Here is a 221,030-nt window from a genome sequence, read left to right as displayed (position 1 = left end):
CACCCCCGGCCCCGGCCGCCCCCGCATCCCCCTGGACCTGCACACCGGCCCCCTCGGCGGCCCCCTCGCCGCCGGCCTGCACATCGGCGTGCCGTCCTCCACCTTCAGCCTCGTAGACCTCCGCGGCCGGGTCCTGGCCCGGCGGGCCTTCCCGCACGCGGGCCGCTCCCCCGGCCGGCTCCCCGCCGCCATCGCCGCCGGACTCGGCCGGTTCCTCCGGGACTCCCACCCCGCCGGCCGGCCCCTGCTCGGCCTCGGCGCCGCCCTCGGCGGCTGGGTCCGCCCCGCCGACGGCACCGTCGTCCGGCACGACGCCCTCGGCTGGCGCGAGCTCCCCCTCGCCGCCGAGCTCTCCGACCGCCTCGGCCTGCCCGTCTCCGTGGACAACCACGCCCGCGCCGTTGCCCACGCCGAGATCCTCTTCGGCCGCCCGGAGGCCCGCTCCAGCCTCCTCCACCTCTTCATCGGCAACGTCGTCGACGCCGCCTTCGGCATCGAGGGCACCGTGCACCAGGGCCCCGGCGCCGCCGCCGGGGACGTCGCGCACCTCCCCGTGCCCGGTTCGACGACGCCCTGCGCGTGCGGCCGTACGGGTTGTCTCCAGGCGAGCGCCTCCGACGGAGTCCTCGGCGCCGAGGCCGCGCGCCGCGGCATCCTCCCGGATCCCGCCGACAACGCGGTCAACCTCCTGGTCGACGCCGCCGCCACCGGCGACCCCCGCGCCGACCGGCTGCTGCGCGAACGCGCCCGTACCGTCGGCCGGGCCGCCGCCCTGCTCCTCGACGTGTTCAACCCGGCCGTCATGGTGGTCTCCGAGCTGTCCAGCGTCCTCCACGACGGCTACCTCGACGAGATCCGCGGCGCGGCCGGTGACCAGGGCCGGTACGGGCGGCGGATCGTCGCCCCGCACGCGGGTCCGGCCGTACTACCGGTAGCCTCCGCGACCGTCCTCCTCGCCCCGCTCTTTCGTGACCCCTCCCGACTCACATGAGAGGGGGAGATCACATCCGGTGGTTATAGGTCGTTCACAGGTACCCCCCTAACATTCGAGCCATGACGGTCCTGCCTGATGACGGGCTCTCCTTGGCCGCCGAATTCCCTGACGCGACGCATGAGCAGTGGCAGCGCCTGGTAGAGGGCGTGCTGCGCAAGTCGGGCAAGGAAGTTTCCGGCGAGGCAGCGGAAGACGCGTTGTCCACGAAGCTTGAAGACGGGCTCACCACCCGCCCGCTGTACACCGCGCCCGACACCGCGCCCGACACCGGTTCCTCTGGGTTCCCGGGGTTTGCGCCCTTCGTACGCGGCGGACGTGCCGAGGGCAGTGCCGCCTCGGGCTGGGACGTGCGCCAGCGCATCGCGGGCACCGACCCCGTACGGGTGAACGACGCGGCCCTGGCCGACCTGGAGAACGGCACCACCTCGCTGTGGTTGGCCGTCGGCGACGCCGGCCTCCCCGCGGAGGGCCTGGGCCGTGCGCTGGAGGGGGTCTACCTCGACCTCGCGCCCGTCTCCCTGGACCCCGGCGCGCAGTACGCGGAGGCCGCCCGGGCCCTGCTCGCGCTGTACGCCGAGCGCGCGGTGGCCCCCGAGGCCGCCCACGCCTCGCTGGGCGCCGACCCGCTGGGCCACGAGGCCCGGACGGGCGAGGCCCTGGACCTGGCGGAGGCCGCCGCGCTCGCCGCGGAGACGGCCGCCTGGCCCCACGTACGCGCCCTGACCGTCGACGCCCTGCCGTACCACGAGGCGGGCGGCAGCGCCGCCGAGGAGCTGGGGCTCTCCCTGGCCACCGGGGTGGCGTACCTGCGCGCCCTCACCGAGGCGGGTCTGAGCACCGAAGCGGCCTTCGGCGAGCTGGAGTTCCGCTACGCCGCCACCGCCGACCAGTTCCTCACCATCGCCAAGCTGCGCGCCGCCCGCCGGCTGTGGGCCCGGATCGCCGAGGCCTGCGGGACCCCGGGGGCCGGCGCCCAGCGCCAGCACGCGGTGACCTCGCCGGTGATGATGACCCGCCGCGACCCGTGGGTGAACATGCTGCGCACCACCGTCGCCTGCATGGCGGCGGGCGTGGGCGGCGCGGACGCGGTGACCGTGCTCCCGTTCGATCAGGAGCTCGGCCTGCCGGACGCGTTCGCGCGCCGCATCTCCCGCAACACCTCCACGATCCTGCTGGAGGAGTCCCACCTGGCCCGGGTGATCGACCCGGCGGGCGGCTCGTACTACGTCGAGCAGCTCACCGACGAACTCGCCCATGCCGCCTGGGAGTTCTTCCAGACCGTCGAGAAGGCGGGCGGCCAGGCCGCCGCCCTGCGCTCCGGCCTGGTCGCCGAACGCCTCGCCGCCACCTGGGCCGCGCGCTCGAAGAAGCTGGCCACCCGGCGCGAACCCGTCACCGGAGTCAGCGAGTTCCCGCACCTCTCCGAGAAGCCGGTCGTACGGGAACCCGCTCCGGCCCCGCTCACCGGCGGACTGCCGCGCGTGCGGCGCGACGAGGCGTACGAGGCCCTGCGCGCCCGCAGCGACGTACACCTGGCGGCGACGGGCGCCCGGCCCACCGTCTTCCTGGCGGCCCTGGGCCCGGCGGCCGCGCACACCGCCCGCGCCACCTTCGCCTCCAACCTGTTCCAGGCGGGCGGCATCACCCCGGTCCACGACCCGGTGTCGGTGACCCCGGAGACGGCCGCGGCGGCGTACGCCGCGAGCGGCGCCGACGGCATGGCCGTGCTCTGCTCCAGCGACGCGCTGTACGAGGAGCAGGCCGAGGCGGTGGCCGCGGCCCTGCGCGCGGCCGGCGCGACGACCGTGTTCCTCGCGGGCAAGCCCGGCACCGCCGCGACGGCCGTGGACGAGTACGTCTTCGCCGGCTGCGACGCCGTCGCCGTGCTGTCCTCCGTACTCGACCGGATGGGAGTCGCGTCTTGAGCACCGACCGCACCCCCCGCATCCCCGATTTCTCCGAACTCCCGCTGGACGGGGCGGCCCCGGCCGCCGGGTCCGAGGACCAGTGGCGCACCGCGCTGAAGGAGTCCACCGGCTCGGGAGCCGCCGAGCTGCTGTGGGAGACCCCGGAGGGCATCGGCGTACAGCCCCTGTACACGGGCCGCGACCTGGAAGGCCTGGACTTCCTCCGGACCTACCCGGGTGTGGCCCCGTACCTGCGCGGCCCGTACCCGACGATGTACGTCAACCAGCCCTGGACGATCCGGCAGTACGCGGGCTTCTCCACGGCCGAGGAGTCCAACGCCTTCTACCGCCGCAACCTGGCGTCCGGCCAGAAGGGCCTGTCGATCGCCTTCGACCTGCCCACCCACCGCGGCTACGACAGCGACCACCCGCGGGTGACGGGCGACGTCGGCATGGCGGGCGTGGCGATCGACTCGATCTACGACATGCGCCAGCTCTTCGACGGCATCCCGCTGGACAAGATGACGGTGTCGATGACGATGAACGGCGCCGTGCTGCCGGTCCTCGCGCTCTACATCGTGGCGGCGGAGGAGCAGGGCGTCTCCCCCGACAAGCTCGCCGGGACCATCCAGAACGACATCCTCAAAGAGTTCATGGTCCGCAACACCTACATCTATCCGCCGAAGCCCTCGATGCGGATCATCTCCGACATCTTCGCCTTCACCTCGCAGAAGATGCCCCGCTACAACTCCATCTCGATCTCCGGTTACCACATCCAGGAAGCCGGAGCCACGGCCGACCTGGAGCTGGCGTACACCCTCGCCGACGGCGTCGAGTACCTGCGGGCGGGCCAGGCGGTCGGCCTGGACGTGGACGCCTTCGCGCCGCGCCTGTCCTTCTTCTGGGCGATCGGCATGAACTTCTTCATGGAGGTGGCGAAGCTGCGTGCGGCCCGCCTCCTCTGGGCCCGCCTGGTCAAGCAGTTCGACCCGAAGAATGCCAAGTCCCTCTCGCTGCGCACCCATTCGCAGACCTCGGGCTGGTCCCTCACGGCGCAGGACGTCTTCAACAACGTCACCCGCACGTGCATCGAGGCGATGGCCGCGACCCAGGGCCACACCCAGTCCCTGCACACCAACGCCCTGGACGAGGCCCTCGCCCTCCCGACAGACTTCTCGGCGCGCATCGCCCGCAACACCCAGCTCCTCCTCCAGCAGGAGTCGGGCACCTGCCGCTCCATCGACCCGTGGGGCGGCAGCGCGTACGTCGAGAAGCTGACGTACGACCTGGCGCGCCGGGCCTGGCAGCACATCCAGGAGGTCGAGGCGGCCGGCGGCATGGCGCAGGCCATCGACGCGGGCATCCCGAAGCTCCGCGTGGAGGAGGCCGCGGCCCGCACGCAGGCCCGTATCGACTCGGGCCGCCAGCCGGTGATCGGCGTCAACAAGTACCGGGTGGCGACGGACGAGCAGATCGACGTCCTCAAGGTCGACAACTCCTCCGTCCGCTCCCAGCAGATCGCCAAGCTCCGGCGCCTGCGCGAGGAGCGCGACGAGGCGGTTACCCAGGACACCCTGCGGGCGCTGACGAACGCGGCCGAGCGCGGAGACGGCAACCTCCTCGCCCTGGCGGTCGACGCAGCACGCGCGAAGGCCACGGTGGGCGAGATCTCCGACGCCCTCGAAAAGGTCTACGGGCGGCACTCGAGCCAGATCCGTACGATCTCGGGTGTGTACCGAACCGAAGCAGGCGAGTCCCCGTCCCTGGAGCGCACGCGTGCGCTCGTCGACCGGTTCGAGGAGGCGGAGGGCCGCCGGCCGCGCATCCTGGTCTGCAAGATGGGCCAGGACGGGCACGACCGCGGCCAGAAGGTCATCGCCACCGCCTTCGCCGACCTGGGCTTCGACGTGGACGTCGGCCCGCTGTTCCAGACCCCGGAGGAAGTGGCCCGCCAGGCCGTGGAGGCCGACGTGCACGTGGTCGGCGTCTCCTCGCTGGCCGCGGGCCACCTGACCCTCGTGCCGGCGCTGCGCGAGGCCCTCGCCTCGGAGGGCCGCGAGGACATCATGATCGTGGTCGGTGGGGTCATCCCGCCGGCGGACGTCCCCACCCTCCTCGACATGGGTGCGACGGCGGTGTTCCCGCCCGGCACGGTCATCCCGGACGCGGCGCACGACCTGGTGACGCGGCTCGCCGCGGACCTGGGCCACGAGCCGCACGAGCTGTAGGCGCCGCCGTGCCGCCGCGGATCGACATCCCCGCCTACACGAAGGGCGTACTCGACGGGAAGCGCGCGTTCATCGCGCGCGCGATCACCCTCGTCGAGTCCACCCTGCCCGCGCACCGGGCCCTGGCCCAGAGCCTGTTGACGGAACTCCTTCCCCACGCGGGGCGGGCGCGCCGGATCGGCATCAGCGGCGTGCCGGGCGTAGGCAAATCAACCTTCATCGACGCCTTCGGCACGCTGCTGACGGGCCTGGGCCACCGGGTGGCGGTCCTGGCCGTCGACCCGTCCTCCACCCGTACGGGCGGCTCCATCCTGGGCGACAAGACCCGCATGGAACGCCTCTCCGTGGACCCCGCGGCCTTCGTCCGGCCGTCCCCCTCGGCGGGGACGCTGGGCGGGGTGGCGAAGGCCACTCGCGAGTCGATCATCGTGATGGAGGCCGCGGGCTACGACGTGGTCCTGGTCGAAACGGTGGGCGTGGGCCAGTCCGAAACCACAGTCGCCGGAATGGTCGACTCCTTCCTCCTCCTCTCCCTCGCCCGCACGGGCGACGGCCTCCAGGGCATCAAGAAGGGCGTCCTGGAACTGGCCGACGTCCTCGCCGTCAACAAGGCCGACGGCCCGCACGAGCGCGACGCGAAGGCGGCGGCACGCGAACTGTCCAGCGCGCTGCGCCTGATGCACCCGGCCGACGCCGCGTGGACCCCGCCGGTCCTGACGTGCAGCGCCCGGGAATCCACGGGCCTGGAGGAGGTCTGGAACCGCTTGGAACAGCACCGCGTGCTCCTGGAATCGGGCGGCCGCCTGGCGTCGAAGCGCGCGGCCCAGCAGGTGGAGTGGGCCTGGTCGATGGTCCGCGACGAACTCCTGGAACGCCTCCGCTCGAACCCGGCGGTACGGGACCTGGCCCCCACCCTGGAATCAGCGGTCCGGGCAGGCAACCTGACCCCCACCCTGGCAGCGGACCACCTCCTGGCGGCCTTCACGGACTCCTGACCGCTTCCAGCCCCGGCGGCGCCCATCCGCCTCGCGGGCGATCCAGCCCTGCCGGGTACTTCCAGCCCCGCCGGCGTTTGAGGCGCGGGGTCCGGGGCGGAGCCCCGGGAAACGGAGAAAGGGCGGGGCGGGGAGCAAGCCCCGCGCAGCGGCACCCCCGACCCCGCCCCGGAATGACGCACCCTAGGCCCGACCCGCCACCCTCAGGCGGGGACCAACACGGGCCCACCAGTGGCCAGCACCCGCCGCAGCACCCGTACCCGCTCCCCCGCATCCCCCTCGGAGAGCAACGCCGCCAGCACCGCAACCCGCGCCTGCGGCGCCCGCAGCGTCCCGGTCGGCACGGCCCCGGCCGCAACCAGGTCCACCGCACCCCCGTGGGTGTAGATCTCCGTCACCGGCCCCGCCGCGACCCGCGTGGTCAACGCCACCAGCACACCCTCCGCGACAGCCGCCTTCACCGCGTCGACAACCTCCGGCGTGGCGTTCCCCGCACCCGTCCCGACCAGCACGATCCCCCGCGCCCCCGCCGCCACCGCGGCGTTCAGCAGCACCGCGTCACCGCTCACGTGGTGCATCACGACATCCACCCGCGGCGGCCCTTCCGGCGCCTCCGGCATCGCGGGCAACGCCAACGGCTCCGGCCGGACCGGCGTCCGCAGCACGGTGACCTTCCCGAAACCGACCTTCCCCAACAGCTCCTTCGACGGGTCGGCAAACGCATCGAGCGCCACCGCCTGCGCCTTCACGGTCCCGCGCGCCGCGTGCACCCGCCCCGCGAACGTGATCAGGACGCCGAGCCCGCGCGTGGTCGACGCGGTCAGCAGGGCGTCGTAGAGATTGCCGGGCCCGTCCCCGTCCGCGGCCCCCATGGGCCGCTGCGAGCCGGTGAAGACGACAGAACGCTCATCGTGATGATGCAGGTCCACCAGGAACGCCGACTCCTCCAGCGTGTCCGTACCGTGCGTGACGACGACCCCGTCCACACCCGGATCGGCGAGCACCTCGTGCACGGTCCGCAGCAAGGTCAACTGGTGCGCGGTGGTCAACCGAGGGCTGTTCACACTGAACAGATCAACCACCTCGACGCTCACCCCCTCCGGCAGCGGCGCGGTCGCCATGACCTCGGCCCCGTCGGCATCGGCCGCGAAACCGGAACCCTGCCAGCGGCTGGCGATCGTCCCGCCCGTACTGATCACGACGATGCGTCCCATGACCACGACCCTTCCCTCACACAGCCCGCACAGATTTTCTACAAACGGCAATGGTAGGCCGATCTACGCGCAATGCGATTGCCACTTCACCCCACTCGGCAACAAAACATGCGTGATAATTGCGCCATGGACGCGATCGACAAAGAAATCTTGCGCGAGCTCCAGGCCGACGGCCGGCTCAGCAACCAGGAGCTCGCCCAACGCGTGGGCCTCACCCCCTCCCCCTGCATGCGCCGGGTCCGCCAGCTCGAAGAGGAAGGGATCATCCAGGGCTACCGCGCGGTGATCTCCCCCGAAGCCGTGGGCCGCGGCTTCGAGGTCCTGGTCTCCGTAGAGGTCCGCCGCGACCGCGAAGCCGTCGAAGCCTTCGAAGCCGCCCTCCAGGACATCCCCGACGTCATCGAGGCCTACCGCCTCTTCGGCAGCCCCGGCTGCCTCCTGCGCATCGCGGTCGCGGACCTCCGCGCGTACGAACGCCTCTGGATCGAAAAACTGACGGCCCTCTCGGGCGTCACGGAGGTCAACTCCCAGATCATCATGAAGCGCATCAAGGAACCAACGGGCCTCCCGGTCTGACCCCCGGGAAGTCAGCTGCTCCCCCTGCTTGACTCGGCACCTTTGCGCCAATGAACAGCACGTTCTCGGAAACCCGGCAGCTGGTGGCCGTTTCCCCTCGATAGCCTGATGGGCTCGTGCCCACCGCACGAGGTGATCAGGGGGACAGCGCATATGAGTACCAACCGCACGGGTCCGGCGGCCGACTGCCGCGTCTCGATCCTCGACGAGGACCCGCTGCGTGCCAGGCGCGAAGCCCGAGAGCTGCTCACCGCACTCGCCGTCGACGACCCGTTGGCCGCTCTCGACCTCCCGAATCGGCCGGGCGTCGGTCAGCCGCCGGCAGCCGAGACCGGGAGCACGGCCGACAAGGGCGGGCCGGTGGTCGACCTCGTCTCCCTGGTCTTCGGCGGGGGTTCCCTGGCCGCCGCAACCACGCAGCTGTGGCTGGCCCGTGTACCGCAGCGGACCGTCATCGTCACCCGCCCGGACGGGGCGGTCCTGCGGATCTCGGGCAAGGAGGCGCGTACTGATGACGAACGGATCGCGCGGTTCCTGGCCGGGTGCGATCCGACCGGTGAGGGCGGTGCGAACGGGACCGGGGCGGCATGAGCGACAACGACCGGTACGCCATCCTCATCGGGGTGTCCACGTACGACAGCGACCGCTACCACGATCTGCCACCCGTGCGGGCCGACCTGCACTACATGCAGGCGGTCCTGGAGGCCACCGAGATCGGGATGTACAACGACTGCGCCATGGTCGCCGAACCGACCAGGGCCGAGATGCTGCATGCTCTCGAGTCCTTCCTGGAGGAGCGGCAGCCGAGCGAAACGGCCCTGCTGTACTTCAGCGGACACGGCGAGTTCTGCGAGAGCGACAACCAGCTGTACTTCCTCACCCGGGACACCGACCCGGACGACCTGCCGGGCACGGCCGTCTCCGCGGAGTCGCTGGAGCGGGCGCTCCAGGCCTGCCGCGCCTCCTCGAAGATCGTGCTGCTGGACTGCTGCTCCAGTGGCTCCGTGGTCCAGGGGTGGACGGCCAAGGGGACGGCGGACACCACCGACCGGCCGGTGCCCAGCACCGTTCTGCGGCCGGCCGGGGTCTACTTCATCACCGCCTCCGACGCCCTCCAGGCGGCATCCGCGATGGCACCCGCCGGCTCCTCCCTCGGCACCTCCCGGTTCACCGGAGAGATCGTGGAGGGGCTGCGTACCGGTCGGATCAAGGAGAACGGCGGGTGGATCACCCCGGACGACCTCTTCGAGTACCTGACCTCCCAGATGGTGCGCAGCGGTGTACCCGAGGAACAGCGGCCGACGAAGTCGACGATCCGCGCGACGAACAGTCTGCCCTTCGCCCGCTCGGTGGCCCGGTCCATCCAGCTTCCGGCCCCGCCCCACGACGCCGCCGAGGCCCTGCGGCGCTCCCCCGCCCTGCTCAAAGCCCGTGAACTGGCGGAACGGGACGCCCGAGACGGCGTTGAATGGGAGCGCCTCCTGCGCTACTACGTCCACTGCTTGTCCGCGCAGGCGGCATCACGCACGCTGCCCGAGCGTGACAAGGGACGTGACTCCGCCTACTTCCTGCTGGGCCGGGGATCCGAAACGATCCAGTCCGGCCTCGGCTCGGTCCTGCCCGCCCCGGCACAGCTCCCCAAAACCGCGGGCGGCGGTTCGCCGGCCAACGCCGACACCCTGCAGGAGTACTGGTACGGGTATCCGGCCATCACGCTCCCCGAGCGCGGCACGGACGGCCGGCGGCGCACCACCGTACGCATCGCCCCTCTCCTGAGCCAGCAGATGGAGCTCGCCCCCGACGAGAACGGTCGGGACACGCTCCGCCCCAGCGGGGTCCCCTCGCTCCACACCGGCGTGGTCACCGAACTCCTCGGGGACGACGAAGCCGCCGAGCTGATCGCCCGCTGGCAGCCGACCTGGCAGGAGGGCAATGGCACCCAGATGGTGCGCGCCGTACGGGAGCTCCTGACGGAGCTGGGCCTGCCGGAGCTGGAGCCCCTCGATCTCGCCGCGCTGAGCGAACAGTCCGTGATGCAGTCGCTGCGACCCGGCGCCCACAACGCCGCCGTACTGCTGACGCCCACCGGCATCGAACGCATCGCGACCGAGGCGCTGGTGGACAACCTCTTGAAGATGTCCTCGCGGACCGGGGAGATCGCCGGTACAGCACTGGATGCGCTCCTGACAGGAGGAGCGACGGAGACCGAACCCGCCTCAGCCGCCGTACTGGTGGCCCCCGGACCGTGCAACGAGAGCCAGGAACTGGTGATCTCCTCGGCGATGACACGCCCGCTCACGGTGGCAACCGGACCTCCCGGCACCGGGAAGAGCGAGGTCGTGACGGCCGTCGTCACCACCGCCGTGGCCGCCGGCCAGTCCGTGCTCGTCGCCTCCACCAACAACGAGGCGGTGAACGTCGTCGCCGAGCGCTGCGACGCCATCTCCCCGGGACTGCTCATGCGCACCGGTAACGCGGCAGCACTGGAACGCGAGGCCGCGAAGCTCGAACGGCTTCTCGCCGAACCCGCCGAGACACCGCGGCGCGGCTCGGCGACCGTGGCCGGGGAGCTGCGCAACCTCCACGCCAGGGCCTTCGCATGGCGCGAGGAAGCAGCGAAGGCAGTGCGCGAGGAGACCCGTCTGCTGGAGCTGCTGAGAGACCGGTCCGAGCATGCGGCCGCACTGGGCCTTCCCGTAGAGCTGCTGGAGGAGGCATGGCCTGGCGCCGGACCCGCAGCTCTGCTCCGCTGGGAGGAACGGGCCCGGAGGGCGGCCGGGGCAGGCCGGCTTTCGTTCGGCCGCTGGCGCCGGGGCCGGGCGCTTGCGGCGCTCGTCGCCTCACGCCCGGCCGACCCCTCCGGCCCCGTGGGCCCCTGGCCCGCCTGGGCTGCCGAGCGGCCGGCTCCCTCCGAGCTGCTGCTCTCCCTGGCCGACGCCCTGGGCGTGGAGCGTGCCGTACGCGAGCTCGTACCGGATCAAGTCGCCCGGGACGAGGAGTCACTCAGGCGGGTACGGCTGGAGAGTGCGGCCGGGCTGTCGGAGGTATCGGGCGAGCTGTCGCGCGCCGTGGCCGCCGAGGCAATGGTGCGCGGACGCTCACTGATGAGCCAGCGGCTCCAGGCCCTCCGGCAGCGTTCCGGCTTCCAGAAGAGCCAGCGGAACCTGATGGCGCACATCAAGGGGTGGGCGATCAGTACCCATTCGGTGCGCCAGCTCGAACTGGCCCCCAAGCTCTTCGACCTCGTGGTGATCGACGAGGCGAGCCAGTGCTCGATCCCCGCGATCCTGCCGCTGCTGTTCCGCGCGAAGCGGGCGCTGATCATCGGCGACCCCATGCAGCTCGGTCACATCGCGGGCATCTCCCCTGAGCAGGAGCGGCAGGCCCGGGTACGGGCGGGGCTGAGTGCCGCGCTCCTGGAGGACCACCGGCTCGCCTATCACGTCTACTCCTCCTACCACGCGGCAGCGCAGCACGGAGAGGCGGCGCTGCTGCTGGACGAGCACTACCGCTGCCATCCGGCCATCGCGGACGTCGTCAACGGCTACTGCTATGCGGGCCAGTTGCAGGTCCTCACGGACGTACGCCGCCAGGTGCCGGGTGTCGACCCGGTGGGCGCGGCCGATCCCGCACCGGCGCTGGGCTGGGTGGACGTCCCGCACGGCGAGTCGGCCCGGGGCGGCAGCGGCCAGTCGTGGCGCAATGCCGCCGAGGCGGAGGCGGTACGCAGGACGGTGGACGAACTCCTCGCCCGGCTGCCCGAGCACGCCACCGTGGGAGTGGTGACGCCGTTCCGGGCGCAGAAGGAGGCGCTGGCACGCGTATGGGCGGATGACGACCGGGTGCGTGTGGGCACCGTGCACGCCTTCCAGGGCGGTCAGCGCGATGTCATGGTGCTGAGCCCCGTCGCGACATCCAACACCCCGCCCCGCACGGCGCACTGGGTGGCGAGCCAGGTCAATCTGTGGAACGTGGCGGTCACCCGGGCCAAGTCGCAGTTGATCAGTGTCGGCAGCCATGCCTTCTGGCAAGGCCAGACGGGACTGCCCGCATTGCTCGCGGAGCGGTCCTCCGTGCTGCGCGCTGATGCCTTCCACGACTCACCGGAAGCGGGCTTCCAGCCCGGCGGCCCGTCGTCGAGGGAGCACGAGGAGCTCGCCGACCTCCTCCAGCACCATCTCGGGACCCGGGGAATCACCGATCTGGAGCGGGCCGCGGTCATCGGCGGTCACACCGTGGACCTGCTGTTCACGGCGGACGGGGAGAACACCGCGGTGCTGATCGACACGGGCCCGCCGCACGCCCGGGACCCCGCACGCCACCTGCGGTTGACGCACGCCCGCGGCGATCTGCTGGTGGGCCTGCCATCCGGCGGGATGGGTGCGAAGCCGGGGCCGGTGGCCCGTACAGTCCGCGTACCGGCCTGGCGCATCCTGGCCGGAGACCGTGTACTCGACCCCCTCTTCGACCCGGCCCGCGGACAGTCCGAATCCGCCGAACCGATGGAATGAACACCGTGGACGACACACTGGGCACCTTGGGCTTCGGAGAGGACGACCTGCGCCGGCTGGCCGGGCCACGCTCGTTCGAGCGTGGCCTCGGGTACCTGTCCTCCGTGTCATCGCTGGAGTTCGGAGACGGGACGGTCACGGCGACCGTCGACGGCACCGACACCTACGAGGTCGAGCTGACGGAGCACGAGGACGGGCTCACCGGCTGGTGCGACTGCCCGCACGGGCAGGAGGGGAACTTCTGCAAGCACTGCGTCGCGGTGGGCCTGACCGTACTGAGCCAGGCCGAATCGGTACCCCGGCAGCGGGCCGCCGCCGTGTCCCGTGGCCGGCAGCTGGACACTTGGCTGGAATCACGGAGCCGGGACGAGCTCCTCGCCCTGGTACGGGAGCACCTGGCGGGCGACGGCGACCTGCGGCGCCGGCTGGAACTGCGCGCAGCAGCCGCCGGGGACGACCTCGACTCCGTGCGGCAACGCGTCCTGGCCCTGCTCGACACCCGCCCCTTCGCCCGCTACGGCTACGTCGAGTACGCGGACGCCCGCGCCTACGGGCTCCAGGCCGCGGAGGCGGTGTCCGCGCTGCGCGTCCTGACGGAGTCCGGCAGGGCGGCGGGCACCGTGGAGGTGGCCCGGGAGGCCATCGCCGCACTCGGCCGGACGTACGGGGAGATCGACGACTCGGACGGCGTGGTCGGCGAGGCGGCGGCGGGCCTGGCCGAGGCGCACCTCGATGCCTGCCTGGCCGCACTTCCGGATCCGGTGACAACCGCCGACTGGCTGGTGGACCACGTCCTGAGCGACCTGAACGACGCCACCGACATCACCCTGTCCGACTACGCGGACGTCCTCGGGCAGCCCGGCCTGGCGCGGGCGCACGAGCTGGCGGCCGCGGCCTGGCGGAGCAATCCGAAGGGCTGGGCGGAGAAGTACCTGATGGAGCAACTCCTCAAGCTGGAGGGCGGCGTGGACGCGCTCGTCGCCCTCCACGCTGCGCATCTCTCCCCGACGGGAGCCACCCATCTGGTGATCGCCCAGGAGCTGGAGCGCGCGAGCCGCCCGGCCGATGCCCTGGAGTGGGCCGAGCGCGGCCTGCGGGAGGCCGAACCCGGCCGTGGCCCCGACAGCCGTCTGGTGGACTTCGTCTGCGAGCGGTACGCGCGGGCCGGCCGCCTGCCCGAGGTGGTCGCGGTCCACCGGGGCGTACTGCTGAGCCTGCGCTCCCTGGCCGCGTACCAGGATCTGCGTACGGCGGCCCGAGCTGCCGGATGCTGGAGCGAGACGGAGCGGGCGCGGGCACTGGACCTGCTGCGCACCGCGGCCCGGCCCCGCAAGAGCCTCGGCCCCACGGGCTCCGCCCTCGTCGATGCACTGCTGGACGACGAGGACCACGACACCGCCTGGCAGGCGGCCAAGGACGGGTACGCCGATCAGCGGCAGTGGCTGACCCTCGCGGACCGCATCCGCGACCGGCGACCGGCCGATGCCCTCTCCGTGTACTTGCGCCTGCTCGAACCCCTGCGCTCCCGGACCGGCGACACCGCGTACGAGCAGGTGACCGAGCTCCTGCTCAGCGCCCGGGCCTGCCACCGCTCGCTGGGCACGGAGGGCACCTTCACCACCTACCTGACCGCCCTGCGCGCCGACCAGAAACGCAAACGGAAACTGATGGCGATGCTCGACCGGCACGGCCTGTAGTCCGGAGGCGCCCGCTCCGTTCAGGCCGGTGCCCGCTTCGGTCGGAGCTGCCCCGGATGTCACACCTCACCGTTAGGATCTCCTGAGAGCTTTGCCGTCCGATGACCGAGCCGGGCAGGGCAGCTCTCCAGCACAGAGTGACGAAGCGGGGGCAGCACATGCGGGATGGCCGGTGGACCACGGTCACCGAGTCCGAGTTCGATCACGAGCGCCGTGGTCTGGAGTCCATCCGCGAGAAGCTGCCGGATTCCGACCCGTGGCGGGCCTGGTCGAACTTCACCTTCACCGCCAACACCGGGCACGTCCGGGAGGTCGACCTGCTGGTCGTCGCCCCCGGCGGCGCCTGCATGATCGAGCTGAAGAACTGGCACGGCCTGGTGACCAGCGAAAACGGCACCTGGGTCCAGGCCACGCCCACCGGCCGTCGCATCCCGCACGGCAATCCGCTGCACCTGGTCAACAAGAAGGCCAAGGAGCTGGCGGGGCTGCTCGGCCAGAACGGCAAGCGCGTCTGGGTCGCCGAGGCCGTCTGCTTCACGGACGACGGGCTGCGCATCCGCCTCCCGGCCCACGACGAGAACGGCGTCTACAGCATCACCGAGCTGGTCGCCATGCTCGGTCAACCGCCGCGCGACGAACGCCGGCGGATCACCGCCATCGACTCCCGCGAGATCAAGACCACCCTGGACCGGGTGGGCATCCGCCGCAGCGACGCCGAGTACAAGGTCGGCCCGTACGAGCTGAAGCGGAAGTCCTTCGACTCCGGCCCCACCTGGGCCGACTACCTGGCCGAGCACAGCGAGCTGCCCGAGACCGCGCGCGTCCGCATCTACCTGCGCGAGCGCGGCTCGGACGCCACGATCCGGCAGTCCGTGGAGAGCGCCGCCCGACGCGAAGCGGCCGTACTGCGCCGCTTCCGCCACCCCGGCGTCGTCCAGCTCAAGCAGTACGACCCGTCCGGGCACTCGGCGGGCCCGGCGCTGATCTTCGACTACCACCCGCAGACCCTGCGCCTGGACGAGTACCTCCTCCAGCACGGGGAGAAGCTCGACATCCTCGGCCGCATGGCCCTCGTACGGCAGCTGGCCGAGACGATGCGCTCCGCCCACTCCAGCCTCATCCACCACCGGGCACTGGCCGCCCGGTCCGTGCACGTGATGCCGCGCCCCCGGGGGCGCCAGGGGCAGAGCATCGGCGAGGAGGCCGCCTGGCTCTCCCCGCACCTGCAGATCTCCGACTGGCAGATCGCCACGCAGCGCAGCGGTACCGGCAGCTCGGGTCAGGGCATGACCCGGTTCGCCCCGACCGCGCTGTCCGCGATGCACCTGGCGGAGGGTTCCGACCCGTACCTGGCTCCCGAGCTGACCGCCCTCAACGCCGACCCGGTGTACCTGGACGTGTACGGCCTCGGCGTCCTGACCTACCTCCTCGTGACGGGCAAGGCCCCGGCCGCGAGCCAGGCGGAACTGCTGACCCGCCTGGAGGCGGGCGAGGGGCTGCGCCCCAGCTCCCTCGTCGACGGCCTCTCGGAGGACATCGACGATCTGGTGCAGGCCGCCACCGCCTACCGGCCCGAGCAACGCCTGTCCACCATCGACGAGTTCCTGGAGATGCTGGAGTTCGTCGAGGACACCCTCACCACCCCGGCTGCTCCGCCGACTTCGGAAACCCCCGAGAAGGATCCTCTCGAAGCCGTCGCGGGCGACGTGCTGGATGGCCGCTGGGAGGTCCGCCGCCGCTTGGGCACGGGCTCGACCAGCCGCGCCTTCCTCGTACGCGACCGGGAGGCCGAGGCGCGCAAGACGCGTCCGCTGGCCGTCCTGAAGGTGGCGCTCTCCGACAACCGTGGCGAGATCCTCGCCCACGAGGCCGAGGTCATGGGCCGACTGCGTGCCGACTCCCGCATCATCCGGCTCGTGGAGCCGGAGCCGCTGCGGATCGCCGGCCGTACCGTCCTGGTCCTGGAGTACGTGGGCGACGAGCGCGACGAGCCCGGCGCCGAGAGCGGCGAGACCCCCACGGGCCGCACCCGGCGCCGAGAGGAGACGGTCGCCCGCCAGCTGCGCGAGAGCGGCCGGCTCCAGATCGACCAGCTGGAGGCGTACGGCGACTACCTGTTCGGCGCCGTCGACTTCCTGGAGGGCGAGAGCGTCTGGCACCGCGACATCAAGCCGGACAACATCGCCATCCGCATCCGCCCGAACCGCACCCGCGAGCTGGTCCTCATCGACTTCTCGCTGGCGGGCTATCCGGCGAAGGACTACGAGGCGGGTACAGAGGGCTACCTCGACCCGTTCATCGGAACGCTGACCCGGACCGCGTACGACTCGCACGCCGAGCGGTACGCGGTGGCGGTCACCCTGCACCAAATGGCTTCGGGCGAGCTGCCCAAGTGGGGCGACGGCTCGGTGCTGCCCCGGATGACGGACCAGAAGGAGCACCCGTACCCCACCATCGCGAAGGACGCCTTCGAACCGGGTGTGCGTGACGGCCTGGTCACCTTCTTCCAGAAGGCCCTGCACCGGGATGCCACCCGCCGCTACCCGGAACTGAAGCCGATGCGGGACGCCTGGAAGAAGATCTTCCTCGACGCCTCGCAGACGGTCCCGTCCAGCCACCGTTCCCGCCACCCGGAGCCGGCGGAGGCTGCCTCCGCGACGCCCCAGCCAGGTATCGCGGACGCCGAACCCCTCACGGCAGAGCAGCAGCGCGAGCAGCTCGCGGCGGAGGTCACCCGCGACACCCACCTGTCGGCTGCCGGCCTGACCCCGGCCGCCGAGGCCTTCCTGTACGGCCTGGGCGTCACCACGGTCGGCGAACTCCTCGACTACAGCCGCCGCAAGCTCCTCAACCAACCCGGCCTGGGCGCGAAGACCCGCAGTGAGGTCCAGCGCCGCCAGCGCGAGTGGGGCGACCGCCTGCGCGAGACCCCGATCTCACCGCTCACCCCGAGGGGCCGGGCGGAGGCCAAGGAGGAACTGGCGCAGCTGTCGGCCACGGAGTCCGCGCTGCTCGGCACCCTGGCGGCGGGCACGACCGCGGGAGGCCTCACCGACGCGGCCCTCCGCTCGGTCAGCCTGGACACCCTCGCCACGATCTTCGTCCCGGAGCTCAACAACAACCGCTCCAACCACAACAAGGTCGAGACGGTCCGCCTGGTCCTGCGCCTCCCGAACGCTGCGGGTGACCTCCCCGACATCGGAGTCTGGCCCAAGCAGAAGGACGTGGCGGACGCACTCGGCCTCTCAGCTGGCCGGATCCCGCAGCTCCTCAAGGAGGAGCGCAAGCGCTGGAAGAAGCACCCCGCGGTGAAGGCCCTGCGCGCCGAGATCATGGACCTCCTGACCGACCTGGGCCGGGTGGCCTCCGCGGCCGAGATCGCCGACGCCCTCGCGGTGCGGCGCGGCACCCAGCTGTCCGAGCGCGAGCAGCGTCGGGCACTGGCGCTGGCCGCCGTACGGGCAGTGGTGGAGGTGGAGCAACTGGAGCCAGAGGAAGCGGAGTTCCAGCACCAGCCGAACCGCAAGGCCACGGAGGAGGCCCTGGGTGCGGGCCTGTTGGCCCTGGACGTCCGAGAGGACGACGCCCCCGACACCCCGACGGCCCCCGGCCTCCTGGACTACGCCACCCGCCTGGGCAAGACGGCAGACCGCCTCTCCCGCCTGGAAACCCTGCCGACGGCGACGACGGTCCTGAGCGAGCTCGGCTCCCTCACCCCGCCCCCCGGCTCGGTGGAGTGGGACGAACGCCGCCTGGTGGAACTGGCGGCGGCCGCCTCCCTCAATGCAGCGTCGACCCCGCGCCTGGAGATCTACCCGCGCGACCTCTCCCTGGTCCGGGCCCTGCGCCTGACCCAGGCCGGCCTGGTTCGCCTGATCCCCGGCGTCCCGGAGGCCCGCCAGCCAGGCGTGACGGGCGAGGACGTCCACGAGCGCGTACGGGCCCGCTTCCCGGAGCTGGTCCTCCCGGACTCCCGGGGCGGAGTCACCCACGAACTCCCGACCGCCGGCCCCCTGACGAAGGCCCTCCGCGACGCGGGCTTCGACCTCACTCTCTCCACCCGCGAGGACACCAAGACCCTGCGCTACCTCCCGACGAGGATGGACAGCGCCTCCAGCTACCTGACGACGGGCGCGTGGCGCCAGGCCACCGATGTGGGTGCGGTGACCCGCTACGCGGACGACCCCGCGCTGGCGGGCGCGGTCCGCGCGAAGGAACGCCTGGCGGCGTCGGCCCGACGGGACGGCTACCGCGTCCTTACGGTGCACCAGCACCGCCCGGAGGAAGCTGTACGGGCACTGAGCGCGGCCCCCACCGACGCCCAGGTCGTCTCGGTGACGGCCCTCTTCCTGGAGGCGATGCACGCGCTGGCCCCGGAGGGGTCGAAGCCGACGTGGGAGACCCTACTCAAGGCGGACGTCGCGGAGGCGGGCTCGCGGGGAGCGGTGAAGTTCGCGGAGTACGCGCGGACGGCATGGGGAGCGGTGGAACCGCAGGTACGCAGCCTGCTGGACCGCACGGCGGGCTCCGGCCCGGTCCTCCTGACGGAGGCGGCGGTCTTCGCCCGCTACGACGCGATGGGCGTCCTGGACCGGTTGGCGGAGGCGGCCCGCCAGGGCGGCCGCGGCCTGTGGCTCCTGGTCCCGCAGCGCGAACCGGCGGCGGAGCCGAAGCTGGGCCAGGTCGCCGTGGCGTACCAGGCCGGCCTGGGTGAGTGGATCGAACTTCCGAACTCGTGGGTCGAAGACGCGAGTACGAGCAGGACAGCAGTGACGGACAACACCGAGGGAGACACCAAGTGATCGACCGCAAGGCCTTGTTGAACGACCTGAAGCAGCAGGTCAAAGCGGTCGAGACGGACCTCGGCAAGCAGGTGAAGGCTGTTGAGGAGGTAGGCACGCGCCTGCGCGCCGAGTACGATCAGGCCCGCAAGCTGGGCCGCACGGCGGCGACGTGGAACTCCTGGCTGGACGAGCGTGTCACCCAGGTCGCGGTGGCGTGGGTCCTGGGCACGGTCTTCGTCCGCTTCTGCGAGGACAACGAACTCATCCCGGAGCCGTACCTGACGGCCCCGGACCCGGATCGTCGTGACCTGGCTCTGGCCCGGTACGAGGAGTACGTGGCGAAGGACGCCGACCCGACGTTCCGCGGCTGGCTGGAGCGCGCATTCGCGGACCTGGGAGCCGGCCAGGCGGGCCGCCTGCTGTTCGACCGCAAGCACAACCCGCTGTTCCAGATCCCGCTGTCGCACGACGGGGCGCGCGAACTGATCGCGTTCTGGCGCGAGCGGGATGAAGCAGGCGTCCTGATCCACGACTTCACGGACAAGCTGAACGAAGACGGCACGGAGGGATGGGACACCCGCTTCCTGGGCGACTTGTACCAGGACCTCAGCGAGGCAGCCCGCAAGACCTACGCACTCCTCCAGACCCCGGAGTTCGTGGAGGAGTTCATCCTCGACCGGACCATGGACCCGGCGGTCCGCGAGTTCGGCTACGAGGGCCTGAAGATGATCGACCCGACGTGCGGGTCGGGTCACTTTGTGCTGGGCGCGTTCAGGCGTCTGCTGCGGCTGTGGGGCGAGGACCAGCCGGGCAAGGATGTACACGCGCGGGTACGGGCTGCACTGGATTCGGTGCACGGTGTCGATCTGAACCCGTTCGCGGTGGCCATCGCGCGATTCCGGCTGCTGGTGGCGGCTATGGCGGCGAGCGGGGTCCGGTCAATGACAGAGGCTGCGCAGTACGAGTGGCCACTTCACCTGGCGGTGGGCGACTCGCTCATCAAGCACCGGCATCGGCAGGGCAACCTGTTCGACGGTTCGGCAACCGAAGACATGGACGAGCTCGCCGAGTTCAAATACATCACGGAGGACGTGCACGAGCACCCGGAGATTCTGCGGCAGGGGCGATACCACGTAGTGGTCGGCAATCCGCCGTACATCCAGGTGAAGGACAAGAAGCTCAACGAGCTGTACCGGGACCTGTATGACGCTTGCGCGGGAACCTACGCCTTGTCGGTCCCCTTTGCGCAAAGATTCTTCGAGCTTGTCAAGCAGGGCGGGCCCGACGGCCGCGGGTACGGGAAAGTCGGCCAGATTACTGCAAGTTCTTTCATGAAGCGCGAGTTCGGAACCCGACTGATCGAAACGTACTTCGGTCATGAGGTGGAGCTGACGGAGGTTATCGACACCTCTGGTGCCTACATTCCAGGGCACGGAACCCCCACAGTCATCCTGATTGGTCAGCGGCAAGGCGGCAGTGGACGCTCGGGAACTATCCGTACTGTACGAAGTGTTCAAGGTGAGCCTGCAGCGCCAGAGAAGGGTGAGGACGGGCTTGTTTGGAACGCAATCGTGAAGCAGATCGACGACCCAGGGTCCGTCAGCCAGTGGGTCTCGGTGGACGACTTGGAGCGCGGGCGGCATTTTGGTAAGCAGCCGTGGATTCTGACCGACGGTGGCCTTGAGATGCTTGAGCTGCTCAGTAACGCCAGCAAGCAAAGGATGAAGGCAGCCATCGAGCCGCCGATCGGGCGAGCCGTTCGAGTCGGGGCAGACAGCGCCTACCTCCGACCCATGCGCACCTCCTATCGGACGTATGCGGATCGTCGTGGCCTGCGACCGTTCATGACCGGTGACGTGGTTAGAGACTGGTGCGCTAGGCCCTCAGAGGCCATCTGGTTCCCTTACACCCCCGGCTTCGACACGACCGGCCTCATCCGAGAGTTGTGGCCCATGCGGCGCTCGCTGGAAGAGCGTGGCACGTTCCAAGGGGACATGGCCGCAGCTGGTCTTCAGTGGTGGGACTACATGCAGTACACGGCCTCTGCATATCGGACTCCGCTCTCCATCATGTTTGCATTCGTGGCTACACAGAACCACTTCGTCCTCGATCGCGGAGGCAGTGTCTTCAACCGTCATGCGCCGGTAATCAAGCTGCGGGAGGGAGCCAGCGAAGAGGAGCACTTGCGGCTGCTCGGTCTGCTCAACAGTTCTACCGCTGGCTTCTGGCTCAGGATGGTGAGCTATCCCAAGGGCGGTAGTCCTGAGTCCGGCGGTGGCCAATCCGATCAGCCGTGGTCCTGGACTTTTGAGTTCACGGGGACCAAGTTGCAGGAATTCCCCCTGCCTGGCTCCTACCCCACGGCCCTGGCGACGGCCATCGACAGTCACACCCAGCGACTGACAGCCAGCCACCCCTCCACCCTCGCTAGCGAGGCCACTCCCACCCCTCTTGACCTCCGCAAGGCCCGCGACACCTGGCACTCCATCCGCGCCCGGATGATCGCACTTCAGGAGGAGCTGGACTGGCAGGTGTATTCGCTCTACAACCTGCACACCGAGGACCTGCGCGTCTCCGAGAAATCGGAGACAATCAGCATTCCCGAACTCGCCCTGGGCGAGCGCGCATTCGAGATTGTTCTTGCCCGTCGGATCGCCGTAGGCGAAGCCAGCGACGAGTGGTTCAAGCGACACGGCTCCACGCCCATCACTGAGATCCCCACCCACTGGCCCGCTCCGTACCGCGAGGTAGTCCAGAAGCGCATTGACGCCATCGAGTCGAGCCGGGCCATCGGGATGATCGAGCGGCCGGAGTACAAGCGGCGGTGGGCCACCGAGGGATGGGACGCGCTTCAGGAGAAGGCACTGCGGTCCTGGTTGCTCGACCGGATCGAGAACCGGGATCACTGGTTCGATGAGAACGGGCTGCCCGCGCTCGTCAGCCTCTCTCGGCTCACCGACAGCCTGTCGCGCGACGAGGACTTCGTCTCCGTCGCCAAGATCTACGCGCCCCGCAAGGAACTGCCTACCGTCGTCGCCGAGCTCATGACCGACGAGCATGTGCCATTCCTGCCCGCCCTGCGCTACAAGCCCACCGGGCTGAAGAAGCGTGAGGACTGGGAAGACGTCTGGGACCGCCAGCGCCAGGAGGACGCCGCCCCGGACGAGCCGGCCAAGCGGAAGATCCGGGACGGCATCCCCGTACCGCCGAAGTACACCTCGGCGGACTTCCTGCGGCCCTCCTACTGGAAGGCGCGCGGCAAGCTCGACGTGCCCAAGGAGCGGTTCATCTCGTACGCGCAGACCAACACCCCCACGCCCGACCTCTACGGCTGGGCCGGCTGGGACCACCGGGAGCAGGCGTACGCCCTCGACGCGTACATCGCCTCCCACGAGGCGCTGACCTCCGAGGAGCTGACCCCGTTCCTCGCCGGGCTGCTGGAACTCCAGCCCTGGCTTGAGCAGTGGCACGACGAGTTCGACGCGAACTTCGGCGCCTCACCGGCCGCGTTCTTCAGGGGTGACCGGCAGATGGTGCAGGGCGAGCACGGCCTGACCGACGCCGATCTGCGCGCCTGGCGTCCGGCCGCAGCTGCGCGAGGCCGCCGCACCACCAAGAAGTAGAGCCACCGGCAACTCAAACGGCCTCCGAGAACCAACGGTTCTCGGAGGCCGTTCGGTCGTAGTCGATCCTCAACGGGGCAGGTGGTCACCCTTGACTGCGGTGACGAAGGCCGACCAGCCATCCGCCGGGAACACGAGCACCGGACCGTGCGGGTGTTTGCTGTCCCGCACCGGGACGACGCTGCCGAAGTCGTCGGAGACCTCGACGCACTCGCCGCCGTCCGAGTTGCTACGCGAGCTCTTGCGCCAGGTCGCGCCGCTCAGGTCGATGGGTCGCACGGTACTTCCTCCAACATGCCCAGGATGAACTTCCGCGACTCGGCCGGGGAGAGTGCCAGGTCACGCACCGCATCGTAAGCGCGCTGCAGACGCTCAACCGGCCTGTTGTCCTCGATGAGTTCACCTCGGTAGGCGTTCTCCGTATACGCCACCGTACGCCCATCGGTCAGCCGCAGAAACATCATGGCAGTGCTATCCAGGCCACACGGGCCAGCACTGAACGGCAGCACGTGCATGGTCACGTTCGGGCGGTCAGACATCTCGATCACATGCTCCAGTTGCTCCTGCCACGCCCGCCCGTCCCGTAAAGCCGTCCTCAACACCGCCTCCGACAGAATCGTCCTGAACGGCGGCGCCCCGTCACCTTCCAACAGTTCCCGGCGCCCCATCCGCGCCTCCACCTGCTGCATCAGCTCATCTCCACTCAAGCCACCCGCAGCCAGCAACTCACGTGCGTATCCCTGTGTTTGGAGCAAGCCCGGCAGCACGCTCACCGCGAAATGCCACAGGCTCACCGCCTCAGCCTCAAGGGTCATGTACCGCCGGTACTGCTCCTTGAACTGCGTCTTGTCCCCAGACGCCAGCTCCCACAGCACCAGCAACATCCCCGACGTCCCGTAATGCTGATCCAGCGCCTGCACGACCTCCGGACCGCCCAGGGTCTCCCCCTTCTCCATCTTCCCGAACAGCGACCAGTCCCACCCCAGCCGCTCCCCCAGCTGCCGCAGGCTCGCCCCGCTCCCCGTCCGCAGCAGCCGCAGCTCCTCCGCGAACCGCTGTCGCGGCTCCTGGCTCCGGCCCGTCACGACCCGCCGTGGCGGCATCGCGGCTCCTCCCCTGAACTCCGTGGAAGGTGTGGAACTACCGCCACGGGCCGGGGAACAGAACCCCGCCCACGGTGTCGCCGGCCTCCTGCGGATCCATGCTCGTAGTGCCCGGACTACGCACCGTAAGCCAGCCGACGCCTCCCGGTCCGGGAATCCGCAGCACGGCCACCCCAAGGAGACCTCCATGACCACCCCGCGCCCCGCCACCCCCGCCCAGCGCAAGATCAAGGAGGCCCTGGACGCCCGCGACGCCCTCGCCGTCGCCCTCCGCCGGGCCGGGATCCAGCTGCCCGCCATGGACATCCGTACTCCCTGGGCCGAGGACTCCCGCTACGCCCTCGTCCACCTCGGGCTCTGCTCCGCGCCCGTGGCCCACGCCCTCGCGGCCGTGATCACGAAGGGGGCCTCCCGGTGACTGCGGCAGACGACGGCCGCCCCGGTCCCGCCATCGGCGACACCGTCCGCGACACCCGCCGCAACCGCCTCGGCATCGTCACCGACCGCCTCGGTCCGCACCTCCGGCTCCGCCCCCTCACCGGCGGCCGGGAGTGGGACGCGGACCCGGAAGACACCGAGCCCGTCAGCGCACCCGAAGCACTCCGTGCCCGCCTCGCGGAGGTGAACGCCCGCAGCCGCACGCCCCTCTGAGCCGCTGACCCGCCTCGCCTCACCACCGCGCCCCGCCACTGTGAGTACCGACTGTCATCCTGAGACGTGGGATTTTTCTCCCATCGGCTCGGCAACCAGCACCGATGCCGGACAATGTTTGAAGAACCTTGACCCGGTACCGGCACGGCACGGACAGCGGCGGCGCGAGCCGTCAGAAGGTGAGCGAGACGACAAATGGCCCAGCAGCCGCCCCTCCTCCGCGATGTGATCAACATCAAGGAGTCGATCTCCACGTCCGACTTCGTCCTTCAGCTGTCCGAGGCCACCACCCCCGAGGGTGCCGAGCTCGCGCTCAGGGACTACGTCGTCACGGAACGGCTGCTGGAGAACTTCGACGAGGCCCTCGGCCTCATCAAGGCCTCCCTCGACGGGCACACCTCCAAGGCCGCGTACCTCCACGGTTCCTTCGGTTCCGGTAAGTCGCACTTCATGGCCGTGCTGCACGCCCTCCTCAGCGGCAGCCCGGCCGCCCACACCCGCTCCGACTTCGACTCCGTGCTCACCAAGCACGAGTGGCTGACCGAGGACGGCAAGAAGTTCCTGCTCGTGCCGTACCACATGCTCGGCGCGAAGGCCCTGGAGCAGCGGGTCCTCGGCAAGTACGTGAGCCACGTCAAGAAGCTGCACCCCGAGGCGCCGACTCCCCGCGTCTACCGGACGGACTCCCTCTTCGCCGACATCCACGCCATGCGCGAGCGGATGGGCGACGAGCCCGTCATCAAGGGCCTCGCCACCGTTGGCGGCGCCGCGGACGAAGACGACGAGTGGGGCGAGTCCTTCGCCTGGACGTCCGCCCTCCTCGACACCGCGCTCGCCGCCGAGGAGATCCACGAGGCCGGGTATGCGCTCAACCTCGTCGCTCCCGCCACCCCGGTGGAGCTGCGCGCCCGGCTGGTCCAGGACGCCAGCACCAACCTCCTCCCCGGCTTCACGCAGAACGCCACCGAGAACGAGCACGGCTTCATCTCGCTCGACGCCGGCCTGTCGGTCATCGCCGAGCACGCGAAGTCCCTCGGCTACGACGGGCTCATCCTCTTCCTCGACGAGCTCATCCTGTGGCTGGCCACGCTCATCCACGACCAGAAGTTCGTGGCCCGCGAAGCCGGCAAGATCACCAACTTCGTCGAGGGCGCCGACGCTCGCCGCGCCATCCCGATCGTGTCGTTCATCGCCCGCCAGCGCGACCTGCGCGAGCTGGTCGGCGAAGAGCTGTCCGGGGCGGCCGAGTCCTCCATCCAGGACACCCTGAACCAGGCCTCCGGCAGGTTCGACAAGATCACCCTGGAGGACCGCAACCTCCCCCAGGTCGCGCATGCCCGTCTGCTTCAGCCCAAGGACGACGGCGGGAAGTCGGCCGCACTCATCACCGCGGAGTTCGAGAAGACCCGTAAGGTCCGCCAGGAGGTGTGGGACACCCTCCTCGGCTCCGACCGCGGGGCCGACGGCGTCGGGGCCGATGAGGAGAGCTTCCGGCTCACCTATCCCTTCTCCCCCGCCTTCATGGACACCCTCGTCCACGTCTCCTCCGCGCTCCAGCGCAACCGCACCGGCATGAAGCTCATGGGACAGCTCCTCGCCGATCACCGCCACGAGCTCCGGCTCGGTGACCTGATCCCGGTCGGGGACCTGTATCCGCTGATCACCGCAGGCGGCGACAAGCCGTTCACGGACAGCCTCAAAGTGGTCTTCGAGGCCGCCGACAAGCTGTACCGGACGAAGCTGCGCCCGTTCCTCCTCGCCACGTACAACGTGTCGGAGGAGGACATCGAGCAGTACACGCACCGGCCGGAGAGCATCACGGACGCCGAGCTCCGGGGCCGGGTGAAGACCTTCGTCGGCGACAACCGGATCATCGGCACCCTGCTGCTCTCCGCGCTCGCGCCGAGCGTTCCCGCCCTCGCGGACCTGACGATCCGCCGCCTCTCCGCGCTCAACTACGGTTCGGTCGTCGCCCCGATCCCCGGCCGCGAGTACGGCATCCTGAAGAACAAGGTCGCCGACTGGGCGGGCCGCTTCCCGGAGATCAAGGAGACCGGTACCGACACCAACCCGGGCGTCCGCCTGGAGCTCTCCGGTGTCGACGTGGACTCGGTCATCGCCAACGCGAACGTCAACAACAACCCCGGTAACCGCCTCGCCCTCGCCAAGCGACTGCTCGCCGAGGAACTCGACGTCACCCAGGGCCAGTTGGTCGACGAGCTGAACTTCGTCTGGCTCGGCACGAACCGCGCCGTCGAGGTGATCTTCGGGAACATGGCCGACGAGGACGAGCTGCCCGACCACGACCTGATGCCCCGCGAGGACGGCCGCTGGCGCATCGCCATCGACCTCCCCTTCGACGACGGCGAGTACGGCCCCGTCGAGGACGCCAACCGCATCCGGCGCCTGCGGGAGAAGCAGCAGGGCGAGCGGTCGCGGACCGTCGCCTGGCTGCCCACCCACCTCTCCAGCCAGCGGTACGCGGACTTCTGCCGGCTCGTGGTCATCGACAAGGCCCTCGCCGACGATCAGCGGTTCGACAGCCAGTACGCGGGCCATCTGAACGCCGACAACCGCGCCCGCGCCAAGGGCCTCCTGGAGACCCAGCGCGAGTCCCTGCTCAAGAACGTCAAGGCCGCCTTCAAGCAGGCCTACGGCCTGGCCGAGAAGAAGCCCGCGGACGTGGAACTGGGCTTCGGCGACCACCTGGAGTCGCTGCGCGAGGTCGACGGGCTCACCCTCTCCTTCGGGCAGTCGCTGCGCGACGGCATCCGGCACATCGCCGGCAAGCTGCTCGCGACGCAGTTCCCCGACCACCCGAACCTCGACCCCGACAACACCGGGACGGTCCTCAAGCCCGCCGACGCCAAGAGGGTCTTCACCCACGTCCGCGCCGCGGCCGAGGCCCGCGACGGCCGCGCCGAGGTGCCGGCCGGTGACCGGTCGCTGATGAAGAGGGTCGCCGGGCCGCTGCGCCTGGGGCAGCAGAAGGAGGCGTACTTCGAGCTGTCCCCGTACTGGGCCGATCACTTCCGTCAGCTCGCCCGGGAGAAGGGCGTCACGGGTGACCTCACCCTGATCACGCTCTCCGACTGGACCGACCAGCCCGCTCCCCGCGGGCTGCCCGACTTCCTCGTACGGCTCGTCGTGGCGGCCTTCGCCGAGATGGACGACCGGGTGTGGGTGCGCGAAGGAACGCCGCTCGACCCGGCGCCGGAGCTCGCCCAGATCAAGGACCGCGACGCCCTGCGCAGCCAGCCGCTGCCTTCCGAAGAGGACTGGGAGGCGGCCCGGCAGCGGTACGTCGCCATCTTCGGAGACTCTGCGCCCACCCTGCGTCGCGGGCGCATCGTCAACCAGTTCGCCCGGCAGATCAACAGCCAGGCAAAGGGCTTCGAGGAGGTGGCGGACTCCCTGGTGGCACGGCTGGACGAGCACGCGGGCTTCCTGCACCTCGACCAGACCGGCGAGACCGGCCGCCTCGCCGTCGCCCGTGGGGCGCAGGAGCTGCTCAAGGCTCTGACCGACACCACAGGGCAGGGAGCGGCAGGGGCGAAGAAGCGGGTGGAGACCCTCGCACGCTTCGACCTCGGCAAGGCAACGGCCGAGCAGTATGGGATCTCGGTCAAGCAGGCCAAGAAGGTTGCCGACGCTCTCGGCGTGACCTCCTGGAGCACCCTGGAGCTCGCCTCGGCCGAAGGTCCGGAGGGGCTGGCGCTCCTCGACTCGCTCCGCAATACGGCCGGCGGTCATCAGGCGCCGACGAACAAGCTGGAGGAAGCGCTCGTACGGACCCAGCGCGAAGTCCTGGCGCTGGTGAAGCGGAACCGGGCCGTGTCCGTTCCTCAGCCGGCTCCCGCGCCCGCGCCTCCCGGGCCCTCCGACATTTCGCTGGACACGGCCACCCGCGATCCCCGGGTTCCCCACGACCCGACGCTGCCGGTGTCACCCGCCCCGTCGCAGAAGCAGCGCACCAGCGGCGCACGCACCACGACGGCCTCGCGCGCGGTGGCCGAGCTCCAGGCGGAGCTGGCCGAGTTGGCCGTCGCCGAGCCCGGTGCGACCGTCGAGATCACCTGGCGGGTCGTCGGCCGATGAGCGTCGCCTCCCCGACGGTTGCCGCACGGCTGAACCTCTCGACCGTCACGCAGTACCTCTCCTCCCAGAGCTCCCTCGCCCGGTCGCTGAGCGGGGACGGCCGGCGCCGTGCCGTGCTGCTCCGCTCGGCCCCCCAGTGGGACGGCCCCGCCGAGCCCGCTTGGGGTGACGGGCTGAGCGCCCGTATCGCACCCGCGCCCTCGCCGCTCGCCGTGCACGAGCTGCTGCTCGGCCACCTCGGCGGCACGGTGCCCGGACCGGCCGTACTGGTCGTCCTGACCGACCGCGAGCAGAACGAGCTGGACCCCGCGATCCTGGCCCGGGCGCACAAGCGGCGCATCGACACCGTCGACAGCTGGGACGTGGTCCGCGACGCCTTCCGCGCGCAGCAGGTCGACCCCCGGCTCAAGGAGTCCAACTGGGCCGCGGAGGCCCTGCTCGACGCCACCCCGCCCAAGGGCGGCGGCTGGCCGCCCGTCGCCGGCGGCATGCTCTCGCGGCGCACCGCGCTGTCCGCCCTGTCCCTGCGCCGGCTGCGGCTGGGCCGGTACGACGACGAGACGGAGTCCGCGGGCCGGGCACCGGGCAGCGACACGCTGGACACGCACACCCTGTTCGGCTGGTCCCTGTCCGCCGGCGGGCCCGAACTCCTGTTGAGGCTGCGCCGCCCGGAGCGGGAGGGCCTGGCCGCCTTCCTCAGTGAGGAGGACCAGGCCGGTCTCGCCGGACGGGCACTCCTCGCACTGGTCGAGGCAGACCACGGTGTGGACGCCGTGGCCTTCGGCCTCGTCTGCGCGGCGCTTTGGGTGCACTGCACGCCCGACGCCACCGCCTACCGGGCCCGCGGGCGGGCGGAGCGGTGGTTCGGGGAGCAGCCCCTCGCCAAGGGGGAAGAGCTCGACCTGATCGTGTCCCGGTTCGGGCTGGCCGCCGAGGAGTACGTCGCCGCGCTGCTTGCCTCTGCCTCCCGTGGCACCGCCGGTGACGCGGAGGATGTCCGCGAAGCCCGGCGGCTCAGCGACACCGTCCTGGACCGGGCCTCCGTACTGGTCCGCCAGTTCGGTGCGGAGCACGCCGCCGAAACCAGCGCGTTGCTCGCAGCGGGTCTGGAAGCACGCTTCGCAGCGGTGGGTCGCGCACTCTCGGCCGGTCAGCCCCTTGCCGTCTCGGAAGCCGTTCGCGCCTTGGGCGAGCACAAGCGGGCCGACGGGCCGGAGGCCCGGGCGCGGGTGGAGCGAGCCCGGATGGGGCAGCGGCTCGCCCAGTGGCTGGCCGGTGACCCGGCCGTCAGCTCGGACACCGTGGCCGACGCCCTGCAACGCCATGCCGTTGAGACCGGGTGGGTGGACCGGGCACTGGAACACGTGGAAGCGGGCGGCGACCCGGACCCCGCACTGAAGTCGGCCTACGACCAGCTCGGCGAGCAGGTCCGCCGGAAACGGCACGAAATCGACGGCGGCTTCGCCCGTGCACTGGCCGGCTGGACCACCGCCGGAACCCAGCCCGGCTCGATGCTGACGGTGGAGACCTTCCTCGACCGGGTCGTGAAGCCCGTCGTGCGCGCCGGCGCCGACCGTCGCGTGCTCTTGCTCGTCCTGGACGGAATGAGCGCGGCAATCGCCAGCGAGCTGGGCGAGGAACTGCGTACCTCCTGGGCCGAATTCGATCCACTGGGCGAGGGCGTCCCGCGCCGTCGTGCGATGGCTGCGGCCCTACCGACGCTCACCGCGGTCTGCCGTACGTCCTTGTTCGCGGGAAAGCTGACGAAGGGAACGCAGGCGGAGGAGAAGAAGCTCTTCCCCGCACATGCCTTCTGGGGAGGGGCGCCGGCTGCCGTCTTCCACAAGGACGAGCTGCGGGCCGAGGGCTCGGGGGACACCTTCGGGCCGGCCCTCACCGAAGCCCTCGGCGACGGACGGACGCATGTCGCCGTGGTGCTGAACACCATCGACGACCGGCTCTCCAAGGAACAGAAGCTGGGCGACGGTGCGTGGCACCTCGACGAGATAGGGCGTCTGCGTGATCTGCTGCGGGTAGCCGCCGCCCAGGGCATGGCGGTGATCCTGACCAGCGACCACGGCCATGTCGTGGACCGTCGTGGAGTCAAGGTGGACGCATCCGCCCCGGATTCCGCCCGCCACCGCCCACCGGGCGGGCAGCTGGCAGATGCGGAGATCGTCCTGTCCGGACCCCGGGTGGTTTGGCCCGAGCCCGGTGGTTCGATCGTCGCCCTCTGGGACGCCGACTCGCGCTACACCGCGCTCAAGGCGGGCTATCACGGAGGCGCTTCCCTGCGTGAGTTCACCATCCCCGTGCTCGCCTTCCTTCCCTTCGGTGCGGTTCCGCCGGCGGACTGGCGAGAACTGGGTGACCAGCGCCCGGCGTGGTGGTTGCTGGACGGCCAGCAGCCCCTCCGCGCCGCCGTACCGGCCTCCGCATCGCCCGTACTGCCGGAGAAGCAGGCGCGCCAGCGGCCGACGAAGGCTCAGGCCGAGCTGGCCCAGACCCACGACTCCCTCTTCGACGTCGCTCTGGTGCCTGCCGGCGAGAACGAGCAGGCTCTCCTCTCCCCGGCCCTCGTGTCACCGGACGATGTCCTGGTCTCGGCCCTCTTCGCCGCGGAGGCATTCAACGATCAGGTGGGCCTGCTCGCCCGTAAACCACCAATGGACAAGGTGGAGAAGGCAGTTCGCGCTCTCCTCGACGCGGGTGGAACCCTTCCCGTCACTGCCGTGGCGCAGCGCGTCGACTATCCGGCTGCCCGGGCCGACGGTTTCGCCGCGGTTCTGCGTCAGTTGCTCAACTACGACGGAGTCCAGGTACTGGAAACACTGACGGACGGTCGCACTCTTCGGCTGAATATCGCTCTTCTTCGCCTGCAATTCGATCTACGCTGACGGCTCGTACGCAGCTGCACTGATGATCCGAGGAATGCATGAGCGCCAATGACCGCGTCCTGATCGACCAGATGGTCGAGGAATGGCGGAACTCCCGCACCGTCGTCATGTCCTTCGACGCGGCCTTCGAGCGCTTTGCCTGCGAGCACGCCCTGCACGGATTCGGGCTGTCCGAGGAGGAAGTGGAAGCCGGAGTCATGGGCGGCTCCGACGACGGCGGTCTCGACGGGGTCTACGTCTTCCTCGGGAACAGGCTCCTGCACGAGGACAGCGACATCCTGCACGACTCCTCCGCCGCCACGAACGTGGAATCGGGAACCCAGCTGACCTTGTGGCTGGTGCAGGCCAAGAAAACTGCCGCCTTCTCCGAGACCGCCCTGGACAAGGTGGCCTCGACCTGCTCAACGCTGCTCGATCTCTCGGCCGACGAGTCCGCCCTGAGCATCCTGTACTCGGACGACCTCATCGCGCGGTTCAAGCTCTTCAAGGACGCGTTGCAGAGGCTGCTCAAGCGGCACCCCAAGGTGCTGATCAAGTTCTCCTACGTGACGCGCGGTGAGGCGAGCGAGGTGCACGCCAAGGTCCAGGCCAAGGCGAAGCTCCTGGAATCCCAGTTCAGCAATGCCTTCGCCGTCTCCACCGGTGAGGTCGAGTTCCTGGGTCCGGCGGAACTGTGGAAGCGCGCGAGCACGCTTCCCTCGTACACGCTGGAGCTCCCCTACATGGAGAGCATCACGCACGGCACCAGCCACGTGGCACTGGTCGCCCTCGGGGACTACATCGACTTCCTCAGCGATCCCTCCGGGACGATCAAGTCGCATATTTTCGACTGGAACGTGCGTGACTACCAGGGGAACGTCGAGGTCAACCGTGAGATCACCGCATCGCTCCTGAATCCGGAGGCCCCGGAATTCTGGTGGCTGAACAATGGCATCACCATCGTCTGCTCGCAGGCGACGTCCATCGGGAAGCGGCTCAGCCTGTCGGACGTCCAGATCGTCAACGGTCTCCAGACGTCCTACACCCTGCACGAGACGCTGAGCGACCGGTACAGCACCGATCCGTCCGATGCCGTGTTCAGCCGGCTCGTGCAGGTGCGCATCCTCGTCACGGCGGACCAGGCCGCCCGCGACGCCGTGATCCGGGCCACCAACCGCCAGACGTCGGTACCGGTCGCCTCCCTGCGGGCCACGGACGACATTCAGCGTCAGATCGAGGCGTACTTCTTCGAGCACGAGTGGTTCTACGACCGCCGGAAGAACTTCTACCGCAATCAGGGGAAGGCCACCGATCGCATCATCAGCATTCCCCTGCTCGCACAGTCGGTCATGGCCATGGCCCTCGGCCGTCCCGATGACGCACGGGCCCGTCCGTCGAGCTTGCTGAAGTCCGACGCGGACTACCGGCGCGTCTTCTCGGAGAAGACCGAACTGCCGGTCTACCTGTGGCTGTCCAAGGCACAACGACAGGTGGACGAGTTCCTGCAGGCTCGGCCCGAACCGATCTCGCGCTCGCAGTACACCAATCTTCATTTCTACCTGGCCATGCTCGGAGCCACCGATCTGGTCGGCACCGTATTCAACCGGCCGGACCGTCTGAACAATGCGGCCCGCGAGGACGTGTTCCCGCTTCCCGCGAAGCTGGAATCACTCTGGAACGCTCTCCTGGAGCAGTTCGAGAGCTTCCAGCAGGAGCGCGGCTGGGGTCCGGACAAAACTGCGAAGAGCAGTGAGTTCGTCACGTACCTGACCAGCAATCTGGGGTACGGGAGCCTGCGTCAGAAGTGATCTCGGGCGGCGGGCGCAGGCCGGGCCGGATGGGAGACTGAGGGGGTGATCGAGCCTCGCCCCACCTCTGTCTCCGCTGCCCGCAGGCGAACCGCCATCGACGCCCTGCGGCGCGGTGCCGTACCCGAGAGCGGACTGGACCTCCTGGCCACGGGCCTCGACCGGTTCGAGTCCGCGCTCGACGCCGAGCTGGACGGGGTCGCTTCGGGGGGGTCGGTGTTCAAGGCCGTGCGGGGTGAGTACGGGTCCGGCAAGACCTTCTTCACCCGGTGGCTGGGTGAGCGGGCCAAGCGGAAGGGGTTCGCCGTTTCCGAGATCCAGATCTCGGAGACCGAGACGCCGCTGCACAGACTGGAGACGGTCTACCGGCGCCTCACCGAGCGGCTGGCCACGCCCAGCTTCCCGCCCAGCGCGCTCCGTCCGGTCGTCGACGCCTGGTTCTACGCCCTGGAGGAGGACGTCCTCGCGGCCGGCGCGAGCGAGGACGAACTCCCGGACGAGGTCGAGAAGCTCCTGACCGCGCGGCTGGCCGAAGTGTCCCGGCATGCCCCGTCCTTCGCGACGGCCCTGCGCGGCTACCGATCGGCTCTCGCCCAGGGCGACGAGGCAACGGCGGCGGCCGTCCTGGCCTGGCTTGGCGGACAGCCCCATGTGGCGGCCTCTGCCCGCCGCTCCGCGGGGGTCCGCGGCGACCTCGACCACTTCGGGGCGTTCGGTTTCCTTCAAGGGCTGCTGACCGTGCTGCGCGACTCCGGTCACAAGGGTCTGTTCGTCGTCCTCGACGAGGTCGAGACCCTTCAGCGGGTCCGCTCGGATGCGCGGGACAAGGCGTTGAACGCCCTTCGGCAACTCATCGACGAAGTGCACTCCGGCCGGTTCCCCGGTCTCTATCTCGTGATCACGGGCACTCCGGCCTTCTACGACGGCCAGCAGGGTGTCCAGCGTCTGGCTCCGCTCGCCCAGCGACTGGCCACCGATTTCACGACCGACCCCCGCTTCGACAATCCGCGTGCGGTCCAGCTGCGCCTGCCCGGCTTCACCCAGGACTCCCTGGTCGATCTCGGGGTGACCATCCGGGACCTGTACGTGCAGGGGGCCTCCTCCCCCGAGCGCGTCAAGGCCCTCGCCGACGATGCGTACGTCGGCGACCTCGCGCGTGCCGTCGGCGGAGCGCTCGGGGGGAAGGTGGGTGTGGCTCCACGGCTGTTCCTGAAGAAGCTGGTCGGTGACGTCCTAGACCGCGTGGACCAGTTCGAGGACTTTGATCCGCGCCGGCACTACCGGCTCACGGTGGCGAGCAGTGAGCTCACTGACGTGGAACGCAATCTCGCCGGTTCGGGGTCGGCCGACGCCATCGACCTGGAGCTGTGATGGACGGATCCGGGACGGGTGGCGGCGCAGACTCGCACGGCATGCCGGTCACCGCGCGCGACCCGGACCCCGTGGACCGGCTCGACCCGGTGATCCTCCACCACGTGGTGAACACCCTCGGGTGGCCCGACCTGCGGCCTCTGCAGCGGGCCGCGATCAACCCCCTCATGGACGGGGAAGATGCCGTGCTCCTGGCGCCCACGGCAGGGGGCAAGACCGAGGCCGCCTGTCTGCCGATCCTTTCGGCCATGTCCCGAGACGGCTGGTCCGGGACGTCCGTTCTCTACCTGTGTCCGCTGAAGGCGCTGCTCAACAACCTGGTCACACGCGTCGACTCGTACGCTCAATGGCTCGGCCGCCGCGCCGAACTGTGGCACGGGGACACGAAGGAGTCGCAGCGCAGGCGCATCCGCACCGACTCACCCGACATCCTGCTCACCACGCCCGAATCGCTGGAGGCGATGCTCATCGGGGTGAAGACCGACCACGCCCACTTGCTGGGCGGCATCCGGGCGGTCGTGGTGGACGAGGTGCACGCCTTCGCGGGTGACGACCGGGGCTGGCACCTGCTGGCGGTCCTGGAACGGCTGGAGGAGGTCACTGGTCACCCCATCCAGCGAATCGGCCTGTCTGCGACGGTCGGGAATCCTCAGCAGCTCCTCACGTGGCTGCAGGGATCGGGCGCGGGGAAGCGTCCGGGGCAGGTCATCGCACCGGATCTCCCCGTCGCGCCGACTCCTGAAGCGGCGCCTGACGCGGCCCCTCCCGCGAGCCCCCGGAGCGCACCCCCCGCGGGTGAGGTGGAGCTGGACTACGTGGGCTCGCTGGACAACGCGTCCAAGATCATCGCTGCCCTGCATCGTGGCGAGAAGCGCTTGGTGTTCTGCGAGTCCAGGCGGCAGGTGGAGGAGCTGGGGGCGGCCTTGCGGGCGCGCGAGGTGACGGTGTTCCTCTCTCACGCCTCCCTGTCCGCCGAGGAGAGGGCCCGGTCCGAGCAGGCCTTCGCAGAGGCGCGCGACTGCGTGATCGTCTCCACCTCCACTCTCGAGTTGGGCATCGATGTCGGCGACTTGGACCGCGTCATCCAGATCGACTCGCCCCGCACGGTGGCCTCCTTCCTCCAACGCATCGGCCGCACCGGCAGGCGCCCGGGAAGCACGCGAAACTGTCTCCTCCTCGCCACCGATAAAGACACCTTCTTGCAGGCCGCCGCGCTGCTACTCCTCTGGGGACGCGGCTGGGTCGAGCCGGTGACCCCTCCACCGCAGCCACATCACCTCGTGGCGCAGCAGATCCTGGCCGTCACGCTCCAGCGGCACCGGATCGGTGACCAGTTGTGGCACGAGATGTGGAACGGTCTCGCCCCCTTCGACCGCTCGGCGGCTCCGGTGCTGCGCCATCTGCTGGATGAGGGGTTCCTCGACGAGGACGGCGGAATGCTGTTCATCGGCCCCGAAGCGGAACGGCGTTTCGGGCGACGGCATTTCATCGAGCTGACCGCATCCTTCACCGCACCTCCGCAGTTCACGGTGCTGTCCGGGCGCACCGAGATCGGCCAGACCGACCCTTCCGTGCTGACCGAGGAGAGGCCCGGACCGCGTCGGCTGCTCCTCGGAGGGCGCAGCTGGCAGGTGACGTACATCGATTGGGGCCGCAAGCGGGTCTTCGTCGAGCCGGTCGACAGCGGCGGTATCGCCAAATGGACGAGCGGGTCTCTCGCCGGCCTTTCCTATGCCTTGACGCGGGCGATGCGCGAGGTGCTCCTTGGCTCAGCCCCCCTGGCGTCTCTCACTCGGCGGGCAGAGGTCTGCCTTGCCGAATGGCGCGAAGAGGACGCTCCGCAGTTGGTACATCCCGCCGGGTCTCTCGTCACGCGTCTGGGAAATGACGTCCGCTGGTGGACTTGGGCCGGCTACCGCGCGAATGCCACCCTTGCGGCAACACTCCCCTCGATCGCCGACCCCGTTCAGCGCCCGACGGACTGCTGCGTCCGGCTACGGGAGGATCTGACACCCGAGATGTGGCGTCTCGCTCTCGAAGGGACCGACGGCGGCACCGTATTGGTACTGCCGGACGTCGATCACCGGGCGGTGAACGGCCTGAAGTTCTCGGCCGCGCTGCCACAGCGGGTCGCAGTGGCTACAGTCGCGGCCCGGCTGGCCGACTTCGACGGTGCACGCAGAGCCTTGCGGGAACCCGTGCGCTTCAACACGGGATCAGCCACCTGAGATCTGCTCGCCGAAGCGTGCACACGGCGCCTGAGCCATCACCACCCTGCCCGCAGAGTCACAGGCTCCGGACCGCGAACGCCATGTGCTGGATGTTTCCGACAGTGAGCCACGTTCCGAACGTGCCGACCCCGCCCGAGCCGTGCGCACAGTTCCTCAGCCAGACTTCGCCACCGCTGGCTCCCGGGCCACGGAAATCCGGTAGTTCGAGGAACCGTCGAGCAGCTGCCCGATTGTGGGCCGCCCGGCCGTCTCCGCGGGCCATCGTTCTGGCGATGACGAACGATTGGTCCGTCGTGTACCGGAGACAGCCCCAAGGCGGCCCTCCCCCGGCCGCCCGTGGGACGCGGGCCAGGGCGGACGCGGGCTGGATTCCGTAATCGCCGTACCTGAGGATGGGCAGGTAGGCACGGCCGCTGGCCGCTATGTCCCGCCACATGCCCCAGTCCATGCGCGGTTCTTCGAACGCCTCCCGCTCAAGAGCGTCGGCGGTCACCTCGGGGAAACCGCTGCTCAGCAGAGCCACGGTCCGCCAGGGGGCCAGGGGGACGAGTGCGTCCAGGGCCCTCAGTGCTTCCTTGACCGCGTCAGGCCGGTCGGCTCGTACCGTGCCGAGGTCAAGGAGAAGGTCCACTTGGACCGCGAGATCGGCTCGCGCCAGCAGGTCGCGTACGTCGTCCGTCGTACCACTCCCCCACTCTCCAGGAACGGTCACTCGGATTCCGAGGCCGTAGCCCGACACCCGAGCGATGGCAAGCGCCGCAGCCTGCTGGCCCGCTGGGCGGCCCGGCCCGGTCACTGGGCGTAGCGGCCCCCGCGAGCTGGCCTCCCGTAACAGCTCTGCGAGTACGCCGACCTCCGAGTCGACGGCGAAAGGCGCGTCCAGCCAGGCCTGTTGGTAGCGCTGAGCTTGGACCACCAGGGCCAGGTCCTTACGGATGGCCGTTGCCAGATCGGTTCGCGACAATCCGGGGCGAGGCGGAAGGCTCCACACCGGCATCACGGCGTTCTGAGCATCCGGCCAAAGGCCCCGATAGGCCGCCGTGGCGTGCGGCCGGGTCGGCAGGACGGGAACGTACAGCGGTTCGGACATGACGGCTCCCCCTTGGCACTGTCCTCGCCCACCACTTCATGGGCAGGATCAGCAACCCGGACGCTTCGGGAAAGAGCGCCGTTTCAGCCAATTCCTCTGTCGGTGCTTCGGGCATGAGGTCGCCACCCGACTCGCCGCGGACATGATCCGCTTCCTGTTCTAGGATTGCGATGACCATCTCAGCGGCCCGCCGGGCTTCCGCTCCACTTCCATGGAACTGAAGGAAATGCCCCCACCCGCACGAGCTACTTCGTGCTGCCTGGGGGCATTTCCTTGCTATTCCGTGAGTCCGCGGCGTCGTTGGCCACCCGCACCCACGTCGAAGGACGGCTGGCAGACCTCCTGAGTGAGAACTTCCTGCACAAGCACCGCCACAGGCCCCACCCGTCGGAGGTGCGCTCCTGGGACCGAAGCATCCCGGCGCTCACCAACGCGCTGGTCGAAGCAGGGCTCGGCGAGGTGGAGATGCTGCTGGAGTACGGACTGCCGCTCACGAGCAAGCGCGCGGACGTAGTACTGGCCGGCGTGCATCCGGCTACCGGCGGACCGTCGTACGTGGTGGTCGAGCTCAAGCAGTGGAGCAACGCCTACCCGGAGGACGACGACCCCCTGCGGTGCCGCATCGACGCGTACCCGCAGCCCGTCCTGAACCCGATCGAGCAGGTGCGGGGCTACTGCGACTACCTGGTGTCGTTCAACGGGGCGTTGGACCAGGCACCGGATTCGATCGCCGGCGTGGCGTACCTGCACAACGCGACCGAATTCGGCGTGGCGGGGCTGCGGGGCGTCACGGAAGACCGTCGAGGCAGGATGTTCACCGGTGAGCAGCGCGGGGCCTTCCTCGACTACTTGCGCTCGGTGCTGGCGCCGAAGCCGGGCGCCGAAGCCGCCGACGCCCTGCTCCAGGGCAAAGTGAGGCCGTCCAAGCAGCTGATGGCCGTCGCTGCCGAAGAGGTGCGCAACCGGGAGCAGTTCGTCCTGCTGGCTGAGCAGCGGCTCGCCTACGAGACGGTGATGTCCGCGGTCCGCAAGGCACGGAGGTCCAACCACAAGCAGGTGATCGTGGTGGCCGGTGGTCCGGGCTCCGGCAAGAGCGTGATCGCCTTGTCCCTGCTGGGCGACCTCTATCGGCGCGGGGTGCCCGCCCTGCACGCCACCGGATCGGCCTCGTTCACCAAGACGATGCGGAAGGTCGCGGGAGCCCGCAAGCCCGAGGTACAGAAGCTCTTCAGCTACTTCAACAGCTTCATGGACGCCGAACCCAACGATCTCGACGTTCTCGTCTGCGACGAGGCCCACCGGCTGCGCAAGACCTCCGCCAATCGCTACACCAAGGCCGCCCTGCGCACCGGCCGCCCTCAGGTGGCGGAGCTGATCGACGCCGCCCGGGTGCCTGTGTTCTTCCTGGACCAGCACCAGGTGGTACGCCCCGGCGAGATGGGCACCGTGGAAGAGATCCGGGAGGCAGCCGCCGAGCAAGGTCTGGAGTGCACGGTGGTCGAACTGGACAGCCAGTTCCGCTGCGGCGGCAGCGACGCCTACCTCCGCTGGGTGGTGGACCTGCTGGGCCTCGAAGGAAGCACGCCCACCGTGTGGGAGCCGGACGGCAAGGTGCGCCTGCTGACGGCCGGCAGTCCGCAGGAACTGGAGGACTTGCTGTCGGAGCAGCGGACCCAGGGCTTCGAGGCCCGAATGTCGGCGGGGTACTGCTGGAAGTGGACGACGAAGATCACACCGGCCATGACGTCACTGCCTGCGGACGTCGTCATCGGCGGCTGGTCGAAGCCCTGGAACCTGTACGGAGACCGCTCCCTGCTCGGTGCACCTCCGGCACCGCTCTGGGCCACCGACCCCGCGGGGTTCGGGCAGGTCGGCTGTGTCTACACCGCGCAGGGCTTCGAGTACGACTGGTCAGGGGTGATCATGGGCCAGGACCTCGTCTGGCGCACGGACCGTTGGGTCGTCGACCGGACCGCGTCCAAGGACCCTTCCTTCACCAAGGCCACTCCTGACGAGGACGTCGACCGCCTCGTCCGCAACACCTACAAGGTGCTGCTGACACGGGGCATGATCGGAACGATCGTCTACTCCACCGACCCGGAAACCCGCGAGAAGCTCCGCACCTTGGTTCCAGCCGCGGAGGCCCGGAGCTGAACGTGCCGATCACCCTCGTGGTCCACTCCCGTCGTGGCCGAGCACGGATGGGTACCACAGCCCGCACATTGACCAGGCCAAGAGCATTCAGTTAGCCTTACCTAAGTTGGACCCGGCTGCTGTTGGTGCGCGGCCCGGAACCCGTTGTGGCGGTCTGACGGGCCCCTGCAACGGACGGACTACGCATGCTGTGTTCGAGGCTGACCAACGCGAACATCATCACCATGGATCCGGATCGTCCTGTCGCCCACACGCTGGGGATCTGGCGGGGGCGGATCGTGGGGCTCGACGAGGATGTCGCCTCGTTGCCGGCTCGGGAGGTCGTCGATCTGCAGGGTGCCACCCTGCTGCCCGGGTTCATCGACAGTCATGTGCACCTGGCCTGGACCGGGCTGAAGCAGAGCACCCCGAGCGTCGCCCCGTGCCAGCGGGTCGAGGACGTGCTGGCCGTGGTGGCGGAGGCGGTCTCCCGTTCTGCGGGTGGGGACGGGGCCTGGGTCGATGTCATGGGTTACGACCAGCGGGCTCTGGGGCGGCACCTGACGGCCGCCGAGCTGGATACGGTCAGCCGTGGGCGCAAGGTGTTCCTGATGCACGACTCGGGTCACGGGTGTGTCGTGAACAGCGCGGTGCTGGGGCTGCTTCCCGCCGGTGTTCCACACCAGGACGGGTTTCTGGCCGAGGGTGCCATGACCGCCGCGCGGCGGCTCCGGCTGCCGTACGGGCAGGACGAGATCGCCGACGCCGTCGAACGCGCGGCCCGGACCTGCCTCGCCGAAGGCGTGACCGCCGTCGCCGAGGCGGGCATCGGGGGCGGGCTGCTCGGGCACAGCCCGGTGGAGCTCGGTGCGTACCAGCTGCTGCGGGACCAGGGGAGGCTGCCCCTGCGGGTGCAGCTCATGCCCGCGGGCGATACGTTGCGGCCGCGCGAAGCGCACCGGGAGGACGGGATCCCCCGGGCTCTGGACCTGGGCATGCGCACCGGGTTCGGCGACGACTGGCTGTCGTTGGGGGCGCTCAAGATCTACACCGACGGCGGGATGATGGCGCGCACCGCCGCGCTCACCGCCCCGTACGCGGGCACGGACCACACCGGTCAGCTCCAGGACGACCCCGACCGTCTCACCCGGCTCATCGTGGACGGCCACCTCGCCGGCTGGCAGCTCGCCGTCCACGCCATCGGGGACCGCGCCGCCGACCTCGCGCTCGACGCGCTGGAGCAGGCGCAGCGGCTGCGGCCCCGCCCGGACGCGCGGCACCGGATCGAACACGCCGGGCTGATCCGCCCCGACCAGCTCCCGCGCTTCGCACGCCTGGGCGTCAGCGCGGTCGTCCAGCCGACCTTCCTCCACTCCTTCGGGGACGACTACGCGGACGTGATGGGAGAGGAGCGGGCGCCCTGGATGTACCGGGGGCGCGGGTTCCTGGACCACGGGGTGACGCTCGTGGGGAGTTCGGACCGGCCCGTCACCGATGGGGCCCCGCTGCGGGCGATCCAGTTCATGGTCGAGCGCGCCTCCGCCTCCGGGCGGGCGATCGGGCCCGGCGAGGCGGTCACCGTCGAGGAGGCGCTGCGCGCCTACACGGTCGCCGGTGCGTACGCCTGCCGGTGGGACGACAGCGCCGGCAGCCTCACCCCGGGGAAGCGCGCCGACCTGGTCGTCCTGGGTGACGACCCGCGGTACGTCGATCCCTCCCGGATCGGCGCGATCGAGGTCGTGGAGACCTTTGTCGACGGACAGCAGACGACGACGGATGCGGGAAAGCTGTGATCGGTGTGAGTGGCGTTAGTGATGTGAGTGGCGTTAGTGGTCAGACCAGTGTGCTGGAACGGTTCTCGCCGCTGTGGGAGTCGCCCGCCGTGCCGCCGCGCTGGGTGATCTGGCACGCGGGCGCGGGTGACTCCTTCGTGTTCGACCGGGAGTTCAACATGCCCGTGGACGTGGACGACACCTTCCTCGGCGAGGTCATGTGCCGGATGCGCGAGGCCGGGGCCCCCGAAGGCGACGACTACCCCGGTCGCCCGTGCGGATGACGGCCGTACCGGACCCGGCCCCCGGCCCGGACGCCCCGGCCACGCCCTGGCTCAGCTCGCCCGGACCGGAGCTGTGGGCGGTGCGGGTGAGCCTGTACGCGGATCGGGCGCGGGAGTTGGAGGGGATGCTCGACGGCGACGAGCGGGCCCGGCTCCAGGGCATCAGGCGCGCTTCCGACCGGGACCAGTACCGGGTCGCCCACGTCGTGCTGCGGCAGTTGCTGGGCGACCGGCTCGGCCAGGACCCGGCGCAGGTGCGCTTCTTCCGTGAGCCGTGCCCCGGCTGCGGGGCGCCGCACGGCCGCCCTGCCGTGCCCGGCGTACCGCTGCACTTCTCGCTGTCGCACGCGGGGGACGCCGTACTGGTGGCCTTCGCGGACAGTCCGGTCGGCGTGGACGTGGAGCAGCGGCCGGCCCCGGCGCTGGCCGCCCAACTGGTGTCCGAACTGGCGGGGGTTCTCCATCCTGACGAGCGCGCCGAGCTGTCGGCGCTGTCGGCCGGCGAGCGCCCCGCCGCGGTGGCCCGCTGCTGGTCCCGGAAGGAGGCCTACCTCAAGGGAGTCGGCATCGGCCTCGGCGGGAACCCGGCCCTGACGTACGTGGGCACCGGCGCCGCCCCCTCGGCTCCGCCGGGATGGGCCGTCGCCGATGTGCCGGCCTTCCCCGGCTACGTGGCGGCCCGCGCCGTCCGTACGAGCCGACTTGGCTCCGCCATCTAGGTAAGGCTACCCTTACTTCGACCGTTCCGCCGGGGAGCCTCCGGCGAGCCCAGCGCCTTGGAGTCCCCTTGGATTCCGACGCGGAGTCCCCTCGGAATCCGCTCTGGAGCCCGTCCGGGAGGCACCCGCCCCCGCACATGGCGGAACCGAGGAAGGAACACCTTGACCACGGCCACGCTGCCCCCTGCCGCCGCGCACGCCACCCTGCCGCCCCGCACCCCCGCCCCCGCCCCCCGGCGGCACGGGGTCCCCGAGTTCTCGGTGCGCCCGGCGCGCCGGGACGACGGCCCGGCGCTCGCCGCCCTCTCCCGGCCGTTCGTCCACGCGGGGGCGCTCCGCGAACGCCCGCTCTCCCTCTACCTCTCCCGGGCGTCCGACTTCCTCGTCGCGCAAGCACCCGACGGAACCCTCGAAGGCTGCCTCGGTCTGCGCGAACACCCCGCCGCCGGCGTGCTGTACAACTTCTGCGTCGCGGCCCACCGGCAGGGCTCGGGCATGGGCGCCCGGCTCCTGCACGCGGCGGTCGCCAGGGCCCGCAACCGCTCCCTGGCCACGCTCTTCACGGCGACGACCGGCAGCGGCCGCCTCTTCCTCCTCCACGGCTTCGTCCCCGCCTGCCCCAGCCTGGCGCCCGCCGACTGGGCCCGGTCCCTGGACCCCGCCCGAGGCGCACGCGTCCTGTCCCGCGCCCTCTAGCCGTCGAGACGCCCATACGGCGAAGGGGCGGGCCCCTGAAGGGCCCGCCCCTAGCCGTACGTACCGCCGGCCGCCCTACGAGGCGTCGAGGATCGCGGGCAGCGCCGCCACCAGGGCATCGGCCCGCTCCCGCGGCAGGGTCAGGGCGGGAGCCAGCCGTACGACGCCCGCGCCCGCCGCGTTCACGAGGAACCCGGCGTCCTGCGCGGCCCGCTGGACCCGTGCGGCGACCGGCTCGGCGAGGACGATGCCCAGGAGCAGGCCGGCGCCCCGGACTTCTCGGACCAAGGGGTGTTCCAGCGCCTCGATGCCGAGCCTCAGCCGCTCCCCCACCCGCGCGGCGTGGGCGAGCAGCCCTTCCTTCTCGATGGTCTCCAGGACGGCGAGCCCGGCCGCGCACGCCACCGGGTTGCCGCCGAAGGTGGAGCCGTGCTGACCGGGGGTCAGCAGCTCGGCGGCGGGGCCGAAGGCGACCGTGGCGCCGATCGGCAGTCCGCCGCCCAGCCCCTTGGCCAGGGTGATCACGTCCGGCTCCGCGCCCGGCTCCGCCTGGTGCGCGAACCAGTGGCCGGTACGGCCGATCCCGGTCTGCACCTCGTCCAGTACGAGCAGGGTGCCCGTGGCGCGGGTGATCTCGCGGGCCGCGCGCAGGTAGCCCGCGGGCGCGGGGACGACTCCGGCCTCGCCCTGCAGGGGTTCGAGTACGACGGCGGCCGTGTGCTCGGTGACGGCCGCGCGGAGCGCCGCCGTGTCCCCGTACGGAACGTGCGTGACCTCCCCGGGCAGGGGCAGGAAGGGGGTGCGCTTGGGCGGCTGGCCGGTGAGGGCCAGCGCCCCCATGGTGCGCCCGTGGAACCCGCCCTCCGTCGCGACCAGGTGCGGGCGTCCGGTCCGGCGGGCGATCTTGAAGGCGGCCTCGACCGCTTCCGCGCCCGAGTTGGCGAAGAACACCCGGCCCGGCCTGTCCAGCAGGGCCAGCAGCCGTTCCGCCAGCGCGACGGCCGGCTCCGAGACGAACAGGTTCGACACGTGGCCGAGCCGGGCGACCTGGTCCTGGACGGCCGAGACCAGGGCGGGGTGGGCATGCCCGAGGGCATTGACGGCGATCCCGCCGGTGAAGTCCGTGTACGCGCGGCCGTCCTCGTCCCAGACCGTGCTGCCCTCGCCCCTGACCAGGGCCAGCGCGGGGGTGCCGTAGGTGTCCATCATCACCGCGCGCCAGCGGTCGGCGAGCGGTGTCGTCGTGCTGTCGGCGGTCACGCGCCGTCCCCCTCGTCGCCGCCCGGCCCCTCGGGGCCGGTCTCCTCGTCCGGCACCACCGTGGTGCCGGGTCCGTCCTCGGTGAGGACTCCGCGCAGCAGCGCGTGCGGCACCCGGCCGTCGATGACCTGCGCCTTGGCGACGCCTGCCCGTACGGCGCGCAGGCAGCCCTCCATCTTGGGGAGCATGCCGCTCGCGAGCTCCGGCAGCAGGGCGTCCAGTTCACCGGCCGTCAGGCGGTCGATCACCTCGGTGCTGTGCGGCCAGTCCGCGTACAGCCCTTCGACGTCGGTCATCACCACCAGCCGGTCGGCCCCGAGGGCCACGGCCAGGGCCGAGGCCGCGAGGTCGGCGTTGACGTTGTAGACCTGGCCGTCCTCACCGCGCGCGACGGGCGAGACGACGGGGATGCGGCCCTGCTCCAGCAGCCCGGCGATCGTCGCGCCGTCCACGTCCACGATGTCGCCGACCAGGCCGATGTCCACCGGCAGGCCGTCGACCCAGGCCGGACGGCGTACGGCGGTCATCGTGTGGGCGTCCTCGCCCGACAGGCCCACGGCGAACGGCCCGTGGGCGTTGATGGCCCCGACCAGTTCGCGCTGGACCTTGCCGGTGAGCACCATGCGCACCACGTCCATCGTCTCCGGCGTGGTCACCCGCAGTCCGGCCTCGAAGCGCGTCTCCAGGCCGAGCCGGTCGAGCAGCGCGCTGATCTGCGGACCGCCGCCGTGGACGACGACGGGCCGCAGGCCCGCGTGCCAGAGCTCCACCACGTCCTGGGCGAACGTCCGGTGCGCGGACGGGTCCACCATCGCGTTGCCGCCGAACTTGACGACGATCGTCCGGCCTTGGAGCTGCTCCAGCCAGGGCAGGTCCCGGGGGGCCGGCACGGTGACCGGCACGGTGACCGGCACGGCGGCATCCCGCGTCTGCTTCGACATCGTCTCCGCCGTCATCTCGGCCCCGTTCAAGAGCTGTAGGCGCTGTTCTCGTGCACGTACTCGGCCGTCAGGTCGTTGGTCCAGATGACGGCGGAGGAGTCACCGGAGCGCAGGTCCACGGTGATGGTGATCCGGCGGTCCGCCAGGTCGACCTTGTCCCGGGGCTCTCCCTCGGCTCCGTCCCGGCACACCCAGACGCCGTTGATCGCCACGTCCAGCCGGTCCGCGTCGAAGACCGCCGAGGTCGTGCCGATCGCGGACAGCACCCGGCCCCAGTTCGGGTCCTCGCCGTGCAGCGCGCACTTGAGGAGGTTGTTGCGGGCCACCGACCGGCCCACCTCCACCGCGTCCGCCTCCGAGGCCGCGCCGACGACGGCCACCTCGATCTCCTTGGACGCGCCTTCGGCGTCCGCGACCAACTGGAGCGCCAGGTCCCGGCACACGGCGTGCACGGCCGCGGTGAGCTCCGCGGGTGCGGGCACGATGCCCGAGCTGCCCGAGGCGAGCAGCAGGACGGTGTCGTTGGTGGACATGCAGCCGTCCGAGTCCACCCGGTCGAACGTGGTGCGCACCGCTTCGCGCAGCGCCGCGTCGAGTACGTCGGCGCTCGCGTCGGCGTCCGTGGTCAGGACGACCAGCATGGTGGCGAGTCCCGGGGCGAGCATTCCCGCGCCCTTCGCCATGCCCCCCACCGTCCATCCGGGGCCGGTGGCCACCGCCGTCTTGTGGACGGAGTCCGTCGTCTTGATCGCGACGGCCGCCTCCTCGCCGCCTTCGGGCGACAGCCGGTCCGCGGCGGCGTCGATGCCGGCCGTCACCCGGTCCATCGGGAGCCGGATGCCGATCAGGCCGGTGGAGCAGACCGCGACCTCGGCCGGGGCGACCTCGACGGCCGCCGCGGTGCACTCCGCCATCGCCTGCGCGTCCTCGGCACCGCCGGGACCCGTACAGGCGTTCGCGCCACCGGAGTTGAGGACGACGGCGGAGATCCGCCCGTCGGCGAGCACGCGTCGGGACCAGCGTACGGGCGCGGCCTGCACGCGGTTCGAGGTGAAGACACCGGCGGCGGCGCGCGACGGCCCCCGGTTCACCACCAGGGCCAGGTCCGGGTCACCGGACTCCTTGATGCCGGCGCGCACGGCGCCCGCCAGGAATCCCAGGGCGGCGGTCACACTCACGGAGCCACTCCATTCGTGGGCAGGCCCAGCCGTTCCGGCAGGCCGAGGGCTATGTTCATGCTCTGCACCGCGCCACCGGCGGTGCCCTTCGTCAGGTTGTCGATGGCGCTCACGCAGATCAGCCTGCGGGCGTCCGGGTCCACGGCGAGCTGCACCTGCGCGGTGTTCGAGCCGAGGACCGCGGCGGTGGTGGGCCACTGGCCGGGCGGCAGCAGCCGTACGAACGGCTGGTCGGCGTACGCGGCTTCGAACGCGGCGCGCACCTCGGCCTCCGAGGGGATCGCCGAGGTGCCGGCGACCGGGCGCAGCCGGGCCGAGCAGGTGGCGAGGATGCCCCGGGGCATGGGTGCCAGGGTGGGCGTGAAGGAGACCCCCACGGGCTCGCCGGCCGCGCGGGACAGGTTCTGGGCGATCTCCGGGGTGTGCCGGTGGCCGCCGCCGACTCCGTACGGGCTCATGGAGCCCATCACTTCGGTGCCGAGGAGGTGCGTCTTGAGCGCGCGTCCGGCTCCGGAGGTTCCGCTGGCGGCGACGATGACGGCCTCGGGCTCGACCAGCTGCGCCGCGTAGGCGGGGAACAGGGCCAGGGTGACCGCCGTGGGGTAGCAGCCGGGAACGGCGATCCGCGTGGCGCCCTTCAACTCCGCATGGGCTCCCGGTAGTTCCGGCAGGCCGTAGGGCCAGGTGCCGGCGTGGGCGCTGCCGTAGAACCGCTCCCAGGCGGCCGCGTCCCGCAGCCGGAAGTCGGCGCCGCAGTCCACCACCAGCGTGCCCGGCTCCAACTCCTCCGCCAGCGCGGCCGATTGGCCGTGGGGCAGCGCGAGGAACACCACGTCGTGGCCGCGCAGGGAGGCGGCGGAGGTGTCCAGGAGGATCCGGTCGGCGAACTCCGGGAGCTGCGGCTGTACGGACCCCAGCGGACGCCCCGCGCTGCTGTGCGCGGTCAACGCACCGATCTCCACGCCGGGATGCGAGCTCAGCAGGCGGAGCAGCTCCCCGCCCGCGTAGCCGCTGGCACCGGCCACCGCGACCCGTACGGTCATGTTCTTCCGCTCTCTCTCGGTTCGTGTGCGCGCCTCGGGCGCGGGTCGGCGCCGTGGTGCGGGCGCCGGCGGGGTGCGGGCGTAGACGGGGTACGGGCCAAGACGTCGTGCGGGCGTCGGCGGGATCGGCTCAGGCGTCCTTGCGCACGTCTCGGGACCCGCCGCCGAGCAACAGTTCGCGGAGCAGGGTCTCGGTCGTACACACGACCGCGCTGCGGGCGGCCCAGCGCAGGGCCATCGCGTGCTCCTCGGCGGAGAAGTCGGCCACGGCGTCGGCGACCACGAAGGGCTGGATGTCGTTCATGAAGGCGTCCGCGGCCGTCAGCAGGACGCCGAGGTGGGCGTGGACCCCGCAGACGATCAACTGGTCGCGCCCCTCCGAACGCAGCAGCCTCCCCAAGTGGCTGCGGAGGAAGGCGTTGTGGCGCACGTTGGCCAGCACGCGCTCGCCCGGCCGCGGGGTGAGCGGCGGGATGATCGCGGCGGCATCGTTTCCGTCACCGATGCCCGGCCCCCAGATGTCCGCGGCCAGGCCGCGCTGGCCGGGCGGCTGGGCGGCCGGCTCGGCGGTGAAGACGACCGGTATGCCGAGTGCCGTGGCGAGGGCGCGAAGGGCCGCGATGTTCTCCACGAGTTCCACGACCGGGGACCGGTCCGTGGGGAGCTCCCCCACGAAGTGGTTCTGCATGTCGTGGACCAGCAGTGCGGCGCGGCCGGGGTCGATGGCCCAGGACGCGCAGGAGCGGGGCAGGGCGGCGCGATCGGGCATGGGGTAGGAGCCGATGGCCGGCAGGCCCATGACGATCCCCTCCCCCGCTGATGCCGTACGTGCGATCCGCACAGGATCCCTACGCAGTTAGCTTAGCCTAACCTAATTCACCTGGATCCAGCCTCGCGCGGTCCGCCGACAACCACCCGCACACCCACACCGGTTCCCGGTCGGGGCGTTCACCCCGTCCGGGTGATCCCGGTCAGGCCTCGACGGCCGCCGCGAGGGACCGGGGGCGCAGGTCGGTCCAGCTCGACTCGATGAACTCCAGGCACGCGTCGCGGGTGGTCTCGGCGAGGGCGACCGTCCACCCGCCGGGAGCGTCGGCGAAGGAAGGCCAGAGGGAGTGCTGACCCTCGTCGTTCACCAGGACCAGGAAACGGCCGTCGGCATCGTCGAACGGGTTGGTGCTCATACTGGGTTCCTCCAGGAGCCCGATGGGACCGGCAGGTGGCGTCGGTGTGCGGCGTGCGCGCCGTCCGACAGCGGGCGCCGTGCCCGTAGGGAAGGTCGATCGAGAATGAAGAGAGCCTCACACTTAGGTTAGGCTCGCCTAATTATAAAGCTTAACGTTTCCCCTTCCCCCTCACAAGGAGGCACCGATGCGTGCACTCGAACGGATCCTGGCCGAGGACGGCTCGGAGAGCCCCTTCGCCGCGTTCGACCTGCCCGGCACGCCCGGCACCGACGAGTTCTGGGCGGCCGCGGCTCCCGCGTCCGCGCCTTCCGGCGACGGCGGTTGGGTCACCCTGTTCCTCTGGCGCGGCACCCCCACGGTCATCGACTTCGAGAGCTGGTCCGATCCGGTACCGCTGCTCCGGTGGCGCGACACGGACTGCTGGTACGCCGAGGTACTCATGCCCGCCCGGCTCCGAGTGACCTACCGGTTCCTCGCGGATGACGGATCGTCGTACCCCGATCCGCTCAACCCGGTCCGGGCCGGCGGCGACCGGTCCATCGTCGCCACCCCGGACGTCCCGCCCCAGCCGTACTGGCCGGCCGTGGGCGCCGACGACGTACTGCCGCTGCCGCGCACCCGGATCCGCTGGGCCAGTGAACGGCTCGGCGGGAAGCGCACCGTACGGGTCCACCCGGTGGGCGGCGGCGGACCGGTGGTCCTGCTGCTCGACGGGGACGACTGGCTGTACCTGCACCCGGCCATGACCGCCTTCGACGCGGCCTTCGAGGCCGGCGACATGCCCCCGGCCACACTGGTGTTCCTGCCCACCAAGGACCGGCAGGCGGAGTTCGGCTGCCGGCCCGAGCTGTGGGAGGCGGTACGGGACGAACTGCTGCCCCTGGTCGCGGACAGCGGGGTACCCGCGGTCCTCGACCGGCTGGTGGTCGCCGGGCAGAGCCTCGGCGGTCTGAGCGCGATGTACGCGGCGACGGAGTTCCCGGAGCTGGTGTCCCGGGTCGCCTGCCAGTCGGGGTCGTTCTGGTGGACGCCGGAGGCCGCGGACCTGCCGGACCCCCTGGGCGGTCCGCGCGGCGGCGCCATCGCCGCGCGCCTGCGCGAGCGCCCCGCCCCGTCCGGGCTGCGGATCGCGTTCGACCTGGGCGAGCACGAGACGCGCATGCGCCCCCACTGCGAGCTGGTCGAGGCCCTGACGGAGCAGGCCGGTGCGACCGTACGGGTCTCCAGGTCGGCATCGGGCCACGACCGGGCGGGCTGGCGGCAGGCCCTGCTCAGGGATGTCGCCTGGGCGCTGGCCTGACGGGCCGACGGGCCTGACGGCCTGACGGCCTGACGACAAGGGGGCCCGGGTGCCCGGCGATTCGCCGAGCACCCGGGCCCCCTGTGTTCACCGGCTCACAAGAGCCGCCACATCACCACGTCACCGCGTCACCGCGTCACCGCCAGGCAGTACGCCGGGTCGGTGGCCATCAGGTGACGGTGCGTCCCTTCGGCCGTGACCACCCCGTCGTCCAGGACGAGGACCCGGTCGGCGGCGTCCAGCAGGGCCGGGCTGCTGGTGATGACCACGGTGGTACGGCCCCGGCGCAGCTCCGCGATCTTGCGTGCGACGAGCTGCTCGGTGACGGCGTCCACGGCCGTCGTCGGGTCGCGGAGCACGAGCACGTCGGAGTCCGCGGCCAGCGCCCGGGCCAGCGAGAGCCGCTGGCGCTGCCCGCCGGAGAGGTTCGAACCGCGGTCGCGGACCTCGTAGTCGAGTCCCTGCCGGTGCAGGGCGACGACATCGGTCAGCATGGAGGCCTCGACGGCCTCGGCCACCGTACTGCTGGTGCCCGACGGGTCGATGTTCGTGCGGAGGGTTCCGGCGAAGATCTCCCCGTCGTACGGGTTCACGAGCATGAGTTCGCGGACCGACTCGACCGACAGGTCCGCGAGGTCCTGCCCGCCGAGCCGCACCACTCCGCCGTACGAGGCCGGCGGCACGTTCACGGCCAGGATCGAGGCGAGCTCGGCCGCCGCCCGCGGCTGGTAGACCGTGATCGCCGTGAACTGCCCCGCCGGGACGTGGAACTTCAGGCCCTGGAGGGACTCGTACCGGACGCAGTCGATCTCCAGGTCCCCGCCGGGTGCCGGGCGGGCCGTGCCCGGAGCCGCCACCGGTGGGGCGGACAGCACCAGGGACATCCGCTCCGCCGAAGCGCGCGCCATCATCACGTACTTGGGCATGTCCGAGAACAGCCTGAGCGGCTCCATGATGAACTGCGCCAGGCCCACGGCCATGACGAGCTCACCGATGCTGATCTGCCCGTCGAAGGCCAGCCAGCCGGCGGTCAGGGTCACCGAGGCGGCGAGGGTCGCGTTCAGGCCCAGCGCGGTGCCCGTGTAGACGCCGTTCACCCGGGCGACGGTGATCGCCTGCTCCTTCGCCTCCGTGCTGACCTTCCGGTAGGACCGGAACGCCGCATGGTTGCCGCCGAAGCCGTGCAGCGGGCGCAGGCCGGTGATCAGGTCGGCGACCTTCGCACCCGCCCGCGCCACCCGGGCCTGCTGCTCCTGGGTGCTGCTGCCGATCCGCTTCGACATCACGCTGAGCGTCGACAGGATCAGTGCCGTTCCGATCATGACCAGCAGGCCGAGCCGCAGGTCCGCCAGGCTCAGCGCGACCGCCGCGACCACCACCGCGACCGAGGAGCTGATCAGCATCGGCACGACCTCGACGATGTCGGCGGTCTGGTCGGCGTCCTCGGTGGCGATGGTGAGCACCTCGCCGGACTTCAGGTCCACGTCCCGGGCCACCGGCTGGAGGCCGCAGGACGCGACCTGCACCCTCCAGTGGTGGGCCTCGGTCGTGTTGGCCTTCTGCAGGATGCGCATCCCGTACCGCCACGACAGCGACACGGTCGTGATGATCACGGCCAGCGCGGCGATCGAGAGGGCGAGCGCCCCCGGACTCCGGCCGCCGCCCATCGTGTGGTCGACGATCAGGCCGAGCGCGATCGGGAAGGCCGTCTCGCCCGCCTGGTACAGGCCCATGAGGACGGTGCCCCAGACCATGGCGCCGACGTTGCGCCGTATGGCGGTCCGGAGGATGTCGGATCCCGCGCGGCGGGATCTCTGGACGTCAGGAGTTGTCATCAAGGTGCCGGGCAATCGCTTCGGGGGTTCGCAGGGTGAGCAGGTCGCGGATGGTGATCGTGGGGCCGAATTCACGGCGCAGGAGTCCGACCAGGCGTACGGCCAGCATGGAGTGTCCGCCGAGGGACACGAAATCGCTCACGGCGCTCACCTCGTCGTCGTCCAGGTCCAGGGCTTCGGCGAAGAACTCGCAGACCAGGACCTCGGTCTCGGTCTCCGGGCCGCGCTCGCCCGAAGTGGTCAGCGCTCCCAGCGGCTTGGGCTCCGGCAGGGCCTTCGTGTCGGCCTTCCCGTTCACCGTGAGCGGGATGGCGTCGACCTGAGCGTAGTGCGTCGGGCGCATGTAGTCCGGCAGTCCGGTGCCCGCCTCGGCGGCGACCGCCGCCAGGTCGGCCCCGGCCTCCAGCACGAGGTACGCGGCCAGCCGGTAGGCGCCGTCGACCTGCGGGTCGGGCTGGGCGACCGCGGCGGTGAACCGTACCGCCGGGTGCGCGGCGAACGCGGCCTCCACCTCCCCCAGCTCCACGCGGTGGCCCCGGATCTTGACCTGCTGGTCGGTGCGGCCGAGGTACATCATGTTCCCGTCCGGCCGGCGGACCACCAGGTCGCCGGTGCGGTACATGCGCTCGCCGGGCGCCCCGAACGGGGAGGCGACGAACCGGTGCGCGGTCTGGGCCGGCTGGCCCAGGTACCCGCGGGCGATGCCGATGCCGGAGACGTAGAGCTCCCCGGGAACCCCGTCCGGCAGCGGCCGCAGCCACGGGTCCAGGACGAAGACCTCGGTGTTGTCGATGGCCACGCCCACCACCGGGTCCTGGCACTCGAAGGTGCCGACGCCCAGGGTGTTGATGGTGTATTCGGTGGGTCCGTACAGGTTGTAGCCGACGGTGCCCTCGGTCTCGGCGAGCCGCTGCCACAGGGTCGGGGTGACCGCCTCGCCGCCCAGGAGCACCAGCGCGGGGCGCCGGTCCGGGTTGTCGAGGAGGCCTTCGGCCGCCAGCTGCTGCGCGTAGGTCGGGGTCACGTTGATGACGTCGATCCCGTGCTCACGGCAGTAGTCGACCAGTCCGGGTGCGTCGCGGCGCAGTTCCTCGTCGCAGATGTGCACCTCGTGGCCGTCGGCGAGCCACAGGAGCTCCTCCCACGACATGTCGAAGGCGAAGGACACGGTGTGCGCGATCTTGAAGATCCGGTTGCCGTGCTCGGCCAGGACCGGTTCGAAGATGCGGCGCTGGTGGTTGATCAGCATGTTGGTGAGTCCGGCGTACTCGGTCACGACGCCCTTGGGCTTGCCCGTCGAACCGGAGGTGTAGATCGTGTACGCGGGGTGCCGCAGCCGGTTCGGGTCGTCCGGTGCGAACGTCACGAGCGGTTCGGCCTCCGGGAGGGGCCGGTCCAGTTCGATCAGGTCGCCGGTCAGGCGGGGAGAGACGGCGCTGACGGTGAGGATCACCTCGGGCCGGGCGTCCGCGACGATCGTGGCGATCCGCTCGTCCGGGTGGTCCAGCTCCAGCGGTACGTACGCGGCTCCGGTGCGCAGTACGGCGAACAGCGCGACGATCCAGTCCAGCGTGCGCGGGATCGCCAGGCCGACCGTCTTCTCCGGGCCGATGCCGCGCCCGGCGAGCACACCCGCCAGCAGGCGGCTGCGGTCGCGGAGTTCGGCGAAGGTCATGCTCCGGCCGTGTGCGACGAGCGCGACCCGCTCGGGTGCGCGGTCCGCAGCCCGGTCGAAGCGGTCGACCACCGTGTCGGTGCCGATGTCGGTGCGCTCGGCGGGTGCGGGCACCGGCCCGAGGCCGGGCAGCGCGCCCACCGGTCCGGTGGAGCGGGCCAGGTCCTGGAGCAGCCCGACGTAGTCGTCGAGGAGGCGCCGGGCGCTGTCGGAGTCGCCGTGGCGGTGCTCCAGCTTGACCGTGAGCCGGTCGCCGGGGGTGACGACCCAGGTGAACGGGTAGTGGGTGGAGTCGTCCGACTTCACCTCGGTGATGCCGTGGCGGGCGTTCATCTCGGCGAGCCCGTCCAGGTCCAGGAAGTTCTGGAGCACGAACAGGTTGTCGAAGAGGGTGTCGTGGCCGCTGGCCCGCTGGATCTCGCCGAGCCCCAGGTGCTCGTGCTCCATCGCGTCGACCCGGGCCGCCTGTACGGAGGCCAGGTACTCCCCGACCGTGTCCTCGGGCCGGGCCCGCGTCCACATGGGCACGGTGTTGAGCAGCACGCCGACGATGTCGGACAGGCCCTCGCCCTCGCGGCCGGAGACGGTGACGCCGAACACGGCGTCGGCGCGACCGGTGTGGGCGCCGAGGAGCAGGCCGAACGCGCCGGTGAGGACCGAGTTCAGGGTGACGCCGTGCGCCCTGGCCGTCTCCCGCAGCAGCTGCGACTGTTCGGCGGAGAGCGTGTGGAGGAGCGCGGGCGGCAGGTCGTCCGAGAGGGACGGCGCCGGTCCGGCGAGCAGCGTCGGGCCGGTGAGCCCGGTCAGCTGCTCGGCCCAGAACCGCTCCGAGACGGCGGGGTCCTTGGCGGCGAGCGCCCGGGCGTGGTCCTCGAAGGACGGTGCGGCCGGGACCGCAGACGGCTGCTCGCCGTCGAGCAGCGCCCGGTAGGCCTCGAACAGGTCCCGCAGCACGATCGCGCGGGACCAGCCGTCCCACAGCAGCAGGTGGTAGCTGAGGAGCAGGCCGTCGCGGCCGTCGGGCAGCCGGATCACGGTCAGCCGGATCAGCGGCGGCTCGCCCGGGTCGAAGCCGGTGTTGCGGTCCCGGACGCGCAGGGCTTCGACTTCCTCGTCGGTCGACAGCTCGACCGTGTGGACGCCGACCCGGCGGCCCGCCTTGAGGATCTGGACCGGGTTGCCGTCGTCGTCGGTGGTGAAGCCGGCGCCGACGACCGGGTGCCGGGACATGACGACGGCCATGGCCTCGGTCAGCGCCCCGGTGTCGAGGCGGTGGTCGAGGGCGAAGTAGCTCTGCGCGACGTAGTGCCCGGCCGTGCCGGCCAGCTGGGCCTGGAAGAACAGGCCGCGCTGGAGGGCGGTGACCGGCGCCGTGCGCTCGGCCGTCACGGAGGCTTCCGCGAGGGATTCCAGGGCGTGCAGCCAGTGCGCGGTGATCTCGTCGGGGATCTCCTCGGCGAGGGTGAAGGTCGCGTACAGGCTGCCGGTGGCCGCGTCCGTCCAGGCGTTGACCTCGACGGAGTACGGGCTGCCCTGGTCGCCGCCGGTGATGTGCAGCGCCTGGGACTCGCTGCCCCGGCCGAGGTAGTTGAAGAGCACCTGCGGGCGGGCGGTCAGCAGCGGGGCCGTCTGCGGGTTGAGGTAGCGGAGCCGGCCGTAGGCGAGGTGCCCGGACTCGTCCGGCTGCCGCTCGGCCAGCTCGCGGGCCGCCGCGACCGGGTCGGTGTGCGCGGTGAGCCGGACGGGCGCGATGGCGGTGAACCAGCCGACCGTACGGGTGTAGTCGTGGTGCTCCAGCACCGACACCCGGCCGTGCCGCTCCAGCTCGATCGCGAGATCGGTGGGCGCCGGCTGGATCCGCGTCAGGGCGGTGCGCAGGGCGCCGCACAGCAGCTCGGTGAGCGCGACGCCGAGCGCGGCGGGGGCGGTGCGCGTCACCCGGTCGCTGGCCTCGGGGCCGAGGACCACGGTGGTGTCGCGCAGCGCGCCGGACGCGGGCAGCAGCGGGGGCGCCTGGAGGGTGTCCACCCAGTGCCCGAGGTCGTCTGCGCCGGAGGCGGCGCGCAGGGTCAGCGCGTCGGCGTACTCCGCGTAGGAGGTGGTCGCCGGTGCGAGGGTCTCCCCGCGCAGGGCGGCGGCCAGGTCGTCCAGCAGGATCAGCCAGGACACCGAGTCGACCGCGATGTGGTGCACAGTGACCACCAGGGTGCCGGTCGCCGCGAGCCAGGTGAAGGCGGTGACCTCCCCGGTCTCGGGGTCGAGCCGTCCGGCGGCCTCGTTCGCGGCGGCCGTGGCGTCGGCGGTGTCCCCGCGGACGACGGTGGCCCCGCGGGCGGGCTCGGTGCGCAGGTTCCACACGCCGTGCTCGGCGTGCAGGCGCATCCGCAGGGCCGGGTGGGCGGCCAGTACGGCGTTGGCGGCGCGCTCGATGTCGGCGAACGCGGTGCCTTCGGCCACCTCCACGGTCCGCGCCTGGGCGAACCGGGCGAGGGAACCGCCCAGTTCGCGCTGGCGCAGGATGATCGGCGTGGGCGCCAGCGGGCCGTCCTCGCGGCGGGCGGCGGCCGGAGCGGGGCCTTGCGTCTGCGGCGCACGCGTGCCCAGCAGCTCTGCGAGCGCGCGCGGCGTCTTCAGGAGGAACACGTCGCGGGGTGCGATCGGCAGGCCGAGCGCCCGGGCCCGGTTGACGACGGTGATGGCGATGATGCTGTCGCCGCCGGCGCCGAAGAAGTCGGTGTCGGCGTCGGCTGCCGGGTGGGACAGGGTCTCGGCGAAGATGCCGACCAGCGAGGCCCGTATGGAGCCGCTGCCGGAGTCGCTGCCGGATGCGGCGGCGGATCCGGCGCCGCATCCGGCGGCCGACCCGGTGAAGGACCCGCCGGCCACCGGGGTGTCGTCCTGCGCGGCCCGCGCGATCAGGGCCTTGCGGTCCAGCTTGCCGTTGACGGTCAGCGGCAGGGCGTCCACCGGCAGGACCCGGCCCGGCACCATGTGCACGGGCAGCTTCTCGGCGAGCAGGGCGGAGAGGTCGCCGGGCACCCGGCCCACGACGTGCGCGACCAGGTGGTCGCCGCTGTCGGCCACGGTGACGGCCACGTCGACCACGCCGTCGACGTCCCGCAGCGCGGACTCGACCTCGCCGAGCTCGATGCGGAAGCCCTTGAGCTGCACCTGGTCGTCGGCGCGGCCGGTGAACTCCAGTTCCCCGTCGAGGGTGCGGACGGCGAGGTCGCCCGTGTGGTACATCCGGGAGCCGTCGCTCGCGAACGGGTTCGCCACGAACCGGCCCGCGGTCAGGCCCGGCCGGCCGAGGTAGCCGAGGGACACCTGGTCGCCGGCCACGTAGATCGCGCCCACCTGCCCCGGCGGCACCGGCCGGAGCCGGTCGTCGAGCAGGTAGGTGGTCAGGCCCGGGATGGGTCCGCCGATGGGGCTCACGTCGTCGCCGAAGGCGAAGTCCCCTTCGGTCAGCACCCGGTGGGTCACGTGGACCGTGGTCTCGGTGATCCCGTACATGTTGACGAGCTCGGGCGAGGAGGCGCCGTGCCGCTCGATCCAGCCGCGCAGCCGCCCGAGGTCCAGTGCCTCGCCGCCGAAGATGACGCGGCGCAGGGCGGGGAGCGGCTGGTCGGCGTGCCGGTCGGCCTCGACGAACTGGTAGAAGGCCGAGGGCGTCTGGTTGAGCACGGTCACCCCGCGCTCGCGGACCAGCCGGTGGAAGTCGACCGGGGAGCGGGTCAGCCCGTAGTCCGGGACGAGCAGCTCGCCGCCGTGCGCCAGGGCGCCCCACAGCTCCCAGACCGCGAAGTCGAAGGAGTAGGAGTGGAACTGGACCCAGACGTCGTCGGGGCCGAAGCCCATGTCGGGCTGGGTGTTGGCGAGCAGCGCGACCACGCTGGAGTGCGGGACGACGACGCCCTTGGGCCTGCCCGTCGACCCGGAGGTGTAGATCACGTACGCGGGGTCGTGCCAGGTGACCTCGTCGGCCGCGGCCACCGCGTCCGCGGCGGCCTCCCGCGGCAGCTCGTCGCCCTGTACGAGGACGCGGGCGGCGACTCCCGCCCGCTCCAGCAGGGCCGTGAAGCGTTCGCGCTGTCCGGGGTCGACGAGGACGGCCTGCGGCGCGGCGTCCGCGAGGACGTACTCCAGCCGCTCGTCCGGGTAGGCCATGTCGAGCGGTACGTAGGCGCCGCCCGCGCTGACGATCGCGACCAGGGCGACGACCTGCTCGATGGTGCGCGGGACGGCCACGGCCACGCGGCGGCCCGGCCGGACCCCGGCCGCGCGCAGGGCGGCGGCCAGTTCGTCCTTCGCGGCGGCGAGTTCGCCGTAGGTCAGCGACCGGGTGGTGCCGTCGAGCGCGCACTGGGTGACGGCGGTGGCCGCCGGGTCCCGGTCCGCCGCGGCGTCGAACAGCGCGCCGAGGGTGGTCGGGTTGATCCGTGCGGGGGTCCTGCCGTCCTCGGGCACCAGGTCGCCGACCGGGGCGTCCGGGCGGGCGAGCAGGCCGGTGAGGGTGTGCGCGAACCGGTCCAGGATGTCCCGGGCGCTGCTCTCGCGGATCAGTTCGCCGTCGTAGATCAGGTTGAAGCGCGGGCGTCCGTCGAGGGCCCGCTCCACGACCAGGGTCAGCGGGTAGTGCGGGGCCCCCTCGTTGACGAGGCCGGTGACGCAGAGCGTGTCGCCGGTGCGGCGCAGGGCGGCCACGTCGGTGGCCACGTCGAACACCACGAGGGTGTCGAAGAGGGAGCCGACGCCGGCGAGGCGGCCGATCCGGGCCAGCGAGACGTGCTGGTGCGGCAGGACCGCGCCCTGGTGCTCGCGCACCGAGGCGAGCAGCTCGCGCGCCGTGGTGCCGGCGGTCCACCGCGCACGCAGCGGGACGGTGTTGATGAACAGGCCGACCATGTCCTCGATGCCGGGGACGTCCGCGTCGCGGCCGGAGACCGTGGAACCGAAGACCACGTCGGCGGAGTGCAGGATCCCGCCCAGGGTCACCGCCCAGGCGCTGTGCACGGCCACGCTCAGCGGTACGCCGGCCGTCCGGGCGGCGGCGTCGATGTCGAGCTCCGGCTCGACGGAGGTGTCGGCGAACCGGTCGGACGGGGTGTGCTCCTTGGCCACCAGGGAGGGCCCGGGCAGTTCGGCGAGCTCGGCGCCCCAGACGCGGTCGCTCTCGTCGGCGTCGCGCTCCGCGAGCCAGCCGACGTAGTCGGGGAAGCCGCTCAGCGGGTAGGTGCTTCCCGGCGCGTGGTACTCGGCGAGCAGCGCGCGGAGCATCGGCGGCACCGACCAGCCGTCGGCGATGATGTGGTGGACGGTCTGGACCAGGACGTTGCGGCCCGATTCCGGGTCGCGGACCAGGGTGAACCGCATCAGCGGGCCGGTGGCCAGGTCGAATCCGGTGCGGCGGTCCCGCTCCGCGTGGTCGTGGAGCTCCTCGTCGGTGATGCCGGGCCGCTCCAGGGTGGTGAAGGGCGCCTCGGCGCCGCTTTCCAGGACGGAGACGACGCGGCCGTCGGCGAGGGCCGTGAACCGTGCGGCCAGGTTCGGGTACAGGGTGAGCAGCCGGGTGGCGGCGGTGGCGAGGCGGGCGGGGTCGAGCTCGCCCTCCAGGGTCAGCAGCTGCTGTTCGACGTAGCTGCCCGCGGAGTCGTCGTCGAAGACGGAGTGGAAGTACAGGCCTTCCTGGAGCGGGGTCAGCGGCAGGACGGCGCGCAGCTCGGGTCCGTCCAGGGCGTCGACGTCGGCCTGGGTCAGCCGCACCAGCGGGAAGTCGCTGGGCGAGTGGCCGCCCTCGTCGAGCGCGGCCAGGGCGGTGAGGGCCGCCTGGAAGTACCCGCCGATCGCCTCGACGTCCTCGTCGGTGAACATCCCGTCGGGCCAGGAGACGGTGGTGACGAGTTCGTACTCGCCGGTGGCGGAGGGTTCGGCGATCGCGTTGAACTCCAGGGCGCGCGGCAGGCGCATCCGCGGGTCGCGCTTCTCGCCGAGCTGCCCGGTGGTTCCGGAGAGCTGCCAGTCCCCGGAGGCGCCCGCGTCGAAGCGGCCCAGGTAGTTGAAGAGGACCTGGGGCGCCGGGGCCGTGAAGGCGGTGTCGGCCAGGTAGCGCAGGGCGCCGTAGGAGACGCCGTTGCTCGGTACGCGGGCGAGGTCCTCCTTGACCGCCTTGAGCGCGGCGGCGAGGTACCGGGGGTCGGTGAAGTCGCCGGTCGTGCCGGGGTCCACGGTCACCGGGAACAGCGTCGTGAACCAGCCGACGGTCCGGGACAGCTCCGGCTCGACGCCGGCGGCGCCCGCCACGTGGCGTCCCTCGCGGCCGTGGCCCTCCAGCTCGACGTGCGCGAAGGTCTGCTCCTGGCCGCGGCCGCGCCGCCAGCGGGCGAGGGTGACGGCGAGCGCGGTCAGCAGGACGTCGTTGACGCCCGCGTGGAACTTCGCGGGGATCTCGCCCAGCAGGGCGGCCGTGGCCTCGGAGCCGACGGTGAAGACCCGGGTCCGCTCCCGCTCGACCGTGTCGGCTTCGGACGGGGCCCGCCTGCCGAGCGGCGCGTCGGGGCCGGGCAGGGGGCGCTCGAAGTAGGCGCGGTCCGCGTCGAAGTCCGCGCTGCCCAGCAGCTGGGTCCAGCGGCGGAACGAGGTTCCCACCGCGGGCAGTTCCAGTTGCTCGCCCGCGGAGAGCTGGCGCCATGCCGTGGCCAGGTCGTCCATCAGGACCCGCCAGGACACGCCGTCGACCACCACGTGGTGGGCGACCAGGACCAGTTGGCGTGCCTCGCGGCGCCAGACGGCCCGCAGCATCACGCCGTTGTCGGGGGCGAGTCCTTCGGTGGCGAGGGCCACGCACGCGTCGAGCGGCCCGTCGCTCTGCTGCCAGTCGGCGGTGACTCCGCCGTCCTCCGGGATGTCGAAGCTCCAGCGGTCCCCGCGGACGAGCCGGGCGCGCAGCATGTCGTGCCGGGCGACGACGGAGTCGAGGACGGCGCCGAGGGCGTCGGCGGTGAGGTCCGCCGGGGTGTTCAGTACGACGGCCTGGACGAAGCCGTCGACGGCGTCCGTGGTCCGGCCGAGCCACTGGACGATGGGCGATCCCACGACGGGACCGGTCGCGACGTCGGCGTGGTCCACCCGGGCCACGTCCTCGCGGCCGGCCACCGCCGCCAGGGCGCCCAGGACGCTGTTGGCGAAGATCTGGCCCGCGGTGACGTAGAGGCCCGCTTCGCGGAGCGCGCTCAGCAGCGAGATGGCGAGGATGCTGTCTCCGCCGAGCTGGAAGAAGTCCTGGTCGACGCCGACTTCGTCGAGCCGCAGCACGGAGGCGACGGCCGCGCACACCGCGCGCTCGTCGTCGGTGGAGGGCCGGAGGAACGTCCCGGTCACGACCTCGGGTTCGGGCAGTGCGCGCCGGTCGAGCTTGCCGTTCGCGGTGAGCGGGAACTCGGTCATCACGACGATGTGGGCGGGCACCATGTACTCGACCATGTGCTCGGTGGCCCAGGCCTTGACCTCGTCCGCCCGCAGCTCCGCGGCTCCGGCGGCCGGGATCACGTAGCCGACCAGGTAGGTGCCGCCGGCGCTGTTCTTCTTCGCGATGACGCAGGTGTGCCGTACCGCGGGGTGCTCCGCGAGGCCGACCTCGACGTCTTCGAGTTCGAGCCGCATGCCACGGATCTTGATCTGGTTGTCGGCGCGGCCCAGGAAGTCCAGCGAGCCGTCGGGGGCGAACCGGGCGAGGTCACCGGTGCGGTAGAGGCGGGAGCCGTCGTTCGCGAAGGGGTTCGCCACGAACCGGGACGCGGTCAGTCCGGGGGCGTTCACGTAGCCGCGGCCGAGGAGGAAGCCGCCGACGTAGAGTTCGCCGCCGACGCCGACCGGGACCGGGCGCAGCTCGTCGTCGAGAACGTACAGCTGGGTGTTGGGGTTGGCCTTGCCGATCGAGGTCGACAGGCGTTCGGCCTCGCCCCGGTAGATGACGTGGGAGACGCCGATGGTCGTCTCGGCCGGGCCGTAGCCGTGGTACATGGGGATGTCGAGCCGGGTGCGGAACCGCTCGTACAGCTCGGGGGTGAGCACCTCGCCGCCGCACCACACGTGGCGCATGCTGTCGAGGCGGTCGGAGTCTCCGGCGATCTCCAGCAGGACGTCCAGCATGGAGGAGACGAGGTAGGTGAAGGTGACCCGGTGCTCGGCGATCACGCCGAGCAGGTGGTGCGGGTCGCGTTCGCCGCCGGGCCGCAGGACCACGAGGCGGCCGCCGCACACCAGCGGGAGGAAGATCTCGTTGATGGATATGTCGAAGGACAGCGGCGCCTTGAACAGCGAGGCGTCGTCGTGGCCGAAGCCCAGGATCTCGTCGACCTGCCACAGCAGGCGCTCGCTGATCGCCTCGTGCCGGATCATCGCGCCCTTGGGGCGGCCGGTGGAACCGGACGTGAAGATCACGTAGGCCAGGGAGTTGCCGTCCGCGGTGATGCCGGTGTCCCCGGCGGGCTGGTCGGCGTACCGCCAGTCGTCGAGGTCGACGGCGACGGCGGCCGGTTCCGCGGGGTCGTGCTCGCCGGAGTCGTTCAGCTGCACCACGACCCGCGCGTCGTCGATGACGACGGCGCGGCGCGCGGCGGGCCACTGCGGGTCGAGCGGGACGAACGCGCAGCCGGCCTGGAGCACGCCGAGCAGGCCGATGACCATGTCGGCGGAGCGGCCCAGCGAGATGCCCACGACCTGCTCGGAGCCGAGTCCGCGGCCGATCAGGTGGTGGGCCAGCTGCGCGGACAGCTCCGCCGCCTGGCGGTAGGTCAGCGAGCGGTGTTCGTCGATGATGGCGACCGCGTCCGGCCGGAGCCTGGCCTGCTCGCGGAACATCTCCACGATGGTGGGCCGGACCCGGTCCGCCGCGTTGTCGTTCCACTCGGCCAGGGTCTTCAGCCGCTGCGCGACGCTGGAGGGGCTGATGGTGCCGAGCGTCCGGTCGGGGAAGTCCGCCAGATCGTCCAGCGCGAGCTGGGCGTCGGACTGCGGGACGGTCGCGGGGACCGCGATGGCCCAGCCGTCCGGGGCGGCTTCGCCGGTCTCCCAACCGCTGGGCGCCGTACCGCCGTTGTCGACCCATCCGAGGACGTCCGTGAAGAGCGTGCCGGGGGTCGGGTCGATTCCGTCGGGGCTCTCGCCCGTCGCCCAGTACGACAGTCCGATGGCACAGGCCTCGGCGATGGTCCGGTCGGAGTATCCGCCGGTACGCCGGCGCACGTCTGCCAGGCGCGTAGGAGAGATCAGCACGAGACGAGCGCTCGGTTCCATCATTTGAAGACTCAACACCCTTCCAAGGTACGAAGGCTAGCCTAACCTAAATTAGGGTGACCTAACTAGCGTCTCTCCAGGCCCGCCAGAGTCGCGCGTAGCGGCCGCCCAGGGCCACCAACTCCTCGTGCGTGCCCTGCTCCACGACGCTTCCCGCATCCAGCACGGCGATCCGGTCGGCCGCCACCGCCTGGGTCAGCCGGTGGGCCACGAACAGCGTGGTCCGGCCGGAGCAGGCGGCCAGTACGGCCCGTTCCAGCTCGGCGGCGCCCTCGCTGCCCGCCTCCGCGGTCGACTCGTCGAGCACGACCACCGGCGCCCGGCCGAGCACCAGCCGGGCCAGGGCGACCTGGGCGACCTTGGTGCCGTCCAGCCGCGCACCGCCCTCGCCGACCGCGGTGTCCAGACCCTCGGGCAGGGCCTCGACCCACTCGGCGGCGCCTACGGTGCCCAGCGCGGCCAGCAGTTCGGCGTCGGTCGCCTCCGGCGCGGCCAGACGCAGGTCGTCGGCGAGCGGACCGGAGAACACGTGCGTCTCCTGGGTCAGGATGCTCACCAGCGCCCGCGCCCCGGCCTCGTCCAGCTCGGCGAGGTCGGTCGACCCGATCCGCACCGACCCGGCCTCCGGGGACCCGATGCCGGCGATGAGCGCGGCCAGGGTCGTCTTGCCGGCGCCCGTCGCGCCCACCAGGGCCAGTGAGCCGCCCGCCGGGATCGTCAGACTGACGTCGCGCAGGACCGGCTCCTCGGCTCCGGGGTAACGGAACGTCAGCCCCTTCACCGTCACCGCGTACGGCTTCTCGTCCGCCGGCACGGCCGTCGAATCGCCCACCAGCCGGTCCTCCGTGGACTCCGCCAGCACCCCGACGAGCCGGGTCAGGCTCGCGCCCGACTTCTGGGCCTCGTCGAAGGTGAACATGATCGCGCCCAGCGGGGTGAACAGGCGGTGGAACACCAGCGGGGCCGCCGCCACTTCGCCGAGGCTGGCGGAGCCGGTCTCCAGCAGGGCGTAGCCCACGATCAGGATCAGCGACAGACCGATGAACTCCGCGCGGTTCTCCCGGCCGACGAACCGGCCGAAGAAGTGGAACACCTCGATGCCGAGGTCCCGCACCCGCCGCGAATCGTTCGAGACCTTCTCGCGGAACGCCTCCTCCAGGCGGTGCGCCCGTACCGTCTCGATGCCGTTCAGGCCGCTGATCAGCGCCTGCGCGCGCTCGGCCTGGGCCACCGCGCGCTTGCGGTAGAGCGGGGCGGACCGGGGCAGGTACCAGCGCAGGGCCAGCCCGTAGGCCGGCAGCGCGCAGGCGCCGGCCAGGCCGAGCCGCCAGTCGAGGCCGAACATGCCGATCGTGGCGATGGCCACCAGGACCCCCGCGGAGAACACCGTGGGGATGGCCGAGCGGATGCCCTTGGACAGGACGGCGACGTCGTCGCCGACCCGGGAGAGCACGTCTCCGCGGCCCACCTGCTCGACCCGCGCACTGGGCATGCCCAGCACGGCCCGTACGGCGCCTTCGCGCAGGTGCGCGAGCAGGTCGGCGCCGAGCCGCCCGATCAGGTAGGCGGACAGGGCGGTGGCCGCCGCGCCGAGCAGCGCGGCGGCCACCATCCAGGCCCCGATCGTGACCAGGATCGAACGCGGTTCGCCCCCGGTCACTCCGTCGACCACCCGGCCGAGCAGCAGTACGGGGAGCATTTGGAGAGCCGCCCCGGCGACCGTGCTGAGTACGGCGGCGGACGTCAGCCAGGGCATCGTGCGGCAGTTCGCCGCGACCCATCGGGCTGCTTCACGTCCGGTCGTCGTACGCAGGGTTGCCGGGGCGACCCGAATTTCCGTGGTGCTCACACCTAGCCGACCGACTTGACGAGCTCGTCGATGGCGAAGGGCAGGGCGGGCAGGGTGGCCTGCGACATGGCCGCGCCGGCCGCGGGGCCCTCGCTGTCGAGCAGGTAGGACACCTTGTTGGCCTTGGTGACCTTCAGGTTGGCGAACAGGTCGAACTTGTTCAGCGCGTCCGTGTCGGCCTTGTCGTTGACGACGAAGACGCGGTCGACGTCGATGAGGTCCATGCGCTCCGGGGAGAGCGCGAAGGAGAACTTGCCGCCCGAGATCTTGTCGAGCTCGGTCTGGCCCTTGAAGCCCATGCCGGTCAGTAGCTGGCCGCGCACGTCGGTGGTGGTGAAGGGGTTGACCGCGTCCTTGTACCAGGACACCGCGACGGCCGTCTGGGTGGCGAACTCGGGGTGCGCCGTCTTGACCGCGGCGAGCTTGTCCTGGATGCCCTGGACCATCGCCTTGCCCTCGGTCTCCTTGCCGACCGCCTTGGCGATCTGGAGGGCGTTGTCCTGCCACGGAGCGCTGAAGGGCTCCTTCTCGGCCTTGGTGCGGCCGACCGTCGGAGCGATCTTCGACAGCTTGTCGTAGGCGGCCTGGTCGACCTCGGAGTAGACCGCGATGATCAGGTCGGGGCGCAGGGCCGCGATCTTCTCGAAGTTGGGGCCGGTGTCACCGTTGTTCATGATGACCTCGGGCTTGGTCTCGCCCCACTTGTCCTTCACCCAGGGCCACTGGGTGTTGATGTCGGGGCTCTGACCGGCCGGGTTCGGGTACTGGTCGACCATGCCGACCGGCTTGATGCCGAACGCGAGGACGTTCTGGTCGTCGGTGTAGCCGACGGTGACGACCCGCTCCGGGGCCTTCTTGACCTCGGTGGAGCCGAAGAAGTGCTCGACGGTGACGGGGAACGCACCGGTCGCGGCCGGGGCCTTGGCGGTGTCGTCCTTCTTGTCCTTGCCGCTGGTGGACGCCGAGTCGGAACCGCACCCAGCGAGGAGGCCTACACCGAGGGCCGCGGCGGACACGGTTGCCGCCAGCTGCCGCCAGGGCTTGTTACGTGTCGTTCGGTCGAGGAGCATGCGGAATCCCTTGCTTTCGTGCTGTCCACTACGGCCCCACTTAGGGCAGGCAAACCGTACCCCGGGGAAGTGAGGTAAGCCTAGCCTAAGTTACGAGGATCTCGTTTCAGCTGCCCGCACCCTGACTTCCCACACTCCGGACGTGAGTCCGCCCGATCGGCACCACGAGCGGCCGGTCGCCCACCGGATCGTCAATCACCATGGCACGCAGACCGAATGCCTCGTGCAGCAGCTCGGCGGTCAGCACCTCGCGCGGGTGACCCTGCGCCAGGACCGAACCGGCCTTCATCACGATCAGGTTGTCGCTGTAGCGCGCGGCCAGATTGAGGTCGTGCAGCACCATGACCACGGTGCATCCCGACTCGTGCAGGTCGTCCACCAGGTCGAGCACATCGATGGCGTGCGCCAGGTCCAGATAGGTGGTGGGCTCGTCGAGCAGCAGCAGGTCGGTGCCCTGAGCGAGGGTCATCGATATCCACACGCGTTGACGCTGGCCCCCGGAGAGCGCGTCCACGGGACGGTCCGCCAGGTCGGCCACCCCCGTCATGGCCAGCGCGCGTTCCACGACGGAGGCGTCGTCCGAGGACCACTGGCGCAGCCAGCTCTGGTGCGGATGCCGGCCCCTGGCGACCAGGTCGGCCACGGTCAGGCCTTCCGGCGCGACCGGAGCCTGGGGCAGCAGTCCGAGCTTCTTCGCCACGTCCCTGGTCCGCAGCCGCGCGATGTCCTCGCCGTCCAGGACCACGGATCCGCTGGTCGGCTTGAGCAGCCGCGACAGGGTCCGCAACAGGGTGGACTTGCCGCACCCGTTGGGGCCGATGATCGTGGTCACCACACCCGGCGGAATCGACACGTCGAGCGAGTCGATGACGGTCCGGTCGCCGTACCCGACCGTGACGCCCCGGGCCGCCAGCCGCGGGACGGCATCGGCATCGGCCCCGGACTCGATCTCGGTGATGGACTGAGCGACCACGACTCCCCCTCTATTTAGGCTTGCCTAACCTTTCTATCATCTAGCGGCGGTTCGCCCGCACGAGGAGGTAGATGAGGAAGGGGCCGCCGATCGCGGCGGTGACCACGCCGACCGGCAGGCTGATCGGCAGCGCGGTACGGGCGACCAGGTCCGAGCCGATCAGCAGCAGCGCCCCCACCACGGCGGACGCCACCAACGGCGGGGTCGGGGACTTCGTCAGACGGAGCGCCACCTGCGGCGCCACCATGGCGACGAACGGGACCGGTCCCGCGGCGCTCACCGCGAAGCCGGCCAGGAGCACCGCGCACAGCAGCAGGACGGCCCGTACCAGCGAGAACCGGACGCCGAGGCCGGCGGCCACGTCGTCGCCGAAGTGCAGCGGCTTGAACTGGAAGGCGACGCACGCCACGACCACCGCGAGGGCGAGCGTGCCCCAGAGGGCCACCCCCACCTCGTCCCACGACCGGTTGTCCAGGGAGCCGACCAGCCACGCCTGGGACCGCGCCACGTCCCTGATGTCGGCGGTGACCAGCAGCCAGGTCGTGATCGCCTCCATCGCGGCGCTCACGGCGAGGCCGATGAGGATGAGCCGGAAACCGTCGACCCCGCGCCGCCACGCCATGAAGTACACCAGCAGCCCCGTGCCGAGGCCTCCCGCGAGCGCCGCTCCGGACAGCCCCACGGAGCTGACGACCGCGGCCGCGGCCCCGCCGGACACCGTCACCAGGCACACCGCGACCGCGCTGGCGCCCGCGGTGATCCCGAGGATGTCCGGACTGGCCAGCGGATTGCGGGCGATGGACTGGGTGATCGCCCCGGACATCCCCAGCGCGATGCCGACGACGAGCCCGGCCAGGGCCCGCGGCATGCGCAGATCCATGATCACGAACTGGTCGACCTGCTCGCCCCCGCCAAAGAGGGTGGCCACCACCTGCGAAAGGCCGAGGGGGAAGTCCCCCACGGCGATGGACAGGCAGAACACCAGGAAGGCCGCCGCCGCCAGCAGGAGCGTGACCAGCACCATCCTGGGCCGCCAGACGAAGGACAGGCCCGCGAGCCGCACACCCGGCGCCACCGACGGCTTCTCGGCGGGCTTCACCACTGACACGTTCATGCGCTCTTGAACTTTCCCCGCCACACCAGGACCGCGAAGAACGGGGCGCCGAGGAGAGCGACGAGGATGCCCGCGTCCAGCTCTCCCGGCCGCACCACGACGCGTCCCACGATGTCGCAGACCAGAAGGACGACCGCGCCGAGCAGACCCGCGTACGGCACCAGCCAGCGGTAGTCGGGGCCGGCCAGGTACCGGGCCACGTGCGCCACCATGAGTCCGAGGAAGGCGATGGGGCCGCACGCCGCCGTGGCCGCGCCCGCCAGCAGCGTGATGGCGATGATGCCGGTGATCCGGATCAGCGTGATGTTCACGCCCAGTCCCCGCGCCACGTCGTCGCCCAGGTTCATCAGGTTGACGGAGGGCAGGGTGGCCAGCGCCAGCACCAGCCCGACCACGATGAAGCCGGTCACCGGCCAGATGACGTCGAAGCCGACGCCGGCCACCGACCCGGCGTTCCAGAACCGCAGGGCGTTCAGCGCCGCCTTGTCGGACAGTGCGACCGCCGTCGTCATCGCCATCAGGAACACCGTGACCCCCTGCCCGGCCAGAGCGAGCGTCAGCGGATTGCCGGCGCCCCGGCCGATGCTCGACAGCCCGAACACCACGACACCGGCGAGGCCGGCGCCCAGGAAGGCGAACCAGACGTACTCGAACGGATCGGTGAGCCCGAACAGGGCGATCGCCGACACCACGGCGAACGAGGCACCGGTGTTCACCCCGAGCAGGCCGGTGTCCGCGATGGGGTTGCGCGTGTATCCCTGGATCAGCGCCCCGGCGACGCCCAGGGCGATGCCCGCCACGATGGCGAGGACCGTACGGGGCACCCGTACGGTCTGCATGATGAGCCGGGCTTCGGAGAGCTTCTGGTCGGGGTCCGGGTCCGCGAAGAGCCCGTGCCACGCCTCGGCGGGGCTGAGCGCCCGCGCGCCGACGGCGAGGGACACCAGCGCCGCGACCACGAGGACCGCGAGGAGGGCGACCAGACCCGTGATCCGCCGTCGCCGGGCCTGCGCGACGACCCGGGAAGGCCCCGGGCGTCCGGCCGTGGCCATACCCACGTCGAGGCGGGTCACCCCTCGTGTCCGGTGCGGGCTGCGGGCCGCCAGGCGGGGCGGCGGGTACCAGTGGGCACGGACGTTCCTTCTTCGTGGGGCAACTGGTTGCACAGTACTGCCGTGCCTCCGGCGCGAACACACCGGAGGCACGGCAGTGGGCAGGGGACCTGCTAGACGGCCGGCTGGCGGGCGCCGGTGGCACCGTCGGCGACCGGACGGGCCTGGTCGGGCACGGCCTTGAGGTTCCGGTCGAGGATCGAGTCGAGTATCTCGCCGACCCGTACCGCGGTGTTGGACAGCAGGGAGGAGGTGATGCCGTGGGTGTGCTCGGTTCCGCCCTGGAGGTAGATGCCGCAGCTCAGTTCGAGGTCGGTCGTCACCCGGTAGTCGCGCTCGACGCGGATCCGGCCCTGGTCGTCGCGGTGGCAGCGGTCCGCGACCTCGCCGAGCAGGCCCAGGCCGTCGGCCTGCTGGTAGCCGGTGGCGCACACCACGACGTCGGCGTCGAGCACGCTCTCCTCGCCGGTGACGAGGGACTTGACGGTGGCGCGGACCCCGTCGGCCGTCTCCTCCACGCCCGTCAGGCGCGAGACGTTCAGGAAGCGGAGCCGCTCGGTGCCGAGCACCTTCTCCTGGTACGACTGCCGGTACAGGTCGTCGATGAGGTCGATGTCGACCACGGAGTAGTTGGTGTTGCCGTGGTAGCCCATCAGCCGCTGCTTCACGTCCTCCGGGGCGGTGAAGTACTCGTCCACCGCCTGGGGGTCGAAGATGCGGTTCGCGAAGCTGCTGTCGTCCGCCGGGCTGTAGCCGTAGCGGGAGAAGACCGCGCAGACCTCGGCCCGCGGGAAGCGGCGGTGCAGGTAGGCCACGTTCTCGGCGGCGCTCTGGCCGGCGCCGACCACGACGAAGCGGGTGGGCTCGCCGCCCTCCAGGCCGTCGATCTTCTTCAGCAGGTCGGTGTTGTGCCAGACGTGGTCGGTCCGCTCGACGCCCTCGGGCATGACCGGACGCAGACCGGTGGAGATGACGAGGTTGCGGGCCCGGTGGACGACGACCTCGTCGCCGGAGCGCGCCGTCACGTCGAGGTACTCGATGACGCCGTCGCGCAGCACCGGCTCGACGGAGACGACCTGGTGGCCGTACGAGACCATGTCGTCGACCTTGGCCGCGGCCCACTCGAGGTAGTCGTGGAACTCGACCCGGAGCGGGAACAGGTTCTTGTGGTTGACGAAGTCGATCAGCCGGCCCTTCTCCTGCAGGTAGCAGAGGAAGCTGTACTCGCTGGTCGGGTTCCGGAGCGTCACCAGGTCCTTCATGAAGGACACTTGCATCGTCGCGTCGTCGATGAGCATGCCGCGGTGCCACCCGAACCGGGGCTGCTGCTCGAAGAAGTGGGCGGTGACCGCCTCTTGCCTTCCGACGCGCACGTTGTGCTCGCTGAGCGCGATCGCCATGGCGACGTTCGACGGCCCGAAGCCGATACCGATCAGGTCGTGGATCAGTGGTGCGTCGCCAGGAAGAGCCTGTGACATGTCACTCCCATTGGTACGGGACAGCCGCCTGCCAGGCGTCTTGTCAGGGGTGGGGGAAAGGGGGAGTCCAGGCGCACCGGTGACCGGCAGCCGAGTGGAACTTAGGTAAAGCTAACCTGATCCAGGCGGGCTGTCGACCAGACAAACCGGACAACGCGCTCGCAGTCGGGTCAATCAAGCCCAGAATCGGGGCTGTTGCGTCGTTAGGTAAGCCTTGCTTTACTTACTCCTGGTCATTTTGCTCTTCTGAGGAGGAACCCCGATGCGGGTCGTCATGTTCGGCTATCAGACCTGGGGCCATCGCACCCTGAAGGCACTCCTGGACTCCGAGCACGACGTCGTGATGGTCGTGACCCACCCCAAGAGCGAGCACGCCTACGAGAAGATCTGGAGCGACTCGGTCGCCGACCTCGCCGAGGAGCACGGCGTTCCGGTCGTCATCCGCAACCGCCCCGACGACGAGGAGCTGTTCCAGCAGCTCAAGGAAGCCGACGCGGACATCCTCGTCGCGAACAACTGGCGCACCTGGATCCCCCCGCGCATCTACACGCTGCCGCGGTACGGCACCCTCAACGTGCACGACTCCCTGCTGCCCAAGTACGCGGGCTTCTCGCCCCTCATCTGGGCCCTCATCAACGGCGAGTCCGAAGTCGGCGTGACGGCGCACATGATGGACGAGGTGCTCGACGCCGGCGACATCGTCATGCAGCACTCGATCCCCGTCGGCCCGACGGACACGACCACGGACCTGTTCCACAAGACGGTCGACCTGATCGCCCCGGTCACCATCGGCGCCCTCGACCTGATCGCGTCCGGGCAGACCGAGTTCACGAAGCAGGACCGCACCCAGGCCACCTTCTTCCACAAGCGGGCCGAGGAGGACATCCGGATCGACTGGTCCTGGCCGGCCGAGGACCTGGAGCGCCTGGTCCGCGCCCAGTCCGCCCCGTACCCGTCCGCCTTCACCTTCCACAAGGGCAAGCGCCTGGAGGTGCTCGCCTCCGTCGTGTCCGAGGGACGCTACGGCGGCACCCCGGGCCGCATCTTCTACCGCGAGGGCGAAGGCGTGGTCATCGTGGCCGGCGCGGACGCCCGTACGGGCCGCAACCGCGGCCTCGCCATCACCCGCGTGCGCACCGAGGACGGCCGGGAGCTGCCCGCGTCCGAGTACTTCAAGTCCATGGGCGGCTACCTCACGTCCCGCCCCTGACCCGGCGGGCGGCCCCCGCCGCCACCTGATCACCGGCCCGCCCCGGACGGTCCCCGGGCGGGCCGGCCCGCACCGCCACACGGAGCCCCTTTTCCGTGTGGCGGTGACTCGTTCACCCCTCCCGCACGCACGCCCGGAGGGGCACCCTCTTCTAATTGAAAATGGTCGTCGTTTCCATGTAGGTTCGCGGAACACCCCAGACACCTCAGGAGACACTGATGGCCGTCCCCAAGCGGAAGATGTCCCGCAGCAACGCCCGCCACCGCCGCGCCCAGTGGAAGGCCACCACGCCGCAGCTCGTCCCGATCGCGGTCGACGGCTCCGTGTACCAGGTCCCCCAACGGCTGGCGAAGGCCTACGAGCGCGGCCTGCTCCGCCCCGAAGGCTGAGCCCGACGACCGGCACGCCGCCTGCCGCGCTGCCCGTCGCCGCCCCATCCCGCCTCCCCCTCGCCCGGGCGAAGCCGTGCCTGGTATTGAAAATGATTTCCATTTCTATATACTGTTGCCATGGCACGCAACGAAGTACGCCCGATCGTCAAGCTCCGCTCCACCGCCGGCACCGGCTACACGTACGTCACCCGCAAGAACCGGCGCAACGACCCGGACCGCATGGTGCTGCGCAAGTTCGACCCGGTGGTCCGTCGGCACGTCGACTTCCGCGAAGAGCGCTGACCCCCCTCCCCCAGAGAGCGACCCCATGAAGCCTGGAATCCACCCCGCCTACGGCGCCGTCGTCTTCCGCGACAAGGCCGCCGACTTCGCCTTCCTCACCCGCTCCACCGCCACCAGCGACAAGACGGTCGAGTGGGAGGACGGCAACACCTACCCGGTCATCGACGTCGAGATCTCCTCGCAGAGCCACCCCTTCTACACCGGCACCGCCCGGGTCCTGGACACCGCGGGACGCGTCGAGCGCTTCGAGCGCCGCTACGGGGCGCGCACGTGACCCTCCCCGTCGTGATCGTCGGCGGGATGCACGCCGACGCGCGCAAGGAGACCGTCGAGCACCTGCTGCGCGCCGTGCCGGGCAGCATCGCCCTGCACCACGACCTGTCCTCCGCGACCGGCGGTACGGTGCTCCGCACGCTGCGCGATTCCGGGGGCGCGCTCTCCGCCGACGAGACGCCGCTGGTCAACGACTGCGCCTGCTGCGCCCTGCGCGAGGACCTGGTCCCCGAGCTGGTGCGGCTGGCCGCCGGCGGGCTGACCCGGCTGGCCGTCGTGGAACTCTGGGACTCGGTCGAGCCCCGGGCGATGGCCGAGGTCGTCGCCGCCCACGCCGGGGACCTGCTCGAACTCACCAACGTGATCACCGCCGTCGATCCCGCCCTCGTCCTGCCCTGCCTCGGCAACGGGGACGACCTCGCCGAGGCGGGACTCGCCGCGTCCGCCACCGACCAGCGGACCGTCGGGGACACCTGGGCCCGCCAGCTCGAATACGCGCCGGTCCTCGCCATCGCCGACAGCGACGAGGCCGACGACGAGGACCGCGCCCTGCTCGCCCAGTTGCACCCGACGGCCCGCCGCGTGCCCACCGGCTCCAGCGAGCTCACCCGCCTGGCCTTCGCCGGCTTCGACGTGGAGACGGCCGCCGCGGCGCAGCACCCCGCCTGCGCGCTCCTCCCCCAGGAAGCCGACGAGGCCGGAGTCGCCACGCTCGTCTGGCAGCGCCGCCGGCCGTTTCACCCCGAGCGGCTCTACGAGGCCCTGGAGGACCTGAGCTGCGCCGCGGCCCGCAGCCGCGGCCGGTTCTGGCTGGCCGACCGCCCCGACACCCTCCTCGCCTGGGAGGCCGCGGGCGGCGCGTTGTGCGTGGAGAGCGCCGGCCCCTGGCTGGCCTCGCTCCCCGACGCCGCCTGGGACCTGGTCCCCGCCATGCGTCAGGCCGCGGCCTCCCTCGACTGGGACCCCGAGCACGGCGACTGCTGCCAGCACCTGGTCTTCACCTCGCCGGGCCTGGACCGCGAGGGGCTCGAACAGCTCCTGGACTCCTGCCTCCTGACCGAAGCCGAGTACACGGCCGGGCGCGAGGGCTGGAAGCGGCTCCCGGCCGCCTTCGCCCCGCTGCTCGACCCTGTCTCCTGACCGCCGACCGACCCCCACCCCGAGGAGCCCCCATGGCCCGCCGCCCCTCCCCCGGCAAGCCGCCGAAGTCCCGCCCCAACCCGCTGGACACGGCGGGCATCACGTACATCGACTACAAGGACACCGGTCTGCTGCGCACGTTCATCTCGGACCGGGGCAAGATACGCAGCCGCCGGATCACCCGGGTCACGGCGCAGCAGCAGCGCCGGCTCGCCCGGGCCGTCAAGAACGCCCGCGAGATGGCCCTGCTCCCGTACGCCGGCCGCTGAGACGGCCCGGCGCACGGCCTCGGCCGTGCGCCCCCGAGCCCCGAGCCCCCGAGCCCCGGCCCTCCACGGGCCGGGGCTCACCCATGCCCTGGGCCGGGCAGGGCCGCGGACCGCGCGGACAGCAGGTCCCGGGTGAGGGCGTGCTGCGGAGCCTCCATCAGCCGACGGGCCGGGCCCGCCTCGACGATGCGCCCCGCGTCGAGGACGGCGATCCGGTCCGCGAGGGCTCCGGCGGCGGCCGGGTCGTGGGTGATGAACACCAGGCCGAGCCCGCTGCGTTCCCGGAGCCGGGCGAGGGCGTCGAGGATGGTGGTCCGGGTGGCCGCGTCGAGGCCGGAGGTGATCTCGTCGCAGACGAGGACCTGAGGTCCGGCCAGCAGGGCCCGGGCCAGCGCCGCCCGCTGGAGTTCGCCGCCGGAGAGTTCCCCGGGCCGGCGCCCGGCGAGGCCCCCGCCGAGGCCGAACGCTCCGAGCCCGAACTCTCCGAGCATGGTCAGGGCCTCGTTCCGCGCGTCCCGGGGTGCGGCCCCGCGGAGCCGTACCGCGCTGCGGGCCACCTGGTCCAGGACCGGCCGGTGCTCGTCGAAGGCGGCCTTCGCGTCCTGGAACACGTACTGCACGGCGGCCAGTTCGGCCCGGCTGCGGGAACGCAGGCTGGGCGGCAGCGGCCTCCCGTCGAGCAGGACCGTGCCCTCGTACCGGCGGTGCAGCCCGGCCAGGCAGCGTCCGAGGGTGGTCTTGCCGCTCCCGGAACGGCCGACGAGCGCCAGGCACTCCCCGGCCGCGACCGACACTGCGATGCCGGTCAGCACCTCGGCGGCCCCCCGTGCGGTGCGGTGCCGGGCGGTGAGGTCCCGCGTCTCCAGCCGTACCGGACCACGCGGGCGGGGCGTGCGCGCGGGGCGCGGCCGCTCCGGTACGGGCTCGCCCAGGACCGACGACGCGGGTCCGCGGTCCACGACCCGCCCGTCCCGCATGACCACGACCTCGTCGGCCAGCCTCCGTACGACGTCCAGGTCGTGGCTGAGCAGGACGACGGCGATGCCCCGTGCGGCGATGGCGGCCAGCTCCGCCACGATGCCCTCCTTGGTGAGGACGTCCTGCCCGGTGGTGGGTTCGTCGGCGACGATGACCCGCGCGCCGAGCAGCAGCGCCTGGGCCAGGACGACCCGCTGCTGCTGGCCGCCGGAGAGCTGGTGCGGGAAGCGGCCCAGCACGGCCACGGGATCGGGGAGCTGGGCGAGGTGCAGGGCCGCTTCGGTACGGCGCCTGCGCTCGCGCCGGTCGCCTCCCTGCCGGGCGGCGATGTCGGCGAGGAGGGCTCCCACCCGGCGGGCGGGGTTGAGGACGGAGGCCGGGTGCTGGGGTACGTAACCGACCGGGCCCGCCGGTGTGTGGACCGTGCCGCCGACCAGGGCGCCGGCCGGGTACTCGCCGAGGAGGGCGAGGCCGGTGGTGGTCTTGCCGCTGCCGGACGGGCCGATGACGGCGGTGATCCTGCCGGCGTGGGCGGCGAGGCTCACGCCGTCCACGATCGCCCGACCGCCGATCTCCACGCGCAGGTCCCGCACGTGTGCGACGGGGGTCATGGTGTCGCTCCCTTCCGGGGGCCGGGCCGTTGGAGGACGGCGTCGAAGAGGAGGTTGGTGCCCATCGACAGGGCCGCGATGAGCAGGGCGGGCACGACCACGGCCCAGGGCTGGAGGAAGAGCCCGGTGCGGTTCCGGTCGACCATCACCGCCCAGTCGGCGGCGTCCGGCTGGACGCCCACCCCGAGGAAGGCCGCGGTCGCGACCAGGTAGAGGGCTCCAGTGAGCCGGATCCCGGCGTCGGCGGCGAGGGTGCGGCGCATGCAGCGGGCCACGTACCCGACGGCCGTGCGCCACCAGGACTCGCCCTGCATGCGCAGTGCTTCCACGGCCGGCCGGGAGGAGATCTCCACGGCCGCCGCGTGGACGACGCGCGCGGCGTCGGGTACGGCGGCCAGCCCGACCAGGACGGTCAGGCCGGCGGGTCCCGGGGTGAGGGTGGCCGCGACGAGCAGCACCAGCAGCAGCGAGGGGACCGCGATGACCACGTCCAGGGGCCGCATCAGCGCCTCCTCCAGCCAGCTGCGGCGGGTGAGGGCGGCGGCGAGGCCGAGGGGAACGGCGACGAGGTAGGCGAGGGCGGTGGCGGCGAGCGCGACGAGCACGACGGAGCGGCCGCCGAGGAGCACCTGGTGCCAGACGTCGCGGCCGCTGAAGTCGGTGCCGAGCCAGTGCCCTTCGGGGAAGGCGAAGGAGACCGAGCGGGGCCCGGCCGGCCCCGCCACGAGGGGTCCCAGCAGCGCGAGGAGGACCGGGAGGCCGATCAGCGCGAGGGCGAGCAGGGACCGTGGGGGTGTCTGCCTCACGCCGCCACCTCGGACCGGGGTGCGAACCGGCGGGCCGCCAGGTCGGCGGCGAGGTTGACCGCGACGGTGACGACGCCGAAGACGACGGCCATGCCCTGGACCACGGGGAGGTCGCGGGCGGCGACGGCTTCGACGAGGACGGTGCCGAGGCCCGGGATCACGAAGAGCGCCTCCACGACGATGACCCCGCTGAGCAGCCAGTCACAGGTACGGGCCAGTTGCTGGGTGGCGGGGGCGAGGGCGTTGGGCAGGGCGTGGGTCCAGGTGATCCGGGCGCCGGAGACTCCGTAGCGCCGGGCCTGGGCCACGTACGGCGAGGCCATCGCGTCGATCATCCCGGCGCGCACGAGGCGGCTGATGGTGCACACGGGCCGCGACAGCAGGACGACGACGGGCAGGATCAGGACGGCGGGCTCGGTGAACGGGTCGGCGCCCACGGCGGTGGGCGGCAGCCAGGCCAGCCACAGCCCGAAGAGCGTGGCGAGCAGGACGCCGAGGGCGAACTCCGGTACGGCGTGCACCGCCAGGGTCAGCCCGCTCACGGTCCGGTCGAGCGGCCCGCCCTCGCGCCGGGCGGCCAGGACGCCGAGCCCGACCGAGAGGGGGACGAGCAGGGCGAGGGTGGCGCCGGCGAGGAGCAGGGTGGGGCCCAGTCCGCCGGCCAGGTAGCCGGTGACGGGCCGTCCGCTGACCAGGGAGGTGCCGAGGTCCCCGTGGAGGAGGCCGCCGACCCAGTCGGCGAGGCGTTCGGCGGGCGGGCGGTCCAGGCCCATCGTCGCGCGGATCCGGGCGATGCGGTCGGGATCGGGCTGGTCCCCGGCGAGGGCGACGGCGGCGTCACCGGGCAGCGCCTCGGTGAGCGCGAAGACGAACAGGACGACGGCCGCCGTCTGCCCCAGACCGAGGAGCAGGCGGCGGCCGATCCATGGAAGGTGCGGCGTCACGCGAGCCAGATCTTGTCGAAGCGGGCCCAGTCGAGGGTGTTCGCGGGGGCCTGCTTCGACACCCCGTGCACCGCGGGCGCGGTGGCGATGATCCAGTCGGCGAATCCCCAGATCAGGAAGCCGCCCTCGTCGTGCAGCCGGCGCTGCATCCGCTCGTAGAGGGCGCCGCGCTGCGTGAGGTCCCGGGTGGACTGGGCCTGCTGGTACAGGTCGTCGAAGTCCTGTCGCTGCCACTTGGTGGCGTTGGTGGTGGAGCCGGTCAGCAGCCGCTGCGAGAGGTGGGACTCGATGGGCATGGCGCCGGAGCGGTAGGAGGCGAAGGTGCCGGTGTTCAGGATGTCCTTCCAGTACGTGTCCTTGTTGCCGACCTTGATCTCGACGGTGACTCCTGCCTTGGCCGCCTGCTCCTTGAAGATGCCGGCGGCCTCGACGAAGCCGGTGGCCGCGGGGGCGGTGTCGAGGGTGACCTTGAGGCCCTCGGCCCCGGCCTCCTTGAGCAGGGCGCGGGCCTTGTCGAGGTCCTGGGTGCGCTGGGGCAGGCCCGCGGGGTAGTACTGGTAGCCCTTGCCGAACAGGTCGTTGCCGATCTCGCCGGCGCCGGAGAGGGCCCCGTCGACGAGTTCCCTGCGGTCGGCGATGAGGAAGAAGGCCTGCCGGACCCGGGGATCGTCGAAGGGCGGGCGGTCGGTCTTCATGACGAAGCCCTGCATCGCGCTGCCCGGGAGGCGCACGACGTCGATCTTCCCCTTGCCCTCGTGGGTGCGGGCGGTGGCCGGGTTCAGTTCGTGGGCGTACTCGACCTGGCCGCCGAGCAGGGCGCTGACGCGTGCCGACTCCTCGCCGGCGACGACGAATTCGAGCTGGTCCAGGTGCGGGGCGCCGTCCCAGTAGGCCTCGTTGCGCTTGACGAGGAGGGAGCTGCCCGGCGTGAAGGAGACGAAGCCGAACGGGCCGGAGCCGACGGGCTTGTCGAAGGAGGTGGTGTCCTTGGGGACGATGTACGCGCCGAACGCGGCGAGGACGTTGGGGAATTCGGCGTACGGGCGCTTGAGCCTGAACTCGACGGTCCCCGCGTCGACGGCGCGGCTGGCCGCCAGGTCTATGGGCTCCAGGGAGGCCTTGGCCCGGAAGGTGCCCTTGGGGTCGGCGATCCTGCGGTAGCTGTAGAGCACGTCCTCGGCCGTGACGGGCCGGCCGTCGTGGAAGGCGGCCTCGCGCAGGGTGACGCGCCAGGTGTCGAGGGCCTCGTTGGGTTCCCAGCGTTCGGCGAGCCGGGGGACGGCGGCGAGGTCGGCGCCGAAGTCGGCGAGCTTGTCGAAGAGGGCTTTGGCCCGGGCGGCGTCGACGAACAGGTTGGCGGCGTGCGGGTCGAGGGTCTCGTTGGCTCCGCCGCCCGCGAAGGCGGCGCGCAGCTTCCCGCCGGCCTGGGGGGCTCCCTCCGCGGCGTTCTCGGCGTCCGGGGTGGTGGCGCCGGCGCCGCAGGCGGCGGTGAGGGCGAGGGCGGTGGCCCCGGTGGCGATGAGGAAGCCTCTGCGGGCGAGGCTGGAGCGGGCGTCGTTCATGCGGGGATGTCTCCGTTGCTGAGGTGCGGCGCGAGCCGGGCGATGAGGTGGAGGCGGTCGGAACGCGTGGTCCCGTGCGGGGCCTCGCCTTCGCTCCACGGCGGTTCGGTGCGCGGGCCGGGTCCGTCGTGCAGCGCGAGGACCTCGAACCCGGCGGTGGCGAGGAAGTACCGGAGCTCCTGCGGGAAGAGCAGCCTCCAGGCGGAGTGCTGCTCGTCCGGGAGGGAGCCGTCGTCGGCGGTCCAGGTCCTTCGGCGGCGCAGGAGTTGTGCGCCGTGGTCGATCCACAGGGTGGTGTGGGAGGTGTACGTGGTCCCGCGCCGGGCGAAGGAGGCGGTGCGCGGGGTGTCCAGGAGTTCGGTGCTGCCGAGGAAGAAGGCCCCGTTGCGCATTTCGGCGACGAGCAGCCCGCCGGGCGCGAGGTGGGCCCGGCAGCAGGCGAGGAAGGCGGCCAGGTCCTCGTTGGTGTGGCAGTAGAGCAGGGCGCTGTCCAGGCAGACGATCGCGTCGAAGGTGGCGTCGACCTCGAACGCGCGCATGTCGGCCAGCTCGTAGCCGGGGCCGGGGTGGTGGGTTCTCGCGTGGGCCAGCATGGCCCGCGAGGTGTCGATGCCCGTGACCTGGCGTCCGGCCCGGTGGTGCAGCCAGGCCGCGTCCCGGCCGGTGCCGCACCCGACGTCGAGGACCCGGGGACCGGCGCCGTGGCGGGTCAGCGCCTCCTCGGCCCAGCGGGCGGCGAGCCGTTCGGGATCGGGGAAGCGCTCCTCGTAGAGCTCGGGGTGGTCGGTGAGCAGGTTGCCGCTGCTGGTGGCTGTCATCGGGTCTCGCTTCGGGGGCGCGCGGTGGCGCGCGGGGGCAGGGGGTCAGGGGGGTCCGGCGCCGGATCGCGGGGCAGGGCGCGTCTTCGGTCCAGGTGGGCCACGGCCGCGGCCGAGAGCAGGCCGAGGACGAGGCAGCAGCCGTAGGGCAGCCAGGTCGGACCGGTGCGGCCGGCGGTGTCCATGGACCAGCCGATGGCCGCGCTGCCGGCGGCGGCCGCGACCCCGGAGACCGCGTAGAAGAGGCCGTAGTACGTGCCGGTCAGGTTCGGGCGCCCGAAGGCCGGTATCAGCTCCATCACGAAGGGCTGGGCGATCATCACCCCGAGGTGCAGCAGCAGGGCCCCGGCGAGCACCGGCAGGAGCCGCAGGGGGTGGGCGGTGGCGGGGCCGGCGACGAGCATCGGCGGCAGGAATCCGAGGCCCATGACGGCCAGGCCGGCGGCGATCCAGCGCCCGCTGCTCCCGCGGGCCTTCAGGGCGCGGGTGATGCGCAGTTGGAACAGCAGGTTGGCGACGGTCCCGGCGAGGAACAGCAGGCCGACCGAACCGGACCAGCCCGAGGCGTCGGTGGCCGCACGGGGCAGCAGCAGGTACAGCTGGTTCTCCAGGCCGTACATGCCGATCATGGCGAGCGAGAACGCCAGGAACCGGCGGTTGCCGGCCACCTCGCGCCAGTCGCCGAGCACCCCGGTTGCGGGGGCCGGGACCTTCCGGGCGGGCAGCACCAGCAACTGGGCCAGGGTGAGGACGGCGAACACCCCGGCCGCGGTGACGGCGGCCGCCCGGAAGTCCACGAGCAGCAGCAGGGTGCCGAGCAGCGGGCCGAGCAGCGCCCCGGTGGTGGCGAAGACGTTGAACAGGGCGAAGGCCTCGGCCTTGCGGTCGCCGGCCTCCTGGGCGACGTAGGTCCGCACGGCGGGGTTGAACAGGGCACCCGCCAGCCCGCTGAGCACGGAGGCGGCGATCAGCAGCGGCAGCCCGTCGCCGAGGGCGAACAAGCCGAACCCCACCGTGCGCAGGGCGCAGCCCGCGATGATCACCCCGCGGGCGCCGAGCCGGTCCGCGGCCGAGCCGCCGATCAGGAACAGGCCCTGCTGGCTGAGGTTGCGCAGGCCGAGGACGACCCCGACGAGGGCGGCCGAGAGCCCGAGGTCGTCGGTGAGGTGGGTGGCGAGGTACGGGATGAGCAGGTAGAAGCCGGTGTTGACGCCGAGCTGGTTGACGAGGAGGAGGCGTACGGCGGGCGGGAAGCCCCGCATCGAGCTGAGGATCCTCACCGGACGGCCGCCGTGCGGGTGCGCCGGACTCCGAGGCCCGCCCGGTCGGCGGCGCGTACGGTGCCGTCGGTCCCGCCGATGCCGGTCCACGGGTCGTCGGCGAGCAGCAGGTGCCCGTCGAGGTCCACCCAGCGGGCCCGGTCGGCGAGGTGCACGGCGGGCGCGATGCCGAGCGAGCTGGCGGTGAGGCAGCCGAGCATCAGGTCGGTGCCGCTGCCGCGCAGGGCCTCGTGGATGCGCAGGGCAGCTTGCACCCCGCCGCATTTGGCGAGCTTGACGTTGACGCCGTGGACGAGTCCGGCGAGCGCCACGGCGTCCTCGTACGAGACCGCGTCCTCGTCGGCGATCACCGGGACCGGGGACTCCTTCGCCACCCGGGCGAGCGCGTCGTGGCGGCCCGGCGCGATGGGCTGTTCCACGGCGGTGACGCCGAGGCCGGCGAAGCGCGGGAGCAGGTCGTGGGCCTGCCGTTCGGTCCACGCTCCGTTGGGGTCGAGCAGCAGGCTCGCACCGGGGGCGGCGATCCGTACGGCCTCCACCCGCGCGAGGTCCTCGGCCGGATCGGGGGATCCCGCTTTGACCTTGAGGGCGGTGAAGCCGCTCATGGCGAGCCGGGCGGCCTGCGCGGCCGCCGCCACGGGCGTGGTGATGCCGATCGTCCGGGTGGTCTGCGCGGCCGGTGCGGCGTCGGTGCCCAGCAGGTGGTGGGCGGGCCGGCCGGCCCGCTTGCCGACCAGGTCGAGCAGGGCCGCCTCCAGCCCGGCGAGCACGCCGGGCGGCAGCTCCGGCAGGCCGGGAAGCGGACGGGCCGTGTGCCGGTCCCGCGCGGCCGCGTGTTCGTCCCACGCGGTCTCCGGGTCGGGAAGGCGTTCGACCGAGGGGCGCACCGCGGCGAGGTGCCGGACGATGCGCTCGGTGGGCAGGCCGAGGTAGTCGCTGCTGACGACCTCGCCCCAGCCGGTCAGGCCGCCGTGCTCGATCGCCGCCCAGACCGCGTCGCGGCGGGCCATCACCGAGCGGGATATCCGCAGCGGTTCGGCGAGTTCCAGCTCCGTGGTGTACCAGGTGAGCTTCACGCGGCGCCTCCCCGCGCCGGCGCCGGCAGGTGCGGCCGGGTGGCCGCGAGCGGGTCGAGGACGGTGCGGCATCGGGTCCAGCCGACGGCCTCGGTCGCGTGCGGGTGGGCGATCTCCAGCGGGCGGAGCGCGAGTTCGGCCCGGTCGAGGCCGTGGGCGTGGCAGAACTCGTCGTCGTAGACGGTGCCGAGGTAGCGGTGCGGACCGTCGGGGAAGACCGTCGCGACGACCGCGCCCGCTTCCACCCGGGCGGCCCAGGCGGAGACGAGGGCGACGGCTCCGGTGCTCCAGCCGCCGCTGACGAAGCCGGTACGGGCGAGCCTGCGGCAGGCGTCGACGGCTTCGGCCGGGCCCACCCAGTGGACCTCGTCGAAGGCCTGGTGGGCGACGTTGCGCGGGTGGATGCTGCTGCCCAGCCCGCGCATGAGGCGGGGGCGGGCGGGCTGGCCGAAGATGGCCGATCCCACGGAGTCCACGCCGATCACCTTCAGGCGCGGCCAGCGGCGGCGTAGCGGGCCGATGAGCCCGGCGCTGTGGCCGCCGGTGCCGACGCTGCACACCAGGACGTCCAAGTGGTCGAGCTGCCCGCAGAGTTCGGCGGCCATGGGGAGGTACCCGGCCGCGTTGTCGGGGTTGTTGTACTGGTCGGGCCAGTAGGCGTCCGGGATCCGGTCCAGGAGCTCGCGCAGCCGGGCGATCCGGGCCGCCTGCCAGCCGCCCTCGGGGGCGGGCCGGTCCACCAGCTCCAGCTGCGCGCCGTACGCGTGGAGCAACTGCCGCATGGACGGTTCGAGTTCGCGGTCGCCGACGAGGACGACCGGGTGGCCGAGCGCCTGTCCGGCGAAGGCGAGCCCGATCCCCAGGGTCCCCGAGGTGGATTCGACCACGGTGGCGCCGGGGCGCAGTTCGCCGCGCCGCCGGGCGCCGCGCAGCATGGACACGGCGGACCGCGCCTTCATGCCGCCGGCGCCGAGGCATTCGAGTTTGGCCCAGAAGCCCTGGTGTGCGTAGGGAAGTTCGGTACGGATCCGCGCGAGCGGGGTGCGGCCGACCAGCGTCAGCAGCTCCGGGTTCGCGCTGCGGGCCGGGGGGCGGTCCAGTAGGGGCGCGATGGTCAACGGGTGCCTCCGTAGCGGTGGATGACTCCCGGGCCGCCGTCGAGCCAGAAGAAGGGGTAGGGCTCCGCGGACACGGCGCTGACCCCGGCGCCCAGGAAGCGCGGGAGGACCGCGCTGCCGGTCTGGGCGAACATCACCAGGGGCTTGCCGGTGGCCGCGGCGTGGTCGAGCAGCGGCTCGAAGGTGCCGTTTCCGAGGGTCATGCCGGAGGCGAGGACGGCGTCGCACCGCTCCAGCTCCGCGAGGGCATCGGTCCGCACCGGCTCACCCCACTCCGTGGCGCCGCCCTTGAGGTCGCAGGGCACGTACGCGATTCCGCGCGCCCGCAGTTGCTCCAGCAGGGAGTTGACGACGCCGATGACCAGGACCCGGCGGATCCCGGTCGCGGGCAGCAGGTCGGCCACGGCGCGGGCGCGGGCCCGGGACCGGTGCAGGGAGCTCCCGGCCGGCAGGGCGTACGGGCGGGCGCCGTGGTCGGGGGTGTGGGGGCGCACGTGGCCCAGGTACGCGTCGAGTGCGGCGATCCGTACGGGAAGCAGCGGGTGGTCGAGGAGTTCGGCCACCGAGGCTCCGACGCAGTCGTCGAGCGTCGCGGCGGGCAGGGCGCCCGGCTCCACGGCGCAGGATCCGACGGCCGCGTCCAGGCGCAGGCTGAGCACCTCGTTGCGGTACCCGCTGCCGCGGCCGGCGTGGCGTACCGCCTGGGCGGTGGTGAAGGCGAGCGCGATGCGCTCCAGGGCGGGGTCGGAGCCGTAGCTCCCGCCGCGCACCGCTTCGACGAGGCGGCCGACGGTGCGTACGGCGGGATCGTTCAGGGTGGGCGCGGTCATGCGGGCACCGCCGGGGACTGGGCGCCCTGCTCTTCGAGATCGGCACCCTGTTCCTCGAACGTGGGGCGCAGACGGGCGAGGAGGAGCTCCGCGGCCCGGCGGGCCCCACCCCCGAGGGTGTCGGCCGTCATGATGTGGCCGAGGTACTCGTTGTTGCTGGTCGCGGCCCGTACGGCGCTCCCCGGCCCGGCGAGGGTGAGCTCCAGCACCCCGGGCTGTGCCCGGACCTCGTCGGCGCCCTCGATGCCGGCGAGGGTGCCGGCCGTGTCGGGGAGCAGGAAGGCGATGGCGGCGCTGTGCACGCCGGTCGGGCGCGGAGTGAGGTCGGGCGTCCGGCCGAGGGCGGCGTCCACGCAGGCCGCGGCCAGGTCGATGCCCGTGACGTGCCGGACGAGTTCGGTGATCCGGTTGCCGGCGGGCCGGGGGTTGACCTCCACCACCTTGGGGCCCTCGGGGGTCAGTTTGATCTCGGTGTGGCACACGACGTGGTCCAGGCCGAGGGCCTTGACCGCGGCCGTCGCCGTGTCCACCGCTTCCCGCGCCGCCTCCGGCGCGAGGTCCGCCGGGAACATGTGTCCGGTCTCGATGAAGGCGGGCGCCCCGCCGATGCTCTTGTCGGTGACACCGGCCACGCCGATGGCACCGCCGAAGGAGACGGTCTCGACGCTGACCTCGGGGCCGGTGAGGAACTCCTCCAGGAGGACCACGGGCATCCGGTCCTGGCCGCGCGCGTTGACCGGGAACTCCTCCAGCGCCCTGCAGGCCGCCTCCAGTTCCCGCTCGTCGCGGACCTCCCGTACGAGCATTCCGGCGCACAGGTCCACGGGCTTGACCACCAGCGGATAGCCGATCTCCCGGGCGGCGGCCGCGGCCTGCGCCGTGTCCGCGCAGAGCGCGAAGCGCGGCCCCGGAACCCCGGCCCCGGCCAGCACCCGGCGGGTCAGGTCCTTGCGGCAGGCGGCCTCGACGGCTTCGACGGCCGGGCCGGGCAGGCCCAGCCGGTCGGCGATCCGGGCCACGGCGGGCAGGTAGTAGTCGCAGGAGGAGACGACCCCGTCGAAGGCCAGCACCGCGTGCAGGCGTTCGAGGTGGGGCAGCAGCTCGTCCATGGCGTTGGTGTCCGCGGTGATGATGTTGCGCGCCGCCAGCAGCGGGTGCGGACCCTCCGGTCCGGCGCCGCGCAGGTAGTGGTGCAGGTCCCGGGTGACGAAGGTGAACTCGTGCCCGCCTTCTCCGATGGCCCTGGGCAACAGCCTGCTCATCGACCCCACCCAGCTCTCGACAACCAGCAGATGCGCCAAGGGAAGTTCCTCTCAGATCGCCGTCACGACGGTGCGGCATGCCTGCGGAGCGGACCGCCCGGCAGGAGGCGTCCGCGACGGACGAGGAGGAAGTTACCGGAAATAGTTTTCATTTCCAATAGCACCGATTTCCGGTAGCCTGCCGCTCACGAGACCGGAGTGCAGGAAGGGAGCCGCCGAGCCATGAGAGACCCGCGAGACCCGAAAAACCCGGCGCAGGGGCAGCAGATCGGGCCGTACGTCGTACGGCATGCCGTGCAGGGGGACGCACCCGGTGCGCGGAGCGTCATGCTCGACACGTTCTACCGGGAGTTCGACTACGGGTACGTGCCCCGGTGGCACGACGATGTCGTCGACCTCGACGGCACCTACCTCGACCACCCGCGCCACACCCTCGTCGTCGCGGTCCTGGGCGACGAGGTGGTCGGCACCACCGCACTGAACTCCCGCGGCCCCGCCCACCCCCCGCACCCCCGCCGGCTCACCGAGCGCTACCCCTCGGGACGCACCGCGCAGCTCCTACGGGTGTACGTGCGCCCGGACCACCGCCGACACGGGCTGGCCCGCGCCATGGTCAGGACGGCCTGCGCGTTCGCCGCGGGCGTCCCCGGATACGACACGGTCTACCTGCACACGAACGTCGACATCCCCGGCGCCGAGGCCTTCTGGCGCAGCCTGGCCGACGAGGTCTGCGACGCCCGCACCACGGGCGAGCACGGCGGCTACGGAACGGTCCACTTCGAAATCCCGCTCCCCGCCACCCCGGCCCCCGACCGACGTGGCGACCACGTCCCCACGGCCCACAAAAAAACGCCCCCCGGGCTGGGCACGCAGCCCGCCCAGGAGGCGACTTTCCACTCGTGACGGCCCGCCGGAAAATCCATCCGGCGGGCGTCGGACCATCATCGACCCGAAGGTCAGGCGCCCTTCGCCACCGGCTCCAGGATCGCCACGCACTCCACGTGGTGGGTCATCGGGAAGAGGTCGAAGGCGCGCAGGGTGCGGACCTTGTAGCCGGCCTCCTGGAAGTAGCCCAGGTCGCGGGCGAGGGCCGCCGGGTCGCAGGCCACGTAGGCGATGCGGCGCGGGGTGAGGCCGGCGACCTGGCGGACCGTCTGCTTGCCGGCGCCCGCGCGGGGCGGGTCCAGGACGACGAGGTCGCACTCGGTGATGCCGGTCTTCGGGAGGATCTGCTCGACCTTGCCCTGCTCGATGCGGACACGGGGGAAGTCGGTCAGGTTGTGCCGGGCGTCCTCGACCGCGCGCTTCGTGGACTCGATGCCCAGGACCGCGCCGGTGTCGCCGAGGCGTTCCGCGAGGGCGCCCGCGAAGATGCCGACGCCGCAGTAGAGGTCGAGGGCCATCTCGCCCTTGCGCGGCATCAGGCCCTGCATGACGGCCTTGATCAGGGTGTCGGCGGCCTGGGGGTGGACCTGCCAGAAGCCGCCCATGCCGACGCGGTACGTACGGCCGTCGGCGCGCTCGCGCACGAAGGGGCGGCCGTGGACGCGGTGGACTCCGCCGTCCTTCTCCTCGACACGGAGGACCGAGACGGGCTTGTCCAGCTCCACGAGCGGGAGCCGGCCGCCGGGGCGGGGGGTCAGGACGACCTGGCGGTCGCCGGAGCCGGACGCGGCGATGGCCTCGACGGTGGCCATCTGGGGCCAGTCCTGCTGCTCGATGCCGAGCTCGGTGACGCCCGGCGCCGCGATCATGCAGTGGTCGACCGGCTGGATGTCGTGCGAGCGGTGCTTGCGCAGGCCCACGACGCCGTCCTCGTCGATCGCGTACTGCACGCGGGTGCGCCACTGCGGGACCTGCCCGGCGGGCACCTTGTCGCCCTCGGCCGGCATGACCGTACCGTCCCAGCCGGCCTGCTCCGGGGTGAGCCCGGCGAGCCTCAGCAGCTGCTCGGCGATGACCTCGCCCTTGAGCCGGCGCTGGGCGCCCGGCTTGGCGTGCTGCCAGTCGCAACCGCCGCACGCGCCGGGGCCGGCGTACGGGCAGGGGGCCTCGACACGGTCCTTGGAGGGGTCGAGGACGGTGATGGCGTCGGCGCGCAGGAAGCGGGAGTCGACGTCGCCCTCGGTGACCTTGGCGATGATCTTCTCGCCGGGCAGCGTGTGCCGGACGAACAGGACACGGCCCTCGGCGGTCCGGGCGATGCAGTGCCCGCCGTGCGCCACGGGGCCGACCTCGACCTCGTACTCCTCCCCGACCAGTGACTGCTTCTCGTTCTGCTCGCTCGTCATGGTGGGGAGACTCCAAGGATGTGGATCAGAAGATCAAAAAGGAACGGCCGGACGACCGACCCACCAGTTTACGTGGATCTCGTCCGGCCGTTCGCCACCCCGGATCCGGGGCTGCACAAGCGACGGGCTACTTCCCCGCCGGGTCCTTCGGACGCGGACGCGGGGTGTCGACCGGCCCGCGGCGCACCGCGCCCGGGGCGTTCCACTCCGCGCGCTTCTTCGCCCGCTTCTTCGCCAGCTCCGAGGACTCCAGCTGGTAGGGCACCGAGGTGACCATCACGCCGGGGGTGAAGAGCAGCCGGCCCTTGAGGCGCAGGGCGCTCTGGTTGTGCAGCAGGTGCTCGTACCAGCGTCCGACCACGTACTCGGGGATGTACACGCTGACGGCGTCGCGCGGGTTCTCGCTGCGCAGGCCCTTCACGTACTCGACGACCGGGCGGGTGATCTCGCGGTACGGGGAGTCGAGGATCTTGAGCGGGACGTTGATGCCGCGCCGCTCCCACTCCTCGCGCAGCGCCTTGGTCTCGACCGGGTCGACGCTGATGCTGAGCGCCTCCAGCCGGTCCGAGCGGGTCAGCTTGGCGAAGGCCAGGGCGCGCAGGGTGGGCTTGTGGACCTTGGAGACCAGGACGATGGAGTGGACCCGCGAGGGGCGCACGCTGTCGTCGCTCGGGCCCTCGGCGGCGGCGATCTCCTCGGAGACCCGGTCGTAGTGCTTGCGGATCGCGGACATCGTTCCGTAGAAGATGACCATGCCGAGCAGGGCGACCCAGGCGCCGTGGGTGAACTTGGTGGCCAGGACGACGACCAGCACCATGCCGGTGAAGAAGGCGCCGAAGGTGTTGATCGCCCGGGACCGGTGCATCCGGCGGCGCGCCGCCGGGTCGCGCTCCGATCGCAGGTGGCGGTTCCAGTGCCGGACCATGCCGATCTGGCTCAGCGTGAAGGAGACGAAAACGCCGACGATGTAGAGCTGGATCAGCTTCGTCGAGTCGGCGTCGTAGATCCACACGAGCAGCATCGCGGCGCCGGCGAGCAGCACGATGCCGTTGGAGAAGGCGAGGCGGTCGCCGCGGGTGTGCAGCTGGCGCGGCAGGTAGCGGTCCTGGGCAAGGATCGAGCCGAGCAGCGGGAAGCCGTTGTACGCGGTGTTCGCGGCGAGGAAGAGCACCAGCGCGGTGGCCGCGGCGAGCACGATGAAGAGGAAGCTGCCGTTGCCGAAGACGGCCTCGGCGACCTGGGAGATCACCGGATTCTGGACGTAGCCGTCGCCGACCGGGACGCCGTTCTGCAACAGGTCGACGGCGGGATTCTCGGCCATCCGAACGTTCGTGGCCATGGCCAGGCCGATGATCCCGCAGAACATGGTGACGGCCAGGCCGCCCATGAGGGCGAGGGTGGTGGCCGCGTTCTTGCTCTTGGGCTTGCGGAAGGCGGGTACGCCGTTGCTGATGGCCTCGACGCCCGTCAGCGCCGCGCAGCCGGAGGAGAAGGCGCGCAACAGCAGGAAGACCAGCGCGAAACCGGCGAGCCCCTGGTGTTCGGGTTTGATCTCCAGGCCGGCCGTCGGAGCCTCCATGGTGTCGCCCGTGACCAGGCCGCGCCAGGCACCCCACGCGATCATCACGAAGACGGCGCCGACGAACACGTAGGTCGGGATGGCGAAGAGGTTCCCGGATTCCTTCACACCGCGCAGGTTCATCAGCGTGAGCAGCAGGATCACGATGATCGCCGAGAGCACTTTGTGCTCGATGACGAAATCGACGGCCGAGCCGAGGTTTTCGACGCCCGAGGAGACCGACACGGCGACCGTGAGGACGTAGTCGACGAGCAGGGCGCTCGCGACCGTGAGACCGGCCCTGGGCCCGAGGTTGGTGTTGGCGACCTCGTAGTCACCGCCGCCGCTGGGGTAGGCGTGGACGTTCTGGCGGTAGGAGGCGACCACGGTGAACATCAGCACGACGACCGCGAGCGCGATCCAGGGGCTGAAGTGGTACGCCGACACGCCTGCGATCGACAGGACCAGCAGGACCTCGCCGGGGGCATATGCCACCGAGGAGAGCGGGTCGGACGCGAAGACTGGGAGGGCGATCCGCTTGGGAAGGAGGGTTTCCCCGAGGCGGTCGCTGCGTAGCGCCCGGCCGATCAGGATCCGTTTGGGCACGTCGGTCAGTTTGGACACGCAGAGGATCGTAAGCGTTCGAAATCGGCCTGACGAACCCCCCACCCCTATCCGGCGGGAAGTCGCACCGCATCCAGGGCAAAGGAGCCCCGCCTCCCGCCCAAATGGTCACACTGGTGACCGCCCGTGTGTAGCTTGGGCCATGGTCTGAGACCCTGATAAGCCCGAGCAGCAATGAGGCTGGAACCCAGCGAGCCGCTGACAGCCGGAAGGACGGCCGTGCACATCGTCATTATGGGCTGCGGAAGAGTGGGCTCCGCCCTCGCGCAGACCCTGGAACAGCAGGGGCATACGGTCGCGGTCATCGACCAGGACCCCACCGCATTCCGCCGGCTGGGAGCCGGATTCGGCGGCCGCCGCGTCACCGGAGTCGGCTTCGACCAGGACACGCTGCGCGAAGCCGGCATCGAGGAGGCGGGCGCCTTCGCCGCGGTGAGCAGTGGTGACAATTCCAACATCATCGCCGCCCGGGTGGCCCGTGAGATGTTCGGCGTCGAGAACGTCGCCGCCCGCATCTACGACCCCAAGCGCGCCGAGGTCTACCAGCGGCTGGGCATCCCCACCGTCGCCACCGTGCGCTGGACGGCCGACCAGATGCTCCGCCGGCTGCTGCCTTCGGGCGCCGAGCCGCTGTGGCGCGACCCGAGCGGCGGTGTCCAGCTCGCCGAGGTGCACACCTCCACCGCCTGGATCGGCCAGAAGGTCAGCCGCCTGCAGGACGAGACCGGCGTCCGCGTCGCCTTCCTCACCCGGCTGGGCGAGGCCATGCTGCCGACATCGGCGACCGTCCTCCAGGAGGGCGACCTCGTCCACGTGATGATGCGCACGGACGAGATCGACAAGGTGGAGGCAGCCTTCGCCGAGGGTCCTGAGGAGGCACACGCATGAGGGTCGCGATCGCCGGAGCCGGCGCGGTGGGCCGTTCCATCGCGGGCGAGCTCCTGGAGAACGGCCACGAGGTGCTCCTCGTGGACAAGGCCCCGACCGCCATCTCGGTGGAGCGGGTGCCGCAGGCCGAGTGGCTGCTGGCCGACGCCTGCGAGATCACCTCGCTCGACGAGGCGGCGCTCCAGCGCTGCAACGTGGTCATCGCCGCGACCGGTGACGACAAGGTCAACCTGGTCGTCTCCCTCCTCGCCAAGACCGAGTACGGGGTCCCCCGGGTCGTGGCCCGGGTGAACAACCCGAAGAACGAGTGGCTCTTCAACGAGTCCTGGGGCGTGGACGTCGCCGTTTCGACCCCGCGCCTGATGTCGGCGCTGGTCGAGGAGGCCGTCAGCGTCGGCGACCTGGTCCGGCTGCTGCGCTTCAGCCACGGCGACGCCAACCTCGTCGAGCTGACCCTGCCCGCCGACTCCCAGGTCGCAGGCAAGCAGATCAGCGAGATCACCTGGCCGGAGGACACTTCGCTGGTCACGATCATCCGCGGCAACCGGGTCCTGACCCCGCACGGCGAGGAGACCCTGGAGCCGGGCGACGAGCTCCTCTTCGTGGCCGCCCAGGCCCGCGAGGAGCAGCTGGAGGACCTCCTCCAGGCCGCGGACTAGCCTGCGGCCCGCTGAACGCCGAAAGGGGCGGCTGACCACCACGGTCAGCCGCCCCTTCGCACATCCCTGGGCCTACGGGGCCACAGGCCGCGCGGATCCGGCACCGCCGACCCCATCGGGCGCCGGCCCGATCCGACCGCCGGCCCAATCCAGCCCCGCCGCTCCAATCCGGCGCCGGGCAAAATCCAGCCCCGCCGGCGTTTGAGGCGCGGGGTCTGGGGCGGAGCCCCAGGGGCCCGGGCGCAGCCCGCTCCCACCGTGCGCAGCAAGCACGCGCACGCGGCGGCGTACGGTTCAGGCTCCCTGGCCCCCCGCGGCCTTCGCGGCCTTCGCGGCCTTCTCCGCGGCCTCCTCCGCCTCCCACTCCGCGATCACGTTGATCGGCGGCGGCGCCTGCGCCAGGAAGAGCCACGTGAAGTACACCGCCAGCACCATCGGCGGCAGCTTCAGCGCGATCAGCACCCAGCCGAGCTGCGTCGCGTCGCCCCACCAGTACAGCGGGAAGAGGATCGCGTACTTCGCGAGGAAGATCAGGCCCCAGGCCAGGCTGGCCTTGACGTACGCCTTCTTGCGCCCGGGGTTGCGCGTGCGCCAGGACAGGTTCTCCTTGAAGACCGGCCCCAGGATCACCCCCAGCAGCGGGAAGCCCACCAGCGCGGAGAGCGTGAAGGCCACGCCCAGGCCGGCGCCGTAGATCATGCCGGGCAGGTAGAACCCCTTCGCGCTGCCCGTGAACAGGGCGAAGGCCACGCCCACGCCCACGCCGAAGACCCCGCTGAAGGCGTGTTTGACCGTGTCCTTGCGCAGCAGCCGCACGATCACCAGCAGGACCGCGACCGCGCCCGCCGCGATGGCGGACAGCTTCACGTCCTTGTTGATCGTGTAGATCATGACGAAGAGCAGCCCGGGGAGCATCGTCTCCACGGTGCCCCGGATGCCGCCGAAGGCGTCGAAGAGTGCCGCCTGCGTGACGGCCTTCTGGTCCGCCGACGGTTCCGTGTCGGGCTCCGTCGCGGGCGTGGTCGATTTGTCGAGTGACGTCACCGTCAGTGCTCCTGTCCGAGCGGTCGGAGTTCGTACTTCGGGTTGAAGAGCACCCGACGGCCGTGGCTCATCGAGATCCGCCCGGAGGCGATCATGCGACGGCCGGGTTCGATTCCCACGATCGAGCGACGTCCGAGCCAGACGACGTCCAGCGCGGCCGAGCCGTCGAACAGCTCGGCCTCCAGGGCGGGGACCCCCGCGCGCGGCCGCAGGGTGACGGTCCGCAGGGTCCCGGTCACCTTCACTATCTGACGGTCGTGGCAGTCACAGATCCGCGTGCACCCCGCGGCTTCTGCGTCCTCCTGCAGCTCCGCCGAATGCAGCTCCTCCTGCGAGGTGGACAGCCGCTCTATCATCCGGCGGAACCGGCCCGCCGGCCTGGCGGGCTTCGCCGGCTTAGCGGGCTTCTCGGAACGCGGTTCAGCACTCATACAGGAAGCGTACCGGCGCCCCCGCTACCTCTCGAAGCGGTATCCCATGCCCGGTTCGGTGATGAAGTGGATCGGGTGCGAGGGGTCGGCCTCCAGCTTGCGCCGCAGCTGGGCCATGTAGACCCGCAGGTAGTTGGTCTCGGTCCCGTACGAGGGCCCCCAGACCTCCTGCAGGAGCTGCTTCTGGCTGACCAGTTTGCCGCCGTTGCGCACCAGCACCTCCAGCAGGTGCCACTCGGTGGGCGTGAGGCGTACGTCGCGGCCGGCGCGCACCGCCTTCTTCGCCGCGAGGTCCACCGTGAAGGTCTCCGTCTCGACGATCACCTCGTCCTCGCCGGCCCCGGCGCCCGGTTCCGCCCGCCGGACGGCGGCGCGCAGCCTGGCGAGCAGCTCGTCCATGCCGAAGGGCTTGGTGACGTAGTCGTCGGCTCCCGCGTCCAGGGCCTCGACCTTCTCGTCGGAGGTGTGGCGGGCGGAGAGGACGAGGATGGGAACCCGCGTCCAGCCGCGCAGCCCCTTGATCACCTCGATCCCGTCCATGTCGGGCAGGCCGAGGTCCAGGACGACCACGTCGGGGTGGCGGGCGGCCGCCAGTTCCAGGGCGCTCGCCCCGTCGGCGGCCGCGTCGACCTCGTACTTGCGCGCCTTCAAGTTGATCACGAGGGCTCGGACGATCTGAGGTTCGTCGTCCACCACGAGCACCCGGGTCATTGAGGTCCTGCCTTCTGTCGTATCGAATCGAGATCAAAATCCACCGGGTGCCCCCCGGCCCCGCCCGGCTCCGGCCCCTCGGCCCCGCCCGGCGCGCTGCGCCCCTCGCCGTCCACGCTCACGTGGATCTGCGGCCGCCCGCCGGTCACCGCCCGCAGCGTGAGCACCATGGTGAGCCCGCCCCCGGGGGTGTCCTCGGCCTCCAGGGTGCCGTCCATGGCCTCGGCGAAGCCGCGCGCGACGGCCAGCCCGAGCCCGACCCCGGCGCCGCGCGGCGCGTCCCCGTGCCGCTGGAAGGGGGCGAAGATCCGGTCCTTGGCCTCGTCGGGGACGCCCGGCCCGCGGTCCACGACCCGTACCTCGACCCGGTCGCCGAGGAAGCTGGCCGCCACGAGCACCTGCTCCTGAGGCGGGCTGTACTTCACCGCGTTCTCCACCACGTTGGCCACGGTCCGCTCCAGCAGCCCCGGATCCACCGCCACCATGGGAAGGGTCTCCGGGACGTCCAGCAGCACGCTGCCCTCGGGTACGCCGCCCAGCGCCATCGGGACCACCTCGTCGAGGTCGATCTCGCGGATCAGCGGGGTGACGGTGCCGGTCTGGAGCCGCGACATGTCGAGCAGGTTGCCCACGAGGTGGTCCAGCCGGTCGGCGCCGTCCTCGATGCCCTCCAGGAGCTCGGCCCGGTCCTCGTCGGACCAGTCCACGTCGTCGGAGCGCAGGGAGCTCACGGAGGCCTTGATGGAGGCCAGCGGCGTACGCAGGTCATGGCTGACGGCGGCCAGCAGCGCGGTCCGGATCCGGTTGCCCTCCGCCATCCGGCGGGCCTCCTCCGCCTCTCCGACCAGCCGCTGCCGGTCGAGCACGACGGCGGCCTGGGCGGCGAAGGCGCCGAGCACGCGGCGGTCCTCGGCGGGCAGCACCCGCCCGGACAGGGCCAGCGCCATGTGGTCGCCGATCGGCATGTCCACGTCGGCGTCCTCGGGGCGGGCGACCGGGTTCGGGCCGACGCTGCCCGCCGGCCGCCAGGGCTCGACGTCGCTCTCGCGCTCCAGCAGCGCCACCGACTCCATGGCGAAGGTCTCGCGCACCCGCTCCAGCAGCGCGTCCAGGGTGGTCTCGCCGCGCAGCACGCTGCCGGCGAGGAAGGACAGGATCTCGGACTCGGCGCGCAGCCGGGCGGCCTGGTGGGTGCGGCGGGCGGCGGCGTCGACGACGGAGGCCACCGAGCCCGCGACGCCGAAGAAGACCGCGATGGCGACGATGTTCTTGGGGTCCGAGATGGTGAAGCGGTGGATGGGCGGGGCGAAGTAGTAGTTCAGCAGCAGGGAGCCCACGGCGGCGGAGGCCAGCGCCGGCCAGAGCCCGCCGAGCAGGGCCGCGGCCACGGTCAGGGCCAGGAACAGCAGCATCTCGTTGGCGAGGCCGGGGTCGGTGTCGATGTGCGTCAGCAGCGTCGCGAGCGCCAGCGGCAGGGCCACCCCGACCACCCAGCCGGCCACCAGGCGGGTCCGGCCGAGCCGGGCCGCCGAGCGGGCCACGGGCAGGAGGCCGCGGCCCTTGGCGACTTCCTCGTGCGTGACGATGTGCACGTCGAGGTCGGGCCCCGAGTCACGGGCCACGGTGGCGCCGACTCCGGGGCCGAACACGTACCGCCAGGAGCGGTGGCGGCTGGAGCCGAGCACGATCTGGGTGGCGTTGACCCCCTTGGCGAATTCGAGGAGCGCCTCGGGCACGTTGTCGCCGATCACATGGTGAAACGTTCCGCCGAGGTCCTCGACCAGCGTCCGCTGGACCGCGAGCTCCTTGGGCGAGGCCGCGGTCAGCCCGTCGCTGCGGGCGATGTAGACGGCCAGGATCTCGCTGCCCGAGCCCTTGGCCGCCACCCTGGAGGCGCGCCGGATGAGGGTGCGCCCCTCGGGTCCCCCGGTGAGGCCCACGACGATCCGCTCGCGCGCCTGCCAGGTGGAGCGGATGTTGTGCTCGCCCCGGTACTGCTGGAGGTACTCGTCGGCCCGGTCGGCGACCCAGAGCAGCGCGAGCTCGCGCAGCGCGGTCAGGTTCCCGGGCCGGAAGTAGTTGGACAGGGCCGCGTCGACCTTGTCGGACTTGTAGATGTTGCCGTGCGCCATCCGGCGGCGCAGGGCCTGCGGGGACATGTCGACCAGCTCGATCTGGTCGGCGCGGCGCACCACCTCGTCGGGGACGGTCTCCCGCTGCCGCACGCCGGTGATCGACTCCACCACGTCGCCCAGGGACTCCAGGTGCTGGATGTTGACCGTGGAGATCACGTCGATCCCGGCCCGCAGCAGCTCCTCCACGTCCTGCCAGCGCTTGGCGTTGCGCGAGCCCGGCACGTTGGTGTGCGCCAGTTCGTCCACGAGGGCTATGGCGGGCTTGCGGGCCAGCAGGGAGTCCACGTCCATCTCGGTGAAGGCGGCGCCCCGGTACACGAGCTCCTTGCGCTCCACCTGTTCCAGACCGTGCAGCATGACCTCGGTGCGCGGCCGCCCGTGGTGCTCGACGAAGCCCACGACGCAGTCGGTGCCGCGCTCGACCCGGCGGTGGCCCTCCGAGAGCATGGCGTACGTCTTGCCCACTCCGGGGGCCGAGCCGAGATAGATCCTGAGCTTGCCGCGTCCCATGCGCCCATTCTCCGGGACGTCCGCCCCGTTCACGCGCCGATGACCGGCTGTGGGGGGATCTCTGACGGTTCCCTGACACCCACCCGGACGGGCGGACGGACGGGCAGGCGGGGACGCCGCCGGGGGCCACGGCCGTACGGGATCGGACCGGGGTCAGCGGACCTCGGTGATCTCCGGGCCGCGCTCGAGCTGGCCCATGCCACCGCCGAAGCGGGAGCCTTCCTGGTCTCCGGCGTCGTCGGTCTGCACGCCGTCCGGCACCATCTGCGCGTCGTTCGGCAGCTTCAGGACGATCGGGTCGCGCGGGGCCATCGGGCCCTCGCCGCGGACCACGACGGTGTCCAGGAAGATGCGCTCCAGCACCCCGGCCGACTCGGGACGCACCGCGCCCTGGCCGGAAATGACACCGCGCAGGAACCAGCGCGGACCGTCCACCCCGACGAAGCGGACCAGCTGGGCGCCGGTCTGCCCGTCCGGGAGCGGTACGGGGACCTGCGCGCGCAGCTCCCAGCCCAGCGGACCCTCGACCTCGTCGATGATGCCGCCCTGCTTGGTGATGCCCTCGGCGATCTCCTCGCGGACCTCGCCCCAGATGCCTTCCTTGCGGGGCGCGGCGAAGGCCTGCAGCTGCACGGCGCTGTCGCCGAGCACCACGGTCGCGGCGACGATCGCGTCTCCGGCGACCTCGACGCGCAGCTCCATGCCCTCGACACCCGGTACGAGGATGCCGCCGAGGTCGACCCGGCCGTCCTCGGGGTTGCCGGGGACCTCCGAGATGTCCCACGGGCCGTCGGGCCGCGGGGCCGGCGGCAGGTTCACCCTGCGCGGCTGGACCGCGTCGGTCTCCTCCGTGCCGTCCTGCTCATCGGCACCTACGCCGTCGACGACCTGCTCGGCCGCGCCGCCGTCCTTGGCGGAGTCGTTCTTCTTGCGACGTCCGAACACGTCACTGTCCTTCCCGGTCGGATACGACCGAAGCGTAGCCATTCCCACCCTGCTGACCAGCGCCGGATCCGGCCACGGCCGCATGACCACCGGTGGAGCCGAAACCCCCCTCGGCCCGCGCCGAGTCGGGAAGCTGCGCCACCTCGCGGAAGCGCACCTGCTCGACTCGCTGGACAACCAGCTGGGCAATGCGGTCGAAACGCTCGAACCTGACGCTCTCGCGCGGGTCGAGATTGACCACGATCACCTTGATCTCCCCACGGTACCCGGCATCCACCGTCCCGGGGGCATTCACGAGTGCGAGCCCGCAGCGGGCGGCCAGGCCCGAGCGCGGGTGCACGAACGCCGCGTACCCCTCGGGCAGCGCGATGGAGATCCCGGTGGGCAGGACCGCCCGCTCCCCCGGCTCCAGCTCCGCGGCCACGGTGGTGACCAGATCGCAGCCGGCGTCGCCGGGGTGCCCGTAGGCCGGAATCGGCACCTCCGGGTCGACGCGCCGGATGGCCACGTCCACGCCGGTGTTGTTCTCAGACATCAGGGGTTCACCTCGAAGGCGCGTGAGCGCCTGACCTGGTCCGGGTCGGCCATCGCCGCCCGGATCTCCTCGGGCCGTCCGTTGTCGATGAAGTGGTCGACCTTCACTTCGATGAAGAGGGCGTCGGCGCGCAGCGCGACCGGTCCCTGCGGTCCGCCTATTCGGCCGACCGCGCTGGAGTAGATCTTCCGGCCGGCGACGGCGGTGACCTCGGCCTCCAGGTACAGCACGGTGTCCACGGGCACGGGCCGGACGAAGTCCGTCTCCAGCCGGCCGGTGACGGCGATGACGCGCAGCAGCCAGTTCAGGGAGCCCAGGGTCTCGTCGAGCGCGGTGGCGAGGACGCCGCCGTGCGCGAGGCCGGGCGCACCCTGATGGGCGGGCTTGACGGTGAACTCCGCGGTGACGCGCACGCCCTCGCCCGCGCGGGCCTCCAGGTGGAGCCCGTGCGGCTGGCCGTCGCCGCAGCCGAAGCAGTGCTCGTAGTGCGCGCCGAGGAGTTCGCCGGGGGCCGGGGCATCGGGGTGCCGCACCGGCGCCGAGGCATCGGCGGGGGGCGTCAACGCTGTGTTTCGTCCACTCACAGCCGCAGACCTTACCCGCGCGGCTACCCGCCGGTCGCCTCGTGGCAGGCTTGGCCGCATGCAGCTCTCCCCCGCGCACCACGACGAACGTCTGACAGCCCCCCGTTCCTGGTGGGCCATCGCCGCCCTCACCGGCCTGGCCTGCGCGCTCATGCTGCTCCCGCTGGGCACGCTGCCGATGCTGGCCGGGCTGATCGGGGGCACCGCGCTGGCGGGGCTGGTGGTGAGTTCGTACGGTTCCCAGCGCGTGCGCGTGGTGGGCGGCGCGCTGGCCGCCGGGGAGGCCCGGATCCCGGTGACGGCGCTCGGCGAACCCGAGGTGCTGGAGCCGGAGGAGGCCCGCGCCTGGCGCACGTACAAGGCCGACACCCGCGCCTTCATGCTGATGCGCAGCTACGTGCCGACGGCGGTGCGCGTCGAGATCACCGATCCGGCCGACCCGACCCCGTACGTCTACGTCTCCACCCGCGAGCCGCAGGCCCTGGTGGCGGCCATCCGCGCGGCGCAGGGCCGGGACTGACCCCGTCCGGGCTCAGTCCCGGGGGTCGACGATGCCCGGGTCGATGGCCCGCGGGTCGAACATCCGGCCCTCGACGGCGGCCCTGGCCGCCTCGGGAAGGGCCTCGGCGGGCCGCTCAAGGGGCGGGAGCTGCGGCAGCGCGTTCCAGGGCACGGCGCGGGCCCGCAGGTCCGTACGTACCTTCTCGGCGAGTTTGCGGGTGTCCCGGCGGTTCATGACCGCTCCGACGGCGGCTCCGACCATGAAGGGCATCAGGTTGGGCAGGTTGCGGAACATCCGCTTCATGATCTGCTGGCGCAGTTCGCGCTTCATCTGGCCGCCGAGCGCCGCGTTCAGCGTGGTCGGCTTGGTGAGGTCGACCCCGCGCTCCTCCGTCCACGACGTGAGGTAGGCGACGCTGCGCTCCTTGAGGTTGCCGGGCGGTCGCAGGCCGTAGACCTCGTGGAGTTCGGCGATGAGCTTCAGCTCGATCGCGGCGACCCCGGTGATCTCGGCGGCCAGCTCGGCCGGCATGGCGGGGGGCACCGGCAGCATGGCGGCCGCGCCGATCCCGGCGCCGACCGTGGAGGTGGCGTTGGCGGCGCCCGAGATCAGCTTGTCGGCCAGCTGATCGGGCCCGAGGCCCGGGAACTGCGCGCGCAGGGTCGCGAGGTCCCGAACCGGAACGCGTGGTGCGTTCTCGATGACTCGGTCGGTGAGGTAAAGGGCGGCGGCCCTGGCACTTTCGCCGCCCTTGCGCACACCGTTCTTGACGGCTTGCAGCCGACGGACCCCGGAGTGCTTCCGGGGCCCCTCGCCGGCCTCGGAGGCCGACGGCACCGCCTCGGCGGTGTCGGGGAGCACGGCGGGTACGCCGGGGGCTCCAGGGCCTGTCTCCAGGCCCTCGGTTCCCTCGCGCGTCTCCGCCGGATCACCAGCTTTTCGGAAGCGCCGCTTCCGAAATGGTGTCGAGCCAGTCACGGCCGACGCCTCTCAGTCGCATTCGCGGCAGATCGGCTGACCGTTCTTCTCGCGCGCAAGCTGGCTGCGGTGGTGCACCAGGAAGCAGCTCGTGCAGGTGAACTCGTCGGCCTGCTTGGGCAGGACCCGAACGGCCAGTTCCTCGTTGGAGAGGTCTGCGCCGGGCAGGTCGAGGCCCTCCGCGTTGTCGATTTCGTCCAGGTCGACGTTCGAGGACGACTTCTCGTTGCGACGAGCCTTCAGCTCTTCGATGCTGTCGTTGTCTACGTCGTCGTCGGTCTTGCGCGGGGTGTCGTAGTCCGTTGCCATAGTTCGCTCTCCCCCTCTGGGATTTAGCGGGTGTCTCAGCGCACGTAACGCGCGAGAGGCCGGACTTGTGCCCGACCTGAGGCGGAGATTTTGCCTCACATCAAGGTCTGTTACTCAATCGACACCCAGCCGCACATTCGGAAGAGCGATTGGCTGGGATGACGACCGGGACCGTACACGGTCCGGGGGCCGTCTTGCACAAACGCCACCCCATGTATTTCCCGCCGCTAGGGGGGCCGGAAACCCGGACTTCCCGGGCTTTCCGGCCCTCCCAAGGTCACTGAGCGCATAGGGCCGGACACTCGACACTGTGATCGATCGCACAGAAGTCACTGCCTTCATGACCCAAGCATTCAGCCAACAGCGAACACGGGGTGGTCGCGCTCACAAGGGCAGAGTGACACGCATCACGAGGCCACCGCCCTCGCGCGGTACCGCCTGGATCCTCCCGCCGTGTGCGCGCGCCACGGAGCGCGCGATGGAGAGGCCGAGCCCGACACCCTTGTCGCTGCCCGTGCGCTCCGTACGCAGCCGCCTGAAGGGCTCGAAGAGGTTGTCCACCTCGTACGCGGGAACCACGGGACCCGTGTTCGATACCAGCAGGACCGCCTGCCCGTGCACGGCCTCGGTGGTGACCTCCACCCAGCCGCCCTCGGGCACGTTGTAGCGGACGGCGTTCTGCACCAGGTTGAGCGCGATCCGCTCCAGCAGCACGCCGTTGCCCTGGACGACGGCCAGCGCGCGCTCCCCGCGGATCTCCACGCCCTTGGCCTGCGCCTCCCCGCGCGCCTGGTCGAGGGCGCGCGAGGCCACCTCCGCCAGGTCCACGGGCTTGCGCTCGATGATCTGGTTGTCGCTGCGGGCCAGCAGCAGCAGGCCCTCGACCAGCTGCTCGCTGCGCTCGTTGGTGGCGAGCAGGGTCTTGCCCAGCTGCTGCAGCTCCACCGGTGCCCCGGGATCGGAGAGGTGCACCTCCAGCAGCGTCCGGTTGATGGCCAGCGGGGTCCGCAGCTCGTGCGAGGCGTTGGCCACGAACCGCTGCTGGGCCGTGAAGGCCCGCTCCAGCCGGTCCAGCATCTCGTCGAAGGTGTCGGCGAGCTCCTTGAGCTCGTCGTCCGGCCCGTCCAGCTCGATCCGCCGGGTGAGGTCGGAGCCGACCACCCGGCGGGCGGTCCGGGTGATCTTGCCGAGCGGCGAGAGCACCCGGCCGGCCATCGCGTAGCCGAAGGCGAAGGCGATGATGCTGAGGCCCATCAGGGCCATCAGGGACCGGCTCAGCAGGTCGTCCAGCGCGTGCCGGCGCTGTTCGAGGATGCACGTGTTGATCGCGGCGTTGAACTGGTCGGGCATCTGGCCCGTGCCGCTCACGCCGGGGCAGCTGCTCGTGACCTGGATCGGGCCGCCGCCCACGATGGTGAACGGCAGCGCGTTGCCCTGCCGCAGCGCCTGCGCCGCCAGCAGGTAGATGATCGACAGCAGCAGGATGCCGGCGATCAGGAACATCCCGCCGTACAGCAGCGTGAGACGTATCCGGATGGTCGGCCGCAGCCAAGGGAAAGGACCCTCGGGCTGGCCGGGGTCCCAGGTCGGTTTCGGTGGCGCCGCCGGTGGCGCCGGGGTCGCTGCCACCCGCGTCAGATCCGGTAGCCGGAACCGGGGACGGTCACGATGACCGGCGGCTCCCCCAGCTTGCGGCGCAGCGTCATCACCGTCACGCGCACCACGTTGGTGAAGGGATCCGTGTTCTCGTCCCACGCCTTCTCCAGGAGCTGCTCGGCGGACACGACCGTGCCCTCGCTGCGCATGAGGACCTCCAGCACCGCGAACTCCTTCGGTGCCAGCTGCACCTCCTTGCCCTCGCGGAACACCTCGCGCCGGTTCGGGTCCAGCTTGATCCCGGCGCGCTCCAGCACCGGGGGCAGCGCGACCGTGGTGCGGCGGCCCAGGGCCCGTACCCGCGCGGTCAGCTCGGTGAACGCGAAGGGCTTGGGCAGATAGTCGTCCGCCCCGATCTCCAGGCCCTCGACCCGGTCGCTCACGTCGCCGGAGGCCGTCAGCATGAGCACGCGGGTGGGCATGCCGAGCTCGACGATCTTCCGGCACACGTCGTCGCCGTGGACGAGCGGGAGGTCCCGGTCGAGCACGACCACGTCGTAGTCGTTCACTCCGACGCGCTCCAGTGCCGCGGCGCCGTCGTACACGACGTCCACGGCCATGGCCTCCCGGCGCAGTCCGGTGGCCACCGCATCGGCGAGCAGCTGCTCGTCCTCGACGACGAGTACGCGCACGTCGTTTCCTTCCTCAGAGCCCGTCAGGGCAGCGTGTCATGTGGCCTCCATCCTGCCCCTTTCGCCGGTAAACCGGCTGTAAGACGCCGTTCGGGGGTGACCCGGGGGACGGAAGTGAGGATTCCCTCGCCTTACGAGGTTTCTGGGTCCAGAGCGGCGGGGAGGACGACTTCACACCCCGAACACTCCCTGACGGCGGACCGCCACGTGCCGCCGCCGACCCACGAAGAGGGGGCGAACCCACCATGGACGCATTCACCGCGGGTCTCCTGCAGCGCATCAGGAGCACGCAGTCGGACCTCAGGCAGGCTCGCGAGACGGGCGACGACTTCCTCGTGGAAGTGGAACAGGCGGAGCTGGAAGACCTCCAGCGCATCGCCGCCGATCACGGCGTTCCGGTCACCGTCTCCGCCTGCTGACTCCAGCCGCCGTTACCCACACTCCCCCGGACCCCGGAGGCCGCCACCCGGCCGCCGGGGTTCCTTCACGCCCCGGAACCCGCCCCGGAACCCGCCCCGGGGGCGCGCCCGCTCAGTCGTGCCAGGCCCCGGCTTCCTCCAGCAGCGGCCGCAGCGAGGCGAACACCGCGGGGGTCGCGGCCAGCGCGAGCTCGCCCGAGGCGGGCTCCCCGGGCCGGCCGCCCGTCACCGCGCCGGCCTCCCGCGCGATCAGCTCGCCCGCCGCCAGGTCCCAGGGGTTCAGCCCGCGCTCCCAGTACCCGTCCAGCCGCCCGGCGGCCACGTCGCACAGGTCGATCGCCGCCGAACCGCCGCGCCGGACGTCCCGGACCAGTGGGATGATCCGCTGCGCGACGTCGGCCTGGTGCGCCCGACGGCTCTGGACGTACGCGAAACCGGTGCCGATCAGCGCCTGGTCCAGCGGAGCCGCCGGCCGGCAGGCGAGCCGTACCCCGCCCAGCCAGGCCCCGCGCCCCAGGACCGCGTGGTACGTCTCCCCGCGCATCGGCGCCGCCACGACGCCGGCCACCGTCTCGCCGCGGTACTCGGCCGCGATGGACACGCCCCAGGTCGGCAGCCCGTAGAGGTAGTTCACCGTGCCGTCCAGCGGGTCGATGACCCACCGCACGCCGCTGGTGCCGGCCGATTCCGAGCCCTCCTCGCCCAGCAGCCCGTCCTCGGGCCGCCGCTCCCCGAGGATGCCGGTGATCAGCTTCTCGGCCGCGATGTCCATCTCGGTCACCACGTCGATCGGGCTCGACTTGGTCGAGGCCACCGCCAGATCGGCGGGCCGCCCGTCCCTCAGCAGCGCGCCCGCCCGGCCGGCCGCCTCCAGGGCCACGTCCAGCAGTTCGGTCTTCAGCTCTTCGGAGATCACGCCCGGCTCCCGTTCATCGACTTCTGCGGACTTCTCTGCGCACACCGGCGGCTACGCGTACGGGCTGTCCACGCCCGCGGCCGCCGGCCGGGGCCCGCGCGCCGGGCAGCAGCCCACCGCGCACAGGTCGTGGCTCGCCCCGAGCAGCCCGAGCGCGCAGCGCTCCACGGCTTCCCCGCGTTCCGCCGCGGCCCGCTCCAGCACGAGGTCCCGTACCGCCGCCGCGAAGCGGGGGTCGGCGCCGACCGTGGCCGAGCGGGCGATGGGCAGCCCCAGCTCGGCGGCCTTCGCCGTCGCCTCCGTGTCGAGGTCGTACAGCACCTCCATGTGGTCCGAGACGAAGCCGATCGGCACCATGACCACCGCCGGGGCGCCCGCCGCGTGCAGGGCCTCCAGGTGGTCGCAGATGTCCGGTTCCAGCCACGGGATGTGCGGGGCGCCGCTGCGCGACTGGTAGACGAGCTCCCAGGGCAGCTCGGTGCCGGTCTCCGCGCGGACCGCGTCGGCGATCAGCTTCGCGACGTCCAGGTGCTGCTTGACGTAGGCCCCGCCCTCGCCGTTGTCGGTGTGGTCCGCCACCGGGCCGGAGGTGTCCGCGGCCGCGTTCGGGATGGAGTGCGTGGTGAAGGCCAGGTGCGCCCCGGCGCGGACTTCCGCGGGCAGCGACGCCAGCGAGGCGAGCACCCCGTCGATCATGGGCTGTACGAAGCCGGGGTGGTTGAAGTAGTGCCGCAGTTTGTCGACCTTCGGCAGGTCCGCCTCGGCCACGCCCTCTTCGACGAGCAGGGCGAGCGCGTCGGCGAGGTTCTCGCGGTACTGCCGGCAGCCCGAGTACGAGGCGTACGCGCTGGTCGCGAGCACCGCGATGCGGCGGTGCCCGTCGGCGGCCATCTCGCGCATCACGTCGTTCAGGTACGGGGCCCAGTTGCGGTTGCCCCAGTAGACGGGCAGGTCCAGCCCGTGCCCGGCGAAGTCCTTGCGCAGGGCGTCCAGCAGTTCGCGGTTCTGGCCGTTGATCGGGCTGACCCCGCCGAAGCCGAAGTAGTGCTGCCCGACCTCCTTGAGCCGCTCGCGCGGGATGCCGCGGCCCCGGGTGACGTTCTCCAGGAACGGCACGACGTCGTCGGGCCCCTCGGGGCCGCCGAAGGACAGCAGCAGGAGGGCGTCGTAGGGGGCGGCGGGGCCTTCGGCCGAGCCGGCGGCGGAGGCGCGGAGCTGGTCAGACATGCCTCGAATCCTGCCACCCGCCGCCGCCCCGCGGAAAACAGGCCCGGCCTCCGGGACCGCCCGGACCGGGGTACGGGCCCCTTCGGCCGCTGTCCGGTTCCTCCCCGCGCGGGCGGCTTGGGTGCGGCCGTAACCTGTATGGGCCAATGACGTCCCTTACGGAGGGCACCTTGCCCAGTCCCTACCGCGCGATCTTCGCCACCCCCGGGAGCCGGGGCTTCAGCGCGGCCGGCCTCATAGGCCGGCTGCCGCTCTCCATGGTCGGCATCGGCATCCTGACGATGATCTCCGAGCTCACCGGCCGCTACTCGCTGGCCGGCGCCCTCACCGCCACCCTCGCGCTCTCCGCGGCGGCGCTCGGCCCGCAGGTCTCCCGCCTGGTCGACCAGTACGGCCAGCGCCGCGTCCTGCGTCCGGCGACCCTGCTCGCGCTCCTGGCCATCTCCGGGCTGCTGCTGTGCGCGGCCAACAACACGCCCGACTGGACCCTGTTCGTCTTCGCCGCGCTCGCCGGCTGCGTCCCCAGCGTGGGCTCGATGATCCGCGCCCGGTGGACGGCCATCTACCGGGACTCGCCGCGCGAACTGCACACGGCGTACTCCCTGGAGTCCGTCCTGGACGAGGTCTGCTTCATCTTCGGGCCGATCCTCGCCATCGGGCTCTCCACCACCTGGTTCCCCGAGGCGGGCCCGCTGGTCGCCGGGGTCTGCCTGCTGGTGGGCGTGTGGTGGCTGACCGCCCAGCGCGCCACCGAGCCGGCCCCGCACCCGCGCGGCGAGGACTCCGACCGGACCTCGGCGCTGCGCTCCCCCGGACTCCAGGTGCTGATGGCCACCTTCGTGGCCACCGGCGCCATCTTCGGCTCCATCGACGTGGTCACGCTGGCCTTCGCCGACGAGCAGGGACACAAGGCCGCCGCCAGCTTCATCCTCGCCATCTGGGCGGTCGGCTCCTGCCTCGCCGGCATCGTCTTCGGCCTGCTGCACCTCAAGGGCAAGCCGGAACGCAGGTGGGTGCTGGGCATCTGTGCGATGGCCGTGAGTATGATCCCCCTCCTACTGGCCGGGAACCTTCCGTTTCTGGCCGTGGCGCTCTTCGTCTCGGGCCTCGCCATCGCTCCCACGATGATCACCACGATGGCCCTGATCGAGGCGCACGTACCACGCGCGAAGCTGACCGAGGGCATGACCTGGATCAGCACCGGCCTCGCGGTCGGGGTAGCGCTCGGCTCCTCCGCGGCCGGCTGGGTCATCGACGCCGCCGGCGCGAAGACCGGGTACGTCGTCTCCATCTCGGCGGGGACCGCCGCGGCGGCGGTTGCGTTCGCGGGTTACCGCCGGCTGACGAGGTCGGCGCAAGGGGAGGAGCCTTCCAACGATGGCGACGACGGGGACAGCAGGCAGCAGCGGGACAAGGACCGCCGCGTGGCATAACTGGGCGGGCAACGTCAGCGCCACGCCCGCGCGCGTGGTCACCCCGGCATCGGTCGGGGAGCTCCAGGAGGCGGTCCGCCGGGCCGCCTCGGACGGGCTGAAGGTGAAGGCGGTCGGCACCGGCCACTCCTTCACCGCGGCCGCCGCGACCGACGGCGTACTGATCCGCCCGCAGGCGCTCGCCGGGATCCAGGCGATCGACCGGAAGGCCGGCACCGTCACCGTGGCGGCGGGCACGGTCCTCAAGGACCTCAACCTGGCCCTCGCCAAAGAGGGCCTGTCGCTCGCCAACATGGGCGACATCATGGAGCAGACGGTTTCCGGCGCCACCAGCACCGGCACCCACGGAACCGGCCGCGACTCGGCCTCCATCGCCGCCCAGATCCGCGGCCTGGAGCTGGTCACGGCGGACGGGCGGCTGCTCACCTGCTCCGAGGAGAGTGCCGACGAGGAACGCGCCGTCTTCGCCGCGGCCCGCCTCGGCATCGGGGCGCTCGGCGTGGTCACCTCCCTCACCTTCGCCGTGGAGCCGCTCTTCTTCCTGACCGCCCGTGAGGAGCCGATGAGCTTCGACCGGGTGACGGCCGAGTTCGACCAGCACCACGCGGAGAACGAGCACTTCGAGTTCTACTGGTTCCCGCACACCGGCAACTGCAACACCAAGCGCAACAACCGCAGCCAGGGCCCGGCCGCCCCGCCCGGAGCGGTCTCCGCCTGGGTCGAGGACGAGCTGCTGTCCAACGGGCTCTTCCAGGCCGTCAACTCCTTCGGCCGCGCCGTCCCGGCGGCCATCCCCTCCATCGCCCGGATCGCGAGCCGCGCCCTGTCGGCGCGCACCTACACGGACATCCCGTACAAGGTGTTCACCAGTCCGCGCCGGGTGCGGTTCGTGGAGATGGAGTACGCCCTTCCGCGCGAGCGCGTCGTCGAGGCGCTGCGGGAGCTGAAGGCCGTGGTGGACCGCTCCGGCCTGCGGATCAGCTTCCCGGTGGAGGTGCGGACGGCTCCGGCGGACGACATCACCCTGTCGACGGCCTCGGGCCGCGAGACCGCGTACATCGCGGTGCACATGTACAAGGGCACCCCGTACCAGGCCTACTTCACGGCCGCCGAGCGGATCTTCACCGAGTACGGCGGGCGGCCGCACTGGGGCAAGGTGCACACGCGGGACGCGGAGTACTTCGCCGGGGCGTACCCGCGCTTCGGGGAGTTCACCACGCTCCGGGACCGGCTGGACCCGGACCGGGTCTTCGGCAACGACTACCTGCGGCGCGTTCTGGGGGACTGAGCCCTCAGGGCGTCGGCGTCTCCTGGCCGGTGCCGGTGCCGGTGCCGGCGTCCGCGCCCGACCCGCTGCCCGTGCCGGTGCTCGGCGTCGGCTTGCCGGTGCCCGGCGTGGGAGTCGGGGTGGGCGTGGGGGTCGGCGTCGGGGTGGGCTTCGGCGGGGTCGGGGTCGGCGTCGGGTCCGGGGAGTGCGAGGGGTCGGGCGTCGGGCTCTGGCCGCCCGTCGAGTGCGAGGGGCTCGGGGAGTTCCCGGTGTCCGGGGTCTTCTCGCCCTTCTCACCGGTGCCGGTGCCCGTCGGATCCTGCGGCGGGTCCGGCTTGTGGTCGCGGGCCGTGCCGACGCCGCCGGTGAGGAGCGTCTTGCCGTCCGCGCTCACCGAGGTGCCGGCCACCGCCTCGTAGGTCCCCAGGCCGCCGAGCGCTATGACGAAGGCGGCTCCGGAGGCCACCGCCGTCCGCTTCCAGCCCCGCATCCGCGTGCCGTGGACCGTGCCCTCGCCGAACTCCTCGTCGGGCTGCGGCCCGCCGGCGGGGACGGTGCCCAGCAGCATCGTGCCGTCCGGCGTCCGCCCCGCGGGGGCGGACCCGGGCCCGTCCACCGGGACCTGACGGGCCTTCGGCCGGGCCGTCTCGCGCAGCTGGTCGCCGGTGCGGCGGAAGAGGTGCTGGATGACGGGCCCGCCCGCGGTGGCCACCACGCTCACCACGCCGGCGCCGAGGATGGTCCCGTAGACGCCCAGCTGCGAGGCGAGCAGGGCCGCCGCGACCGTGGCGAGGGAGGAACCCGCGACCTGAGCCGCACTCAGGTCGAGCTTCTTCTTCTCCTTCTCCCGCTCCGGCTCGACGTCCAGCACCGTCTTCTGACCCATCGCCATCCCCTGCGTGTCCTGCCCCTCGCGCTCCAACGCCTTCTCCAGTACTGACACATCAGCGAAACGGATAGTTCCGTTTCCGGAGATTCTGTGAAGCAGGACACCCGAAAACGGGCGCACGGCCAGGTCCGGCCGGATGTGGACCCGATCCAGGGCAGCCCAACTCCCGCCGTCCGGGACAAGTTCGGCGGCGCGGCGGTCCACCCAGGTGGCCCGAATGGAGTACTGTGGCGAGCCCTGGGGCCGTCCTTCCTTTCGGATGTCCGGACTCGGGAGAGGGGGCCGGCTGATGGAAAAACGGCACTCGAGACCAGCGATGCCGCGGTATTGCACGGGATCCTGCTGCGCACAGTAATCGTTCGGTCACTGTGCGTGCCCAACAGGTAACCGTGCCATAACAGCGATCAAGGGCGCATGCCCGACACGCCGGTTTAACTCGGCAAGGTAGTGGCAGGCTGCACCCGGGCAGGCCACACTCGACTAGCGGAAGCAGCGACGCACGTGACGTCGGCAGGCACCACCCGGGAGGTCCCCATGCCCGAACTGCGTGTCGTGGCCGTCTCAAATGACGGCACACGACTGGTGCTCAAGGCTGCGGACAGCACGGAGTACACGCTTCCGATCGACGAGCGTCTCCGGGCTGCCGTGCGCAACGACCGTGCGCGCCTGAACCAGATCGAGATCGAGGTGGAGAGCCACCTCCGCCCCCGCGACATCCAGGCCCGCATACGAGCCGGTGCCTCCGCGGAGGAGGTCGCCCAGATGGCCGGCATCCCCGTCGACCGGGTACGCCGCTTCGAGGGCCCCGTGCTCGCCGAGCGCGCGTTCATGGCCGAGCGGGCCCGCAAGACCCCCGTGCGCCGGCCCGGCGAGAACACCGGGCCCCAGCTCGGCGAGGCCGTGCAGGAGAGGCTCTCGCTGCGCGGGGCCGAGAAGGAATCCGTCCAGTGGGACTCCTGGCGCCGCGACGACGGCACCTGGGAGGTCCTGCTGGTCTACCGGGTCGCGGGCGAACCGCACTCGGCGAGCTGGACGTACGACCCGCCGCGCCGGCTGGTCGTGGCCGTGGACGACGAGGCCCGCTCGCTCATCGGCGAGTCGGACGACCTGCCGGCGACCCCGGAGCCGAGCTTCCCGTTCGTGCCGAGGATCGCGCGGCTGCCCCGGGACCGGCCGCTGGACCGGGCGCTCGACCGCCAGATGGAACGGCCCACTGCGCCCGCTCCCCCGCCGGAGCCGGAGGCCGAGGAGGAGCGGGACACGCTGACGGCCCTGCTGGAGGCGGTCCCGAGCTTCCGCGGCGACCTGGTGGTTCCGGAGCCGGTGACGGAGCCGGAGGTGGAGGAGGCGCCCGCCGCCTCGGCGTCGGCCGGTGCGGGTTCCGCGTACGCGGACGTGCTGATGCCGCGCACCGTGGCGGGACACCGGGACCGGCTGACGGGCACGACCGACCGGCAGGCGGAGGCCGACGGGGTGCGCCCCGGCCGCCGCGCGGCGGTGCCGAGCTGGGACGAGATCGTCTTCGGCACCCGCCGCAAGAAGCAGGAGTAGCGCGGCCCGGGCCCCGATGGTGGAAGCCGCCATCGGGGCCCGGTGCCGAGCACCTAGCCCGGCAGCTCGCCGACCGCCACCTCGCGTGCCGGGTCGGCGGACCATTCCGACCAGCTGCCCGCGTACAGCGCCGCCGGGATGCCCGCCGCCGCGAGCGCCAGGACCTCGTGGGCCCCCGAGACGCCCGAGCCGCAGTAGACCCCGACCGGGGTGGCGGTGTCGGCGTGCACGCCCAGGCCTTCGAAGCGGGCCCGCAGGGCGTCGCGGTCCAGGAACAGGCCGTCGGGTCCCGCGTTCTCCGTGGTCGGCGCCGACACCGCTCCGGGGATGTGGCCGCCGACCGGGTCGATCGGTTCGACCTCGCCCCGGTACCGCTCGCCCGCCCGTGCGTCCAGCAGCACACCCGTCCGGGCCAGCGCGGCCGCCCCGTCCGCGTCCAGCAGTCCGATGGCACCCGGATTTGGCTTGAAATCACCCTCGCTCACAGGAGTGACCTCGGCCGACAGCGGACCGTCACCGGCCTTCCACGCGGCCAGTCCCCCGTCCAGGACCCGCACGCGGGGGTGACCCGTCCAGCGCAACAGCCACCACGCGCGCGCCGCCGCCCAGCCCTGGCCGCCGTCGTACACGACCACCGGCGCGTCCGCCGAGACCCCGGCCCGCCGCATCACCGCTCCGAACTCCTCGGGATCCGGCAGCGGGTGCCGGCCGCCGGAGCCCGCCGGGCCTGCGAGTTCCGCGTCGAGGTCGACGTAGACGGCGTTCGGGAGGTGTCCGGCCTCGTACTCGGGCCGCAGGTTCGGGCCCCCGAGCTGCCAGCGGACGTCGAGGAGAACCGGCGGCAGCGGGCCGGCCAGCTCCTCCTTCAGGGCGGCGGCGGAGACGAGCGGGGAGCGGGGCGGGTTCGCAGTCATGCGGGCCATTTTGCTCTCCGCCACACACTCCGCGTAACAAGCAGTACATCGACGGGCCGGGACGGGCCGCACTGATCCGGACATCTCTCCCGGCTCCCGGGAAACCCGGCCGGTCGGGGCGCGCCGGGCCCCCTGGAGTGGAAGCATCAGCTCCGGGAAAGGTCACGAGCGTGACGACGGAGGAGACGGCTGACATGACCGAGGCATCGGAAGCAACGCGGCGCACGCCCGGCACGCCGTGCTGGGCGAGCCTGATGGTGCACGGCCTCGGCACCACCGAGGAATTCTACGCCGACCTGTTCGGCTGGGAGTACGAGCCCGGCCCCGAGCAGCTCGGCCCGTACGTCCGGGCCATGCTCGACGGGCGGGAGGTGGCCGGCATCGGCGAGATGCCGCCGGACCGGCAGCTCCCGGTGGCCTGGACCACGTACCTCGCCACGGACGACGCCGACGCCACGGCCGAATCCATCCGCTCCTGCGGCGGCACCGTCGCGGTGGGCCCGCTGGACGCCGGGATCGCGGGACGGGTGGCGATCTGCTCGGACCCGCTGGGCGCGATCTTCGGGCTCTGGCAGGCGGCGTCCCACCTCGGCACGCAACTGGCCGGGGGGCCCGGCACCCCGGTGTGGCACGAGCTGGTCACGCAGGACACCTCGACGGTCGGGAAGTTCTACGAGCACGTCTTCGGCCACGAGGCCCTGGCGCACCCCGACTCCTGCGAGGACTTCGACTACCTCACGCTGTCCCTGCGGGGCCGGCCGGTGGCAGCCGTCCACGGGGTCGGCCGCTCCCTGCCCCACGACCGCGGGCCGCACTGGATGACGTACTTCGAGGTCGAGGACACCGACGCGGCCGCCGCCCTGGTCCTGCGGCTCGGCGGCCGGATCGTCCAGCCCCCGCGCGAGGGCCTGAGCGGGCGGCTGGCCGTGGTCACGGACCCCGAGGGCGCCGTGTTCACCCTCGTGCACGGCAGGCACTGAGCGCCTGCGGGCGGCGGCTCACCGGGGCGTCCCGGCAGCCTGCCCGGCCTCGCTCCGTGCGGGCCCGGCGTTGACCGTCAGGCCCGCGATCAGGGCCGCGAGCAGCACGCCGCCGAACGCCCACCAGAGGGTGGCGGTGTAGCCGCCCACCAGGTACTCGTCCATCTCGCCTTCCGACCCGATCTGCGGGAGGCCGGCGAAGACGGAGGCGATCACCGTGCCGCCGACCGCCTCGCCCAGCTGGTGGGCCGTCATGACGGCCGCCGCGGCGGCCCCGATGTGCCGGGGGGCGACGCCGGCGGTCGCGGTGGCCAGGATCGGGGCGAAGGCCAGGCCGGTGCCCAGGCCGGCGAGGATCGTACCGGGCAGCACCTGGGCCTCGTACGCGCCCTGGACCTCCAGGCCGGCCAGGAGCAGGAGTCCGGCGGCCACGAGCACCAGCCCGGCCGCGATCAGGACGCCGGGCGCGGCGCGGTGGAGCAGTCGGCCGGAGATCTGGGTGGACCCGATGACGACCGCCGCGAACATGGGGAGCAACAGCAACCCGACCGTGCTCGGGGGGTAGCCGAGTACGTACTGCAGGTAGTAGCTCACCGACAGGAACAGGACGAGGAGCCCGGCCCCGGCCAGAAGCAGGGCGAGGAGGCTGCCGGCGCGGCTGCGGTCCGTGAGAACGTACGGCGGCAGGAGCGGGTGCGGAGACCTGGTCTGCCACCGCAGGAAGACCACGAGCAGGACGGCGCCGACCGCGACCGGGATCAACACCAGGGGGACGCCCCAGCCGTGCGTCTCGCTCGCGCCGAAGCCGTAGAGGAGGGCGGCGACCGCGCCGGTGCCGAGCAGCACTCCGGGCACGTCGAGGCGGGCGCCGCCGGGGGCCGGGCGGTCGTGCGGCAGGCCGAGTGCGCAGATCAGGGCGATCACTGCGACGGGGACGGCGGCGAACAGCGCCACCTCCCAGGCCAGGGCCGCGACGAGCCATCCGCTCGCGAACAGCACGAGCGCGGAACCGCCGCCTACGAGCGCGGCGTAGATCCCGAAGGCCTTGCCGCGTTCCTTGGGGTCGGTGAAGCCCGCGGCCACCAGGGCGAGCCCGGCCGGTGTCACGAGCGCGCCGAAGACGCCCTGCAGGACGCGGGCCGCGACGAGCACCCCGCCGAAACCGCCGGCCGCGCCGCCGAGCGCGGAGGCCGCCGCGAATCCAACCAGGCCGATGAGCATCGTCGTCCGCCGCCCCACGAGGTCCACGAGGTGCCCGCCGAGCAGGAGCACCGCGCCGAAGGCGACCGCGTAGGCGAGGAAGAACGGACCGGGTCCGCTGAGGCGCAGGTCCGCGTGGAGCTCCGGCAACGCCACGCTGAAGAGCGTCGCTTGGAACACCACCATCAGCTGCGCGAGGGCGGCGACCACCAGGCCCCGCCGGCGCTTGGCGTACGGGGAGGCGGGCTCCCCGGCGGCCGTGGACGGCGTCGCGGCCCAGCCGCCGCCGGTGGGGACCGGGGGCGGCCCGAACCCCCGCGCGGGGCCGAAGTCCGCGGGCGCCGTGGGGGCGTACTCGGGCGGCGGGGGCACCGGGATCCAGGGCTCGGGCCGCGCGGGCGGGACACGGGGGTCGGCCTGCGCGGCGGGGGGCTCGGCGGGCGTCGCGGGGGCGAAGTCCAGCAGCTCGGCGGCGTGGCGGCCGAGTTGGGCGAGCACCGTGCCCGGCAGCCACTCCCCGGCCCGGTCGGTCGCCGTGCGCTCGGCGACCTGCACGGGGGTGGGCCGCAGGGCCGGGTCCTTGTGCAGGCAGGCGCGTACGAGCTCGACGAGCCCCTCCGGTACGCCGGTCAGGTCCGCCTCCTCCTCGGCGACCCGGAAGAGGTGGGCGTTGAGGCCGGTGTCCGCGGCGCCGAAGAGGAGCCGTCCGGTGGCGGCGTAGACGAGGACGGCCCCGAGGCAGAAGACATCGCTGGCGGGCGTGAGTTCGAGGCCGCGGACCTGCTCGGGCGACATGAAGCCGGCCGATCCGATCAGCATGCCGGTATGGGTGAGCAGGCTGTCCCCGGCGAGGCTGTCCATCGCCCGGGCGATGCCGAAGTCGATGACGCGCGGGCCGTCGACGGTGACCAGGACGTTGGAGGGCTTGAGGTCGCGGTGGATCAGGCCCGCCTCGTGCACGGCCTGCAGGGCGAGGGCGAGGCGGTTGGCGAGGGTGCGCACGGAGTGCTCGGGCAGCGGCCCGAAGTCCTTGGCGACCACGGCGTGCAGGTCGGGCCCCGGGATGTACTGGGTCGCCACCCAGGGCACGGCGGCCTCCGGGTCGGCGTCGAGGACGGCCGCGGTCCAACTCCCGCCCACCCGCCGCGCAGCGGCCACCTCCCGGGCGAAGCGCCTGCGGAACTCCGGGTTCCCGGCGTACTCGGCCTGCACGACCTTCACGGCGACGGTGCGCCCGCCCTCGGAGCGGCCGAGGTAGACCAGGCCCATGCCGCCGGCGCCCAGCCGGGCGATCAGACGGTACGGGCCGATACGGGTCGGGTCTTCGACGATCAGCTGATCCACGCGATGAGGATAGTGCAACTATCCAACACGCGTGGGCGCATCGACGGAATTCGAGGTACCCGCGAAATCGGCCGGGTCCGCGAAGTCGGCCGGGTCGGCGGGATCAAAGGAATCGACAGAACGGAACATATGATGACATTCCATCAACTATGAGGGCAGGCCGTCATGTCACGAGTCGACGCCACCGCCGTGGACCGCATGGTCACGGCCCTGTTCATCGAGCGCGCCTGGCGCAGTCCCAGCTCCACCCGGTTCTGGGTCCTGCTCGTGCTCGCGGCCGTCATCGCGTCCGCGGGCGTGGTCGGAGACTCGACGGCGACCGTGATCGGCGCGATGATCGTCGCCCCGCTGATGACCCCGATCCTGGGCAGCGCGCTCGCGCTGGTCATCGCCGACCGGCATCAGGTGGTGCGCTGCGCGCTGCTGGTGCTCGGCGGGGCCCTGACGGTGGTGGCGATCGGCATGCTGATGGGGTGGCTCATCTCGCCGCCCGACGCCTTCGCCACGAACAGCCAGGTCTCCTCGCGGATCAGCCCCCGGCTGATCGACCTGGTCGCCGCCCTGGCCACCGGGACGGTCGGCGCCTTCGCCCTGGTGCGCTCCGACATCTCCGACACCCTCCCGGGGGTGGCCATCGCGATCTCCCTGGTGCCGCCCCTGGCCGTCACCGGACTCCTGATCACCACGCACCGCTTCCACGACGCGAGCCAGTCCGCGCTGCTGTTCGCCACCAACGTCGCGGCCATCGTCGCCACCGGAACGGTGGTCTTCCTCGCCTACGGGGTCCGGGCCGGCGCCGGCGAGGCGGGCATCGCGGTGGGCGCCTTCCGCGGCCGGACCCTGGCCGCGGTCTCGGCGATCGTGCTGCTGGTCGCCGTACCGCTCACCGCGGGCACCATCTCGGTCGCCCGCGACCGCGCGCTCGCGGCGAACGCGCGGCCGGTGGCGGAGCGGTGGGCCGCCACGGGCAACTGGCAGATCGCCTCGGTCGAGGCCCGCAGCGGAGTCGTCGTGGTGGGCGTACTGGGACTCCCGCCCCAGCCCGCCCCCACCGCCCTGCGCGAAGCACTGGACCGCAACGGCATGCGGGACGCGGCCCTCGAACTCCACCTGGTCGGCGGCCGCACCCACTGGTGCCCGGCGGACAGCGCCACGTGCACGGTCCGCGACTCCTCCCGCACCTGAGCCGGTCAGGGGAGGCCGGGCCCGTCAGTCCTCGGCGCTGGGGCTGCGATCTCCGTGCAGTCGCAGGACGTCGGCGTCGCCGCGGAAGCGGTGGGCCCACCGGCGGCCGTCGAAGACGCTCAGGCCGGGGATGTGACGGGTCTCCAGCGCCAGGATCACGAAGGCCGTCGCCGCGGCGGCCAGGGCGAGGCGTCCCTGGCCGGCGGCCGCTCCGATGGCGGCCGCGGCGAAGATGGCTCCGGCGGTGGTCACCCCGTGGACGAGGTCGCCCTCCGTGAGGCTCTGCCGGAAGACCAGCCCGCCTCCGATGAACCCGACGCCGGTGATGACCCCCGCCAGGGCGTTGGGTGCGCCGTCCAGGGCGAGGACGGCCACGAGGGCGGCGCCGACGCCGATCATGGAGAAGGTCCGGTTGCCGGCGGCGGCCCCCCTCAGGGCGCGTTCGAAGCCGAGGAGGTAGGTGAGGACGAAGGCCACCGCGACGTGGCCGATCGTGACGAGGGTGGAGGTGTCCGCCTGCCGGTAGTCCATCGGCCGCCCTTCCGGAGTCCCCCGCACGCAGAGGCACGGCTGTCCGTGCCAGTAGAGCGCGCGGGGGCCGCTCGGGGCGCCGGGCGCACCGCCGCCGAGGTCAGTTGTGCGGGGCCGTACCGCTGACCCGGTGGTCGGCGTGGCTGAGGCCTTCCAGGACGAGCCGGCGCAGATGCCCGTCGCGCAGGCTGTAGTGGATGCGCCGGCCCTCGCGGCGGGTGTCGACGAGGCCCGCCAGCCGCAGCTTCGCCAGATGCTGGCTCACCGCGGTCCTCGACGCCTCGCAGCGCTCGGCGAGCGAGCCCACGTCCGACTCCTCCTGAGCGAGCAGCCACAGGAGGTGCAGCCGGGTGACGTCCGAGAGCATCGCGAAGACCTCGGTCGCCTCGGCGAGCCGCGCCCGGTCGGGATCCCGTAGGTGCGCATCGGGTGCAGGTGGCTGAGGTTCGCGAGCAGGCATACCCCACAGGGTAGGTCGCTCCGGGGGGCTCGGCGGGAGGGTGGAGCCGCAATCCACTGGACATGTGCGCAGGTGCGCATCTATGGATACATTGGAGTTCCGTCCCACACCCCGGGGCCCGGCCCGGTCCGGCCCGGAGAGGAACCGCATGCCGAGCGTGCTGCGCGACCGCACCTACCGGCGCCTGTTCGGCGCCCAGGTCATCGCCCTGTCCGGCACGGGCCTGGCCACCGTGGCCCTCGGCCTGCTCGCGTACGACCTCGCGGGCGCCGACGCGGGTTCGGTGCTCGGCACGGCGCTCGCGATCAAGATGGCGGCGTACGTCGTCATCGCCCCGGCGATCGCGGCGGTGGCCGACCGGCTGCCGCGCCGGGCCCTCTTGGCCGGCTCCGATCTGGTCCGGGCCGGGGTCGCTCTCTTCCTGCCGTTCGTGAGCGAGGTGTGGCAGGTCTACGTCCTGATCTTCCTACTGCAGACCGCCTCGGCCGCCTTCACTCCCACCTTCCAGGCCCTGATCCCCGAGGTCCTGCCCGAGGAGCGCGACTACACGCGGGCCCTGTCCATGTCCCGGCTCGCCTACGACCTGGAGAGCCTCTTCAGTCCCGCGCTCGCGGCCGCGCTGCTGTCGGTGGCCGCCTACGACCGGCTGTTCCTCGGTACGGCGGCCGGCTTCCTCGCCTCGTCCGCGCTCGTGGTGTCCGCCGCCCTGCCCCGGCGGGCTCGGGCCCTCGGCGCGCCCGCGCAGGGCGCGTACGCCAAGGCCACCGCGGGGACGCGCTTGTTCCTCGGCACCCCGAAGCTGCGCTCCCTGCTGGCGATGAACCTCGCGGTCGCGGCCGCGGGGGCCGTGGTGACGGTCAACTCCGTGGTGTACGTACGGGACTTCCTGGGGCTGTCCGCGGAGTCGGTCGCCCTCGCCCTCGGCGCGTACGGAGCCGGGTCGATGGCCGTGGCCCTGGCGCTGCCGCGGATCCTGGAGAACCGCCCGGACCGGCGGGTGATGCTGGCCGGCGTCCTGCTGCTCCCGGTGGCGTTCGGCGCCCTCGGCGTCATCACCTCGGCCCATAGCGGCGATTGGCGCTGGCCCGCGCTGCTGGGCACGTGGGTGGGGTTCGGGGCGGCCTGCTCGATGGTGCTCACGCCCGCGGGCCGGGTGCTCCGGCGGGCCGCGCCGGAAGGGGACCGCACCGCGGTGTTCGCCGCCCAGTTCTCCCTGTCGCACGCCGCCTGGCTGCTGACCTACCCGCTCGCGGGCTGGGTCGGCGCGAAGGCCGGTCTCGGGTGGGCGACGGCGGCCCTCGGCGCGATCGCCCTCACCGCCGCGGCCCTCGCCGCGCGCCTGTGGCCGGCCGGGGCCGGGCGGCCCGGCGCCGCGGTGGCGGAGGCCGGGGCCGTACCGGAGGCCGTGACCGGGGCCCGGGCCGTGGCCGAGGCGGGCCGCGGCCACGCACACGAGCACGAGCACACCGGGCTGGCCCCCGGGCATCCGCACCTCCACGGGGCACGCCGGGCCGGTGCGGGGTGGCGGCACAGCCACCACCACCTCACGGACGAGCTGCACGCCGCCCACGGCTGACCGGGGAACACCCTCCGGGGCCACCTCGCGGATTCACCCGAATGGCGGCGCTCGAATGTCCCCCCGCGCCCCGGCCACGGACGCTGGGCGCAAGCAGGACCCCCGGCGTCCCGCCCGACGAAGGAGCCTCTCGTGGCACAGGCAACGCCCCCCAGCAGGGCCCCCAACAGCGGCTACACCACCGACGGGCAGAACCCGTGGGCGGCGAGCGGCGTCGTGTTCGCCGGAGTGCTGATGCTCGTGGAAGGCGTCCTCGGCATCCTGAAGGGAATCGTCGGCATCGCCGACGACGACGTCTACGCGAGCGTGGGCGACTACACCTTCAAGTTCGACGTCACGGCGTGGGGCTGGATCCACCTCATCCTGGGCATCGTGCTCGCGGTCGTCGGCGCGGGCCTCCTCAAGGGCGCGACCTGGGCCAAGGGCACGGCCGTGGTGCTCGTCGCGCTGGACATCATCCTCAACTTCCTGTGGCTGCCCTACACGCCGCTCTGGGGCCTCATCTCGATCGCCATCGGCGTCTTCATCATCTGGGCCCTGTGCAACGACACGGGCAAGTCCCGCTCCACCGCCGCCTGAACGGCGCACCGGACGTCCTCCTGACCTGCGCGCCGGACAGAGGCCGGGCGCGGTGGGCCGGGAGGACGTCCGGCGGTGTCGGTGCCGGTGTCGGCACCCAGGGAGCGTTCATACCTCTGAGTGAGGCCGGTGGCGTTCGAGGGGGGCGGGAGCAGAGATCCGCCTAGGGTGACTCCTGGTGGCGGGCAGCCGCTCCGACCGGCGCGTCGACTCATGTACGGGAGTTTGTGTGGCGCAGCAGCACACGGCGTCACTCCGGCTCCGTCTCCAGTACCGCTTCGACCATCTGGTCTCGGGCGGAACGACCGCGCTCATCGGCTGGCTCGCCCTGGCCTGCCTGGCCGTCGTCGTTCCGGCGAGCATGGTCCTCGTCTGGTCCGACCGGGCCGCTCCGGCCACGCTCTCCGGCCGGCTCACCGCCGTGTGGGTCAGCGTCGGCCAGACCCTGAAGATCGGGGGCGCCGTCGGCTCCCCGCTCTACGTACTGGCCTCCGTCTCCCTCGCGCTCGTGGCGCTGCTCTTCGTGTCGACCCTGGTCAGTCTGATCACCACGGGCATCAACCGGCGCATCATGTCGCTGCGCCTCGGCCATTCCACCGTGCTGGAGACGCGCCACACCGTCGTCCTGGGGTGGTCGGACCAGGTCTTTCCCGTGATCGGGGAGCTGGTGGCCGCGAACGCGAACCAACGCGGGTCCGCCATCGCCGTGCTCGCCCCGCAGGACAAGGTGTGGATGGAGAGCGAGATCTCCACCCGTGTCGGCGACAGCGGCAGAACGCGGATCATCTGCCGCAACGGGAGCACCACCGACCCCACCGAGCTGTGCCGGGTGAGTCCGCGCACCGCGAAGGCGGTGCTGGTGCTGCCTCCCACCGGGGACGGCGGTGACGCCCACGTGGTGAAGACGCTGCTCGCCCTCGACGCGGCCGTCCCCGGGTCCGGCGACGGGGAAGCGGTGGTGGTCGCAGCCGTCCGCGACTCCCGCAACCACATCACCGCCCGACTCGCCGCCGGGCCCACGGGACACGTCCTGTGTGTCGACGACATCGTCGCCCGGCTTCTCGTCCAGACGGCCCGGCAGCCCGGACTCTCCCTCGTCTACTCGGAGTTGCTGGACTTCGAGGGAGACGAGTTCTACCCGGTCGCCGCGGAGGGCCTCGTGGGGCGGCCGTTCGGCGAGGCGCTGCTGTCGTTCGCCACGTCCTGCGCGGTCGGCCTGCTGCACACCGGCGGGAGCGTCACCCTCAATCCTGATCAGGGGGCGGTGATCGGCCCGGCCGACCGGATCATCGTCATCTCCCGGGACGACGACACGGCCGTGCGGGGCGACGTGGCCTCCCTCGTCGAGGAGGACGCGATCGTGTCGGCGGGTCCCGGGGCCGCCCCTGCCGAACGCCTCCTGCTGCTCGGCTGGAACCGCCGCGCCCCGCTCGTCATCGAGCAGCTCGACCACTACGTGAGCCCCGGAACGACCCTGGACGTCGTGGCGCTCGGCGGGTACGCGGCCACGCACGGCGCCCGAGCCGTCACGGCCGCGCGAGCCCGTCTCGAAGTCTCCCTCCACCAGGGCGACATCACCGACCCGCTCACCCTGGCCAAGCTGGACGTGCCCTCGTACGACGGCGTGATCGTGCTCGGTGAGACGGAGCCCGCGGGCCCGGACACCGGCTCGGCCCGGGGCCCGGCCCCGGACGCGCCCTCCGCCCTCCCCGCCACGGCGAGGGATGCGGAGGCACGGGCGGACGACAGGACGCTGGTCACCCTGCTGCACCTGCGGGCCATCGGGGATGCCGCGCGGCAGGAACTCGCGCTCACCACCGAGATGTCCGACGACGGCAACCGGCTCCTCGCCCCCGCCCGGGGCGGCGCGGACTTCATCGTGAGCGGCAGGCTGATCAGCCTGCTGATGACCCAGATCTCGGAGAGCCCTTATCTCTCCGAGGTCTTCGAGGAGTTGTTCAAGGCGGAGGGCCACGAGTTCCACCTCAAGCCGGCCGCGGACTACGTCCGGGCCGGCTCCGAGGTCCCGTTCGCCACTGCCGTCGAATCGGCGCGGCGGCGCCGGGAATGCGCGGTCGGCTACCGGCTGCGCGCGCGGAGCGCCGCGGGCCCCGACTACGGGGTGCGGATCAACCCCGACAAGCGGCAGCGGGTCCGGTTCTCCGAGGGGGACTGGCTGATCGTGCTCGCCGAGAGCTGACGGCGCCAAAGAGACGGCCTAGGCGGTGTGCACCTCCAGGGCGGTCCGGACCGCGGATTCCAGGGCCCCCTCGATCCACGCGGGCTTGATGGACGTGTGGCACCCGGCGAAGTGCAGGTTGCCCTCGGCCATGCGGACGTGGGGGAAGAGCTCGGTGTGCTGGCCGGGCAGCAGGACGGAGGCCTCCCCGTAGGCGTACGGATCGCGCATCCAGGACTGGGTGCGGCCGACGCCGGTGTAGAACACCTCGACGCGCTGCCCGAAGACCTCCTGGACGCCCGCGAGGGCGCGCGGGTAGCGCTCCTCGTCGTCCAGGGAGTCCCACTTCAGGGCGTCGTCCGACCAGCTGTAGGAGGCAAGGATGACGCCGCCGGCGCTGCCTTCGACGGGGTAGGAGGGCTGGAACATGAAGCGGTTGGGGTTGTCGGTGGCCGAGCCGCCGCCGATGACCCCGGCCGCCTCGGGCTGGTCGCGGCTGACCACGCGGCTGGCGGCGTAGTGGGAGCGCTGGCCCGCGGAGATGCGGCCCTCGGGCACGGAGGAGTGGGCGCCCATCAGGGTTCCGTTCGCCGGGGTCTGCCCGGTCTGGTACTTCCGGTACAGGCCGGGCTGCACGGCCTCCAGCTCGCGCTTCCAGTCGGCCTCGTCGAACTCCCACCAGCGGCGGCTGAATTCGAGCAGCACCTTGGTGGCGGCGTCGTAGTGCAGCTCGGTGACCGCGCGCCGCTTGCCGTAGGAGAGCGCGGGGGTGACGGGGATGTGGCGCAGCCCGGAGAAGGGGACCGTGATGATGGCGGCGTCGGCGGTGAAGGTCTCGCGCCGCACGGGGCTGCCGCCGCGGCCCTCGGAGACGGTCTCGACGGTGACCTTGCCCTCGCCGTGGGTGATGCGGGTGGCACGGCGGTCGAGCCGTACGAGGTCCTTGACGCGGGCGTACATGGCGTCGGCCAAGGTGGCAGTGCCGTCGGGCAGTTCGTAGAAGGCGGTGTCGGGGCTGATCAGCGAGGCGCCGATGAAGCTGTGCACGAAGGCGAGGTGCAGGCGGGAGGTGAGGTTCTCGACGGTTCCGATCAGGTCGATGGTCCGCTCGTCGAGCTTGGCCTCCTCCGTCAGGAAGCGATACATCGACATGTGGCCGTAGCGCTGGATGACCCGTGCCCAGCCCTCGACGAGGTCCTTGTCCTTCTTGCCGTCGATCTCCTTGCGCACGGGGGCGAAGGCGTCGCGGACGATCTGCGAGGCGGGCACGGACTCGTACGCCTGCGGGACTCCGAAGGAACGATTGAGCACCTGCGGGGCGCGCGCGTAGTCGGCGCGGCGCACGCGGATGCCGTTGACGTAGATCCACGTCCGGTAGGCGGGGCGGCCGGCCCCGTCCACGTCGACCAGGTGGAAACGCCGGCGCTTGAGGCCGAGGCCGTCCATCAGGCCGGTGACCAGGGGGTGGCTGTCGGGGATGCGCATCGCGCCGGCCTCGGCGTACTGCTTGGGGTCGGCGAAGGGCTGCGCGGCGTTCTCGTGGCCGCCGGTGCGGAAGGTCTTGATCCGGCCGCCCACCCGGTTGCCGTTGGCCTCGATGACGGTGACCTGATGGCCGGCTTCACGCAGGAGGTGTGCGGCGGTGAGGCCGGCCGGGCCGGCGCCGACGATCAGCACCTTCCTGCCGGGGCGGCGCGAGCGGGGCAGGCCGTTCTTCAGGAGGATGTCGGCGTAGCGCGGTACGAGCGGCTGGTCCTCGTCGTCCCGTACGAGGATGGCCCGGGCGATCGTCAGGCAGGCGGCCCAGTCGGCGACCGCGGCTCCGGGGACGGCCTGCGAGGTCTCGGCGGAGGTGACGGCGACCGTCAGGCCCCCGGCCGCGGCGACGGCGGCAGCGCCGGCGATGACCGTACGGCGGGAAGGCCGGCGGGAGGGCGCCGGTGCGGGCTCGCCGGGGGCTCCGGAAGCTTCGGGGGTTTCGGAGTTGGAATCGGGATCCATGATCATGACCCAACTCTTGCCGCCCTCCCCCGCCCCCGGCGGCCAGAAGGGGCCCACGCGGACAAGGACCACCCGGACGTGCGTCGCGGGCGTCGCCGTGCTGACGAACTGGGTTTCGTACGGGTGGCCTTCGGACCGCCGGGCGTACGAGGGGTTCCACTCAGCTGTCGGGCTCGGCGGCGGAGATCGCGGCGAGAGCCGAACCCGGATCCCGTTCCACCTCGAGGTCGCCCAGGGTGACCACGCCGACGAGTTCGCCGTCCTCGGCCCGCACGGGCAGGCGCCGCACCGCGTGCCTGCGCATGAGATCGACGGCCTGGTCTACGTCGTCGGCGGGCTTGACGGTGACCGGATCAGTGCTGCAGATCGCCTGCACGGTCGTGTCGGCGGGATCCTTGTCCTCGGCGATGGCGCGTACGACGAGGTCCCGGTCGGTGAGGATGCCGCAGAGCCGTCCCTCGTCGACGACGAGGACATCCCCGATACCGGCGTCCCGCATCACCCGTGCGGCCTCGGCCAGTGACGTCAGCTTCTCGACCGTCACAGGATTCCCGGTCATCACCTCGTGGACTCGCCTGGTCATGGTGCCTCCAGTGTTCATGAGAGGACCGGCGCAGGAACGGTCGGGCACGGTCGGTGGCGCCTTCGTCACCGGTCGTGCCCTCCCGGACGATGACGACCACCTCGTCTCGTCCCTCCTCGTCCGGCCTTTCCCTCTCCTTCAGTCTTCCCCCTTCCCCCACTCCGGAGACATCGCCCGACGGGGCCCCTCCGGGAGCGTACGAGTACCGTGGGAGGGTCTCCCGGGGGAGCACCAGCGGATGGGGTTGACCATCGTGTCGACATCGAGTCACGAAGCCTTCGGCGCACCCTGCTGGGTCAGTCTGCTGGCCCGCGACCTCGGCGCCGCGCAGGAGTTCTACGGTGCGGTTCTCGGCTGGGAATTCGGCCCCGCCCAGCTCGGAGAGGCGTTCTCCGTGGGCTTCGCCGACGGGATCCCGGTGGCCGGCCTCGGCTCCCGGCCCCCGAAGCTCTCGGTCCCCGTGGCCTGGACCCCGTACTTCGCCGTGGACGACGCCGACGTCACGGCGGCCCGTGTACTCGAACGCAGTGGAACCGTCGCCGTGGGCCCCTTGTCCTTCGGTACGGGACGGGCCGCCTTCGCTTCGGACCTCGACGGGGCGGTCTTCGGCATCTGGCAGGGGGACGCCATCCCCGACTGGGGTATGGGCGGCGAAGCCGCTCCTGCCTGGCTCGAACTGCGCAGCAGGAACGCCTTCGACTCCGCCATCTTCTACGGCGAGGTCCTGGAGTGGGCCTGCGGCAACGCCGGCTGCTGCGAGGTCGCGTACCTGGAGGAGAGCGAGCGCATCCTGCTGCGCCACGCGGGCAGGACGGTGGCCCGCCTGCACGGCGGGACGCTCGCGCAGGCCCCGGACCCGCACCTGCGGCCGCGCTGGCACGTCCACTTCCGGGTACCCGACCTCGAAACCGCGGTGAAGGCGGCCCTCGGACTGGGCGGCAGCACGGTGTCGGGAGCCGGCTCCGGTCCCTTCCCCCGGGAGATCACCCTGCGGGACCCCGACGGCGCGCTGTTCGACATCGCCGGCCCCGGCGGCCCCGCCGGGCCCGTCTGACCAGGTGCCGCGGTGCTTGCGCGGCCACCGCACGGGTAGACGCGCGGCACAAGGCGAAGGCAGCACATCAGGAGAGGGGGCCCCGCGATGGACGGCCCTGAGCTCTCGCAGCAGGAACTGAAGATCCTGGGCGACATCGAGCACGACCTGCGCACCGACCAGCTCCTGGACCGCAGGCTGCGCACCCTGCACCGCGGGATCCGCCCCTGGACGACCCCCGGCGACTGGCACCGCCCCCAAGGGCTCGGCCTGTACACCGCGCTTCTGGGCGTCGTCTGCGCGGCACTCTTCGTACGGGCCGTGGCCACCTCGTCCCCGGTGCTGATCTGGGCCTTCGCCGCCGTGTGGGTCCTCACCCTGGTCTGCCTGCTCCTGCTCGTGATCCGGTGGTGCCGCAGGGCAGCGGCGGCCTCGGCCGACCGCGCGAGGGAATGACGTCCCTCAGGCGTCTACGCGGCGCTTGGCGAGCCACGTGACCATCTCGGGGTCGTGGTGGTCGAAGAAGAGCGTGCTGCCGGTGTCCAGGGTGGCGATGGCCGCCATCTGCTCGTCGGTGAGTTCGAAGTCGAGGATGTCTATGTTCTCGGCCATGCGCTCGGCGCGGACGGATTTGGGGATCGCGGCGACGCCGCGCTGGGTCACCTCACCGGCCAGTCCATGGTCCTCGAAGGAACGCCCGGCCGGCGCCTCGGCGTGTACACCGCGGAGCCGGCCACCCCCGACCATGACGCCATGGTCCTCCTCGACAGGCACACCCGCCCTCAGTGACCGAGGGCGCGCTTGAGCTCCGCCTTGTCCATCTGGGAACGCCCCTTGATGTTGCGCTGCCTGGCCTCGTTGTAGAGCTGCTCCTTCGTCGGGCCCTGGGCGCCGCTGTGGGAGCGCAGACCGCCGCGCTTCGAGGAGGACATGTCCTGGAGGGAGGAGCGGCTCGCCGTCTCCGACTCGCCGGCGCGGGCCCGTTCCTTGTTGACGGTGCGGGCCCCGATCTCCTTGGCGCGCTTCGGGCTCTCACCGCGCTGCTCGGCACTCTCCTTGATGTGCTCGTACTGGCGTTCACGCTTGGGACTGGAACCGCGGGGCATGGTGACTCCTTGTATGGGATGCGACCTCGATGACGAATCCGCTCCGCGGACGGGTGGGGATCCGGTTCAGCGGGATGGACAGGTCCTGTTGCGGGACCGCGGGGTCCGTGCGGGCGAGGGCCGACGACAGTGCGGCGAGCAGGGACAGGGTGATGTCCTCGCCCGGGCACCGATGGCCGGTGCGGGCGTCGCCGCCGCCCTGGGGGATCAGTTCGCCGGGGCCCGGTTCGCGGCCCAGGAACCGCTCCGGGGCGAAGTCGTACGGCCGCGCCCACAGCGCGGGGTCGTGATGGTGCCCGTACACGTCGAGGAGGAGCAGCGTGCCGGCCGGAACCCTGTCCCGGCCGAAGTCGAGGTCGCGTACGGCCATGCCGGCGATGAAGGGCACGAAGGGGTAGAAGCGGCGGACTTCGTGGGCGAACGCGCGGGCCTGGGCGGCGCTGCCGGTCCGCAGCTGGTCGCCCCGGCCGGGATGCCGGTGGAGGGCGTGGGCGGCGAAGGTCACGTACCAGGTGACGGCGACGGTCGGACGGATGACGTTGAGGAGCTCGACGGCCGCCGTATGCGGATCGAGCAGCGTGCCGTCCGGCTCGCGGTGCAGGGCGACCGTCTCCACGACCGTCCCGGAGACCAGCCGCGGGTCGTGTACGCGGACGCGGTCCACCGCGGCCATGAGGGCCTGCTCCTGGCGGTGCCGGGCGCGACGGGCGCGTACGTGCCGGGGTCCGGCGGTGGCGAAACCATCCACCATGGACACGCAGTCCTTGGCGATCTCGCGGGCCTCGCCGTCGGGGACCGGCAGACCCGCCCAGTCGCATATCGCCCCCGCGAGCAGGGTCGCCACCTCGTCGAACAGCACCACCCGGCCGCCCTCCCAGCGGGGCACGGCTTCCCGCCAGCCGCTCTCGACCCGGGCGGTCAGGCCTTCGACGCCCAGCGGCGACATCAGCACCGACGCCAGCAGTTCCTTGCGCGCCCGGTGGGGTGTTCCGTCCAGGGTGTGCACCGCTCCCCTGCCGAAGAGGGTGTCGAGCACCGGCCCCGGCAGGGCTCCGTGCCGCTCGACCCTGCTCTCGTCGTAGAAGAGGGCCACGGCCTCGGGGCCGTGCAGGAGTGCCGCGGGCCGCCCCATCACGCGGGTGTGCACGACCGGCGCGCCGTCATGGGCTCGGCGCAGGTCCGGAGCCCATGCATAGCCGTGGGCCAGCAGCGACAGGGTGCTGTCCATGTGGTGACCAGACATGTGGTGACCAGACACGCGGTGACCAGACATGTCGTGCGCCTACCCGGGCCCGGCGCGCGCATTCCACCATCGGGGACCACTGCGCCTTACAGGGGAGCCGTCGGAGCGCCGCCCGCTCCCCCGCACCGGATGCGGGTCATGGTGAACAGCCTGGACAGCGACAGCAGCGAACGAGGAGACGGCCATGGCGGACGAGGGCATCTGGGGTTACCGCGCCGATTGCGGCTACGAGACCGGAATCGACTTGATCGGATTCAAGGTCGAGGCGACCGACGGAAGCATCGGAAAGGTCGATGAGCACACGGACGAGGCCGGAGCCGGCTACCTCGTCGTCGACACCGGCGTATGGATCTTCGGCAAGCACGTGCTGCTCCCCGCCAGCACCATCCAGCGCGTCGACCGCGCCGACGAGACGGTCTACGTCGGCCGCACGAAGGACCAGATCAAGGACGCTCCCGAGTTCGAGCGGCAGAAGCAGCCCCGGGACCCGAGCTACCTGGAGCAGTTCGCCAAGTACTACGGCATGCCGCACATGTGAGTCACCACGGCGCGGACTTCGGCACGCGCCACCACCAGACGTGGGCCTGCGGCGCCCGGCCGCGCCCGGTGCGCAGCCACGGGTCGAGCGCTCCCGTCACGTCCTGGTCGGTGGCGGCCGCGGACCGGGTGTCACCATGGCCCTGCTGCTTCCGCAGTCGGCCGTTGCCGAGGACGTCCCCTCCCCGGCGCTGGAGACCGGGGAGACCCAGCTGATCGGCCCGGGCATGTACCAGTCGGCCGACGACAGCTTCCAGATATCCGAGAACGACGTGTCGTACGGCCTGATGAGCCGTACCCACACGGTGGACGGGAGCGGGACGGGCGTCGCCCAGGCCCCCAGGACGCACCGGCCGCCCGCGCCGACCTCGGGGTGTTCGGTCCGAGCTGGGAGGCCGAGTTCGTCGGCGGCCAGCTGAACCGCACGCTGGTCTCCGGCTCCGGCTCGATCACCACCACCGACCTGGACACCGCCGAGTCCGTCCGCTACGACCTGACCGACTCGGTGGCCGGCGCCAACGGCGGCAGCATCAACACCGACAAGGCGGCCGACGGTTACACGCTGGTGGAGAACGTGCAGTGGGACGACATCGCGGGCGTGCTGAAGACCACGGTCACCGAGACGCTCACCATCGACCTCACCCAGGTCGCCTCCGGTGACGACGTGCCGCTGGACTCCTCCGGCAACCCGGTCCCGGCTGGTGACGGTGGTCGGCAACGCCGCGTTCAGGCAGACGACGGTCACCTACGACAGCACTGGACGCGTCTCCACCGTCAAGGACCCGGCGCATCCGACGTCCCCGCGCAGACGGTGAAGGTCAACTACACGACGGCCACCACCGCCTCCGGCCAGACCCTCGGCGATGTCTCAGGCCCGGACGGTGCGTCCTGGCAGCTGACCTACTGCGGTGACGCGGCCGCCCCGCAGTTGGTGGAGGCCACCGGGATCCGCCCGGAGGCCGGGCAGCACCGTGCAGGGCGCCCCAGCCTGGCCCAGGCGGACGGGATCGCCCCGGCCGCCGGGACAGGGCTACCGCTACTACCTGGACCGCAACAAGGGCATCGCCTAGACCATCCTGTACTACAACTCCTGCCCGGCGTACTTCTGGAAGAGCGCCTGCCGGTCCACCGCGTACACGTACTACACCGCGGTCTTCTACGGCGGCCACCCGAAGAACGGCGCCAACGCCACCTGATGGGCAGCGCGATCGCAGGGGGCAGGGCAGCTCAGTTCGACGCCGGAGGATAAACCTCGAGCTGAAGGCCGAGGTACAGCTGCCGGCAGTCGACGAACCGACCTTGACGGACGCGCCCGAGCGCACTCTGTCCTGTCGAGGACATGTCGCTCCCAGGACACCCAAGAACCCTGGAAGACCCCCCTCACCTGCGGCAACCTTGATCGAGCAGCCGACGCTGCTGCCCCGTCCCCGCCCCGGGGCCTGAGCACACGACCCCCGCCCCCTTGAACTTCCGGCCCTTAACCCGCGGGCCTCATTAGCGAGTTGCCCCCTCCCTCTTTTTTTGCCGCCGCGGCACCGCCCGCTCGGTGCCTACTACCTGGAGCCTGTCGTGAAGAGATCTGCTGTGGCCGTCGCGATGGCCGCGGGCCTCCTGCTCGGTGCACTACCGTCGGGCCTGTTGCCCCTGGTCGGGGCGCCGTCGGCGGCCGCCGACGAGGTCCCGGTGGACCCGGCACTGGAGTCCGGGACCGAGGGCGGCGGCACGGTCCGGGTGAACGTGGTGACCCAGACCCGCTCCGGCGTGGCCACCGCCGCCGCCGCGGGCGAGACAGAGGTGGCGTACGACCAGCTGCCGATGGTCACCCTCACGGTGAACCAGGCGGGACTCACCGAACTCCGCTCCAACCCGGACGTGGTGAGCGTGACGGAGGACGTCCCGGTCCCCCCGATGCTGGACGGCTCGACGGTCCGCATCGGCGCGGACAAGGCGTTCGCCGCCGGTGCCACCGGTGCGGGCACCGCGGTCGCGGTGATCGACACCGGTGTCGCGAAGAACCACCCCTTCCTGAGCGGCCGAGTGACGGCCGAGGCCTGCTTCTCGGTGAACGACGAGAGTTACGGCGCGACCAGCCTCTGCCCGAACGGCGAGGCCTCCCAGGAGGGCACCGGCAGCGCCGACGCCGACGCCGGCCGCTGCGCGGAACTGGGCGCGGCATGCTCGCACGGCACCCACGTGGCGGGCATAGCCGCCGGCAACGGGACCGGCCTGAGCGGCGCCCCCAAGCGCGGGGCGGCCCCGGGCGCGAACATCGTGGCGATGCAGGTGTTCTCCCGCTTCAACTCCGACGCCTACTGCGGCGCGGGCAACAGCCCCTGCGTGCTGAGCTTCACCAGCTCGCAGATCAAGGCGCTGGAGAAGGTGTACGCGCTGAAGCAGTCCGGCACGGACATCGTCGCGGCCAACATGTCGCTGGGCGCGGGCCGTTGGACCACAACCTGCAACACCGACCCCCGCAAGTCCGTGATCGACAGCCTGTACTCGGTGGGCGTGGCGACGGTGGTCGCGGCCGGCAACAACGGGTACGGCGAAGCGGTCAACGCCCCCGGCTGCGTCCCGTCGGCGGTGACGGTCGGCGCGACGACCAACGACGACCAGGTGGCCTCGTTCAGCAACCGCGGCCCGCTGCTGGACGTGATGGCACCCGGCGCGGCCGTGGTGTCCTCGGTCCCGGGCAGCGGCTACGCGGCGAAGAGCGGCACCTCGATGGCGGCCCCGCACGTGGCGGGGTCCCTGGCGGTGCTGCGCCAGAAGTACCCGGCACAGAGCATTGCGAACCTGGTGGCGATGCTGGGCACCACCGGAACGCCGATCACGTACACCGGGGCCGTCACCCCCCGGATCGACCTCGGCAAGGCCGTCGTCGGCACGGCCGCCCCGGAGCCGGAGCCGGCCGCCCGGCCGCGTCCCTCCCAGGTCTTCGACGACACCGACCGCCCCATCCCCGACCCGGGCACCGTGGAGGCCCCGCTGACCGTCACCGGGGTGCCCGGCAACGCGCCCAAGGCGCTCCGGGTCGAACTGGAGGGCACCCACCCCTGGCGCGGCGACCTCCAGATCGATTTGGTGGCCCCCGACGGGAAGCTGCACCACCTGAAGTCCGCCTCCGGCACCGAGGGGGCCGGCGCGCTCGGCGGCTTCACCGTCGACGCCTCCGCCTCCCCCGCCTCGGGCACCTGGAAGCTGCAGGTCCAGGACACCTCGGCCGGCTCCCAGGGCACCCTCCTCGGCTGGTCGCTGGACTTCCCCACGCCCTTCGCCATGACCGGCAACCTCAGCGTCCCGGACGGCGGCTCGGTCACCTCCGGCCTCACGGTGGCCGGCATCGGCGGCCAGGCCCCGGCCGCCCTCCAGGTCGCCGTGGACGTCACCCACGAATGGCGCGGCGACGTCCTGATCGACCTGCTCTCCCCGGACGGCCGGACCTACCCGCTGCGCTCGACCTCCACCCCTTCCACCGAGGACGGCGGGGTGCTCCGCGAGACCTACCGGGTGGACGCCTCCGCCTCGCCCGCGGACGGCACGTGGACGCTGAAGGTCTCCGACCCGTACACCGGCTCCGTCGGCACCCTCAACGCCTGGTCGATGACGTTCCCCGCGTACGAGGTGCAGACCCCGCACTCGGTCCCCGACCCGGGCACCATCGAGGTCCCGGTCACCGTCACCGGCATCGCGGGCAACGCGCCGAAGAACCTCCAGGTGTACCTGCACGCCACCCACACCTGGCGCGGTGACCTGGACGTCCACCTGGTCGCCCCGGACGGCAAGGAGTACCTGGTCAAGGACTCCGTGGAGGACGAGGGCGACGGCGTGATCCAGCAGGTCTACACGGTGGACGCCTCCGCCTCCCCGGCGAGCGGGGTGTGGAAGCTCCGGGTCGAGGACATCTCGGCCGGCTCCTCCGGGACGCTCGACCACTGGACCCTGAAGTTCTGACCGGTCCTGCCTGGACGGACCACTCTCCGAACCCGCTCCGAACCCGCTCCGAACCCAGTCCCGAATGCGCGGCCCCCGGCTTCTCCCGCTGGGGGCCGCACCCGTTTCCGCAGGTGGGAAGGGCAGGGAAAGAGGCCCGTTCGGCGCGCGGCGTCCCGTGCTGTCCCCATGCTCGCTCCTCCCACCGGGCCCCAGGGTGCGGGGTCGAAGGACGAACGTCTGCGGCGCCCGGCAGTGCGGAGTGACGCCCGTCGGCGGCCCGGATCCCGTTCCGTGGCGTCCGGCGCCGCCAGCACGCCGACAGGCCCCCGATCGCGAGCGCGGCGTGGGACGGCGCCGAGCGTCAGCCTGGCACCGCTCCGTCCGGTTTCACCACGGTGCGGACTTCGGCACGCGCCACCACCAGACATGGGACTGCGGCGCCCGGCCCTGCCCGCTGCGCAGCCACATCGAGCGGTCCCGCCACGTCCTGCCGTCGAGGTAGGCCGCGCGACTCCGCGGTGGACACCGCCCACCCACGCCCCTCTCCGGGCCCGGGAGGCTACCGCGTTTCAGTTCCCGCTTCGGCCGGTTCCCTGGTTTCGGAAGGCGTCCCGGGCGGCGAGCACCGCGGACTTGAGCCCGGCGTCGTCGAGGTCCCCGGGCTCGGCGAACCCGGGATCGACCTCGTAGTCCTCAAGGATCATGAACACCTGGTCGAAGAGGGCGCCAAGCGCCCCCTGGAGCCGTTCGCCGTTCGCCTGGGACGCACGACGGGCTTCCCACCAGCCGGCTGCGAAGTCCCCTGCCGCGCAGATCCCTTCGGCGAACGCATCGAGCAGCGCCAGCTGCCGTGCCGCGGCGCTCTGCGGGTCGACATCCTCGGGTCGGGCCCACGCCCGGTGCACGGGGCCGTACGCGGCTGCCACGGCCGGCAGCACGGGATGGCGGTCCGCCAGGGCACGCGCATGACGGCCGAAGCCCGCGCGTGCCGCGTCGACCCCTTCCCCGACCGCCGCAGCCATGAACGCGGCCGTTCCCGCGATCAGCGCGTAGCCCGGTACGGGGAAGAGGACGGCGCCTTGCAGGCCGGGCGCGCACAGCAGGAACGGCGGGCGGATGTCCATGCCCTCCGTGCCCGTGGCCGGCCGGGACCGCGTACAGGCGATCACCTCAGGGCCGTCGGCGAGGTCCGTGGCGAGGACGTACGGAGACCCGACCGCACGGCAGCCGGCCGCGATCCGGCGGCCCAGCGCCGCGTCGAGCCGGGTGCCCGCGGGCACCGGGGTCACCGATTTGCCGCGCAGCCAGGACGGGGCGAAGGTGCCGTCCCGGCCGAGCACGGCCCGCACGTCCGGTGCGCCGACGTGTTCCGAATCCCCGTGTTCCGAACCGGTCACCACAAATACCCTTTGTCGATGATTCCCTGGAACTGTTTGTCGCCCGGCTTCCAGGCCGACCAGAACGTACCATCAGCGATCTTCGTCCCGTCCGCCGTCATGTGGTCGCGCGCCCCTCGGACACGGGGCGAGCCCCAGCGGGTCGGTCCAGGAGTGCGGGTTCTCGACGTAGGTGGAGGGGTTGGGCGCGGGCCCCAGTCCCAGCGGTCGAGCGTGAGGTAGCGGGCCGTTTCGGGGTCGTAGTGCCGGAAGAGGTTGTAGTGGAGCCCGGTCTCGGGGTCGTAGTACCGGCCCGGGAAGCGGAGCGGAGTGTAGGTGGCGCTGTCGCGGGACCAGGCGGTGGTGCCCCACAGGGTGGACCGGCTGCGCCACGCGATGTCGCCGGATTCGTCGATCAGCTCGGTGGGAGTGCCGATCAGGTCCGTGGCGATGGCGAAGAAGCGGCGGTCGATCTCCTGCCGGCGGTCGTCGGCCGTGAGGATCCGCTCGCTGGGCCAGGGCGACGTCGCCGCGGTGGTCTCAGGTGAGGGCGACCGTGTGCGGGGCGTCCGGCTGGAGCGTGGTCTGTTCGCACAGGGTCATGCCGTCCCAGGTGAACAGCACTTCCTCGGCCACGCTCTCACTGTCGGCCGCCAGACGCTGTTTCGCGGTGCGGCGGCCGAGCGGATCGTAGCGGTACCTCCACCGTGTCCCGTCAGGGGTGGTCACGGAGGTGAGACGGTTCTCGGTGTCCCACGCATAGCGCCATGTGTCCCGCTTGCGGGAGAGACGGGTCTTCTGGCGGAGCGTGACCCGGCCCAGGGCGTCGTGCTCGAAACGGACGTGCGGGGAGAGGGCCCCCGACCGGGACGCGGCCGAGGTCATGTGCCTGCGGTGGTGTCGGCAGAGGACCTCGTAGCCGATCTCCTCCGCCGGGCGGTTCACGTCGTCGACGACCACCTGAGCGCCCTCCACGACCATCTCGCCGCCCACCATGCGGGCGTTGTGCGTCGCGCGGGCGCCACACCAGCACGGAGCCTCCACCTGGAAACGGCCGGCCCCCCGAGCTTGCCCTGGATCGGCGGTCCGGTCACCTCCGTTCCTGCACCGCCAGGTCTTCCTCGGCCCGCAGCGCCCCCGCACCGGACCCGACGAGGCAGACCTTCCCGTGGTGCATTTCGTCCAGCACCTCCCGGGGATGCCCGTACCACTCGATCTCCGCCAGTTCCACGGTTCCGCCCGCCGGAGAAGGCAGCCGGTAAAGCGTCCCGACGCGTGCGGAGCCGTGCAGGCTCCGCACCACGCACACGGCCCGTGAGGCATCTACGCTCTCGACCAAGACGATGAGGAGCCGGTGGGCGTCAGCCGCCATAGTCATGAGCCCTTCGAACGAATTCCGAGATCTGTTCCGGCGTCAGTTTAGGGACGTCGTACTCCAGCAGGGGTCCATGTCTGCCTGGTTGATCCGGCTGGGGACATGGACGTCCATGTCACGAGCAGCCGCGGACGGAATCTGCGCCGACGCACGGGCTGTGACCTCCGCCGGGGCCGGACCGCAGGGTGACATCCCGTACGTGGGCCGGATTCGCGCAGCGTCGTCGCCATTTCCTGCCACGGCGGGATCGGCCGCGTCTTCAACGCTGTGAACACTCCTCACGGAGTGGTCTTCCTGGATGGCCACACCGGGACGCTGGCCAGGTTGGAGACACTGAACGTCAGCGAAATCGCTCATGTCCCCTATCGCTAGCACGGTCAGGAACCAGAGAGATGCTCACGTTGAACGAGGCCGTGGAAGCGGCGCGCGCCCCTACCTTGTGCAGGCATTCGCCCACGAGCCGTGGGCAGTCGTCGTCCAGCCGCAGTTGAGCGAGGAACACGACCTGGCCTGGATCATCAGGTACGACACGCAGCAGAGCATCGACGCGATCGCCGAGGATGCCGGCACGAGGCTGTTCGCGTGTCAGGTGATCGAGCAGCCCGGATATCCACGGACCCCTATGCTGGCTGCTTCCGTGGTGGTGCCCAGGACCTTGGGGTGCCGTTCCACCCGGCGGCCGATGATCCTTGGGGCGATGCTGCGGCGTACACGCAGGACACGGTGGAGCGTGATCCGGAGAGGCAGGCGCTGCGACTGAACTCGCGTGGATGCGTGGTCACGGTGGCCGCTGCGATCGCGGGCCGGCCGTCGTCCCCGCTGCCATGGCAGCCGGCTCACGAGGCGCCGGGGTGGTGGCAGCTCCTGCTACGGCGCTACTTCCCGACGGCGGAGCAGTTGCGGTGTGCCAACTGGGACGAGGTGATCGCGCAGGCCGAGAAGTCCGGGCCCGGCACACAGGGTGTGGTGTGGGTGCGGCGGGCGATCCGCGGGACTGAGGTCAGTGGCCACCTCGTGTACGCGCACAACAACAACGGAACCGTGGTGTTCCTGGACGGGATGACGGGTGGTCTGGCGCGGCTGGATGCTGTCGGGCTGAGGGAGCTGGTCTTCGCCCGGGTGAAGACCGGGGTTCCCCGGACGGCCGGTGGCCTCGCGGCAGCCCGGATCAAGGGCGAGGAGTGGCTCAGGTCCACGTACACGGATCCCGTCCAACTGGTATCGCCCGATGCCGGGGACGAGACCCCACGCGGGTGGCTGTTCGCCTGCCAGACCACGGCCTCCCTGCGCAGCCAAGACTGGCGCCACTCGATGCTCGATGCCGCCGTGGTGGTGCCGAAGGGGCCCGAGGAGCCGTTCCTGCTGCCCAACTCCGCCCCTTGGGGATTCCTCGACGCCTGGAACCGGGGCGAGGCAACGGGTCCGACGCCCGCTTCCGGGGACGCCGACTGGTTCGCCGCGACGATGGCGAAGCTGGGCCCTGTCCTGGAGGTCAGCGAGTTCTCGGCTCTCACTGAGTCCGTACGGGCCCTCGCCGCACTACCGGCCGGCGGACGGGCGCTCGTGTGGGTGCGGCGCCAGGACGACCGCGGGCGCGAATCCACCGGCCTGCTCCTGACCGGGCTGCACACTCACGCCGGACATGTGGGCCTCGTGGACGGATCGGCGGAGCAGTCCGTGATCGCCACCCCCTCTGGGGTCAGAGCTACGAACCCCTCCCACACCTCGTCACCAAGAGTGAGACCAAGGCGCAGAGTGGTTCCAGGTACCGGCCCGAATGCCCTTCGTCGACCCGAGACATCCCCTGCTCGCAGGGAGTTCAGCCAGATCTGGAAGCGCTGCTGCTGCGGCCCGACAGCAGAGGGAACCGAGGGCTGGGCAGTGCGGGTGGCGGTACCGGTTGGACCCTGGGACCACTGGCGGGGCGGTAGCGAAACCCTCTGTCCGATGCTCCAGATCCAACGCTCCACTTCCGCATGTCGACCTCAACCGAATCCGTGCACGCGTGCCCCGATGTGTCCTTGGCCCAAACGCAGCCTTCCGCCGGCCGGTCCCCAGGACCAACAGGCTCCCGGCCGACATGTCCTTCGGAGCCGAGATCCGGCACGCATCCGCCCAACGCACACCCATGACCGACTTCCGAGCACGCAAGCAGTCTGCAAACAGAGCGGATCGACTGCGACTTCGGCAGGCCGGGGCTGCTGCCGACTGGATGACGTCGCCTCCCCCGTCACAGTTGCTTGCCGGTCCTGAACCCTGTCGGAGACAGCTGCCCAGGCTCGCACCGCGAGCAATCGCAGACGGCAGCCTCTCGCCTGCAAGCACACCGAGGAGTGTCCATGGTTGGCGCACGCGACCCCTCTGCTGCACGCCTCTAGACGATGAAACTGCTTGGTCATCGGCCACGCGGCCGACAGCCTGTCGACGCCCCGCCGGACCGGAACCAGCACCGCCGGCGGGGCGCCCTCGACCTGACACGTGGCCTCACGTTCAGGCGCCTTGAGCCATGGGAAAGTGCATGTTCCATCACAAACAGAAGGCACCCCGCCGAAGAATGAAGCATCCGCGTCAATGCGCGACAGGATCTGACTTCCGCTGCTACAGGATGCCACCGCTTCATAGCCTCTCGGAGAGAAGACGCGCAGTCGCGTCATCTACGGCCCCCATAGGACGCGACCGTACGCGCGGGAGAGGACAGCATCCATGGCAAGCGAAAGCGTCAAGACTCCGCCGGTTTACTCCGAGATCATCGAGGTGACACCAGCGAAGTGCGCAAGCTGGATGGAGAAGAGGACGTGTAATCGGGTCCCCCTTAAGCGTTCCAACGTCGACAAGTTCAAGAGCATTCTGCGTGGGGGGCAGTTCCGCACCACTCATCAAGGATTTGCACTCGACTGGCACGGTTGCCTCATCGACGGGCAGCATCGCGCCGCCGCGCTAATCGAGACCGACATGACGGTAACCGCGCAGGTCACGTACAACCTCGCCCCGGACACGTTCGCCGCCATCGACGGAGGCCGCGTCCGCACCGCGGGAGACTTCGTCGCCCAGATCACTCACATGAAGCAGAGCAACTCCAACGTCTACGGCGCCGCGTTGAAAATCCTTGCCAACCGTGCCGCCGGCCTCCACTGGACACGATGGACCAGCGGCCGACTCACGGCCGAGCAGCTGCAGGAGCTGGTACTGAAGTGGCCGGTCGAAGAGGATCGCATCCTACGCCTGGTCGGGAAGGGAAAGCAGTGCCACGCCAGCGCCACCGGCTTGGCCGTCGCCTACAAGATCATCACCGACGGGTGGACGGAGCAGGTTGCGGACCTGTTCTTCGACCGCATCGGTGACGCCAGTCGTGAGTTCGTCGGACGAGACCCCAGGGCCATGTACACGAACACCATGCTCAACGTAAATCGAGGGATCGTCAGCCGGGACAGTGTGCAGCAGTCCGCGCAGGCCATCAAGGCGTTCAATGCTCTCATCTCGGGAGAGTCCATCGGCACTCTGAAGAAGATGAAGATGAGCGGTGTAAAGGTCATCGCGGATCGGAGGACCGGCGAAGAGATTCACCAGGAGTACTTGGCGGACCGCTATCCGGAGGTCATCCCCGCCACAACCCAGGTCAGCGACAAGTGGATCGGGGGCGACAATACGCGGCTCTTCGAATAGCCGCGGATCCCCTGGGCCAGCGTGCCGGTCGAATGACAGTGGACGTGGAAGGCGGCCGGACGACGTCACATGGCCCTCATCTTCCCAGCCCTCTGTCGCATCCGGTCGCGTAGCTCTAGAGAGACGCACTCTCAGGTGAACTCTCTCTACCCTCCGATGTGCTTGCCCAACACTGCGGGGCCCAGGAGTGGTCAACGCCTCACTGACCGCCGATTGGGCAGCCTGAACCACCATTTCGCTGCCTACCGTACGGGCGTGCGGTTCGCACGGGCACGGCACTCGCACAGGGCCTGGACTTGTCCGCTGCCACGTCTACTCCTCACGGCTCCGGCGTCGGCAGAGCGGAACGATGGCGGCTGCAAGGGCTGTTGCCGAGGAGATTAGCTGCACCAGAAGGGCCGCTCTGTCTGTAGGCGCGAAGAGCACGAGGCCCGCGACCACCAGCACGACGAACAAGACACCTACAAGCGTCCTCCTACGCCACAGCGCGGACATGGCCATTCCATCGCGGGACTCTTCATTCGGCACTGTCTTCCTCTCCAGAACTAGGTTCGGAAGCCAGCCTCCCCCAATGCGGAAGGCGGTTGATCGAGCTGGACGCACTAAGGCGTCGAGTCACCAATTCATGCCGATACAAAGGTGAGTTGAGTGATCCTGAGCCATTGGATGCCGCGTGGTGCCAGGACCAACTCGGACGGAGCGCAATGCCGAAGATCATCTACATGCCGAGTGAAGCCGAGTTGCCACCGGGCGCTCGACGCCGGTTCTCCGCCCTTCTGTTCCACCTCTACCGAGACGCTGGGCGACCCCCATTGAGACTGGTCAGGGACGTCATTGCCCGACGAAACGACCTGGAGGGCACTGCGAGCCGCGAGACCGTCCGGAGGATGCTGCACGGGACGGTGCCAACTGACTGGCGCGCAGTGGAAGCAGTCCTTGCGGCCTTCTGTGATCTGGGAGACCTCGACCCCGAGGACGTCGTTGACATCGGCGATGGATATCACAAGTCGCTTCGTCCACACCTTCGCGAACTGTGGAATCAAGCCCTGGAGAATCCCGGACCAGACCCCACCGATGCGTGGGTTCAGCAGAGTGTCGGAGCGCGCCGCGCAGAGCTTGGGCCACCCCCGGACCCGTTCGACTAGAGCGCCACGCCCACCGGGGTGCTCCTCTGATCGGCCCGATCCAGCAGAGAGGAGCTCCCACCTCGCGACAGCGTCAGGCGTGGTTGACCGGGAGGACGTCCGGGGAGAGGGCGCCGGCGTGGGCCGCGGCCGAGGTCATGCGCTTGCGGTGGTGGCGGCGGCAGAGTACCTCGTAGCCGATCTCCTCCGCCGGGCGGTTCACGTCGCCGACGACGACCTGGGCGCCTTCGACCACCATTTCGCCGTCTATCGTTCGGGCGTTGTGCGTCGCGCGGGCGCCGCACCAGCACAGGGCCTCCACCTGGAGCTGTTCCAGGCGGTCCGCCAGCTCGATCAGGCGCTGGGAGCCGGGGAAGAGCTTCGTACGGAAGTCCGTGGTGATGCCGAAGGCGAAGACGTCCATGTCGAGGTCGTCCACGATCCGGGCCAGCTGGTCGATCTGGGCAGGAGCCAGGAACTGCGCCTCGTCCACGATCACGTAATCCGCCTTGCCGCCCGCCGAGAGCTGGGCGACCACGTACGCGTACAGGTCCATGCCCTCCGGTGCTTCCACCGCCTCCGTCACCAGGCCGAGGCGGGAGGACAGCTTGCCCTCGCCCGCGCGGTCGTCACGGGTGAAGATCACGCCCTGCAGGCCCCGCGCGTCGCGATTGTGGGCGATCTGGAGCGCCAGTGTCTTCTTTCTCGACCAACCACCAACTCACGCCTGTGTCACGCGCGACCGAGGCTGCCGGGCCCAGCGATCGGCGGCAGGCTCCCCAGTAGTCGTCGTCCTCCTCCGTGAGGGTGACACCGTTGCCGTGCTAGGCGTCGCCTCTCAGTCGCCGGGCGATGTCGATGTCGTTCTGGAGCGCGCTGAGACGGGGAAACGGCTCGCGGGTGGCGTCCAGCACACAGACGTGGAGCTTTTCGCCGGCGTGCAGCGGCGCCACGTTCTCGTCCCACCAGGACGGGTGCTTCACCTGGTCGACGAATCCGAATACGCCGTCGGATCCGTCCACTTCCACCTTTGCGCCCACGGGGGCGACCGCGACGACCGTCACGTCGAGTTCTTGGTGATCACGGAACCTCATTGGGGCCCTCCAAAGATTTCGACCCAGCTGCGGTTCTGGGTGAGCTCGTTGAACCGGTCGAGCCTGTCCACGGGGATCTCGAACTCGATGCGCGGCGCGCCGTTCGGCCCGTTCCTGTCGTGGACCTTCGCATGGTCGCCGAACTCTTCGAGGAATGACGGGTGCATTTCGTACTTGACCATTCCCTTGGCGAAGTTCGCTCCCGTCGGTCCGGCGTACTCCGCAGCCACGGCCCGTTCACCGAAGTAGATCTTGCCGTCCGAGATGATACCGCCACCGATGTCCACCCCGGGCTGGTGGTTGGCCGGGTTCGGCCCGTGGTCGAGCTCGTACTGGGCGTGGGCCCCCTTCGGCGTGCGGTAGATCGGGATGTAGTCCGGCGCCAGGCCCAGGTAGTCCGTCCACGCGTGCGGATTCGTCACGTAGGTGGAGGGGTTCGGCGCCGGGGTGAGGCCGAGGGGGTCCGGGGTGAGATAGCGGGCGTTCTCGGGGTCGTAGTGGCGGAAGTAGTTGTAATGGAGGCCGGTCTCAGGGTCGGCGTACTGACCCGGAAAGCGGAGAGCCGTATAGGCGGTGCTGTTCGCTGCCCACGTGGTGATGCCCCACAGCGTGGAACGGTTGTGCCACGCCACGTTGCCGGACTCGTCGATGAGCTCGGTGGGGGTGCCGACCAGGTCGGTGACGATCGCGAAGAACCGGGAGTCTATTTCTTCCCAGGATGCGTCGAGAATGCGTTCGGTTTGGGCTATCGGCCGGATGTCTTGGTGGTCCCACGTGATCGCGACCCGGTGAGGCAGATCACTCGAGCTACTGGTCTGCTCACACAGGGTGTTCCCGTCCCAGGTGAAGTCGATCCGCTCGGTGACGGTCCCATCGTCCTCGGCCAGGCGGAGCTTGGCCGTGCGGCGGCCGAGGGGGTCGTAGAGGTAGCGCCACACGGTGCCGTCCGGAGTGGTGGCGGATACGAGACGGTCCTCGACATCCCACTCGTAGCGCCAGACGTCCGGCTTGCGGGACGGACGCGTCTTGCGCCGCACGGTGACGCGGCCGAGCCCGTCGTGCTCGTAGCGCACGGCTCCCGCGCGGAGGATCCGGTTCTTCTCGTAAGTGCGCTCGCCGTTGGCCACATGGCCGGTGTGGTCCGTCTGCCATGACGCGAAGGTCTGGTTCCCGGCCTGGTCGTAGACGTAGCTCTCGGTCCAGTCGGCTGCCCGGACCGCGGTGACCCGCCCGGCAGCGTCGAGCTCGTATTCCTGCCGGCCCCTGCCGGCATCATCGACCGCGGTGAGGTGACCGTCCGCCCGGTAACTGTAGCAGCGGTGCCGCACGCGAGCCCCGGCCGGGCCGGTAACCGTCTGGGCCGTGAGGCGTCCCACGGGGTCGAAGACGTGGTCCAGGGCGAGGTCGTCGCCGACACGGCGCGTCACCTCACGTCCCGCGGCGTCGTACGTGAAGTCGAGAGAGCGGCCGGAGGCCGTCATGGTCGTGCGGCGGCCTGCGCCGTCGTAGCTCCACTTGGCCGTCGCACCGGTCGGCGTGGTGCGGCCGGTACGCCGGCCCAGCTCGTCGTAAACGTAGGTGAGGGCGCGTCCGTCGACGGTCTCCGACAGCAGGCGACCCTCGCGGTCGCGCAGCAGGGTGACGGTCGTTCCGTCGGGGCCCTGGGCGTGGGCGAGCTGGTCGGTGAGGTCGTAGGCGTAGGTGGTGACGTTGCCGTCAGCGTCCTTGCGAACGATCTGGTCGAGTGCGTTGCGCTCGAATGCGGTGGTCTGACCCAGTGCGTTCGTGCGGGAGACGAGGCTGCCGGTGGGCCCGTGGACGTAGGTGATCGTGCGGTCGTCGAAGTCGGTCTCGGACGTCAGGCGTCCTGCGGGGTCGTACGTGTAGTTCCAGGTCAGGCCCTGGGGGCTGGTCACCTCGGTGAGGCGCAGTTCTGCGTCGTGCCGGAAGGTGTAGCGGACGCCGTCAGGGCCCGTGCGGGCAGTGAGGACATCGAACTCGGTGTACTCGAACCGGGTGACCCCGCCGAGCCGGTCGGTGTGGCTGGTGCAGTTGCCCTCACCGTCCCAGGTCCAGCTCTCCATGGCGCCGTCCGCGTGGACGCGGCGGGCCGGCCTGCCCTCGACCGTCCACTCCAGGTGCGTGGTGGCGCCTGTCGGGTCGGTGACGGCGGTGGGTCGGCCGAAGGCGTCCCGCTCGAAGCGGGTGGTGGCACCGAGCGGATCGGTGACTTCGACGGGGAGGCCGACGCGGTCGCAGCGGATGGCGGTCGTGCTGCCCTGGGGGTCGGTGACCGAGGTGAGGCCGCCCGCCTCGTCGTAGGTGAAGCGGGTGGTCCTGTTGAACGAGTCGGTGGCCGAGATCCGGTTGCCGCGCCCGTCGTAGGCGTACCGGACCACATGGCCGTCGGCCCTTCTGACGTGGACGGGCTGGCCGAACTCGTTGTGGCGGGCCGTGCTCTCGCGCCCATCGGCGCGCGTCACGGAGACGAGGTTGCCGTCGTCGTCGTGGCGATAGGAGGTGGTGCGGCCGAGCGGATCCGTCTGTGCGAGCAAACGGTTGCGGCGGTCGCGCACGTAGCGCGTGGTGTTGTCGAGGGGATCGGTGTCGGCCACGATCTTGTACGTGTCGTCGACGAGGTACTGGCGAGTGTGCCCCTCACCCGTGACGGTCTCGGTCACGCGGTGGCCCGTTGCCTCGTCAACGGCGTCGTAGGCCAGGCGCAGCACCATGTGTCCCTCGCCGCCGCCCTCCGCGACGCAGCGGTTCTGCTCGTCGTAGGCGTAGGTGTAGGAGCGGTTGTTGGTGTCGGTCCAGGAGGTGATGCGGCCACGGTCGTCGTAGCTGAAGCGGAGCGGCAGGCCGGAGGAGTTGACGACCCCCGTGAGATGTCCGGCCGTGTAGCCGTAGGCGAGGATGCGCGGGCCGCCGTCGAGGTGGAGGGCGGTGATGCGGCCTTCGGCGGTCTCGAAGCGAAGGCGGTATCCGCCCGAGTGGGCTATGCCGAGTGGGGTGCCGTGAGCGTCGAACTCGAAGGTGACGAGGTTGCCGTTGCGGTCCTCCAGCTGGGCGATCGGCGCGATGCCGTCGCCGTCCGGGTCGCCGGCGGGCGGGGTGAAGCGGCGGACCTGCCCGGCGGCGGGGTCGGTGAGCGTCCAGTCGCCGTCCGGAGTGCGCTCGAGGGGGTGTCGGGGCGCGGAGGCGGACACCGGCATGACGGGGACGCCGGGGGCGGCATGCGGGTAGGCGACGATCAGGCCGTCCTCGGTGACGAGCACGACGCCCTCGGGGTCGACCTCCAGGTGCTGGTCGATCGTCGACGCCCAGGTCGGCCCGAACCAGCGGCCGAGGGTGTACCCCGATTCCGCGCGCCGGATGAAGGCCAGGGGCAGGGTGCCGGGCAGCACGATGTCGGTCTGCGGTAGGAACATCCGGCCAGTGGCCAGGTCGATCGGGTCGGTATTGTCGTACCGCTTTGCAACATCGGGCGTTTCGCTCACGTGCGGGCCGTCCGCGTCCAGGCCCCTGCGCCCTGGGCCGGTCGGGATGTCGTCGGCGAGCTTGGCGGCCGAGCCGACCTTCTTCAGGGCACCCAGGCCCTTGGAACCGATCAGCTCCGGGATCAGCTTGCCGATGCCCTCGGAGGGGTCCTTCATGAACTCGTCGAGCATCTTCTTGCCCGCGCCCATCGGGTCGTTGGCCAGCGTGACCAGACCCGCCGCCGTCGAGTTCAGGTTCGTCACGTACTCGGCCGGATGCGTCAGGTTGTACGGGTCCATCGGGTTCAGCGCCCGCGCGAAGTTCACGATCCCCGCCGTGCCCTTGATGACACCGCCCGCCAGGTGCGTCCCGGCGAGGTCCAGATAGTCCATGCCGTCGCCGAGCTGCTTCGCGTACGAGGGCTTCGGCGGAGCCGCGTCACGTGCGGCACGGACCGCCGTACGGACCGTCTCCGCGACGTCGTTGCGCTGCTTGCGGGCGCTGTCGAGCTTGTCCTGCGCGGCCGTGGCGAGCGAAGTCCCCGGGTCGGTGAAGTTCTCCGAAGGGCGCGGCGGCAACGGGTCCTGCTTCGCCTTCAGCGCCTCGTTGTAGGTGTCGACCAGCTTGTTGTGCGCGCCGCGGGCCTCGGTGGAGACCTTCTTCGCCCGGTTGTACTCCTCCAACGCCTCCTTGGCCTGCCCCTGCGCCCACTCCACGGTCTCCGCGAACCGGCCCATCGCGTCGGCGGCCTTCCCGAACGCCTCGGCCGCCTTGAACCAGCGCGGCGGCTCCTTCGCCACCGACTCCCGGAACGAATCAGCCGTCTTGCCCTTCAGGCCGTCCGGCTCCCCCATCCCCTTCAGCCCGTTGCCGACCTTGTCGAAGGAAGCCTTGAAGTCGTTCAGGTGGGAAACCTGCGCGCGGATCTTCGCCACACTGCCGTAGACCAGCTTGTTCGGGTCCTCGGTCTGACCGAGCTCCAGCTCCGCGACATCCGCGCCCAGTCGGTTGGCGGCCGAGCGGCTCTTGTCGCGGATCCAGTCCCCCGCACCGTCCAGACCGACGTCCTCCGCCAGACCGGCCGTCTTGTCACCGGCCCACTCGACGACATCACCGACGTCCTCGACCCGGTCCTCGGCCCAGCCCTCGACCCCGTCCGGAACGAAATCCCGCCACCCCATCAGTGACCGACCCCATCACGCTTCGCCTGCTCCAGCAGATCCTTCAACGAACCGATCCTGCCCGTGGAGGTGAGCTGGTCACCGGTGTCCGACCAGGTCTGCCGCATCTGCTCGTTGCCCTTCTCGAAGGACTCCGCGCTGTAATCAGGCTTGTAGACGTCCGCGGAGAAGATCTCTCCCCACGGCTTCTTCTCGATCTCGTCCTCACTGGCATGCGGATTGCCGTACGCCGCGTTCGCCACCACCCTGAACGTGCCGTGAAGGTACTGCTCCTCCTCCCACACCGAGCCCGCCGCGATCCCCAACGACTGGGCCAGCGTGCTCGCGTCCTGCACGAGACTGCGAACACCCCACTCCCAGCGCTCGCAGAAATCCTCGAAATCGGTGGCCAGCCCGGCGTGCCCGGCCTCCATCCCCGTCATCGCCAGGTTCTCGAAACCCGCACCCATCGACGCGCCGGCCGCGTCCCCCGACTCGCGCAGCTCCCCGATCGCCGCCCGCAGCCCGTCCCGGATGTTCTTGACCGCCGCCGGCGAAACCTCCAGGTCCCCGTTCCCCGCCATCAGGCAGCCTCCCCACGATCGCCGAGATCGACGGCGCTGCCCTCGGGAACGATCCCCGCAACGGGCGGGAAGAACATCGACCCGTCCCCGTCCCCGTCCGCGACGTTCACGGCCACACCGGCCGGGCGGTCCGCCATCGGAACCACCGCATCGACCAGCCGCGCGCCCAGCACCGAGAGGTACTCCCACTCCCGGCCGGACTCCCCGCGCGCCTCGGCGAACCGGGCCAGCGCTTCCTCATCGGTGAACGCGTAGATCCAGCGGACACCACCCGAAACCGCCGACATCAGACCACCATCTGGACCGTCGGCGAGCGGAACGAGCAGCACGGCACGGCGGAACTCCCCCACCAGGCGTGCCGGATTGCCCCGACCATCCCGTATCGCGACGATTTCTCCGGTCAGTTCCATGGCTCGTATCCCCTCCAGCGCCGGTCAGCGTCCTAGAGGGAAACGCTAGCGGGGACCCCGCCGGTTCCCCTCAGGACTCCTGGGACGCTTCCGGCGCCAGGCCGCAGGTGCACCCGTACCGAGGAGGACGGTCAGGCGTGGCTGACCGGGAGAACGTCCGGGGAGAGGGCGCCGGCGTGGGCCGCAGCCGAGGTCATCCGCTTGCGGTGGTGGCGGCGGCACAGGACCTCGTAGCCGATCTCCCCCGCCGGGCGGTTCACGTCGCCGACGACGACCTGGGCGCCCTCGACGACCATTTCGCCGCCCACCGTGCGGGCGTTGTGGGTGGCGCGGGCGCCGCACCAGCACAGGGCCTCCACCTGGAGCTGCTCCAGGCGGTCCGCCAGCTCGATCAGGCGCTGCGAGCCCGGGAACAGCTTGGTACGGAAGTCCGTGGTGATACCGAAGGCGAACACGTCCATGTCGAGGTCGTCCACAATGCGGGCCAACTGGTCAATCTGGGCCGGGGCCAGGAACTGCGCCTCGTCCACGATCACGTAGTCCGCCTTGCCGCCCTTGGTGAGCTGGGCGACGACGTACGCGTACAGGTCCATGCCCTCCGGCGCCTCGACCGCCTCCGTCACCAGACCCAGGCGGGAGGACAGCTTACCCTCGCCCGCGCGGTCGTCACGGGTGAAGATCACGCCTTGCAGGCCGCGAGCGTCGCGGTTGTGGGCAATCTGGAGCGCCAGTGTGCTCTTTCCGCAGTCCATCGTTCCGGAGAAGAACACCAGCTCGGGCATGGGGGGTACAAGGCCTTTCGAAGGAAGAGGGGGAAGGGAAGCGGAAGGTCTGGGCTCGGAGCGTCAGGAGCGGATTTCGAGCAGCGGGACCAGCTGCTCCGCCGGGGTCATGGAGCCGTGCATGCCCGCGAGGGCCGACTCGTTGGGCTCGGCCCGCGAGGCGGTGATCGCCACGTCGGCCTGGGCGGCGGCGATCACGTCGCCGATGCGGCCGAGTACCCGCTCGTCGCATTCGCCCGGTGCCCCGAACCAGCCCAGTTCCAGGGCTTCCGCCCGGCTCGCGACCCAGAAGCGGTCGCCGAGGACCTCGCGCCAGACGGTCAGGACGTCGGCCTCGGCGCCCGGTACGGCGTACACGTGCCGGGCCCGGCCCTCGCCGCCCAGCAGGGCCACGCCCGCGCCGAGTTCCCAGTCGTCGTCGTAGTCGATGCGGGAGTCCTCGTCGAAGGGGACGTCCACCATGCCGTGGTCGGCGGTCACGTACAGGGCGGTGCGCGGCGGCAGTTGCTCGGCGAGCCGCTGGACCAGCCGGTCCACGTACATGAGCTGGCCGCGCCAGGCGTCGGAGTCGACGCCGTGCCGGTGGCCGGCCCCGTCGAGCTCGCTGTAGTACGTGTACACGAGCGAGCGGTCGCCGGCCGCGAGCCGCTCGGCCGCGAGGTCCATGCGCTCCTCGCCGGTCATCCGGCCGAGGAAGGTGCCGCCGCTCAGCGCGACCTTCGTGAGCGGGGTGGTCTGGAAGGCCGGCGAGGACACCTGCGCGGTGGCCACCCCGGCCGCGTCCGCCTGCTGGAAGACCGTCGGGTACGGCTGCCAGGGCTTGGGCGAGGTCCACGGGTGCCAGCGGAGCTGGTTCATCAGTTCGCCGGTGGCGGGATTGCGCACGGTGTAGCCGGGCAGGCCGTGCCGCGCGGGCGGCAGGCCGGTGCCGACGGAGGCCAGCGAGGTGGCGGTGGTCGCCGGGAAGCCCGCGGTGATCGGGCGGCCGGTGCCGCCGCGCGAGGTGGAGAGGAGCGAGGTGAGGTACGGGGCCTCGTCCGGGTGGGCCTTGATCTGTTCCCAGCCCATGCCGTCGACCAGGAACACGCAGTTCCGGTCGGCCGGGGTCAGCTCGGCGATCGAGGCCTCGAAGCCGGGTACGCCCTGGCCGGCCACGAGGGTGGGCAGCAGGTCGGCGAGCGAGCCGGTGCCGTAGTGCGGCACCGGGGCGCCGGCCAGGTCCAGCAGCTCCGGCTCGTCCTGCCAGCTCTGCGCGGTGGAGTACGCCATCAGCGGGCGGGGGTGGCGGACGTGGCTGCGGTGGCCTCGGAGAGCGCCTGCGCGAAGACCAGGGTCTGGCGGACCGCCTCGGGGCCGTCGCCGGCCTCGCTGACGCGCAGGCTGAGGTCGTCCGCGGTGGAGTTGCCGGTGTAGCCGTGGTCGGCGTCGCAGTTCTGGTCTCCGCAGGCGGCGGGCTCCAGGTCGATGCGCGAGACCGCGCCCCAGCCGATGGTCAGGACGACCTCGCGGGGCAGGGTGCCGGGAGTGTAGGACTCCGGGTTGGCGACGACGCGGCTGAGCACCACGGAGGAGATGCTGGCCAGCTTGACCGACTCGGTGGAGGTGGTCGCGTACGGCGACGGGGACCCGGCGTCGGCGGCCTGCTCGTCGGTGTGGCTGACGATGAAGCGGTTGCCGGTGAGGACCAGCACGGTGACGTGCCGGCGCACCTCGTTGGAGTCGAAGGTCGTCTCCTGGTGGACCAGGTACGACGAAATCGGCTCGCCGCCTACCGCGGCCTCCACGGCCTCGGCCACGAGGGCCGGGTAGTAGCCGCTGCGCTCGATCGCCGTGCGCAGCCCCTGGGTCGTCGTACCGGATTTCGCCATGAGGTCCATCCTAAGGCCCGTATGGGGCACCTCGGCCGCCCCGGACCTCAGTAGCTGGGCAGGGTCCGCGGGCCGAGGTCGCCGCGGGCAGGCGGGTGGGCGACGCGGACGCTCGCGCTGAGCACGGACAGCCCCTCGGTGGCGACGACGACGGGCTCCAGGGCGACCCCGACCACCTCGGGGTGGTCGTCGACGAGGCGGGAGAGGCGCAGGAGCAGCTCCTCCAGGGCGGGGGTGTCCACGGGGTCGCTGCCGCGCCAGCCGAAGAGCAGCGGAGCGGTGCGGATCGAGCGGATCAGGCTCGCCGCGTCCTTGTCGGTGGCGGGAACCAGCCGGTGGGCGGTGTCGCCGAGCAGTTCGGAGGCGACCCCGGAGAGCCCGAAGGACAGTACGGCGCCGGCCGCGGGGTCGATGACCGAGCGGATGACGGTGTCGACGCCCCGGGGGACCATCGACTGGACCACGGGGAGCAGCTCCTGCGGTTTGCCCAGGGCGTGGGTGAGCTCCTCGTACGAGCGGCGCAGCTCGGCCTCGGTGGTGAGGTCGAGGCGGACCCCGCCGAGGTCGGCGCGGTGGCGCAGGTGCGGGGCGGTGGTCTTGAGTGCGACGGGGTAGCCGAGGACCGCGGCGGCGCGCACCGCGGCGTCGGCGCTGGGGGCCGGGAGCGTGGAGAGCACCCGGATCCCGTACCGGGCGAGCAGCTCGCGGGCATCGGGGTCGTCCAGGGTCGCCACCTCCTCCTCCCCTACGCCGGCCAGCAGGCGGGAGAGCTGCCCGGCGGCCCCGCTCTCGTCGATGTCCTCGAACTCGGGCACCTGCCCGACCTCGGCGATGCCCCGGCGCCACTGGCCGTACCGGACGGCTTCGGCCACGGCCTTGACCGCCCGCTCGGCGGCGGGGTAGCTCGGGATCCGGGTGGTGCCGGGAGCGGGCGGGGCCTCGCTCCCCGCGGCGGCGGAGGCCGGGTCGGGCTGGACCGCCACCCCCGCCGCGGCGACGGGCACGGCGGGGGTGGCGGATCCGGCGGAGGCGGCGGGCACGACGGAGGCGGTGGCGGAGGCGGCGGGTCCGTCGGAGGCGGCGGGCACGGCGTCGGTCCTGGCCGCGGACCCGGAGGCCAGGGCCGCCAGGGCCGTCGCGGGCGTCGGCAGCGTGGCGGGGAGCGCGTCCGCGAGGGCCGTCGCGGCTGCCGGAGCCGTGGCCGCCGAGAGCGCCTCCGCCAGGGCGCCCAGCTCCACATGGACCACGGCCACCGGCTTGCCGGGGTGCGCGGCGACCGCAGCCCGCAGGGCCTCCGCCAGATCGTCGGCGAGCGCGTGCTCGCTCACCCACGGGATCGCGGTGACGACGACGGCGTCGTTGTCCGGCGAGGCCAGCGCCGTGGCGACGGCCGTGCGGAAGTCCTCCGGCGAGGCGGCCGTGGTCAGGTCGAGCGGCGCGAGCGGCCGCAGCCCCTCCGTCAGGCAGGCGTCGTAGGTGAGGACCCCGAGCGATTCGGAGTTGCCGAGGATGGCCACCCGCGGCCCGGCCGGTACGGGCTGCGAGGCCAGCAGCAGGCCGACGTCCACCAGCTCCGTCACCGTGTCGACCCTGATGACTCCCGCCTGCCGCAGCAGCTCCGAAACCGTCGCCTCGGGCAGCCGGGTGCCGGGGACCACGTGCCCGGCGGGGGTGTGCCGGCCCCCCTTGGCGACGACCACCGGCTTGACGGCCGCGGTGCGCCGGGCGAGCCGGGTGAACTTCCTCGGGTTGCCCAGGGTCTCCAGGTACATGAGCGCGACGTCGGTGGCCTCGTCGTCGTACCAGTACTGGAGGATGTCGTTGCCGGAGACGTCGGCCCGGTTCCCGGCGGAGATGAAGGAGGACAGCCCCTCCCCGCGCCGCAGCAGCCCGGAGAGCAGCGCGATGCCGATCGCCCCGGACTGGGTGAACAGGCCGACCCTCCCGCGCGCGGGGGCCGGCGCGGGGGCGAGGGAGGCGTTCAGCTCCACCTCGGGAGCCGTGTTGATCACCCCGAAGGCGTTCGGTCCAATCAGCCTCATCCCGTACGAGCGCACTTGCCGCACCAGTTCGCGCTGGCGGGCCAGGCCCTCGGCCCCGCTCTCCCCGTATCCGGCCGACAGGACGACCAGTCCCTGCACCCCGTGTTCGCCGCAGGCCGCCACCGCGTCCGGGACCCGGTCCGCGGGGACCGCGATGACCGCGAGGTCGACCGGGGCGCCGACGGCCCCGAGCGTGGGGTAGGCCCGTACGCCGTCGAGCAGATCGCGGGTGACCGCCTCGTTGACGGCGTAGAGGTGGCCGTGGAAGCCGCTGTCCCGCAGGTTGCGGAGGGCCGCCGCGCCCACGCCGGCGAGGGAGCGGCTGACTCCGATCACGGCCACCGAGCCGGGGGCCAGCAGCCGCTGGACGGAGCGGGCCTCGGCGCGCTGTTCGCGGGCGCGCTGGACGGCGAGGGACTCGGCGGTCGGTTCGAGGTCGAGCGTGAGGTGGACGGAGCCGTCTTCGAAGCTGCGCTTCTGCTGGTAGCCGGCGTCGGTGAACACCTTGATCATCTTGCTGTTGGCGGGCAGCACCTCGGCCGCGAAACGGCGGATCCCGCGTTCGCGGGCCACCGCGCCGATGTGTTCGAGCAGGGCGGAGGCGACTCCGCGTCCCTGGTGGGCGTCCTGGACGAGGAAGGCGACCTCGGCCTCGTCGGAGGGTCCGGTGGCCGAGCGGCCGTCGGCGCCGATCCGGTCGTAGCGGACGGTGGCGATGAACTCGCCGCCGATCGTCGCGGCGAGGCCGACGCGGTCCACGTAGTCGTGGTGCGTGAAGCGGTGCACGTCGCGGTCGGAGAGCCGGGGGTAGGGCGCGAAGAACCGGTAGTACTTGGACTCGTCCGAGACCTGCTCGTAGAAGCTGACCAGCCGGCCCGCGTCGTCGGTGGTGATGGGCCGGATCCGGGCGGTTCCACCGTCGCGAAGGACGACGTCGGCTTCCCAGTGGTCCGGGTACGAGGGGTCGGACTCGGTGGTCATGGGGCCACCTTAAGGCTCGAACGCTTCGAGTGGCCTGGGCGCGGCGCATCGGGCAAGGTGGCTCGGATCAGGGCAAGCTGGGGCAGGTCGAATGGCGGGAAACTCGGGCCGAAGGTCGGCTCGACCATTCCGGACGTCGTGAGAGACTGGTCTAGACAACCGTAAGAACCTGAAGGGCATCACCATGGCAGAGCGCCGCGTCAACGTCGGCTGGGCCGAGGGCCTGCACGCTCGTCCCGCCTCGATCTTCGTCCGCGCGACGACCGCTTCCGGCGTCCCGGTGACCATCGCGAAGGCCGGCGGCGACCCCGTCAACGCCGCCTCCATGCTGGCGGTTCTGGGCCTGGGCGCCCAGGGCGGCGAGGAGATCGTCCTCTCGTCCGAGGCCGACGGCGCCGAGGCCGCACTGGACCGCCTCGCGAAGCTGGTCGCCGAGGGTCTCGAGGAGCTCCCCGAGACCGTCTGACCCTTCGGGTTCGACCCGCAGGACTCGCAGGACTTGCACGGCGAAGCCGTTGCCCCCGGCCACCACGGTCGAGGGCAACGGCTTCGCTGCTTTTCGCGCGAAATGCCGGTCGGCCGCCGCCTCATCGACGCATCGCCCCATCCACACGGGCGGAAATACGCGCACCGCACTTTCCGGCACACTTTCCGAAACACTCGATTCCGGTGGACCGAATTCAGGCGGAATGGCGTCCGGCGCGGACATTATGACCCGGCCCGGATATCCCACCTTTGTATACGGCGTTTGTTAATGCGGAACGCTCGCCGTGTTTACTGCAGGTTGCAAAGTCCTCACGCGCATCCGGTGCGCCCCCGCCGCCCGGTCCACGTGCGCCGCGGTCAGCGCCCGGGCCCGCTCGGCGTCGCCCCGGGCCACCGCGTCCACGATCGCGCCGTGCTCGGCCCAGGACTCCACGGGCCGCACCGGGGCCTCCACCACGTACATCCAGGCCACCTTGTGGCGCATCTGGGTGAGCAGCGCGATCAGCCCGGGGCTGCCCGAGGCCTGGGAGAGCGTCTCGTGGAACCAGCCGCCCAGGGAGCGCAGATCCTCCCCCTGGCCCCTCCTGGCCCGCTCCTGGCCCAGCCTGACCAGCCCGCGCAGCACCTTGAGGTGGGCCTCGCTGCGCCGCCGGGCCGCCCGGGCGGCCGCGAGGGGCTCCAGCAGCATCCGCAGCTCCAGGAGGTCGGCCGCCTCCTGCTCGGTCGGCTCGGCCACACAGGCGCCCGCGTGCCGGCGGGTGGTCACGAACCCCTCGGACTCCAGCGTGCGCAGCGCCTCGCGCACCGGGACCCGCGAGACTCCGTAACGGCGGGCCAGTACCTCCTCGGTCAGCCGGCTGCCGGGCCCGAACACCCCGGAGACGATGTCATCGCGGATCGCTGTGCATACCGTGTGCGCGGGAATACGCAAGACCGGAACCTCCGCCTTTTTCGTATGGCTGTGCGCGTTGCGACTCTATTGCAACACACGATAATTTCCGAGGACGGCCGGAAATACGAAACATTCACACAACGCGAAGCACGAAGCGCGAAACATCAAGCACGAAGGCCCCGGCTCGAAGAGAGCCGGGGCCTTCGCGGAAGTCGTGCGGTGCGACGGTGGGGTCAGAGGGTGACGCCGTGCGAGCGCAGGTACGCGACCGGGTTGATGTCCGAGCCGTAGTCGGCGCCGGTGCGGGCCTCGAAGTGCAGGTGCGCGCCGCTGGAGTTGCCGGTGTTGCCCGAGAGGCCGATCTGCTGGCCCGGGGCGACCTGCTGGCCGGCCCGGACGCTCACCGAGTACAGGTGGCCGTACTGGGTGTACGTGCCGTCGGCGTGCTTGATGACGACGTTGTTGCCGTACGCGCCGCCCCAGCCGGCCTCGATCACGGTGCCCAGGCCGACCGAGCGCACCGAGGTGCCGGAGTCGGCGTGGAAGTCGATGCCGGTGTGGCTGCCGGAGGACCACATGGCGCCGCCCGCGTGGTACTGCGTGCTGACGTAGGAGCCGTCGATCGGGGAGACGAAGGTGTTGAGGCGCTTGCGCTCCTCTTCGCGGGCGGCGCGCTCGGCGGCCTCGCGCTCGGCCTTGGCCTGGGCTTCGGCCTTCGCCTTGGCCTCGGCGGCCCGCTGCTTGGCGTCGGCCTCGGCCTGCGCCTTGGCGGCGGCGGCCTCGGCGGCGCGCTGCTGGGAGTGGGCCTGGGCCTCGACGTCACCGGCGAGCTCGTCGGCCACCACGATGGTGTTGAGGCTGCCGGTGTCCTCGAAGGAGGGGGAATTGTCCGCGGCGAACGCGGGACCCGCCAGGGAGCCGACGACGCCGGTGGCGGCGAGGGCGGCTATGCCGGCGTAGCCGGCGGTCCTGCGGCTCATACGGCTCGAACCACGGTGCTTGCCGGCGGCACTACTGCCAAACGCCATGAAGGGGCTGATCCTTTCCTTCCCTCTCGCCTACCGGGTTAGCTGACGGGTTCGGAGCAGGAAGGTCTCCTACGGGCCCCCTCTTGCGAGGCGGTCCGATTCACCCCAGGGACACAAGTGGGTCCCCGGCTCCCCAGGCTCGCGCCTGACGGGGACTCGGCGATTGCTGTCCGGTGCCGCGGATGCGGCGGTTACAACTGACGAACAGCACGGCCGACGCTAGGCGGATCATCAGTCAATCGCCAAACAGACACGCCATTTTGTTGCGTACGCCACACCACATACAAGCAACCACACGACTAAAGGAATAGAAAAGACAAAAGGGACTCCGACGGGCAAGCCGCCGGAGTCCCTTGCCGGAGCCTCCTTGTGCGGCGGGCCAGTTGGCAACCCGCCGACAGTCAACGGAGGGTCAGTTGGCGACCACGGTCACTTCGCCGATCCCGAGGGCCCGCACCGGCTCTGCGATCTGCGAGGCGTCGCCGACCAGGACCGTGACCAGGCGGTCCACCGGGAAGGCGCTGACGACCGCCGAAGTGGCCTCCACCGTCCCGGTCTCGGCGAGCCGCGCGTACAACTGCGCCTGGTAGTCGTCCGGAAGCTCCTGCTCGACCTGGTCGGCGAGCGTGCCCGCGACGGAGGCCGCCGTCTCGAACTTCAGCGGGGCCACGCCCACCAAGTTCTGCACGGCCACGTCCCGTTCGGCGTCGGTCAGGCCGCCCTGCGCGAGGGTGCGCAGCACCGTCCAGAGGTCGTCCAGGGCCGGGCCGGTGTTCGGGGTGTCCACCGAGCCGCTGATGGCCAGCATCGAGGCGCCCTTGCCGTCGGCCGTGGAGCGCAGCACCTGGCCGAAGGCGCGCACGCCGTACGTGTACCCCTTCTCCTCGCGCAGCACCTTGTCCAGCCGGGACGTGAGGGTGCCGCCCAGGCAGTACGTGCCGAGCACCTGGGGCGCCCAGACCCGGTCGTGCCGGTCCGCGCCGATGCGGCCGATCAGCAACTGCGTCTGGACCGCGCCGGGCCGGTCCACGATGACCACGCGGCCCGTGTCGTCGGCGGTGATCGGCGGAACCGGACGCGGGGCGGTGGTGTCACCGGTCCACGCGCCCAGGGTGTCGGCAAGGACGGCGTCCAGTTCGATGCCGGTCAGGTCGCCGACGACCACCGCGGTGGCGGTCGCGGGGCGCACGTGGGCCTCGTAGAAGGCCCGTACGGCCGCGGAGTCGATGCGGGCGACCGTCTCCTCGGTTCCCTGACGCGGGCGGGACATCCGCAGGGAGGCCGGGAAGAGCTCCTTCGAGAGCTGCTTGGCGGCACGGCGCTGCGGGTTGGCGCTCTCGTGCGGGATCTCGTCGAGCCGGTTGCGCACCAGGCGGTCGACCTCGGCCTCGGCGAAGGCCGGCGTGCGCAGCGCCTCGGCGACCAGGCCCAGCGCCTTGTGCAGGCGGGAGGCCGGGACCTCGAGGGAGACCCGCAGGCCGGGGTGGTCGGCGTGCGCGTCGAGGGTGGCGCCGCAGCGCTCCAGCTCGGCGGCGAAGTCCTCGGCGGAGCGCTTGTCGGTGCCCTCGGACAGGGCGCGGACCATGATCGTGGCCACGCCGTCGAGGCCCTCGGGCTCCGCGTCGAGCGGGGCGGCGAGGTTGATCTCGACCGCCACCACCTGCTGGCCCGGGCGGTGGCAGCGCAGCAGGGTCAGGCCGTTGGCCAGTACCCCGCGCTCGGGGGCCGGGAAGGCCCACGGCTGCGGCTCGCCGGCCTCGGGGCGCGGGTGGAAGGTCATCGTGACGGCTGCGGTGTCGCTCACTGCTCCGCCCCCTCGTTCTCGCTCGCGTCGGTCTCTTCGATGTCATCAGCCGCGATCGGCTCGTAGACGAGCACCGCGCGGTTGTCGGGGCGCAGTCGGGCCGCGGCCACGGCCTGCACCTCCTCGGCGGTGATGTCGAGGACGCGCTGGACGGCGGTCAGCGCCAGCTGCGGGTCGCCGAAGAGCACCGCGAAGCGGCACAGTTCGTCGGCGCGGCCGGCCACCGTGCTCAGCCGGTCCAGCCACTCGCGCTCCAGCTGGGCCTGCGCGCGCTCCATCTCCTCGGCCGTCGGGCCCTCGGCGGCGAACCGCGCGAGCTCCTCGTCGACGGCCGCCTCGATGGCGGGTACCTCGACGCCGCTGGAGGTCTTGACGTCCAGCCAGCCCAGCGAGGGCGCGCCGGCCAGGCGCAGCATGCCGAAGCCGGCCGCGACGGCGCTCTGGTCGCGGCGCACCAGGCGGTTGTGCAGCCGGGAGGACTCGCCGCTGCCCAGGACGGTCAGCGCCACGTCGGCGGCGTCGCACTCGCGGGTGCCGTCGTGCGGGAGCCGGTAGGCCGCCATCAGCGCACGGGCCGGAACCTCCTCGACGACCTCCTCGCGCAGCTGCTCCCCCATGATCTCGGGCAGCGAGCCGTCGCGCGGCGGCTGCTTGCCGTCGTGGCCGGGGATGGTGCCGAAGTACTTCTCGACCCAGGCGAGCGCCTTCTCGGGGTCGATGTCGCCGACGACCGACAGCACCGCGTTGTTGGGCGCGTAGTACGTACGGAAGAACGCGCGCGCGTCCTCCAGGGACGCGGCGTCCAGATCGGCCATGGAACCGATCGGGGTGTGGTGGTACGGGTGGCCCTCCGGGTAGGCCAGGGCCGTCAGCTTCTCGAAGGCCGTGCCGTACGGGACGTTGTCGTACCGCTGGCGGCGCTCGTTCTTGACGACGTCGCGCTGGTTCTCCATGGACTCGTCGTCCAGGGCGGCCAGCAGCGAGCCCATCCGGTCTGCCTCCAGCCACAGCGCGAGCTCCAGCTGGTGCGTCGGCATCGTCTCGAAGTAGTTGGTCCGCTCGAAGCTGGTGGTGCCGTTGAGGGAACCGCCGGCTCCCTGGACCAGTTCGAAGTGGCCGTTGCCGGAGACGTTCTTCGAGCCCTGGAACATCAGGTGCTCGAAGAGGTGAGCCAGGCCCGTACGTCCCTTGACTTCGTGGCGCGAGCCGACGTCGTACCAGAGGCAGACCGCGGCGACCGGGGTCAGGTGGTCCTCGGACAGCACCACGCGCAGGCCGTTGGCCAGCCGGTGCTCGGTCGCTGTGAGGCCGCCGGAGCCTGCGTGAGCTGTGGCCGTGTGACCCATGGGCATGTGGTCCCTTCGATCGCGATGCAGAGATTCCTGTCAGACCTGCCACTGTATGCAAGCGTGTCGGCAGGCGGAGAAGTTCCCGGCCCAGTCCTGGGTCGGAGTCGGCGTTGTCGGTGCCTCGGGCCACAATGGTCCGCGTCACCCCTGTCCGAAACCGCCCGCCCGCCCGTCCCAGACCCGTCCCAGTCCAGTCCCAGCCCCACCCCGTGAGAGCTCAGCTCATCCCGAATCTTGGTTAAGGAGCCGCGCAGCGATGGCCCGCCGCAGCACGAAGACCCCGCCGCCGGAGGATTTCGAGGAGAAGATCCTCGACATCGACGTCGTCGACGAAATGCAGGGCTCCTTCCTCGAGTACGCGTACTCGGTGATCTACTCCCGCGCCCTGCCCGACGCCCGCGACGGCATGAAGCCGGTGCACCGGCGCATCGTCTACCAGATGAACGAGATGGGCCTGCGCCCCGACCGCGGCTACGTGAAGTGCGCCCGTGTCGTCGGCGAGGTCATGGGCAAGCTGCACCCGCACGGCGACGCGTCGATCTACGACGCCCTCGTGCGCATGGCGCAGCCCTTCTCCATGCGCCTCCCGCTGGTCGACGGCCACGGCAACTTCGGCTCGCTCGGCAACGACGACCCGCCGGCCGCGATGCGGTACACCGAGTCGAAGATGGCCGACGCCGCCTCGCTGATGACGGACGGGATCGACGAGAACACCGTCGACTTCACCGCGAACTACGACGGCCAGGAGCGGGAACCGGTCGTCCTGCCGGCCGCGTACCCGAACCTGCTGGTCAACGGCGCGTCCGGGATCGCGGTGGGCATGGCCACCAACATGGCCCCGCACAACCTCGGCGAGGTCATCGCGGCCGCTCGCCACCTGATCCGCTACCCGGACGCGGACCTGGAAGCGCTGATGCGCTTCGTACCGGGTCCCGACCTGCCCACCGGCGGCCGGATCGTGGGCCTCTCGGGCATCAAGGACGCCTACGAGAACGGCCGCGGCACCTTCCGGATCCGCGCCACGGTGGCCCTGGAGGACGTGACCCCGCGCCGCAAGGGGCTGATCGTCACCGAACTGCCCTTCACCGTGGGCCCCGAGAAGGTCATCGCGAAGATCAAGGACCTGGTCGGCTCGAAGAAGCTCCAGGGCATCGCGGACGTCAAGGACCTCACGGACCGTTCGCACGGCCTGCGCCTGGTCATCGAGATCAAGAACGGCTTCCACCCCGAGGCCGTCCTGGAGCAGCTGTACAAGCTGACGCCGATGGAGGAGACCTTCGGCATCAACAACGTCGCGCTGGTCGACGGGCAGCCGCTGACGCTGGGCCTCAAGGAGCTGCTGGAGGTCTACCTCGACCACCGCTTCGAGGTCGTGCGCCGACGCAGCGAGTTCCGCCGCGGCAAGCGGCGCGACCGGCTGCACCTGGTCGAGGGCCTCCTCGTGGCGCTGCTCGACATCGACGAGGTCATCCGGATCATCCGGGACAGCGACAACTCCGCCCAGGCCAAGGAGCGCCTGATGGAGCGCTTCTCGCTGAGCGAGATCCAGACCCAGTACATCCTGGACACCCCGCTGCGCCGGCTCACCCGCTTCGACCGGATCGAGCTGGAGTCCGAGCGGGACCGGCTGGCCGGCGAGATCGACGAGCTGACCGGGATCCTGGACTCCGACAGCGAGCTGCGCAAGCTGGTCTCGGCGGAACTGGCCGCGGTATCGAAGAAGTTCGGCACGGAGCGCCGTACGGTGCTGCTGGAGTCGGCGGGTACGCCGGTCGCGGCGGTCCCGCTGGAGGTCGAGGACACCCCGTGCCGGGTGCTGCTGTCCTCCACCGGGCTGCTCGCCCGCACGCCGAACGCCGAGCCGCTCCCCGAGGAGGAGGGCGGCGCCCGCGCCAAGCACGACCTGATCGTCTCGCAGGTCGCGGCGACCGCGCGGGCCGAGATCGGCGTGGTCACCTCGTACGGGCGGCTCCTGCGGCTTTCGGTCATCGACCTGCCGCAACTGCCCGACACCCACGCCGCGCCGAACCTGGCGGGCGGCGCCCCGGTCACGGAGTTCCTCTCCGCGCTGGAGGCCGACGAGAAGGTCGTCTGCCTGACCTCGCTGGACGAGTCCGGGCAGGGCCTGGCGCTCGGCACCGAGCAGGGCGTGGTCAAGCGGGTCGTGCCGGACTATCCGGCCAACAAGGACGAGCTGGAGGTCATCACCCTCAAGGACGGTGACCGGATCATCGGAGCGGTCGAGCTGCGCACGGGCGAGGAGGACCTCGTCTTCATCACCGACGACGCCCAGCTGCTGCGCTACCCGGCGGGCCAGGTCCGCCCGCAGGGCCGCCCGGCGGGCGGTATGGCGGGCATCAAGCTCGCGGACGGCGCCAAGGTGATCCACTTCTCGGCGGTGGACCCGGCGCGCGAGGCCGTGGTGTTCACGGTGGCCGGTTCGCACGGGACGCTGGACGACTCGATGCAGTCCGGGAAGCTGACCCCGTTCGACCAGTACCCGCGCAAGGGCCGGGCGACCGGCGGCGTGCGCTGCCAGCGCTTCCTGAAGGGCGAGGACGTGCTGCTGCTGGCCTGGGCGGGCGGTTCTCCGGTCCGCGCGGCGGCGGCGAACGGCACTCCGGCCCTGCTGCCGGCCGCCGACCCGCGCCGGGACGGCTCGGGTACGGCGCTGCCGGCGGTGGTCGCGGCGCTGGCGGGGGCTGTGCTGTAGGAGGTTCCAGGTCATTCGGGTGGTACTGCCGTGACGACTGGGCGGACGTACCACCCGAATGGCGACTAGTGTTTTCCCTCTTGGCATTGTCGGGTGGGGCGGGGAGACACAGAACTGATGAATCGTCGGTCGGGCGGATTGATCAGTGACTGGGCCGAGGCCCAGCGCCGGACGCAGCAGACGCAGCTGATCCAGCAGCGCGAGGCCGACCGCCGGCAGCGGGCGTACGAACGGGACGTGGCCCGGGGACAGCGCGAGCAGCAGGCCGCCTACAAACAGCACCGCGAGGCCGAGGCGCGGCGGGCGACCGAGCGGCTCGACGCCCAGGTGGCGGCCCTGCAGGGGCTGTTGGCCGCGGGCTGCCGGGCGCCGGCGTTCCGGCTGGCCGCCCTGGCCAGGACCGAGCGGCTCGAACCCTTCGATCCGGGGACCCTGGCGCACCCGGTGCCGCTGCCGCAGCTGCACCACTTCCAGCAGCAGAGCAGCGGCTGGACCCTGGGCTCGAACCGGCGGGCGCAGGCGGAGCGGGAGGCGCACGCCCGGTACACGCAGGCCTGGCAGGCGGCGCAGGCCGCGGAGGCGCAGCGGCAGCAGCAGCTGGCGGCGTACCGGCAGCAGTACGACCGCTGGGCGGCGGAGCAGATCGCCGGGATCCGCGGGCACAACGGCGGGCTCACCGAGCTGGCCGGGGCGCTGCGCGCGGGCGACGCGGAGGCCGCGGTGGAGTACTTCTCGGCGGCCCTGTACGCCTCGGCCGGCTGGCCGGAGAACCTCCCGCGACAGGTGTCGGCGGCCTACGACCCGGCGCGGCGCCAGCTGGTGCTGGACTGGGAACTGCCCGGCTACGGGGTGGTGCCCGAGGCCAAGTCGGTGCGGTACGTGCCGAGCACGGACCAGGACAAGGAGACGGCCCGCCCGGCCACGCAGCGGCGGGCGATCTACCGGGACCTGCTGGCGCAGTGCGTGCTGCTGGTGGTGCGCGACCTGTACGCGGCAGACGAGTTCGGCGTGCTGGATTCCGTCGTCGTCAACGGTTTCGTGGACGCCCACGATCCGGTGACGGGGCGGGAAGCGCAGCTCGTACTCGCCTCGGTGTCGGCGGCGCGGTCCGCTTTCACCGGGCTGCGGCTGGAGCTGGTGAGCGCGGTGGACTGCCTGGTGGAGGGGCTGGGCGGGCAGTTGTCCGCACGGCCGGACCAGTCGGCCGCCGTGCGCCCGGAGCGTCGGCCCGGCGAGGTCGGCGGCGTCGTCAGCCATGGCGGGCACGCGGGCCGCGACGAGGACGAGCCGGACCTCTTCGCGATGGACCCGATCGCCTTCGAGAACCTGGTCGCGGAGCTGTTCCGGGCGATGGGCATGGAGGCGGTGACCACGCAGCGGTCGGGCGACGGCGGGGTGGACATCGAGGCGAACGACCCGTCCCCGATCACGGGCGGGCGGATCGTGGTGCAGGTCAAGCGCTACCGCAACACCGTGTCACCGACGGCGGTCCGGGATCTGTACGGCACGGTGCAGGACAAGGGCGCGAACAAGGGAGTGCTGGTCACCACCGCGACGTTCGGGCCCACTTCGTACACCTTCGCCAACGGCAAGCCGCTGGAGTTGGTTCCCGGGGCCGCACTCGTGGACCTGCTGCACCAGCACGGACTGCGCGGCCGTCTCGGCCCGGGGACGACGGCCTCGGTCCCGGCCCAGCGGACGGCCGAACCGGAGCCCGCCGCGGACCACAACGTGCTCGGGATGTCCTGGGCGGGGTCGGTCGCGCTGGACGTGTGCGCGCTGGTCTGCGAAGGCGGCCGGGCACTCAGCGAGGACCACTTCGTGTTCTTCAACAACCCGAACAGTCCGGACGGTTCGGTACGGACCCACGCGCACGCGGCGCCCGACAAGGCAGCGCTGCTGGTCTCCTTCGACGCGCTGCCGCAGCGTTCGGACCGGCTGGTCCTCGTCGCCGCGATCGACCCGGAGGTCAATCCGCACGCCGATCTGGCCGGCTTCACCGACGCCCGGATCCGGCTGCTGGGGCCGGGCGGCGAGGAACTGGGCCGGCTGGAGGTCTCCGACGGCCGCGCCGGTGAAACCGCCCTGGTCCTCGGTTCCTTCCGGCGCCGTCCGGGCGGCGACTGGGACTTCGTCCTCGGCGGCAAGGGCTACCCCGGCGGCCTGGCACCCTTGCTCGGCGACTTCGGCATCGAGGTCGCCTGACGCGGACGGCGCAGACGGCGCAGACGGCGCAGGGGGAGCCGCCAACCAGTGCTCAGCAGCCAGACCCAGGTCGACGGCTGCGACCAGTGGTGGACCCACAGCCACCCCGGCAGCCGCCGGTGCGGGACGAAGCTCCACAGGTCGTCGTCGGCCTCGTTGCCGCGCGGGCGGGCGCGCAGCAGCTCCAGGGTGTCCCGGTCGGCGGTGCGGTGCAGCCGGGCCGTATGGGCCAGGGCGATGACGCCCTGACGGCGGATCTCCGGATCGGGCGACCGCATCGCGCGGGCGACCCGGGGCAGGATGGTCCCGGCGTCCGGGTGGTTGAGCGCGAGGGCGATCACCATGACCCCGGCGCGGGGGTCACCGCGGTCGAAGGCCGCGTCCACCTCTTCGGGGTCTTCGGTCTCGTTCCACACCGGGCGGCCCCTAGAAGTCTTCGGGATCGGGCTCGGCCACCTCGGCCGGGTCGGGGTCCGGTTCGAAGTCCGGGGCCGGTTCCGCCGGGCGGTGTACGTAGCGCAGGACGCCCCACATGCTCTCCGGGGGCGCGTGCCACGGCTCCGGTTCGCGGCAGGCCTCCAGCGCGCGGAGCAGGGCGGGGCCGTCGGTGCCGGAGCCGATCAGGACGAGCTGGGTCAGGCGCGGCTCGCCCCGGCCCCAGGGGTGCGGGGCGAAGCGGAGGAAGCGGCCGACCGCGTGGACCTCGTAGCGCTCCTCGTGGCCGGGGACGCCGAAGTAGACGGAGCCCTTGATCCGGTAGAGGCCGGCCGGCCGGCGGTCGAGGAACTCGATGAACCGGCGCGGGCCGAGGGCCTGCTCGGAGACGAACTCCGTGCTCGCGTACGCGGTGTGCACGTGGCCCGCGTGATCATCGTGGCCGCCGGTGTGATCGTGCGCCTGGGCCAGCAGGTCCTCGAAGGACAGCTGCCCCTGGGTCTCGGCCCAGGGGCGGCGGTCGAAGAGCAGCTCGGGGTCGATCCGCCCGTGGTCCGCGCCGACGACCGGGATGCCCGGTGCGCAGAGCGTGGCGAGCGCGCCCTCGATCCGGGTGCGCTCGGCGGCGTCGATCCGGTCGGTCTTGTTGAGTACCACCAGGTCGGCGACGGCCAGGTGCCGGTCGGTCTCGGGGTGTTTGTCCCGGGTCGCGTCGAACTCCGCCGCGTCGACGATGTGCACCATGCCGCCGTAGCGGACGGCCGGATTCTCGTTGGCGACGAGCATCCGCACCATCTCCTGCGGCTCCGCCAGCCCGCTCGCCTCGATGACGATCACGTCGATGCGGTGGACGGGGTCGGCGAGCTTCTCCAGGTACGCGTCCAGCTCGCTGCCGTCCACCGCGCAGCACAGGCAGCCCCCGCCGAGCGAGACCATCGAGTCGCCGACCTGGCCGGCCACCGACATCGCGTCGACCTCGATGGAGCCGAAGTCGTTGACGACGACCCCGATCCGGGTGCCTCCCCGGTTGCCGAGGAGGTGGTTGAGGAGGGTCGTCTTGCCCGATCCGAGGAATCCGGCGAGGACGATGACGGGGATGCTGTTCACCCGGTCGATCGTAGCCAGCGTCAGCCGAGGGCGGGGACCGGCCGGGGCGGGGTCGGGCCGGTGTAGCGGGCGGCGGGCCGGATGATCTTCGGGTCGGCGGCCTGCTCCAGGACGTTCGCGCTCCAGCCGACCACGCGGGCCGCGCAGAAGGTCGGTGTGAACATCTCGCGCGGCAGCCCGCACAGCTCCATGACCACGCCCGCGTAGAACTCCACGTTGGTGTGCAGTTCCCGGCCCGGCTTGAGCTCGGCGAGGATCTCCTCCACGTGCCGCTCGACCTCCACGGCGAAGTCCACGAGCGGGCCGCCGAACTGCAGGGCGATCCCGCGCAGCATCCGCGAGCGCGGGTCCTCGGTGCGGTAGACGGGGTGCCCGAAGCCCATGATCCGGTCGCCAGCGAGGACCCGCTCGCGGATCCACGGGTCGATCCGGTCCGCCGTGCCGATGGCGTCCAGGGTGTCCAGGGCCCTGCTGGGGGCGCCGCCGTGCAGCGGGCCGGAGAGCGCGCCGACCGCACCGGTGAGGCAGGCCACGACGTCGGCGCCGGTGGAGGCGATCACGCGGGCGGTGAAGGTGGAGGCGTTGAAGCCGTGGTCGATCGTGGAGATCAGGTACCGCTCGACCGCGCGGGCCCTGACCGGCTCGGGCTCCCGCCCGGTCAGCATGTAGAGGTAGTTCGCCGCGTACGGGAGGTCCTCGCGCGGTTCCACCGGTTCCAGCCCCCGGCCGAGCCGGTACAGGGCGGTGAGCAGGGTCGGTACGGCGGCGCAGGCGGCCAGCGCGTCGGCGGCGCGGCGTTCGGGGGTCAGGTCGTAGACCGGGCGGAAGCCGGCGGAGGCTCCGAGCAGCGAGAGCGCCGTGCGCAGCCCGGCGAGCGGGCCGGACGGGGCGGTGGCGCGGGCCAGGGCGGGCAGGGCGTCCCGCACCTCGGCGGGGAGCCGGCGCAGCGGGGCGATCTCGGCCGCGAAGCTGGCCCGTTCGGCGGCGTCGGCCGGCAGCGCGCCGCGGAACATCAGGTGCCACACGTCCTCGAAGGTGCGGCTCCCGGCGAGCTCGACGGCCGAGTACTGGCGGTAGTGGTAGAAGCCCTCACGGCCTCGGACGTCACCGAGCCGGGTCTCGGTGACCACGACTCCCGCGAGTCCGCGGGGGCTGTCGGCGGGTGCGACGGTTGCGTTCATGGATCGACCATCCATGATGGACTCAATCACTGTCAATATTGATCAAATCAATATATGTAGGGTGTGCGTCATGAACGACGAGTCCGCTGAGCGCGAGTCCGGTGAGCGAAGGATCGGCACCCAGGAGGCGGCCCGGCTGCTGGGGGTGAAGCCCGCGACCGTGTACGCGTACGTCAGCCGCGGCCAGCTCACGAGCCGCCGCGACCCGGTCGGACGCGGCAGCAGTTTCGATACCCGCGAGGTGGAGGCCCTGGCCCTGCGCAGCCGGCGCGAAGCGGCGGGGCCCGCCGGTTCCGCCGCCTCCGCCGGGGAGCTCTCCGTACGCACCGCGCTCACCCTCATCGAGGCCGACCGCTACTACTTCCGCGGCGTGGACGCCGTGGAACTGGCCTCGCGGTACCGCTACGAGGAGGTCGCCGAATGGCTCTGGACGGGGACCCTGGTGCGCGGGGCCCGCTTCACCGCTCCCCCGGAGTCACTCGCCGCGGCCCGTCGGGCGGTCGCCGCGCTGCCCGAGCACGGCGGTCCGATCGACCGGCTGCGGGTGGCCCTCGCCGCCGCGGCGGTCGCGGACCCGCTGCGCTTCGACCTGTCGGCCCCGTCCGTACTGGGCTCCGCGCGCTCGCTGATCCCCACCCTGGTCGGCGCCCTGCCCGAGGTGGGCCCGGCTCAGTGGGGCGGGGACGGCCGCCTCTCCCGGCAGCTGTGGCCCCGGCTCTCCGCCCTGGACCCCGATCCGGACGCGCTGGCCGTGCTGGACCTGGCCCTGGCCCTGCTGACCGACCACGACCTGGCAGCCTCGACCCTGGCCGTACGGGTGGCCGCGTCGGCGCGCGCCCATCCGTACGCGGTGGTCTCGGCCGGGCTCGGCGCGCTCGAAGGCCCCCTGCACGGCGCGGCCGGGCGGCTCGCGCACCGGATGCTGGTGGAGGTGCTGGAGCGGGGCGGCGCGGCGCCGGTGGTGGCGGAGTACCTGCGGGCCGGGCGCCGGGTGCCCGGGCTCGGGCACCGGCTCTACGCGGGCGAGGACCCGCGGGCGACGGCGCTGTTCGCGCGGCTGGAGCCGCTGGCGCAGGCCGGTCCGGCGCTGGGCGCGGCGCGCGAGGTGGCCGGGGTGATGGCCCGGCACGGCGGCGGCCTGTACCCCAATGTGGACCTGGCGCTGGCGGTGCTGACGGTCTCCTGCGGGATGGCCCCGGAGGCGGGGGAGACCGTCTTCGCGGTGGCCCGCACGGCCGGGTGGATCGCGCACGCGCTGGAGGAGTACGAGGAGCGCCCGCTGCGGATGCGGCCGAGGGGGCAGTACCACGGGCCCCGCCCGCCACAGCCGTTGCCGTGACGGGCGGGCGGGCGGGTGGTTCCGGCGGTCCGGCTGCGGCGTCAGGTCCGCAGCCAGACCGCCGTGTCCTGCCCGAGCAGACCGTTCCCCTCCAGGGCGGAACTGCTCAGCAGGAGGCTCGTGTGGGCCGGCAGCGGGACCGGCTCCGGCGACAGGTTGGCCACGCAGACCAGCCCGTCGGGGCGGCTGAAGGCGAGCACCCCGGGCGGCGCGGGCAGCCACTCCAGCGATCCGCCGCCGAAGCCGGCCGCGGCGCGGCGGAGGCCCAGGGCCGTCCGGTAGAGGGTGAGCATCGAGGCCGGGTCCCCGTCCTGCCGGTCCGCGGCGTACTGCGGCCAGCTCGCCGGCTGCGGCAGCCAGGGCTCGTTCCAGGGCTCGGCGGTCCACGGCAGCGGGACCCTGCACCCGTCCCGTCCGGGGTCGGTGCCGCCGGACCGGAAGTGCATGGGGTCCTGGATCCGGCCGAGCGGGATGTCGGCCTCCGGAAGCCCGAGTTCCTCGCCCTGGTACACGTACACGGCGCCGGGCAGGGCGAGGGTCAGCAGCGCCGCGGCGCGCGCCCGCCGGGTGCCGAGGGCCAGGTCGGCGGGGGTTCCGAAGGCCTTGGTGGCGAAGTCGAAGCCGGTGTCGGCGCGCCCGTAGCGGGTGACCGTGCGGGTCACGTCGTGGTTGCACAGCACCCAGGTGGCCGGGGCTCCGACGGGGGCGTGCTCGGCGAGGGTCTCCTCGATGGAGGTGCGCAGCCGGCCGGCGTCCCACGGGCAGCTGAGGAAGGAGAAGTTGAAGGCGGTGTGCAGTTCGTCGGGACGCAGGTAGCGGGCGAACCGCTCGGAGTCCGGCAGCCAGACCTCGCCGACGAAGATGGCCCCGTACTCGTCGGCGATGGCCCGCCACGAGCGGTAGACGGTGTGCAGGTCGTCGCGGTCGATGTACGGGTGGACCTCGCCGGGCCCGGGCGGCCACGGCTCAGCCGAGCGGCCCGCCAGGTCGGGCAGGGCCGGGTCCTTGGCGAGCAGGGCCGCGGAGTCGATCCGTACGCCGGACACTCCGCGCTCGAACCAGAACCGCAGGACCTCCTCGTGTTCCCGGCGGACGGCGGGGTGGTCCCAGTTGAGGTCGGGCTGCTCGGGGGTGAAGAGGTGCAGGTACCACTCCCCGTCCGGTACCCGCGTCCAGGTGGCCGCTCCGTTGAACTGCGAGGGCCAGTCCCCCGGCGGCAGTTCGCCGTGCTCACCCCGGCCGGGGCGGAAGTGGAAGAGCTCCCGCTCGGGGCTGCCGGGGCCGGCGGCGAGGGCGGCCTTGAACCAGGCGTGCTGGTCGGACACGTGGTTCGGGACGATGTCGACAATGGTGCGGATGCCCAGCTCGCGGGCTTCGGCGATGAGCTTCTCGGCCTCGGCGAGGGTGCCGAAGGCGGGGTCGATGGTGCGGTAGTCGGCGACGTCGTAGCCGCCGTCGGCGAGCGGGGAGAGGTACCAGGGGGTGAACCACAGCGCGTCGACGCCCAGTTCGGCCAGGTAGGGGAGGCGGGCCCGGACGCCCACGAGGTCACCGGTGCCGTCCCCGTCGCCGTCGGCGAAGCTCCGTACGTACACCTGGTAGATGGCGGCCGAGCGCCACCAGTCGGCGGCGTTTTCGGGCAGGGGAAAGTCAGCCACGGAAGGGTCCTTTCACGGCGGTCTTGTCACAGCGGTCTTTCACGGGGGGCGACCGGGCACTGCGGCGGTGCGGGGTGGTGCTCACCCCTTGAGGGAGCCTGCCGTCAGGCCGCTCATGATGTTGCGCTGGAAGATCAGGAAGATGATGAGCGTGGGCGCCGAGGCCATCGCGAGCGCGGCCACGAGATGGTTCTCGGGCACTCCCCTGGCGAGTGAGTAGATGCCCACGTTGAGCGTCTGCAGGGCCGGGTCGGGGAGGGTGAGCATGGGCCAGAGGAAGTCTTTCCAGACCCCGACGACGGCGAAGATCGACACGACGCCGAGGACGGGCCGGGACATCGGCAGGACCACGGAGCGCAGGGTGCGCAGGGAGGAGGCTCCGTCGATGGCGGCGGCATCGAGGATCTCGCCGGGGATGGAGTCGAAGAATCGTTTCAGAAGGAAGATGTTGAAGGCGTTCGTGACCGAGGGCAGCCAGATCACCCAGGGCGTGTTGAGCAGGTTCCGCTCGATGAGCGGCATGTCCAGGACCGTGAGGTACTGCGGGACGACGAGGACGGTGGCGGGGATCATCAGGGTCGCCAGCATCATGCCGAGAACGGCCTTGCCGAAGACCGGCCGGAGCTTGGAGAGCGAGTAGGCGGCGGCCACGTCGAGGACGAGCTGGAAGGCGAGGGCGCCGAAGGCGTAGTAGAGGGTGTTGAACAGCAGCCTGGCGAGGTCCATGACGTTCCAGGCCGCCGAGTAGTTCTCGGTGTGCAGGGAGTCCGGCACCACGGTCGGCGGGACCTGGGTGAACTCCGCGGTGCTCTTGAGGCCGTTGGCGACCATCCAGTAGAGGGGCCCGAGGAAGACGACCGTGAAGCCGATCACGACCACGGCCAGGACGGTCCAGTAGGCGATCTTGCCCCGGGTGCGGCCGAGTTGGGCCGGCGATATCAGCGTGCGCTCTGACATGTGAGGTGCTCCCGTCAGTTCTCGTTGTCGCGGCTCAGCCGGACGTACACGGCGGAGAAGCCGGCGAGCAGGACGAGCAGGCACAGGCCCAGGGCCGCGGCGCCGCCGTACTGGTTGAAACTGAAGGCGTACTGGTAGATGAGGACGACGACGGTGGTGGTCGATCCCTCGGGGCCGGCGCCGCCCGTGAGCATGAACGGTTCGACGAACACCTGCATCGTCGCGATGATCTGCATGAGCAGCATCAGCGAGAGGATGAGCTTGGTCTGCGGGATCGTGACGTGCCAGATCTTGCGCAGCACCCCGGCTCCGTCGAGCTCGGCCGCCTCGTAGAGCTCCCCGGGGACGCCCTGGAGGGCAGCCAGGTAGATCAGGGTGGCGCCGCCCATGTTCATCCACGTGGAAGCGGTGACGACGGAGAGCATCGCGGTATCGGTGGATTGCAGCCAGTCTTGCGCCGGCAGGTGCAGGAATTCCAGAATCCTGTTGAAGACCCCGTAACCGGGGTCGTAGAAGTACTTGAAGAGCAGGATCGAGGCCACCGGCGGCATCATCACCGGGAGGTAGACCAGCAGGCGCAAGTAGCCCTGCGCGTGCCGGAATTCATTGAGCACGATCGAGACCACGAACGGGACGGCGAAGCCGAGGAGCAGTGCCAGCCCGCTGAAGAGCAGGGTGTTGCGCCAGGCCTGCCAGAACGCCGGGTCGTTGAAGACGTAGCGGAAATTGTCCCAGCCGACCCACTGGACGGCTCCGCCCTCGGTCTTCTGGAAGGCCAGCAGGAACTCCCGGACCATCGGGTACCAGGAGAAGAAGGAGAAGCAGAGGACGGCGCCGATCAGAAAGCCGTGGGCCGAGAGGTTCCGCTTGAACGCCCGGGCGAATTCCTCGCGGGAGGTACCGGGCAGGGTGGGAGCCGACATCGCCGCTCGCTCCTTGGTGGGTGGGTCGTCGCCATCGATGTGCGGGGTACGGGGCCTGCGGGCGGGTCCGGCCGGGGAGGCCGCCCGGACCTCCCCCGGCCAGGACGCGCCCCGGGACCGCTACTGGTTGGCCAGCACCTGGTTGACGGCCTTCTCGGCTTCCGCGAGGAGCTGCGCCGAGTCGGCGTCCTTGTTGGTCAGGACCCCCGACATCACCTTGTCGAGGACCTTGTAGACCTCCTGGGCCTTCGCCGGCTCGGCCTTGCCGGCCACGGGGTTGTCCAGGAAGGACTTGAAGTTGGCGACCGGCATGGTGGCGCTGGCGGCCTTGAGCTCGTCGTCCTTGGCCTTGCTGGCGCCGGTGAAGAAGGCGGGCTGCGGAAGCCCGACCGGCAGGCCGTCGGCCTTGGAGCGGTCGTACTGGAACTGCCCCTTGCCGACCGCGAGCGTCTTGAAGTTCAGCCAGGCGATCGCGGCCTTGACCTTGTCCGGCGAGCTGCCCTTCTTGATCATGTAGCCGTTGCCGCCGGCCAGCGTCGCGGCGCCGCCGGGGATGGGGCCCATGCCGAAGTTCTCGTACTTGCCGGAGAGCTGCTGGACCATGTAGGTGATGTCGTCGGGCGCGGCGAGGAACATGCCGAGCTTGTCCGAGGCCATCTGCTTCTGCAGGTCGCCCCACTTGAGCAGCTGGGTCTTGCCCATGCTGTCGTCCTCCCAGCGCATGGCGTGGAGGTTGTCCACGAGCTGCTTGCCGGTCGGGTTGTTGAAGGCCGCCTTGCCGTCGGCTCCGACTACGTCGCCGCCCATGCCGTACATGGCTGCGGTGAAGTGCCAGCCGCCGGTGTTCTCGACGCTGTACTCGCCGTAGCCGGCGGCGCCGTTGCCGAGCGCCGCGATCTTCTTGGCGGCCGCGCGGACCTCGTCCCAGGTGCGCGGGGGCTGGTCGGGGTTGAGGCCCGCCTGCTGGAAGAGCTTGCGGTTGATCAGCAGGCCCATCGTGTAGTTGCTGGTGGGCAGCCCGTAGAGCTTGCCGTCCTGCTTCAGGGTGTTGACGACGTTCTTGTCGATGTCGTCGATGCCCGGAACCGTCTTGGCCGTGACGTACGCGGAGATGTCCTCGGCGCCGTCGTTGTCCAGTACCTGCTTGAGGTCGGTGAAGTAGGCGTAGAAGACGTCCGGCTGGGACTTGGCCTTGAGCATCGCCGTGAACCGCGGGGGCTCCAGGCACTGGCCGGGGGTGGAGCGGCCGTCGATCGTGACGTTCGGGTAGGTCTTGTTGAACTCCGCCACGTCCTCCTTCCACTGCTTGAGCTCGGCGGCCTTCGCCGCCGGCGGCATGCAGTCGATGGAGAGGGTGACCTTGGTCTTCGGGTCGAGCGGCGCGGAGGCGTCCGTGGAACCGCCGGACGGCTGGTTCTTGGTGTCGTCCCCGCTGCTGCTCGTGCCGCAGGCCGCGAGGGCGGTGACGGCGAGCGCCGAGACGAGGGCGGTCGCGGTGGTGCGACGGATGTTGGTTCTCATCGGTGGTCCCCTTCGAGCATCGAGCAGGAGGCGTGGGGCGTGGGGCGTGTAAGGAGGCGAGCGCGGCACACTCAACCACCACCTACAGGTGAACGCAATATCTCGCGCAGATTTCGCAAGAGATTGGCAGCAGAGCGCCGGACGGCTCGGATGGGGAACGCAAAACAGGGCCCCGAAACGTCAGCGGGACGTTTCGGGGCCCTGTGGGGCCCGGTGACCGGGGCCGGACTCGGCGGAGCCCGGCGGGGCGTTACGCCGGACGGGGGCGCGGGACCTGCGCGGTGGAGCCCCGCACCACGAGCTCGGGCTCGAAGAGCAGCTCGCCGGGCTGCACGGCGGCCCCCTGGATCTGCGCGGTGAGCAGCTCCACGGCCGCCCGGCCCATGGCCTCGATGGGCTGCCGGACGGTGGTCAGCGGGGGTTCGGTGCAGTTCATGAAGGCCGAGTCGTCGTACCCGACGACGGAGACCTCGCGGGGCACGTCCAGCCCGCGCCGGCGGGCCGCCCGGATGGCCCCCAGGGCCAGCGGGTCGCTCGCGCAGATGATGCCCGTGACCCCGCGGTCCAGCAGCCTCGACGTGGCCGCGTGGCCGCCCTCCAGGGAGAACAGCGCCCGCTCCACGTGCGCGTCGGGCAGCTCGGTGCCGGCCGCCGCGGCGACCGCCTGTGCGGCCACCAGCTTGCGCAGGGAGGGGATGTGGTCGGGCGGGCCCAGCACCAGGCCGATGCGCTCGTGGCCGAGGGAGGCCAAGTGGCGCCAGGCCTGTTCCACGGCGACGGCGTCGTCGCAGGAGACGCAGGGGAAGCCGAGGTCCTCTATCGAGGCGTTGATGAGCACCACCGGGACCTTGCGGTCGTGGAGCAGCCGGTAGTGCTCGTGCGGGGCGTCGGCCTGCGCGAAGAGCCCGCCGGCGAAGACGACGCCGGACACCTGCTGCTGGAGCAGGAGCTCGACGTAGTCGGCCTCGGAGACCCCGCCCGTGGTCTGCGTGCAGAGCACCGGGGTCAGCCCCTGCTGGGCCAGCGCGCCGCCGATCACCTCGGCGAAGGCCGGGAAGATCGGGTTCTGGAGTTCCGGCAGGACCAGGCCGACCAGCCGGGCGCGTTCGCCGCGCAGCTGGGTGGGGCGCTCGTAGCCGAGGACGTCCAGGGCGGTGAGCACGGACTGGCGGGTCGCCTCCGAGACGCCCGGCTTGCCGTTGAGCACCCGGCTGACCGTTGCCTCGCTGACCCCCACCTTCTTCGCCACTTGAGCAAGTCGTCGCGTCATGAGCGCAAGAGTAGCGCAAACAATGCAAGTTCCTTGCAGTTCGATTACGGCCAGTTTGGCCCATCGGAATCCGGCGCGGAACCCCCCGCGTCCCACCGGCCCCGGCCGATCTCCGGGCGGCGAGCGGCGGAGCACCCCGAAGGGATGCCCCGCCGCCCTCGTTTCCCAGTTCCGGCCGCCCGCTACGGCAGCTGGTTGATCTTGAACGTCGAGGTCGTGTTCCGCACGTCCACGGCGTTGTCGCTCATCCTCAGGTTCTGGATGGTCACCTCGCCCACCGCCGGCCCTTGTCCCGCCTCGGGCATCTCGTTCGCCCAGAGACCGAACCCGGACTTGGCGTCGAAGGCGTCACCGCTCTTCTTCGCCCCCGTGATGGTGATGTCCTTCAGAATGGTGTCCTTGATGGGATTGACCGGCTGGCCGCCGACGTACTGCGTCTGGAACATGATTCCGCTGTAGGTCGGATCGACGATGTCCACATTGTTGATCCGGATTCCCTGGAACACCTTGGACGCCGAGAAGATCCAGATTCCGGGGAAGGTCTGCGCCCCCCAGAAATGGCCTCCCGCCCGGACGATCGAGATGTTCTCGAAGAGCGTCGGGTCGGTCCCGAATCCGTTCATCGGATACCCGAAGTCCAGCGAGCTGATGGTGATGCCCGAGTAGACGAGGATGTCGGCGATGTAGATGTTGCGGAAGGTGTTGTCGAAGCCGCCGTAGACGGCGACACCGGCCGCGCGCCAGGTCAGGATGGCGCTCAGGTTCTCGTAGACGTTGTTCTTCATGTCCGCGCCGCCCGCGTCGATGGCGGAGAACAGCGCGAAACTGTCGTCACCCGTCGAGCGCGCCTCGATATTGGTCACGAGGTTGTCGGTGCTGCCGTTGGTCATGTTGATGCCGTCGGCGAAGGTGTCGCGGATCCGCGAGTTCTTGATCGTGATCCGGTCGGTGTTGGCGCCCCAGTAGAGGCACACCTGGTGTTCGTTCCAGATGTTGTCGATGGTCATGTCGGTCACGTTGGAGAAGTCGAAGACCTTGCCCGGACCGTCGATGCGCGAGGTGTAGTTGCCGAAGTAGGCGAAGCCCGTGAAGGACGAGCCCTTCGCGGTGCCCTCCGCGCGCCAGCCGTTGTCGGTGTTGTCCTGCGAGGACGGGGCGTGGAAGCGGGTGAACCACGGCCCGGCGCCGACGACCTGCACGGCCTTCCCGTACACCTGGAACTTGCTCGCCGTGGCGTAGTCGCCCGGCGGCAGGTAGACGCCCACGAGCTTGCCCGTGGTGTCCATGCGGACCTTGTCCAGGGCGTTCTGCACGTCCTGGTGGGTGAAGCCGGCGGGCACCGTGTAGGTCGCCGGGTCGGGGTTCGGGATGACCGTGGCCTGTTCCAGGCTCACGAAGTCGATCGCGTAGGTGGTGGTGTTCGCCGCGTCCTTCTGGAGGCGGATCTTGCTGCCCTGCGGGACGGTCTCGCCGAGGAGGATGTTGGCCTCGTCGTAGATGTGCCGCGGGGCTCCGGCGCTGGGCGCATTGCCCGGGCCGGCCTCGGCCCCGTAGAGCCAGGCGTACTTCGAGGTCAGCGGCAGGGCCTTCTTGAGGACGCCGTTGACGTAGACGTTGATGGTGGAGTCGATGCCGCCGCCGCCCGGGGCGTCCGGGATGGAGAAGCGGGTGACCAGGGTGTTGGTCGCCGCCCGGGTGGTGAACTCGACGTACTCGCCCGTCGCGTCCAGGTTCACCGCCTTGCGGCCCGAGGCCTCGCCGGCGATGTCGCCGACGGTTCGGTTGGGGCCGACGACGTTGGCGCCGCCGCCGACCACGCCGTCCTCGGCCTCGTAGGTGTCGTAGGGCATGTTCGCCCCGCGGCCGACGAAGAAGGGCTTGGCGGAGGTGTTGTTGGCGCGCTTGACCGGCAGTTCGTTGGCATCGTCGGCGAGGACCACCTTGACGGTGTACTTGCCGTTGGCCGCCGTCCAGCCGCCGAGGGCGATCGGGGCCGAGGAGGCACCGGCGGCGAGTGCGCCACTGAAGGATCCCGTGAGGGTACGGACGGTGGCGCCGGCCGCGTCCTGCAGGGTGAGGGTGACGTTGTGGGTGCCCGCGGCGGCGGCCACGGTGCCCTGGTTCTTGACCGTGACGGAGAACTCCACGGCCTGACCGGCGGACGGGGCGCTCGGCGACCAGCCGACGGACGAGGCCACCAGGTCCGAGCTGTCGACGGGGCGGACCACCAGCGGGGAGCCGGTGAGGCTGTTGTTGGTGTCGTTCTGCTCGATGACCGTGTTCGCCTCGTCGACGATCGCGCTCAGCGGGTAGCTGCCCGCGTCGCGCGGGCCGATGCCGGCCGTGACGGTGGCCGTGGCTCCGGCGGCCAGCGCGGGAACGTTGGCGGAGGCGATCTTCGAGCCGCCGAGCTGGAAGGAGACGGAGGTCGCCGCCGCCGGGGCCGGGCCGCTGTTCTTGACGGTGGCGGACAGCGTGACGGGGTCCGACTCGACCGGGGCGGCCGGGGCGGCGCTCACCGCGGTGACCTGGAGGTCCGGGTTGGGCGCCGCGACGCCGATGACCTGGAACTCGGCGATCTGGCCGTTGGAGGAGCCGGTGTTGGAGGTGAAGCGCAGCTGCACGTCCGCGACCCGGGCGTTCACCGGGATGGTGACGGTGTTGGAACCGGAGGCCGGGTTGAAGACGTAGTCCTTGGCGGCCACCAGGCCGGTGACGCCCGAGGCGCTCTGCTCGCGGCCGAGCACCTGGATGTTCTGGGTGCGGGTGCCCCAGCTGCTGTCCGGGTTGAGCTTGAGGACCAGGCGGTCGACGTCGGCGTTGGACCCGAGCTTGACGGTCAGGGTGCTCGGGTAGGCGCCGCCGGCGCCCTCCCAGTAGGTCGAGGTGCTGTTGTCGTTGGCGTTCTCCGCGACGAAGGTGTGGATCACGGATGAGCCCACGATGGGCTTGCCGACGGCAAGGTTGGAGCCGCCCGTGCCTCCGCTGCCGTTGCGGGTCACGGAGTTGCTGTCGCCGGAGCGGTTGCCCGCGGCGTCCTTGGCCCGGACGAAGTAGCTCACGGTGGCGGTGGCCGGCTGGGTGTCGGTGTGGGTGGTGGCGTTGCCCGCGACCGTGGTGAGCAGCACGTTGTTGGCGAAGACCTCGTAGCCGGTGACGCCGACGTTGTCGCTGGAAGCCTGCCAGGCCAGCTTGATCTGGCCGGAGGCCGGCTCGGTGAAGGCCAGGGCGCCCGGGGCTGTCGGGGCCTGGGTGTCGCCGGTGTCGCCGGCGCGGGTGACGCTGTTGCTGTTCGCCGACTGGTTGCCCGCCGCGTCCTTGGCCCGGACGTAGTAGGTCACGCTCGCGGAGGCGGGCTGGGTGTCGGTGTAGGTGGTGGCGTTGCCCGCGACGCTGGTGCGCAGCTGGTTGTTGGCGTAGACCTCGTACCCGGTGACGCCCGTGTTGTCGGTGGCGGCGTTCCAGGTGAGCTTGATCTGGCCGGTCGCGGGCTCGGTGTAGGCGAGCGCCGTCGGGGCGGTCGGGGCCTGGGTGTCGCCGGTCGTCGGGCCGTAGACCTCCAGCTCGGAGAGCTGCCCGCCGGGCTGCACGGAGTTCGCCGATATCCACACCCGCACGTAGCGGGTGGTGGTGGCGTCGAAGGTGACGGCCACCGTGTTGGCGCCGGCGGCGTTGAACTCGTACGCCTTGGACGCCGTCAGGTCGGTGTGGTCCGTGCCGTTGGCGCTGCCCTGGATCTTGAGGGTCTGGGTACGGGCGCCCCAGTTCTCGGGGAGCTTGAGGACCACGCGGTCCACGCGGACGGAGGAGCCGAGGTCGGCCTGGAGCCACTGGGGCATGGCGTTGTTGACGCTCTCCCAGTAGCTGGCGGCGTTGCCGTCGTTGGCGTTGCCCGGCGCGTAGACCTGGGTGCTGCTGCTCGCGGTGAGCGTCTTGCCGAGGGCCAGGTTGGCCCCGGAGTCACCGGGGGCACGGACCTCCAGCTCGGAGAGCTGGGCGGCCTGCCAGCCGGTGTTGGCGGTGATGTCGATCCGCACGTACCGGGCCTGGGTGGCCGGGAAGCCGATGGTGACCACGTTTCCGGCGCCCTGGCCGAAGGTGTACGTCGCCGAGCTCACCAGGGTGCTGAAGCTGGTGCCGTCGGCGCTGCCCTGGACGGACAGGGTCTGGTTGCGGCTCTCCCAGGAGGCGGGGAGCTTGAGCACCACCTGGTCGACGCGGGTGGTGGCTCCGAGGTCGGTCTGCACCCACTGCGGGAGGGTGCTGCCGGCGCTCTCCCAGTACGAGGACTGGTTGCCGTCGGTGACGTTGCCGGCGGCGTAGGCGCCGTTGGTGCTGCTCGCCGTGGCGGGCCTGCCCGCCGAGACGCTCGGTCCGCCGGCGGCCACGGCGGTCAGAGCGGGCCAGCCCAGCATCAGCAGGGCCGTGCTGATCAAGGCGGCCAGGGTCCGCCATCTCCAGTTGTGCCTTCTCATATGTCCTCGTCCCTCGACATGAACTTTCTGAACCATGGGAGATAGGAATTTGCAGTGTGCGGTGCGAGAGTTGCAGAGCTTTGCCGAGTCGTCTACCTCCCCGACCGCACTTTCATGCCGTCATCGCTTGCGCAAGCTGGGCGCAAATAACGCAAGCCATTTGCGTGAGAGACTCACATTCCACTTACGCCCGAATCGCCCTACCGTTCCTAGATGCGGTTCCTCCACATGAGGGCTCGGCGCCTCGGGCTCCCCCGACGGGCCGCCTCCCAGATCCTGCTGACCCAGCTGGCCATCGCCGCCGGGGTCCTCGCCCTGGCCACCGGCCTCTTCCTGGCCCCGCTGAGCGCGCAGCTCGACGACCAGGCCATGAGGCGCGCCCTGGCCATCGCCCAGAGCGCCGCCGCCGACCCCTCCCTGGCCGCGGGCCTCCTCGGCTCGGCCCCCTCGCCCGACAGCCCGGTGCAGGCCTCCGCGGAGCGGATCCGCTCGGCCACGGGCGCCGAGTACGTGGTGGTCCTGGACCTGGCCGGCATCCGCCGCTCGCACCCCAGCCCCGACCGCATCGGGCGGCCCGTCTCCACCGACCCCGGCGACGCCCTGGCGGGCCGCGACGTCATGGAGATCGACGAGGGCACCCTGGGCCGCTCCGCACGCGGCAAGGTCCCCCTGCTCGCCGCCGACGGCGAGATCGTCGGCGCCGTCTCGGTCGGCATCGCCTACGACAGCGTCCAGGGCCGCCTGCTCGGCGCCATCCCGGGGCTGCTCGCGTACGCGGGCGGCGCCCTGGCGGCGGGCGCCCTCGCCGCCTACCTGCTCTCGCGCAGGATCCACCGGCAGACCCGCGACCTGGCCTTCTCCGACATCGCGGGCCTGCTCGCCGAACGCGAGGCGATGCTGCACTCCATCCGCGAAGGCGTGATCGCCCTCGACCGGGCCGGCCGGGTCCGGCTGGTCAACGACGAGGCCGCCCGGCTGCTGGGGCTCGCCCCCGAGGCCGCCGCCGCCGTCGCGGGACGCGCGCTGGACGAGGTACTCGGCGCGGGCCGAACCACCGACGTCCTCACCGGCCGGGTCACCGGCCGCGACCTGCTCACCGTCCAGGGCCCCCGGGTGCTGGTCGCCAACCGGATGCCCACCGAGGACGGCGGAGCCGTGGCCACCCTGCGCGACCGCACCGAGCTGGAGCACCTGGGCCGCGAGCTCGACTCCACCAAGGGTCTGATCGACGCCCTGCGCGCCCAGGACCACGAGCACGCCAACCGGCTCCACACCCTCCTCGGCCTGCTGGAACTGGGCCTGTACGAGGAGGCCGTGGAGTTCGTCACGGAGGTGGTCGGCGTGCACCGCAGCACCGCCGAGCAGGTCACCGAGAAGGTGCACGACCCACTGCTCGCCGCCCTGCTGGTGGGCAAGGCAACGGTCGCCGCGGAGCGCGGGGTCCCGCTGCGGCTGGCCGATTCGGCCCTGCTGCCCGACCGCCTCGTGGACCCGGGAGGCCTGGTCACCATCCTCGGCAACCTGGTCGACAACGCGCTGGACGCCGCGGTCGGCTCGCCCGCGCCGCTGGTCGAGGTCGACATCCGGGCGGACGGCCGCGCGGCGGTCCTGCTGGTCCGCGACAGCGGCCCCGGCGTCCCGGTGGCGCGACGGGAGGAGATCTTCACCGAGGGCTGGTCGACCAAACAGCCCCAGGCGGGAGCCCACCGCGGACGCGGGCTCGGCCTCGCCCTGGTGCGGCGCCTGGCCGAGCGGCAGGGCGGCACGGTCCGGGCCGGAGAATCGGCGGACGGCGGGGCGGAATTCTCCGTCGTGCTCCCGGAGGCCCTGCGATGAGCGACTTCGACGTACTGGTCGTCGACGACGACACGCGTGTTGCCCGGATCAACGCGGCCTACGTGGCCAAGGTTCCCGGCTTCCGCGTGTCGGCCCAGGCCCATTCCGCGGCGGAGGCACTGGTGCTCCTCGACTCCCGCCCCGTGGACCTGATCCTCCTCGACCACTACCTCCCCGACGAGAACGGCCTCGACCTGGTCCGGCGGCTGCGCGAGCGCGGCCACCGCACCGACGTGATCATGGTGACGGCCGCCCGCGACCTGGCCACCGTCCAGGCCGCGATGCGCCTCGGCGCCCTCCAGTACCTGGTCAAGCCCTTCACCTTCGCGGGCCTGCGCACCCGCCTGGAGGCCTACGGGGCCCTGCGCCGCACCCTGGACACGGGCGGCGAGGCCGAACAGGCGGAGGTGGACCGGATCTTCGGCGCCCTCGCCGCGGCCGGCGCCGACGCCCCGAGCGACCTCCCCAAGGGGCACTCCCCCACCACCGCCGACCTGGTCCGCGGGATCCTGCGCGCGGCCGAAGGCCCGCTCTCCACCCAGCAGATCGCCGACCGCGCGGGCATCAGCCGCCAGACCGCCCAGCGCTACCTCAAGCTCCTCGACCGCGCCGGCCGCGTGGTCCTCGCCCTCCGGTACGGCGAAACGGGCCGCCCGGAACACCGCTACGCCTGGCGTCCGCCCACGGCCGGCTGACGCCGGGCAGCCGGGCCCGCTCTCCCGCCACGCCGGACCTACACCGCCCCGGCCCCCGTCAGTGCGCGGACCTCGGTCTCCGCGTGCCGCCGCTCGTCCGGTTCCTCCGCCGAGGTCACGGTGCCCAGCCAGCCCGCCAGGAAGCCCAGCGGGATCGAGACGATGCCCGGGTTCTGGAGCGGGAAGAGCTGGAAGTCCGCGCCCGGGAAGAGGGATTCGGGGCTGCCGGAGAGCACCGGTGACAGGGCCACCAGCAGCACGGCCGGGAGCAGCCCCCCGTACACCGACCAGACGGCGCCCCGCGTGGTGAACCCGCGCCAGAACAGCGAGTACAGGAGCACCGGCAGGTTCGCCGAGGCCGCCACCGCGAAGGCCAGACCCACCAGGAAGGCCACGTTCAGGTCCTGGGCTAGCAGACCCAGCGCGATCGCCACCGCCCCGATCCCGACCGCCGCCACCCTGGCCACCGCCACCTCGCTGCGCTGACGGGCGTGGCGGCGCTTGAGCGAGGCGTACAGGTCGTGCGCGACGGAGGCCGAAGAGGCGAGGGTGATCCCCGCGACCACCGCGAGGATGGTCGCGAAGGCGATGGCCGCCACGAAGGCGAACAGCACCGCGCCGCCCGTCGAGTCGGCCCCGCCGCCCAGGAAGGCCGCGAGCAGCGGAACCGCCGTGTTCCCCGAGGCGTTGGAGGCCCTGACCTCCTCCGGCCCGAGCAGGGCCGCCGCGCCGAAGCCCAGCACGATGGTCATCAGGTAGAAGCCTCCGATCAGCCCGATCGCCCACACCACCGACCGGCGGGCCGCCCGCGCCGTGGGCACGGTGTAGAAGCGCGACAGGATGTGCGGCAGCCCGGCCGTCCCGAGGACCAGGGCGAGGCCGAGGCTCATGAAGTCGAAGCGGGACGTCCAGTCGCCGCCGTACTTGAGCCCGGGGCCCAGGAACCGGTCGCCGTGCCCGCTGCGTTCGGCGGCGCTGCTGAGCAGTTGGTCGAAGTTCCCGTGGAAGCGCAGCAGCACGAGCACCGTCAGGGTGATCGCCCCGCCCATCAGCAGCACGGCCTTGACGATCTGGATCCAGGTGGTGGCCCTCATGCCGCCGAAGGACACGTAGATCACCATGAGCGCACCGACCCCGATGACGGTCAACGTCCGTGCGGTCCGGCCCGAATCGGCGAGCAGCAGGCCCACCAGACTGCCGGCGCCGACCATCTGCGCGACGAGGTACAGCACGGAGACGACCACTGACGAGGTCCCGGCGGCGATCCGCACCGGCCGCTCGCTCATCCGCGCGGCGACCACGTCGGCGAGGGTGAACCGGCCGCAGTTGCGGACGAGTTCGGCGACGAGGAAGAGGACGACCAGCCAGGCGACGAGGAAGCCCACCGAGTACAGCAGGCCGTCGTAGCCGAAGAGGGCGATGAGGCCGGAGATGCCGAGGAAGGAGGCGGCGGACATGTAGTCGCCGGCGATGGCGAAACCGTTCTCCATCGGGGAGAACAGCCGCCCGCCCGCGTAGAACTCCTCTGCCGAACCGTGCCGGTTGCGGCTCACCCAGGTGGTGATGCCCAGGGTGACGGCGATGAAGACGCTGAACAGGAGCAGCGCCAGGGTCTGGTGCTCGGTGGTCACCGGCCCGCCCCCCGCGCCCGGGTGCGCTCCCCGGCGTCCGCCCGGCGGACCTGCTCCTGCTCGAAGACCGTCCAGCGCAGGTCCAGCGCCGCGCGGTCGCGCCGCAGCCGGGCGTGCCGGGCGTAGGCCCAGGTCAGGAGGAAGGTGCTGAGGAACTGGCCGAGACCCGCGAGCAGGGCCACGTTGACGGACCCGAACACCGGCCGGGCCATCATGCCGGGTGCCGTGGTGGCGGCGATCACGTAGGCGACGTACCAGAGGAAGAAGCCGGCGGTCGCGGGGACGACGAACCTCCGGTAGCGGCCCCGCACCTCCTGGAAGGCGGCGCTGCGCTGCACTTCGAGGTAGATGTCGGACGCCGCGCGCGCGGGCGCGCCACCTGGGGAGGAGCTCGGCGGTGACGTTTCCGCTGTGCCGCCCGCCGCTCCGTCGGCACCCTCGCCCGCGCCGGCACCGTCGCCCTCGCCCCAACCGACGGCCAGCGCGTCGTACCAGGGGTCGTCCAGCCGGATCGTTCCGGCATCACGACCTTCGTGCTTGTCCACCGAACTCTCCTTGTCCGCCGCCGCAGTGGCCGCGTGCCCACAAGGATGTGCGGGAGGGACTGTTTCCGGACTGGTGTCCCGGTGCTCTTCACTCCATCAGGTGATGGAGCGAAGAGCACCGGTGTGCCAGGGCCACGGAAGTGCCACCGGGGTCCCCCGGTGGCGGCGGGTCCGCTCAGGCGTCGATCCGCGAGCGGTCCAGGGTGGCGGCGGAGCTGGTGATGAACTCCTTGCGCGGAGCCACCTCGTTGCCCATGAGCAGGTCGAAGACCGACTCGGCCGAATCCAGGTCGCCGATGTTGATCCGGCGCAGGGTGCGGAAGCGGGGATCCATGGTGGTCTCCGCGAGCTGGTCGGCGTCCATCTCACCGAGGCCCTTGTAGCGCTGGATCGAGTCCTTGTACCGGACGTTCTTGCGCTGGTACTCCAGCAGGGTCTGGCGCAGCTCGTTGTCCGAGTACGTGTAGACGTACTTGTCCTGGCCCTTCTTCGGCTGGACCAGCTCGATCCGGTGCAGCGGCGGCACGGCGGCGAAGACCCGGCCCGCCTCGACCATCGGGCGCATGTACCGCTGGAAGAGCGTGAGCAGCAGGCAGCGGATGTGCGCGCCGTCCACATCGGCGTCCACGAGCAGGACGATCTTCCCGTAGCGGGCGGCGTCGATGTCGAAGGTCCGGCCCGAGCCGGCTCCTATGACCTGGATGATCGCCCCGCACTCGGCGTTCTTGAGCATGTCCGAGACCGAGGACTTCTGGACGTTGAGGATCTTGCCCCGGATGGGAAGCAGGGCCTGGAACTCGGAGTTCCGGGCGAGCTTGGCCGTACCGAGCGCCGAGTCCCCCTCGACGATGAAGAGCTCGCTGCGCTCCACGTCGTCGCTGCGGCAGTCGGCCAGCTTGGCGGGCAGCGAGGAGGACTCCAGCGCGGTCTTGCGGCGCTGCGCCTCCTTGTGCTGGCGGGCCGCGATGCGGGTCCGCGCGGCCGCGACGATCTTCTCCATCACGGAGCGGGCCTGCTGCTTGTCGTCCCGCTTGGTGGAGGTCAGGAACGCCTTGAGCTCCTTGGCGACGACGGCCGCGACGATCCGGGTGGCCGCCGAGGTGCCGAGCACCTCCTTGGTCTGGCCCTCGAACTGCGGCTCGGCGAGGCGGACGGTGACGACCGCCGTCATGCCCTCCATCGCGTCGTCCTTGACCACGTCGTCCTCGGCCACGCGCAGCAGCTTCGCGGAGCGCAGCACCTCGTTCACGGTCTTGGTGACCGAGCGCTCGAAGCCGGAGATGTGGGTGCCGCCCTTGGGGGTGGCGATGATGTTCACGAACGACTTCACGTTCGTCTCGTACCCCGTGCCCCAGCGCAGGGCGATGTCCACGTCGAGCTCGCGGGTGACCTCGGTGGGGGTCATGTGGCCGCGGTCGTCGAGGACCGGGACGGTCTCCTTGAACGTGCCGGTGCCGGTCAGGCGCAGGACGTCGCAGGCCGCCTTGTCCTGGGCGAGGTACTCGCAGAACTCGCTGATACCCCCGTCGAAGCGGAAGGTCTCCTCGGTCTTGCCGGCCCCTTCCAGGGCCCGCTCGTCGCGGACCACGATGGTCAGGCCGGGCACGAGGAAGGCCGTCTGGCGGGCGCGCTGGTAGAGCGTGTCCAGCGTGAGCTTGGCGTCCTTGAGGAAGATCTGCCGGTCGGCCCAGTAGCGGATCCGGGTGCCCGTCTTGCCCTTGGCGATCCGCTTGCCCTTGCGCAGACCGTTGGCGGGGTCGAAGGGGCTCTCGGGGCCCTGCTCGGTGAACATGCCGGGGACGCCGCGACGGAAGCTGATGGCCTGCGTCGCACTGCCCCGGTCGACCTCTACGTCCAGACGCGCCGAGAGGGCGTTGACCACGGAGGCGCCGACGCCGTGCAGGCCGCCGGAGGCCGCGTACGACCCGCCGCCGAACTTGCCGCCGGCGTGCAGCTTGGTCATGACGACCTCGACGCCGGACAGGCCGGTCTTGGGCTCGATGTCCACGGGGATGCCGCGGCCGTTGTCGCGGACCTCGACGGAGGAGTCCTCGTGGAGGATCACCTCGATGTGGTCGCAGTACCCGCCCAGGGCCTCATCGACGGAATTGTCGATGATCTCCCAGAGGCAGTGCATGAGGCCCCGGCTGTCGGTGGAGCCGATATACATGCCGGGGCGCTTGCGGACGGCCTCGAGGCCCTCGAGGACGAGCAGGTGCCGCGCGGTGTAGTTGGAGCCGTCCCGGTCTGCTCCGGTCAGCAGTGCGCTGGAAGGCACGGACGTGTCGGCGGTCACGCAGTTCGCTCCTCGCTGAATTTCTTTTCTGGCCCGGTCGGGCGCAGTGGTGGCTCGGTTGCCGTTGGAAGGGTACCGAGGCCTGGTAGAGCCGATGCAACGCCATCCCAGCCCCTTCACCAGCCTAGTGCAGATCCGCACGCATGTTCGATCCCTCGTGGGGGTGAAGCAAACATCACGTTCCCTTCCACGCATGAACCATTTAGTGTTCGGGCACGTCCTCATCAACAACCGGCACTCAGCCGGAGAGGGCAGAACTGCGACAAGCGAACGACCTGACAACGCGAAACCGTAAAGCAACGCAATACGGCTCCTTCGCCGCCAACCGGCAACGGCCGGCCAGCTTCGGAAGGAAGTTTCGAGGAAAAGCCGCGAGCGGGAACGTTTTCGGCCTGGTTGGATGTTGACCCTGGTACGACAGCTCGTCGAGCTAGAGAAGAGGCGACGTGACTACTGTTCTGACACCCGCGACCCCGCTGACGGCCGCTGACCGATGCGACCGTTGCGGCGCCCAGGCATATCTGCGCGTCGTCCTGCTGAGCGGCGGTGAACTGCTCTTCTGTGCCCACCACGGGCGCAAGTTCGAGCCGGAACTCAAGAAGATCGCCGCGGAAATACAGGATGAGACCGAGCGGCTTACGTCCGCTCCGGCGGCCAGTGCCGCCGACCCCGAGGACCGCTGACACAAGGCCTATACCTCGCATCCGACGAGCCAGGACCGGCGAAGCCGGTCGACGGGCGGTACCTCTGCGACCCAGAGGCACCGCCCGTCCTCATGTCCGGACAGACGCAGGCGGACAGCTGCAGCCGGACGGGGTTCAGCGCTTCGGCGCGGCCCGGTCCCCTGCGGCGACGCCCCTCCCGGGCCCCTGAGCGGGGCGTACGTCCATCCCCAGGACTCCGCGGGCATCAGGGCGGGCCGGAACCCCCCGGGCCGCCTCAGGGCCACTGGCGGACTCGGCGACGAAGCCGATCAGCGGGGCGATCCGCGTGTACACCCCCGGGCTGTCCGCGCGCCCGCAGCCGCGCCCCCAGGACACCAGTCCGATGAGCCGCCCCTGGGCCACCAGGGGGCCGCCGCTGTCCCCCTGGCAGGCGTCCTTGCCGCCCGCGCGGTCCCCCGCGCACACCATGGAGTCGGACCGGTACTGACCGTCGGCGTCTCCCGGGTAGGCCCGCCCGCACACCTCGTCCGCCAGCACCGTCACCCCGGCGGCCCGCAGCGCGTAGGCGTAGTCGCCGAAGCCGCTGGTGTCGCCCCAGCCGTATACGGCGGCCTCGGTGCCGGCCCCGTACGCCGGGTGCCCCGGGTCGGCCATCGGCAGCACGCTCTGCGCGGCCACCGCTTCGGCCAGCTCCAGGACGGCCAGGTCGCCGGCGTTGCTGCCCGGGTCGTAGGCCGGGTTCACCCGGGCGGAACGCACCGCGATCTCCCTGCCCTCGCTCGCACGCAGCTCCGTACGCCCGGTGATCACCCGGAAGTCGCGGACGGAGTCGACCGGGCCTCCCAGCACCTGGCGCCCCAGGCAGTGGGCCGCGGTCACGACCTTGTTCGGGGCGACGAGGACGCCCCCGCAGAACTGGCCGCCGCGCGTACCCCCGAACCGGTCACGGCTCGCGAGGGCCACGACCCACGGGGCGTCGGCCACCTTCACCGGCCTTCCGCCGATCACCACGCTGTCCGCGGCCGCTCGCGGCGCCTGGCAGAGCGGCGCCGCCGCCGCTCCCGCCGCCAGGGTCAGCGCTCCCGCCAGGACACGGGCAAAGGGACGACGCATGAGGCCTCCTGACTCCGAGTGTGCATGACTCCACTCAGAGTGGGACGCCCGGTGGCCGCGCGCACCCGCGCGGCCACCGGCGACGACCTGCGGCGAACCCCTCGCCGCACCCTTCCGGACCGGACCGGGCCGGTTCAGTCCAGGTAGTCGCGCAGCACCTGGGACCGGGACGGGTGACGGAGCTTCGACATGGTCTTCGACTCGATCTGGCGGATGCGCTCACGGGTGACCCCGTAGACCTTGCCGATCTCGTCGAGCGTCTTCGGCTGGCCGTCCGTGAGGCCGAAGCGCATGGAGACCACGCCCGCCTCGCGCTCGCTCAGCGTGTCGAGGACCGAGTGCAGCTGCTCCTGCAGGAGCGTGAAGCTCACGGCATCGGCCGGTACGACCGCTTCGGAGTCCTCGATGAGGTCGCCGAACTCGCTGTCGCCGTCCTCGCCGAGCGGGGTGTGCAGGGAGATCGGCTCCCGGCCGTACTTCTGGACCTCGATGACCTTCTCGGGGGTCATGTCGAGTTCCTTGGCCAGCTCCTCCGGGGTGGGCTCGCGGCCCAGGTCCTGGAGCATCTGGCGCTGGACGCGGGCCAGCTTGTTGATGACCTCGACCATGTGCACCGGGATGCGGATGGTGCGGGCCTGGTCGGCCATGGCGCGGGTGATCGCCTGCCGGATCCACCAGGTGGCGTACGTGGAGAACTTGTAGCCCTTGGTGTAGTCGAACTTCTCCACGGCGCGGATCAGACCCAGGTTGCCCTCCTGGATCAGGTCCAGGAAGAGCATGCCGCGGCCGGTGTAGCGCTTGGCGAGGGAGACCACGAGGCGGAGGTTGGCCTCCAGCAGGTGGTTCTTGGCCCGGCGGCCGTCCTCGGCGATGATCTCCAGCTCGCGCTTGAGCTTCGGCGCCAGCTTGTCGGAGTTGGCGAGCTTGTCCTCGCCGAAGAGTCCGGCCTCGATGCGCTTGGCCAGCTCGACCTCCTGCTCGGCGTTGAGGAGGGGAACCTTGCCGATCTGCTTGAGGTAGTCCTTGACGGGGTCGGCGGTGGCGCCGGCCACGGCGACCTGCTGGGCCGGGGCGTCGTCCTCGTCGTCCGAGATGACGAAGCCCTTGCTCTCGGCGCCCTCCTCCTCGTCCTCGGACTCGGCCTTGGCGGCCCCGGGACCCTCTTCGGAGGTCTCTTCGTCGCCCGAGTCGTCGGAGTCCTTCTTGGCGGCGGTCTTCTTCGCCGCCGTCTTCTTGGCCGCGGCCTTCTTGGCGGGCGCGGCCTTCTTCGCCGCCGTCTTCTTCGCCGCTGTCTTCTTGGCGGCGGGCTCGGTCGCGGTCCCCTCCGCGAGGGCGTCGACGTCGACCGGCCCCGGTTCCGCCGCCTCGGCCACCGCGTCCGGTACGCCGGCGGCGGGTGCGGCCGCCGTCTTGGCCGCCGCCTTCTTGGCGACGGGCTCGGTGGCCGTCCGCTTGACGGGGCTCTTCGCTGCGACGCTCTTGCGGGTGGTGCGCTTGGGCGACTCCGCGGCACTGACCATCAGCGTCACACCCTCTTCCTCGAGGATCTGGTTGAGGCTGCGCAGAACATTCTTCCACTGGGTCGCAGGAATCTGGTCAGCCTCGAAGGCCCGACGCACGTCATCGCCGGCGATCTGCCCCTCGGCCTTGCCCCGCTCGATGAGCGCCATCACAGACTCGGAATCGGCGATCTCCGGCGGGAGCGTACGGGATGTGCTGGCCGACACGAACAACCTCTCGGAACGATGGAAACGGCTTCCGACCCCGGCCTGGTGGTGCTGGACCGGAGCCGACGACCACCGACTGGGGATGGGCCGGGGGCGCGGGCAGGGGCCGGGGAGCTGCACAGCACCCCCAAGGGCTGCTGTCTTCCCTCCGTCGGCCATCACCTCTTAGGTCATCGCGTGACCTCGCGGAGCGTTACGCCCAATCTTCGTGGCCCGAGTCACACCCCGTTTGATGCCATGCCGGTCATACCGTTATTTGTGCACGTCCGGTGTGTCCGAACGCGCCCCGTTTCGCGGGCCGGACGGATCCCCGGAAGCGGCGTCCCGGCGGCTGAGGACCGGAGCCGGGAACCGACCGGGGCGCTCAGCGCCCGGGCGGGGAGCCGGACTCCGCCGCCGGACCCTCCCCGGACTCCGTCCCGGGGCGCCGCCCGGGACCGGCGGCACGTCGACGCGCCGCCCCCCGCGCGCTCGGGCCCGTCAGTGCTCGCGCGGGGCGGGAACCACGCGCTCGACCTCCGGATGCACCGTCAAGAGCTGGCGCATGGCGTTCTCCGCGCCGATCGCGTCGCCGGCGGCGAGGGCCTCGACCATGCGCGCGTGGTGCGCGACGCAGGTCTCGCTGGGGCGGTCGCAGGAGGTGATGGGACTGCCGGACACCTGCAGGGCGGCGGAGACGATCCCCGAGAGGTGCTCCAGCATGCGGTTGGCCGCGACCTGGATGAGCAGGGCGTGGAACTCGTTGTCCGCACGCGCGAAGGTGATCGAATCGCCCTGGCCGAGGGCGTGCCCCATGATCTCGACCATGTCGGCGAGGCGCTGCTGGATCTCCGGGCGGCCGTGGCCGGCGGCGAGGCGGGCGGCGAGCGGCTCGATGGTCCAGCGGAGCTCGCCCAGCTCGCGGCGCTGGTCGTCGCGCTGCGGGCCGAAGGCTCGCCACTCGATGATGTCGGGGTCGAGCAGGTTCCAGTCGGCGACCGGGCGGACCCGGGTGCCGACGTTGGGGCGGGCGCTGACGAGGCCCTTGGCCTCGAGGACCCGCAGCGATTCGCGGACGACGGTACGGGAGACCTCGAAACGCTGTCCGATCTCCTCGGGGACCAGCGGGCGGTCCGCGCCGAGGTCGCCGGAGACGATCATCTGGCCGAGCTGCTGGACGAGTTGGCCGTGCAGTCCGCGGCCGCGGCTGCCCGCGGCGCGGCGGCCGACCCGGCTCAACTCGACGTCGGATCCGTCCCAGTGGGGCACTCCCACCCGGTCGGCCCCCGAGGCCTCCGGGTAGGGGTAGCGGTCGAGTTCGCCCGCGCCGGCGAGGCCGGAATCGGCATGGCGGGCGGCGGTCATCATGGTGTGCGCAAGGGTACTCACGAATCCTTTGTCGGCCGTGTTCCGGCGACCCTTGAGGTCTTTGGTGAAAAGCACACGAAAGGGTGATCGGTGCCACCTACGCAATTGACGACTTATCGTAAAGAACCGGGCCTTTTGCGGGGAGTTGCGGTCCGCCGGGCCTGATGTGGACCACAACGGTCCCGTTGGGTCCGGACCGGCATCGGAACGATCACCAACGATCCCTCACAAACGGACGCGGCCGCGCAGTCCTGTGAACCCATAGGCGCACAACAGGACCATCAGCGACAACACCAGGGCGGTGCCGACCGGTTGGGCCATCACCCGGATCGCCCCGAGGACCACCCGGTCCGCCTCCGGCGGCCATTGCGCCCAGGCCAGGCCGCGCAGCCGCTCGGCGAGTCCGGTGACCGGGTACGCGGACGGGCCGTCCAGGGCCTTGCGCACCAGCGGTACGACCATCACCGGTACGGCGAGCACCGCGGCCAGGCCCGCGGAGGCGGACCGGAAGACGCCGGAGGCCAGGACTCCGGACCAGGCGCAGCCGATGAGCAGGCCCGCCCAACTCGCGGCCGGGGAGATCCACTCCGCGGGCGTACGGAGCGGCCCGCCGCCGAACACCAGCGTCAGGGCCGCGGCGTCGGCGGTCACGGCGAGGGCGCCGAGCAGGAGCGCGAGGACGGCGCTGACGCCGAGCTTTGCCGTGAGCAGCCCGAGTCGGCGCGGGACGGTGCCGCGGTCGGCGGCGAGCGCGGGGTAGCGGTACTCCTCCCCGAAGGCCAGGGCTCCGAGCAGTCCGGCCCCGAGCGCCGCGGGCGGCAGCGGGAGCAACTCCGGCCAGGCGGCGAGCAACTTGTTCTGCGGGGTGTGGCCGGCCCGGGCCAGCACCAGCGCCGTGACGACGGAGACGGCGACGACGAAGGCGGCGGTGAGTACGGGGGTGGCGGTGCCGAAGATCCGGTGCAGCTCGTAGCGCAGGGGCCGCACCGGGCCTCCGAGCCGGCGCACGGCCGAGGCGGGCCGCCCCGGGCGGGCGGCGCGGGCGGGGCGGGTCCGGTCTGCGCCGCCCGCGCCCGAGGTTGCCGGGGTTCCGTCGGCGGCGGGGGTTCCGTCGGCTGCAGCGGCCCGGGCGGCCCCGGATCCGACGCGGTCCCGGGCGCGCGGCAGCGACGGCGGCGCTCCCGCGTCTCCGGTCTCGTCGGCGAGTTGGTGGACGAGTACGCCGTGCCGGAAGGCGGCCTCGCCGACCTCGGCGCAGTTGCTGCCGTAGACCGACAGCCGGCTGCCGCTCTCCTCCACGATCTCCACCGTGCGCTGGGCGGCCCGCGCTTCCCGGCCCAGTACGTCGGCCAGCCGGGCGGCGTGCGGGGTGCGCACGGCGACCCGCGGCCGCAGCCGGGTCCGGGCGAACTCCGCGGCGTCCTGGTCGGCGACGAGCCGGCCCGCCTCGATGCTCACGACCCGGTCCGCGCTGCGGGCGGCCTCCTTCGCGTCGTCGGTGGTGAAGAGCACCGCGCCGCCGAGGGAGGCGTGGCCGCGCAGCAGCCCGTGCAGCCAGCTCCGCTCACGGGGCGAGAGCCCGGCGGCGGGTTCGTCGAGGAGGAGCGTGCAGGGGTCGGCGAGCAGGGCCGCGGCCAGCGCGACCCTGCGCTCCATGCCGAGCGAGAGCGACCCGAGCCGCTGGTCGCGCAGTCCCGCGACGCCGACGACCTCCAGCATGGCGTCGGCCCGCGCGGCCGGCACGCCGGCGGCGGCGCACAGCATCCGCAACTGGCCGCGCACGGTGCGCGAGGGGTTGCCCGGGAGGTCGCCGAGGAGCACGCCGACCTCGCGGCCCGGATGCGGGATCCGGTGCAGGGGGCGCCCGCGGAAGTACGTGACTCCGCGTCCCGGTTCGAGTTCGAGCATGAGCCGCAGCGCGGTGGTCTTGCCCGAGCCGGGCTCGCCGAGCAGTGCGGTCACGCTCCCGGGGCGGGCCTCGAAGGTGAGGTCGTCCACGAGGGGCGGGAGGTTTCGGCGGGGGGTGCTGGTGAGTCCGATGGCCTGGAGCATCGCTTCTCTCGCGGGGGGTGAGACCGCTCTGCGGCAGGGTGAGTTCCGCCAACAAGATAACGCGATATGTCCGATTTAAGGCGTAAGTGGTCGCGCATCGCGCCCGTGTCGGCGCCGAGGCCTTCGTCCACGGGGGTGCGAGCCCGGCTACCCGCCGGAACGCCGCCCCTGGCGGCGCCCCCGGGTCGGTGCGGGGCGCCCGGAGATCAGACCTCGGGGCGCAGCATCGGCGGGTTGAGCAGGGTCGCCCCGCCGGCCCGGAACAGCTGGGCGGGACGGCCGCCCTGACGCGTCGTCGTCCCCCCTGCGGGCACCAGGAACCCGGGGGTGCCGGTGACCTTGCGGTGGAAGTTGCGGGGGTCGAGGGCGACGCCCCAGACCGCTTCGTAGACCCGGCGCAGCTCGCCGACGGTGAACTCGGGAGGGCAGAAGGCGGTGGCCAGCGAGGAGTACTCGATCTTCGAGCGGGCCCGCTCGACGCCGTCGGCGAGGATCTGCTCGTGATCGAAGGCCAGTCCGGCACCGGTCTGGCCGTCCGTGGAGAGGAGCTCGTCGACGGGGGCCCAGCGCGCGCTGTTGGCATCGCCGCCGGCCCGGGGGGCGGGCAGATCCGGAGCCAGCACCAGATGCGCCACGCTGACCACGCGCATGCGCGGATCCCGCTTCGGATCACCGTAGGTCGCCAGCTGTTCGAGGTGTGCCCCGTTGCCCACGTCCGGAGCGGCCGGGTCGTGGGCGCAGAGGCCGGTCTCCTCGGACAGCTCGCGGGCCGCGGCCGCCGACAGGTCCTCGTCCCCGCGCACGAAGCCGCCGGGCAGCGCCCAGCTCCCCTGGAACGGCTGCTCACCCCGCCGGATGACCAACGCGCAGAGCGCGTGGCGCCGCACGGTGAGCACGACCAGGTCGACGGTGACGGCGAAGGGCGGAAAGGCCGACGGGTCGTAGGGCGACATGCCGCGATCATAGTCGTCTGCCTGACGATAAACAGAGCTTTGGAGATCTTCGGAACACGGAACCGGAAGCCGCGGCCCGATCCGGCCCGGTCGGCGGGGCGCCGCCTACCCGCCCAGTTGCAGCGCATCGGCTGCCTCCTCCACCATGCCCAGGCCCAGCCGGCTGATCCGGACGGCGAAGGGCTCCCCCGAAACCCGCAGCCCCGAGAGGCGGAGCTCACCGAGCGGAGCGCCGGGGAGCGGTACGAGGGCGACCGTGCCGGCGGGGGCGTCCGGGCGGATCCCGGCCAGGGCGGTCAGTACGTGGACCCCCGCGGCCGCCGCGACCGCCGCAGGCCGGCAGGCCGCCGGATGCGGAAGCGGAGCACTGCCGGCGGTGCGCTGCTCGGCCGCGTACATCTCCGGGAGGCGGTAACCGAAGCCCTCCGCCGCGTCCAGCATGCCCCGGAGCAGCCCGGTGGCCTCCTTCTCGAAGCCCGCCTGGGCCAGGCCTGCCACGGCGACCGCGCTCTCGTACGGCCGTACCGCGCCCGAGCGGTACCCGAACGGGTTGTGCCCCGGCTCGCGGACCGCCATGCTCCGCAGCCCCCAACCGGAATCCATGGCGGGGGCTCCCAGCAGCCGGGCCACCTGCTCGGTACGGACCCGGTCGAGGAGTCCGCGCGCGAGCCGGCCGCCGCCGAGCAGCCCGGTGTCCAGCAAGTGGGCGGCGGCCCCCGTCAGCCGGGGCAGCGGCCGCCCGTCGGGATGCAGGGCCGCCGCGGGCCGGCCGCCGTCCGGGCCGTCGACCCAGAAGCGGGCTGCGAACCGCTCCCGCAGCTCGGCGGCCCGGTCCCGCCACTCCTCGGCTCCGGGCCGCCCGCACCCGGCGAGCAGGTCGGCCCCGAGGAGCGCGGCGCGATGGGCGTGGGCCTGGGTTTCACAGCGCCGCGGTCCCGGATCGGGATCGGCCAGGAAGCCGTCCTCCCCGAAGGCGCCCCGGATCCACTCCAGGCACCGCTCGGCGGCCGGGAGCAGCCGGGCCACCTCCCCCTCGGGCATCCCCCAGCGCCGGGCTTCGGCGAGCACCGCGGGGAAGGCGAGCGTCGCCTCGGTCCCGGTGCATCCCGGGGGCAGCTGCGGCCCGGCCCCGCGGAACGGCCCCGGGATCTTCCCCGCGTCGCCGCCCCGCCCGCCGGTCTGGGTCCGGGCCAGGATGCGCAGGGTCGCGGCGGCCAGTCCGGTGCCGAGCGGGAGCGCCATGCGGGCGGCCCACAGGGATTCCGCCGGGGCCAGTCCGAGCCGCCACGGCACTCCGGCCGCCGCGTAGCTGTCGGCCGGTTCCTTCGGGTCCCTGAGCAGCAGCGCGCCCAGGTCCTGCACGCTCGTGCGCAGCCACGCCTCGGCCCGCGGGTCGTCTCCCTCCGCGCGGGCGTCGTCGGACAGCGGGTTGGCCACCTGGCCGGCGGGGGCCCGGGCCCCTCGGTCGCGGGTGGTCCGCAGCTCGATGGTGCGGGATTCGCCGGGGCGCAGTTCGAGCTGCCAGCGCAGCAGCCCGGCGGAGGCCAGCGCGTCGTCCGGAGGCGGCTCGGCCGCGGTGACGGCCTGGGCCCCGCCTTTGGTCCAGCGCAGTCCGGCGGCGTGCACCGCGGCGGGCAGCTCCGGACCGGCCCGGCCGGCGGCCACCTCGGCCAGCTCCGCCAGGTCGGTGCCGAGCGAGAGCTCCACCGGGATCCTCAGGGACCGGCCGGTGAAGCTGCGCAGGGTGATCCGCTCGGTGCCGTCGGCGTGCCGGACCCGCTCCACTCCGACGTCGGGGTCGGGCCCGGGCTCCGCTCCGGTGCGGACGGTCGCGGTGAAGGAGGCCCGGTCGGCGCCGAGACTGCGGCCCTGGACCGCGACCGGGTCCCGGCCGCCGACGCGCAGCACGCAGCGGGACAGCAGCCGGAGCCCGGCGCGGTAGATCCCGTCGGCCCCCCGCCCGGTGAGCTGGCCGTGCTCGGGCGAGACGACCAGGCACGGAGCGGCGACGCAGATGACGGCACCGTGCACGGGCGGCAGGTCGGCCCCGCGCGAGGGGGCCGGGCGGGCGGGAGCTACGCGGGCTGGGGGTACGGGGTGAGCCATGGGTCGCCTTGTCTGCGCTCCGGGTGGATCGGCTGGGCGGCGGCGCGGCCGGATCCCCACCACCCCCCAGCGCAACGCCCCCGCCCCCGCCCGGGTCACGGGCCCCGGTGGGGACTGCGCCCGGCGGAGCGTCGGCCTTCGCGCGGGCCGTCGCCGCAGGACCGCTCGCACCCCTTCCCGCAGCCACCCCCTGAGCACGGACCCGCGGTCCTCGCCCCGGCCGCGCATCACTGCTCGCTCCCCGCGGTGCTGCCGGACTCGCGGCGGCCGCTCGTGCGGCCCGGGCGGCCGGGCGGCCTGGTGACGGAGCCCGCCCGCCGGGGTCCTGCGGGCAGGCGCCCCCGGCGCGGCTCCCGGCGCCGCCGCTCCTCCCGCAGGCACTCCCGCAGGCCCTCCGGGTCGATCCCCTCGTTGCAGGCGTGGTGGAGCAACTGCGCGAAGCGGTACCCGTCGTCCGCCCGGAGTGCCAGCCCCAGGGCGATCCTGGCCGTCGGCTCGTCCCCGGTGGACCAGGAGACCCAGCCCGCCAGGGTGAGGGGGGCCGCCGCGTGCTCGCCGTAGGCCCCGACACAGCGCCGGGCCAGGGCCCGCCACAGCCGTAGGGCGGGGGCCGCCTCCTCGCCCTCCATCCACTCGGCGGCGATGTCGCGGATCTCGCGGTCCTGGAGCCCGAGGATCAACGAGGCGGCCTCGTCGTGGCCCAGTAGCGCGTCGTCCCGGGCATCGGCTCCGGGGCCGCCTTCGGCGGGCGGGGCGAGGATCATGCGCTGGATCAGCGCGCGGGCGAGGAGAACCGTCTCGGCGCCCACCTCCTCCCGGGTGGCCCCGTCGAGGATCTTCGGCACCAGCGCGACGGCCGCCCGGTCCAGGGCCCCCTCCATCTCGCCGGCCACCGTCCCGCGCAGCGGTGTCAGCCTGTGCTCGATCTCCTGGAGGGAGCCGCGTACCTGGAGTCCGGCGAACGTGGCCGCGGCGGCCATCACCGAGGTGCCGGGCGCGGCCAGCGCACTGCCCTCGGCGGGGCAGCAGCGCTCATCCGGACAGCAGTAGGACCAGTACCGCCCGGCGGAGAGGCACAGGGCCTCCAGTACGGGGACGTCGAGGGCCCCGCAGGCCAGCCGGATCCGCTGGGCGAACGGGCGCAGCTTGGTCATCACCCGCTGCGCGCTGTCGCCTCGGTGCGGGTCCTGGCAGAGGAAGACGATGATGCCGTCGGGCTTGGCGCCGCGCCGCACACTGCCGCGGATCAAGCAGTCGGCGACCTGCCGGGCGGTGTCCTCCCATTCCTCGGGAGCGGTGGGGATGCCCACCCGGAGCCGGCCGCCGAAGCGGCCGGCCTCCCCGTGGACGGCGACCATGACGAGGGAGTCGCTCGGGTGGAAGCCGAGCATGTAGGGCAGTGCGTCGGCCAGTTCGGCCGGACTGCGCAGGGTGATCCGGGAGGCGTCGACGCCTCCGGACGGGCCGGTGGACGAGGGGTCGGACGGGGTGCGTGCTGCTTCGTGGTGGTTCGTCATGTCCCGAAGGTCCCGTGTCCGGTCGGATCCGGAAACCCCTGTGGATAACTCCGCGGCAGCAGCATGCCGCCGGCGACCTACTACCGCGGCTCATAGACCCGCTACCGCGGCTCATAGACCCGCTACCGCGGCTCGTAGACCCGCTTGTGCCCGAACAGCCCGGCCAGCCGGTACGGGCCGGCGGTTTCCCTCGGCGCCGGATAATCTCCGCCGTCGACCGGAAAGGCCTGCTCGTGGCGTTCCCGGTAGTCGGCGTAGTCGATCTCCTGGCGCCGGGCGATCACCTCGCGGTGCTGCTCGGACCGCAGCCGCGACCGGTAACCCGGGACGGGGACGCCGGCGAAGAACTCGGCGACGCTGCCGGACCCGTAGCTGAGCAGGCCGATGGCCTGGCCGGTCAGATCGTCGGCGTTGTCGAGCAGCGCGGCCAGTCCGAGGTACACCGATGCGGCGCTGTGTCAATAGGCTGCGCACCTGGTCGGCCGCCGGGGCCGGCGAGGTGCCTTCAGCCCGCCAGGGCAAGGGTCAGGGGCAGCACCTGGGCGGCTCCGCTCTGGCGCAGGAGGCGGGCGCCCACGGCCAGGGTCCAGCCGGATTCGGCGTAGTCGTCGACGAGCAGGACCGGTCCCGGGGTGGCGGCCAGGGCCGCGGCGAGCTCATCGGGGACCGTGAACGAGGCGGCCAGGGCGCGCAGCCGCTGGGCGGAGTTGCTGCGGTGTGCGCCGTGCTCGCCGGCCTGCGGGGTGTAGGCGAGGCTGCCCAGCAGCGGGAGCCGGCCGACCCGGGCCAGGCCCTCGGCGAGCGAGGCCACCAGCTGCGGGCGGGAGCGCGAGGGCATGGCGACGATCCCGACGGGGCGGGCCATCGCGCCGTCCGAGCCGCCGGCCCAGCCGCCCGGTGAACGGGCCCAGTCGGCCACCACCGTCACCACGGCCGCCAGCACGTCGTCCGGAACCGGCCCGTCTGCGGCGTGCTCCGACAGGAGCGGGCGCAGGCGGTTGCCCCAGCCGATGTCCGACAGCCTTCCCAGCGCGCGCCCTGTGGCCGCCTGCTGGCCCACGGGGATACGGCCCTTGAGGTCGACGCCGACCGCGGGCATGCCCGAGGGCCACATCCGGCGGGGTTCGACCTCGACCCCCGGACGGTCCAGCTCACCGGTCGCGGTATCGAGGGCCCCGTGGGACACCGCGGGATCGAGCCAGGGCCCGGCGCAGGAGTCGCAGCGGCCGCACGGGGTCGCCTTCTCGTCGTCGAGCTGCCGCTGCAGGAACTCCATCCGGCATCCCGTGGTCGCCACGTAGTCCCGCATGGCCTGCTGCTCGGCCTGCCGCTGCCGGGCCACCCACTCGTACCGCTGCGCGTCGTACTCCCACGGCTGCCCGGTGGAGGTCCAGCCCCCCTTCACGCGCTTGACCGCACCGTCCACGTCCAGGACCTTGAGCATGGTCTCCAGCCGCGACCGCCGGAGATTCACCAGCGGCTCCAGCGCCGGCAGCGACAGCGGACGGCCCGCCTGCTCCAGCACCTCCAGGGTCCGCCGGACCTGCTCCTCGGGCGGGAACCCCACCGAAGCGAAGTACGCCCAGATCGCCTCGTCCTCCCGCCCCGGCAGCAGCAGTACGTCGGCATGGTCCACGCCGCGCCCCGCACGCCCCACCTGCTGGTAGTAGGCGATCGGGGACGAGGGCGAGCCCAGGTGCACCACGAACCCCAGGTCCGGCTTGTCGAAGCCCATCCCCAGTGCGGAGGTCGCCACCAGCGCCTTCACCCGGTTCGCCAGCAGGTCTTCCTCGGCCTGCAGCCGATCGGCGTTCTCCGTCTTCCCCGTGTACGAGGCCACCGGATACCCGCGCTGCCGCAGGAACGCCGCGACCTCCTCCGCGGCCGCCACCGTCAGCGTGTAGATGATCCCCGAGCCCGGCAGATCCCCCAGCCGCTCCCCCAGCCACGCCAGCCGGTGCGCCGCGTTCGGCAGCTCCAGCACCCCCAGCCGCAGGCTCTCCCGGTCCAGCGGCCCGCGCAGGACCAGAGCGCCCCCGCCTCCCGTGCCCAGCTGCTCGGCCACGTCCGCCGTGACGCGTGCGTTGGCCGTCGCGGTGGTGGCGAGGACGGGCACGCCGGGGGCGAGCTCGGCGAGCATGGTGCGCAACCGGCGGTAGTCGGGGCGGAAGTCATGGCCCCAGTCGGAGATGCAGTGGGCCTCGTCGACCACCAGCAGACCGGTCGTGGCAGCGAGCTTGGGCAGCACCTGCTCCCGGAAGTCCACGGAATTGAGGCGCTCCGGACTCACGAGGAGAACGTCGGTCTCGCCCCGCTCGACCTCCCCGTAGATCGTCTCCCACTCCTCGGGGTTGGCCGAGTTGATCGTCCGCGCCTGGATCCCGGCCCGCGCCGCCGCGTCGACCTGGTTGCGCATCAGCGCGAGGAGCGGCGAGATGATCACGGTCGGGCCCGCGCCGCGACGGCGCAGCAGGGCCGTCGCCACGAAGTACACGGCCGACTTGCCCCACCCCGTACGCTGCACCACCAGCGCCCGCCGGCGCTCCTCCACCAGGGCGGACACGGCCTGCCACTGGTCCTCCCGCAGCCGCGCCGAACCCCGCGGGGCACCGACCAGCTCAGCGAGGACGGCATCGGCTTCAGCGCGGAGCTCCAGGTTGTCCATGCCCCCATGCAACCCGATGGCTAGGACAATCGGCCAATTCACCCAGCGTGACGGCGGGCCCACAAGCCGTCCGCGCCTCCGCGCGACTCCTGCGGCGGGCAGCCGCCCAGGAGCCGTTTCCCCAGGTGCCGGCGCTCCACCCTGGACCGAATGAGTCATCTTCGGCGTGGCGGGGCAAGGATATGAACGGCATACCGGCGAATTCCGGTCGGCGGCTCCAATTGCTCGTTGCCGCATGCTCACGGGCCACGCGAGAATTGTGCTGCTCCCGCTCGGCTCGACGGCGCTCTCCTGGGCCGTGCCGTGGCGCGCCCGCACTCCAGCTGTGCCCGTTCGCGGGCGTGTACCCGAAGGGAGGACCGTGACCTTCGGATTCACGCCGCCCTCGACCACGTCCCTGACAACGGCCACCGGCGGCGCCAGCCGGCACGGCAGGCTGCTGGAACCCTCCGAGTGGACGTCCTCGGGCGTCCCCCTGCTGCGCAATCCGCGCGAGGTCGTCAGCGGACTGCACTCACGGCACAGCCCGGTGCCGTACACGGCGGTGATCGCCGTGCTCGGGCCCGAGGAGCGGCTCGTGGCCAGCGCCTCCTTCGTGCAGCGCTCCACCGCGGCCGACGGCTGGGAGTACCGCAACGCCCTGCTGTCCCGGCTGCGCCGGGTCATTCCGCACGACCTGCGGCGACGGACCCCGGTACGGACCGCCGTGCTGCTGTACTGCCGCGACGGCGACGAGCCCTGGACCGAGGAGGACGGGGCCTGGATGTGGGGGCTGCGGGACGCCTGCACCCTGCACGGGCTGCGCTGCGGCGCGTACATCACGCTGACCCGGAGCGGCTGGCAGGTGCTGGGCGAGGGCCGCGGCGGCCGGAGCCCGAGCTCGGACTCCCGGCCCGAGCGCCTCGGCGACACGTCGTCCGAGTTCGCGCCGCTCGCCCTGCGCGGCGGCGGAGCCGCGGAGGCCCTGCGCCGCACCGCCGCACGCTGAGTCCGCGCGGCTCCGTACTCCTGCCCGAAACGACCAAAGGCCGTACACCCGGAAACGGGCGTACGGCTGGTCAGGCCTCGGTCTTCGGCAGGGCCGGCCACCGGCCCGCCCCGCCCCTCGACCGTGCGGGAGTACGGGGCGTCAGACGCCCGCACCCAGCACGGAGTTGATCTGCTGCGACTCGCCGCACACGATCAGGAGCGCACCGGCTCGCGCGAGCGCGACCGGCAGGGCTCCGGCAGCCGCGTCGACCGGTCCGCCGTTGGCCGCGAAGACCACGACGGGACGGCCGGCGGCACGCTGAACCTGCGCCGCGTCCGCGTAGAAGACGTCGTCCCCGGCATCCTGCAGGGCCCAGTACGCGGCCTCGCCGAAGGACAGCTCGTGCGCGGCCCACGGGTGCGGGTCGCCGGTGGTGAGCACCAGGATGTCGCCGGGCGCACGCCCGGTGTCGAGCAGCAGGTCCACGGCCTCTTCGGCCGCGTCCAGCGCGCCGTCGGAGGATGCCGGGATCAGCTGGATCTGCGGGACGGCCGCCGAGACCGATGGTGCGGTGGCGACTGCGGGAACGGGGGTGGCCTGCGGTTTCCGCGGCGCGGGCGGCGCGGGCCTGGGGGCGGGGCGCGGACCGGGTACGGGGCGGGGGGTCTGCGCGGTGCGGCTCGCGGCCGGCGTGACGCGGGGACCCTGGGCACTCTCGTGAATCTGAAGCTCCTCGGGGGCGGGGGTGAGAGGCATGAGCTGACATTCATCAAACACCGGTGCGAAACGTACCGGTTGGTGGCACGTGCGTGCGATCAGAAATCGAAGCCGAGTTGGCCTCCGTTTTCCAGCTCCATCGACTCCTCGCTGCGGCGCACCTTCTTGAGGTGGCTCCAGCGGGGCAGCGCGTCGAGGTAGGACCAGGAGAGCCGGTGGTACGCGGTCGGCCCCTGCTCCTCGAGCGCCGCCCGGTGTACGGGCGAGGGATATCCGGCGTTGGCGGCGAAAGCGAAGTCTTCGATTCCGCCGCCCAGTTCACCGATCTCGGCCATCATCCGGTCGCGCCGGACCTTGGCGATCACCGAGGCCGCGGCGACGGCGACACAGGACTGGTCGCCCTTGATCACCGTCCGGACCTGCCAGGGCGTGCCGAGGTAGTCGTGCTTGCCGTCGAGTATCACCGCGTCGGGCCGCACGGGCAGCGCCTCCAGGGCGCGCACCGCGGCGAGACGCAGGGCTGCGGTCATCCCGAGTTCGTCGATCTCCTCGGGGGACGAGTGGCCCAGGGCATAGGCCGTGACCCAGTCCTCCAGGACGCCGACGAGCGCGTCACGGCGCTTGGCGGTGAGCAGTTTGGAGTCGGTGAGTCCCGCGGGCGGCCGGCGCAGACCGGTGATCGCCGCGCAGACGGTGACGGGACCGGCCCAGGCCCCTCGTCCGACTTCGTCGACCCCGGCGATGACCTTGGCGCCGGTGGTCGCTCGGAGGGAGCGTTCGACGGTGTGAGTGGGTGCTTCGTACGGCATGGCGCCAGCAAGGTTACGCCGCCCCGGGCCGCCTGCACACCCCGCCCCCTCCCCGCCGCGCCGACGCCCCCTTCCCGCCTCGCCGACGCCCCCTCACCGCCGCGCCCCGGCCACCTCCGCGCCGCGCGAACCTCCCCGCCCCGTCTCACATCTTGAGCAGCGGCGCCATCACCCCCGTCGACCATCTCGGCGGTTTCCGCGTCCGCCCATTCGCTTCCGCACACCTTCGCGCGGTACGTCATCAGCGCCGGGATGACCTCGGCGAGAAGTGGACCGGTCGCGTCCGCACGGATGCCCCCCGGTCGATTCCCCGGTTCACCAACTCACCGATGAGCGCGTGCGCCGGTTCGTACAGCCCGGCTCGGACCAGGTCGCGGAACCGCTCCGCCTGGGTGTGATCGCACTCGTGAAGCCCCCCTCAGCGCCTGCCCGGCCCGCGACGCGCCTCCGACGCGACGCCCTCCATGGTGAGGGCGTTCCATCCCGTGGTGCTCAGCTGCTCCAACACGGCATCGCGAATCGCCCGTTCGAGTTCGGGCCCGCCCGAGCGACCTGGAGGCCCCGAACGGAGCCGCCGCCAAGGCCGGTCCGGCCGCCTGAGCACGCAGTCCCGTACGGCCCTAGAACTCGACCCGGCTCCCGAAGGTGCCCAGGCTCTTGCACTCCTCGTACGAGGCGCTCACCCCGCGCTCGCTCAGGATGTCCCGGGCCCGGCGCTCCCCCAGGCTCGTCGCGTACCAGGGCGTCCGGCCCGCCGCCGCCAGCTCCCTGGCGATCCCGCGCAGGGCGCAGGACCGCTGGGGCTCGGGCAGCCGGTCCAGGGCGGGTACCGCGTCCGCCGACAGGGACTGGAAGTAGGCCAGGTCGATCTTGCCGTCCCGCTCGTACCGCGTGACGTTGCCCTCCGCGATGACCCCGTCCGGGGACACCAGCCCGAAGGCCAGTACGGCCGCCACGGCGCTCCCCACGACCGCGCGGGGGAGCCAGCGCGCGCCGAACAGCCCGCCGGCCATGATCAGTACGATCACCAGCCCGAGCCACAGCTCCACTCCGGCGACCGACAGGCGCAGCCTGGTCAGCCCGTACGCGTCCACGTACAGGTCCATGCGGCGGAGCGCCGAGGCGACGACCACGAGGGTCAGCACGCAGAGGGTGCCGAGCACGACGCGCACCAGCCGCCGGCCGCCGGCTCCGTCGCGCGGGGCCCAGCGCAGGGCGAGCGCGATGACGGCGAGGGTGAGCAGCGTGGCCCAGAGGAGCTGCCAGAAGCCCTGGCGCGCGTACGCGGCGTAGGTGAGGCCGGTGGCGTCCAGGACCTTGCGGTAGCCGCCGAAGAGGACGGCGAGCTGGACGGCGTTGAAGGCGGCGAAGAGCAGGTTCAGCACGATGAGCGGCAGGGCCCACTCCACCCGGGAGCGCGCCTTCCCCGGGCGCACCTCGATGCGGTCCCAGCGGGAGGGGGCGGCGGCCGCGCGGGCGACGGCGATCGCGACGAGGAGGCCCAGCGCGAAGAGCAGGAACCGAACCGGGCCGCCCATACCGCTGATGTCGGGGGTCAGCCCGCTCAGCAGGTCCGCGAACGCGGCGTCGGCGGAGGCGAACAGGGTGCCGAAGAGCGCCAGCAGGGCCACCGCCACCACGACGGCCTTCACCACCGGCAGCCAGCGCTCCCGGCGCCCCTCGCCGCGCGAGCGCAGGCCGATCCAGACCCAGCGCACGCCGAGCACGGCGGAGTCGAGGAGGCCTATCGGGCCGAGCAGGATGCCGGGCCAACTGCGGCTGCCGTGCAGGGCCAGGGCGCCCGTCAGGAGGGCCGCGAACAGGGCCGTCACCGCCGGCCAGCCGGAGGCGCGCAAGGCGGGCACGGCGAGCAGCGCGAGACAGCCGAGCGCCCAGAGCGCGGTCCACGGGCGCAGCGTGCGGCCGGCGGCGCGGGCGGCCGCGTACGCGGCGACGAGCGCCGGCACCACCGCGAGGAGCAGACCCGGACCCAGCCCGTCGCCGAGGAGCAGGGAGACGGCGATGCCCGAGGCGAGGGCGGCGCCCAGCACGACGGCCGGTACCGGTCCGACGGCGGCGGGCCGGGCGGCCTCGGCCCAGGCGAGCGGGGCCATCGACCAGGCACCGGAGGCGGCGCGCTCCTTGCGCAGCTGGTGGGCCTGCCAGGCCTTGGGATCCCAGCCGGGCGGCGCGGGTGGTGTCGGTGCGGCGCGCTCCGCCTCGGCATTCTCCGCACCGGCGTTCTCTGCTGACATCGGGTTCCCCTCCCCTGTCGGCCGCCCCCGGCCATCAGGCGGGGGTGGCGAAGCCGACAGAGTAGGCCGCTCGTGTGCAGTTTTGAACAGGCTCAAAAGATGCCTGTGGCAGGACCGTGACAAACGGAGGGGTACGAACCGGCACGGACCGCCGCTGCAGCCCGCCTACCCGACTACCCCACTACCCCGCCGACTCCGGCAGCCAGGCCGGCAGCGCCTCGGTCCGGGCCAGCCAGGACTGCGGCAGCACCGCAGACCCGCGGGCGCCCAGCACTCCGCCGACGATCGCGCAGGTGGTGTCCACGTCTCCGCCCACCTGGGCGGTGGTCCAGAAGGCCCGCTCGTAGTCGTCCAGGCAGCGCGCCGCCGACCACAGGGCGAACGGCACGGTGTCGTGGGCGCTGGTGCGCCGACCGCAGCCCAGAACGGCGGCGACGGTGGTCGCGTCCCCGTAGTCGAGCATGTCGCGCGCCCGCCGCACCCCGGCGCCCACCGCGCTCCGCGGGACGAGCGCGATGACCCCGTCCAGCAGGTCGGCGGCCTTCGGCGGCCCGGCCGGATCGGCCGCCAGCGCGGCCGCGGCGGCCACGGCCATCGCACCGCACACCGCTTCGCGGTGCTGGTGGGTGGTGTAGGCGGAGATCTCCGCCTGGTGGGTGGCCTGCTCCGGGTCGTCGGCGTACCAGGCGCCCAGCGGGGCGACCCGCATGGCCGCGCCGTTGCCCCAGGAGCCCTGCCCGTCGAAGAGTTCCGCGGCGAGCGTGCGCCAGTCCGCGCCCTCGCGGATCAGGCGCAGCATCCGGTTCACGGCAGGTCCGTAGCCGCGGTCGAAGTCGTGGTGGTGGGCGAAGGAGGCGGCCAGCGCGTCCTGGTCCACCCGGCCGTGGCCGGCGAGCACGGCCACCACCGAGCAGGCCATCTCGGTGTCGTCGGTCCACTGCCACGGATCGCTGCCGGCGGGCAGCTCGCGCCGCTTGAGCAGCGGGTAGTTCACGGGGACGAAGTACTGGGAACCCAGTGCGTCGCCCAGGGCCAGCCCGCGGAGGCTGGCCATGGCGCGTGCGTAGCGCCCTTCGGGAGAGGAGTCAGCGGTCATCGCGCGTCACTCTAGCCGTCCAGGTCATAAGGCTCGGGTGTGGTCCACCGCTCAAACGGGCGGTCCATCCGGTACCGGCCGTCGGAACCCAGCAGCAGCACCCGGTATTCGCCGTTCCCCGGGTTGGAGAGGGCCTCGAACTCGGCCACGGACCAGTGGAACCACCGCATGCAGAACAGCCTCATCGTCAGGCCGTGCGTCACGAGCAGCACGTTCTCCGGATGGTCCGCGGCCTCGAAGCTGCGGTAGAGGCTCTCCAGGAAGGCCCCGACCCGGTCGTACACGTCCGCGCCCGACTCCCCCTGCGCGAACCGGTAGAAGAAGTGCCCGTACGCGTCCCGGTACGCCTTCTGCAGCCGTACGTCCTCGCGCTCCTGCCAGTTGCCCCAGTCCTGCTCGCGCAGCCTCGGCTCCTCGCGCATCCGCACGCGCGTCGGGTCCAGGCGCAGCTCGCGGAAGGTCTGCAGGGTCCGGCGGTAGGGGGAGACGTACGCGCTCACGTGCTCGTCCCCGAAGAGCTCGCGCAGGCGTCCGCCGGCCTCCGCGGCCTGCTCGCGCCCGGTGCGGGTCAGCCGGAGGGCGTGGTCGGGCTCCCGCTCGTACACCGTGTCATCGGCATTGCCCTCCGATTCCCCGTGCCGGACAAGGACGATGCGCCGTGGTCGTACCATCCCACGACCCTATTCGGCCATCGGCGGGCGCGCGGACCGGGCACGCCGTACGCCCCGGCGGCGGCCCAGCGGTCAGCTCTCCGGCGGGGCCTACAGCGGCTCGCGGTCAGACCGTCCAGGAGGCTTCGAGGTCGACGACGTCCCCGGTCAGGGCTTCCACGTCGGCCTGAATCTGCGCCCGCAGCGACAGCCGTTCGACGCGCTCCTGCCGGTACTTGCCGTGCTCGGCCGCCGCGTGCCACATCGACAGCACCAGGAACTCGCGGCCCGGGGCCTCGCCGAAGAGCCCCCGGACCATGCCGGGCGAGCCCGCCATGGCCGGGTTCCAGACCTTCTCCTGCATGAGCGCGAAATGGTCCACGCGCCCCTCCCGCACCCTGGTGTGGGCGACCCTGACGACGTCGGCGTCGGTGAACCGCGGCTCGAAGCCGGTCTTCACGTCGAAGCGGTGGTCGAAGAGCGTGACCCGCGCGTCGGTGTAGGTGCCGTTCTGCGAAGCGGCCAGCCGGTCGTGCGAGCGGGCCATGAAGGAGTCGTAGAAGGAACGGCTCTCCCAGAAGGTGAAGACGTGCGCCACCCCCTGCCGGCCCCGGCTCCAGCCGCCGCCCTGCCCCCGGAATCCCGGTTCGCCGGGCAGCCCCGCCCATTTGCGCTGCCCGCGCTCGAACCCGCGTCGGTCCGTCACCGTGCAGCGAATCCACTTGACCAGCACTGCCCCATCGTACGGTCCCGGCGGGGCCCGGGTCAGTCCTCGGCGCGGTACATCCGAAGGAGTTCGGCCGCGTCCCGCTCGGACAGCCGAAGCCCGAACTCCCGTCCGAGCAGGGCGAGCAGCTCCCCGGTCGGCACCTCCCGCCGCTCGATCCGCCCGTCGGGGCGCAGCCGGGAGAGCTCCCGTCCCACGAGGGCCAGGCGGTCGGAGTCGCCCTGCCGCTGGACGACGACCCGGCCGACGAAGGCGGAGCGGGGGTGCGAGGAGCTGTAGTGGTTCAGCACCACGTAGTCGACGGGGTGGTAGGGCTGCGGGGTGAAGGCGTACAGGTCCCGCCAGACGCCCTCGCGCGGCACGCACAGCACGAGGACCCCGTCCGCTTCCTCCCGGACGCGGAACACCCACTCCCCTTGCCGCACTTCGGCGCCGGGGTGCGCCAGCGGCACGGGCTCGCGCGGTCCCTGCCAGCCGAACCCGGCGTCGCAGAGCCACGGTTCCCCCTCGACGGTGACGACGAGCACGGCGTGCGTCACCGCGGTCAGGGTCTCCCCCCGGGAGCGGTTGCGGGCGCCGCGTCCGGAGACCTCGAAGCCGATCCGCTCCAGGGCGGCGGCCAGCAGGGTGTTCTGCTCGTAGCAGTAGCCGCCCCGGCGCTCGCGCACGAGCTTGTCCTCAACGGTCTTGACGTCCAGCCCGACGCCCCGGCCGAACAGCACGTCCAGACTCTCGAAGGTGATCGCACCGGCGTGGGCCCGGTGTACTGCCTTCAACGTCGCGAGGTCCGCCCGGAGTTCCCCGCCCTCCCAGCCGATCCTCGCCAGGTAGGCGTCCAGATCCAGCTCGTCACCGCTCCACATGACTGCTCCCCCACACCGTGCCGACACGTACGGGGTGCCCGGTCACGGCCTCCCCCGCGCAATGATCACTCTCCGGCCCCCGGACGCCAACCCGCTTTCACGCGGCCGCCGCGGCGCATCCCGCACCGGCCGCGGGGTCCAGCGGGTGCCACTCCACGGGCACGTCGCGCATCAGCAGGGCGCAGTCGAATTGTGCCGTGCCGGCCGGGAAGCGCTCGGGGTCCTCGAAGAAGGAGGACTCGGCGCGGGTGACCTCGGTGGCCTCGACCCGCCACGCGTCCGTATGCAGTTGCATGCCGTCGAGCCGGCCCTCGGCACTCGCCGGCGAGTAGCCGCGGGCACCCTGCCGGAAGAACTCGGAGGCCTCGGCCAGGTCGCCGAACAGTCGGCTGCCGCGCAGTTCGTCCGCGACCCGGGCCACGACGCGCACCCGCGTGGAGGCGTCCCTGGTCTCGTACGCGACCCCGATCTCCTGCGGGGTCTCCCGTACGTCGAAGACGGCGGACCCGTGTGCTCCGGGGAACACCCGGCCGCCCGCCAGGACGTTGAGCCGGGAACCGCTGTCGCGGCGCGGGATCCAGACGCCCGCCTCGACCCCGTCCGGTCCGTCCCATTCGACGGAGATCCGGTGCGCGGCGTTCTCGCTGCGCACGCCGGTACCGGCCGGGGCCCACCTCGGCCGGGTGTCCCCGAGTCGCAGCAAGCAGATCCCGGCGACGGCCCAGCCGCCGACGAGCTGCGGTCTCATCCCGGCCGGCAGCAGTCCCGCCGCCACCTCGGGCTCGACCCGGTAGTTCACGAGCAACCGCCGCTCGATGACACTCGCGAGCTTCAGACTGATCATTCCGCGCTCTCCCCCGCCCCGTTCTTGCGCCGCTGGTGCCGCAGCACGATCTGCTCCGGGCACACCATGCTGAGGAACCGCCCGACGGAGGAGGCCAGCCGCTCCTCGACGAGCGTGTAGAGGATGCGGTTGCCGTCGCGCCGCTCCCGCACCAGCCCCGCGGACTTCAGCACTCCCAGGTGCCGTGACACGGACGGGGCGCTGATGGTGAACCGGCCGGCGATCTCCCCGGCCGCCAGCTCCCCGCCGCGCAGATCCTCCAGGATCTGGCGCCGCGTGGGGTCGGCGAGCGCCCGGAAGACGCCGGCGTCGTCATCGGTCTCGCTGTTCTCAGCCATGCGACCTTTTTAGCACATGAGCTAATTAGCTAAATACATCATCACCCCGGCACGGCCACGTCGGCACCGGGCGGAGGGCACGCCGAAGGGGACCGGCCGATGGCCGGTCCCCTTCGTGAGCTGCTGGTCAGCCGTCCGCGCGGGCGCGTCCCGCGCCGACGGCTACCCCCGGTGTCAGCTGCAGCCGCTGGTGGAGCCGCAGCCCTCGCAGATGTAGCAGGAGCCGGCGCGCTGCATCTTCGTGCCGCAGGAGAAGCAGAGCGGGGCGTCGGCGGAGACGCCGAGCTGCATCTCGACCAGTTCGGCGCTGGAGTGCGCCGTCTTGGGGGCCGGGACCGGGACGACCGCGACCGGCTTGACGGCCGGGACGGTCTGGACCGCGGCGAGCGGGGCCGCCTGGGTCAGGGATTCCGTGTCGAGCTCCTCGTCGAGGGGCTCGTAGGAACCGGTGTCCAGGTGGCGCTGGCGCTCCTCGGCGGAGTGGATGCCGAGGGCCGAGCGGGTCTCGAAGGGCAGGAAGTCGAGCGCCACGCGGCGGAAGATGTAGTCGACGATCGACTGCGCCATCCGCACGTCCGGGTCGTCCGTCATGCCGGCCGGCTCGAAGCGCATGTTCGTGAACTTCGCGACGTACGTCTCCAGCGGGACGCCGTACTGCAGACCGACCGAGACGGCGATCGAGAAGGCGTCCATCATGCCCGCGAGGGTCGAGCCCTGCTTCGACATCTTCAGGAAGACCTCGCCGAGACCGTCGTCCGGGTAGGAGTTCGCGGTCATGTAACCCTCGGCGCCACCGACCGTGAAGGAGGTGGTGATCCCCGGGCGGCCCTTCGGGAGGCGCTTGCGGACCGGGCGGTACTCGATGACCTTCTCGACGGCCGTCCGGATGGTGTCCTCCGCCTTGGCGGTGACCTCCTCCTTCTCCTCTTCCTTCTTCTTCGCGGAGAGGGGCTGGCCGACCTTGCAGTTGTCGCGGTAGATCGCGAGCGCCTTGACGCCCAGCTTCCACGCCTCGAAGTAGATCTCCTCGATCTCCTCGACGGTCGCCGTCTCCGGCATGTTGACCGTCTTCGAGATCGCGCCGGAGATCCAGGGCTGGATCGCGGCCATCATGCGCACGTGGCCCATCGCGGAGATGGAACGCTCGCCCATCGCGCAGTCGAAGACCGAGTAGTGCTCCTGCTTCAGGCCCGGGGCGTCGACGACCACGCCGTGCTCGGCGATGTGGGCGACGATCGCCTCGATCTGCTCTTCCTGGTAGCCCATGCGGCGCAGGGCCTGCGGAACGGTGCCGTTGACGATCTGCATCGAGCCGCCGCCGACGAGCTTCTTGAACTTGACCAGGGCCAGGTCCGGCTCGACACCGGTGGTGTCACAGGACATCGCGAGACCGATGGTGCCGGTCGGCGCGAGGACGGAGGCCTGCGAGTTGCGGAAGCCGTTCTTCTCGCCCAGGCGGATCACGTCCTGCCAGGCCTCGGTGGCCGCGGCCCAGATGATGCTGTCCAGGTCCTCGGTGCGCGGCGCGACGGCGTTGGCGTCGGCGTGCTGCTTCATGACGCGCTTGTGCGACTCGGCGTTGCGGGCGTAGCCGTCGTACGGGCCGACGATCGCGGCCAGCTCGGCGGAGCGCTTGTACGCGGTACCGGTCATCAGCGAGGTGATCGACGCGGCGAGGGTGCGGCCGCCGTCGGAGTCGTACGCGTGGCCGGTGGCCATCAGCAGGGCGCCGAGGTTGGCGTAGCCGATGCCCAGCTGGCGGAAGGCGCGGGTGTTCTCGCCGATCTTCTGCGTCGGGAAGTCCGCGAAGCAGATGGAGATGTCCATCGCGGTGATGACCAGCTCGACGACCTTGGAGAAGCGCTCGGCGTCGAAGGACTGGTTGCCCTTGCCGTCGTCGTCGAGGAACTTCATCAGGTTCAGCGAGGCGAGGTTGCAGGACGTGTTGTCCAGGTGCATGTACTCGCTGCACGGGTTGGACGCGGTGATGCGGCCGGACTCGGGGCAGGTGTGCCAGTTGTTGATCACACCGTCGTACTGGATGCCCGGGTCGGCGCAGGCCCACGCGGCCTCGGCGAGCTTGCGGAAGAGCGACTTGGCGTCGACCGTCTCGATGACCTCGCCGGTCATGCGGGCGCGCAGGCCGAACTCGGTGCCGTTCTCGACGGCCGTCATGAACTCGTCGTTCACGCGGACCGAGTTGTTGGCGTTCTGGTACTGGACGGACGTGATGTCGTCGCCGCCCAGGTCCATGTCGAAGCCCGCGTCGCGCAGGGCGCGGATCTTCTCCTCTTCCTTCACCTTGGTCGCGATGAAGTCCTCGACGTCCGGGTGGTCCACGTCCAGGACGACCATCTTGGCCGCGCGGCGGGTGGCGCCGCCCGACTTGATCGTTCCGGCGGACGCGTCGGCGCCGCGCATGAAGGAGACCGGGCCGGAGGCGTTGCCGCCGGAGGAGAGGAGCTCCTTGGAGGAGCGGATGCGGGAGAGGTTCAGGCCGGCGCCGGAGCCGCCCTTGAAGATCATGCCCTCTTCCTTGTACCAGTCGAGGATCGACTCCATGGAGTCGTCGACGGCCAGGATGAAGCAGGCGGAGACCTGCTGCGGCTGGGGCGTGCCGACGTTGAACCACACCGGCGAGTTGAAGCTGAAGATCTGGTGCAGGAGCGCGTAGGTCAGCTCGTGCTCGAAGATCTCCGCGTCGGCGGGCGACGTGAAGTAGTCGAAGTCCTCGCCGGCCTTCGTGTACGTCTTCACGATCCGGTCGATGAGCTGCTTCAGACCGGTCTCGCGCTGCGGGCTGCCGACCGCGCCGCGGAAGTACTTGCTGGTGACGATGTTGACCGCGTTCACCGACCAGAAGTCGGGGAACTCGACGCCGTACTGCTCGAAGTTGACCGAGCCGTCGCGCCAGTTGGTCATGACGACGTCGCGGCGCGCCCAGGTCACCTCGTCGTACGGGTGCACGCCCGGGGTGGTGTGGATGCGCTCGATACGCAGGCCGCTCTTGGCAGTCTTGGTGCCCTTGGCGCGGGAACCTCGTGCCGAGCTGCTCGCCGTCTCTGTCATGCCGTTCCTCCCAATGCGGGCAAAACGCCCTAAAGTGCCAGCGCTATTCCGCGGCACGGTGCTGTGTGTCTTGTATCTACGTCTTCTTCGCCAGACCCACCGGCCGTTCCACGACGCACGTACGGCGTGGAACGGGCCGTCCGGTCAGTCGGCGGTGGAGGCGGGCACGGGGACCGGAGCGGTCCCACGGGGCTCGCACTCTTCGGGGTGAGGCCGCGGCACGCGGAGTTCCGCGATGGCGGTCTCGAAGTCTTCGAGTGTGTCGAACGCCTTGTAAACGGACGCGAACCGGAGGTACGCGACCAGATCGAGCTCCTGCAACGGGCCGAGTATGGCCAGACCCACGTCGTGGGTGGTCAGCTCGGCGCTCCCGGTGGCGCGCAGCGCCTCCTCGACCCGCTGGCCGAGTTTGGCGAGGGCGTCCTCGGTGACCGGCCGCCCCTGGCACGCCTTGCGCACGCCGGAGATGACCTTGGTACGGCTGAAGGGTTCGGTCACCCCGCTGCGCTTGATCACCATCAGCGAGGCCGTCTCCACCGTCGTGAAGCGACGGGAGCAGTCGGGGCACTGGCGGCGCCGGCGGATCGACGTGCCGTCGTCGGTGGTGCGACTGTCGACGACACGGCTGTCGGGGTGCCTGCAGAAGGGGCAGTGCATGGTTCCCTCACCCTCCTCTTGGCACGACTGAATCACCTCGCGAGACCCCTGAACGGCAGAGTCGAAGCTCTGTCGGAGGCTCTCGAAGCAGCCACAAGCATATGCGATGTCGGGGGCCCCGGCAGACCGAGGACCACAACTTCTGGGTGGCAGCGCTCATCCAACCACTAGATCTTGGGTTGTGGTGGATTCGCACCGCTCCGCGTGTCGCGGCGTCCGATGGCCGGATGACAGGCCTCGCGGTGCCACACTGGGCGCAGACCCGGAAGGTGGCGACCCGACCCGGAAGGGTACCGTAAGCAGTGGCTCCGCAGCCGAACCCCCGTTCGGTCGGGATGGCCCGCCGACGGTCTATACACCTCACGAAGTGACCACGGTGGGTGATCTCCGATTTTTCACTCGAACGTGTGTTTGGCGCAACCTTTCGAAAGCAACTACCGTTGTCCAGCTAGGGAGAACATTTCGAGAGGGGCCGACGTGACCACCACCGCAGACAGTGCCACCATCACTGCCCAGAACCGCTCCCAGAGCCGACTCGAGCCGGTGCATGCCATGAATGACGCAAGTCAGAACCCGGAGGCGGAGCCCGTACGCCCCGCACGCTCGCTGCCAGGGCGACCTCCAGGCATCCGCGCCGACAGCTCCGGGCTCACGGACCGGCAGCGGAGGGTCATCGAGGTCATTCGCGACTCGGTGCAGCGGCGCGGATACCCGCCGTCGATGCGGGAGATCGGCCAGGCGGTCGGCCTGTCCAGCACCTCCTCGGTCGCGCACCAGCTGATGGCCCTGGAGCGCAAGGGCTTCCTGCGCCGCGACCCCCATCGCCCCCGGGCGTACGAGGTGCGCGGCTCCGACCAGCCCAGCTCGCAGCCCACGGACACCACGGGCAAGCCCGCGGCCTCGTACGTGCCCCTGGTCGGCCGGATCGCGGCCGGCGGCCCGATCCTCGCGGAGGAGTCGGTGGAGGACGTGTTCCCCCTCCCCCGCCAGCTCGTCGGCGACGGAGAGCTGTTCTGCCTCAAGGTCGTCGGCGACTCGATGATCGAGGCCGCCATCTGTGACGGCGACTGGGTCACGGTCCGTCGCCAGCCGGTCGCGGAGAACGGCGACATCGTCGCCGCCATGCTGGACGGCGAGGCCACGGTCAAGCGTTTCAAGCGCGAGGACGGCCATGTCTGGCTGCTCCCGCACAACGCCGCCTACCAGCCGATCCCCGGTGACGAGGCCACCATCCTCGGCAAGGTCGTGGCGGTACTGCGCCGGGTCTGACGCCCCGCGCCCCCATCCAGCCCTGGGACCTACTGCGCCGGTCCCAGGGCTGCTTCGTGCCCCTTTTTGCGGCTAAACCGCCGCCGCTCTCGCGGATGTGGTTGCTCGCCGATTGGGTTGCTCAATTGATGGTGCCGCTCGTGCTACCGAGAGCTATTTTTCCTCGGCATTCGCGGCTGCGTCGATCGCGGCGAGCGAGCGGCGGGCCTGGTTGCGGTCCGTGGTGTACCAGAAGTCCGGCAGCGTGGCCCGCAGGAAGCTCCCGTACCGGGCCGTGGCCAGCCGGGGGTCCAGAACCGCTACGACGCCCTTGTCCCCGGTGGCCCGTACGAGCCGGCCCGCGCCCTGGGCCATGAGCAGCGCCGCGTGCGTCGCCGCGACGGACATGAAGCCGTTCCCGCCGCGCTCCTCGACCGATTTCTGCCGGGCGCTCATCAGCGGGTCGTCGGGGCGCGGGAACGGGATCCTGTCCATGACCACCAGCTGGCAGCTGGGCCCCGGCACGTCCACGCCCTGCCACAGCGACAGGGTCCCGAACAGGCAGGTCTTCGGGTCGGCGGCGAAGGCCTTGATCAGCTCGCCGAGCGTCTCCTCGCCTTGGAGCAGGATCGGATTGTCGAGCCGGCCGCGCAGCTCCTCGGCGGCGGCCTTCGCCCCGCGCATGGAGGAGAACAGTCCGAGGGTGCGGCCTCCCGCCGCCTCGATCAGTTCGGCGAGCTCGTCCATCATGTCGCCGCGGGTGCCCTCGCGGCCGGGGGTGGCCAGGTGCTTGGCGACGTAGAGGATGCCCTGCTTGGGGTAGTCGAAGGGCGAGCCGACGTCCAGGCCCTTCCACTGCGGCACGTCCTCGCCCTCGACGCCCTCCGGGGACAGGCCCATCGACGCCGCGACCCCGTTGAAGTCGCCGCCGAGCTTGAGGGTCGCGGAGGTCAGGACCACCGAGCGGTCCGCGAACAGCTTCTCGCGCAGCAGGCCGGACACCGAGAGCGGAGCCACCCGGAGGGTGGCGCCGAAGCGGTCGTGGCGTTCGTACCAGACCACGTCGTACTCGGAGCCGGCCGTGATCCGCTCCGCCACCCCGTGCACGCTCTCCACCGCGGCGAGCGCCTGCTTGCGGACGGCGTCCTCGTCGTGGACGGACTTGTCGCGGGTGTTGCCGATCGCCGAGATCACGGTGCGCGAGGCGTCCCGCAGGGCCATCAGCGCGTAGCCGAGGTCCTCGGGGATCTCCTCCAGCCGGCCGGGGAGGGCCAGCTCCATGACCCGCTCGAAGGTCTCGGAGGCGGTCTGCAGGGAGTCGGCGGTCTTCTCGTCGACCAGCTTCGCCGCACGCTTCACGGCGCGGTTGACCTGGCCCGGGGTGAGCTCGCCCGTGGCGACCCCGGTCACCCGGGACACCAGCTCGTGGGCCTCGTCGACGATCAGCACCTCGTGCTGCGGGAGCACCGGGGCGCCCTCGATCGCGTCGATGGCGAGGAGTGCGTGGTTGGTGACGACCACGTCCGCGAGCTTGGCCCGCTCACGGGCGGCCTCCGCGAAGCACTCCGCGCCGTACGCGCACTTCGTCGCGCCCAGGCATTCGCGGGAGGAGACGGAGATCTGCGCCCAGGCCTTGTCGGAGACGCCGGGGGTGAGGTCGTCGCGGTCGCCCGTCTCGGTCTCGTCCGCCCAGTCGCGCAGCCGCAGCAGGTCCTGCCCCAGCTTGCTGGTCGGGGTGGCCGCCTCGAACTGGTCGAAGAGGCCCTCCTCCTCGTCCTGCGGGACGCCCTCGTGCAGACGGTGCAGGCACAGGTAGTTGGACCGGCCCTTGAGCATGGCGAACTGCGGCCGGCGGCGGAGCTGCGGATGCAGCGCCTCCACCGTCCGGGGCAGGTCGCGCTCGACGAGCTGGCGCTGGAGGGCCAGCGTCGCCGTGGCCACGACCACGCGCTCGCCGTGTGCGAGGGCCGGCACCAGGTAGCCCAGGGACTTGCCGGTGCCGGTACCGGCCTGGATGAGGCGGTGGGAGTTGTCGTCGATCGCTTCGGCGACGGCTTCGGCCATGGCCACCTGGCCGGGGCGCTCCGTGCCGCCGACGGCGGAGACGGCGGCGTGCAGCAGGTCGGGGAGGGAGGGCTTCGTCATAGCAGTGCCAACCCTACGGGGCTCCGCCGACAGTGACCGCACCGGCGAGCGGTCATGACCGGTGGAGGGGGTTGGGCACGGTGCCGTACCGCACGGCGTGCGGGCGGTCGGGCCGGTCGCGGTAGCCGTCCTCGTAGAGGCGGTTCCGGTTGAGGCAGAGCCTGCCGATGCGTTCACCGAGGAGGTCGAAGAGCGCGTAGCGCTCCTTGAGCTCCGGGAAGCGGGCCTGGTGGCGCAGGATCTCCGCCCGCACGAGGGACCAGAACGTGTCCTCCGGGACCCCGAGCCGGTCCTCGCAGAGGGCGGAGAGGTAGCGGAAGACGCCGACGAAGAGCCCGGAGTGGATGAACTGGGGCAGGAAGTCCGCGGGCTCGGCGGGCAGGACCGCCCGGACCTCGTCGGGCACGCCCGCCAGCTCGGGCAGCGGTTCGGCGCAGATGTTGACGTCGTCCACGAAGTCCTTGACCGCGAGCCGGACCGGGACGTCGTGCTCGTCGAAGATCACGATGACGTTCTCGCCGTGCGGGGAGAAGACGGTGCCGTAGCGGTAGAGGAAGCGGAGCAGCGGGGGCAGCAGGGCGGCGAAGAGCCGCTGGAGCCAGACCGTGGGGGTCAGGCCGGAACGGGCGACGAGCTCGGCGGTGAAGGACCGGCCGCGGGGGTCCGTGTGCAGGAGGGAGGAGAGCGTACGGGCCCGCTCGCCGGGGGCGAGGTGGCCGGTCAGCGGCTGGCGCCAGATCGCGCCGAGGAGCTCCTTGTACTGGTACGGGACCTCGGGTAGCGCGTCGTAGACGGGGTGGCGGACCGTGACGGAGGCGACCTCGCCGAGCAGGATCACTCCGCATTCCTCGCGGAGGAAGGGGTCGCCGTCGCGCAGGGAGTGGATCCAGGCGGTGACGGCGGGCGCCGCGAGGGCCAGGTCCGAAGGCAGGCCGCGCCAGACCATGGTGTTGAAGACGGAGAGCGGCAGCTTGACGCTGTGGCGGTCGGGGCGGGTGAGGTTGAGGAAGGTGCGGATCGACTGCTGGGGGAGGCGGAGGTCGGGGTCGGCGGGGAGCGGGACCAGGGTGCCGGCGGCGAGGGCCGGGGCGAAGAGGGGCAGGAGGACCTCGTCCCACTGCCAGGGGTGGACGGGAAGGTAGAGGTAGCCGAGCGGGTCGAGGCCGCGGTCGCGCAGGGTCCGGTCGAAGAGGGCGCGGGTGGCGGGATCGAGCTCGGCGGAGTAGAGGCGGGCCGGGTCTTCCAGGCCGGCGGTGCCGCGGTAGTGCGCGAGGGAGGTGTGGGCGGCGAGCCAGGGCAGGCGCTGGCCGGTGCGGGCCTCGGGCGCCCAGGCGGCGGTGTCGGAGGCGGAGAGTCCGATCCGGCCCTTGTTGAGGACGAGCCAGGGGTGGCCTGTCTGGTGGCCTTCGAGGGCCGCGTAGTCGAGGTCGGCGAGGACGTCCGCGGTCAGCGCGGTGTGGTCGAGGCGGGCGTCGGCGGCGAGGGTGGCACTGAGCTCGCGGACCAGGTGGCCGAGGGTGGCGCCGTCGAGGCCGAGGAGGGTGCGCGCGCGGATGAGGAAGGCGTACGGGTCCCCGAAGGCGGTCGGCGTGCCGGAGGCGGTCGGCCTGCCGGAGGCGCCGGCGAACTGCGGGGTGAGGGTGATCGTCTCGGGTGTGACGTGCCAGCTGCCGTAGGAGCGGCGGCGGGCCCGGAAGCCGAGGCTGCTGCCGTCGTCGAGGGTCAGCGTCCAGGCGTCGCCGGAGGCGGCCGGGGCGGGGACCGGGCTGATGATCTCCTCGTACGCGAACTCGCCGAGCATCTTGGCGAGCAGGCGGCGGGCGGCGAAATCCCAGGTCGGACGGTTCAGTTCGGGCGGTGTGCACGGGTGCTGGGGCGACGGGGGCACCACGTCCGAGAAGTGGGGGCCCGGGGAGTCGGGGGCTGCGGAGAAATTCGGCACGGGACTCCTCGGGATCGGGAACTGTGCTGCGTGACGCGGAGTTTGCGAGGTGAGAGTGACGGGAAGTAACAGAGCGTGACGATTCGTACGGGAACTGCGGGGCTGCGGGAACTGCGGGGACAGCGGGGCGGGTCTCAGAGGAGATTGCGCAGCGCCCGCTCGCGGATCATCAGGGCGGCCCGTTTGCCCGGCAGTTCGATCTCGGCGGGGCAGCGGAAGCCGGAGTTCAGGAAGGCTGATACGGAGGGGGTGTTGCGGATGTCCGGTTCGGCGATGACGCGCATGCAGCGCGGGCGGTTGTCGAGCACCAGGTCGGCGACGGCGCGCAGGAGCGCGGTGCCCAGACCTCGGCCGCGGTTCGCACCGTCTCCGATGAGCACGTGGATACCCGTGTCGTGGGGGTGCGCCGGGTAGTGCGCGGAGAGCGGGTCCAGGTCGGCCCGGTAGATCTCCCAGTAGCTCATCGGCATGCCGTCGAGGAGGCCCAGACACGGGATGCTGCGGCTGTCCCCGTCCACCTGTGCCCACACGTGGGCGGCGGTGACGGCGGCGGGGCCGGCGAGTTCCCAATAGGCGTCCACCTGCGGGTCGTTCATCCAGCCGGAGAGCAGTTCCAGGTCTCGGTCGAGCCGTACGGGTTCGAGGCGGAAGACGCCGGACCCCGTCGTGACGCCGCCCCAGGCCGCCGGGGATTCGAGGAGATCGGCTTCGGCGAGCTGGGGCAGCGACTCGGGGCTCAGACGCGGCGCGACGGTGAGCAGCACATCGGTGAGGAGCACGCCGGTGTGGAAGTCGGTGGAGGGCATCGGTGGCTCTGCTCCGTTTCGGTGCTGACGCGTCAATCGTGGAGGGGGTTGGCGATGGTGACGTAGACGGACTGGGTGTCAACGGGCCCGACGAGCTCGTCCAGGCCTCCGAGGCGGGTGAGTAGATTCGCCTTGCAGCGCAGGGTGGGCGAGTCGAGCAGCCTCTCGGGGAGCGGGCCGAGGCCCTTGGCCTTGCCGAGGAACCGGCGGAAGGCGGCCAGCAGGATGCGCTCGTCGGCGAGCCGCTGGGACCCGAAGGCCCCGATGAGACCGAGCACGTTGTTGATGCCGAGGTAGTAGGCGAAGCGTTCGTCGGTGACGGCGTCGGAGACGAAGGTGTCGCTCGTGGCGCCGATTCCGGGGAGCCGGCGCTCCAGTTCCGCGCGGCGGGAGGCGCGGAAGTAGTAGCCCTGGTTGTCGCGGTAGCGGCCGCCGACCGGCCAGCCGGCCGGGTCGAGGAGGACCAGCGTGTTCTGCTGGTGCGCTTCGAGGGCGATGCCGGCGAGCGCGTCGAAGGCGAGGACCGGCAGGACGACGTGTTCGAGGTAGCGCAGGAACCACTCGGCGGCGACGGCGGAGGTCGTCCGCCCGGTGGTGGTGGCGAGCCGCGAGACGGTCTCGGCCAGCCGGGAGCTCATGGTGGTCCGCCCGGGCCACGGGCGGGGTGCGGTGAGTGCGGCGACACAGAGGGCGTCGTCGCCCGGCCGGAAGGGGTTGTGCCGGAGCAGGACGTCGAGTCCGGGGACGGGTGCGCCGTCCGGGGCGTCGGCGGCGACCCAGGCGGGATCGCGGACGATGTCGAAGCCGGGGTGGTCCGCCTGCCACCGTTCGGCGAGTCCGGTGCGGAGGAGCCGGTGCACCTCGATGCCCCGGTGGAGTTCCTTGCGGAGGTTCTCGCGGCGGGAGTTGGTGATGCGCAGGCCCAGGGAGAGCTTGAGCATCGCGGGGGCGCCGGGCTGGTGGACGGTGCGGATCGAGGAGGTCGGGTACCAGGGGGCGCCGTACGGGCCCAGGTCGTGCAGGAGTCCCGCGTCGCGGAGGGCGGCGGCCGCGGGGCGCTGGAGCAGGTCGCGGGCCTGCCAGGGGTGAAGGGGGAGGGGGGTGGCGCCGTCGGGCACCGGGAGCCCGGGCGCGAGGCGGCCCAGCAGCTGAGCGGCGGAGACCGGGCGGCCGCGTTCGGTCCAGGCGGAGTCGGTGGCGAGGGCGGCGGGTGCGACCGCCACCCAGTGCAGGGGGAAGGAGCCGTGGAGTTCGGGTGAGTAGCGGCGCACTTCGGCTTCGGAGAGTCCTTCGCGGCTCTTCGGGGTCGGGTGCAGCGGGTGGCCGAGGAGGAGGGACTGTTCGGCGGTGAGGAACCGGTCCGCGGCGACGGGGGCGGGTGGGGCCGGTCGTTGGCGGCGGTCGGTGATGAACTCGGCGGTCCGGCGCACCGAGTCGGCGACCCGGCCGACGAGGTCGGCGCTGCCGGGGGTGCCGGGGATGCCGTCTCCGGGGATGCCGTCGCTGTGGGCGCCCTGGCGGTGGGCACCGTCGCCTTCGCGGGAGATCAGCGCCGCGAGGGTGACGGCGTCCACGGCGGGGGCGTCGGCGGGGACGCCTTCGATACGGGCCGGGCCGAAGCGGTGCCAGCCGGCCGCGGACCAGTAGCGGACGGCGACGAGCAGGGCGGCGCCCGATGCGGGGAGGGGGATGCGCAGAACGGAACCGACGGGCTGTTCGAGTCCGGTCTCGCGGACCCAGCAGCGCAGCAGGTTCTCCACCGAGGCGGCCTCGGCGGCGACCCCGGGGTCGGGGTGGTCCAAGGGGTCGGCCGCTCCCGCGCGGGGTCGGACGGTGCCGTCCTTCTGCCGTGGCACCGAGGCGGGCGGCTGCGGCTCGGCCGCCGGCCAGGGCATGCCTGCGGCCGGCATGCCCGGGAGTGCACCGGCAGGACCGGTGAAGCCGTCTCCCGGCGGCGCGCACCGGTCCCCGGACGCCGAGGCGGACGCCACGGCCCGCTCCCCCGGCTCCGCTGCGCCGTGTCGCGGGGCCACCGCGTCCTGGGCGCGGTCGGGCGCGCCGGTGGACCCGGAACCCGAAGGGGCCCCCGGGGAAGGCCCGTCGGGCACGGCCCCGCCCTGTCCCCCTGAGACCAGCCCGTCCGAACGCCCCGGGCCGGGAGGCGCGGGGTCGACTGCCGAGCCGGCGCCGGACGCGGCGCCCCGAACCTCCACCGCGGGCACCCCGGCGGGGGCATCCGGGGAGCCCGCGGTCGGCACGCCCCCTGCCGGGCTTGCCGGACCGGCGTCGACCGCCGCGCCGGAAGCCGGCCACGACGCTGCGGGCGAAGGCGCGCTGCCCAGGGACTCGCTGCGAGCCGGTGTCCCGGGCCAGGCCACGGCACCGGCCGGCGGCGGCCACGCCGTGCGGGCGGGCGAAGACCCGGCGGACACACCCGGATCAGCGGCGGGCCGAGAAGGACCGTCCGCAGCAGCGAGCAGCGGCGGCCACGCCGTGGAGGCGGGGGACGGCCCGCCGGGCACAGCCGGATCGAAGGAGGGCTGGGGAGAACGTTCCGCTGGCGCGGGTGGCGGCTGCCAAGCGGGAGGGCCGGACGGAGGCTCACTGCCCTGGGCCGCGGGAGGAACGGGCGGCTCGGGTCGGGCCGTGACACCGGAAGGCGACGGGCCCGGCCTGCCGTCCGAGGAGACGGAGGGCGTCGGCCCCTCAGGCGCGGCCGTCACCACCGAGGCGGCGCTGAGGGGAGACGGCCCGTCCGGGGCCCCGTGCACGGCCGGGGCCGGGCTCGGGCCGGGAGCCGTGGGCTCGGTGCCGAGAGGTTTCCCCAGCCGGGGCGGCAGAGGCCCGGCGGAGGCCGTCGGGGACGGCGAGGGGCGGCCGTCCGGGGGCGGCGTCAGCCCGGTGCGGAGGGGCAGGGCCGAAGGCGGTGTCGGCGCGGCGTTGAAGGCCGGGGGCGACGGCTGCGTCGGCGCAGTGCCGAAGGCCGGGGGCGAGAGCTGCGTCGGCCCGGCCGGACTGACGGGCGGGGACACCGGAGCGCTCCCCGCAACGGGCCGGGCCCCGAGGCCGGGGGCCTGCGGCGGCTGCGGGAGCCCTGCGGAGAGGGTCGGAAGCAGCGAGGACCCGTGCCCGGCCGCAGCCTCAGAACCCGGGGCCGCCGGGGCTGCCCCCACGGTGGGCGGGACGCCGGGGCGAAGGTCTGAAGCCGTTGAGGGGAGACCGCCCGCGTCCGCGGCCGGCAGTGGCGCGGAGCCGACGGGGAGCGGCGTAGAGGACGCGTGGCCGTAGCCGAGAGGTGCCGGCGTCACCGGCCCGGCGGCGGGCATGGACATCGCCTGCGGCGACGCAGCCGCAGGAAGGGGGGACCGTGGCCGATCGGCGGCCACCGAAGAGGGCTGTACCGAAGCGGCCGGCGGGAGCGGCGAACCCAGCCCGTCAGCGGACGCCGACAGCGGCAGGGCGGGCGCAGGCGAAGAGCCCGGCGACAACAGCGGACCAGCGAGCACCGGAGGCAGAGGACCGGACGCAGCCGGAGCAAGCGGCAGCCCCAGCGGATCCACAGGCCCCGAGAAGGGCACCCCCGAAACACCCGGAGGAAGCAGCGAACCTGACACAGACAGCGACGAGGCAGGGGCAGGGGCAGAGTCCGGCAACGACAACCGATCAGCCAGCACCGGCGACGAAGGAACGGACGCAGCCGATGCAAGCGGCGAACCCAGCCCGCCGGCGGACGCCGACAGCGGCAGGGCGCGGGCACGCGAAGGGTCAGGAGACGGCAGTGGATCGGCAGGCATGGGCATCGGCATCAGCCTCGGCAGCGCGGACTCGGCCGGAGCGAGCGGAGGCCGTAGCGGAGTGG

General features: G+C 71.7%; 162 protein-coding genes, 2 pseudogenes and 1 riboswitch. Of the genes and pseudogenes, 60 read left to right on the top strand and 104 right to left on the bottom strand.

Translation table 11 applies throughout. From position 1 onward, the window contains the following. From AC061S_RS06775 to meaB, 4 genes are all read left to right on the top strand, one after another. Nucleotides 1-991 (top strand): ROK family protein (locus AC061S_RS06775; RefSeq protein WP_478684918.1); only part of this gene is annotated, 991 nt, incomplete at its 5' end. A 62-nt stretch (nucleotides 992-1,053) separates the two neighbouring features. Beyond that, nucleotides 1,054-2,919: a methylmalonyl-CoA mutase family protein gene (locus AC061S_RS06770; protein ID WP_478684917.1), complete on the top strand. Its 1,866-nt coding sequence runs from the start codon at nucleotides 1,054-1,056 to the stop codon at nucleotides 2,917-2,919. Between the two features lie 20 nt (nucleotides 2,920-2,939). Continuing rightward, on the top strand, nucleotides 2,940-5,129 hold the full coding sequence (gene scpA / locus AC061S_RS06765) for a methylmalonyl-CoA mutase (RefSeq protein ID WP_478684927.1): 2,190 nt from the start codon (nucleotides 2,940-2,942) through the stop codon (nucleotides 5,127-5,129). 8 nt (nucleotides 5,130-5,137) lie between these two features. Next, nucleotides 5,138-6,124: a methylmalonyl Co-A mutase-associated GTPase MeaB gene (gene meaB / locus AC061S_RS06760; protein ID WP_478684916.1), complete on the top strand. Its 987-nt coding sequence runs from the start codon at nucleotides 5,138-5,140 to the stop codon at nucleotides 6,122-6,124. A gap of 203 nt (nucleotides 6,125-6,327) precedes the next feature. On the opposite strand, the gene AC061S_RS06755 is transcribed toward meaB, so the two are convergent. Beyond that, entirely contained in the window at nucleotides 6,328-7,338 is a 1,011-nt protein-coding gene (locus AC061S_RS06755; RefSeq protein WP_478684915.1) for an asparaginase, read from the bottom strand. Between the two features lie 126 nt (nucleotides 7,339-7,464). On the opposite strand from AC061S_RS06755, the gene AC061S_RS06750 reads away from it, so the two are divergent. From AC061S_RS06750 to pglX, 6 genes are all read left to right on the top strand, one after another. Beyond that, complete coding sequence (locus tag AC061S_RS06750; RefSeq protein ID WP_254384480.1) at nucleotides 7,465-7,914, top strand: Lrp/AsnC family transcriptional regulator; 450 nt, start codon at nucleotides 7,465-7,467, stop codon at nucleotides 7,912-7,914. Between the two features lie 153 nt (nucleotides 7,915-8,067). Beyond that, nucleotides 8,068-8,505 (top strand): effector-associated constant component EACC1, encoded by a 438-nt coding sequence (locus AC061S_RS06745; RefSeq protein WP_478684914.1) that lies wholly within the window; start codon nucleotides 8,068-8,070, stop codon nucleotides 8,503-8,505. Beyond that, nucleotides 8,502-12,425 carry a caspase, EACC1-associated type gene (locus AC061S_RS06740; protein ID WP_478684913.1) on the top strand — a complete coding sequence of 1,308 codons (3,924 nt, stop codon included), beginning with the start codon at nucleotides 8,502-8,504 and terminating at the stop codon, nucleotides 12,423-12,425. Before AC061S_RS06745 ends, AC061S_RS06740 begins: the two co-directional genes overlap by 4 nt. Beyond that, on the top strand, nucleotides 12,422-14,122 hold the full coding sequence (locus tag AC061S_RS06735; RefSeq protein ID WP_478684912.1) for an SWIM zinc finger family protein: 1,701 nt from the start codon (nucleotides 12,422-12,424) through the stop codon (nucleotides 14,120-14,122). Before AC061S_RS06740 ends, AC061S_RS06735 begins: the two co-directional genes overlap by 4 nt. Nucleotides 14,123-14,280: 158 nt before the next feature. After that, nucleotides 14,281-18,924 carry a BREX system serine/threonine kinase PglW gene (pglW, locus tag AC061S_RS06730; protein WP_478684911.1) on the top strand — a complete coding sequence of 1,548 codons (4,644 nt, stop codon included), beginning with the start codon at nucleotides 14,281-14,283 and terminating at the stop codon, nucleotides 18,922-18,924. Continuing rightward, the gene (gene pglX, locus AC061S_RS06725; RefSeq protein ID WP_478684910.1) at nucleotides 18,921-22,529 is read left to right on the top strand and encodes a BREX-2 system adenine-specific DNA-methyltransferase PglX; all 3,609 of its coding nucleotides are present in this window, start codon (nucleotides 18,921-18,923) and stop codon (nucleotides 22,527-22,529) included. Before pglW ends, pglX begins: the two co-directional genes overlap by 4 nt. Before the next feature lie 69 nt (nucleotides 22,530-22,598). Here the strand turns inward: pglX and AC061S_RS06720 are convergent, their stop codons facing one another. Together AC061S_RS06720 and AC061S_RS06715 are read right to left on the bottom strand one after the other, a co-directional pair. Further along, nucleotides 22,599-22,808, bottom strand: coding sequence for a DUF397 domain-containing protein (locus tag AC061S_RS06720; RefSeq protein ID WP_478684909.1), 210 nt, complete (start codon nucleotides 22,806-22,808; stop codon nucleotides 22,599-22,601). Further along, nucleotides 22,790-23,632 (bottom strand): helix-turn-helix domain-containing protein, encoded by an 843-nt coding sequence (locus AC061S_RS06715; RefSeq protein WP_478684908.1) that lies wholly within the window; start codon nucleotides 23,630-23,632, stop codon nucleotides 22,790-22,792. The genes AC061S_RS06720 and AC061S_RS06715 overlap by 19 nt, the downstream gene beginning before the upstream one ends. Nucleotides 23,633-23,819: 187 nt before the next feature. Here AC061S_RS06715 and AC061S_RS06710 point away from each other — a divergent pair, with 187 nt between their 5' ends. From AC061S_RS06710 to AC061S_RS06680, 7 genes are all read left to right on the top strand, one after another. Further along, nucleotides 23,820-24,050 carry a hypothetical protein gene (locus tag AC061S_RS06710; RefSeq protein WP_478684907.1) on the top strand — a complete coding sequence of 77 codons (231 nt, stop codon included), beginning with the start codon at nucleotides 23,820-23,822 and terminating at the stop codon, nucleotides 24,048-24,050. After that, nucleotides 24,047-24,283 (top strand): hypothetical protein, encoded by a 237-nt coding sequence (locus tag AC061S_RS06705; protein WP_478684906.1) that lies wholly within the window; start codon nucleotides 24,047-24,049, stop codon nucleotides 24,281-24,283. The genes AC061S_RS06710 and AC061S_RS06705 overlap by 4 nt, the downstream gene beginning before the upstream one ends. Before the next feature lie 195 nt (nucleotides 24,284-24,478). Continuing rightward, nucleotides 24,479-28,381 carry a BREX-2 system ATPase PglY gene (pglY, locus tag AC061S_RS06700; protein ID WP_478684905.1) on the top strand — a complete coding sequence of 1,301 codons (3,903 nt, stop codon included), beginning with the start codon at nucleotides 24,479-24,481 and terminating at the stop codon, nucleotides 28,379-28,381. After that, nucleotides 28,378-31,278 carry a BREX-2 system phosphatase PglZ gene (pglZ, locus tag AC061S_RS06695; protein WP_478684904.1) on the top strand — a complete coding sequence of 967 codons (2,901 nt, stop codon included), beginning with the start codon at nucleotides 28,378-28,380 and terminating at the stop codon, nucleotides 31,276-31,278. Before pglY ends, pglZ begins: the two co-directional genes overlap by 4 nt. 38 nt (nucleotides 31,279-31,316) lie before the next feature. Beyond that, nucleotides 31,317-33,065: an AIPR family protein gene (locus tag AC061S_RS06690; protein WP_478684903.1), complete on the top strand. Its 1,749-nt coding sequence runs from the start codon at nucleotides 31,317-31,319 to the stop codon at nucleotides 33,063-33,065. 45 nt (nucleotides 33,066-33,110) lie between these two features. Beyond that, nucleotides 33,111-34,436: a BREX system ATP-binding protein BrxD gene (brxD, locus tag AC061S_RS06685; RefSeq protein WP_478684902.1), complete on the top strand. Its 1,326-nt coding sequence runs from the start codon at nucleotides 33,111-33,113 to the stop codon at nucleotides 34,434-34,436. A 41-nt stretch (nucleotides 34,437-34,477) separates the two neighbouring features. Next, nucleotides 34,478-36,664 (top strand): DEAD/DEAH box helicase, encoded by a 2,187-nt coding sequence (locus tag AC061S_RS06680; RefSeq protein ID WP_478684901.1) that lies wholly within the window; start codon nucleotides 34,478-34,480, stop codon nucleotides 36,662-36,664. Nucleotides 36,665-36,722: 58 nt separating this feature from the next. Here the strand turns inward: AC061S_RS06680 and AC061S_RS06675 are convergent, their stop codons facing one another. After that, nucleotides 36,723-37,757 carry a beta family protein gene (locus AC061S_RS06675; protein ID WP_478684900.1) on the bottom strand — a complete coding sequence of 345 codons (1,035 nt, stop codon included), beginning with the start codon at nucleotides 37,755-37,757 and terminating at the stop codon, nucleotides 36,723-36,725. A 273-nt stretch (nucleotides 37,758-38,030) separates the two neighbouring features. On the opposite strand from AC061S_RS06675, the gene AC061S_RS06670 reads away from it, so the two are divergent. From AC061S_RS06670 to AC061S_RS06650, 5 genes are all read left to right on the top strand, one after another. Further along, nucleotides 38,031-39,911 carry a DNA/RNA helicase domain-containing protein gene (locus AC061S_RS06670; RefSeq protein WP_478684899.1) on the top strand — a complete coding sequence of 627 codons (1,881 nt, stop codon included), beginning with the start codon at nucleotides 38,031-38,033 and terminating at the stop codon, nucleotides 39,909-39,911. Between the two features lie 185 nt (nucleotides 39,912-40,096). Further along, nucleotides 40,097-41,683 (top strand): amidohydrolase, encoded by a 1,587-nt coding sequence (locus tag AC061S_RS06665; RefSeq protein ID WP_478684898.1) that lies wholly within the window; start codon nucleotides 40,097-40,099, stop codon nucleotides 41,681-41,683. 23 nt (nucleotides 41,684-41,706) lie between these two features. Next, entirely contained in the window at nucleotides 41,707-41,946 is a 240-nt protein-coding gene (locus AC061S_RS06660; protein WP_478684897.1) for a hypothetical protein, read from the top strand. Next, entirely contained in the window at nucleotides 41,943-42,665 is a 723-nt protein-coding gene (locus tag AC061S_RS06655; RefSeq protein ID WP_478684896.1) for a 4'-phosphopantetheinyl transferase family protein, read from the top strand. The genes AC061S_RS06660 and AC061S_RS06655 overlap by 4 nt, the downstream gene beginning before the upstream one ends. Nucleotides 42,666-42,827: 162 nt before the next feature. Then, nucleotides 42,828-43,361, top strand: coding sequence for a GNAT family N-acetyltransferase (locus AC061S_RS06650; protein ID WP_478684895.1), 534 nt, complete (start codon nucleotides 42,828-42,830; stop codon nucleotides 43,359-43,361). Between the two features lie 75 nt (nucleotides 43,362-43,436). On the opposite strand, the gene AC061S_RS06645 is transcribed toward AC061S_RS06650, so the two are convergent. The 6 genes from AC061S_RS06645 to AC061S_RS06620 form a co-directional block, all read right to left on the bottom strand. Beyond that, entirely contained in the window at nucleotides 43,437-44,570 is a 1,134-nt protein-coding gene (locus AC061S_RS06645) for an acetylornithine transaminase (protein ID WP_478684926.1), read from the bottom strand. A gap of 47 nt (nucleotides 44,571-44,617) precedes the next feature. Then, entirely contained in the window at nucleotides 44,618-45,562 is a 945-nt protein-coding gene (argB, locus tag AC061S_RS06640) for an acetylglutamate kinase (RefSeq protein WP_478684894.1), read from the bottom strand. Nucleotides 45,563-45,588: 26 nt separating this feature from the next. Continuing rightward, nucleotides 45,589-46,740, bottom strand: coding sequence for a bifunctional glutamate N-acetyltransferase/amino-acid acetyltransferase ArgJ (gene argJ, locus AC061S_RS06635; protein WP_478684893.1), 1,152 nt, complete (start codon nucleotides 46,738-46,740; stop codon nucleotides 45,589-45,591). Beyond that, nucleotides 46,737-47,783 carry an N-acetyl-gamma-glutamyl-phosphate reductase gene (gene argC, locus AC061S_RS06630; RefSeq protein WP_478684892.1) on the bottom strand — a complete coding sequence of 349 codons (1,047 nt, stop codon included), beginning with the start codon at nucleotides 47,781-47,783 and terminating at the stop codon, nucleotides 46,737-46,739. The genes argJ and argC overlap by 4 nt, the downstream gene beginning before the upstream one ends. Nucleotides 47,784-47,913: 130 nt before the next feature. Continuing rightward, entirely contained in the window at nucleotides 47,914-48,582 is a 669-nt protein-coding gene (locus AC061S_RS06625) for an isochorismatase family protein (RefSeq protein WP_478684891.1), read from the bottom strand. 172 nt (nucleotides 48,583-48,754) lie between these two features. Then, a complete protein-coding gene (locus tag AC061S_RS06620) occupies nucleotides 48,755-48,967 on the bottom strand; it encodes an MbtH family protein (protein WP_243331582.1) in 213 nt (70 codons plus the stop codon). Between the two features lie 187 nt (nucleotides 48,968-49,154). Here AC061S_RS06620 and AC061S_RS06615 point away from each other — a divergent pair, with 187 nt between their 5' ends. Then, entirely contained in the window at nucleotides 49,155-50,270 is a 1,116-nt protein-coding gene (locus AC061S_RS06615) for an alpha/beta hydrolase-fold protein (protein WP_478684890.1), read from the top strand. A 128-nt stretch (nucleotides 50,271-50,398) separates the two neighbouring features. Here the strand turns inward: AC061S_RS06615 and AC061S_RS06610 are convergent, their stop codons facing one another. From AC061S_RS06610 to AC061S_RS06575, 8 genes are all read right to left on the bottom strand, one after another. Beyond that, nucleotides 50,399-52,105, bottom strand: coding sequence for an ABC transporter ATP-binding protein (locus AC061S_RS06610; protein WP_478684889.1), 1,707 nt, complete (start codon nucleotides 52,103-52,105; stop codon nucleotides 50,399-50,401). Further along, nucleotides 52,092-63,080 (bottom strand): non-ribosomal peptide synthetase, encoded by a 10,989-nt coding sequence (locus AC061S_RS06605; protein WP_478684888.1) that lies wholly within the window; start codon nucleotides 63,078-63,080, stop codon nucleotides 52,092-52,094. Before AC061S_RS06605 ends, AC061S_RS06610 begins: the two co-directional genes overlap by 14 nt. Before the next feature lie 58 nt (nucleotides 63,081-63,138). Then, complete coding sequence (locus AC061S_RS06600; protein ID WP_478684887.1) at nucleotides 63,139-64,926, bottom strand: ABC transporter ATP-binding protein; 1,788 nt, start codon at nucleotides 64,924-64,926, stop codon at nucleotides 63,139-63,141. Nucleotides 64,927-64,928: 2 nt separating this feature from the next. After that, a complete protein-coding gene (locus AC061S_RS06595) occupies nucleotides 64,929-65,996 on the bottom strand; it encodes an iron-siderophore ABC transporter substrate-binding protein (protein ID WP_478684886.1) in 1,068 nt (355 codons plus the stop codon). 106 nt (nucleotides 65,997-66,102) lie between these two features. Continuing rightward, nucleotides 66,103-66,969: an ABC transporter ATP-binding protein gene (locus AC061S_RS06590; RefSeq protein WP_478684885.1), complete on the bottom strand. Its 867-nt coding sequence runs from the start codon at nucleotides 66,967-66,969 to the stop codon at nucleotides 66,103-66,105. Nucleotides 66,970-67,009: 40 nt separating this feature from the next. Next, nucleotides 67,010-68,083 (bottom strand): FecCD family ABC transporter permease, encoded by a 1,074-nt coding sequence (locus AC061S_RS06585; protein WP_478684884.1) that lies wholly within the window; start codon nucleotides 68,081-68,083, stop codon nucleotides 67,010-67,012. Continuing rightward, nucleotides 68,080-69,135 carry a FecCD family ABC transporter permease gene (locus AC061S_RS06580; protein ID WP_478684925.1) on the bottom strand — a complete coding sequence of 352 codons (1,056 nt, stop codon included), beginning with the start codon at nucleotides 69,133-69,135 and terminating at the stop codon, nucleotides 68,080-68,082. Before AC061S_RS06580 ends, AC061S_RS06585 begins: the two co-directional genes overlap by 4 nt. A gap of 173 nt (nucleotides 69,136-69,308) precedes the next feature. After that, complete coding sequence (locus AC061S_RS06575) at nucleotides 69,309-70,673, bottom strand: lysine N(6)-hydroxylase/L-ornithine N(5)-oxygenase family protein (RefSeq protein ID WP_478684883.1); 1,365 nt, start codon at nucleotides 70,671-70,673, stop codon at nucleotides 69,309-69,311. A gap of 262 nt (nucleotides 70,674-70,935) precedes the next feature. Here AC061S_RS06575 and AC061S_RS06570 point away from each other — a divergent pair, with 262 nt between their 5' ends. From AC061S_RS06570 to rpsR, 6 genes are all read left to right on the top strand, one after another. After that, nucleotides 70,936-71,883: a methionyl-tRNA formyltransferase gene (locus AC061S_RS06570; protein WP_478684882.1), complete on the top strand. Its 948-nt coding sequence runs from the start codon at nucleotides 70,936-70,938 to the stop codon at nucleotides 71,881-71,883. Between the two features lie 218 nt (nucleotides 71,884-72,101). Beyond that, complete coding sequence (rpmF, locus tag AC061S_RS06565) at nucleotides 72,102-72,272, top strand: 50S ribosomal protein L32 (protein ID WP_478684881.1); 171 nt, start codon at nucleotides 72,102-72,104, stop codon at nucleotides 72,270-72,272. Between the two features lie 120 nt (nucleotides 72,273-72,392). Further along, on the top strand, nucleotides 72,393-72,557 hold the full coding sequence (gene rpmG, locus AC061S_RS06560) for a 50S ribosomal protein L33 (RefSeq protein ID WP_030162346.1): 165 nt from the start codon (nucleotides 72,393-72,395) through the stop codon (nucleotides 72,555-72,557). A gap of 25 nt (nucleotides 72,558-72,582) precedes the next feature. Continuing rightward, nucleotides 72,583-72,831 (top strand): type B 50S ribosomal protein L31, encoded by a 249-nt coding sequence (locus AC061S_RS06555; protein ID WP_478684880.1) that lies wholly within the window; start codon nucleotides 72,583-72,585, stop codon nucleotides 72,829-72,831. Nucleotides 72,832-72,857: 26 nt separating this feature from the next. Further along, the gene (locus tag AC061S_RS06550; RefSeq protein ID WP_478684924.1) at nucleotides 72,858-73,970 is read left to right on the top strand and encodes a CobW family GTP-binding protein; all 1,113 of its coding nucleotides are present in this window, start codon (nucleotides 72,858-72,860) and stop codon (nucleotides 73,968-73,970) included. A 32-nt stretch (nucleotides 73,971-74,002) separates the two neighbouring features. Beyond that, entirely contained in the window at nucleotides 74,003-74,239 is a 237-nt protein-coding gene (gene rpsR, locus AC061S_RS06545) for a 30S ribosomal protein S18 (protein ID WP_478684879.1), read from the top strand. 77 nt (nucleotides 74,240-74,316) lie between these two features. Here the strand turns inward: rpsR and AC061S_RS06540 are convergent, their stop codons facing one another. From AC061S_RS06540 to AC061S_RS06495, 10 genes are read right to left on the bottom strand one after another with little or no spacing between them, the layout of a single operon-like run. Further along, nucleotides 74,317-75,828, bottom strand: coding sequence for an ABC transporter ATP-binding protein (locus tag AC061S_RS06540; RefSeq protein WP_478684878.1), 1,512 nt, complete (start codon nucleotides 75,826-75,828; stop codon nucleotides 74,317-74,319). Next, nucleotides 75,825-76,634, bottom strand: a complete 810-nt coding sequence (locus AC061S_RS06535; protein ID WP_478684877.1) for an ABC transporter permease — start codon at nucleotides 76,632-76,634, stop codon at nucleotides 75,825-75,827. The genes AC061S_RS06540 and AC061S_RS06535 overlap by 4 nt, the downstream gene beginning before the upstream one ends. Continuing rightward, nucleotides 76,631-77,587 (bottom strand): ABC transporter permease, encoded by a 957-nt coding sequence (locus AC061S_RS06530; protein ID WP_478684923.1) that lies wholly within the window; start codon nucleotides 77,585-77,587, stop codon nucleotides 76,631-76,633. The genes AC061S_RS06535 and AC061S_RS06530 overlap by 4 nt, the downstream gene beginning before the upstream one ends. After that, nucleotides 77,575-79,140: an ABC transporter substrate-binding protein gene (locus tag AC061S_RS06525; RefSeq protein ID WP_478684876.1), complete on the bottom strand. Its 1,566-nt coding sequence runs from the start codon at nucleotides 79,138-79,140 to the stop codon at nucleotides 77,575-77,577. The genes AC061S_RS06530 and AC061S_RS06525 overlap by 13 nt, the downstream gene beginning before the upstream one ends. Continuing rightward, the gene (locus AC061S_RS06520) at nucleotides 79,137-79,958 is read right to left on the bottom strand and encodes a class I SAM-dependent methyltransferase (RefSeq protein WP_478684875.1); all 822 of its coding nucleotides are present in this window, start codon (nucleotides 79,956-79,958) and stop codon (nucleotides 79,137-79,139) included. The genes AC061S_RS06525 and AC061S_RS06520 overlap by 4 nt, the downstream gene beginning before the upstream one ends. Beyond that, nucleotides 79,955-81,238 carry an MFS transporter gene (locus AC061S_RS06515; protein WP_478684874.1) on the bottom strand — a complete coding sequence of 428 codons (1,284 nt, stop codon included), beginning with the start codon at nucleotides 81,236-81,238 and terminating at the stop codon, nucleotides 79,955-79,957. The genes AC061S_RS06520 and AC061S_RS06515 overlap by 4 nt, the downstream gene beginning before the upstream one ends. After that, nucleotides 81,235-82,314, bottom strand: a complete 1,080-nt coding sequence (locus AC061S_RS06510) for a dipeptide epimerase (RefSeq protein WP_478684873.1) — start codon at nucleotides 82,312-82,314, stop codon at nucleotides 81,235-81,237. The genes AC061S_RS06515 and AC061S_RS06510 overlap by 4 nt, the downstream gene beginning before the upstream one ends. Then, the gene (locus AC061S_RS06505) at nucleotides 82,311-83,432 is read right to left on the bottom strand and encodes a PLP-dependent cysteine synthase family protein (RefSeq protein WP_478684872.1); all 1,122 of its coding nucleotides are present in this window, start codon (nucleotides 83,430-83,432) and stop codon (nucleotides 82,311-82,313) included. Before AC061S_RS06505 ends, AC061S_RS06510 begins: the two co-directional genes overlap by 4 nt. Further along, complete coding sequence (locus AC061S_RS06500) at nucleotides 83,429-84,262, bottom strand: Rossmann-like domain-containing protein (protein WP_478684871.1); 834 nt, start codon at nucleotides 84,260-84,262, stop codon at nucleotides 83,429-83,431. Before AC061S_RS06500 ends, AC061S_RS06505 begins: the two co-directional genes overlap by 4 nt. Beyond that, the gene (locus AC061S_RS06495; RefSeq protein WP_478684870.1) at nucleotides 84,259-85,563 is read right to left on the bottom strand and encodes an ATP-grasp domain-containing protein; all 1,305 of its coding nucleotides are present in this window, start codon (nucleotides 85,561-85,563) and stop codon (nucleotides 84,259-84,261) included. Before AC061S_RS06495 ends, AC061S_RS06500 begins: the two co-directional genes overlap by 4 nt. Before the next feature lie 183 nt (nucleotides 85,564-85,746). On the opposite strand from AC061S_RS06495, the gene AC061S_RS06490 reads away from it, so the two are divergent. Beyond that, nucleotides 85,747-86,427 carry a GNAT family N-acetyltransferase gene (locus AC061S_RS06490; RefSeq protein WP_478684869.1) on the top strand — a complete coding sequence of 227 codons (681 nt, stop codon included), beginning with the start codon at nucleotides 85,747-85,749 and terminating at the stop codon, nucleotides 86,425-86,427. A 53-nt stretch (nucleotides 86,428-86,480) separates the two neighbouring features. Here AC061S_RS06490 and AC061S_RS06485 read toward each other — a convergent pair whose 3' ends face one another. Both AC061S_RS06485 and AC061S_RS06480 read right to left on the bottom strand, forming a co-directional pair. Then, entirely contained in the window at nucleotides 86,481-87,815 is a 1,335-nt protein-coding gene (locus AC061S_RS06485; protein ID WP_478684868.1) for a class I SAM-dependent RNA methyltransferase, read from the bottom strand. A gap of 127 nt (nucleotides 87,816-87,942) precedes the next feature. After that, nucleotides 87,943-89,997 carry an APC family permease gene (locus AC061S_RS06480; protein WP_478684867.1) on the bottom strand — a complete coding sequence of 685 codons (2,055 nt, stop codon included), beginning with the start codon at nucleotides 89,995-89,997 and terminating at the stop codon, nucleotides 87,943-87,945. A gap of 219 nt (nucleotides 89,998-90,216) precedes the next feature. Here AC061S_RS06480 and AC061S_RS06475 point away from each other — a divergent pair, with 219 nt between their 5' ends. Next, on the top strand, nucleotides 90,217-90,885 hold the full coding sequence (locus AC061S_RS06475; protein WP_478684866.1) for a potassium channel family protein: 669 nt from the start codon (nucleotides 90,217-90,219) through the stop codon (nucleotides 90,883-90,885). Then, complete coding sequence (locus AC061S_RS06470; protein WP_214953432.1) at nucleotides 90,882-91,544, top strand: potassium channel family protein; 663 nt, start codon at nucleotides 90,882-90,884, stop codon at nucleotides 91,542-91,544. Before AC061S_RS06475 ends, AC061S_RS06470 begins: the two co-directional genes overlap by 4 nt. 294 nt (nucleotides 91,545-91,838) lie before the next feature. Here the strand turns inward: AC061S_RS06470 and AC061S_RS06465 are convergent, their stop codons facing one another. From AC061S_RS06465 to AC061S_RS06435, 7 genes are all read right to left on the bottom strand, one after another. Next, entirely contained in the window at nucleotides 91,839-92,588 is a 750-nt protein-coding gene (locus tag AC061S_RS06465) for a DUF3159 domain-containing protein (RefSeq protein WP_478684865.1), read from the bottom strand. Nucleotides 92,589-92,590: 2 nt separating this feature from the next. Then, nucleotides 92,591-93,019, bottom strand: coding sequence for an OB-fold nucleic acid binding domain-containing protein (locus AC061S_RS06460; protein ID WP_403710606.1), 429 nt, complete (start codon nucleotides 93,017-93,019; stop codon nucleotides 92,591-92,593). A gap of 24 nt (nucleotides 93,020-93,043) precedes the next feature. Further along, nucleotides 93,044-93,730, bottom strand: a complete 687-nt coding sequence (locus AC061S_RS06455; protein WP_478684864.1) for a response regulator — start codon at nucleotides 93,728-93,730, stop codon at nucleotides 93,044-93,046. Beyond that, nucleotides 93,727-96,375, bottom strand: coding sequence for a DUF4118 domain-containing protein (locus AC061S_RS06450; RefSeq protein ID WP_478684863.1), 2,649 nt, complete (start codon nucleotides 96,373-96,375; stop codon nucleotides 93,727-93,729). The genes AC061S_RS06455 and AC061S_RS06450 overlap by 4 nt, the downstream gene beginning before the upstream one ends. A 153-nt stretch (nucleotides 96,376-96,528) precedes the next feature. Next, nucleotides 96,529-97,320 carry a DUF3710 domain-containing protein gene (locus tag AC061S_RS06445; RefSeq protein WP_478684862.1) on the bottom strand — a complete coding sequence of 264 codons (792 nt, stop codon included), beginning with the start codon at nucleotides 97,318-97,320 and terminating at the stop codon, nucleotides 96,529-96,531. Between the two features lies 1 nt (nucleotide 97,321). Further along, the gene (gene dut / locus AC061S_RS06440) at nucleotides 97,322-97,855 is read right to left on the bottom strand and encodes a dUTP diphosphatase (RefSeq protein WP_266903881.1); all 534 of its coding nucleotides are present in this window, start codon (nucleotides 97,853-97,855) and stop codon (nucleotides 97,322-97,324) included. Further along, nucleotides 97,855-98,439, bottom strand: coding sequence for a PaaI family thioesterase (locus AC061S_RS06435; protein ID WP_478684861.1), 585 nt, complete (start codon nucleotides 98,437-98,439; stop codon nucleotides 97,855-97,857). The genes dut and AC061S_RS06435 overlap by 1 nt, the downstream gene beginning before the upstream one ends. Nucleotides 98,440-98,497: 58 nt before the next feature. Between AC061S_RS06435 and AC061S_RS06430 the strand changes: the two genes are divergently transcribed. Then, complete coding sequence (locus AC061S_RS06430; RefSeq protein ID WP_478684860.1) at nucleotides 98,498-98,959, top strand: DUF3093 domain-containing protein; 462 nt, start codon at nucleotides 98,498-98,500, stop codon at nucleotides 98,957-98,959. A gap of 12 nt (nucleotides 98,960-98,971) precedes the next feature. Here AC061S_RS06430 and AC061S_RS06425 read toward each other — a convergent pair whose 3' ends face one another. The 4 genes from AC061S_RS06425 to AC061S_RS06410 form a co-directional block, all read right to left on the bottom strand. Beyond that, nucleotides 98,972-99,919, bottom strand: coding sequence for a hypothetical protein (locus AC061S_RS06425; RefSeq protein WP_478684859.1), 948 nt, complete (start codon nucleotides 99,917-99,919; stop codon nucleotides 98,972-98,974). A gap of 12 nt (nucleotides 99,920-99,931) precedes the next feature. Continuing rightward, nucleotides 99,932-100,228: a DUF4193 domain-containing protein gene (locus AC061S_RS06420; protein WP_112451146.1), complete on the bottom strand. Its 297-nt coding sequence runs from the start codon at nucleotides 100,226-100,228 to the stop codon at nucleotides 99,932-99,934. Between the two features lie 384 nt (nucleotides 100,229-100,612). After that, on the bottom strand, nucleotides 100,613-101,857 hold the full coding sequence (locus tag AC061S_RS06415; protein WP_243331627.1) for a sensor histidine kinase: 1,245 nt from the start codon (nucleotides 101,855-101,857) through the stop codon (nucleotides 100,613-100,615). A gap of 5 nt (nucleotides 101,858-101,862) precedes the next feature. Further along, nucleotides 101,863-102,516, bottom strand: a complete 654-nt coding sequence (locus AC061S_RS06410) for a response regulator transcription factor (protein ID WP_112451148.1) — start codon at nucleotides 102,514-102,516, stop codon at nucleotides 101,863-101,865. A 245-nt stretch (nucleotides 102,517-102,761) separates the two neighbouring features. On the opposite strand from AC061S_RS06410, the gene AC061S_RS06405 reads away from it, so the two are divergent. Next, complete coding sequence (locus AC061S_RS06405) at nucleotides 102,762-102,935, top strand: hypothetical protein (protein ID WP_204357838.1); 174 nt, start codon at nucleotides 102,762-102,764, stop codon at nucleotides 102,933-102,935. A 112-nt stretch (nucleotides 102,936-103,047) separates the two neighbouring features. On the opposite strand, the gene AC061S_RS06400 is transcribed toward AC061S_RS06405, so the two are convergent. Together AC061S_RS06400 and AC061S_RS06395 are read right to left on the bottom strand one after the other, a co-directional pair. Next, entirely contained in the window at nucleotides 103,048-103,851 is an 804-nt protein-coding gene (locus tag AC061S_RS06400; protein ID WP_478684858.1) for an inositol monophosphatase family protein, read from the bottom strand. 51 nt (nucleotides 103,852-103,902) lie between these two features. Next, a complete protein-coding gene (locus AC061S_RS06395; protein ID WP_478684857.1) occupies nucleotides 103,903-105,078 on the bottom strand; it encodes a ferrochelatase in 1,176 nt (391 codons plus the stop codon). A 170-nt stretch (nucleotides 105,079-105,248) separates the two neighbouring features. On the opposite strand from AC061S_RS06395, the gene AC061S_RS06390 reads away from it, so the two are divergent. Further along, nucleotides 105,249-106,511 carry an MFS transporter gene (locus tag AC061S_RS06390; RefSeq protein WP_478684856.1) on the top strand — a complete coding sequence of 421 codons (1,263 nt, stop codon included), beginning with the start codon at nucleotides 105,249-105,251 and terminating at the stop codon, nucleotides 106,509-106,511. After that, nucleotides 106,456-107,799 (top strand): D-arabinono-1,4-lactone oxidase, encoded by a 1,344-nt coding sequence (locus tag AC061S_RS06385; protein ID WP_478684855.1) that lies wholly within the window; start codon nucleotides 106,456-106,458, stop codon nucleotides 107,797-107,799. The genes AC061S_RS06390 and AC061S_RS06385 overlap by 56 nt, the downstream gene beginning before the upstream one ends. Nucleotides 107,800-107,803: 4 nt before the next feature. Here the strand turns inward: AC061S_RS06385 and AC061S_RS06380 are convergent, their stop codons facing one another. After that, nucleotides 107,804-108,721, bottom strand: a complete 918-nt coding sequence (locus AC061S_RS06380) for a hypothetical protein (protein WP_478684854.1) — start codon at nucleotides 108,719-108,721, stop codon at nucleotides 107,804-107,806. A 480-nt stretch (nucleotides 108,722-109,201) separates the two neighbouring features. Here AC061S_RS06380 and sepH point away from each other — a divergent pair, with 480 nt between their 5' ends. Next, a complete protein-coding gene (sepH, locus tag AC061S_RS06375; protein WP_478684853.1) occupies nucleotides 109,202-110,218 on the top strand; it encodes a septation protein SepH in 1,017 nt (338 codons plus the stop codon). 53 nt (nucleotides 110,219-110,271) lie between these two features. On the opposite strand, the gene AC061S_RS06370 is transcribed toward sepH, so the two are convergent. Further along, a complete protein-coding gene (locus AC061S_RS06370; RefSeq protein WP_478684852.1) occupies nucleotides 110,272-111,132 on the bottom strand; it encodes a sulfurtransferase in 861 nt (286 codons plus the stop codon). A 194-nt stretch (nucleotides 111,133-111,326) separates the two neighbouring features. Between AC061S_RS06370 and AC061S_RS06365 the strand changes: the two genes are divergently transcribed. Then, nucleotides 111,327-112,112 carry a VOC family protein gene (locus tag AC061S_RS06365; protein WP_478684851.1) on the top strand — a complete coding sequence of 262 codons (786 nt, stop codon included), beginning with the start codon at nucleotides 111,327-111,329 and terminating at the stop codon, nucleotides 112,110-112,112. A gap of 18 nt (nucleotides 112,113-112,130) precedes the next feature. On the opposite strand, the gene AC061S_RS06360 is transcribed toward AC061S_RS06365, so the two are convergent. Then, on the bottom strand, nucleotides 112,131-114,656 hold the full coding sequence (locus AC061S_RS06360; protein ID WP_478684850.1) for an MDR family MFS transporter: 2,526 nt from the start codon (nucleotides 114,654-114,656) through the stop codon (nucleotides 112,131-112,133). 165 nt (nucleotides 114,657-114,821) lie between these two features. On the opposite strand from AC061S_RS06360, the gene AC061S_RS06355 reads away from it, so the two are divergent. After that, complete coding sequence (locus tag AC061S_RS06355; protein ID WP_478684849.1) at nucleotides 114,822-115,841, top strand: TIGR00341 family protein; 1,020 nt, start codon at nucleotides 114,822-114,824, stop codon at nucleotides 115,839-115,841. A 24-nt stretch (nucleotides 115,842-115,865) separates the two neighbouring features. Here AC061S_RS06355 and AC061S_RS06350 read toward each other — a convergent pair whose 3' ends face one another. Next, nucleotides 115,866-116,372: an MgtC/SapB family protein gene (locus AC061S_RS06350; protein WP_478684848.1), complete on the bottom strand. Its 507-nt coding sequence runs from the start codon at nucleotides 116,370-116,372 to the stop codon at nucleotides 115,866-115,868. A 100-nt stretch (nucleotides 116,373-116,472) separates the two neighbouring features. Further along, complete coding sequence (locus tag AC061S_RS06345) at nucleotides 116,473-116,832, bottom strand: ArsR/SmtB family transcription factor (protein WP_478684847.1); 360 nt, start codon at nucleotides 116,830-116,832, stop codon at nucleotides 116,473-116,475. 148 nt (nucleotides 116,833-116,980) lie between these two features. On the opposite strand from AC061S_RS06345, the gene AC061S_RS06340 reads away from it, so the two are divergent. The 3 genes from AC061S_RS06340 (at nucleotide 116,981) to AC061S_RS06330 (ending at nucleotide 121,187) form a co-directional block, all read left to right on the top strand. Further along, nucleotides 116,981-118,408 (top strand): MFS transporter, encoded by a 1,428-nt coding sequence (locus AC061S_RS06340; protein ID WP_478684846.1) that lies wholly within the window; start codon nucleotides 116,981-116,983, stop codon nucleotides 118,406-118,408. A gap of 132 nt (nucleotides 118,409-118,540) precedes the next feature. Next, on the top strand, nucleotides 118,541-118,987 hold the full coding sequence (locus AC061S_RS06335; RefSeq protein ID WP_478684845.1) for a DUF7144 family membrane protein: 447 nt from the start codon (nucleotides 118,541-118,543) through the stop codon (nucleotides 118,985-118,987). Nucleotides 118,988-119,216: 229 nt separating this feature from the next. Further along, a complete protein-coding gene (locus tag AC061S_RS06330; protein WP_478684844.1) occupies nucleotides 119,217-121,187 on the top strand; it encodes a CASTOR/POLLUX-related putative ion channel in 1,971 nt (656 codons plus the stop codon). Between the two features lie 18 nt (nucleotides 121,188-121,205). Here the strand turns inward: AC061S_RS06330 and AC061S_RS06325 are convergent, their stop codons facing one another. Beyond that, on the bottom strand, nucleotides 121,206-123,167 hold the full coding sequence (locus AC061S_RS06325; RefSeq protein ID WP_478684922.1) for a flavin monoamine oxidase family protein: 1,962 nt from the start codon (nucleotides 123,165-123,167) through the stop codon (nucleotides 121,206-121,208). Between the two features lie 160 nt (nucleotides 123,168-123,327). Then, complete coding sequence (locus tag AC061S_RS06320) at nucleotides 123,328-123,750, bottom strand: CBS domain-containing protein (protein WP_478684843.1); 423 nt, start codon at nucleotides 123,748-123,750, stop codon at nucleotides 123,328-123,330. 304 nt (nucleotides 123,751-124,054) lie between these two features. On the opposite strand from AC061S_RS06320, the gene AC061S_RS06315 reads away from it, so the two are divergent. The 3 genes and pseudogenes from AC061S_RS06315 to AC061S_RS06305 form a co-directional block, all read left to right on the top strand. Further along, the gene (locus tag AC061S_RS06315) at nucleotides 124,055-124,804 is read left to right on the top strand and encodes a VOC family protein (RefSeq protein WP_478684921.1); all 750 of its coding nucleotides are present in this window, start codon (nucleotides 124,055-124,057) and stop codon (nucleotides 124,802-124,804) included. 87 nt (nucleotides 124,805-124,891) lie between these two features. Next, a complete protein-coding gene (locus tag AC061S_RS06310) occupies nucleotides 124,892-125,239 on the top strand; it encodes a DUF3040 domain-containing protein (RefSeq protein WP_478684842.1) in 348 nt (115 codons plus the stop codon). 207 nt (nucleotides 125,240-125,446) lie between these two features. Then, nucleotides 125,447-125,572, top strand: a pseudogene (locus AC061S_RS06305) (transcriptional regulator); the annotation flags it as partial. Here AC061S_RS06305 and AC061S_RS06300 read toward each other — a convergent pair. After that, nucleotides 125,566-125,889, bottom strand: coding sequence for a plasmid stabilization protein (locus tag AC061S_RS06300; RefSeq protein WP_478684841.1), 324 nt, complete (start codon nucleotides 125,887-125,889; stop codon nucleotides 125,566-125,568). The pseudogene AC061S_RS06305 and the gene AC061S_RS06300 sit on opposite strands and share 7 nt — an antisense overlap. After that, nucleotides 125,861-127,117, bottom strand: a complete 1,257-nt coding sequence (locus AC061S_RS06295; protein WP_478684840.1) for a cytochrome P450 — start codon at nucleotides 127,115-127,117, stop codon at nucleotides 125,861-125,863. Before AC061S_RS06295 ends, AC061S_RS06300 begins: the two co-directional genes overlap by 29 nt. Before the next feature lie 199 nt (nucleotides 127,118-127,316). On the opposite strand from AC061S_RS06295, the gene AC061S_RS06290 reads away from it, so the two are divergent. From AC061S_RS06290 to AC061S_RS06275, 4 genes are all read left to right on the top strand, one after another. Continuing rightward, nucleotides 127,317-127,670 (top strand): PRC-barrel domain-containing protein, encoded by a 354-nt coding sequence (locus AC061S_RS06290; protein ID WP_478684839.1) that lies wholly within the window; start codon nucleotides 127,317-127,319, stop codon nucleotides 127,668-127,670. A gap of 136 nt (nucleotides 127,671-127,806) precedes the next feature. Beyond that, on the top strand, nucleotides 127,807-128,088 hold the full coding sequence (locus AC061S_RS06285; protein ID WP_478684838.1) for a hypothetical protein: 282 nt from the start codon (nucleotides 127,807-127,809) through the stop codon (nucleotides 128,086-128,088). Further along, nucleotides 128,043-128,918, top strand: a complete 876-nt coding sequence (locus tag AC061S_RS06280; RefSeq protein WP_478684837.1) for a hypothetical protein — start codon at nucleotides 128,043-128,045, stop codon at nucleotides 128,916-128,918. Before AC061S_RS06285 ends, AC061S_RS06280 begins: the two co-directional genes overlap by 46 nt. Before the next feature lie 320 nt (nucleotides 128,919-129,238). Further along, nucleotides 129,239-131,623 (top strand): proprotein convertase P-domain-containing protein, encoded by a 2,385-nt coding sequence (locus AC061S_RS06275; protein ID WP_478684836.1) that lies wholly within the window; start codon nucleotides 129,239-129,241, stop codon nucleotides 131,621-131,623. Nucleotides 131,624-132,174: 551 nt separating this feature from the next. On the opposite strand, the gene AC061S_RS06270 is transcribed toward AC061S_RS06275, so the two are convergent. From AC061S_RS06270 to AC061S_RS06260, 3 genes and pseudogenes are all read right to left on the bottom strand, one after another. Further along, nucleotides 132,175-133,002 carry a hypothetical protein gene (locus AC061S_RS06270; protein WP_478684835.1) on the bottom strand — a complete coding sequence of 276 codons (828 nt, stop codon included), beginning with the start codon at nucleotides 133,000-133,002 and terminating at the stop codon, nucleotides 132,175-132,177. Between the two features lie 117 nt (nucleotides 133,003-133,119). Further along, a pseudogene (locus tag AC061S_RS06265) lies at nucleotides 133,120-133,824 on the bottom strand (RHS repeat domain-containing protein); the annotation flags it as partial. Nucleotides 133,825-134,071: 247 nt separating this feature from the next. Beyond that, on the bottom strand, nucleotides 134,072-134,359 hold the full coding sequence (locus AC061S_RS06260; RefSeq protein ID WP_478684834.1) for a hypothetical protein: 288 nt from the start codon (nucleotides 134,357-134,359) through the stop codon (nucleotides 134,072-134,074). Nucleotides 134,360-134,818: 459 nt separating this feature from the next. On the opposite strand from AC061S_RS06260, the gene AC061S_RS06255 reads away from it, so the two are divergent. Together AC061S_RS06255 and AC061S_RS06250 are read left to right on the top strand one after the other, a co-directional pair. Beyond that, on the top strand, nucleotides 134,819-136,609 hold the full coding sequence (locus AC061S_RS06255; protein ID WP_478684833.1) for a toxin glutamine deamidase domain-containing protein: 1,791 nt from the start codon (nucleotides 134,819-134,821) through the stop codon (nucleotides 136,607-136,609). A gap of 450 nt (nucleotides 136,610-137,059) precedes the next feature. Continuing rightward, the gene (locus tag AC061S_RS06250; protein WP_478684832.1) at nucleotides 137,060-138,019 is read left to right on the top strand and encodes a hypothetical protein; all 960 of its coding nucleotides are present in this window, start codon (nucleotides 137,060-137,062) and stop codon (nucleotides 138,017-138,019) included. A gap of 1,218 nt (nucleotides 138,020-139,237) precedes the next feature. On the opposite strand, the gene AC061S_RS06245 is transcribed toward AC061S_RS06250, so the two are convergent. The 9 genes from AC061S_RS06245 to AC061S_RS06205 all read right to left on the bottom strand — a co-directional run bounded on the left by AC061S_RS06245 (nucleotide 139,238) and on the right by AC061S_RS06205 (nucleotide 151,544). Next, nucleotides 139,238-139,837, bottom strand: a complete 600-nt coding sequence (locus tag AC061S_RS06245) for a thymidine kinase (protein WP_478684920.1) — start codon at nucleotides 139,835-139,837, stop codon at nucleotides 139,238-139,240. Nucleotides 139,838-139,967: 130 nt separating this feature from the next. Next, nucleotides 139,968-140,237: a hypothetical protein gene (locus tag AC061S_RS06240; RefSeq protein WP_478684831.1), complete on the bottom strand. Its 270-nt coding sequence runs from the start codon at nucleotides 140,235-140,237 to the stop codon at nucleotides 139,968-139,970. Then, entirely contained in the window at nucleotides 140,234-144,898 is a 4,665-nt protein-coding gene (locus AC061S_RS06235) for a putative T7SS-secreted protein (protein WP_478684830.1), read from the bottom strand. The genes AC061S_RS06240 and AC061S_RS06235 overlap by 4 nt, the downstream gene beginning before the upstream one ends. Next, nucleotides 144,898-145,461 (bottom strand): hypothetical protein, encoded by a 564-nt coding sequence (locus AC061S_RS06230; protein WP_478684829.1) that lies wholly within the window; start codon nucleotides 145,459-145,461, stop codon nucleotides 144,898-144,900. Before AC061S_RS06230 ends, AC061S_RS06235 begins: the two co-directional genes overlap by 1 nt. Continuing rightward, nucleotides 145,461-145,871 (bottom strand): hypothetical protein, encoded by a 411-nt coding sequence (locus AC061S_RS06225; RefSeq protein WP_478684828.1) that lies wholly within the window; start codon nucleotides 145,869-145,871, stop codon nucleotides 145,461-145,463. Before AC061S_RS06225 ends, AC061S_RS06230 begins: the two co-directional genes overlap by 1 nt. Nucleotides 145,872-146,002: 131 nt before the next feature. Further along, nucleotides 146,003-146,653: a thymidine kinase gene (locus AC061S_RS06220; protein ID WP_478684827.1), complete on the bottom strand. Its 651-nt coding sequence runs from the start codon at nucleotides 146,651-146,653 to the stop codon at nucleotides 146,003-146,005. A gap of 63 nt (nucleotides 146,654-146,716) precedes the next feature. Continuing rightward, the gene (locus AC061S_RS06215; protein ID WP_478684826.1) at nucleotides 146,717-147,922 is read right to left on the bottom strand and encodes an alkaline phosphatase family protein; all 1,206 of its coding nucleotides are present in this window, start codon (nucleotides 147,920-147,922) and stop codon (nucleotides 146,717-146,719) included. Further along, entirely contained in the window at nucleotides 147,922-148,530 is a 609-nt protein-coding gene (locus AC061S_RS06210; protein ID WP_478684825.1) for a DUF5998 family protein, read from the bottom strand. The genes AC061S_RS06215 and AC061S_RS06210 overlap by 1 nt, the downstream gene beginning before the upstream one ends. A 38-nt stretch (nucleotides 148,531-148,568) precedes the next feature. Continuing rightward, nucleotides 148,569-151,544: a bifunctional acetate--CoA ligase family protein/GNAT family N-acetyltransferase gene (locus AC061S_RS06205; protein WP_478684824.1), complete on the bottom strand. Its 2,976-nt coding sequence runs from the start codon at nucleotides 151,542-151,544 to the stop codon at nucleotides 148,569-148,571. Between the two features lie 184 nt (nucleotides 151,545-151,728). On the opposite strand from AC061S_RS06205, the gene AC061S_RS06200 reads away from it, so the two are divergent. Continuing rightward, nucleotides 151,729-152,010: an HPr family phosphocarrier protein gene (locus AC061S_RS06200; protein WP_250746483.1), complete on the top strand. Its 282-nt coding sequence runs from the start codon at nucleotides 151,729-151,731 to the stop codon at nucleotides 152,008-152,010. 285 nt (nucleotides 152,011-152,295) lie between these two features. On the opposite strand, the gene AC061S_RS06195 is transcribed toward AC061S_RS06200, so the two are convergent. The 4 genes from AC061S_RS06195 to AC061S_RS06180 all read right to left on the bottom strand — a co-directional run bounded on the left by AC061S_RS06195 (nucleotide 152,296) and on the right by AC061S_RS06180 (nucleotide 157,100). Further along, the gene (locus AC061S_RS06195) at nucleotides 152,296-152,961 is read right to left on the bottom strand and encodes a GntR family transcriptional regulator (RefSeq protein ID WP_478684823.1); all 666 of its coding nucleotides are present in this window, start codon (nucleotides 152,959-152,961) and stop codon (nucleotides 152,296-152,298) included. A gap of 194 nt (nucleotides 152,962-153,155) precedes the next feature. Continuing rightward, nucleotides 153,156-153,950 carry a M23 family metallopeptidase gene (locus tag AC061S_RS06190; RefSeq protein WP_478684822.1) on the bottom strand — a complete coding sequence of 265 codons (795 nt, stop codon included), beginning with the start codon at nucleotides 153,948-153,950 and terminating at the stop codon, nucleotides 153,156-153,158. A gap of 12 nt (nucleotides 153,951-153,962) precedes the next feature. Further along, nucleotides 153,963-154,122: riboswitch (cyclic di-AMP (ydaO/yuaA leader) on the bottom strand. Nucleotides 154,123-154,362: 240 nt separating this feature from the next. Next, the gene (locus tag AC061S_RS06185) at nucleotides 154,363-155,730 is read right to left on the bottom strand and encodes a M16 family metallopeptidase (RefSeq protein WP_478684919.1); all 1,368 of its coding nucleotides are present in this window, start codon (nucleotides 155,728-155,730) and stop codon (nucleotides 154,363-154,365) included. Nucleotides 155,731-155,750: 20 nt separating this feature from the next. Then, on the bottom strand, nucleotides 155,751-157,100 hold the full coding sequence (locus AC061S_RS06180) for a M16 family metallopeptidase (RefSeq protein WP_478684821.1): 1,350 nt from the start codon (nucleotides 157,098-157,100) through the stop codon (nucleotides 155,751-155,753). Nucleotides 157,101-157,359: 259 nt separating this feature from the next. Between AC061S_RS06180 and AC061S_RS06175 the strand changes: the two genes are divergently transcribed. Together AC061S_RS06175 and AC061S_RS06170 are read left to right on the top strand one after the other, a co-directional pair. Further along, the gene (locus AC061S_RS06175; protein WP_478684820.1) at nucleotides 157,360-159,816 is read left to right on the top strand and encodes a DNA gyrase/topoisomerase IV subunit A; all 2,457 of its coding nucleotides are present in this window, start codon (nucleotides 157,360-157,362) and stop codon (nucleotides 159,814-159,816) included. Nucleotides 159,817-159,933: 117 nt separating this feature from the next. Next, nucleotides 159,934-162,021 (top strand): restriction endonuclease, encoded by a 2,088-nt coding sequence (locus AC061S_RS06170; RefSeq protein WP_478684819.1) that lies wholly within the window; start codon nucleotides 159,934-159,936, stop codon nucleotides 162,019-162,021. On the opposite strand, the gene AC061S_RS06165 is transcribed toward AC061S_RS06170, so the two are convergent. The 3 genes from AC061S_RS06165 to AC061S_RS06155 are packed head-to-tail and all read right to left on the bottom strand — an operon-like array spanning nucleotide 161,967 to nucleotide 164,759. Next, nucleotides 161,967-162,437, bottom strand: a complete 471-nt coding sequence (locus AC061S_RS06165; RefSeq protein WP_478684818.1) for a hypothetical protein — start codon at nucleotides 162,435-162,437, stop codon at nucleotides 161,967-161,969. The two genes, AC061S_RS06170 and AC061S_RS06165, sit on opposite strands and share 55 nt — an antisense overlap. Before the next feature lie 10 nt (nucleotides 162,438-162,447). Continuing rightward, nucleotides 162,448-163,563, bottom strand: a complete 1,116-nt coding sequence (locus AC061S_RS06160) for a CobW family GTP-binding protein (RefSeq protein ID WP_478684817.1) — start codon at nucleotides 163,561-163,563, stop codon at nucleotides 162,448-162,450. A 20-nt stretch (nucleotides 163,564-163,583) separates the two neighbouring features. Continuing rightward, nucleotides 163,584-164,759, bottom strand: a complete 1,176-nt coding sequence (locus AC061S_RS06155) for a citrate synthase (RefSeq protein WP_478684816.1) — start codon at nucleotides 164,757-164,759, stop codon at nucleotides 163,584-163,586. 55 nt (nucleotides 164,760-164,814) lie between these two features. On the opposite strand from AC061S_RS06155, the gene AC061S_RS06150 reads away from it, so the two are divergent. Beyond that, complete coding sequence (locus AC061S_RS06150) at nucleotides 164,815-166,083, top strand: citrate synthase (protein ID WP_478684815.1); 1,269 nt, start codon at nucleotides 164,815-164,817, stop codon at nucleotides 166,081-166,083. Between the two features lie 41 nt (nucleotides 166,084-166,124). Here AC061S_RS06150 and AC061S_RS06145 read toward each other — a convergent pair whose 3' ends face one another. The 6 genes from AC061S_RS06145 to AC061S_RS06120 form a co-directional block, all read right to left on the bottom strand. Further along, on the bottom strand, nucleotides 166,125-167,741 hold the full coding sequence (locus AC061S_RS06145) for a glycoside hydrolase family 13 protein (RefSeq protein ID WP_478684814.1): 1,617 nt from the start codon (nucleotides 167,739-167,741) through the stop codon (nucleotides 166,125-166,127). An 81-nt stretch (nucleotides 167,742-167,822) separates the two neighbouring features. Continuing rightward, the gene (locus tag AC061S_RS06140) at nucleotides 167,823-168,698 is read right to left on the bottom strand and encodes a carbohydrate ABC transporter permease (protein WP_478684813.1); all 876 of its coding nucleotides are present in this window, start codon (nucleotides 168,696-168,698) and stop codon (nucleotides 167,823-167,825) included. A 14-nt stretch (nucleotides 168,699-168,712) separates the two neighbouring features. Further along, a complete protein-coding gene (locus AC061S_RS06135; protein WP_478684812.1) occupies nucleotides 168,713-169,621 on the bottom strand; it encodes a carbohydrate ABC transporter permease in 909 nt (302 codons plus the stop codon). Nucleotides 169,622-169,741: 120 nt separating this feature from the next. Then, nucleotides 169,742-171,142: an ABC transporter substrate-binding protein gene (locus AC061S_RS06130; RefSeq protein WP_478684811.1), complete on the bottom strand. Its 1,401-nt coding sequence runs from the start codon at nucleotides 171,140-171,142 to the stop codon at nucleotides 169,742-169,744. A gap of 250 nt (nucleotides 171,143-171,392) precedes the next feature. Then, the gene (locus AC061S_RS06125) at nucleotides 171,393-172,412 is read right to left on the bottom strand and encodes a LacI family DNA-binding transcriptional regulator (protein WP_478684810.1); all 1,020 of its coding nucleotides are present in this window, start codon (nucleotides 172,410-172,412) and stop codon (nucleotides 171,393-171,395) included. 182 nt (nucleotides 172,413-172,594) lie between these two features. After that, nucleotides 172,595-176,887 (bottom strand): galactose-binding domain-containing protein, encoded by a 4,293-nt coding sequence (locus AC061S_RS06120; protein ID WP_478684809.1) that lies wholly within the window; start codon nucleotides 176,885-176,887, stop codon nucleotides 172,595-172,597. Nucleotides 176,888-177,100: 213 nt separating this feature from the next. Between AC061S_RS06120 and AC061S_RS06115 the strand changes: the two genes are divergently transcribed. Next, the gene (locus AC061S_RS06115; protein ID WP_478684808.1) at nucleotides 177,101-178,723 is read left to right on the top strand and encodes a sensor histidine kinase; all 1,623 of its coding nucleotides are present in this window, start codon (nucleotides 177,101-177,103) and stop codon (nucleotides 178,721-178,723) included. Next, complete coding sequence (locus tag AC061S_RS06110) at nucleotides 178,720-179,418, top strand: response regulator (RefSeq protein ID WP_478684807.1); 699 nt, start codon at nucleotides 178,720-178,722, stop codon at nucleotides 179,416-179,418. Before AC061S_RS06115 ends, AC061S_RS06110 begins: the two co-directional genes overlap by 4 nt. Before the next feature lie 38 nt (nucleotides 179,419-179,456). Here AC061S_RS06110 and AC061S_RS06105 read toward each other — a convergent pair whose 3' ends face one another. The 3 genes from AC061S_RS06105 to AC061S_RS06095 all read right to left on the bottom strand — a co-directional run bounded on the left by AC061S_RS06105 (nucleotide 179,457) and on the right by AC061S_RS06095 (nucleotide 183,890). After that, nucleotides 179,457-181,049, bottom strand: coding sequence for a solute symporter family protein (locus AC061S_RS06105; RefSeq protein ID WP_478684806.1), 1,593 nt, complete (start codon nucleotides 181,047-181,049; stop codon nucleotides 179,457-179,459). Next, on the bottom strand, nucleotides 181,046-181,594 hold the full coding sequence (locus tag AC061S_RS06100; RefSeq protein WP_478684805.1) for a DUF485 domain-containing protein: 549 nt from the start codon (nucleotides 181,592-181,594) through the stop codon (nucleotides 181,046-181,048). The genes AC061S_RS06105 and AC061S_RS06100 overlap by 4 nt, the downstream gene beginning before the upstream one ends. A gap of 175 nt (nucleotides 181,595-181,769) precedes the next feature. Then, nucleotides 181,770-183,890 (bottom strand): DNA gyrase/topoisomerase IV subunit B, encoded by a 2,121-nt coding sequence (locus tag AC061S_RS06095; RefSeq protein ID WP_478684804.1) that lies wholly within the window; start codon nucleotides 183,888-183,890, stop codon nucleotides 181,770-181,772. A 446-nt stretch (nucleotides 183,891-184,336) separates the two neighbouring features. Here AC061S_RS06095 and AC061S_RS06090 point away from each other — a divergent pair, with 446 nt between their 5' ends. Further along, complete coding sequence (locus AC061S_RS06090; protein WP_327255290.1) at nucleotides 184,337-184,573, top strand: DUF7455 domain-containing protein; 237 nt, start codon at nucleotides 184,337-184,339, stop codon at nucleotides 184,571-184,573. Nucleotides 184,574-184,708: 135 nt separating this feature from the next. Here AC061S_RS06090 and AC061S_RS06085 read toward each other — a convergent pair whose 3' ends face one another. The 9 genes from AC061S_RS06085 to AC061S_RS06045 form a co-directional block, all read right to left on the bottom strand. Further along, a complete protein-coding gene (locus AC061S_RS06085) occupies nucleotides 184,709-185,668 on the bottom strand; it encodes a serine protease (protein ID WP_478684803.1) in 960 nt (319 codons plus the stop codon). Between the two features lie 134 nt (nucleotides 185,669-185,802). Next, nucleotides 185,803-187,401 (bottom strand): RNA polymerase sigma factor, encoded by a 1,599-nt coding sequence (locus AC061S_RS06080; protein WP_478684802.1) that lies wholly within the window; start codon nucleotides 187,399-187,401, stop codon nucleotides 185,803-185,805. Nucleotides 187,402-187,875: 474 nt separating this feature from the next. Further along, the gene (locus AC061S_RS06075; RefSeq protein ID WP_478684801.1) at nucleotides 187,876-188,817 is read right to left on the bottom strand and encodes a FadR/GntR family transcriptional regulator; all 942 of its coding nucleotides are present in this window, start codon (nucleotides 188,815-188,817) and stop codon (nucleotides 187,876-187,878) included. 150 nt (nucleotides 188,818-188,967) lie between these two features. Continuing rightward, on the bottom strand, nucleotides 188,968-190,794 hold the full coding sequence (locus tag AC061S_RS06070; RefSeq protein WP_478684800.1) for an ATP-binding cassette domain-containing protein: 1,827 nt from the start codon (nucleotides 190,792-190,794) through the stop codon (nucleotides 188,968-188,970). A 206-nt stretch (nucleotides 190,795-191,000) separates the two neighbouring features. Continuing rightward, on the bottom strand, nucleotides 191,001-191,747 hold the full coding sequence (locus AC061S_RS06065) for an NUDIX hydrolase (protein ID WP_478684799.1): 747 nt from the start codon (nucleotides 191,745-191,747) through the stop codon (nucleotides 191,001-191,003). Nucleotides 191,748-191,852: 105 nt separating this feature from the next. Continuing rightward, nucleotides 191,853-193,853, bottom strand: a complete 2,001-nt coding sequence (locus AC061S_RS06060; protein ID WP_478684798.1) for an amylo-alpha-1,6-glucosidase — start codon at nucleotides 193,851-193,853, stop codon at nucleotides 191,853-191,855. A gap of 227 nt (nucleotides 193,854-194,080) precedes the next feature. Continuing rightward, on the bottom strand, nucleotides 194,081-195,370 hold the full coding sequence (locus tag AC061S_RS06055) for a DUF4192 domain-containing protein (RefSeq protein WP_478684797.1): 1,290 nt from the start codon (nucleotides 195,368-195,370) through the stop codon (nucleotides 194,081-194,083). Between the two features lie 122 nt (nucleotides 195,371-195,492). Continuing rightward, entirely contained in the window at nucleotides 195,493-195,813 is a 321-nt protein-coding gene (locus tag AC061S_RS06050; protein ID WP_478684796.1) for a hypothetical protein, read from the bottom strand. Between the two features lie 62 nt (nucleotides 195,814-195,875). Beyond that, nucleotides 195,876-198,035 carry a RecQ family ATP-dependent DNA helicase gene (locus tag AC061S_RS06045; RefSeq protein ID WP_478684795.1) on the bottom strand — a complete coding sequence of 720 codons (2,160 nt, stop codon included), beginning with the start codon at nucleotides 198,033-198,035 and terminating at the stop codon, nucleotides 195,876-195,878. 361 nt (nucleotides 198,036-198,396) lie between these two features. Here AC061S_RS06045 and AC061S_RS06040 point away from each other — a divergent pair, with 361 nt between their 5' ends. Continuing rightward, a complete protein-coding gene (locus AC061S_RS06040) occupies nucleotides 198,397-199,023 on the top strand; it encodes a hypothetical protein (protein ID WP_478684794.1) in 627 nt (208 codons plus the stop codon). 141 nt (nucleotides 199,024-199,164) lie between these two features. Here the strand turns inward: AC061S_RS06040 and AC061S_RS06035 are convergent, their stop codons facing one another. The 11 genes from AC061S_RS06035 to nrdR all read right to left on the bottom strand — a co-directional run bounded on the left by AC061S_RS06035 (nucleotide 199,165) and on the right by nrdR (nucleotide 211,030). Further along, on the bottom strand, nucleotides 199,165-199,761 hold the full coding sequence (locus AC061S_RS06035) for a hypothetical protein (RefSeq protein ID WP_478684793.1): 597 nt from the start codon (nucleotides 199,759-199,761) through the stop codon (nucleotides 199,165-199,167). A 59-nt stretch (nucleotides 199,762-199,820) separates the two neighbouring features. Further along, nucleotides 199,821-200,531: a ribonuclease HII gene (locus AC061S_RS06030; protein WP_478684792.1), complete on the bottom strand. Its 711-nt coding sequence runs from the start codon at nucleotides 200,529-200,531 to the stop codon at nucleotides 199,821-199,823. 620 nt (nucleotides 200,532-201,151) lie between these two features. Next, a complete protein-coding gene (locus tag AC061S_RS06025) occupies nucleotides 201,152-202,786 on the bottom strand; it encodes a DUF4153 domain-containing protein (protein WP_478684791.1) in 1,635 nt (544 codons plus the stop codon). Nucleotides 202,787-202,967: 181 nt separating this feature from the next. After that, nucleotides 202,968-203,882: an ADP-ribosylglycohydrolase family protein gene (locus tag AC061S_RS06020; protein ID WP_478684790.1), complete on the bottom strand. Its 915-nt coding sequence runs from the start codon at nucleotides 203,880-203,882 to the stop codon at nucleotides 202,968-202,970. A gap of 11 nt (nucleotides 203,883-203,893) precedes the next feature. Further along, nucleotides 203,894-204,553, bottom strand: a complete 660-nt coding sequence (locus tag AC061S_RS06015; protein WP_478684789.1) for a histidine phosphatase family protein — start codon at nucleotides 204,551-204,553, stop codon at nucleotides 203,894-203,896. Between the two features lie 106 nt (nucleotides 204,554-204,659). Further along, nucleotides 204,660-205,265, bottom strand: a complete 606-nt coding sequence (locus AC061S_RS06010) for a YdbC family protein (RefSeq protein WP_243331790.1) — start codon at nucleotides 205,263-205,265, stop codon at nucleotides 204,660-204,662. A gap of 32 nt (nucleotides 205,266-205,297) precedes the next feature. Then, nucleotides 205,298-206,122 (bottom strand): arylamine N-acetyltransferase family protein, encoded by an 825-nt coding sequence (locus AC061S_RS06005; protein ID WP_478684788.1) that lies wholly within the window; start codon nucleotides 206,120-206,122, stop codon nucleotides 205,298-205,300. Nucleotides 206,123-206,219: 97 nt separating this feature from the next. Beyond that, a complete protein-coding gene (locus AC061S_RS06000; RefSeq protein WP_478684787.1) occupies nucleotides 206,220-206,966 on the bottom strand; it encodes a DUF2071 domain-containing protein in 747 nt (248 codons plus the stop codon). Continuing rightward, nucleotides 206,963-207,304, bottom strand: coding sequence for a metalloregulator ArsR/SmtB family transcription factor (locus tag AC061S_RS05995; RefSeq protein WP_478684786.1), 342 nt, complete (start codon nucleotides 207,302-207,304; stop codon nucleotides 206,963-206,965). The genes AC061S_RS06000 and AC061S_RS05995 overlap by 4 nt, the downstream gene beginning before the upstream one ends. A gap of 174 nt (nucleotides 207,305-207,478) precedes the next feature. Continuing rightward, entirely contained in the window at nucleotides 207,479-210,373 is a 2,895-nt protein-coding gene (locus tag AC061S_RS05990; RefSeq protein ID WP_478684785.1) for a vitamin B12-dependent ribonucleotide reductase, read from the bottom strand. A 144-nt stretch (nucleotides 210,374-210,517) separates the two neighbouring features. Then, nucleotides 210,518-211,030 (bottom strand): transcriptional regulator NrdR, encoded by a 513-nt coding sequence (gene nrdR / locus AC061S_RS05985; RefSeq protein ID WP_478684784.1) that lies wholly within the window; start codon nucleotides 211,028-211,030, stop codon nucleotides 210,518-210,520. A 477-nt stretch (nucleotides 211,031-211,507) separates the two neighbouring features. Between nrdR and lexA the strand changes: the two genes are divergently transcribed. Further along, complete coding sequence (gene lexA / locus AC061S_RS05980; RefSeq protein WP_478684783.1) at nucleotides 211,508-212,299, top strand: transcriptional repressor LexA; 792 nt, start codon at nucleotides 211,508-211,510, stop codon at nucleotides 212,297-212,299. 153 nt (nucleotides 212,300-212,452) lie between these two features. Here lexA and AC061S_RS05975 read toward each other — a convergent pair whose 3' ends face one another. From AC061S_RS05975 to AC061S_RS05960, 4 genes are all read right to left on the bottom strand, one after another. Then, nucleotides 212,453-214,423 (bottom strand): ATP-dependent DNA helicase, encoded by a 1,971-nt coding sequence (locus AC061S_RS05975; RefSeq protein ID WP_478684782.1) that lies wholly within the window; start codon nucleotides 214,421-214,423, stop codon nucleotides 212,453-212,455. 52 nt (nucleotides 214,424-214,475) lie between these two features. Continuing rightward, on the bottom strand, nucleotides 214,476-216,365 hold the full coding sequence (locus AC061S_RS05970; protein WP_478684781.1) for an IucA/IucC family protein: 1,890 nt from the start codon (nucleotides 216,363-216,365) through the stop codon (nucleotides 214,476-214,478). A 134-nt stretch (nucleotides 216,366-216,499) separates the two neighbouring features. Next, on the bottom strand, nucleotides 216,500-217,171 hold the full coding sequence (locus AC061S_RS05965; RefSeq protein WP_478684780.1) for a GNAT family N-acetyltransferase: 672 nt from the start codon (nucleotides 217,169-217,171) through the stop codon (nucleotides 216,500-216,502). Nucleotides 217,172-217,203: 32 nt separating this feature from the next. Continuing rightward, a complete protein-coding gene (locus AC061S_RS05960; RefSeq protein WP_478684779.1) occupies nucleotides 217,204-219,081 on the bottom strand; it encodes an IucA/IucC family protein in 1,878 nt (625 codons plus the stop codon). Nucleotides 219,082-221,030 lie beyond the last annotated feature (1,949 nt).

The organism is Streptomyces sp. CA189, from assembly GCF_056428985.1.
Note: the sequence above shows the minus strand (reverse complement) of the source record. Positions and strands in the feature narration are given on the sequence as shown.

Excerpts from the sequence above, each read along its gene's own strand:
- AC061S_RS06005 (WP_478684788.1), bottom strand. The coding sequence starts at position 206,122 with ATGTGGAGCGGTGACGAGCTGGATCTGGACGCCTACCTGGCGAGGATC.
- AC061S_RS06665 (WP_478684898.1), top strand. The coding sequence starts at position 40,097 with ATGCTGTGTTCGAGGCTGACCAACGCGAACATCATCACCATGGATCCG.
- AC061S_RS06130 (WP_478684811.1), bottom strand. The coding sequence starts at position 171,142 with ATGAGAACCAACATCCGTCGCACCACCGCGACCGCCCTCGTCTCGGCG.
- AC061S_RS06125 (WP_478684810.1), bottom strand. The coding sequence starts at position 172,412 with ATGACGCGACGACTTGCTCAAGTGGCGAAGAAGGTGGGGGTCAGCGAG.
- AC061S_RS06065 (WP_478684799.1), bottom strand. The coding sequence starts at position 191,747 with ATGTCGCCCTACGACCCGTCGGCCTTTCCGCCCTTCGCCGTCACCGTC.
- AC061S_RS06345 (WP_478684847.1), bottom strand. The coding sequence starts at position 116,832 with ATGCCTGCTCGCGAACCTCAGCCACCTGCACCCGATGCGCACCTACGG.
- argC (WP_478684892.1), bottom strand. The coding sequence starts at position 47,783 with ATGACCGTACGGGTCGCGGTGGCCGGTGCCAGCGGCTACGCGGGCGGG.
- AC061S_RS06235 (WP_478684830.1), bottom strand. The coding sequence starts at position 144,898 with ATGGGGTGGCGGGATTTCGTTCCGGACGGGGTCGAGGGCTGGGCCGAG.
- sepH (WP_478684853.1), top strand. The coding sequence starts at position 109,202 with ATGCCCGAACTGCGTGTCGTGGCCGTCTCAAATGACGGCACACGACTG.
- rpmG (WP_030162346.1), top strand. The coding sequence starts at position 72,393 with ATGGCACGCAACGAAGTACGCCCGATCGTCAAGCTCCGCTCCACCGCC.
- AC061S_RS06215 (WP_478684826.1), bottom strand. The coding sequence starts at position 147,922 with ATGGCGTACTCCACCGCGCAGAGCTGGCAGGACGAGCCGGAGCTGCTG.
- AC061S_RS05965 (WP_478684780.1), bottom strand. The coding sequence starts at position 217,171 with ATGCCCTCCACCGACTTCCACACCGGCGTGCTCCTCACCGATGTGCTG.
- AC061S_RS06340 (WP_478684846.1), top strand. The coding sequence starts at position 116,981 with ATGCCGAGCGTGCTGCGCGACCGCACCTACCGGCGCCTGTTCGGCGCC.
- pglZ (WP_478684904.1), top strand. The coding sequence starts at position 28,378 with ATGAGCGTCGCCTCCCCGACGGTTGCCGCACGGCTGAACCTCTCGACC.
- AC061S_RS06450 (WP_478684863.1), bottom strand. The coding sequence starts at position 96,375 with ATGGGACGCGGCAAGCTCAGGATCTATCTCGGCTCGGCCCCCGGAGTG.
- AC061S_RS06690 (WP_478684903.1), top strand. The coding sequence starts at position 31,317 with ATGAGCGCCAATGACCGCGTCCTGATCGACCAGATGGTCGAGGAATGG.
- AC061S_RS06000 (WP_478684787.1), bottom strand. The coding sequence starts at position 206,966 with ATGATCAGTCTGAAGCTCGCGAGTGTCATCGAGCGGCGGTTGCTCGTG.
- AC061S_RS06120 (WP_478684809.1), bottom strand. The coding sequence starts at position 176,887 with ATGAGAAGGCACAACTGGAGATGGCGGACCCTGGCCGCCTTGATCAGC.
- AC061S_RS06395 (WP_478684857.1), bottom strand. The coding sequence starts at position 105,078 with ATGTCTGACCAGCTCCGCGCCTCCGCCGCCGGCTCGGCCGAAGGCCCC.
- pglW (WP_478684911.1), top strand. The coding sequence starts at position 14,281 with ATGCGGGATGGCCGGTGGACCACGGTCACCGAGTCCGAGTTCGATCAC.
- AC061S_RS06325 (WP_478684922.1), bottom strand. The coding sequence starts at position 123,167 with ATGGATCCCGATTCCAACTCCGAAACCCCCGAAGCTTCCGGAGCCCCC.
- AC061S_RS06190 (WP_478684822.1), bottom strand. The coding sequence starts at position 153,950 with ATGGCGTTTGGCAGTAGTGCCGCCGGCAAGCACCGTGGTTCGAGCCGT.
- AC061S_RS06150 (WP_478684815.1), top strand. The coding sequence starts at position 164,815 with ATGAACGACGAGTCCGCTGAGCGCGAGTCCGGTGAGCGAAGGATCGGC.
- AC061S_RS06025 (WP_478684791.1), bottom strand. The coding sequence starts at position 202,786 with ATGTCAGCAGAGAACGCCGGTGCGGAGAATGCCGAGGCGGAGCGCGCC.
- AC061S_RS06610 (WP_478684889.1), bottom strand. The coding sequence starts at position 52,105 with ATGACAACTCCTGACGTCCAGAGATCCCGCCGCGCGGGATCCGACATC.
- AC061S_RS05995 (WP_478684786.1), bottom strand. The coding sequence starts at position 207,304 with ATGGCTGAGAACAGCGAGACCGATGACGACGCCGGCGTCTTCCGGGCG.
- AC061S_RS06290 (WP_478684839.1), top strand. The coding sequence starts at position 127,317 with ATGGCGGACGAGGGCATCTGGGGTTACCGCGCCGATTGCGGCTACGAG.
- dut (WP_266903881.1), bottom strand. The coding sequence starts at position 97,855 with ATGTCTGAGAACAACACCGGCGTGGACGTGGCCATCCGGCGCGTCGAC.
- AC061S_RS06035 (WP_478684793.1), bottom strand. The coding sequence starts at position 199,761 with ATGCCTCTCACCCCCGCCCCCGAGGAGCTTCAGATTCACGAGAGTGCC.
- AC061S_RS06755 (WP_478684915.1), bottom strand. The coding sequence starts at position 7,338 with ATGGGACGCATCGTCGTGATCAGTACGGGCGGGACGATCGCCAGCCGC.
- AC061S_RS06735 (WP_478684912.1), top strand. The coding sequence starts at position 12,422 with ATGAACACCGTGGACGACACACTGGGCACCTTGGGCTTCGGAGAGGAC.
- AC061S_RS06625 (WP_478684891.1), bottom strand. The coding sequence starts at position 48,582 with ATGGGCCTGCCGGCCATCGGCTCCTACCCCATGCCCGATCGCGCCGCC.
- AC061S_RS06300 (WP_478684841.1), bottom strand. The coding sequence starts at position 125,889 with ATGCCCCGCGGTTCCAGTCCCAAGCGTGAACGCCAGTACGAGCACATC.
- AC061S_RS06020 (WP_478684790.1), bottom strand. The coding sequence starts at position 203,882 with ATGACCGCTGACTCCTCTCCCGAAGGGCGCTACGCACGCGCCATGGCC.
- AC061S_RS06070 (WP_478684800.1), bottom strand. The coding sequence starts at position 190,794 with ATGCTCCAGGCCATCGGACTCACCAGCACCCCCCGCCGAAACCTCCCG.
- AC061S_RS06405 (WP_204357838.1), top strand. The coding sequence starts at position 102,762 with ATGGACGCATTCACCGCGGGTCTCCTGCAGCGCATCAGGAGCACGCAG.
- AC061S_RS06230 (WP_478684829.1), bottom strand. The coding sequence starts at position 145,461 with ATGGCGGGGAACGGGGACCTGGAGGTTTCGCCGGCGGCGGTCAAGAAC.
- AC061S_RS06460 (WP_403710606.1), bottom strand. The coding sequence starts at position 93,019 with ATGAGTGCTGAACCGCGTTCCGAGAAGCCCGCTAAGCCGGCGAAGCCC.
- AC061S_RS06140 (WP_478684813.1), bottom strand. The coding sequence starts at position 168,698 with ATGTCAGAGCGCACGCTGATATCGCCGGCCCAACTCGGCCGCACCCGG.
- AC061S_RS06155 (WP_478684816.1), bottom strand. The coding sequence starts at position 164,759 with ATGGATGGTCGATCCATGAACGCAACCGTCGCACCCGCCGACAGCCCC.
- AC061S_RS06210 (WP_478684825.1), bottom strand. The coding sequence starts at position 148,530 with ATGGACCTCATGGCGAAATCCGGTACGACGACCCAGGGGCTGCGCACG.
- AC061S_RS06605 (WP_478684888.1), bottom strand. The coding sequence starts at position 63,080 with ATGATGGAACCGAGCGCTCGTCTCGTGCTGATCTCTCCTACGCGCCTG.
- AC061S_RS06500 (WP_478684871.1), bottom strand. The coding sequence starts at position 84,262 with ATGACCGCGCCCACCCTGAACGATCCCGCCGTACGCACCGTCGGCCGC.
- AC061S_RS06110 (WP_478684807.1), top strand. The coding sequence starts at position 178,720 with ATGAGCGACTTCGACGTACTGGTCGTCGACGACGACACGCGTGTTGCC.
- AC061S_RS06200 (WP_250746483.1), top strand. The coding sequence starts at position 151,729 with ATGGCAGAGCGCCGCGTCAACGTCGGCTGGGCCGAGGGCCTGCACGCT.
- AC061S_RS06385 (WP_478684855.1), top strand. The coding sequence starts at position 106,456 with ATGGCGACGACGGGGACAGCAGGCAGCAGCGGGACAAGGACCGCCGCG.
- AC061S_RS06490 (WP_478684869.1), top strand. The coding sequence starts at position 85,747 with ATGAGAGACCCGCGAGACCCGAAAAACCCGGCGCAGGGGCAGCAGATC.
- AC061S_RS06135 (WP_478684812.1), bottom strand. The coding sequence starts at position 169,621 with ATGTCGGCTCCCACCCTGCCCGGTACCTCCCGCGAGGAATTCGCCCGG.
- AC061S_RS06620 (WP_243331582.1), bottom strand. The coding sequence starts at position 48,967 with ATGAGCACCAACCCGTTCGACGATGCCGACGGCCGTTTCCTGGTCCTG.
- AC061S_RS06015 (WP_478684789.1), bottom strand. The coding sequence starts at position 204,553 with ATGGTACGACCACGGCGCATCGTCCTTGTCCGGCACGGGGAATCGGAG.
- AC061S_RS06595 (WP_478684886.1), bottom strand. The coding sequence starts at position 65,996 with ATGCTCCTCGACCGAACGACACGTAACAAGCCCTGGCGGCAGCTGGCG.
- AC061S_RS06320 (WP_478684843.1), bottom strand. The coding sequence starts at position 123,750 with ATGACCAGGCGAGTCCACGAGGTGATGACCGGGAATCCTGTGACGGTC.
- AC061S_RS06575 (WP_478684883.1), bottom strand. The coding sequence starts at position 70,673 with ATGTCACAGGCTCTTCCTGGCGACGCACCACTGATCCACGACCTGATC.
- AC061S_RS06470 (WP_214953432.1), top strand. The coding sequence starts at position 90,882 with ATGAGGGTCGCGATCGCCGGAGCCGGCGCGGTGGGCCGTTCCATCGCG.
- rpsR (WP_478684879.1), top strand. The coding sequence starts at position 74,003 with ATGGCCCGCCGCCCCTCCCCCGGCAAGCCGCCGAAGTCCCGCCCCAAC.
- AC061S_RS06185 (WP_478684919.1), bottom strand. The coding sequence starts at position 155,730 with ATGACCTTCCACCCGCGCCCCGAGGCCGGCGAGCCGCAGCCGTGGGCC.
- AC061S_RS06430 (WP_478684860.1), top strand. The coding sequence starts at position 98,498 with ATGCAGCTCTCCCCCGCGCACCACGACGAACGTCTGACAGCCCCCCGT.
- AC061S_RS06580 (WP_478684925.1), bottom strand. The coding sequence starts at position 69,135 with ATGGCCACGGCCGGACGCCCGGGGCCTTCCCGGGTCGTCGCGCAGGCC.
- AC061S_RS06310 (WP_478684842.1), top strand. The coding sequence starts at position 124,892 with ATGGACGGCCCTGAGCTCTCGCAGCAGGAACTGAAGATCCTGGGCGAC.
- AC061S_RS06350 (WP_478684848.1), bottom strand. The coding sequence starts at position 116,372 with ATGGACTACCGGCAGGCGGACACCTCCACCCTCGTCACGATCGGCCAC.
- AC061S_RS06550 (WP_478684924.1), top strand. The coding sequence starts at position 72,858 with ATGCACGCCGACGCGCGCAAGGAGACCGTCGAGCACCTGCTGCGCGCC.
- AC061S_RS06420 (WP_112451146.1), bottom strand. The coding sequence starts at position 100,228 with ATGGCAACGGACTACGACACCCCGCGCAAGACCGACGACGACGTAGAC.
- AC061S_RS06675 (WP_478684900.1), bottom strand. The coding sequence starts at position 37,757 with ATGTCCGAACCGCTGTACGTTCCCGTCCTGCCGACCCGGCCGCACGCC.
- AC061S_RS06715 (WP_478684908.1), bottom strand. The coding sequence starts at position 23,632 with ATGCCGCCACGGCGGGTCGTGACGGGCCGGAGCCAGGAGCCGCGACAG.
- pglY (WP_478684905.1), top strand. The coding sequence starts at position 24,479 with ATGGCCCAGCAGCCGCCCCTCCTCCGCGATGTGATCAACATCAAGGAG.
- AC061S_RS05975 (WP_478684782.1), bottom strand. The coding sequence starts at position 214,423 with ATGACGAAGCCCTCCCTCCCCGACCTGCTGCACGCCGCCGTCTCCGCC.
- AC061S_RS06250 (WP_478684832.1), top strand. The coding sequence starts at position 137,060 with ATGGCAAGCGAAAGCGTCAAGACTCCGCCGGTTTACTCCGAGATCATC.
- AC061S_RS06225 (WP_478684828.1), bottom strand. The coding sequence starts at position 145,871 with ATGGAACTGACCGGAGAAATCGTCGCGATACGGGATGGTCGGGGCAAT.
- AC061S_RS06085 (WP_478684803.1), bottom strand. The coding sequence starts at position 185,668 with ATGCGTCGTCCCTTTGCCCGTGTCCTGGCGGGAGCGCTGACCCTGGCG.
- AC061S_RS06115 (WP_478684808.1), top strand. The coding sequence starts at position 177,101 with ATGCGGTTCCTCCACATGAGGGCTCGGCGCCTCGGGCTCCCCCGACGG.
- AC061S_RS06355 (WP_478684849.1), top strand. The coding sequence starts at position 114,822 with ATGTCACGAGTCGACGCCACCGCCGTGGACCGCATGGTCACGGCCCTG.
- AC061S_RS06570 (WP_478684882.1), top strand. The coding sequence starts at position 70,936 with ATGCGGGTCGTCATGTTCGGCTATCAGACCTGGGGCCATCGCACCCTG.
- AC061S_RS06455 (WP_478684864.1), bottom strand. The coding sequence starts at position 93,730 with ATGACCCGGGTGCTCGTGGTGGACGACGAACCTCAGATCGTCCGAGCC.
- nrdR (WP_478684784.1), bottom strand. The coding sequence starts at position 211,030 with ATGCACTGCCCCTTCTGCAGGCACCCCGACAGCCGTGTCGTCGACAGT.
- AC061S_RS06645 (WP_478684926.1), bottom strand. The coding sequence starts at position 44,570 with ATGATGGACACCTACGGCACCCCCGCGCTGGCCCTGGTCAGGGGCGAG.
- AC061S_RS06260 (WP_478684834.1), bottom strand. The coding sequence starts at position 134,359 with ATGACTATGGCGGCTGACGCCCACCGGCTCCTCATCGTCTTGGTCGAG.
- AC061S_RS06770 (WP_478684917.1), top strand. The coding sequence starts at position 1,054 with ATGACGGTCCTGCCTGATGACGGGCTCTCCTTGGCCGCCGAATTCCCT.
- AC061S_RS06285 (WP_478684838.1), top strand. The coding sequence starts at position 127,807 with ATGGCCCTGCTGCTTCCGCAGTCGGCCGTTGCCGAGGACGTCCCCTCC.
- AC061S_RS06220 (WP_478684827.1), bottom strand. The coding sequence starts at position 146,653 with ATGCCCGAGCTGGTGTTCTTCTCCGGAACGATGGACTGCGGAAAGAGC.
- AC061S_RS06370 (WP_478684852.1), bottom strand. The coding sequence starts at position 111,132 with ATGACTGCGAACCCGCCCCGCTCCCCGCTCGTCTCCGCCGCCGCCCTG.
- AC061S_RS06060 (WP_478684798.1), bottom strand. The coding sequence starts at position 193,853 with ATGGCTCACCCCGTACCCCCAGCCCGCGTAGCTCCCGCCCGCCCGGCC.
- AC061S_RS05990 (WP_478684785.1), bottom strand. The coding sequence starts at position 210,373 with ATGACAGAGACGGCGAGCAGCTCGGCACGAGGTTCCCGCGCCAAGGGC.
- AC061S_RS06240 (WP_478684831.1), bottom strand. The coding sequence starts at position 140,237 with ATGAGGTTCCGTGATCACCAAGAACTCGACGTGACGGTCGTCGCGGTC.
- AC061S_RS06055 (WP_478684797.1), bottom strand. The coding sequence starts at position 195,370 with ATGACGAACCACCACGAAGCAGCACGCACCCCGTCCGACCCCTCGTCC.
- AC061S_RS05960 (WP_478684779.1), bottom strand. The coding sequence starts at position 219,081 with ATGCCGGCCGCAGGCATGCCCTGGCCGGCGGCCGAGCCGCAGCCGCCC.
- AC061S_RS06555 (WP_478684880.1), top strand. The coding sequence starts at position 72,583 with ATGAAGCCTGGAATCCACCCCGCCTACGGCGCCGTCGTCTTCCGCGAC.
- AC061S_RS06030 (WP_478684792.1), bottom strand. The coding sequence starts at position 200,531 with ATGCCGTACGAAGCACCCACTCACACCGTCGAACGCTCCCTCCGAGCG.
- rpmF (WP_478684881.1), top strand. The coding sequence starts at position 72,102 with ATGGCCGTCCCCAAGCGGAAGATGTCCCGCAGCAACGCCCGCCACCGC.
- AC061S_RS06585 (WP_478684884.1), bottom strand. The coding sequence starts at position 68,083 with ATGAACGTGTCAGTGGTGAAGCCCGCCGAGAAGCCGTCGGTGGCGCCG.
- AC061S_RS06175 (WP_478684820.1), top strand. The coding sequence starts at position 157,360 with ATGGCCCGCCGCAGCACGAAGACCCCGCCGCCGGAGGATTTCGAGGAG.
- AC061S_RS06205 (WP_478684824.1), bottom strand. The coding sequence starts at position 151,544 with ATGACCACCGAGTCCGACCCCTCGTACCCGGACCACTGGGAAGCCGAC.
- AC061S_RS06540 (WP_478684878.1), bottom strand. The coding sequence starts at position 75,828 with ATGACCCCCGTCGCACACGTGCGGGACCTGCGCGTGGAGATCGGCGGT.
- AC061S_RS06745 (WP_478684914.1), top strand. The coding sequence starts at position 8,068 with ATGAGTACCAACCGCACGGGTCCGGCGGCCGACTGCCGCGTCTCGATC.
- AC061S_RS06740 (WP_478684913.1), top strand. The coding sequence starts at position 8,502 with ATGAGCGACAACGACCGGTACGCCATCCTCATCGGGGTGTCCACGTAC.
- AC061S_RS06180 (WP_478684821.1), bottom strand. The coding sequence starts at position 157,100 with ATGGGTCACACGGCCACAGCTCACGCAGGCTCCGGCGGCCTCACAGCG.
- AC061S_RS06525 (WP_478684876.1), bottom strand. The coding sequence starts at position 79,140 with ATGAACGACGCCCGCTCCAGCCTCGCCCGCAGAGGCTTCCTCATCGCC.
- AC061S_RS06750 (WP_254384480.1), top strand. The coding sequence starts at position 7,465 with ATGGACGCGATCGACAAAGAAATCTTGCGCGAGCTCCAGGCCGACGGC.
- AC061S_RS06485 (WP_478684868.1), bottom strand. The coding sequence starts at position 87,815 with ATGACGAGCGAGCAGAACGAGAAGCAGTCACTGGTCGGGGAGGAGTAC.
- AC061S_RS06045 (WP_478684795.1), bottom strand. The coding sequence starts at position 198,035 with ATGGACAACCTGGAGCTCCGCGCTGAAGCCGATGCCGTCCTCGCTGAG.
- AC061S_RS06680 (WP_478684901.1), top strand. The coding sequence starts at position 34,478 with ATGCCGGTCACCGCGCGCGACCCGGACCCCGTGGACCGGCTCGACCCG.
- argB (WP_478684894.1), bottom strand. The coding sequence starts at position 45,562 with ATGTCGAAGCAGACGCGGGATGCCGCCGTGCCGGTCACCGTGCCGGTC.
- AC061S_RS06170 (WP_478684819.1), top strand. The coding sequence starts at position 159,934 with ATGAATCGTCGGTCGGGCGGATTGATCAGTGACTGGGCCGAGGCCCAG.
- AC061S_RS06295 (WP_478684840.1), bottom strand. The coding sequence starts at position 127,117 with ATGGACAGCACCCTGTCGCTGCTGGCCCACGGCTATGCATGGGCTCCG.
- AC061S_RS06710 (WP_478684907.1), top strand. The coding sequence starts at position 23,820 with ATGACCACCCCGCGCCCCGCCACCCCCGCCCAGCGCAAGATCAAGGAG.
- AC061S_RS06365 (WP_478684851.1), top strand. The coding sequence starts at position 111,327 with ATGACCGAGGCATCGGAAGCAACGCGGCGCACGCCCGGCACGCCGTGC.
- AC061S_RS06520 (WP_478684875.1), bottom strand. The coding sequence starts at position 79,958 with ATGACAGCCACCAGCAGCGGCAACCTGCTCACCGACCACCCCGAGCTC.
- AC061S_RS06655 (WP_478684896.1), top strand. The coding sequence starts at position 41,943 with ATGACGGCCGTACCGGACCCGGCCCCCGGCCCGGACGCCCCGGCCACG.
- AC061S_RS06615 (WP_478684890.1), top strand. The coding sequence starts at position 49,155 with ATGCGTGCACTCGAACGGATCCTGGCCGAGGACGGCTCGGAGAGCCCC.